Source organism: Pseudomonas putida (assembly GCA_041071465.1).
Lineage (GTDB): Bacteria > Pseudomonadota > Gammaproteobacteria > Pseudomonadales > Pseudomonadaceae > Aquipseudomonas > Aquipseudomonas putida_P.
The window spans coordinates 2,074,882-2,303,499 of record CP163498.1 but is presented as its reverse complement, the minus strand read 5'-3'; the positions used below and the strand labels follow the sequence as shown (position 1 = coordinate 2,303,499).

207 protein-coding genes and 19 pseudogenes (2 of these 226 cut by a window edge) are annotated in these 228,618 nt (G+C 60.3%); 131 read left to right on the top strand and 95 right to left on the bottom strand.

Annotation, left to right across the window (positions count from 1 at the left end):
• The 9 genes and pseudogenes from AB5975_10735 to AB5975_10695 form a co-directional block, all read left to right on the top strand.
• Positions 1-525, top strand: the final stretch of a protein-coding gene (locus AB5975_10735; protein XDR22239.1) for a CitMHS family transporter. Its footprint begins 783 nt before the window's first position; 525 of the gene's 1,308 nt are visible here — the last part of the coding sequence; its start codon lies off the left edge, out of view; its stop codon occupies positions 523-525.
• Positions 526-594: 69 nt separating this feature from the next.
• Positions 595-1,365: a TerC family protein gene (locus tag AB5975_10730; protein XDR22238.1), complete on the top strand. Its 771-nt coding sequence runs from the start codon at positions 595-597 to the stop codon at positions 1,363-1,365.
• 198 nt (positions 1,366-1,563) lie between these two features.
• Positions 1,564-3,221 (top strand): annotated as a pseudogene (locus tag AB5975_10725) (Na/Pi cotransporter family protein).
• Positions 3,222-3,251: 30 nt separating this feature from the next.
• A complete protein-coding gene (locus AB5975_10720; protein XDR22237.1) occupies positions 3,252-4,658 on the top strand; it encodes a M16 family metallopeptidase in 1,407 nt (468 codons plus the stop codon).
• A 94-nt stretch (positions 4,659-4,752) separates the two neighbouring features.
• A complete protein-coding gene (locus AB5975_10715; GenBank protein XDR22236.1) occupies positions 4,753-5,775 on the top strand; it encodes a DUF5924 family protein in 1,023 nt (340 codons plus the stop codon).
• Between the two features lie 114 nt (positions 5,776-5,889).
• Positions 5,890-7,023, top strand: a complete 1,134-nt coding sequence (locus tag AB5975_10710; GenBank protein ID XDR22235.1) for an ABC transporter permease — start codon at positions 5,890-5,892, stop codon at positions 7,021-7,023.
• A pseudogene (locus AB5975_10705) lies at positions 7,020-7,810 on the top strand (ABC transporter ATP-binding protein). The gene AB5975_10710 and the pseudogene AB5975_10705 overlap by 4 nt, the downstream one beginning before the upstream one ends.
• A 3-nt stretch (positions 7,811-7,813) precedes the next feature.
• Positions 7,814-8,751: pseudogene (locus AB5975_10700) on the top strand (MlaD family protein).
• Positions 8,748-9,383: an ABC-type transport auxiliary lipoprotein family protein gene (locus tag AB5975_10695; GenBank protein XDR22234.1), complete on the top strand. Its 636-nt coding sequence runs from the start codon at positions 8,748-8,750 to the stop codon at positions 9,381-9,383. The pseudogene AB5975_10700 and the gene AB5975_10695 overlap by 4 nt, the downstream one beginning before the upstream one ends.
• Here the strand turns inward: AB5975_10695 and AB5975_10690 are convergent.
• The 6 genes from AB5975_10690 to AB5975_10665 form a co-directional block, all read right to left on the bottom strand.
• Positions 9,365-10,594 carry a nucleoside recognition domain-containing protein gene (locus tag AB5975_10690; protein ID XDR22233.1) on the bottom strand — a complete coding sequence of 410 codons (1,230 nt, stop codon included), beginning with the start codon at positions 10,592-10,594 and terminating at the stop codon, positions 9,365-9,367. The genes AB5975_10695 and AB5975_10690 overlap by 19 nt on opposite strands.
• A 143-nt stretch (positions 10,595-10,737) precedes the next feature.
• Positions 10,738-12,066 (bottom strand): glutamate/aspartate:proton symporter GltP, encoded by a 1,329-nt coding sequence (gltP, locus tag AB5975_10685; GenBank protein XDR22232.1) that lies wholly within the window; start codon positions 12,064-12,066, stop codon positions 10,738-10,740.
• A 744-nt stretch (positions 12,067-12,810) separates the two neighbouring features.
• Positions 12,811-13,281 (bottom strand): inhibitor of vertebrate lysozyme family protein, encoded by a 471-nt coding sequence (locus tag AB5975_10680; GenBank protein XDR22231.1) that lies wholly within the window; start codon positions 13,279-13,281, stop codon positions 12,811-12,813.
• Between the two features lie 2 nt (positions 13,282-13,283).
• Positions 13,284-13,445 (bottom strand): DUF1328 domain-containing protein, encoded by a 162-nt coding sequence (locus AB5975_10675; GenBank protein XDR22230.1) that lies wholly within the window; start codon positions 13,443-13,445, stop codon positions 13,284-13,286.
• A 43-nt stretch (positions 13,446-13,488) separates the two neighbouring features.
• On the bottom strand, positions 13,489-13,779 hold the full coding sequence (locus AB5975_10670; protein XDR22229.1) for a hypothetical protein: 291 nt from the start codon (positions 13,777-13,779) through the stop codon (positions 13,489-13,491).
• A 174-nt stretch (positions 13,780-13,953) separates the two neighbouring features.
• On the bottom strand, positions 13,954-14,775 hold the full coding sequence (locus AB5975_10665) for a BON domain-containing protein (GenBank protein ID XDR22228.1): 822 nt from the start codon (positions 14,773-14,775) through the stop codon (positions 13,954-13,956).
• Positions 14,776-14,984: 209 nt separating this feature from the next.
• On the opposite strand from AB5975_10665, the gene algB reads away from it, so the two are divergent.
• Entirely contained in the window at positions 14,985-16,331 is a 1,347-nt protein-coding gene (algB, locus tag AB5975_10660; protein ID XDR22227.1) for a sigma-54-dependent response regulator transcription factor AlgB, read from the top strand.
• Between the two features lie 11 nt (positions 16,332-16,342).
• Entirely contained in the window at positions 16,343-18,109 is a 1,767-nt protein-coding gene (locus tag AB5975_10655) for a KinB sensor domain-containing domain (protein XDR22226.1), read from the top strand.
• A gap of 14 nt (positions 18,110-18,123) precedes the next feature.
• Here the strand turns inward: AB5975_10655 and AB5975_10650 are convergent, their stop codons facing one another.
• The 7 genes from AB5975_10650 to AB5975_10620 form a co-directional block, all read right to left on the bottom strand.
• The gene (locus tag AB5975_10650) at positions 18,124-19,722 is read right to left on the bottom strand and encodes an EAL domain-containing protein (GenBank protein XDR22225.1); all 1,599 of its coding nucleotides are present in this window, start codon (positions 19,720-19,722) and stop codon (positions 18,124-18,126) included.
• Positions 19,723-19,809: 87 nt separating this feature from the next.
• A complete protein-coding gene (locus AB5975_10645) occupies positions 19,810-20,598 on the bottom strand; it encodes an N-acetylmuramoyl-L-alanine amidase (GenBank protein ID XDR22224.1) in 789 nt (262 codons plus the stop codon).
• A 78-nt stretch (positions 20,599-20,676) separates the two neighbouring features.
• Positions 20,677-22,617 (bottom strand): GGDEF domain-containing protein, encoded by a 1,941-nt coding sequence (locus AB5975_10640; protein XDR22223.1) that lies wholly within the window; start codon positions 22,615-22,617, stop codon positions 20,677-20,679.
• A gap of 27 nt (positions 22,618-22,644) precedes the next feature.
• Positions 22,645-23,499: an endonuclease/exonuclease/phosphatase family protein gene (locus AB5975_10635; protein ID XDR22222.1), complete on the bottom strand. Its 855-nt coding sequence runs from the start codon at positions 23,497-23,499 to the stop codon at positions 22,645-22,647.
• Positions 23,500-23,511: 12 nt separating this feature from the next.
• Positions 23,512-24,144 carry a thiol:disulfide interchange protein DsbA gene (gene dsbA / locus AB5975_10630; GenBank protein XDR22221.1) on the bottom strand — a complete coding sequence of 211 codons (633 nt, stop codon included), beginning with the start codon at positions 24,142-24,144 and terminating at the stop codon, positions 23,512-23,514.
• Between the two features lie 150 nt (positions 24,145-24,294).
• Positions 24,295-24,912: a cytochrome c gene (locus AB5975_10625; protein ID XDR22220.1), complete on the bottom strand. Its 618-nt coding sequence runs from the start codon at positions 24,910-24,912 to the stop codon at positions 24,295-24,297.
• A gap of 31 nt (positions 24,913-24,943) precedes the next feature.
• A complete protein-coding gene (locus AB5975_10620; GenBank protein XDR22219.1) occupies positions 24,944-25,246 on the bottom strand; it encodes a cytochrome c5 family protein in 303 nt (100 codons plus the stop codon).
• A 201-nt stretch (positions 25,247-25,447) separates the two neighbouring features.
• Here AB5975_10620 and yihA point away from each other — a divergent pair, with 201 nt between their 5' ends.
• Entirely contained in the window at positions 25,448-26,080 is a 633-nt protein-coding gene (gene yihA / locus AB5975_10615) for a ribosome biogenesis GTP-binding protein YihA/YsxC (GenBank protein ID XDR22218.1), read from the top strand.
• Positions 26,081-26,414: 334 nt separating this feature from the next.
• On the opposite strand, the pseudogene polA reads toward yihA, so the two are convergent.
• Positions 26,415-29,161 (bottom strand): annotated as a pseudogene (gene polA, locus AB5975_10610) (DNA polymerase I).
• A gap of 75 nt (positions 29,162-29,236) precedes the next feature.
• On the opposite strand from polA, the gene AB5975_10605 reads away from it, so the two are divergent.
• Together AB5975_10605 and AB5975_10600 are read left to right on the top strand one after the other, a co-directional pair.
• Positions 29,237-29,524 carry a DUF2782 domain-containing protein gene (locus AB5975_10605; GenBank protein XDR22217.1) on the top strand — a complete coding sequence of 96 codons (288 nt, stop codon included), beginning with the start codon at positions 29,237-29,239 and terminating at the stop codon, positions 29,522-29,524.
• Positions 29,525-29,593: 69 nt separating this feature from the next.
• On the top strand, positions 29,594-30,544 hold the full coding sequence (locus AB5975_10600; GenBank protein ID XDR22216.1) for a homoserine kinase: 951 nt from the start codon (positions 29,594-29,596) through the stop codon (positions 30,542-30,544).
• Positions 30,545-30,594: 50 nt separating this feature from the next.
• On the opposite strand, the gene AB5975_10595 is transcribed toward AB5975_10600, so the two are convergent.
• The gene (locus AB5975_10595) at positions 30,595-31,551 is read right to left on the bottom strand and encodes a zinc ABC transporter substrate-binding protein (protein ID XDR22215.1); all 957 of its coding nucleotides are present in this window, start codon (positions 31,549-31,551) and stop codon (positions 30,595-30,597) included.
• An 18-nt stretch (positions 31,552-31,569) separates the two neighbouring features.
• On the opposite strand from AB5975_10595, the gene zur reads away from it, so the two are divergent.
• The 4 genes from zur to AB5975_10575 all read left to right on the top strand — a co-directional run bounded on the left by zur (position 31,570) and on the right by AB5975_10575 (position 34,435).
• On the top strand, positions 31,570-32,055 hold the full coding sequence (gene zur, locus AB5975_10590; GenBank protein ID XDR22214.1) for a zinc uptake transcriptional repressor Zur: 486 nt from the start codon (positions 31,570-31,572) through the stop codon (positions 32,053-32,055).
• Positions 32,052-32,825, top strand: coding sequence for a zinc ABC transporter ATP-binding protein ZnuC (znuC, locus tag AB5975_10585; protein XDR22213.1), 774 nt, complete (start codon positions 32,052-32,054; stop codon positions 32,823-32,825). The genes zur and znuC overlap by 4 nt, the downstream gene beginning before the upstream one ends.
• On the top strand, positions 32,818-33,600 hold the full coding sequence (gene znuB, locus AB5975_10580; GenBank protein XDR22212.1) for a zinc ABC transporter permease subunit ZnuB: 783 nt from the start codon (positions 32,818-32,820) through the stop codon (positions 33,598-33,600). Before znuC ends, znuB begins: the two co-directional genes overlap by 8 nt.
• Before the next feature lie 127 nt (positions 33,601-33,727).
• The gene (locus AB5975_10575; protein XDR22211.1) at positions 33,728-34,435 is read left to right on the top strand and encodes a PA5502 family lipoprotein; all 708 of its coding nucleotides are present in this window, start codon (positions 33,728-33,730) and stop codon (positions 34,433-34,435) included.
• Between the two features lie 96 nt (positions 34,436-34,531).
• Here AB5975_10575 and katE read toward each other — a convergent pair.
• A pseudogene (gene katE / locus AB5975_10570) lies at positions 34,532-36,666 on the bottom strand (catalase HPII).
• A gap of 227 nt (positions 36,667-36,893) precedes the next feature.
• Here katE and AB5975_10565 point away from each other — a divergent pair.
• From AB5975_10565 to AB5975_10555, 3 genes are all read left to right on the top strand, one after another.
• Entirely contained in the window at positions 36,894-37,901 is a 1,008-nt protein-coding gene (locus AB5975_10565; protein XDR22210.1) for a methionine ABC transporter ATP-binding protein, read from the top strand.
• Positions 37,901-38,572: a methionine ABC transporter permease gene (locus tag AB5975_10560; protein ID XDR22209.1), complete on the top strand. Its 672-nt coding sequence runs from the start codon at positions 37,901-37,903 to the stop codon at positions 38,570-38,572. The genes AB5975_10565 and AB5975_10560 overlap by 1 nt, the downstream gene beginning before the upstream one ends.
• A 64-nt stretch (positions 38,573-38,636) precedes the next feature.
• Positions 38,637-39,407 carry a MetQ/NlpA family ABC transporter substrate-binding protein gene (locus AB5975_10555; protein XDR22208.1) on the top strand — a complete coding sequence of 257 codons (771 nt, stop codon included), beginning with the start codon at positions 38,637-38,639 and terminating at the stop codon, positions 39,405-39,407.
• A gap of 124 nt (positions 39,408-39,531) precedes the next feature.
• Here the strand turns inward: AB5975_10555 and AB5975_10550 are convergent, their stop codons facing one another.
• Genes AB5975_10550 through AB5975_10530 form a run of 5 tightly spaced genes read right to left on the bottom strand, consistent with a single transcriptional unit; the run spans position 39,532 to position 43,415 of the window.
• Entirely contained in the window at positions 39,532-40,164 is a 633-nt protein-coding gene (locus AB5975_10550) for an SCO family protein (protein XDR22207.1), read from the bottom strand.
• A complete protein-coding gene (cyoE, locus tag AB5975_10545; protein ID XDR22206.1) occupies positions 40,161-41,054 on the bottom strand; it encodes a heme o synthase in 894 nt (297 codons plus the stop codon). The genes AB5975_10550 and cyoE overlap by 4 nt, the downstream gene beginning before the upstream one ends.
• Positions 41,039-42,118, bottom strand: coding sequence for a heme A synthase (locus tag AB5975_10540; GenBank protein ID XDR22205.1), 1,080 nt, complete (start codon positions 42,116-42,118; stop codon positions 41,039-41,041). Before AB5975_10540 ends, cyoE begins: the two co-directional genes overlap by 16 nt.
• Positions 42,119-42,127: 9 nt before the next feature.
• Positions 42,128-42,709 (bottom strand): hypothetical protein, encoded by a 582-nt coding sequence (locus tag AB5975_10535; protein ID XDR22204.1) that lies wholly within the window; start codon positions 42,707-42,709, stop codon positions 42,128-42,130.
• Complete coding sequence (locus AB5975_10530; protein ID XDR22203.1) at positions 42,678-43,415, bottom strand: SURF1 family protein; 738 nt, start codon at positions 43,413-43,415, stop codon at positions 42,678-42,680. The genes AB5975_10535 and AB5975_10530 overlap by 32 nt, the downstream gene beginning before the upstream one ends.
• A gap of 50 nt (positions 43,416-43,465) precedes the next feature.
• Here AB5975_10530 and AB5975_10525 point away from each other — a divergent pair, with 50 nt between their 5' ends.
• Entirely contained in the window at positions 43,466-43,669 is a 204-nt protein-coding gene (locus AB5975_10525; protein XDR22202.1) for a twin transmembrane helix small protein, read from the top strand.
• 61 nt (positions 43,670-43,730) lie between these two features.
• Here AB5975_10525 and AB5975_10520 read toward each other — a convergent pair.
• The 4 genes and pseudogenes from AB5975_10520 to coxB form a co-directional block, all read right to left on the bottom strand.
• Positions 43,731-44,617, bottom strand: a pseudogene (locus AB5975_10520) (cytochrome c oxidase subunit 3).
• Positions 44,618-44,633: 16 nt separating this feature from the next.
• Positions 44,634-45,200 (bottom strand): cytochrome c oxidase assembly protein, encoded by a 567-nt coding sequence (locus AB5975_10515; GenBank protein ID XDR22201.1) that lies wholly within the window; start codon positions 45,198-45,200, stop codon positions 44,634-44,636.
• Between the two features lie 10 nt (positions 45,201-45,210).
• Positions 45,211-46,800, bottom strand: coding sequence for a cytochrome c oxidase subunit I (gene ctaD / locus AB5975_10510; GenBank protein XDR22200.1), 1,590 nt, complete (start codon positions 46,798-46,800; stop codon positions 45,211-45,213).
• Between the two features lie 43 nt (positions 46,801-46,843).
• A complete protein-coding gene (coxB, locus tag AB5975_10505) occupies positions 46,844-47,971 on the bottom strand; it encodes a cytochrome c oxidase subunit II (protein XDR22199.1) in 1,128 nt (375 codons plus the stop codon).
• Between the two features lie 369 nt (positions 47,972-48,340).
• Between coxB and AB5975_10500 the strand changes: the two genes are divergently transcribed.
• Positions 48,341-48,982: a hypothetical protein gene (locus tag AB5975_10500; protein XDR22198.1), complete on the top strand. Its 642-nt coding sequence runs from the start codon at positions 48,341-48,343 to the stop codon at positions 48,980-48,982.
• Between the two features lie 133 nt (positions 48,983-49,115).
• Here the strand turns inward: AB5975_10500 and AB5975_10495 are convergent, their stop codons facing one another.
• From AB5975_10495 to prlC, 5 genes and pseudogenes are all read right to left on the bottom strand, one after another.
• Positions 49,116-50,648: a SulP family inorganic anion transporter gene (locus AB5975_10495; GenBank protein XDR22197.1), complete on the bottom strand. Its 1,533-nt coding sequence runs from the start codon at positions 50,646-50,648 to the stop codon at positions 49,116-49,118.
• A 192-nt stretch (positions 50,649-50,840) separates the two neighbouring features.
• On the bottom strand, positions 50,841-51,560 hold the full coding sequence (locus AB5975_10490; GenBank protein ID XDR22196.1) for a carbonic anhydrase: 720 nt from the start codon (positions 51,558-51,560) through the stop codon (positions 50,841-50,843).
• Between the two features lie 292 nt (positions 51,561-51,852).
• A pseudogene (locus AB5975_10485) lies at positions 51,853-52,910 on the bottom strand (PA0069 family radical SAM protein).
• An 80-nt stretch (positions 52,911-52,990) separates the two neighbouring features.
• Positions 52,991-53,272, bottom strand: coding sequence for a YheV family putative zinc ribbon protein (locus AB5975_10480; protein ID XDR22195.1), 282 nt, complete (start codon positions 53,270-53,272; stop codon positions 52,991-52,993).
• Positions 53,269-55,356: an oligopeptidase A gene (gene prlC / locus AB5975_10475; GenBank protein XDR22194.1), complete on the bottom strand. Its 2,088-nt coding sequence runs from the start codon at positions 55,354-55,356 to the stop codon at positions 53,269-53,271. The genes AB5975_10480 and prlC overlap by 4 nt, the downstream gene beginning before the upstream one ends.
• Positions 55,357-55,422: 66 nt before the next feature.
• Here prlC and AB5975_10470 point away from each other — a divergent pair, with 66 nt between their 5' ends.
• Complete coding sequence (locus AB5975_10470; GenBank protein ID XDR22193.1) at positions 55,423-55,971, top strand: gamma carbonic anhydrase family protein; 549 nt, start codon at positions 55,423-55,425, stop codon at positions 55,969-55,971.
• 20 nt (positions 55,972-55,991) lie between these two features.
• Positions 55,992-56,642 (top strand): HAD family hydrolase, encoded by a 651-nt coding sequence (locus AB5975_10465; protein ID XDR22192.1) that lies wholly within the window; start codon positions 55,992-55,994, stop codon positions 56,640-56,642.
• 33 nt (positions 56,643-56,675) lie between these two features.
• Here the strand turns inward: AB5975_10465 and AB5975_10460 are convergent, their stop codons facing one another.
• Positions 56,676-57,749 carry an aminopeptidase gene (locus AB5975_10460; protein ID XDR22191.1) on the bottom strand — a complete coding sequence of 358 codons (1,074 nt, stop codon included), beginning with the start codon at positions 57,747-57,749 and terminating at the stop codon, positions 56,676-56,678.
• Between the two features lie 85 nt (positions 57,750-57,834).
• Between AB5975_10460 and AB5975_10455 the strand changes: the two genes are divergently transcribed.
• A complete protein-coding gene (locus tag AB5975_10455) occupies positions 57,835-58,248 on the top strand; it encodes a hypothetical protein (protein ID XDR22190.1) in 414 nt (137 codons plus the stop codon).
• 55 nt (positions 58,249-58,303) lie between these two features.
• Complete coding sequence (locus AB5975_10450; protein XDR22189.1) at positions 58,304-58,717, top strand: hypothetical protein; 414 nt, start codon at positions 58,304-58,306, stop codon at positions 58,715-58,717.
• A 35-nt stretch (positions 58,718-58,752) separates the two neighbouring features.
• Here AB5975_10450 and AB5975_10445 read toward each other — a convergent pair whose 3' ends face one another.
• The gene (locus tag AB5975_10445) at positions 58,753-58,986 is read right to left on the bottom strand and encodes a DUF1161 domain-containing protein (GenBank protein ID XDR22188.1); all 234 of its coding nucleotides are present in this window, start codon (positions 58,984-58,986) and stop codon (positions 58,753-58,755) included.
• A 74-nt stretch (positions 58,987-59,060) separates the two neighbouring features.
• Positions 59,061-59,486 (bottom strand): OsmC family protein, encoded by a 426-nt coding sequence (locus AB5975_10440; protein ID XDR22187.1) that lies wholly within the window; start codon positions 59,484-59,486, stop codon positions 59,061-59,063.
• A gap of 152 nt (positions 59,487-59,638) precedes the next feature.
• On the opposite strand from AB5975_10440, the gene AB5975_10435 reads away from it, so the two are divergent.
• A complete protein-coding gene (locus tag AB5975_10435) occupies positions 59,639-60,643 on the top strand; it encodes an LLM class flavin-dependent oxidoreductase (GenBank protein XDR22186.1) in 1,005 nt (334 codons plus the stop codon).
• A 37-nt stretch (positions 60,644-60,680) separates the two neighbouring features.
• On the opposite strand, the gene AB5975_10430 is transcribed toward AB5975_10435, so the two are convergent.
• The gene (locus AB5975_10430; protein ID XDR22185.1) at positions 60,681-60,902 is read right to left on the bottom strand and encodes a DUF1161 domain-containing protein; all 222 of its coding nucleotides are present in this window, start codon (positions 60,900-60,902) and stop codon (positions 60,681-60,683) included.
• Positions 60,903-61,003: 101 nt separating this feature from the next.
• Positions 61,004-61,219 (bottom strand): dodecin, encoded by a 216-nt coding sequence (locus AB5975_10425; protein ID XDR22184.1) that lies wholly within the window; start codon positions 61,217-61,219, stop codon positions 61,004-61,006.
• Positions 61,220-61,369: 150 nt separating this feature from the next.
• Here AB5975_10425 and AB5975_10420 point away from each other — a divergent pair, with 150 nt between their 5' ends.
• Positions 61,370-61,693: a YqjD family protein gene (locus AB5975_10420; GenBank protein ID XDR22183.1), complete on the top strand. Its 324-nt coding sequence runs from the start codon at positions 61,370-61,372 to the stop codon at positions 61,691-61,693.
• On the opposite strand, the gene AB5975_10415 is transcribed toward AB5975_10420, so the two are convergent.
• Complete coding sequence (locus tag AB5975_10415; protein XDR22182.1) at positions 61,690-62,586, bottom strand: LysR family transcriptional regulator; 897 nt, start codon at positions 62,584-62,586, stop codon at positions 61,690-61,692. The two genes, AB5975_10420 and AB5975_10415, sit on opposite strands and share 4 nt — an antisense overlap.
• Positions 62,587-62,696: 110 nt before the next feature.
• Between AB5975_10415 and trpB the strand changes: the two genes are divergently transcribed.
• The gene (trpB, locus tag AB5975_10410; protein XDR22181.1) at positions 62,697-63,914 is read left to right on the top strand and encodes a tryptophan synthase subunit beta; all 1,218 of its coding nucleotides are present in this window, start codon (positions 62,697-62,699) and stop codon (positions 63,912-63,914) included.
• Positions 63,911-64,720 (top strand): tryptophan synthase subunit alpha, encoded by an 810-nt coding sequence (gene trpA / locus AB5975_10405; GenBank protein ID XDR22180.1) that lies wholly within the window; start codon positions 63,911-63,913, stop codon positions 64,718-64,720. Before trpB ends, trpA begins: the two co-directional genes overlap by 4 nt.
• 119 nt (positions 64,721-64,839) lie before the next feature.
• Here trpA and AB5975_10400 read toward each other — a convergent pair whose 3' ends face one another.
• A complete protein-coding gene (locus AB5975_10400) occupies positions 64,840-65,172 on the bottom strand; it encodes a DOPA 4,5-dioxygenase family protein (protein XDR22179.1) in 333 nt (110 codons plus the stop codon).
• A gap of 52 nt (positions 65,173-65,224) precedes the next feature.
• Between AB5975_10400 and AB5975_10395 the strand changes: the two genes are divergently transcribed.
• Positions 65,225-65,779, top strand: coding sequence for an NAD(P)H-binding protein (locus tag AB5975_10395; protein XDR22178.1), 555 nt, complete (start codon positions 65,225-65,227; stop codon positions 65,777-65,779).
• Between the two features lie 74 nt (positions 65,780-65,853).
• Here the strand turns inward: AB5975_10395 and AB5975_10390 are convergent, their stop codons facing one another.
• Positions 65,854-66,753, bottom strand: a complete 900-nt coding sequence (locus AB5975_10390; protein ID XDR22177.1) for a LysR family transcriptional regulator — start codon at positions 66,751-66,753, stop codon at positions 65,854-65,856.
• A gap of 108 nt (positions 66,754-66,861) precedes the next feature.
• On the opposite strand from AB5975_10390, the gene betC reads away from it, so the two are divergent.
• The 3 genes from betC to AB5975_10375 all read left to right on the top strand — a co-directional run bounded on the left by betC (position 66,862) and on the right by AB5975_10375 (position 71,010).
• Complete coding sequence (gene betC, locus AB5975_10385; GenBank protein ID XDR22176.1) at positions 66,862-68,379, top strand: choline-sulfatase; 1,518 nt, start codon at positions 66,862-66,864, stop codon at positions 68,377-68,379.
• Between the two features lie 14 nt (positions 68,380-68,393).
• Complete coding sequence (choX, locus tag AB5975_10380) at positions 68,394-69,317, top strand: choline ABC transporter substrate-binding protein (GenBank protein XDR22175.1); 924 nt, start codon at positions 68,394-68,396, stop codon at positions 69,315-69,317.
• A gap of 127 nt (positions 69,318-69,444) precedes the next feature.
• The gene (locus AB5975_10375; protein ID XDR22174.1) at positions 69,445-71,010 is read left to right on the top strand and encodes a SulP family inorganic anion transporter; all 1,566 of its coding nucleotides are present in this window, start codon (positions 69,445-69,447) and stop codon (positions 71,008-71,010) included.
• Between the two features lie 143 nt (positions 71,011-71,153).
• On the opposite strand, the pseudogene aroE reads toward AB5975_10375, so the two are convergent.
• Both aroE and hemF read right to left on the bottom strand, forming a co-directional pair.
• Positions 71,154-71,977, bottom strand: a pseudogene (gene aroE, locus AB5975_10370) (shikimate dehydrogenase).
• A gap of 25 nt (positions 71,978-72,002) precedes the next feature.
• Positions 72,003-72,914 (bottom strand): oxygen-dependent coproporphyrinogen oxidase, encoded by a 912-nt coding sequence (hemF, locus tag AB5975_10365; protein ID XDR22173.1) that lies wholly within the window; start codon positions 72,912-72,914, stop codon positions 72,003-72,005.
• A 134-nt stretch (positions 72,915-73,048) separates the two neighbouring features.
• Between hemF and AB5975_10360 the strand changes: the two genes are divergently transcribed.
• On the top strand, positions 73,049-74,026 hold the full coding sequence (locus AB5975_10360) for an NADPH:quinone reductase (GenBank protein ID XDR22172.1): 978 nt from the start codon (positions 73,049-73,051) through the stop codon (positions 74,024-74,026).
• 129 nt (positions 74,027-74,155) lie between these two features.
• On the opposite strand, the gene AB5975_10355 is transcribed toward AB5975_10360, so the two are convergent.
• Positions 74,156-74,713 carry an L-threonylcarbamoyladenylate synthase gene (locus AB5975_10355; protein ID XDR22171.1) on the bottom strand — a complete coding sequence of 186 codons (558 nt, stop codon included), beginning with the start codon at positions 74,711-74,713 and terminating at the stop codon, positions 74,156-74,158.
• 42 nt (positions 74,714-74,755) lie between these two features.
• On the bottom strand, positions 74,756-75,853 hold the full coding sequence (dprA, locus tag AB5975_10350; protein XDR22170.1) for a DNA-processing protein DprA: 1,098 nt from the start codon (positions 75,851-75,853) through the stop codon (positions 74,756-74,758).
• Positions 75,854-76,059: 206 nt separating this feature from the next.
• Between dprA and def the strand changes: the two genes are divergently transcribed.
• The 5 genes and pseudogenes from def to AB5975_10325 all read left to right on the top strand — a co-directional run bounded on the left by def (position 76,060) and on the right by AB5975_10325 (position 80,582).
• Positions 76,060-76,566, top strand: coding sequence for a peptide deformylase (gene def, locus AB5975_10345; GenBank protein XDR22169.1), 507 nt, complete (start codon positions 76,060-76,062; stop codon positions 76,564-76,566).
• Positions 76,567-76,626: 60 nt separating this feature from the next.
• On the top strand, positions 76,627-77,559 hold the full coding sequence (gene fmt, locus AB5975_10340) for a methionyl-tRNA formyltransferase (protein XDR22168.1): 933 nt from the start codon (positions 76,627-76,629) through the stop codon (positions 77,557-77,559).
• A complete protein-coding gene (gene rsmB, locus AB5975_10335) occupies positions 77,556-78,866 on the top strand; it encodes a 16S rRNA (cytosine(967)-C(5))-methyltransferase RsmB (protein XDR22167.1) in 1,311 nt (436 codons plus the stop codon). The genes fmt and rsmB overlap by 4 nt, the downstream gene beginning before the upstream one ends.
• A 23-nt stretch (positions 78,867-78,889) precedes the next feature.
• A pseudogene (gene trkA, locus AB5975_10330) lies at positions 78,890-80,262 on the top strand (Trk system potassium transporter TrkA).
• Positions 80,263-80,273: 11 nt separating this feature from the next.
• Complete coding sequence (locus AB5975_10325) at positions 80,274-80,582, top strand: tetratricopeptide repeat protein (protein ID XDR22166.1); 309 nt, start codon at positions 80,274-80,276, stop codon at positions 80,580-80,582.
• Positions 80,583-80,700: 118 nt separating this feature from the next.
• On the opposite strand, the gene AB5975_10320 is transcribed toward AB5975_10325, so the two are convergent.
• Together AB5975_10320 and AB5975_10315 are read right to left on the bottom strand one after the other, a co-directional pair.
• Entirely contained in the window at positions 80,701-81,588 is an 888-nt protein-coding gene (locus tag AB5975_10320; protein ID XDR22165.1) for a lysophospholipid acyltransferase, read from the bottom strand.
• Between the two features lie 41 nt (positions 81,589-81,629).
• Entirely contained in the window at positions 81,630-82,181 is a 552-nt protein-coding gene (locus tag AB5975_10315) for a DNA-3-methyladenine glycosylase I (protein ID XDR22164.1), read from the bottom strand.
• A gap of 83 nt (positions 82,182-82,264) precedes the next feature.
• On the opposite strand from AB5975_10315, the gene glyQ reads away from it, so the two are divergent.
• From glyQ to AB5975_10295, 4 genes are read left to right on the top strand one after another with little or no spacing between them, the layout of a single operon-like run.
• Positions 82,265-83,212 (top strand): glycine--tRNA ligase subunit alpha, encoded by a 948-nt coding sequence (glyQ, locus tag AB5975_10310; protein ID XDR22163.1) that lies wholly within the window; start codon positions 82,265-82,267, stop codon positions 83,210-83,212.
• Positions 83,209-85,260, top strand: coding sequence for a glycine--tRNA ligase subunit beta (glyS, locus tag AB5975_10305; GenBank protein XDR22162.1), 2,052 nt, complete (start codon positions 83,209-83,211; stop codon positions 85,258-85,260). The genes glyQ and glyS overlap by 4 nt, the downstream gene beginning before the upstream one ends.
• A 3-nt stretch (positions 85,261-85,263) precedes the next feature.
• Positions 85,264-85,791, top strand: a complete 528-nt coding sequence (gmhB, locus tag AB5975_10300; protein ID XDR22161.1) for a D-glycero-beta-D-manno-heptose 1,7-bisphosphate 7-phosphatase — start codon at positions 85,264-85,266, stop codon at positions 85,789-85,791.
• A gap of 46 nt (positions 85,792-85,837) precedes the next feature.
• A complete protein-coding gene (locus AB5975_10295) occupies positions 85,838-86,623 on the top strand; it encodes a lysophospholipid acyltransferase family protein (GenBank protein XDR22160.1) in 786 nt (261 codons plus the stop codon).
• 177 nt (positions 86,624-86,800) lie between these two features.
• On the opposite strand, the gene AB5975_10290 is transcribed toward AB5975_10295, so the two are convergent.
• Both AB5975_10290 and AB5975_10285 read right to left on the bottom strand, forming a co-directional pair.
• Positions 86,801-88,420, bottom strand: coding sequence for an MFS transporter (locus AB5975_10290; GenBank protein ID XDR22159.1), 1,620 nt, complete (start codon positions 88,418-88,420; stop codon positions 86,801-86,803).
• Positions 88,421-88,517: 97 nt separating this feature from the next.
• Complete coding sequence (locus AB5975_10285; GenBank protein XDR22158.1) at positions 88,518-90,164, bottom strand: GMC family oxidoreductase; 1,647 nt, start codon at positions 90,162-90,164, stop codon at positions 88,518-88,520.
• A 178-nt stretch (positions 90,165-90,342) separates the two neighbouring features.
• Between AB5975_10285 and AB5975_10280 the strand changes: the two genes are divergently transcribed.
• Positions 90,343-91,230 carry a LysR family transcriptional regulator gene (locus AB5975_10280; GenBank protein ID XDR22157.1) on the top strand — a complete coding sequence of 296 codons (888 nt, stop codon included), beginning with the start codon at positions 90,343-90,345 and terminating at the stop codon, positions 91,228-91,230.
• On the opposite strand, the gene AB5975_10275 is transcribed toward AB5975_10280, so the two are convergent.
• From AB5975_10275 to AB5975_10265, 3 genes are read right to left on the bottom strand one after another with little or no spacing between them, the layout of a single operon-like run.
• Positions 91,219-92,037 carry a sulfite exporter TauE/SafE family protein gene (locus tag AB5975_10275; protein ID XDR22156.1) on the bottom strand — a complete coding sequence of 273 codons (819 nt, stop codon included), beginning with the start codon at positions 92,035-92,037 and terminating at the stop codon, positions 91,219-91,221. The genes AB5975_10280 and AB5975_10275 overlap by 12 nt on opposite strands.
• Positions 92,034-93,302 (bottom strand): FAD/NAD(P)-binding oxidoreductase, encoded by a 1,269-nt coding sequence (locus tag AB5975_10270; protein ID XDR22155.1) that lies wholly within the window; start codon positions 93,300-93,302, stop codon positions 92,034-92,036. The genes AB5975_10275 and AB5975_10270 overlap by 4 nt, the downstream gene beginning before the upstream one ends.
• Before the next feature lie 40 nt (positions 93,303-93,342).
• The gene (locus tag AB5975_10265) at positions 93,343-94,227 is read right to left on the bottom strand and encodes an MBL fold metallo-hydrolase (GenBank protein ID XDR22154.1); all 885 of its coding nucleotides are present in this window, start codon (positions 94,225-94,227) and stop codon (positions 93,343-93,345) included.
• Between the two features lie 222 nt (positions 94,228-94,449).
• Here AB5975_10265 and AB5975_10260 point away from each other — a divergent pair, with 222 nt between their 5' ends.
• Both AB5975_10260 and AB5975_10255 read left to right on the top strand, forming a co-directional pair.
• Positions 94,450-95,742, top strand: a complete 1,293-nt coding sequence (locus AB5975_10260; GenBank protein XDR22153.1) for a sigma-54 interaction domain-containing protein — start codon at positions 94,450-94,452, stop codon at positions 95,740-95,742.
• 129 nt (positions 95,743-95,871) lie between these two features.
• Positions 95,872-96,279 (top strand): RcnB family protein, encoded by a 408-nt coding sequence (locus AB5975_10255; protein ID XDR22152.1) that lies wholly within the window; start codon positions 95,872-95,874, stop codon positions 96,277-96,279.
• A 64-nt stretch (positions 96,280-96,343) separates the two neighbouring features.
• On the opposite strand, the gene gyrB is transcribed toward AB5975_10255, so the two are convergent.
• The 4 genes from gyrB to dnaA are packed head-to-tail and all read right to left on the bottom strand — an operon-like array spanning position 96,344 to position 102,564.
• Positions 96,344-98,764, bottom strand: a complete 2,421-nt coding sequence (gyrB, locus tag AB5975_10250; GenBank protein ID XDR22151.1) for a DNA topoisomerase (ATP-hydrolyzing) subunit B — start codon at positions 98,762-98,764, stop codon at positions 96,344-96,346.
• Positions 98,765-98,768: 4 nt separating this feature from the next.
• Positions 98,769-99,872 (bottom strand): DNA replication/repair protein RecF, encoded by a 1,104-nt coding sequence (recF, locus tag AB5975_10245; GenBank protein ID XDR22150.1) that lies wholly within the window; start codon positions 99,870-99,872, stop codon positions 98,769-98,771.
• A 15-nt stretch (positions 99,873-99,887) separates the two neighbouring features.
• Positions 99,888-100,991 (bottom strand): DNA polymerase III subunit beta, encoded by a 1,104-nt coding sequence (gene dnaN / locus AB5975_10240; protein ID XDR22149.1) that lies wholly within the window; start codon positions 100,989-100,991, stop codon positions 99,888-99,890.
• A gap of 40 nt (positions 100,992-101,031) precedes the next feature.
• Positions 101,032-102,564: a chromosomal replication initiator protein DnaA gene (gene dnaA, locus AB5975_10235; GenBank protein XDR22148.1), complete on the bottom strand. Its 1,533-nt coding sequence runs from the start codon at positions 102,562-102,564 to the stop codon at positions 101,032-101,034.
• Between the two features lie 595 nt (positions 102,565-103,159).
• On the opposite strand from dnaA, the gene rpmH reads away from it, so the two are divergent.
• The 27 genes and pseudogenes from rpmH (at position 103,160) to AB5975_10100 (ending at position 133,266) form a co-directional block, all read left to right on the top strand.
• Positions 103,160-103,294, top strand: coding sequence for a 50S ribosomal protein L34 (rpmH, locus tag AB5975_10230; protein XDR22147.1), 135 nt, complete (start codon positions 103,160-103,162; stop codon positions 103,292-103,294).
• 13 nt (positions 103,295-103,307) lie between these two features.
• Entirely contained in the window at positions 103,308-103,712 is a 405-nt protein-coding gene (gene rnpA, locus AB5975_10225) for a ribonuclease P protein component (protein ID XDR22956.1), read from the top strand.
• Positions 103,705-103,950 carry a membrane protein insertion efficiency factor YidD gene (gene yidD, locus AB5975_10220; protein ID XDR22146.1) on the top strand — a complete coding sequence of 82 codons (246 nt, stop codon included), beginning with the start codon at positions 103,705-103,707 and terminating at the stop codon, positions 103,948-103,950. The genes rnpA and yidD overlap by 8 nt, the downstream gene beginning before the upstream one ends.
• Before the next feature lie 2 nt (positions 103,951-103,952).
• A complete protein-coding gene (gene yidC / locus AB5975_10215; GenBank protein XDR22145.1) occupies positions 103,953-105,635 on the top strand; it encodes a membrane protein insertase YidC in 1,683 nt (560 codons plus the stop codon).
• 88 nt (positions 105,636-105,723) lie between these two features.
• Positions 105,724-107,093: pseudogene (mnmE, locus tag AB5975_10210) on the top strand (tRNA uridine-5-carboxymethylaminomethyl(34) synthesis GTPase MnmE).
• Between the two features lie 516 nt (positions 107,094-107,609).
• Entirely contained in the window at positions 107,610-109,502 is a 1,893-nt protein-coding gene (mnmG, locus tag AB5975_10205) for a tRNA uridine-5-carboxymethylaminomethyl(34) synthesis enzyme MnmG (GenBank protein XDR22144.1), read from the top strand.
• Positions 109,499-110,149: a 16S rRNA (guanine(527)-N(7))-methyltransferase RsmG gene (gene rsmG / locus AB5975_10200; protein ID XDR22143.1), complete on the top strand. Its 651-nt coding sequence runs from the start codon at positions 109,499-109,501 to the stop codon at positions 110,147-110,149. The genes mnmG and rsmG overlap by 4 nt, the downstream gene beginning before the upstream one ends.
• Before the next feature lie 18 nt (positions 110,150-110,167).
• Positions 110,168-110,959: a ParA family protein gene (locus AB5975_10195; GenBank protein XDR22142.1), complete on the top strand. Its 792-nt coding sequence runs from the start codon at positions 110,168-110,170 to the stop codon at positions 110,957-110,959.
• 9 nt (positions 110,960-110,968) lie between these two features.
• Positions 110,969-111,841 (top strand): ParB/RepB/Spo0J family partition protein, encoded by an 873-nt coding sequence (locus AB5975_10190; protein XDR22141.1) that lies wholly within the window; start codon positions 110,969-110,971, stop codon positions 111,839-111,841.
• 149 nt (positions 111,842-111,990) lie between these two features.
• Positions 111,991-112,398 (top strand): F0F1 ATP synthase subunit I, encoded by a 408-nt coding sequence (locus AB5975_10185; GenBank protein ID XDR22140.1) that lies wholly within the window; start codon positions 111,991-111,993, stop codon positions 112,396-112,398.
• 16 nt (positions 112,399-112,414) lie between these two features.
• A complete protein-coding gene (gene atpB / locus AB5975_10180) occupies positions 112,415-113,284 on the top strand; it encodes a F0F1 ATP synthase subunit A (protein ID XDR22139.1) in 870 nt (289 codons plus the stop codon).
• Between the two features lie 144 nt (positions 113,285-113,428).
• Positions 113,429-113,686, top strand: a complete 258-nt coding sequence (atpE, locus tag AB5975_10175; GenBank protein ID XDR22138.1) for a F0F1 ATP synthase subunit C — start codon at positions 113,429-113,431, stop codon at positions 113,684-113,686.
• Between the two features lie 56 nt (positions 113,687-113,742).
• Positions 113,743-114,213 (top strand): F0F1 ATP synthase subunit B, encoded by a 471-nt coding sequence (locus AB5975_10170; protein ID XDR22137.1) that lies wholly within the window; start codon positions 113,743-113,745, stop codon positions 114,211-114,213.
• A gap of 12 nt (positions 114,214-114,225) precedes the next feature.
• Positions 114,226-114,762, top strand: coding sequence for a F0F1 ATP synthase subunit delta (locus AB5975_10165; protein ID XDR22136.1), 537 nt, complete (start codon positions 114,226-114,228; stop codon positions 114,760-114,762).
• Positions 114,763-114,783: 21 nt separating this feature from the next.
• The gene (gene atpA / locus AB5975_10160) at positions 114,784-116,328 is read left to right on the top strand and encodes a F0F1 ATP synthase subunit alpha (GenBank protein ID XDR22135.1); all 1,545 of its coding nucleotides are present in this window, start codon (positions 114,784-114,786) and stop codon (positions 116,326-116,328) included.
• 48 nt (positions 116,329-116,376) lie between these two features.
• Entirely contained in the window at positions 116,377-117,237 is an 861-nt protein-coding gene (atpG, locus tag AB5975_10155; GenBank protein XDR22134.1) for a F0F1 ATP synthase subunit gamma, read from the top strand.
• A gap of 27 nt (positions 117,238-117,264) precedes the next feature.
• Positions 117,265-118,641 (top strand): F0F1 ATP synthase subunit beta, encoded by a 1,377-nt coding sequence (atpD, locus tag AB5975_10150; GenBank protein XDR22133.1) that lies wholly within the window; start codon positions 117,265-117,267, stop codon positions 118,639-118,641.
• Between the two features lie 43 nt (positions 118,642-118,684).
• Positions 118,685-119,104: a F0F1 ATP synthase subunit epsilon gene (locus AB5975_10145; GenBank protein XDR22132.1), complete on the top strand. Its 420-nt coding sequence runs from the start codon at positions 118,685-118,687 to the stop codon at positions 119,102-119,104.
• Positions 119,105-119,224: 120 nt separating this feature from the next.
• Complete coding sequence (gene glmU / locus AB5975_10140) at positions 119,225-120,592, top strand: bifunctional UDP-N-acetylglucosamine diphosphorylase/glucosamine-1-phosphate N-acetyltransferase GlmU (GenBank protein XDR22131.1); 1,368 nt, start codon at positions 119,225-119,227, stop codon at positions 120,590-120,592.
• 305 nt (positions 120,593-120,897) lie between these two features.
• On the top strand, positions 120,898-121,674 hold the full coding sequence (locus AB5975_10135; protein XDR22130.1) for a DeoR/GlpR family DNA-binding transcription regulator: 777 nt from the start codon (positions 120,898-120,900) through the stop codon (positions 121,672-121,674).
• A gap of 3 nt (positions 121,675-121,677) precedes the next feature.
• Positions 121,678-123,513, top strand: coding sequence for a glutamine--fructose-6-phosphate transaminase (isomerizing) (gene glmS / locus AB5975_10130; GenBank protein XDR22129.1), 1,836 nt, complete (start codon positions 121,678-121,680; stop codon positions 123,511-123,513).
• 318 nt (positions 123,514-123,831) lie between these two features.
• Positions 123,832-124,683 (top strand): TnsA endonuclease N-terminal domain-containing protein, encoded by an 852-nt coding sequence (locus AB5975_10125; protein XDR22955.1) that lies wholly within the window; start codon positions 123,832-123,834, stop codon positions 124,681-124,683.
• Positions 124,676-126,847, top strand: coding sequence for a Mu transposase C-terminal domain-containing protein (locus tag AB5975_10120; protein XDR22128.1), 2,172 nt, complete (start codon positions 124,676-124,678; stop codon positions 126,845-126,847). The genes AB5975_10125 and AB5975_10120 overlap by 8 nt, the downstream gene beginning before the upstream one ends.
• Entirely contained in the window at positions 126,840-128,288 is a 1,449-nt protein-coding gene (locus AB5975_10115; protein ID XDR22127.1) for an ATP-binding protein, read from the top strand. Before AB5975_10120 ends, AB5975_10115 begins: the two co-directional genes overlap by 8 nt.
• Before the next feature lie 24 nt (positions 128,289-128,312).
• Entirely contained in the window at positions 128,313-129,782 is a 1,470-nt protein-coding gene (locus AB5975_10110) for a TnsD family Tn7-like transposition protein (protein XDR22126.1), read from the top strand.
• A gap of 803 nt (positions 129,783-130,585) precedes the next feature.
• Positions 130,586-132,132, top strand: a protein-coding gene (locus AB5975_10105; GenBank protein XDR22125.1) for an IS3 family transposase whose coding sequence is annotated in 2 segments (ribosomal slippage) — positions 130,586-131,072 and positions 131,072-132,132 — 1,548 coding nt in all. Because the reading frame shifts where the segments join, the coding sequence is not laid out codon by codon here.
• A 222-nt stretch (positions 132,133-132,354) separates the two neighbouring features.
• Complete coding sequence (locus AB5975_10100; protein ID XDR22124.1) at positions 132,355-133,266, top strand: DUF4238 domain-containing protein; 912 nt, start codon at positions 132,355-132,357, stop codon at positions 133,264-133,266.
• A 43-nt stretch (positions 133,267-133,309) separates the two neighbouring features.
• On the opposite strand, the gene AB5975_10095 is transcribed toward AB5975_10100, so the two are convergent.
• The 3 genes and pseudogenes from AB5975_10095 to AB5975_10085 all read right to left on the bottom strand — a co-directional run bounded on the left by AB5975_10095 (position 133,310) and on the right by AB5975_10085 (position 134,386).
• Positions 133,310-133,639 carry a hypothetical protein gene (locus AB5975_10095; GenBank protein XDR22123.1) on the bottom strand — a complete coding sequence of 110 codons (330 nt, stop codon included), beginning with the start codon at positions 133,637-133,639 and terminating at the stop codon, positions 133,310-133,312.
• Positions 133,636-134,037, bottom strand: a complete 402-nt coding sequence (locus AB5975_10090) for a hypothetical protein (GenBank protein ID XDR22122.1) — start codon at positions 134,035-134,037, stop codon at positions 133,636-133,638. The genes AB5975_10095 and AB5975_10090 overlap by 4 nt, the downstream gene beginning before the upstream one ends.
• 164 nt (positions 134,038-134,201) lie before the next feature.
• Positions 134,202-134,386: pseudogene (locus AB5975_10085) on the bottom strand (IS5/IS1182 family transposase).
• A 402-nt stretch (positions 134,387-134,788) separates the two neighbouring features.
• Between AB5975_10085 and AB5975_10080 the strand changes: the two are divergent.
• The 4 genes from AB5975_10080 to AB5975_10065 all read left to right on the top strand — a co-directional run bounded on the left by AB5975_10080 (position 134,789) and on the right by AB5975_10065 (position 136,148).
• Positions 134,789-134,962 (top strand): hypothetical protein, encoded by a 174-nt coding sequence (locus AB5975_10080; GenBank protein ID XDR22121.1) that lies wholly within the window; start codon positions 134,789-134,791, stop codon positions 134,960-134,962.
• Positions 134,963-135,021: 59 nt separating this feature from the next.
• A complete protein-coding gene (locus tag AB5975_10075) occupies positions 135,022-135,345 on the top strand; it encodes an antitoxin Xre/MbcA/ParS toxin-binding domain-containing protein (protein ID XDR22120.1) in 324 nt (107 codons plus the stop codon).
• 144 nt (positions 135,346-135,489) lie between these two features.
• Positions 135,490-135,822: a DUF2790 domain-containing protein gene (locus AB5975_10070; protein ID XDR22119.1), complete on the top strand. Its 333-nt coding sequence runs from the start codon at positions 135,490-135,492 to the stop codon at positions 135,820-135,822.
• Positions 135,823-135,959: 137 nt separating this feature from the next.
• Positions 135,960-136,148 (top strand): AbrB/MazE/SpoVT family DNA-binding domain-containing protein, encoded by a 189-nt coding sequence (locus AB5975_10065; protein ID XDR22118.1) that lies wholly within the window; start codon positions 135,960-135,962, stop codon positions 136,146-136,148.
• 105 nt (positions 136,149-136,253) lie between these two features.
• Here AB5975_10065 and AB5975_10060 read toward each other — a convergent pair whose 3' ends face one another.
• The 6 genes from AB5975_10060 to AB5975_10035 all read right to left on the bottom strand — a co-directional run bounded on the left by AB5975_10060 (position 136,254) and on the right by AB5975_10035 (position 141,140).
• Positions 136,254-136,709, bottom strand: coding sequence for a DUF411 domain-containing protein (locus tag AB5975_10060; GenBank protein XDR22117.1), 456 nt, complete (start codon positions 136,707-136,709; stop codon positions 136,254-136,256).
• Complete coding sequence (locus AB5975_10055) at positions 136,699-137,481, bottom strand: cytochrome c (GenBank protein ID XDR22116.1); 783 nt, start codon at positions 137,479-137,481, stop codon at positions 136,699-136,701. The genes AB5975_10060 and AB5975_10055 overlap by 11 nt, the downstream gene beginning before the upstream one ends.
• 10 nt (positions 137,482-137,491) lie before the next feature.
• A complete protein-coding gene (locus AB5975_10050; GenBank protein XDR22115.1) occupies positions 137,492-138,607 on the bottom strand; it encodes a copper resistance protein B in 1,116 nt (371 codons plus the stop codon).
• Entirely contained in the window at positions 138,597-138,920 is a 324-nt protein-coding gene (locus tag AB5975_10045; GenBank protein ID XDR22114.1) for a hypothetical protein, read from the bottom strand. Before AB5975_10045 ends, AB5975_10050 begins: the two co-directional genes overlap by 11 nt.
• Positions 138,921-138,934: 14 nt before the next feature.
• The gene (locus tag AB5975_10040) at positions 138,935-140,752 is read right to left on the bottom strand and encodes a copper resistance system multicopper oxidase (GenBank protein XDR22113.1); all 1,818 of its coding nucleotides are present in this window, start codon (positions 140,750-140,752) and stop codon (positions 138,935-138,937) included.
• A 181-nt stretch (positions 140,753-140,933) separates the two neighbouring features.
• A complete protein-coding gene (locus AB5975_10035) occupies positions 140,934-141,140 on the bottom strand; it encodes a co-regulatory protein PtrA N-terminal domain-containing protein (GenBank protein ID XDR22112.1) in 207 nt (68 codons plus the stop codon).
• 165 nt (positions 141,141-141,305) lie between these two features.
• Between AB5975_10035 and AB5975_10030 the strand changes: the two genes are divergently transcribed.
• The 5 genes from AB5975_10030 (at position 141,306) to AB5975_10010 (ending at position 146,036) form a co-directional block, all read left to right on the top strand.
• A complete protein-coding gene (locus AB5975_10030) occupies positions 141,306-141,983 on the top strand; it encodes a heavy metal response regulator transcription factor (protein XDR22111.1) in 678 nt (225 codons plus the stop codon).
• The gene (locus AB5975_10025; GenBank protein ID XDR22954.1) at positions 141,983-143,389 is read left to right on the top strand and encodes a heavy metal sensor histidine kinase; all 1,407 of its coding nucleotides are present in this window, start codon (positions 141,983-141,985) and stop codon (positions 143,387-143,389) included. Before AB5975_10030 ends, AB5975_10025 begins: the two co-directional genes overlap by 1 nt.
• Positions 143,390-143,774: 385 nt before the next feature.
• Positions 143,775-144,107 (top strand): transposase, encoded by a 333-nt coding sequence (locus tag AB5975_10020; protein ID XDR22110.1) that lies wholly within the window; start codon positions 143,775-143,777, stop codon positions 144,105-144,107.
• A complete protein-coding gene (gene tnpB, locus AB5975_10015) occupies positions 144,104-144,439 on the top strand; it encodes an IS66 family insertion sequence element accessory protein TnpB (protein XDR22109.1) in 336 nt (111 codons plus the stop codon). Before AB5975_10020 ends, tnpB begins: the two co-directional genes overlap by 4 nt.
• Positions 144,440-144,500: 61 nt before the next feature.
• Positions 144,501-146,036 (top strand): IS66 family transposase, encoded by a 1,536-nt coding sequence (locus AB5975_10010; GenBank protein ID XDR22108.1) that lies wholly within the window; start codon positions 144,501-144,503, stop codon positions 146,034-146,036.
• A 33-nt stretch (positions 146,037-146,069) separates the two neighbouring features.
• On the opposite strand, the gene AB5975_10005 is transcribed toward AB5975_10010, so the two are convergent.
• The 3 genes from AB5975_10005 to AB5975_09995 form a co-directional block, all read right to left on the bottom strand.
• Positions 146,070-146,603: an NUDIX hydrolase gene (locus tag AB5975_10005; protein ID XDR22107.1), complete on the bottom strand. Its 534-nt coding sequence runs from the start codon at positions 146,601-146,603 to the stop codon at positions 146,070-146,072.
• A gap of 92 nt (positions 146,604-146,695) precedes the next feature.
• Positions 146,696-147,547 carry a universal stress protein gene (locus AB5975_10000; GenBank protein ID XDR22106.1) on the bottom strand — a complete coding sequence of 284 codons (852 nt, stop codon included), beginning with the start codon at positions 147,545-147,547 and terminating at the stop codon, positions 146,696-146,698.
• A gap of 11 nt (positions 147,548-147,558) precedes the next feature.
• On the bottom strand, positions 147,559-149,046 hold the full coding sequence (locus tag AB5975_09995) for a SulP family inorganic anion transporter (GenBank protein XDR22105.1): 1,488 nt from the start codon (positions 149,044-149,046) through the stop codon (positions 147,559-147,561).
• A gap of 1,494 nt (positions 149,047-150,540) precedes the next feature.
• Between AB5975_09995 and AB5975_09990 the strand changes: the two genes are divergently transcribed.
• On the top strand, positions 150,541-151,224 hold the full coding sequence (locus AB5975_09990) for a hypothetical protein (protein XDR22104.1): 684 nt from the start codon (positions 150,541-150,543) through the stop codon (positions 151,222-151,224).
• Between the two features lie 283 nt (positions 151,225-151,507).
• Complete coding sequence (locus tag AB5975_09985; protein XDR22103.1) at positions 151,508-151,639, top strand: YHYH domain-containing protein; 132 nt, start codon at positions 151,508-151,510, stop codon at positions 151,637-151,639.
• A gap of 72 nt (positions 151,640-151,711) precedes the next feature.
• Here the strand turns inward: AB5975_09985 and AB5975_09980 are convergent, their stop codons facing one another.
• From AB5975_09980 to AB5975_09970, 3 genes are read right to left on the bottom strand one after another with little or no spacing between them, the layout of a single operon-like run.
• Positions 151,712-152,443 (bottom strand): TraX family protein, encoded by a 732-nt coding sequence (locus AB5975_09980; GenBank protein XDR22102.1) that lies wholly within the window; start codon positions 152,441-152,443, stop codon positions 151,712-151,714.
• Positions 152,440-152,880 (bottom strand): YqaA family protein, encoded by a 441-nt coding sequence (locus AB5975_09975; protein ID XDR22101.1) that lies wholly within the window; start codon positions 152,878-152,880, stop codon positions 152,440-152,442. The genes AB5975_09980 and AB5975_09975 overlap by 4 nt, the downstream gene beginning before the upstream one ends.
• Positions 152,881-152,884: 4 nt before the next feature.
• Positions 152,885-153,193 (bottom strand): metal-sensing transcriptional repressor, encoded by a 309-nt coding sequence (locus AB5975_09970; GenBank protein XDR22100.1) that lies wholly within the window; start codon positions 153,191-153,193, stop codon positions 152,885-152,887.
• Positions 153,194-153,705: 512 nt separating this feature from the next.
• Between AB5975_09970 and AB5975_09965 the strand changes: the two genes are divergently transcribed.
• The 6 genes from AB5975_09965 (at position 153,706) to AB5975_09940 (ending at position 156,935) form a co-directional block, all read left to right on the top strand.
• Entirely contained in the window at positions 153,706-154,443 is a 738-nt protein-coding gene (locus AB5975_09965; protein XDR22099.1) for a HupE/UreJ family protein, read from the top strand.
• 11 nt (positions 154,444-154,454) lie between these two features.
• On the top strand, positions 154,455-155,111 hold the full coding sequence (locus AB5975_09960) for a hypothetical protein (protein ID XDR22098.1): 657 nt from the start codon (positions 154,455-154,457) through the stop codon (positions 155,109-155,111).
• A gap of 74 nt (positions 155,112-155,185) precedes the next feature.
• Complete coding sequence (locus tag AB5975_09955) at positions 155,186-155,308, top strand: hypothetical protein (protein ID XDR22097.1); 123 nt, start codon at positions 155,186-155,188, stop codon at positions 155,306-155,308.
• A 170-nt stretch (positions 155,309-155,478) separates the two neighbouring features.
• Positions 155,479-155,754, top strand: a complete 276-nt coding sequence (locus AB5975_09950) for a metal/formaldehyde-sensitive transcriptional repressor (protein XDR22096.1) — start codon at positions 155,479-155,481, stop codon at positions 155,752-155,754.
• Positions 155,751-156,692, top strand: a complete 942-nt coding sequence (gene dmeF / locus AB5975_09945; protein ID XDR22095.1) for a CDF family Co(II)/Ni(II) efflux transporter DmeF — start codon at positions 155,751-155,753, stop codon at positions 156,690-156,692. Before AB5975_09950 ends, dmeF begins: the two co-directional genes overlap by 4 nt.
• A 69-nt stretch (positions 156,693-156,761) precedes the next feature.
• Entirely contained in the window at positions 156,762-156,935 is a 174-nt protein-coding gene (locus AB5975_09940; protein ID XDR22094.1) for a DUF1289 domain-containing protein, read from the top strand.
• Between the two features lie 40 nt (positions 156,936-156,975).
• Here the strand turns inward: AB5975_09940 and AB5975_09935 are convergent, their stop codons facing one another.
• Entirely contained in the window at positions 156,976-158,280 is a 1,305-nt protein-coding gene (locus tag AB5975_09935; protein ID XDR22093.1) for an MFS transporter, read from the bottom strand.
• A gap of 190 nt (positions 158,281-158,470) precedes the next feature.
• Between AB5975_09935 and AB5975_09930 the strand changes: the two genes are divergently transcribed.
• The 6 genes and pseudogenes from AB5975_09930 (at position 158,471) to AB5975_09905 (ending at position 165,698) form a co-directional block, all read left to right on the top strand.
• On the top strand, positions 158,471-159,412 hold the full coding sequence (locus tag AB5975_09930) for a chromate resistance protein ChrB domain-containing protein (GenBank protein ID XDR22092.1): 942 nt from the start codon (positions 158,471-158,473) through the stop codon (positions 159,410-159,412).
• Positions 159,405-160,774, top strand: a pseudogene (chrA, locus tag AB5975_09925) (chromate efflux transporter). The gene AB5975_09930 and the pseudogene chrA overlap by 8 nt, the downstream one beginning before the upstream one ends.
• Positions 160,775-160,843: 69 nt before the next feature.
• Positions 160,844-161,296, top strand: a pseudogene (locus AB5975_09920) (chromate resistance protein ChrB domain-containing protein).
• 1,266 nt (positions 161,297-162,562) lie between these two features.
• The gene (locus AB5975_09915) at positions 162,563-163,447 is read left to right on the top strand and encodes a TauD/TfdA family dioxygenase (protein XDR22091.1); all 885 of its coding nucleotides are present in this window, start codon (positions 162,563-162,565) and stop codon (positions 163,445-163,447) included.
• An 88-nt stretch (positions 163,448-163,535) separates the two neighbouring features.
• Positions 163,536-164,348 carry a glutamate racemase gene (locus tag AB5975_09910; protein ID XDR22090.1) on the top strand — a complete coding sequence of 271 codons (813 nt, stop codon included), beginning with the start codon at positions 163,536-163,538 and terminating at the stop codon, positions 164,346-164,348.
• 126 nt (positions 164,349-164,474) lie between these two features.
• A complete protein-coding gene (locus tag AB5975_09905; protein XDR22089.1) occupies positions 164,475-165,698 on the top strand; it encodes an MFS transporter in 1,224 nt (407 codons plus the stop codon).
• Between the two features lie 383 nt (positions 165,699-166,081).
• Here the strand turns inward: AB5975_09905 and lpdA are convergent, their stop codons facing one another.
• Entirely contained in the window at positions 166,082-167,482 is a 1,401-nt protein-coding gene (lpdA, locus tag AB5975_09900) for a dihydrolipoyl dehydrogenase (GenBank protein XDR22088.1), read from the bottom strand.
• Positions 167,483-167,689: 207 nt separating this feature from the next.
• Here lpdA and cfaB point away from each other — a divergent pair, with 207 nt between their 5' ends.
• The gene (gene cfaB, locus AB5975_09895; protein ID XDR22087.1) at positions 167,690-168,874 is read left to right on the top strand and encodes a C17 cyclopropane fatty acid synthase CfaB; all 1,185 of its coding nucleotides are present in this window, start codon (positions 167,690-167,692) and stop codon (positions 168,872-168,874) included.
• 102 nt (positions 168,875-168,976) lie between these two features.
• Here cfaB and cls read toward each other — a convergent pair whose 3' ends face one another.
• Positions 168,977-170,416, bottom strand: coding sequence for a cardiolipin synthase (cls, locus tag AB5975_09890; GenBank protein XDR22086.1), 1,440 nt, complete (start codon positions 170,414-170,416; stop codon positions 168,977-168,979).
• 133 nt (positions 170,417-170,549) lie between these two features.
• Between cls and AB5975_09885 the strand changes: the two genes are divergently transcribed.
• Entirely contained in the window at positions 170,550-171,077 is a 528-nt protein-coding gene (locus tag AB5975_09885; GenBank protein XDR22085.1) for a DUF3617 domain-containing protein, read from the top strand.
• On the opposite strand, the gene folE2 is transcribed toward AB5975_09885, so the two are convergent.
• Complete coding sequence (gene folE2 / locus AB5975_09880; GenBank protein XDR22084.1) at positions 171,061-171,966, bottom strand: GTP cyclohydrolase FolE2; 906 nt, start codon at positions 171,964-171,966, stop codon at positions 171,061-171,063. The two genes, AB5975_09885 and folE2, sit on opposite strands and share 17 nt — an antisense overlap.
• A 25-nt stretch (positions 171,967-171,991) precedes the next feature.
• Entirely contained in the window at positions 171,992-172,372 is a 381-nt protein-coding gene (locus AB5975_09875) for a glutamine synthetase (protein ID XDR22083.1), read from the bottom strand.
• A 114-nt stretch (positions 172,373-172,486) separates the two neighbouring features.
• On the opposite strand from AB5975_09875, the gene zigA reads away from it, so the two are divergent.
• From zigA to AB5975_09860, 3 genes are read left to right on the top strand one after another with little or no spacing between them, the layout of a single operon-like run.
• Positions 172,487-173,692 carry a zinc metallochaperone GTPase ZigA gene (gene zigA / locus AB5975_09870; GenBank protein ID XDR22082.1) on the top strand — a complete coding sequence of 402 codons (1,206 nt, stop codon included), beginning with the start codon at positions 172,487-172,489 and terminating at the stop codon, positions 173,690-173,692.
• On the top strand, positions 173,689-174,315 hold the full coding sequence (locus tag AB5975_09865; GenBank protein ID XDR22081.1) for a DUF1826 domain-containing protein: 627 nt from the start codon (positions 173,689-173,691) through the stop codon (positions 174,313-174,315). The genes zigA and AB5975_09865 overlap by 4 nt, the downstream gene beginning before the upstream one ends.
• Before the next feature lie 40 nt (positions 174,316-174,355).
• On the top strand, positions 174,356-175,327 hold the full coding sequence (locus AB5975_09860) for a GTP-binding protein (protein XDR22080.1): 972 nt from the start codon (positions 174,356-174,358) through the stop codon (positions 175,325-175,327).
• Here the strand turns inward: AB5975_09860 and AB5975_09855 are convergent, their stop codons facing one another.
• On the bottom strand, positions 175,328-175,720 hold the full coding sequence (locus AB5975_09855; GenBank protein ID XDR22079.1) for a DUF3301 domain-containing protein: 393 nt from the start codon (positions 175,718-175,720) through the stop codon (positions 175,328-175,330). It abuts the gene before it with no gap.
• A gap of 120 nt (positions 175,721-175,840) precedes the next feature.
• Between AB5975_09855 and pdxY the strand changes: the two are divergent.
• A pseudogene (pdxY, locus tag AB5975_09850) lies at positions 175,841-176,712 on the top strand (pyridoxal kinase PdxY).
• On the opposite strand, the gene AB5975_09845 reads toward pdxY, so the two are convergent.
• Positions 176,709-177,194, bottom strand: coding sequence for an acyl-CoA thioesterase (locus AB5975_09845; protein ID XDR22078.1), 486 nt, complete (start codon positions 177,192-177,194; stop codon positions 176,709-176,711). The pseudogene pdxY and the gene AB5975_09845 overlap by 4 nt on opposite strands.
• 342 nt (positions 177,195-177,536) lie before the next feature.
• On the opposite strand from AB5975_09845, the gene AB5975_09840 reads away from it, so the two are divergent.
• Entirely contained in the window at positions 177,537-179,297 is a 1,761-nt protein-coding gene (locus tag AB5975_09840) for a cation:proton antiporter (GenBank protein XDR22077.1), read from the top strand.
• Positions 179,298-179,430: 133 nt separating this feature from the next.
• On the opposite strand, the gene AB5975_09835 is transcribed toward AB5975_09840, so the two are convergent.
• The 4 genes and pseudogenes from AB5975_09835 to zwf all read right to left on the bottom strand — a co-directional run bounded on the left by AB5975_09835 (position 179,431) and on the right by zwf (position 184,780).
• Positions 179,431-179,838, bottom strand: coding sequence for an SMI1/KNR4 family protein (locus tag AB5975_09835; protein XDR22076.1), 408 nt, complete (start codon positions 179,836-179,838; stop codon positions 179,431-179,433).
• Between the two features lie 113 nt (positions 179,839-179,951).
• Positions 179,952-180,806: a Tim44 domain-containing protein gene (locus AB5975_09830; GenBank protein ID XDR22075.1), complete on the bottom strand. Its 855-nt coding sequence runs from the start codon at positions 180,804-180,806 to the stop codon at positions 179,952-179,954.
• 134 nt (positions 180,807-180,940) lie between these two features.
• Positions 180,941-183,127, bottom strand: a complete 2,187-nt coding sequence (uvrD, locus tag AB5975_09825) for a DNA helicase II (protein XDR22074.1) — start codon at positions 183,125-183,127, stop codon at positions 180,941-180,943.
• Between the two features lie 212 nt (positions 183,128-183,339).
• Positions 183,340-184,780, bottom strand: a pseudogene (zwf, locus tag AB5975_09820) (glucose-6-phosphate dehydrogenase).
• A 103-nt stretch (positions 184,781-184,883) separates the two neighbouring features.
• Between zwf and hexR the strand changes: the two are divergent.
• Together hexR and AB5975_09810 are read left to right on the top strand one after the other, a co-directional pair.
• Positions 184,884-185,750, top strand: a complete 867-nt coding sequence (hexR, locus tag AB5975_09815; GenBank protein ID XDR22073.1) for a transcriptional regulator HexR — start codon at positions 184,884-184,886, stop codon at positions 185,748-185,750.
• Between the two features lie 150 nt (positions 185,751-185,900).
• On the top strand, positions 185,901-186,119 hold the full coding sequence (locus AB5975_09810) for a PA3496 family putative envelope integrity protein (protein ID XDR22072.1): 219 nt from the start codon (positions 185,901-185,903) through the stop codon (positions 186,117-186,119).
• Here AB5975_09810 and AB5975_09805 read toward each other — a convergent pair.
• Positions 186,061-187,023 (bottom strand): LysR family transcriptional regulator, encoded by a 963-nt coding sequence (locus AB5975_09805; protein XDR22071.1) that lies wholly within the window; start codon positions 187,021-187,023, stop codon positions 186,061-186,063. The genes AB5975_09810 and AB5975_09805 overlap by 59 nt on opposite strands.
• 190 nt (positions 187,024-187,213) lie before the next feature.
• On the opposite strand from AB5975_09805, the gene AB5975_09800 reads away from it, so the two are divergent.
• Together AB5975_09800 and oadA are read left to right on the top strand one after the other, a co-directional pair.
• Complete coding sequence (locus AB5975_09800) at positions 187,214-188,629, top strand: acetyl-CoA carboxylase biotin carboxylase subunit (protein XDR22070.1); 1,416 nt, start codon at positions 187,214-187,216, stop codon at positions 188,627-188,629.
• Between the two features lie 11 nt (positions 188,630-188,640).
• Positions 188,641-190,449 (top strand): sodium-extruding oxaloacetate decarboxylase subunit alpha, encoded by a 1,809-nt coding sequence (gene oadA / locus AB5975_09795; GenBank protein XDR22069.1) that lies wholly within the window; start codon positions 188,641-188,643, stop codon positions 190,447-190,449.
• Positions 190,450-190,550: 101 nt separating this feature from the next.
• On the opposite strand, the gene AB5975_09790 is transcribed toward oadA, so the two are convergent.
• The 3 genes from AB5975_09790 to AB5975_09780 are packed head-to-tail and all read right to left on the bottom strand — an operon-like array spanning position 190,551 to position 192,318.
• Positions 190,551-191,222 carry a GNAT family N-acetyltransferase gene (locus AB5975_09790; GenBank protein ID XDR22068.1) on the bottom strand — a complete coding sequence of 224 codons (672 nt, stop codon included), beginning with the start codon at positions 191,220-191,222 and terminating at the stop codon, positions 190,551-190,553.
• A 7-nt stretch (positions 191,223-191,229) separates the two neighbouring features.
• Positions 191,230-191,676, bottom strand: a complete 447-nt coding sequence (locus AB5975_09785) for an N-acetyltransferase family protein (protein ID XDR22067.1) — start codon at positions 191,674-191,676, stop codon at positions 191,230-191,232.
• A gap of 12 nt (positions 191,677-191,688) precedes the next feature.
• On the bottom strand, positions 191,689-192,318 hold the full coding sequence (locus tag AB5975_09780; GenBank protein ID XDR22066.1) for an FMN-binding negative transcriptional regulator: 630 nt from the start codon (positions 192,316-192,318) through the stop codon (positions 191,689-191,691).
• A 90-nt stretch (positions 192,319-192,408) separates the two neighbouring features.
• Between AB5975_09780 and AB5975_09775 the strand changes: the two genes are divergently transcribed.
• Positions 192,409-193,938: a PLP-dependent aminotransferase family protein gene (locus tag AB5975_09775; protein ID XDR22065.1), complete on the top strand. Its 1,530-nt coding sequence runs from the start codon at positions 192,409-192,411 to the stop codon at positions 193,936-193,938.
• A 32-nt stretch (positions 193,939-193,970) separates the two neighbouring features.
• Here AB5975_09775 and AB5975_09770 read toward each other — a convergent pair whose 3' ends face one another.
• The 4 genes from AB5975_09770 to aspA form a co-directional block, all read right to left on the bottom strand.
• Positions 193,971-195,074 (bottom strand): polyamine ABC transporter substrate-binding protein, encoded by a 1,104-nt coding sequence (locus AB5975_09770; protein XDR22064.1) that lies wholly within the window; start codon positions 195,072-195,074, stop codon positions 193,971-193,973.
• Entirely contained in the window at positions 195,074-196,117 is a 1,044-nt protein-coding gene (locus AB5975_09765; protein XDR22063.1) for a histone deacetylase family protein, read from the bottom strand. Before AB5975_09765 ends, AB5975_09770 begins: the two co-directional genes overlap by 1 nt.
• Before the next feature lie 116 nt (positions 196,118-196,233).
• Positions 196,234-197,226, bottom strand: a complete 993-nt coding sequence (locus AB5975_09760; protein XDR22062.1) for an AraC family transcriptional regulator — start codon at positions 197,224-197,226, stop codon at positions 196,234-196,236.
• A 179-nt stretch (positions 197,227-197,405) separates the two neighbouring features.
• Positions 197,406-198,830: an aspartate ammonia-lyase gene (gene aspA, locus AB5975_09755; GenBank protein XDR22061.1), complete on the bottom strand. Its 1,425-nt coding sequence runs from the start codon at positions 198,828-198,830 to the stop codon at positions 197,406-197,408.
• A gap of 182 nt (positions 198,831-199,012) precedes the next feature.
• On the opposite strand from aspA, the pseudogene AB5975_09750 reads away from it, so the two are divergent.
• The 5 genes and pseudogenes from AB5975_09750 (at position 199,013) to AB5975_09730 (ending at position 202,636) form a co-directional block, all read left to right on the top strand.
• Positions 199,013-199,944, top strand: a pseudogene (locus AB5975_09750) (LysR substrate-binding domain-containing protein).
• A 171-nt stretch (positions 199,945-200,115) separates the two neighbouring features.
• Positions 200,116-200,607, top strand: coding sequence for a 5-(carboxyamino)imidazole ribonucleotide mutase (gene purE / locus AB5975_09745; protein ID XDR22060.1), 492 nt, complete (start codon positions 200,116-200,118; stop codon positions 200,605-200,607).
• A 10-nt stretch (positions 200,608-200,617) separates the two neighbouring features.
• Positions 200,618-201,700: a 5-(carboxyamino)imidazole ribonucleotide synthase gene (locus AB5975_09740; protein ID XDR22059.1), complete on the top strand. Its 1,083-nt coding sequence runs from the start codon at positions 200,618-200,620 to the stop codon at positions 201,698-201,700.
• Positions 201,701-201,808: 108 nt separating this feature from the next.
• On the top strand, positions 201,809-202,054 hold the full coding sequence (locus AB5975_09735) for a GlsB/YeaQ/YmgE family stress response membrane protein (protein XDR22058.1): 246 nt from the start codon (positions 201,809-201,811) through the stop codon (positions 202,052-202,054).
• A gap of 48 nt (positions 202,055-202,102) precedes the next feature.
• On the top strand, positions 202,103-202,636 hold the full coding sequence (locus AB5975_09730) for a DUF3299 domain-containing protein (GenBank protein ID XDR22057.1): 534 nt from the start codon (positions 202,103-202,105) through the stop codon (positions 202,634-202,636).
• A 62-nt stretch (positions 202,637-202,698) separates the two neighbouring features.
• Here AB5975_09730 and AB5975_09725 read toward each other — a convergent pair whose 3' ends face one another.
• Both AB5975_09725 and AB5975_09720 read right to left on the bottom strand, forming a co-directional pair.
• The gene (locus AB5975_09725; protein XDR22056.1) at positions 202,699-203,595 is read right to left on the bottom strand and encodes a D-hexose-6-phosphate mutarotase; all 897 of its coding nucleotides are present in this window, start codon (positions 203,593-203,595) and stop codon (positions 202,699-202,701) included.
• Positions 203,596-203,666: 71 nt separating this feature from the next.
• Positions 203,667-204,065 carry an acyl-CoA thioesterase gene (locus tag AB5975_09720; GenBank protein XDR22055.1) on the bottom strand — a complete coding sequence of 133 codons (399 nt, stop codon included), beginning with the start codon at positions 204,063-204,065 and terminating at the stop codon, positions 203,667-203,669.
• A gap of 360 nt (positions 204,066-204,425) precedes the next feature.
• On the opposite strand from AB5975_09720, the gene AB5975_09715 reads away from it, so the two are divergent.
• The 11 genes from AB5975_09715 to AB5975_09665 all read left to right on the top strand — a co-directional run bounded on the left by AB5975_09715 (position 204,426) and on the right by AB5975_09665 (position 219,474).
• On the top strand, positions 204,426-205,715 hold the full coding sequence (locus AB5975_09715) for an MFS transporter (GenBank protein ID XDR22054.1): 1,290 nt from the start codon (positions 204,426-204,428) through the stop codon (positions 205,713-205,715).
• 127 nt (positions 205,716-205,842) lie between these two features.
• Complete coding sequence (locus AB5975_09710; GenBank protein ID XDR22053.1) at positions 205,843-208,422, top strand: S-type pyocin domain-containing protein; 2,580 nt, start codon at positions 205,843-205,845, stop codon at positions 208,420-208,422.
• A 3-nt stretch (positions 208,423-208,425) separates the two neighbouring features.
• On the top strand, positions 208,426-208,899 hold the full coding sequence (locus AB5975_09705) for a hypothetical protein (protein ID XDR22052.1): 474 nt from the start codon (positions 208,426-208,428) through the stop codon (positions 208,897-208,899).
• Positions 208,889-210,406 (top strand): S-type pyocin domain-containing protein, encoded by a 1,518-nt coding sequence (locus AB5975_09700; protein ID XDR22051.1) that lies wholly within the window; start codon positions 208,889-208,891, stop codon positions 210,404-210,406. The genes AB5975_09705 and AB5975_09700 overlap by 11 nt, the downstream gene beginning before the upstream one ends.
• A 159-nt stretch (positions 210,407-210,565) precedes the next feature.
• Positions 210,566-211,564, top strand: coding sequence for a phosphate ABC transporter substrate-binding protein PstS (locus tag AB5975_09695; protein XDR22050.1), 999 nt, complete (start codon positions 210,566-210,568; stop codon positions 211,562-211,564).
• 138 nt (positions 211,565-211,702) lie between these two features.
• Positions 211,703-213,991, top strand: a complete 2,289-nt coding sequence (locus tag AB5975_09690; GenBank protein ID XDR22049.1) for an ABC transporter permease subunit — start codon at positions 211,703-211,705, stop codon at positions 213,989-213,991.
• Positions 213,992-214,062: 71 nt separating this feature from the next.
• The gene (gene pstA / locus AB5975_09685) at positions 214,063-215,679 is read left to right on the top strand and encodes a phosphate ABC transporter permease PstA (GenBank protein XDR22953.1); all 1,617 of its coding nucleotides are present in this window, start codon (positions 214,063-214,065) and stop codon (positions 215,677-215,679) included.
• Positions 215,680-215,751: 72 nt separating this feature from the next.
• Positions 215,752-216,585: a phosphate ABC transporter ATP-binding protein PstB gene (gene pstB, locus AB5975_09680; protein ID XDR22048.1), complete on the top strand. Its 834-nt coding sequence runs from the start codon at positions 215,752-215,754 to the stop codon at positions 216,583-216,585.
• Positions 216,586-216,648: 63 nt separating this feature from the next.
• Positions 216,649-217,419 (top strand): phosphate signaling complex protein PhoU, encoded by a 771-nt coding sequence (gene phoU / locus AB5975_09675; protein XDR22047.1) that lies wholly within the window; start codon positions 216,649-216,651, stop codon positions 217,417-217,419.
• Positions 217,420-217,572: 153 nt separating this feature from the next.
• Positions 217,573-218,463, top strand: coding sequence for a response regulator (locus AB5975_09670; protein XDR22046.1), 891 nt, complete (start codon positions 217,573-217,575; stop codon positions 218,461-218,463).
• 114 nt (positions 218,464-218,577) lie between these two features.
• Positions 218,578-219,474 carry a peptidoglycan DD-metalloendopeptidase family protein gene (locus tag AB5975_09665; protein XDR22045.1) on the top strand — a complete coding sequence of 299 codons (897 nt, stop codon included), beginning with the start codon at positions 218,578-218,580 and terminating at the stop codon, positions 219,472-219,474.
• Between the two features lie 33 nt (positions 219,475-219,507).
• Here the strand turns inward: AB5975_09665 and AB5975_09660 are convergent.
• From AB5975_09660 to phoB, 3 genes and pseudogenes are all read right to left on the bottom strand, one after another.
• Positions 219,508-220,847 (bottom strand): annotated as a pseudogene (locus AB5975_09660) (hemolysin family protein).
• Positions 220,848-221,072: 225 nt separating this feature from the next.
• On the bottom strand, positions 221,073-222,380 hold the full coding sequence (phoR, locus tag AB5975_09655; protein XDR22044.1) for a phosphate regulon sensor histidine kinase PhoR: 1,308 nt from the start codon (positions 222,378-222,380) through the stop codon (positions 221,073-221,075).
• A 48-nt stretch (positions 222,381-222,428) separates the two neighbouring features.
• Positions 222,429-223,118 carry a phosphate regulon transcriptional regulator PhoB gene (phoB, locus tag AB5975_09650; GenBank protein XDR22043.1) on the bottom strand — a complete coding sequence of 230 codons (690 nt, stop codon included), beginning with the start codon at positions 223,116-223,118 and terminating at the stop codon, positions 222,429-222,431.
• A 172-nt stretch (positions 223,119-223,290) separates the two neighbouring features.
• Here phoB and AB5975_09645 point away from each other — a divergent pair, with 172 nt between their 5' ends.
• Positions 223,291-223,659, top strand: a complete 369-nt coding sequence (locus AB5975_09645) for a hypothetical protein (protein XDR22952.1) — start codon at positions 223,291-223,293, stop codon at positions 223,657-223,659.
• Between the two features lie 33 nt (positions 223,660-223,692).
• On the opposite strand, the gene ubiA is transcribed toward AB5975_09645, so the two are convergent.
• Entirely contained in the window at positions 223,693-224,583 is an 891-nt protein-coding gene (gene ubiA, locus AB5975_09640; protein XDR22042.1) for a 4-hydroxybenzoate octaprenyltransferase, read from the bottom strand.
• Complete coding sequence (locus tag AB5975_09635; GenBank protein XDR22041.1) at positions 224,583-225,140, bottom strand: chorismate lyase; 558 nt, start codon at positions 225,138-225,140, stop codon at positions 224,583-224,585. Before AB5975_09635 ends, ubiA begins: the two co-directional genes overlap by 1 nt.
• A gap of 172 nt (positions 225,141-225,312) precedes the next feature.
• Here AB5975_09635 and AB5975_09630 point away from each other — a divergent pair, with 172 nt between their 5' ends.
• The 4 genes and pseudogenes from AB5975_09630 (at position 225,313) to AB5975_09615 (ending at position 227,659) form a co-directional block, all read left to right on the top strand.
• Positions 225,313-225,480 carry a rubredoxin gene (locus AB5975_09630; GenBank protein ID XDR22040.1) on the top strand — a complete coding sequence of 56 codons (168 nt, stop codon included), beginning with the start codon at positions 225,313-225,315 and terminating at the stop codon, positions 225,478-225,480.
• Positions 225,481-225,496: 16 nt separating this feature from the next.
• Positions 225,497-226,644, top strand: a pseudogene (locus AB5975_09625) (NAD(P)/FAD-dependent oxidoreductase).
• A gap of 187 nt (positions 226,645-226,831) precedes the next feature.
• On the top strand, positions 226,832-227,137 hold the full coding sequence (locus AB5975_09620) for an HU family DNA-binding protein (protein XDR22039.1): 306 nt from the start codon (positions 226,832-226,834) through the stop codon (positions 227,135-227,137).
• Positions 227,138-227,284: 147 nt separating this feature from the next.
• Positions 227,285-227,659 carry a helicase gene (locus tag AB5975_09615; GenBank protein ID XDR22038.1) on the top strand — a complete coding sequence of 125 codons (375 nt, stop codon included), beginning with the start codon at positions 227,285-227,287 and terminating at the stop codon, positions 227,657-227,659.
• Between the two features lie 33 nt (positions 227,660-227,692).
• Here the strand turns inward: AB5975_09615 and AB5975_09610 are convergent.
• Positions 227,693-228,618: pseudogene (locus tag AB5975_09610) on the bottom strand (HDOD domain-containing protein) (it continues 477 nt past the right edge of the window).

Below are 228,618 nucleotides of genomic sequence, written 5' to 3'. Positions count from 1 at the left end.
AGCATCGCGATGATCGTCAACTACCCATGCCTGCAGCAGCAGAAGGACCGCATCGCCGCCCACGCAGGCAGCGTACTGGCCGTGACCGGGCTGATCTTCGCCGCAGGCATCTTTACCGGCATCCTGTCCGGTACCGGCATGGTCGACGCCATGTCCAAGAGCCTGCTGGCGGTCATCCCCGAAGCGCTGGGCCCTTACCTGGCGGTGATCACCGCGATCGTGAGCATGCCGTTCACCTTCTTCATGTCCAACGATGCGTTCTACTACGGCGTGCTGCCAGTGCTGGCCGAAGCCGCCAGCCATTACGGCATCACCCCGGTAGAGATGGCCCGTGCGTCGATCGTCGGGCAGCCAGTACACCTGCTCAGCCCGCTGGTACCCTCCACCTACCTGCTGGTGGCCCTGGCCGGTATCGAATTTGGCGATCATCAGCGCTTTACACTCAAGTGGGCAGTGTTGGTGTGCCTGTGCATAATGCTCGCCGCACTGCTGATGGGGATTTTCCCGCTGTTCAGTAGTCTTTAATACACACGTATCACCTACGCGACGCGCCCTGACCGGGGCGCGTCGCCATTACCGCTCGAAGGAAAATACATGGAATGGCTGACCAGCCCGGAAATCTGGGTTGCCTTTTTCACCCTTACCGCGCTTGAAATCGTCCTCGGTATCGACAACATCATCATGATCTCGATCCTGGTCAGCCGCATGCCCAAGCACATGCAGCCGCGCACCCGGATCTTCGGCCTGGCCCTGGCCATGGTCACCCGCATCATGCTGTTGCTGTCGATCACTTGGGTCATGCGCCTTACCGCCGACCTGTTCGTGGTGTTCGGCCAAGGCATCTCCGGGCGCGACCTGATCCTGTTCTTCGGTGGTCTGTTCCTGTTGTGGAAAAGCTCGCAAGAGATCTACCACGGCCTGGAAGGCGAAGACGAAAACCCGGACGAGCCAAAAGGCGCGGGTGGCAAGTTCTTCTACACCATCATCCAGATCGCCATCATCGACATCGTGTTCTCGCTGGACTCGGTGATCACCGCAGTGGGCATGGTTTCCCACGTTCCGGTCATGATCGCGGCCATCGTGGTTGCCGTGCTGGTGATGATGCTGTGCGCCGGCGCTATCAGCGACTTCATCGACAAGCACCCGTCGCTGAAGATGCTCGCGCTGTCGTTCCTGATCGTGGTCGGTACCGTGCTGATCGCCGAAGCGTTCGACGTGCATGTGCCCAAAGGCTACGTCTACTTTGCCATGGCGTTCTCGCTGGCAGTGGAAGCGATCAACATTCGCATGCGCACCGCCGCGGCCCGCAAGGCAGGCAAAGAGCATGATCCGGTGAAACTGCGCAAGGACATTCCGGGTCAATAAGACCAGGAAGTGCAGCACAGAAAGGGCCCTTCGTGGCCCTTTTTTCATTTCTGGTCGGTTTCAAACCCGTGCCAGCCATGCGAAGCTGGCGACAGCTGCGCAAAACAACCAAAGCTTTGAGTGAGCACCGAAAATTATTCCAATGCTCACGTTTCTTTTTCTTGGCCCACTAGGCCATCGCAACAGGGGGCCTTCGCCATGCTGACCCTGCTCAACCTGCTTTCGGCCGTGACGCTTCTGGTCTGGGGCACCCACATCGTGCGTACCGGCATCCTCCGGGTATTCGGCTCGAACCTGCGGCGCATCATCAGCCAGAACATGGACAAGCGGCCGCTGGCCTTCATCGCCGGCATTCTGGTCACCGCCATGGTGCAAAGCAGCAACGCCACGGCCATGCTGGTCACCTCCTTCGTCGGCCAAGGCCTGATGGCCATGACCCCGGCCTTGGCGATCATGCTCGGTGCCGACGTGGGTACCGCACTGATGGCCCGGGTACTGACCTTCGACCTGTCATGGCTGTCGCCACTGCTGATCTTCCTCGGGTGATCTTCTTCCTTTCGCGCAAGCAGACGCGGGCCGGCCAATTGGGCCGTGTAGGCATCGGCCTTGGGCTGATCATCCTGGCACTTGAGCTTATCGTGCAGGCAGCTGCGCCGATCACTCATGCCCAGGGCGTGAAAGTGCTGTTTGCCTCGCTGACCGGCGACATCATGCTCGACGCCCTGGTCGGGGCGATGTTCGCCATGATTTCCTATTCAAGCCTGGCCGCCGTGCTGCTCACCGCCACACTGGCCGGCGCCGAAGTGATCAGCCTGCCGGTCGCCATCGGCCTGGTAGTTGGCGCCAACATCGGCAGTGGGCTGCTGGCGTTCATCGGCACCAGCATGCAGAACGCCGCCGGGCGCCGGGTGGCCCTGGGCAGCCTGCTGTACAAGTTGATCGGCCTGGTGCTGATCATCCCGGTGCTGCACCCGCTGGTGGAATGGATGGACTCGTTGAGCTTCAGCCCGCAAGAGCTGGTCATCGGCTTCCACCTGCTCTACAACACGCTGCGCTGCCTGCTCATGTTACCCACGGTCAAACCCATGGGCCGGCTGTGCAACGCCCTGTTGCCCGAACGGGAAACAGGCAACGGGCAAGTGCGCCCACGCCACCTCGACGCCTCGGCACTCGAAACGCCCAGCCTGGCCCTGGCCAATGCATGCCGAGAAACCCTGCGCCTGGGCGATATCGTCGACAGCCTGCTCGAAGCCATGCTCGGCGCGTTGCGCGGTACCCAGGCGGCCTTGCCACAGCAGGTCCGCGCCTTGGGCGAAGATGCCGAAGCCCTGTACAGCGCGATCAAGCTGTACCTGGCGCAGATGTCGCGCGAGGACCTCAGCGAACAGGACAATCGCCGTTGGGCCGAAATCATCGAGCTGGCCATCAACCTCAAGCTCGCCTGCGACCTGATCGAACGCATGCTGCGCAAGGTCCAGCAGCAGAAAACCAGCCAGCGCCGGGAGTTTTCCCAGGTCGGCCTGGAGGAACTGACCGGCCTGCAGGAACAATTGCTGGCCAACCTGCGCCTGGGCCTGTCGGTGTTCCTCAGTGCCGACCCGGAAAGCGCCCGCTTGCTGCTGCGGGAGAAACGCAGGTTCCGTGCCCAGGAACGGCGCCTCGCCCACGCCCATGTCAGCCGCCTGCAGCGCAAGGTCGTGCAAAGCATCGAGACCAGTTCGCTACACTTGGAGCTGATCGCCGACATGAAGCGGTTGAACTCTTTGTTCTGTAGCAGTGCCTATGTGGTACTGGGCGGCTCGGACACCGGTGGGCTGATGCTCGACAGTGTGCCGGACGAAGCCCGCCAGCCGTGAATTCTTATAGCTAAGGACCCTCGCTCGCCCATGCGTTGCCTGATGTTCGTTTGCCTGCTGATCTGCAGCCTGCCCTCGATCGCCCTCGACCGCTCGCGGGTCGAAGGCTACCTGTTGCCCAATGGCCTGCAGGTCATCCTGAAAAACGGCTACGAACGTGATCATGTGGCAATTCGCCTGGTGGTCGGGGTGGGCCTGGATGACTTCGATTGCGAGCAGAAAGAACTGCCGCACCTGCTTGAGCACCTGTTGTTCAGCGGCATCGACGAAATGGGCGAGGGCGGCCTGGAAGAGCGCCTGCAGGCGCTTGGCGGCGAGTGGAACGCCTACACCAGCAGCGCCGACACGACTTTTGTCATCGAAGCCCCTGCGCGCAATCAGCGCAAGGTCCTCGACCTGCTGCTGGCGGTGATCCGCGATACCCGCATCGACGCCAAGGCCCTGGCCACCGCCAAGCGCATCATCGAACGCGAAGATGGCGGCCACTACGGCCACTTGCAGCGCTGGCTCGACCGCCAGGATATCGGCCACCCGGCCAGCGACCAGTTGGCCACCGAGCTGGGGCTGAAATGCCCGGAGCGCTCCAACCTCGACGACATGACCCTGGAGCAAGTACAGGCCTTGCGTGACCGCTGGTACGCGGCCAACAACATGACCCTGATCGTGGTCGGCGGCCTCGACCGTCTGCTGCCGGCGTATCTGGAGCGCACCTTTGGCGAACTGCCAGCAACTGAACCAGAAGAACGCCGCAACCTGGAAAGCATTACCCAGCAGGCCGAGCAGCGCCGCGACCTGACCCGTGGCTGGCTGGGCGACAGCGTCAAACTGCACTGGCTGTTCATCGAGCCCGTGCTGGACAACGACCACCAGGCCACCCTCGACCTGCTGTCGCGTTACCTGGACTGGGCGCTGTACGACCAGCTGCGACTGCGCAATGGGCTGTCCTATGGCCCTTCGGTGCAACGAGAAAGCTTCGGCGACACCGGCCTGCTCAGCCTCAATGCCGACCTTGAGCGCGATGACATCGACAAGGCGGTGAAGGTGATGCAGGCGCTGTTCGACCACCTGCGCAAGGAAGGCCTCGACCCAGACACCTTTGCCCGCATCAAGGACGCCAGCGTCGCCAAGGAAAGCTGGAGTACCCAGGGTAACAGTGCCTTGGCCGACTACTACTGGGGTGCGCTGAACGACTATACCGACGGGCGCTTCGCCAACCCGGTGCGCAAGCTGCGCCAGGTCAGCCTGGCCCAGGCCAACGAGGCGCTGAAGGCACTGCTCAAGGAGGACGGCTACCTGCGCATCGAAAAGCCGTTGCTTGGCTATGACGAACTATACGGGCTGGTCGCGCTGATAGTGGGCCTGATACTGGCGGCCGGGCTGCTGCGCTGGCGGCGGCAAGGCCCGCAACGGCCGAGTGGTGCTACACGGCAGCGGTGAATCGGCGGTATCCTTTTGCCAGTACCGGCCCCTTCGCGGGCGTGCCCGCGAAGGGGCCGGTACCGCCAACTCATCCTTTCTGTCGTAGCCCCCAATGCCCCAAATCCCCCATATCGTCCAGCGCATCATCGAACTGCTCAAACGCTACCCCGGCATCATCGCGCTCGGCGGTTTCCTCTCCGGTATCGGCAGCTTCATCCTGGTCGATCGCCAAGCCGGCCTGGCCAGCTGGGTCGCCATACTCATGCTGGTCAGCTGGGTCTGGCTGATGCTGGAAAACACCCTCACCGGCTTGTTCGCACGCACCTTCAACCGCGAGATCCCGCAGCCGCTATTGCGCTACGCGACGCAGATGATCCACCAGGAAACACTGTTCTTCGTGCTGCCGTTCTTCTTCATCACCACCACCTGGAACAGCGGCCAATTGGTCTTCACTGGCTTGCTTGGCGCCGCCGGCCTGATTTCGATCACCGACCCCCTGTACTACAAGTGGCTGGCACCCCGGCGCTGGCTGTTCCTGGCACTGCACACCCTGACGCTGTTCGCCGCCCTGTTGACTGCGTTGCCGATCATCCTGCACCTGACCACCGCGCAAAGCTTCAAGCTGGCCCTGATCGCAGCCATGGCCCTGTCGTTCCCAAGCCTGGCCAGTAGCTTCCCGATCAACAACTGGCGCCGCGCCGTGGCGCTGGTGGTGGTTACCCTGTCGGTCGGTGCCGGCGGCTGGCTGTTGCGCTCCTGGGTGCCGCCAGCAACCCTGTGGATGACCGAGGTGGCGGTGAGCACCGAAGTACTCAACCGCCAGCCAGGCGAATCGCTGGACGAGATTGCCGCCAGTCGCATACGCAGCAGCGGCCTGTACGCCTATACCGCCATCAACGCGCCACGCGGCCTGAATGAGCGGATCTACCATGTGTGGCAAAAGGACGGCCAGGAGGTCGACCGCATAGCCCTGGACATCCACGGCGGGCGCAAGGAAGGCTACCGGGCCTGGACCCACAAGCAGAACTTCCCGCCCAACCCGGTAGGCAAGTGGCAGGTAAGGGTGCTGACCGAAGATGGGCAGGTGATCGGCGTGCTGCGCTTCAAGGTGGTCGACGACGCACCGGCGCAGTAAGTAAAAAGGGGCTGCGTTGCAGCCTCGTAGCCCCTAACACAGCACATAATCAACAAACAGCCCATGCCCGCTGCGCTATGATCAGCCCCTAAGCCTTAGCGCCGAGTCAATTGCATGGAGCCTATGACCACCCCCAGCGCCATTCTGGACACCAGCAGCCAGCCGCCCTGCCTGCGCATTACCGGTGATTGGACCCTGGCGCATTACGCCAACCTCAAGCGCGAAAGCGAGCAACTGCGCACGCAATACGCTGCCGACACCGTCGCCGACCTCAGCCAGCTAGGCCGCCTGGACACCGCCGGCGCGTCGCTGCTGGCCGAGCTGCTAGGTTCCGAGCGCCTGTCGTGCTGTACCCAAGACCTGCCCGAAGCCAGCCGCGCACTGCTCAAGAACGTCTACTGCTCGGTCCAGGACTACTGCATCCCGGTCAAGGAGCCCGAGCGGAACGTACTGCTGATGCTGCTGGAACGCATCGGCCGCGCCGTCGGCACACTGTGGCAAGACTCCATGCAGTTGCTCGGTTTCGTCGGCGTCATCCTCGAAACCTTGCTGCGTCGCGCCCTGCAACCGCATCGCTGGCGCTTCACACCGGTGGTGGCACATATCGAACAGACCGGGCTGGATGCCGCGCCCATCGTCGCCTTGCTGACCTTCCTGGTGGGTGCGGTAGTGGCCTTCCTCGGTGCCACGGTGCTGGCCGACTTCGGCGCGACCATTTTCACCGTCGACCTGGTGGCGTTCTCGTTCCTGCGCGAATTCGCCGTGCTGCTGACCGCCATCCTCATGGCCGGGCGCACGGCCAGCGCGTTCACCGCGCAAATAGGCTCGATGAAGGCCAATGAAGAAATCGACGCCATCCGCACCCTGGGCCTGAACCCCATGGAGCTACTGGTGGTGCCACGGGTGCTGGCCCTGCTGATTTCGCTGCCGTTGCTCACCTTTGTCGCGATGATCTGCGGCATGATTGGTGGCGCGGTGGTCTGCGCCCTGACGCTGGATATCTCGCCGGCCATGTTCCTGTCGCTGCTGCAAAGCGACATCGGCGTGCAGCACTTTCTGGTAGGCCTGGCCAAGGCACCCTTCTTCGCCTTCCTGATCGCCGCCATCGGCTGCCTGGAAGGCTTCAAGGTCAGCGGCAGCGCCGAATCGGTAGGGGCACACACCACCTCGGCGGTGGTGCAGTCGATTTTCGTGGTCATCGTGCTGGATGCGGTAGCCGCGCTGTTCTTCATGGAGATGGGCTGGTGAGTGATCAGGATCGCGTCATCGAAGCCCGTGGCATCTGCAACCGCTTCGGCCGCCAGGTGGTGCATGAAAACCTCGACCTTGACCTGTACCGTGGCGAAATCCTCGCCGTGGTCGGTGGCTCAGGTAGCGGCAAATCGGTGCTGCTACGCAGCATCATCGGCTTGCGCCGACCCAACGAAGGGCAGATCAAGGTATTCGGCCAGGACTTGGCCGGCCTGGGTGAAGAACAGCGCTCGCTGGTTGAGCGGCGCTTTGGCGTGTTGTTTCAGAAGGGCGCGCTGTTCTCTTCGCTGACGGTGACCGAGAACGTGGCCTTGCCCCTGATCGAGCACGCCGGGCTGTCCCGCGCCGATGCCGAGCACCTGGCCGGCGTGAAGCTGGCCCTGGCCGGGTTGCCGATCTCGGCCGCCGACAAGTACCCGGCCTCGTTGTCGGGGGCATGATCAAGCGTGCGGCGCTGGCCCGCGCACTGGCCCTGGACCCGGACATCCTGTTCCTCGACGAACCCACCGCCGGCCTGGACCCGATCGGTGCCGCCGCGTTCGACCAGTTGATCCTCACCCTGCGCGATGCCCTGGGCCTGTCGGTGTTCCTCATCACCCACGACCTCGACACCCTGTACACCATCACCGACCGCATTGCGGTGCTGTCGCAGAAAAAAGTCCTGGTGGCCGGCCCGCTGGCCGAGGTCGAGCAGACCAACGACGCCTGGATCCAAGAATACTTTCACGGCCCACGCGGGCGCGCAGCCGAACAGGCTGCCACCCGTGCCGGGCAGGAGCGCTGAGCAATGGAAACCCGAGCCCATCACGTTCTTATCGGCCTGGTCACCGTCCTGGTGGTGGCCGGCGCCATGCTGTTCGGCCTGTGGCTGGCCAAGTCCAGTGTCGACGACGCCTTCAAGGATTACGAAGTGGTGTTCAACGAAGCCGTCTCGGGCCTTTCCCGTGGCAGCCCGGTGCAGTACAACGGCATCAAGGTGGGCGATGTGTCCACCCTGCGCCTGGACCCCAAAGACCCACGCCGGGTACTGGCACGGGTACGTCTGAGCGGTGACACACCGGTAAAGGAAGACACCCAGGCCAAGCTGACCCTGGCCGGGTCACTGGCAACTCGTTCATCCAGCTCAGCGGCGGCACCCCGCAAAGCCCAGAACTGAAGGGCAAAGATGGCAAGCTACCGGTGATCATCGCCTCGCCATCGCCCATCTCGCGCCTGCTCAATGACAGCAGCGACCTGGTGACCAACATCAACCTGCTGCTGCACAACGCCAACCAGATGTTCTCCGAGGACAACATCGGCCACCTCAGCAACACCCTGGCCAACCTCGACAAGACCACCGGCGCCTTTGCCGGCCAGCATGGCAGCATCGCCGAGGCAATCGAACAGCTGGTGCAGGTGGGCAAGCAGGCCAGCGCCACCCTGGCCGAAACACAGACGCTGATGCGCAATGCCAACGGCCTGCTGGGCAGCGAAGGCAAACAGGCGATCGGCAGCGCCGAGCAGGCCATGCAGTCACTGGCTGAAAGCACGGCAACCATCAACAACCTGCTGAAGAACAACAGCGAGGCCATCGGCGACGGCGCCCAAGGCCTGAACCAGCTCACCCCGGCCATTCGTGAACTGCGCGAAACCCTTAACGCACTCAAAGGCATTTCCCGGCAACTGGAGGCCGACCCGAGCGGCTACCTGCTTGGCCGCGACAACAACAAGGAGTTCCAGCCATGAAACCGTCGCTGCGCCTGCTGGCCCTGGCGGCCGCGCTGAGCCTGGCCAGTGCCTGCTCGATCCTGCCCAAAAGCGAACCCGTGGACCTTTACCGCCTGCCAGTGAATCAACCCAGCCGCACGGCACCGGCACTGGACTGGTCATTGCGCCTGAACAAGCCACTGGCCAGCGAAGTGCTGGCCGGGCCACGGATTGCCGTGATTCCCCAAGGCGATATGGTCAGCAGCTACAAGGGCGCACGTTGGAGCGATGCGGCCCCGGTGCTGCTGCGCAACCGCTTGCTCGATGGCTTCCAGCGTGACGGCCAGGTGCAGCGCCTGAGCGCCGACGACAGCAACCTGCAGGCTGACTACGAGCTGGCTGGCGAGCTGCAGGCGTTTCAGAGTGAATACCGCCCAGGCGGGGCGGTAGAGGTGGTGATCCGCTACGACGCACGCCTGGTCCAGGGGCGCAACCAGCGCATCCTGGCCAGCAAGCGCTTTGAGATCCGCCAACCACTGACCGACAAACAGGTGTCAGCCGTGGTTACCGGCTTTGGCCAAGCCAGCGACCAACTGGTGGGGCAGGTGGTGAGCTGGACCATTGCCCAGGCAAACCAGGCTCAACCGAGGGTTCAGGCGAAGAACCAGTAGCAGATGAAGATCGCCGCGATCACCCCGGACAACTCGGCCAGCAGTGCGCAACCGACTGCATGGCGCACACGTTGGATGCCGACGGCGCCAAAGTACACGGCCAGTACATAGAAGGTGGTTTCGGTACTGCCTTGAATCGTCGCCGCGACCAAGGCCGGGAAACTGTCCACGCCTTGGGTCTGCATGGTTTCGATCAGCATGGCCCGTGCTGCGCTACCGGAAAACGGCTTGACCAGCGCCGTCGGCAAACCCTCGACGAAGCGTGTGTCCAGGCCCATCCAGTTCACCGCATGGCGAATGCCGTCCAAGGCCAGCTCCAAGGCACCTGATGCGCGCAGCACACCCACCGCCACCAGCATCGCCACCAGGTAGGGCAGCAGGTTCTTGGCCACATCGAAACCTTCCTTGGCACCTTCGACGAAGGCTTCATACACCTTCACCCGCTTCAAGGCACCGATCACCAGGAACAGCATGATCACGCCAAACAACGTGAGGTTGCCCAAGATGGACGACAGGCTTGCCAGTGCAGCGGCCGACAGGGTGCCGAGGAACGCCATGAAACCTCCCAGCAGCAAAGCGCCGGGGATGAAGTAGGCAAGCACCACCGGGTCCCACAGTCGCAAGCGCTGCATCACTGCCACCGACAGCAGGCCGACCAAGGTCGAGACGCTGGTCGCCAGCAGGATCGGCAGGAACACCATGGTTGGGTCCGGCGCGCCCTGCTGGGCCCGGTACATGAAGATGGTGACCGGCAGCAGCGTCAGCGAAGAGGCGTTGAGTACCAGGAACAGGATTTGCGCGTTGCTCGCCGTGGTGCTGCTGGGGTTCAGCTCCTGCAGCGCGCGCATGGCCTTCAGGCCAATCGGCGTCGCGGCGTTGTCCAGGCCCAGGCCGTTGGCGGCAAAATTCATGGTGATAAGGCCCAGGGCCGGGTGACCAGGCGGCACTTCCGGCATCAGGCGGGCGAACAGCGGGCCCAGCACTTTGGCCAGCCATTCGACGATACCGGCCTTTTCGGCGATCTTGAGAAAGCCCAGCCACAGGGTCAGCGTGCCGAACAGCAGCACCATCACCTCCACCGACAGCTTGGCCATGGCGAAGATGCTTTCGACCATTGCGGCGAAGATGCCCGCGTTGCCGGCCACCAGCCATTGGGCCAGGGCGGACACCGCCGCCACCAGGAAAAAGCCGAGCCAAAGGCCGTTGAGCATCCGTGTGTACCCCCTGAAAAATGCCCGAATGATAGCGTATCGAAGCCTGGGGCTGGCGATCGCGCGCCTACAATGGTCCGCGAATGACCCGGAAAACAAAAAGCCCCGACAAGTCGGGGCTTTGGGTCAAACAGCCATCAGGCTCAGCGCTTGGCGGTTTCGCCAACCACCGCAGCTTCCTGCTTGTCGGCCATCAGCGAAGCGTAGTACTTCTCGCCCTTGGCGGCGTCGTACATGCCTTCCCAACGAGCGATGACCAGTGCAGCCAGGGCGTTGCCGACAACGTTCAGCGCGGTGCGGGCCATGTCCATGATGCGGTCGACACCGGCGATGAAGGCCAGGCCTTCCAGCGGGATGCCCACGCTGCCCAGGGTGGCCAGCAGCACGACGAACGACACACCCGGCACACCAGCGATACCTTTGGAGGTGACCATCAGTGTCAGCACCAGCAGCAGCTGCTGGCTCCACGACAGGTCGATGCCGTACAGCTGGGCAATGAAGATGGCCGCGATGCTCTGGTACAGGGTCGAACCGTCAAGGTTGAAGGAGTAGCCGGTCGGCACCACGAACGAGCAGATCGACTTCGGCGCGCCGTACTTCTCCATTTTCTCGATCACGCGCGGCAGCACGGTTTCCGAGCTGGAAGTGGAGTAAGCCAGAATCAGCTCATCTTTCATGATGCGCATGATCTTGATTACCGAGAAGCCGAACACGCGGGCAACCAGGCCCAGCACCATGAAGGCGAAGAAGGCGATGGCGAAGTACACCAGCAGCACCAGCTTGGCCAGCGGCAGCAACGAACTGAAGCCGAAGTTGGCCACGGTCACGGCGATCAGGGCGAACACGCCGATAGGGGCGTAGTTCATGATCATGTGGGTGACCTTGAACATGGTTTCCGAAACAGCCTGGAAGGTACGCACCAGTGGGTCGCGCAGTTCTGCCTGGAGGCTCGACAGGCCCAGGCCGAACATGACCGAGAAGAAGATGATCGGCAGCATTTCGCCACGCATGAGCGCTGCGAAGATGTTCGACGGGATCAGGTTCAGCAGGGTTTCGATGAACGCGTGCTCATGCTGCACCTCGGCCGCAGTGGCCTGGTACTTGGAGATGTCCACGGTACCCAGGGTGCTCATGTCGATGCCGGCGCCCGGGTGGAACAGGTTGGCCAGCACCAGGCCCACGACGATGGCAATGGTGGTCACTACTTCGAAGTAGATGATGGTCTTCAGGCCAATGCTGCCCAGTTTCTTCGCGTCGCCAACCCCGGCGATGCCCACGATCAGCGACGAGATCACGATCGGGACGACGATCATCTTGATCAGGCGAATGAAGATGTCACCAGCGGGCTGGAGGACGTTGCTGATCCACCAGGCCTTTTCTGCACTGAAGTGGTTCAGTAGCGCGCCGATTGCAACACCCAGGACCAGACCGATGACGATCTGCCAGGCGAGGCTCAGTTTTGCCTTCTTCATGTCTTTACCCTTTGTTCTAGTGGTCATGGCACCTGGCGGAAACACGTGTAACAGAGCCATTGGCAAAGTCACGAGCCGTGCAAGCTTCCGTCCGGCGACGTCATGTAAGGACACCGCAGGCGAGCGACAGGGCGCTCTGGCCAGCGAAAAAGGCGGCAACTATTGCGACGGGAAGGGGCGAAAGCTAATGCCGGAAACGCATACCCCATGCCGTTTTGGCATACGGTTTTCGACCCATTCGGCAGCTTCGCAAGTGATTGATTTATAACGTTCGGAATCCCGAACAAGACCAAACCGCCATATTTCGGCAGATTTGACGGTACATAAAGGGCAAGGAAGATGGCTTGTTCGACAATCCGAATGGCGTAAATGCCGCTTGTACCAGCAACAAGAAGGTCGAAAAAAATTTGATGTACGGTCGAGACAAAATGTGTCTCGGGAGAAAAAACGCGCAAGAGAAGCGACGCTTCATACAGGGCTCCTCGGAAGTCAGGCCTGACAAGGTATCCCTGTGATACCGCCGGCCTGATACTTCCGATTCCGCCTTTCCTGACCCGGCCCATTACTGGAGGCACTCCCTGTACCCCTAGGCCACTCCGATCCTGCAACAATCAGAACAGCCCGGCCCCTTGGTCATGTGCTGCCCCTCCTCGGGGCGGCGCATCATAGAAGGCTGAACTATAGAAAGGTTCAGCTTCTATTACGTGACAGTGGTGACCGTTCATCCGTACCGGCAATAAATGCTCAGTACCAGTTCGGGTCACGCTTGAGCTGCTCCTGCAGCATCGCCTTCATGCCATCGTCCGGTTCGCCTAACCAACGATACTGCGCATGACGGGTGGGCGACTTGTCGCTCGGCAAGCCTTCGGGCACCTCCACGAGCATCCCGTAGGCGTCATCCTTGTCCCAGCTGAACGCCACGATCAGGCGTTTGTAAGTGCAATTATCCTTGGCCTCGCACAGCGGCCCGACCAAGTACTTGTCGCCGTCTTCGGTAACGGCAGACATCTGCTGCTGAGCACTGCCGGTCAGATTGACCACCCAATCGGGCAGGCGTTCCTCGCCTTTGAGAGTGTCCTGCCAGGTTTCCCGGTACTCCGGGTCCGAGCCGAGCAACTGATCGACCCGGACCTGGCCGTCATTGGCCGCCATCGCCGCCGTACTGCCACCCAGCAACAGGGCGGCAGCCAGGGCTGAACAAAGCTTCCTGCTCATCTTCAACCTCGTCCACGTCCAAAGAAGAAGGAGGCTACGAACAACACCAGGAAGACGATGAACAGGATCTTGGCGATACCCGTCGCAGCGCCCGCGATACCACCGAAGCCCAGTACAGCGGCGACAATGGCAATGATGAGGAAAGTGATAGCCCAGCTCAGCATGGTGGTTCTCCTTTCTTTTTGCGGAATAGATCCGGCCGGCAGGTCAGAAGACCCAGCGGTCCTGAGGCACGACAGTTTCCAGGGTGGCCGGTGAGGCAGTGGCCTGGCCGGTAGGCAGCGGCTCAGCCGCCTTGACCAAGGTGTTGGCACGGGTTGCCTGGATCTGCGTCAACAGGGCAGTCTGCGCCGCCACTTGCTCGGCCAGACGCGCCGTTTGCCAGCTGTAATAGAAGAGGCCGGCGGCCAAGGTCAGCAGCAACGCCATGCCGAGTGTCAGCATCTGGCGCAAGGGCAGTGCGGCGATCTGCGAGCGGTTGACGGATTGGCGGTTCATGCCGGCTCCTCCTGCTGTAATTTTTGTTCAAACCTGAACAGGTAATTGCAGCCTGCATGCCAGCCTTCGAAATTAAATTAAATCCTTTTAAATCAACTAGTTAGATAACAACAAGGCAAGCAGTAAGGACGTATCCTGCACGATGCCGCCCGTGCAGTCGTGCGAATTGCACGATCAGCCTTCGACCTTGATCGCCACCTTGAGCAGGTCAGCATCCACCCCACGCACACCGATGATCTGCCGGGCGATCTCCACAGCGATGGTTTTTTGCTCGGCGCTGACCACCTCGCCCGACAGCCTTACCATGCCTGCCTCGCTAGCCACTTTCAGGTTCAGGCCGTCGAGGTTGCGACTGAAGCGATAGCTGTTCTGGATCTTGTCGATGATCCAGCTGTCACTCGGCTGCGGCCCAGTTGGCGCCCCCACCGGTGTTTCCCGGGCCTTGGCCATGGCGGCGGTATCCAGGCTGACCAGGTTGTTGACCAGGTGCACGCCGTCGGTGGTACGCGCCACCACGCCCGCCAACTCCTTGGCTTCGGCACTGTCGACCTTGCCGCGCAAGGTCACCACGCCTTCACTGCTTTGTACTTCTATAGGCGCCTTCTCAGTGGTGCGGCTCCACAGCAGACGGGCACGTATCACCGCAGCCAGGGTGGCGTCCTCCAGGCGCTGGGCGTAGGCACGCAATTCAAGCGGGCGCTCTACCAGTTGGGGATTGACTCGCAGCTGGTTCTCCACCTGTTCAATACCCCGAGTGGCCCGTGCCACATCCTCGGCCAGCTGCCGCTCGACCTCGTTCTCCACTTCACCGGAAAGACGCGCCTGCTTGCCGTCCACTTCAACCGTGATACGGAACGGGTCGAGCATGCGATTGAGTGACAGGGCGGTTTGCAGGGCGCCTTCCAGGCGCGCGTCCTGCACAGGGTCGGCGAATGCAGGGGTAAAGGCTGGCAGCAGGGTGGCTGCCAACACGGCTGTACGCAGGGAAAAGGGCATGGCAGTGCCTCCTTCTTGGCAAAATCTAAAAAACTTCGCAACCAATGTGCCAGCGCGTGCCTCTAAGCAAAGCATTGGAAAATCACGGGTTGCAGGCATCCTTTGGCCATTGGCTAGCATGCAAAGGACAGAATCCTTCAGAATTGACCATGCAACTTGCCCGATTTTTCCCACACTAAATAACGATCTATCCCAAAGGAGCGCAGGAAATGGAATCAGCCCAGGACAACCAAGGCCGCATTCTGCTGGTGGATGACGAGTCCGCGATCCTGCGCACCTTCCGCTACTGCCTGGAGGACGAGGGCTACAGCGTGGCCACGGCCAACAGCGCGGCCCAGGCCGAAAGCCTGCTGCAGCGCCAGGTGTTCGACCTGTGCTTCCTCGATTTGCGCCTGGGTGAAGACAATGGCCTGGACGTGCTGGCGCAGATGCGTATCCAGGCCCCGTGGATGCGAGTGGTGATCGTTACCGCACACTCGGCGATCGATACAGCGGTAGACGCCATCCAGGCCGGCGCGGCCGACTACCTGGTCAAGCCGTGCAGCCCCGACCAGTTGCGCCTGGCCACCGCCAAGCAACTGGAAGTGCGCCAGCTTTCTGCCCGCCTGGAGGCGTTGGAAGGTGAAATTCGCAAACCCAAGGACGGCCTCGACTCTCACAGCCCGGCCATGATGGCGGTGCTGGAAACCGCCCGCCAGGTCGCCACCACCGACGCCAACATCCTCATCCTTGGCGAGTCCGGTACCGGCAAGGGCGAGCTGGCACGGGCCATCCATGGCTGGAGCAAGCGCGCGCGCAAAGCCTGCGTGACCATCAACTGCCCGTCGCTCAACGCCGAGCTGATGGAAAGCGAGCTGTTCGGCCATACCCGTGGCGCCTTCACCGGAGCCAGCGAAAGCACCCTTGGGCGGGTCAGCCAAGCGGACGGCGGCACGCTGTTCCTCGACGAAATCGGCGATTTCCCGTTGACCTTGCAGCCCAAACTGCTGCGCTTCATCCAGGACAAGGAATACGAACGCGTCGGCGACCCGGTTACCCGACGTGCCGATGTGCGCATTTTGGCCGCCACCAACCTCAACCTCGAAGAGATGGTGCGCGAAAGCCGCTTCCGCGAAGACCTGCTGTATCGCCTGAACGTCATCACCCTGCACCTGCCGCCGCTGCGCGAACGCAGTGAAGACATCCTCACCCTGGCCGACCGCTTTCTCGCCCGCTTCGTCAAGGAATACTCTCGCCCCGCCCGCGGTTTCAGTGACGAGGCGCGCGCTGCGCTGCTCAACTATCGCTGGCCCGGCAACATTCGCGAACTGCGCAACGTCGTGGAACGGGCCAGCATCATCTGCCCACAGGAGCGTGTGGAAATCAGCCACCTGGGCATGGGTGAGCAACCCACCGGCAATGCGCCACGCGTGGGTGCCGCGCTTAGCCTGGATGAGCTGGAGCGCGCGCATATCGGTGCCGTGCTGGCCGCCAGCGATACCCTCGACCAAGCGGCCAAGACCTTGGGCATCGATGCCTCCACCCTGTACCGCAAGCGCAAGCAGTACAACCTGTGAAGTGGCCGCCCATGAAGCTGCGCACGCGGCTTTTCCTCAGCATCTCGGCGCTGGTGACCGTGGCGTTGCTGGGCCTGCTGCTGGGCCTGGTCAGCGTGCTGCAGATGGCCGCCGTGCAACAGCAGTTGGTGCGCGAAACCACCCATGCCCTGGAAGTGGGGCTGAAATTGCGCCAGAACCTGGGCGAACAGCTGACCCTCATTCTTGATGAAGAAACCGCCCCGGATAACCTGCGGCTGCTGCAGGAAAACTTCCAGGCCCTGCTCAACCAAGGGCTGGAACAAGGCGGTGAGCGCACCGGTTTCAGCAAGGCCAGCAGCAATTACCAAGCTTTTCTCCAGGCCTATCGCGATAGCGCCGCACCCGCCCGCAGCATGGGAGTCGATCAACCGCTGGGCGCCGCGTTCAACCAGGTGCGAACCGACCTGATCGATGCCCACAAGCAGGCCTTGGACCTGATCACCCGCAGCGAGGAGCACACCCGTGACCGCGCCCTGCTGGTCAGTGGTGTACTCGGCCTGATGGGTCTGGTGGTACTGGTGCTCGGCTTCATCACCGCACACAACATCGCCCGGCGTTTTGGCCAGCCTATCGAAGCCTTGGCCAAAGCGGCCGACCAACTGGGCAAAGGCAATTTCGACGTCACCTTGCCGGTCACCCAGGCGACCGAGCTGAACCAGCTGACTCGCCGCTTTGGCCTGATGGCCGATGCCTTGCGCAAACACCAGGCCACCAACGTTGACGAGCTGCTGGCCGGTCAGCAGCGCTTGCAGGCTGTGCTCGACAGCATCGACGATGGCCTGCTGATCATCGACCGCCAGGGTCGCCTTGAGCACCTCAACCCCGTGGCGCAACGCCAGCTCGGCTGGAGCGACAGCCGCGTGGGCAGCGGCCTGGCCAACGCCCTGCAGCGACCAGAGCTTGAGCAACAGCTGCGCCAGGTACTGCGCGGAGGTAGCCTAGACCGTCAACCGGACGACCTGAACATCGAAGTCGATGAAGAAACACGCCTGCTCACCTACAGCTTGACCCCCGTCAGTCACCCGCAGGGGCCCATCCTCGGCGCGGTGATGGTGCTGCACGATGTGACCGAGCAACGAGCCTTCGAGCGCGTGCGCAGCGAGTTCGTGCTGCGCGCCTCCCACGAACTGCGTACCCCAGTGACCGGCATGCACATGGCCTTCGGCCTGCTGCGCGAGCGGGTCAAGTTCCCGCCCGATGCACGCGAGAACGACCTGCTGGAAACCATCGGCGAAGAAATGCAGCGCCTGACCCAGTTGATCAACGACCTGCTCAACTTCTCCCGATACCAGAGCGGGCTGCAAAAGCTCGAGCTGGCCCCCTGCGCCCTCGACGAACTGCTGGAGCGTGCGCAGCTGCGCTTTGCCGAGCAGGCGCAGCAAAAGCAGATCGAGTTGCTCAAGGAGCTGGAAGCGCCACTACCGCGCATTCAGGCCGACGTCGCCCAGCTGGACCGGGTGCTGGACAACCTGCTGCACAATGCCATCCGCCATACCGCCAACGGCGGGCGCATCCGCCTGCATGCCAGGCGACATGCGGAGCGGGTGATCATCAGCATCGAGGACAACGGTGAGGGCATTGCCTATGGGCAGCAAGGGCGCATCTTCGAGCCTTTCGTGCAGGTAGGCCGCAAGAAAGGTGGCGCAGGGCTGGGGCTGGCGTTGTGCAAAGAGATCGTGCAACTGCACGGCGGGCGCATGGGCGTATTTTCACGGCCAGGGCAAGGGACCCAGTTCTACATGGCATTGCCGGTATGAATGCTGTAATGCGCCTAAACCCGACGTGGCAGGTGCCCGCGGGTCACCAGCTCGGCAAATTGACGGGCGTTCAGTGGCCGGGCAAACAGCCAGCCTTGGCCGTAATTGACTCCCTCACTGTTCAGTAGCACCGCCTGGTCCTCGAACTCGATACCTTCGGCAATCACCCGTAGGTGCAGGTCATGGGCCATGCGGATGATATGCGGAGCCACGCCGCTACTGGCGGCATCATGGCCCAGGGCATCAATAAACGCCTTGTCGATTTTCAGGCAGTCCACTGGCAGGGTCTGCAAGTAGGCAAGGCTGCAATAGCCGGTACCAAAATCGTCGATCAGCACTTGATGCCCCACGGCGCGCAGCGCCTGCAGGTTGTCGCGGGCCACCACCACGTCGATCAGGCCGCGCTCGGTTACCTCGAAGGCGATCTGGCTGGGTGCCACGCGATGCAACGCCAGCAAGCGCGCCGCCACCCGGCCGATACGAGGCACCATCACATCGCAGGCCGCCAGGTTTACCGATATGTACAGCTTGGGGTGCGAGCGCAGCAACTGCCCTAATTGTTCAAGTACACGTTGCAGGACAAAGTCGGTGATCTGGCGAATCTGCCCGGTATTCTCCGCCAACGGAATGAACAGGTCCGGGCTGGTCAGCGTGCCGTCCGGACGGCGCCAGCGCACCAAGGCTTCGGCCCCAACGCAACGCCGGCTGTCGAGCTCGATGATTGGCTGGTACAGCACCTGCAACTCTCCACGGCGCAAGGCATTCTGCAACTCCGAACTCATCGACCGCCGTTGCAGGATCAACTGCAATACCAGCCAACCGATGCAGCAGGCCGCCAGCACGCTGCCGGGGAACAGCAACCAGAGCATGCCGTTCATCCTCAGCGGCAGGCTGGCCCGCGGCGCGATCAGTACAAGCTGATAATCCGGTGACTTGGTCGGCATTCGGTAGATCAGCCGATCACTGAGCTCCAACAGCGATTTGTGGCTGGTTGACCAGGCCGAGGGTGGTGGCCATACCTGTGGCGGGCCGAGCACGGGGATGGCCCGCGCGCCATTGTCCAGCACCACCACCAGGCTGCCGCCTGGGGGCAGGTCGACCACATCGGTCAAGTGACCACGCGAGGTGGAAACCAGAAACTTGCCACGGCCCAGCATCAGTGCTGCCAGGTTCTCGTTCGGCTCGGTGGTGGTGTTAAGCCAGTAGCTGTACGTCGGGCCCTGGATATCCGGCGCCCGCAAGGGAACGAACGCGCGCTCGTCACCGCGGTTGGAGCAGGCAACGTCGCCATCCACATAGGCCGCTTCATAGATGAACCGCGAGCTCAGGCCAACCTGCTGCAAGGCTGCCAGCATCGCCGGGCTGCAGCCGCGCAATGGCTGGGCCTGCAGCAGGTCGACCCCTTCGCGCAACTGGCCGAACACCTGTTCGAGGCGATCCAGAAAACGCTCGCCCTGGGCGTTCATCTGTTCGCTTTCGCTTTGCTTCATTTGTTGCAGGGCAATGCCGATGCTGGCAGAGAGCAATAACGCAGCGCTGGCCAACGCTGCCAAGGTGGCCAGCATCCAGGGGCGGTAAAAAATTTGGCGCAGCAAGGCGATGAGTGCTGACATCAAAGGCATCCAGTTGATAACTAAGGTATAGCAACTGAATCGAGAATCACCCGCACCGTTTGGCGCTTCGCTGCGGGCTACACAGGCTTAGCGCATCCGGTTGAGCACCTGCAGCATCGCGGCTGTCTGCGCATCCGGCATGCCGTCGAAGCGCTGCGGGCGGAAGCGCATCTGGAAGGCAGCGATCACATGGCGTGTAGCGACATCCAGCACGCCGGTCTGTTCGACTTGATAGCCAAAACGTGCCAGTTCCTGCTGGTACCAGCCAACGCTTGGCGGGTTGACACTGAAGTAGGCCTGCTGCCGTGCAACCGCGTTGGCATCCGGCCAGATACCCAGCCCGGCGTCGGCCAGGCGCTTCCACGGGAACAATGGCCCTGGGTCCAGCTTGCGCAGCGGGGCGATGTCGCTGTGGCCGATGATATGGCGGGGTTCGATGTTATTGCGTTTGACGATGTCCTTGAGCAGCGCGATCAACGACTGGACCTGCGCCTCGCTGTAAGGGTGCCAGACACGGCCGTTCGGGGTGTCGGTGAAGCCCGGGTTGACGATCTCGATACCGATGGACGAGGAATTCAGCCAGGTGCGCCCCTGCCACTGGCTATCACCGGCATGCCAGGCACGACGGTTTTCATCCACCAGTTGATACACCGTCGCCGGGCCATCGCCGATCAAGTAATGGCTGCTGACCTCACCGTGGGTAAGCAACGCCAGAGAACGCTCCAGCGAAGCATTGGTGTAGTGCAGGACAACGAACTGGATGCGGTTGTCCTGATTGGCTGAAGGGTGGCTGCGGTCGATGCGCAGGCCCGTCGAGCAACCGGCGACAGACAACAACAAAAAGGAAATCAGGGTTTTTTTAAGCGTGGAAAGCACGTCAGTGGCCTCAGCGTATGAGCGCTACAGTATAACGTGCTCCCCACAGCTGCGCCTGCCGTGGATCGACGTGACTGGCTAACCTTGTTCGACGCGATTGCGCCCATGCTCCTTGGCCCGGTACAACGCGGCATCGGCGCGCTTGAGCACTTGGTCGCTGCGCTCCCCAGGACGGAATGCGCCCAGACCGATGGAGGTAGTGATCACCACCCGTTCACCCTTGAAGTGAAATGGGCAGGCCTCGACGGTGGCACGCAGCAGCTCGGCCACCTGTGCGGCGGCCGCCGGCGGGGTCTGCGGTAGCAGCAAGACGAACTCTTCGCCGCCAAAACGGGCGATGAAATCACGAACACGCAGGCGCTTGCGCAACTGGTCGGCAACGATCTTGAGGACCTTGTCTCCAGCCAGGTGCCCATAGCTGTCATTGATGCGTTTGAAATGGTCAAGATCGAGAATTGCCATCGCCAGATGGCCACCGTTTTCTTGCCAGTCGAGCATTTCGCGTTCGACTCGCTCGCTCCAGGCGGCACGGTTGGGCAGGCCAGTGAGCGGGTCGAGCAGGGCTTTCTGGCGCTGCTCCTCCAGATGCTCGCGATAGCCAAGCGCCTCGTGCTCCATGTTCGCCACCCGCTCCGACAGGCCTTTCAGACGGCCAGCCAGCTCTTGCTCACGGCGATCACGCTCATGCTTGTGCTCGTCCATGGTCACCAGCAAGCCTTCCAGGCGGTTTTCCAGGATGTGCTTGAGGCTGTCTACGTCGGCGGCGCCTTGCACGCTGCTCTGCAGGCCATCGACGTGCTCGCGCAGTTGGCTATCCAGCTCGCGGGCCGCACTGCTGTTGTCGGCATGGCCGGCGCTGGCCTCATGCAAGTGGCTCTGGAAACCTTCCAGGCGTTCGTTGAGCTGCTGCAGGTAGGTTTCAAATTCGTGCTGGCCGCTGTCGGTAATCGCCAGCATGAGCACCGCCAGATCATCCAGTACCGGGATCAGCTCATACCAGTTCAAGCCGCGGGCGACCCGCTCGCGCATTTCCAACGCCTGGGCCTTGTGCCGCTCGGGCAGGCTGAGGTCATCGAGCAGGCCGATCAGGGTTTGCTCGATGTGCGCGGCAACCTGGCTGTAAGGCGGCTCCACCGCATAGGGCAGGGCATAGGGGCCGTCTTCACCGAAGGTTTCTTCCAGAGCCTGTAGTGGCTCTGCCTCAGCCAGCGGCTCGCTGGCGGCAGCTTCTGCCACTGGTGCTTCATCCTGTGGCATTTGCGGCAACGAGGCGGGCTGCGTTTCGACCGACTCGATCAGCGCCGGGCCAGAAACCTCCAGCTCAGCCTCGGGCGCGTCAGTCACTTCGGCGCAGGAGGCAGCAGGGCCCGGCAACGGTTGTAGCGCGTCGACGTCATCGGGCGGCAAGAGTGCGATGCTCCCCGCTGCCTGGGGCTGGGCCTCGGCCGCTGGCTGCGCCACCGGCGCAAGCGCTGCCTCCGCCTGTGCGTCTTCTTCGCGGCTGCCGAACAAACGCTGCAGAAAACCTGGCCGGGCGTCTTCGCCGGGTTTGCCCAAGGCCGACAGCGCGCGCCCCTGCAGGCCGCTCAACTCGCCCAGCAGCGGCGGCAGCTCGCGTGACTGGGCAACCCCGCCGTCGAGCTTCTTCGCCAGTTTTTTCAATGGCCGCGAGATATCGCTGGGCAGCGGTAAGCCTTGCAGTTGGCCAACCAGTGCGGTCAGCGCATCGCTGACTTGGTTCATGCGGGTTTCGCGACGCTGTTCGGAGTCCAACACCGCTTTTTCAAGGCGCGGAATCAACCCGGCAAGGCCGGCGTCCATATTGTCGCTGCGGATGACATCGCGCATTTCCTTCATGCACTCATCGACGATCTTGTCACTGCCTTCGGCAGCCAGGGTGCTACGCACCAGGCCGCGACGCAGCAAGTCAAGACGGGCATCCCAACGGCGTTCGAGCCTTTCTTGCTGCTCGATGCTTTTCAGGTATTTTTCTTTCCAGCGCTCTGCGTCTTCAGTCATGCCCAGGTCCGCAAACGGTGATGGCAATTAGCTCAAAACCGGCAGCGTATCCACAGTCAATGCATCAGGCAATCGAATCTCGACAGCAACGGGAAGGTGGTCGGAAATTGGCTGCGCCAGCACCTCGACCCGCTCCAAAGTGAGGCTTGGGCTGAGCAGGATATGGTCCAGGCAACGTTGCGGTCGCCAGCTGGGGAAAGTGGCTTCGACTTGCGGGGCAACCAGGCCAAGGTCGCGCAACGGCGAATGCTCCAGCAGGTCGGTGGCATGGGTGTTCATGTCGCCCATCAGTACCTGGTGACGGTAACCGCCAATCAGCTCGCGAATGTAGCCCAGCTGCAGGGCGCGGGTCTTGGCCCCCAATGCCAGGTGCATCATCACCACGATCAGCGCATCTTTGCCCTCGCCAAAACGCACCAGGATCGCACCACGCCCGGCCGGCCCTGGCAACGGGTGGTCTTCGAGCAGTTGCGGTTTCAGGCGGCTGAGCACGCCGTTGCTGTGCTGGGCAAAACGCCCGAGGTTACGGTTGAGCTGCTGGTACCAATAGGGGAAGGCACCCAGATGGGCCAAGTGTTCCACCTGGTTGACGTAGCCCGAGCGCAGGCTACCGCCGTCGGCTTCCTGCAGGGCCACCAGGTCGAAGTCACCCAGCAGCTTGCCGATCTTCTGCAGGTTGCCGGCCCGCCCGTTGTGCGGCAGCAAGTGCTGCCAGCTACGGGTCAGGTAATGCCGGTAGCGCTCGGTGCTGATGCCCACCTGGATGTTGAAACTGAGCAGCCGCAGCCGACCATCCTCGGGCAGGCCTGGGGCCTGCAGGTGGTGCTCGTTGACCTGCGGCTGGTGCAGGCCAATGCCACGCGTAGCTCTGAGGCGGGGCATGGGTTACGCCGCTTACTTAGCGGCGCGCTCCTTCTCGATCAGCTGGTCGGCGACGTTCAGCACACCTTCCGGCCCGCCGGCAGTACCCAGGTCGAAGCGATACTTGCCGTTGACCACCATGCTCGGTACGCCGGTGATTTCATACTTCTTCGCCAGTTCCTTGGCCTGGTTGACCTGGCCCTTGATGGCGAACGAATTGAAGGTGGCGAGGAACTTGTCCTTGTCCACGCCCTGAGTGGCGAGGAAGTCGGCCATCTCTTCTGGTTTGGTCAAATGCTTGCGCTGGTTCTGGATGGCATCGAACACCGCCGCGTGCACCTTGTGCTCGACGCCCATGGCTTCGAGGGTCAGGAACATCTGGCCGTGTGCATCCCAAGGGCCACCGAACATGGCCGGTACGCGTTTGAAGTTGACGTCCTTGGGCAGCTTGTCGACCCACGGGTTGATGACCGGCTCGAAGTGGTAGCAGTGAGGGCAGCCGTACCAGAACAACTCGACCACTTCGATCTTGCCAGGCACGGAAACCTGAACAGGGTTGCTCAGCTCGATGTATTCCTTGCCGGCAACAGGCTCCGCGGCCTGGACGGCAGTCATACCGAATACGCTGGCGGCGACCAGCGCAGCGCTGAGAATCAGTTTACGCATGCTTTACTCCTGAGCAGTCATGGGTCGCCACGACGCGACCTGCACTGAGACAGGCCGGGAAGGGCCGAGTTCTGTAGTGTAACGGCTGCGGACTGAAAAAAGGGCGGCCCGGCCGCCCTTTCATCATTGGCCTACAACATTAACTGAAAGTTAATGCAGGCCCTGGATATAGCTGGCCAACGCCTCGATGTCGTGGTTGCTCAGCTTGCCGGCAATGGTGCGCATGGTCATGGCATCGCCATCGTTGGTGCGGTTGCCTTCGCGGAAGTCCGTGAGCTGCTTGGTCACGTACTGAGAGTGCTGGCCGCCCAGGTGCGGGAAGCCGGCCAAAGCGATGCCTGCGCCGTTGGGCGAGTGGCAGCCGGTGCAGGCAGGCATGCCTTTCTCCAGGTCGCCGCCATTGAACAGCGAACGGCCGCGCTCGACCAGCTTGGGGTCGGCAGCGCCCACGCTACCTTTCTGGCTGGAGAAGTAGGCGGCGATGTCGGCCAGGTCCTGGTCGCTGAAGGCGGTCAGCATGCCGGTCATCTCCAACACGGTACGCTTGCCCGACTTGATATCGTGCAGTTGTTTTTCGAGGTAGCGCTGGCCTTGGCCGGCCAGTTTCGGGAAATTCGGTGCCAGGCTGTTGCCGTCGGGGTTGTGGCAGGCGCCACAGACGGCAGTCTTGGCCTGGCCAGCGGCGGCATCGCCTTTGATAGGTTGCGCAGCAGTGGCCGCACCTGCGACACCCAGGGTCAACAGCAGACTCACGACTAGTTTGTTCATCAGCTAATCCAACACGGCTAAGGGTGAAATGTTATGTATCGGGACTGCCGCTCATCCAAAGGATGACCAAACGGTAGTCCTCGGCACTGCAGTCCATGCACAATCCACGCGGCGGCATAGCCTTGAAACCCTGGGTCACGTGCTTCACCAGTACCTCCATGCCTTGCGCCAGCCTTGGCTCCCAAGCCGCCCGGTCACCCTGTCTGGGTGCCTGTGGCAACTGCCCGGTGTGACAGGCCGCACACGTGCGGTTGTACAACACCTCGGGATCCTGTGTAGCCTGTGCGCTGAAAACCGGCAGGAACATACCGACAGCAAGCAGCCATTTCGCCATGCGGAACGACCTTCAGGGTTGGGGGCCGCGCTGCGTTCTGTTGCGCGAGCTATTGTTCGACACCCCATGCCCGTTCTCCTTCGCTGGGAGAATGAGCACACAAAAACTGGGGCATTATATACTTCCGCCATCCAAACGGAAACGACACCGCTTGCCAGGCTCGGGCCTACAGAGTCAGGCAACACCCACATCGGATATCCCATGCAAGTCAAGAACCCCATCCTCGGCCTCTGCCAGAAAGCCACATTCGCCCTTAGCGCAGCCAAGGTCGAACAATGCCCGGACGACCAGGGTTACGAGGTGGCTTTTGCCGGCCGTTCAAACGCCGGCAAATCCAGCGCCCTCAACACCCTGACTCATGCCAGCCTGGCGCGTACCTCGAAAACTCCAGGGCGCACCCAGCTGTTGAATTTCTTCAGTCTGGACGATGAACGGCGTTTGGTCGACCTGCCGGGCTACGGTTATGCAAAAGTCCCGATTCCGCTCAAGCAGCACTGGCAGAAACACCTGGAAGCCTACCTGGGCAGCCGGGAGTGCCTGCGTGGCGTGATCCTGATGATGGACGTGCGCCACCCGATGACCGACTTCGACAAGATGATGCTCGACTGGGCCAAGGCCAGCGGCATGCCGATGCACATCCTGCTGACCAAGGCCGACAAGCTGACCCACGGCGCGGGCAAGAACACCTTGCTCAAGGTGCAGTCGGAAATCCGCAAGGGCTGGGGCGATGGCGTGACCATCCAGCTGTTCTCGGCACCCAAGCGCCTGGGCGTGGAAGACGCCTACCGGGTGCTGGCGGGCTGGATGGAGCTGGAAGACAAGCCAGTCGCCTGAAGCTGCACTGCCCCGCTCTTGTGGGAGCGGGGCACCTTGGTGGCAAATTCCGGGCAAAAAAAACCCCGGACTTCGTATGGGGAGGGGGAAGTTCGGGGTCTAAGTCCGGACCGCTAGGGCGGGGTCCAGATATCTGCCAACACTTAACACAACATAGGAGCATCGAAGGGCTTCACCAGCCATTCAGTTACTCTGAGTTCCGCTTCACCGGTTTAGTTCCGAAGCCCTGAAAACTATTTGCGATAGTTTCATGAAACTTCAGCACCAATGGCACTGAGCGGTGCCAGGATCCGCGTCGCTACGTCGCAGATCCTACACAGCTTTCCCTGCTCAATCAGTGAGCTTCGTCCCAATTCGCACCAATTCCTGCCTCCACCAGCAGCGGTACATCCAGCTGCGCTGCCTGGCTCATGTGCTGGCGAATTTCATCTTTCACCTGCTGAACCAGGTCCTCGCGTACCTCGAGTACCAGTTCGTCGTGTACCTGCAGGATCACTCGGGCATCCAGCCCGCTCTCGCTCAGCCAGTTATCCACATTGACCATGGCCCGCTTGATGATGTCGGCCGCGGTGCCCTGCATCGGCGCGTTGATCGCCGTACGCTCGGCGCCTTTGCGCAGGGCGGGGTTCTTGGCGTTGATGTCCGGCAGGTACAGACGACGGCCGAACAGGGTTTCGACAAAACCTTGCTCGGCCGCCTGAGCGCGGGTGCGTTCCATGTAGGCCAGCACGCCTGGGTAGCGGGCGAAGTAGCGGTCGATGTAATCCTGCGACTGCTTGCGGTCGACGCCGATCTGCTTGGCCAAACCAAAGGCGCTCATGCCGTAGATCAGGCCGAAGTTGATGGCCTTGGCCTTGCGACGTTGGTCGGTGGTGACGTCTTGCAAGGCCACACCGAACACTTCCGCCGCCGTGGCGCGGTGCACGTCGAGGTCGTTGCGGAAAGCGTGCAGCAAGCCTTCGTCCTTGGCCAGGTGGGCCATGATGCGCAACTCGATCTGCGAGTAGTCCGCCGCCAGCAGTTTGTATCCTGGGCTGGCGATGAACGCCTGGCGGATGCGCCGGCCTTCGGCGGTACGGATCGGGATGTTCTGCAGGTTAGGGTCGCTCGACGACAGCCGGCCAGTGGCCGCCACAGCCTGCTGGTAGGAGGTGTGGATACGCCCGGTGCGTGGGTTGATCTGGCCCGGCAGCTTGTCTGTGTAGGTGCTTTTGAGCTTGCTCAGGCTGCGGTACTGCATCAGTACCTCAGGCAGTGGGTAACCGAGCAAGGCCAGCTCATCGAGCACCGCTTCGGCGGTGGAGGGCTGGCCCTTGGCGGTCTTGCTCAGCACCGGCATGCCAAGCTTGTCGTAAAGGATCGCGCCCAACTGCTTGGGCGAGCCGAGGTTGAATTCCTCGCCGGCCAGCTCGTAGGCACGTTGCTCCAGTTCGCCCATCTTCACGCCCAGTTCGCCGCTTTGGACGTGCAACAGCGCGGCATCGACCAGCGCGCCCTGGCGCTCGATCTTGGCCAGCACTGGCACCAGCGGCATCTCGATGTCCATCAGCACCGGCTGCACGCTTGGCGTCTGTGCCAGGCGTGCCTGCAGCGCCTGGTGCAGGCGCAGGGTGATGTCGGCGTCTTCGGCCGCGTAGGGGCCGGCCTTGTCCAGGTTGATCTGGTTGAAAGTGAGCTGCTGGCGCCCTTGCCGGCGATATCCTCGAAGGCGATGGTGGTGTGGTCGAGGTACTTCTGCGCCAGGCTGTCCATGTCATGACGGGTGGCGGTGGAGTTCAGCACATACGACTCGAGCATGGTGTCGTAGGCCACGCCACGCATCTCGATGGCGGGCGAGCCATTGGCGAGGATGTTGATGTCATACTTCGCGTTCTGCCCGACCTTGGCCTTGGCCGGGTCTTCCAGCAGTGGTTTCAGCGCCAGCAGCACGGCGTCGCGGTCCAGTTGGGCTGGCGCGCCTTCGTAATCGTGGGCCAGCGGCACATAAGCCGCCTCATGGGGCGCAACAGCGAAAGACAGGCCAACCAGCTGCGCCTTCTGGGCATCCAGGCCGGTTGTTTCGGTATCGAAGGCGAACAGCGGCGCCTGACGCAGCTTTTCCAGCCAGGCCTCGAAACGGGCCTGGTCAAGAATGGTTTCGTACGTCGGCTCAACCTTGGCCGCCGGCTCTTCGACCGGCGCAACCTCATTACCCGCCCTTGCGGCCTCACGCTGCACTTCGGCAACCCAGGTCTTGAACTCCATCTCGGTGTACAGCGCCTGCAACGCTTCGCGATCAGGCTCACCGCACACCAGCGCATCCACTTCGACATCCAGCGGCACATCGACCTTGATGGTGGCCAGCTCGTAGGACAGGAACGCTGCGTCCCGGTGCTCTTCAAGCTTGGCCGGCAAGGTCTTGGCGCCACGAATGGCCAGTGCCGGTACCTTGTCCAGGTTCGCGTACAAATCGCTGAGGCCGCCGCCGATACCGGTCAGCAGGCCCACGGCGGTTTTTTCGCCCACGCCCGGTACGCCGGGAATGTTGTCGACCTTGTCACCCATCAGGGCCAGGAAGTCGATGATATGTTCCGGGCCGACGCCAAATTTCTCGTGCACGCCAGCCACGTCCAGCACGCTTCCGGTCATGGTGTTGACCAAGGTAATGTGCCCGTCCACCAGCTGAGCCATGTCCTTGTCACCGGTCGAAATGATCACCGGGCGACCCTTCGCGGCAGCACTGCGCGCCAGGGTGCCGATGACGTCGTCGGCCTCTACACCCTCGACGCACAGTAACGGATAGCCCAGCGCCTTCACGCTGGCATGCAGCGGCTCGACCTGCACCCGCAGGTCGTCCGGCATGCTGGGGCGGTTGGCCTTGTAGTCGGCGAACATGGCATCGCGGAAAGTGCCGCCCTTGGCGTCGAACACCACGGCGAACAGGCTGTCGGGGTATTGCTTGCGCAGGCTCTTGAGCATGTTCAGCACACCCTTCACCGCACCGGTCGGCATGCCCTTGGACGTGGTCAGCGGCGGCAGCGCGTGAAAGGCGCGGTACAGGTAGGAGGAACCGTCCACCAGGACGAGGGGCGCTTGGCTCATGAGCAGAATCAACCTTTTCGACGGGTCCGGCGCTAGAATAGCCAGAATCATTGACGACAAAGGGACTAGGTTATCATGCGTACACTCAATCGCCTGTTACTGCTCGGCCTGTTGGCAACCATGCCTGTCGTTACCCTGGCGGCGGACGACGCCCCCTCGGCCGATCCCGAGGTGACCATTCGCACGGAAGGCGACAAAACCATCCAGGAGTACCGGCAAAACGGCTTCCTGTATGCGATCAAGATCACGCCGAAAAACGGCAAGCCTTATTTTCTGGTACGCGCCGATGGCACTGATGCCAATTTCATTCGATCCGACCAGCCGGACATGCTGATTCCGTCCTGGAAGATCTTCGAGTGGTAATCTGACGCGCACCGTTCACATCAACCCGGCACTTCCCGGCGGAAGTGCCCGTATGGGCATTTTTTCATCATGTCAGTCTTCACCCCCGTGACCCGGCCTGAGCTGGAAACCTTTCTGGCGCCGTACCAGCTGGGCCGTCTGCTCGACTTCCAGGGCATTGCCGCCGGCACCGAAAACAGCAATTTCTTCGTCAGCCTCGAACAGGGGGAGTTCGTCCTGACGCTGATCGAGCGCGGGCCAAGCGAGGACATGCCGTTCTTTATCGAGCTGCTCGATACCCTGCACGCCGCCGACATGCCGGTGCCCTATGCCATTCGTGACCGCGACGGCAACGGCCTGCGCGAGCTGTGCGGCAAGCCTGCGCTGCTGCAGCCAAGGCTGTCGGGCAAGCACATCAAGGCACCGAACAACCAGCACTGCGCCCAGGTCGGCGAGTTGCTGGCGCACATTCACCTGGCCACCCGCGCGCACATCATCGAGCGCAAGACCGACCGTGGCCTGGACTGGATGCTGGCCTCGGGTGCCGAACTGTTGCCACGCCTGACCGCCGAGCAAGCCAAGCTGCTGCAACCGGCACTGGACGAAATCACCGCGCACAAAGCGCAGATCCTGGCCTTGCCACGGGCCAACCTGCATGCCGACCTGTTCCGCGACAACGTGATGTTCGAAGGCACCCACCTGACCGGGGTGATCGACTTCTACAACGCCTGTTCCGGGCCGATGCTGTATGACATCGCCATTACCGTGAACGACTGGTGCCTGGACGAGCAGGGTGCGGTGGATGTGCCGCGTGCACAGGCGCTGCTGGCTGCCTATGCGGCGCTGCGGCCATTCACGGCTGCCGAGGCCGAGCTGTGGCCGGAAATGCTGCGGGTAGGCTGCGTGCGGTTCTGGCTGTCGCGCCTGATTGCAGCGGAGTCGTTTGCCGGAATGGATGTGATGATCCATGACCCGAGCGAGTTCGAAGTGCGTCTGGCGCAGCGCCAGCAGGTGGCTTTGCACCTGCCATTCGCCCTCTAGTTTCTATTCGGCCTCTTCGCGGGCATGCCCGCGACGAGGCCGGCACAGGCTTAGAGCTGTTCCAGGCACCCAGCCAAGTCGCCGCCCAGCTTTTCCAGCAAGCGCTCATAGCCCTTGCCATCCACCGGGTCTGTTCCGCCCAGCGCATCCAGCTCGGCCAGGCGCACCGGCAGCCCGGCGGTCAAGGTCTCGGCCAAGCGCGGTCGCAGTGGCGGCTCGCTGAACACACAGGTCTTGCCCACTTCCTGCAGGCGCTTGCGCATGGCCGCCACATGTTGCGCCCCAGGCTGCACCTCGGACGCCACGCTGAATACGCCGGTGTGCTTCAAACCATATTCAGCCTCGAAGTAATCGAACGCTTCGTGGAACACGAAATAAGGTTTGCCGGCAATACCGTCCACCCGCGCCTTGATACGCGCATCCAGTGCATCCAGACGCTCGTCGAAAGCCTTCAGGTTGCTCTGGTAGCGAGCCGCATTGGCCGGGTCGACCTGGGCCAGATCAGCCGCCATTTTTGCCGCGATTACCCGCGCATTGACCGACGATAGCCACAAGTGCGCATCCAGGCTGCCCGGCCGGTGATCATGGTCATGGTCGTCGTGGCTTTCTTCCTCATGGGAGTGGCTGTCCTCGCCAAAGTGACGCAGCTTCATGCCCGTCAGCGACTGCACGGCCACGGTGGCCTTGCTGCGGCTAGCCAAGACACGCGGTAGGAAGTTCTCCATGTCCGGGCCGATCCAGTACAGCAGGTCGGCATCACCCACCCGCCGTACATCGGACGGGCGCAGCGCGTAGTGGTGCGGCGAAGCGCCTGGTGGCAGCAAGACGTCAGGGCTGCCAATGCCATCCTGCACGGCAGCGGCAATCTGCTGCAGGGGCTTGATACTGGTGAGCACGCGCACATCGGCCTGGGCGGAAAATGCGATGAAAGCGACAAACAGAGCTAGGAATCGGGACACGGTGGATACTCGAGTCGTCAGAAACAGGTAACATAATAACGTCTCCATCCAGAACCGTCGCTGCCCATGTCCATCACGCCGCTGGCCAACCGTCCTCACGATCACTCCCATTGCGTACACAGCGCACTGGCTGAAGCCGACGCCTTGTGCACCCGCCTGGGCCTGCGCCTGACCGCGCTGCGCCGTCGAGTGCTGGAGCTGGTGTGGCAAAGCCACAAGCCACTGGGCGCCTACGACATCCTTGCCGTGCTCAGCGAGCAGGACGGCCGCCGCGCCGCCCCGCCCACGGTGTACCGCGCGCTGGACTTCCTGCTGGAAAACGGCCTGGTGCACCGCATCGCCTCGCTCAACGCCTTCATCGGCTGCAGCCACCCCGAGCATGTGCATCAAGGCCAGTTCCTGATTTGCCGCGCCTGCCATGTGGCCATCGAGCTGGAGCAGAGCAGCATCAGCGATGCCATCATCGACAGCGCCAAAGGCGTGGGCTTCACGGTCGAGACCCAGACCGTGGAAGTGGTCGGGCTGTGCGGCAGCTGCCGGAGCGCGGCATGAGCGATGCCTTGATCCGCCTGGAACAGGTCGGCGTCACTTTTGGCGGCGAGGCAGTACTCGACAGCATCGACCTGTCGGTCGCCCCCGGTCAGATCGTCACCCTGATCGGCCCCAACGGTGCCGGCAAGACCACCCTGGTGCGCGCCGTACTCGGTCTGCTCAAGCCACACCGCGGCAAGGTATGGCGCAAGCCCAAGCTGCGCATTGGCTACATGCCACAAAAGATCCAGGTCGATGCCACGCTGCCGCTGTCGGTGCTGCGCTTCTTGCGCCTGGTGCCCGGCGTAGACCGCGCGGCAGCCTTGTCCGCGCTGCAGGAAGTGGGCGCCGAGCAGGTCATCGACAGCCCTATCCAGACCATTTCCGGCGGCGAGATGCAACGCGTACTGCTGGCCCGCGCCCTGTTGCGCGAGCCCCAGTTGCTGGTGCTCGACGAACCGGTACAAGGTGTGGACGTGGTCGGCCAGACCGAACTGTACAACCTCATCACCCGCCTGCGCGACCGCCACGGCTGCGGCGTGCTGATGGTGTCCCACGACCTGCACCTGGTGATGAGCGCCACCGACCAGGTGGTGTGCCTGAACCGCCACGTATGCTGCTCGGGCCACCCCGAGCAAGTCAGCGGCGACCCAGCGTTCGTCGAGCTGTTTGGCCAGACCGCACCTAGCCTGGCCATCTACCACCACCATCACGACCACAGCCACGACCTGCACGGCTCGGTGGTCGCCCCTGGCACCCATGTTCACGGAGAGCACTGCAAGCATGGCTGATTTTCTTCTCTACGCCCTGCTTGCCGGTTTGTCCCTGGCGCTGGTCGCCGGCCCGCTGGGCTCCTTCGTGGTGTGGCGGCGCATGGCCTACTTTGGCGACACCTTGTCCCATGCCGCCTTGCTCGGTGTTGCCTTGGGCTTCGCCCTGGACGTCAGCCCAGCGCTGGCGGTAACCGTGGGCTGCCTGTTGCTGGCAATCCTGCTGGTGACCTTGCAGCAACGCCAGCCGCTGGCCTCCGACACCCTGCTCGGCATCCTCGCCCCCAGCACCCTGTCGCTGGGCCTGGTGGTACTGAGCTTCATGCACGATGTGCGCATCGACCTGATGGCGTACCTGTTCGGCGACCTGCTGGCCATCAGCACCACCGACCTGGCCTGGATCCTCGGCGGCAGTGCGCTGGTGCTGCTGTTGCTCGCCGTGCTGTGGCGGCCGCTGCTGGCGGTTACCGTGCACGAAGAGCTGGCCATGGTCGAAGGCCTGCCTGTGGCCGGCCTGCGCCTGGCGCTCATGCTGTTGATTGCGGTGGTAATTGCCGTGGCCATGAAGATCGTCGGTGTGCTGCTGATCACCTCGCTGCTGATCATCCCTGCGGCTGCGGCACAGCGTCACGCCCGCTCGCCAGAGCAGATGGCCCTTGGCGCCAGCCTGCTGGGCGTTACCGCTGTGTGCGGTGGCCTGGCCATGTCCTGGTTCAAGGACACCCCCGCCGGCCCGTCGATCGTGGTCTGCGCGGCGGTGCTATTCTTGCTGAGCCTGGCCCTGCCAAAACGCTGAGAAGCAGGGCGTGTGCAGGCACGCCTTGCAACCTTTTGCCGGGTAAAGGGTCTGTAAGACCTGTTTTCGAGCGTGCGCACCTGGGTGTAGACTTGCTCGCTTTTTGCGCAAATAGAGAGTCGCAGGAATGAAGCCGTTCGCCTCCCGTTATCTGCTTGTTGCCGCGTTTTCCCTGTTCCTGGCTGCCTGTTCCAGCGCGCCGGTCGAGCAGGCCACCGCACCTGCCCAAGCCGATGCCTGGCAGCAGTTGCAACAAAATATCGCCAGCAACGAGCTGGCCACCGCCGAAGACCAGCTTGCAGCCCTGCAGGCCCAGTCGCCGGATGACCCACGCTCGGAGCAATACCAGCGCCAGCTGGCCGAAGCCTACCTGCAGCGCAGCCAGATCGTCCTGCAGAAGGGCGATGTGAACGCGGCCGCTACCGCGTTGGCCCGTGCTCGCGCACTGATGCCGCAAGCCCCGGCAGTGACCGGTGGCGATCCCCTGAGCCAGGCACGCAAGGCCGAGCTGGAGAAGGCAGAGGCCGCCTTGAAAGCCGCTGAAGCCAAACCCAAGGCACGTATCATCGACCCGACAGCGCCAAGCACTGTGGTGGCCTTGAAGACCACTGACAGCCGCGCCATGCGCCGTCAGCTCGATGATATTGCCGCCGATGTGGTGAGCTATGACTGCGAGGTGGTGCTCCAGGTGCCGCGCACTGACGACGCACCTTGGCTTAAGACTTTGCTGGAAAAGCGGGTGCGCAAGATCGACAGTGGTTTCGATCTGAAGCAGACCCATGAGATCCAGCGCTCGCTGCCGGCGCAGGTGGTTCTGGTACCGCATCAGCAGTAAAAAGCTTCGCGGGTAAACCCGCTCCCACAGGGATAGCACAGGTTTCGAGGTCGGTGCTGTACCTGTGGGAGCGGGTTTACCCGCGAATAGGACCTATCAGGCCGGCACAGCCTCCGCAGCTGCTTCCCGCTCCCAAACCCGGTGCCCTTCAACCGCTTTGACAAAGGCATCCACGGTCTTCTGGTCATCCCCCAGCAGCAATCCCTTGTCCTCCTTCAGCCCAAGGCCGGACGCCAGCTCCTTGGTCAACACCATCGCCTTCAGGTGCTTGTAGCCCTCCAGCAAGAAGTGCTTGGCCAGCCCGCTGGCCACCAAGGCGTCCGCCGAAGCCTTGCCTCCTGGCACGACAATCCCGTCGAACATGATCGAAGGCATCCCTTCCATCGACGCATCCACCGGCAGCTGCTTACCGTCCGCAGTCTTTACCGGCGCCGATGTCGGCCCTAACAGCATCGGCCGTGTACTGTGTGCTTCCAGCGCCTTCACCAGCTTGTCGACGCTAGCACCGTCCACGCCATCCGCCACCAGCAGCGCAATTTTGCGCCCCTTGATGCCCACGTCACCGGGGTGGTTCATCTGGCTCAACGCCTTGGACTGCGCGAGCTTGCTGCCTTTCACCTTGACCGTTCCCTGCTTGGGCGCAGGCAGCCCCAGGTTGGCCGCCACCGCCGCCGCCAGCTTCAGGTCGATATTGGCCAGAATCTCGTTAACCTCCCGGGCACGGATGGCTTCACGCTCCACCTTGCCCAGCTCGAAACTGTAAGCCTTGATGATGTGCTGCTGCTCGGTCGGGCTCATGCTCTGGAAGAACAGCCGCGCCTGAGAGAAGTGATCGCCGAACGATTCGCTACGCTGGCGGATCTTGTGTGCATCGATCCGCTCCTGATAACTCTCGAAGCCACCGTCCTGTGCAGCAGGGGGTGTTTCCTTCGGCCAGCCGCCGTCGATGGAGTTGGGTTCGTACGAAGCCCGGCCCTTGTCGATGGTCATGCGGTGCATGGCATCGCGCTGGCTGCTGTGGTTCGGCGCCACCGGGCGGTTGATCGGGATTTCATGGAAGTTCGGCCCGCCCAGCCGGCTGATCTGCGTATCGGTGTACGAGAACAATCGCCCCTGCAGCAGGGGGTCGTTGGTAAAGTCGATGCCCGGCACGATATGCCCTGGGCAGAACGCCACCTGCTCGGTTTCTGCGAAGAAGTTGTCCGGGTTGCGGTTGAGCACCATCTTGCCCAGCAGCTTCACCGGCACCAGCTCTTCAGGAATGAGCTTGGTCGGGTCGAGCAGGTCGAAGTCGTACTTGTGCTCGTCGGCCTCGGGTACCACCTGCACGCCCAGCTCCCATTCCGGGTAGTCCCCGGTCTCGATGGCTTCCCACAGGTCACGGCGGTGATAGTCGGTGTCCTTGCCTGCCAGCTTCTGCGCTTCGTCCCACAACACCGAGTGCACGCCCTGACGGGGCTTCCAGTGGAACTTGACGAAACTGGCCACACCCTCGGCGTTGATCAGGCGGAAGGTGTGCACGCCAAAGCCTTCCATCATTCGCAAGCTGCGCGGGATGGCGCGGTCGGACATGGCCCAGATCACCATATGCGCCGACTCCGGCACCAGCGAAACGAAGTCCCAGAACGTGTCGTGGGCAGAGCCGCCGGTGGGCATTTCATTCTGTGGCTCTGGCTTCACCGCATGCACGAAGTCCGGGAACTTGATGGCATCTTGAATGAAAAATACCGGCATGTTGTTGCCAACCAGATCGAAGTTGCCTTCATCGGTGTAGAACTTGACGGCAAAACCGCGCACATCACGCACCGTGTCACCCGAGCCGCGCGGCCCTTGTACGGTGGAAAAGCGCACGAATACCGGGGTGATCTTTTCCGGGTCCTGCAGGAAACCGGCCTTGGTCAGCTCGGCATGGCAGCCATAGCTCTGAAAGTAGCCGTGCGCCCCGGTACCCGGGCATGGACGATGCGCTCAGGGATGCGCTCATGGTCAAAGTGGGTGATCTTCTCGCGCATGATGAAATCTTCAAGCAACGACGGCCCTCGAACACCCGCCTTGAGGCTGTTCTGGTTATCGGCGATCTTCACCCCTTGGTTGGTGCGCAAGGCCTGGCCCGTGGCATCGCTGCGGAAGGCCTCCAGGCTCTGCAGCTTGGCGTTGGTGTTGGCCCGATCAGGGGTCTGGGTGCCGGCGGCCTCGCTGTGCTTGGGCGCGTCCGTTTTCTTGCTGGGCATGGTCGGCTCTCCTCGTCAGTCTTCAGGCGTGCCCGTTTCGGGCTTGTTCAAGTAGTGACTGGGAGGCATTGCCGAGCGTTCAATCAGGATTACCGGTTGTCGCGATATGCCCGATGGATTGGTGCATTACGAAATAAATGCTAAGAACAGCTATGGGAAAAGGCTAAAATGCGCGACCCCAGCTAACCGCTGATTCAAATTTCAATGCGCCCCACAAGGTTCGCTACGTGATCGAGTTCCAACAGGTACATAAAACCTACCGCGTTGCCGGTAGGGAAATCCCCGCACTGAATCCGACCAGCCTGACCATCGAAGATGGCCAGGTGTTCGGCCTGATCGGCCATTCCGGCGCCGGCAAAAGCACCATGCTGCGCCTGATCAACCGTCTGGAAGAACCTTCCGGCGGCAAGATCATCGTCGACGGCGAAGACGTCACCGCGTTCAACGCCAGCCAGCTGCGCGGCTTCCGCCAGCAGGTCGGGATGATTTTCCAGCACTTCAACCTGCTGGCCTCCAAGACCGTCGCCGACAACGTCGCCCTGCCATTGACCCTGGCCGGCGAGCTGTCGCGCAGTGAGATCGACACGCGCGTCACCGAGTTGCTGGCCCGCGTGGGCCTGTCAGACCACGCCAAGAAGTACCCGGCGCAGCTGTCCGGCGGCCAGAAGCAGCGCGTCGGTATCGCCCGCGCCCTGTCCACCAACCCGAAGATCCTGCTGTGCGACGAGGCCACCAGTGCCCTCGACCCGCAAACCACGGCCTCGGTCCTGCAACTGCTGGCCGAAATCAACCGTGAGCTGAAGCTGACCATCGTGCTGATCACCCACGAGATGGACGTGATCCGCCGGGTCTGCGACCGCGTGGCGGTGATGGACGCCGGCCAGATTGTCGAGCAAGGCTCGGTGGCCGAGGTGTTCCTGCACCCGCAGCACCCCACCACCAAGCGCTTCGTCCAAGAAGACGAGCAGGTCGACGAAGGCGAGCAGCGCGACGACTTTGCCCACGTACCGGGCCGCATCGTGCGCCTGACCTTCCAAGGCGACGCTACCTACGCGCCGTTGCTGGGCACCGTGGCCCGCGAAACCGGTGTGGACTACAGCATCCTCGCCGGGCGTATCGACCGCATCAAGGATGTCCCCTATGGCCAGCTCACCCTCGCCCTGATCGGCGGAGACATGGAAGCGGCGTTTGCCCGCTTCAAGGCAGCTGACGTACATATGGAGGTACTGCGTTGATGGACGCCCTGAATTTCTTCGCCAACGTCGACTGGGCCGAAATCTGGCTGGCCACCATCGACACCATGATCATGCTGTTCGGCTCGCTGTTCTTCACCGTGCTGCTGGGCCTGCCGCTGGGTGTGCTGCTGTTCCTCTGCGGGCCGAAGCAGATGTTCGAACAGAAGGGCGTGTACGCGCTGCTGTCGCTGGTGGTCAACATCCTGCGCTCGCTGCCGTTCATCATCCTGCTGATCGTGATGATCCCATTCACCGTGCTGATCACCGGCACCTCGCTGGGCGTTGCCGGCGCCATCCCACCACTGGTAGTGGGTGCCACGCCGTTCTTTGCCCGCCTGGTTGAAACCGCTCTGCGTGAAGTGGACCGCGGCATCATCGAAGCCACCCAGTCGATGGGCGCCACCACCCGCCAGATCATCACCAGCGCACTGCTGCCGGAGGCCCGCCCGGGTATCTTCGCAGCCATTACCGTCACCGCCATCACCCTGGTTTCGTACACCGCCATGGCCGGTGTGGTGGGTGCGGGCGGCCTGGGCGATCTGGCTATCCGCTTCGGTTACCAGCGTTTCCAGACCGATGTGATGGTAGTGACCGTGGTTCTGCTGCTGGTACTGGTTCAAGTCCTGCAAAGCGTGGGCGACAAACTGGTCGTACATTTTTCCCGTAAGTAACCCCAATAGGGTCGGCCCGGCCGACCCGTTCGGGGGCCGTCGCGGCCCTCACAAGGAGTGATCAATGAAGAAGCTGCTTGCTGTCGCTGCCGCTGTCGCGGCCTTCTCGGCCCACGCCGATACCCTGACCGTTGCCGCCACCCCGGTGCCGCACGCCGAGATCCTCAACTTCGTCAAACCGCAGTTGGCCAAAGAAGGCGTGGAGCTGAAGGTCAAGGAATTCACCGATTACATTCAGCCGAACGTGCAGGTGGCCGAAAAGCGCCTGGACGCCAACTTCTTCCAGCACCAGCCATACCTGGATGAGTTCAACAAGGCCAAGGGCACCAACCTGGTGAGCGTGGCGGGCGTGCACATCGAGCCGCTGGGCGTGTATTCGACCAAGATCAAGAAGCTGGACGAGCTGTCCTCCGGCGCTACCGTGGTCATCCCCAACGACGCCACCAACGGCGGCCGCGCCTTGCTGCTGCTGGACAAGGCCGGTGTGATCAAGCTCAAGGACAACAAGAACATCCTGTCCACCGTGAAGGATGTTGCCGAGAACCCGAAAAGCATCAAGTTCCGTGAGCTGGAAGCGGCCACCATCCCGCGTGTGCTGACCCAGGTCGATGCCGCCCTGATCAACACCAACTACGCGCTGGAAGCCAAGCTGAACCCGGAAAAAGACGCGCTGGCCATCGAAGGCAGCGACTCGCCTTACGTGAACATCCTGGTTGCCCGCCCGGACAACAAGGACTCGGAAGACATGAAGAAACTGGCAGCTGCACTGCACTCGCCAGAGGTGAAGCAATTCATCATCGAGAAGTACAAGGGCGCTGTGGTTCCAGCGTTCTGATCCGACACCCCTGGGGCCGCTTTGCGGCCCTTTTCGCGACACAAGGCCGCTCCTACAAGAGACCGCGTACCCCTGTAGGAGCGGCCTTGTGTCGCGATAGGCCTGCGCAGCAGGCCCATCAATCTCAATCCCGCTTCACAAGCCCAGGCAACTGCGCCACCAGCTTCTGGTTGTTGAACGGCGCACGAATAAACCCGCGCTGACGCCCATCCGGCCCCACAACCGCCAGGTTGCCGCTGTGGTCCACGGTGTACCCCGGCTTGCTGGTATCCGCCGGTATGAACGGAATGCTCAAGGCATTGGCCAGCTTCTGGGTGTCTTCGATCGACCCCGCCACACCGACAAAGTCCTTGTCGAAATAGCCCAGGTACTGCTTCAGCTGGTTCGGCGTGTCGCGGTTCGGGTCCACACTCACCAGCACCACCTGCAGCCGGTCGACGGCTTCCTTGGGCAACTCGCTCTTCACCTGGCGCAACTGGGCCAGGGTGGTCGGGCAGATGTCCGGGCAGTAGGTGTAACCAAAGAACAGCAGCGACCATTTGCCCTTCAGGTCATCCAGCCGCACGGGCTGGCCGTCCTGGTTGGTCATGGTCACGTCGGCCACAGTGCGGCTCTGCGGCAGCAGGATGATGCCGGCGTCGATCAGCTCGGTGGGGTTGGGCTGGTCGCGACCATTGAGCACCTTGTTGACGGTCAGGCCCAGGATCAACGCGACCAGGGCAACGAGGATGAAGACGGTTTTCTGGGTTCGGGTCATAGGTTCAGCAACAGGTAGTGGTCAAGGAGCAACGCGATGAACAGCGCGAACAAGTAGGCGATAGAGTACTTGAAGGTGCCGATTGCCGCGTGCGGCCGGCTGCCACGGTACAACACCCAGCCCCATTGCAGGAAGCGCAGGCCCAAGACCAGGGCACAGGCCAGGTACAGCGGGCCGCTCATGTGGATGGCATACGGCAGCAGGCTTACCGCCAGCAGAATCAGCGTGTACAGCAAGATATGCAGCTTGGTGTAGCGCTCACCATGGGTCACCGGCAACATCGGGATATCGGCCTTGGCGTACTCCTCCTTGCGGTGGATGGCCAGCGCCCAGAAGTGCGGCGGGGTCCAGGCGAAGATGATCAGCACCAGCAGCAAGGGCTCAGCGCTGACATGGCCGCTTACCGCCACCCAACCAAGCAACGGCGGGGCGGCGCCGGCCAGGCCGCCGATGACGATGTTCTGTGGCGTGGCGCGCTTGAGAAAGCCGGTGTAGAGCACCGCATAGCCCAGTAGCGAGGCCAGGGTAAGCCAGGCCGTGAGGGCGTTGGTGAACGCCAGCAGCAGAGCCATGCCCAGCAGCGCCAGTGCCAGGGCGAACAGCAATGCCGGCAGCGGCTCGACCCGACCCTGGGCCAGCGGCCGCTTGTGGGTACGTGCCATCAGTGCATCGATGCGTCGGTCCACCACATGGTTGACCACCGCAGCGCCACCCGCGCACAAGCCGATCCCCAGGTTGCCGAACAGCAACACGCTCCAGCTCACACCCGCGCGGGTGGCCAGGAACATGCCTGCCAGCGAGGTGATCAGCATCAGCACCACCACCTTGGGCTTGGTCAGCTCCAGGTAATCGCGCCAGCTGGCCCGCCTTGCGCTCAGAAGCGTCGCCACGAATCGTTCCTCATGTGATGGGATATGCCCACGCCAGCCACAGGCCGCAGGCGCCAGCCATTGCCGACCCCCACGCGAACCCTGTCGACCACGCGAATGCGGTAATTCACCAGCACCATGCTCAGCAGCAGCATCGCGCCGCCGGCATTGTGCGCAACAGCCACCGCCAGTGGCAGGTGGAACACCACGTTGCTGATACCCAGGCCCACTTGCAGGGTCAGCGCCAGCAGCACCACCCGTGCCAGGCCGGGCAAGCCGCAGCGGTGCAACTTCCAGCTAAGCATCAGCAGCACGCAGGTCACCAGCAACGCGCCCAGCCGGTGGCTGATGTGGATGGCGGTGCGGGCATCACTGTCCAGTTGCCCGCCAAGGTAGTTTGGACCGACGTGCTGGGTCAGGTGGAAGCCATTGCTGAAGTCCGCCACCGGCCACCATTGGCCATGGCAGGTCGGCAGGTCGATGCAGGCGACGGCTGCGTAGTTGGCACTCACCCAGCCACCCAGAGCAATCTGGCCGATCACCACCAGCAGGGCCAACGCAGCGAGCCGGCGCAAGCTCAGGGGCAGTTTTGGCAAGGGTGCAAAGGCCCGTGATAGACGCAGTGACAACAGGAACAGCAAGCTCAGCGTGGTAAAGCCCCCCAACAAATGCGCCGTGACCACTTGCGGCCACAACTTCAGGGTGACCGTCCACATGCCGAAGGCGGCCTGGGCCAACACCACACCCAGCAACAGCACGGGCAGGCGATAGGGCTGGCCATCGCGGGCATGCCGGCGCAGCGCCTGGAAAGCGAGCAGGGCGATTACCACGGCTAGAGTCCCGGCAAAGTAGCGGTGAACCATCTCGGCCCAGCCCTTGGCAGCTTCCACCGGGTGCTCAGGAAAGTGCAGCTCGGCATGGGCCAGTTGCGCTTCGCTCTTGGGCACGCTGATGAAGCCATAGCAACCCGGCCAGTCGGGGCAGCCGAGGCCGGCATGGGTCAGCCGGGTATAGGCACCGAGCAGGACGACCAGCAGTGCCAGCAGGGTGGCGAACACAGCAAGGCGAAATCCGGGTCTGGCCATGGCAGGCTCCTAGCCGATATTGGACAGCTTGAGCAGGTGGCGCAGGTCATCCAGCACATGCTTGCCGTTGACCTTGCCGTCGTAGCGCAGCACCAGGTTGCCGTGCGGGTCGACAATCCACAGCTGCGGGCCGGGCTCGGCAACCTTCTGCTGGTAACGTTGCGCATCCAGCGGGTAGCGCTGCAGCTGCGGGTACTCGCGGCCGAGCAGCGCCTGGTAGTCGGCGCTCAGCGGCTGGGCAGCGGCCAGTGCATGGCTGGCGCGGCTGGCATCGCGGCCCAGGCCGACCTGAATCTGCCGGGCCAGGTACACCAGCCGCTGGCAGTCTTCGGCACAGGCCTGAGGCGCGCTGACCAGCAACTGCCAGCGCTCGTCCTCGCCGGCCACGCCAAGATCGGCACGGCTTTCCCCGTTGCCGATCATCGCGCCGTGGTAGCTGCGGCCTTCCGGTACCCAGAAGTTGAGTTTGTACATGCTGGTGGCCAGGATCATCGGCCCGAGCACTACCAGCAGAATCAGCAACAGCTGCAAACGCCCGCGGGCTCTGGGCTTGCTACGTTCAGGCAGGTCCAGTGGAGTGGCGGTGGCCATGGCGTTTCTCCTTGTTTTGGTGCCAGCCGAAATAGAGGTAGAGCAGAACCAGAGCGGTCGCCAGGGCGAACCACTGCACGGCGTAGCCCAGGTGTTTTTCCGGGCCCATGGCCACGACCGGCCAGTCCAGGCGATAGGTCGCCGGGCCGGGCTCCAGGCGCAGTTCGTGGGCGAAGCCTTCGCGGTCGAGCTGCGGCCATAGCTGCGCGGCATCAATGGCGGTAAGCAAATGCGGCCATTGGCCGCCTTCAGGGTCGGGATGCAACTGGAAGGTGCTGCCGGGCGAGACATACACGGACGCGTCCAGCGCCAAGGCCTGGGACGGGGTTTCGAAATGCACCGGCACCCGGCGGTCCGGCCATGGCAGCCAACCGCGGTTGACCAGCAACCACAGGCCACTGGCCTGGTCATGGAAGGGTTGCAGCAGTTCGACACCGGCCTGGCCGTCACGCATGCGGTTGTCCAGCAGCAGGCTGTGCTCGGCATCGAAGCGGCCATACAAATGCACGCGGCGGAACGCGTTGTCGTCACTGGACGTCAGCTGGGCTGCGGCCAGCGGCGCCTCGACCCGTCGCTCGGCATAGCTGGCCAACAGCCCACGCTTTTCTTCGGCTCGGCCGAGTTGCCAGCAGCCAAGGGCAATCAGCCCCGGCAGCAGCGCAAGCACCACCAGGGTCGGTACCCAGCCTGGGCGAAACGGCCTCACGGGCGCCTCGCTATACTTATCCACATCACCGCATCCCCCGGAGTAGCGCCATGCTCAAGGCCGCGATTGTCCTGATGCTGTTGGCCACGATTGCCAGCTTGTTCAGTGGCCTGGTGTTTCTGGTCAAGGACGATGAAAACTCAACTCGTCTGCTCAAGGCACTGACAGTGCGGGTGACCCTGGCGGCGCTGACCATTGGCCTGGTGGCCTGGGGCTTCATCAGCGGTCAGCTCGTGTCCCACGCCCCCTTCTGAAGTTTTCATCTGCCCCCTGTAGGCGCGGGCTTGCCCGCGCCTACAGGGTCTCTGTTTCCCTTCAAAGCACGTATACGAATATGAACAACCCCACCCACACCACATCGACGAAGTGCCAGTACCAGCTGGCCGCTTCGAAGCCGAAGTGTTTCTCCGGGTTGAAGTGCCCACGCAAAATACGCACGAACATCACGATCAGGATGATCGTGCCCAAGGTCACGTGGGCGCCGTGAAACCCGGTGAGCATGAAGAACGTCGCGCCATAAATCCCCGAGCCCAGCGTCAGCCCCAGCTTGGTATAGGCCTCGTGGTATTCAAAGGCCTGCAAGGCGATGAAGCTGATACCCAGCACGATGGTCAGCGCCATCCAGAATTTCAGCGGCCCACGGTGGTCACGGCGCAAGGCGTGGTGGGCAAGGGTGATGGTCACACTGGAACTGACCAGCAAGATGGTGTTGATCAGTGGCAAGTGCCACGGGTCGATCACCTCCTTGGGCGGCGGGAACAGTTTCGGGTCGGGTGTGTGCAGCAGCGGCCAGGTGAATTCGAAGGTCGGCCACAGCATGTGCGCGACACCTTGGCCCCTTCGCCGCCCAGCCATGGCCCTGCCAACACCCGCACGTAGAACAGCGCACCGAAGAAGGCCAGGAAGAACATCACCTCGGAGAAGATGAACCAGCTCATGCCCCAGCGAAACGAGCGGTCCAGCTGCGGGCTGTACAACCCGGCGCGGCTCTCTTTGACCACGGCCCCAAACCAACCGAACAACATGTAGGCCAGGAACAACGCGCCGATGAAGAAGATCAGCGGCCCATGCGAGTCCGGGTGGCCGGCCTTCATGTCGTTGAACCAGGTTCCCAGACCGAACACCGTGATGAACATGCCGATGGTGGCGATGATCGGCCACTTGCTCTGCGCCGGGACGTAGTAGTGCTCATGACTTGCCATTGCTGTTCTCCTTCCCTTAACGGGCGCCCTGGACGTCCTGGGCCGCAACATGCGCGACCGGCGGGTGGCGAGCGGTGATGTCGAACAAGGTGTAGGCCAGTGTCAGGTGCTTCACGCTGGCCGGCAGATCGCGGTCGACGATGAAGCGCACCGGCATCTCTATGCGTTCGCCGGGCTGCAGCACCTGCTGGGTAAAGCAGAAGCACTCGGTCTTGTGGAAGTACGCCGCGGCCTCGGCCGGGGTGATACTGGGTATGGCCTGCGCGCTCATCGGCCGATCGGTCGGGTTATGCGCGACGAAGATCATCTGGTTCACCGCCCCTGGGTTCACCTCCAGCTGATCGGCCGTGGAATAGAAGTCCCAGACCATGTCGCTGGCGTTGGTCGACATGAACTGCACCCGCACCGAACGCGTCGGGTCGCTGACCTGGCTACCTTCGTACTGGCCACCCGTTTTGCCGTTGATGCCAAAGGCCTTGCACATCACGTCGTAGATCGGCACCAGGGCGAAACCGAAGGCGAACATCACCACCGTCAGCATCAGCAGGCGCGTTACCAGGCGTTTCAGCGACAGGCCGTTCATGGCTGATTTCCTATTTCACTTCCGGGGGTGTCTGGAAGGTGTGGTAGGGCGCAGGCGAAGGAATCGACCATTCCAGGCCCTCAGCGCCATCCCAAGGCTTGGCAGGCGCCGGCGCGCCCCCACGTATGCACTTGATGACAATGAACAGGAAGAAGATCTGCGTGGCGCCAAACATGAAGGCGCCGATCGACGACACCATGTTGAAGTCGGCGAACTGCAGGTTGTAGTCCGGGATGCGTCGCGGCATGCCGGCCAGCCCCACGAAGTGCATGGGGAAGAAGGCCATGTTCATGCCGATGAACGACAGCCAGAAGTGCAGCTTGCCGAGGGTTTCGTCGTACATGTGGCCGGTCCATTTCGGCAGCCAGTAGTAGGCCGATGCAAAGATGCCGAAAATTGCCCCTGGCACCAACACGTAGTGGAAATGCGCCACCACGAAGTAGGTGTCGTGGTACTGGAAGTCCGCCGGGGCAATCGCCAGCATCAGGCCGGAGAAACCGCCGATGGTGAACAGGATGACGAAGGCAATGGCGAACAGCATTGGCGTTTCGAAGGTGAGCGAGCCTTCCCACATGGTGCTGACCCAGTTGAACACCTTCACCCCGGTGGGCACGGCAATCAGCATGGTGGCGTACATGAAGAACAGCTCGCCGACCACCGGGATGCCAACCACGAACATATGGTGGGCCCAAACGATGAACGACAGGAAGGCGATGGCGCCGGTGGCATATACCATCGAGGTGTAGCCGAACAGCGGCTTGCGCGAAAACGCCGGGATGATCGAGCTGACCGCGCCGAAGGCCGGCAGGATCATGATGTACACCTCAGGGTGGCCGAAGAACCAGAACACATGCTGGAACAGCACCGGGTCACCGCCACCGGCGGCACTGAAGAAGCTGGTGCCGAAGTGGATGTCCATCAGCATCATGGTCACCACGCCGGCCAGTACCGGCATCACTGCAATCAGCAGGAACGCGGTAATCAGCCACGTCCAGACGAACAGCGGCATTTTCATCAGGGTCATGCCTGGGGCACGCAGGTTGAGGATGGTGGCGATCACGTTGATCGCCCCCATGATCGAGCTGATACCCATCAGGTGGATGGCGAAGATGAAGAAGGTGACGCTGGCTGGCGCATAGGTGGTAGACAGCGGGGCGTAGAACGTCCAGCCGAAGTTAGGCCCGCCACCCGGGCTGAACAGGGTCGAGACCAGCAGCAGGAAGGCCGCCGGCAGCAGCCAGAAGCTGAAGTTGTTCATCCGCGGCAAGGCCATGTCTGGCGCGCCGATCATCAATGGGATCATCCAGTTGGCCAGCCCGACGAAGGCCGGCATCACTGCACCGAACACCATGATCAGGCCATGCATGGTGGTCATCTGGTTGAAGAACGCCGGCTCAACGATCTGCAAGCCCGGCTGGAACAGCTCGGCGCGGATCACCATGGCGAACGAGCCACCAAGCAGGAACATCATGAAGGCGAACCACAGGTACATGGTGCCGATGTCCTTGTGGTTGGTGGTCAGCACCCAGCGCATCAGGCCCTTGGCCGGGCCGTGTGCATGCTCATGGCCGTGGGCGTGGTCGTCGATCACTGCACTCATGTCCTGTCTCCTGCAACCCATTGATTGCCGCGAGTAACCCGGTTCACTTGGCTTCTGCCTGCTTCAGCGCCAGCACGTCCTTCGGCGTGACCATGTCGCCTTTGTTGTTGCCCCAGGCATTGCGCTCGTAGGTGACCACAGCGGCGATGTCGACTTCCGACAGCTGCTTGCCGAAGGCCGCCATGGCCGTGCCGGGCTTGCCGTGGAAGACAATGCTCAAGTGGCCTTCCTTCGGCCCGGTGGCGATCTTCGAGCCCTTGAGTGCCGGGAACATCGGCGGCAGGCCTTGGCCTTCAGCCTGGTGACACGCCACGCAGGTGGTGTGGTAGATCTTGTCGCCACGTTCCACCAGCTCTTCCAGGGTCCATTCCTTGCTGGTCAGCTCCTTGAGCTTGGCGGCTTCGGCCTTGCGCTCGCCTAGCCAGGTGTCGTAATCGGCCTTGGACTTGACCTCGACCACCACCGGCATGAAGCCGTGGTCCTTGCCGCACAGCTCGGTGCATTGGCCACGGTAGATGCCGGGCTTCTCGATACGGGTCCAGGCTTCGTTGACGAAGCCGGGGATGGCGTCGCGCTTGACCGCGAAGGCCGGCACCCACCAGGAGTGAATGACGTCGGCAGCGGTCACCAGGAAACGCACCTTGGCACCCACCGGCAGCACCAGCGGCTGATCGACTTCAAGCAGGTAATGCTCGTCCTTGGGGGCTTTGTTGTGAATCTGATCGGCGGGCGTGGCCAGGTTGCTGAAGAACTCCACGTCCTGGCCCAGGTATTTGTAGTGCCACTTCCACTGGTAGCCGGTGACCTGAATGTCGATGTCCGACTCGCTGGCGTCGTAGATGTCGATCAGGGTCTTGGTGGCCGGGATGGCCATGACCACCAGGATCAGGAAGGGCACCACGGTCCAGAGGATTTCCACCCAGGTATGCTCGTGGAAATGCGCGGCCTGCTGGCCGGTGGAGCGGCGGTGGATGACCATCGACCAGAACATCGCGCCAAACACCACGATGCCGATGATCACGCAGATCCAGAAGATGGTCATGTGCAGGTCGAAGACGGCGTTGGAGACCTCCGTCGCCCCTGGGTGCATGTTCACGGTCCAGGCGGCGTTGGCCTGACCAAAAACCGACCACAACAGGAGGCCCATCCAGACATGTGGATGTCGCATCATTGCGGGTTCCCCTTCTAATTCTTGTTGTCCCGGAGGCGTGGCCTGCGGCAAGAGGGAACGGCGGTCAAGACTGCCTGGCTTCGACGACCGAGCCCCTGCTAAAAGCAGTCGGGCCTCATCAACGAATCACGTTCAACGGGAGTATAGACAGCGACCAATGGCACGCAATGAAGCCTGTGAAATGAACCTCACGAAATAGGCAAATGGCCTGAAAACCGCGAGGTTGATAGGGTGTGGCGAAATAATGGCATTTCGATATGCCTGAGAGCGCACACGTTTGCGGGATTTATAACAAATACGTCTTAGGTATTCTGTATACCGAGCTAATTTAGTGTCTTCCGTTTGAAACGTAATGTCCCTGGAGTTGTCATGAACATCGCTGCTGTACGCGAGCAGGTAAGCCAAGCCCATCAACATGAAGGCCAGACCGGCCAATTGAAACAGCGTCTCGAGTTGCAACTGCCCCACCTGCACCCCTCGATCCAACTGCCTGAGCAGGACGCCCAGGGTACTTTGGCGCGCTTCGTCAGCGCCTACATCGACCAGGTTCCGGAATTGCTGGAGGCCGCGCATGAGGTCGCCCGCGAAGCCGGGATCGAATCGCAGATCAAACCGGTACTGAAAATTGCCGAAGCCTACTTCCTGCAACCGCCCAGTGTGATGCAAGGGCATGTAGGCCTGGACTGCCTGCTGGATGAGGCTTACCTGGCACACCGTCTGGTGGAGGAAGTGAATGACCTGTACATCCGCCACTTCCAGCAGCCGCTGATCCCGGTCGACACCACCGTCGCCAACCTGATTGCCCACCAGTTGATTGGCGAGAGCTTTGCCAACCAGCTGGATGAGGTGGTGCATCACTCGGTTGACGAAATGCTCGATGACGAGAGCTTTGCGGTGGAATCGGTGGAGGCTTATCGCGAGAAGCTGAGCAGCCCTGCAACTGGCGAGGCGTGGAAGCGCTGGCCGTGCCTGTCGCGACAGCTGGGTGTGGAGCTGGGCCAACCGGCCTGATCCTCCTGTACCGGCCTCTTCGCGGGCACGCCCGATCCCACAGGGACCGCACAGGCTTTGAATGCTGTGCAGTACCCTGTGGGAGCGGGTTTACCCGCGAAGAGGCCAGTTCAGACAACAGAGATTTTCAGCTTCAGGCCCCAATCCCCGCCGTAGTCCGCAACCTCCCCTCGATCCGCCGCTTCAACCGCCGCTGCTCGATCAGCAGCCGCGACCCATTCGCCCCATTGCTGCGGTTCCAGTCTTCCAGCAACTCAAGGCACGAGTGGTCGATGTAGCTCAGGTTACCCAGCGGCACGTGCAACGTAGTGCCCGCCGGTACGGTATCCAGCACCTGGGTCAGCGCCGGCACCTTCAGGAACGTCGCCGCACCACTGAGCCGCAGCTCCATATGCCCAGCTTTTTCCAGGCTGACCAGGTTGATCTTCAGCCGCGCCGCCTTGAACGCCAGCTTCAGCAGGGTCAGGGCAAAACCCAGCATCACGCCGGTCAGCAGGTCGGTGAAAATGATCGCCAGCGCCGTCACCGCATAGGTGAACATCGGCATGCGGCCATAACGGCCCAGCCCACGAAACGCCTTGAAATCGACCAGCTTGACCCCGGTGTACACCAGCACACCCGCCAGGCTCGCCACCGGAATCTGCTGCAGCACGCTGCTCAGCGCCACCACGAAAGCCAACAGCCAAAGGCCATGGAATATCGCGGAGGCCCGCGTCTGCGCCCCCGCCTGCACGTTGGCCGAGCTGCGCACGATTACCCCGGTCATCGGCAAAGCGCCCAGCGCCCCGCAAAGCATGTTGCCGATGCCCTGGGCTGACAGCTCGCGGTCGAAGTCCGAACGCTGGCCACTGTGCATGCGGTCAACCGCTGCGGCCGACAGCAAGGTTTCGGCGCTGGCGATGAACGCCAGGGCAAAGGCAGCGACCAGCAGGGTAGGGTCGGCGAGTTGCATCAGGTCATCTGGGCGAATCCAGTCAATGGCCTCGGACAGGTCTGCCGGCACTTGTACGCGGTTCACCGGCAAGGCCAGCCACAGGCTGATGGCGGTCATGCTCGCCACACCGAGCAAGGCACCCGGCACGAAGCGCAGCCGCTGCGGCCGAAGGCGCTCCCAGCCCCACATGATGGCGATGGTGCCGAGGCCCAGCGCACCGGCCATCCAGCCAGCGCCTGCGCGTTCCTGTGGCAGGGCTGCGGCAACGGTGGACGGGAATGTCAGCAGGTTCTGCAACCCGGAAGGCTGCGGCGCCGTATCGAACATCACATGCACCTGCGACAGCACGATCAGCACCCCAATCCCCGCCAACATGCCATACACCACCGCCGGCGCGGTGACGCGGAACCAGCAGCCCAGGCGCAAACGCCCAGCCAGCAACTGCAGCAGGCCGGCCAGCAGCAGGATCGGCCCAAGCATGGGCATGCCATGTTGGCGCACCAGCTCGAACACCAGTACTGCCAGGCCTGCGGCCGGTCCACTGACCTGCAGCGGTGATCCAGCCAGAAAACCGACGACAATCCCGCCGATAATGCCGGTAATCAGGCCTTTGGCCGGCGGCATACCCGAGGCGATCGCAATGCCCATGCACAATGGCAGCGCCACCAGGAAGACCACCACCGACGCCAGCAACTCACGCGGCAGGGCCGCTTTCAACTGTGTAATGTTCACCGTGTTTCTCCTTTCTCTAGTCGCACGGCCATTCCTCTGGCCGTGGGCACGTTTGCCCCTGACGAGCGCGCAGGCGCGGGCCGCCAGCGGGTTTGCCGGCAGGGCAGTCAGGGATTTCAAGGCAGCCGAAGGCCGCGCCACACCCCTACAGGATGCAGCCGGCTATCAAGGTTCTAGCGGTGGATGGGTCGCTTAGTAGCGGCCTCTCGGAGTGGCGCAGGGGACCGGCTCGCCGGCGGCCAGGGGCAGGAAGCTGTCGCTGGCGGCGTCATAGGCTTCGATCCTGCTGGTCTCAATGTCGTAGACCCAGCCATGAATGTACAGCTGGCCAGCGGCCAGACGCGAGGCCACCGAAGGGTGGGTACGCAGGTGGTGCAGCTGGGCGATGACGTTTTCCTTGGTCAGCACCTGCATCGTTTCGTGTTCACTGCCGCACGAGCAGTTGTTCTCGACCACGGTGCGAGCCACTTCGGCATGGCGCAACCAGGCCCCGACTGTCGGCATCTTGTCCAGCGAGTGCGGGTTGAGTACAGCACGCATGGCGCCACAGTCGGAGTGACCGCAAATGATGATGTGGTGCACTTTCAGCGCAAGTACGGCGTACTCGATCGCGCTGGAAACACCGCCATTCATCTGGCCATAAGGCGGTACCACGTTGCCCACGTTACGGGTCACGAACAGGTCGCCTGGCGAGCTCTGGGTGATCAGCTCGGGGACAATGCGCGAGTCTGCACAGGTAATGAACATGGCGCGCGGTGTTTGCGCGGTGGCAAGCTTCTTGAACAGCTCTTGCTGATCAGGGAAGACATCATGGTGAAAGCGCAGGAAGCCGTCGACGATGTGCTTCAGGGCAGCATCGGCGCTTTCCGCGGGGACCTGCGGTACGACCTTGGATGGGTCCTTGACGGGCATGATTCATCCTCTTGACGGTGTGTAGGTAAATCCATTTTACCGGTGAAAGATTCTGGCTATGCAGGGATTTAGATGACACGCACAGGCCATAGATCACAGTCGGTGTGGACTGATTTCCTACGCTAGCGGGGAAAACTTAACTGAAACTTAATTCGAAGGCTCTAGAACGGGTGTTCCAGATAGAAAAGGCGGGACTTGGATAATAGCAAAAAAACATCAATTGCCAAGATGCATTAGCGCATTTATTAACTGGGATTAGTTAAATTCTGGGCTGGCATTGTGCCCTTGGGTTTCAGAACAGGGCCATCTGCCCACCCGGCGGACAGAAGGCCGAGCAATCCAGCCCCTGCGCTTCCCGGCCTTCGAATTCCAGCCGCTTCATGGCCTTGGCAAAACGCTGCCCCAGCAGCTCGGCAAACACACCCTCGCCACGCATGCGCGTGCCAAACCGGCTGTCATACAGCTCGCCACCCCGGCTCTGGCGGATCAGGCTCAATACATGCGCCGCCCGCTGCGGGTAATGGTCCTGCAGCCATTGCTCGAACAACGGCGCCACTTCCAGCGGCAGGCGCAACATCATGTAGGCCGCACTCTGTGCGCCAGCGTCCTTGGCAGCCTCCAGCAAGCGCTCCAGCTCACTGTCGTTGATCATCGGAATCATCGGCGAACACAACACACCTACCGGCACACCCGCCTCGCGCAACACGCGGATGGCCCTCAACCGGGCATTGGGTGACGCCGCCCGCGGTTCCAGCACCCGCTTGAGATCGTCGTCCAGTGTGGTCAGGCTGATCATTACCCGTGCCAGGCGCTGGCGGGCCATCTCTGCCAGCAGATCGAGGTCACGCAACACCAGCGAGCCCTTGGTCACGATGGTCACCGGGTGACGAAAACGCAGCAACACTTCCAGCAGACGCCGGGTCAGCATCTGTTCCCGCTCGATCGGCTGGTACGGGTCGGTATTGGAACCCAGATTGATTGGCGCGCACACGTAACCCGGTTTGCTCAGCTGTTGCGCGAGCACTTCGGCGGCATTGGTCTTGGCGATCAGCTTGGTTTCGAAGTCCAAGCCGGGGGAGAGGTCCCAATAGGCATGGGAGGGGCGGGCATAGCAGTAGATGCAGCCATGCTCGCAGCCGCGGTAAGGGTTGATGGAGCGGTCGAAGGGCAGGTCGGGCGAGGTGTTGCGGGTGATGACCGATTTCGCCGTTTCGCTACGCACCTCGGTGCCTTGGGTCTGCGGCACTTCCTGATACCAGCCGTCGTCCTCTACCAGCGAATGGCTGGGGCAAAACGATTGTGCGGATTGTGTGCCGTGCCACGGCCCTTTAGTGGTGCTGGAGGATTCATGGCCAACCCCTATACTGTATTTACATACAGTATCGTACCTGCCTTGAATCCACCAGCGCCTCTGATCCGACAGCCAGTACTTACTCTGTCGGTTTCTTCAGCTTCGGATTAGGGAAGAACTGCACCGTCTGCACCTTGGTCGGCGCGGCTTTGGGTGCCAGGTTGTTGACCCGCGTGCCGAGTTCCTTGGGCACCGACAGGCCCTGTTCGTTGAGGGTGTCGGTAAAGCCGCAAGCCACACACTCACGGTGCGGCACGCCGTCTTCATTCCACATCATCAGCTTGTCGGGCTCGCTGCATGCCGGGCATACCGCCCCGGCAATAAAGCGTTTCTTGGTCTTGTTCACAGCAACCTCACTCATGCCGCAGCGTCCTCGGTGAGGCCACTGTGGCGCAGCAATGCATCGATGGAAGGCTCACGGCCACGGAAGTCGACGAACAGCTCCATCGGCTCGCGCGACCCACCACGGGCCAGGATCGCCTCGCGGAAGGCGCGGCCAGTCTCGGCATTGAGAACACCTTCTTCTTCGAAACGCGAGAAAGCGTCGGCCGACAGCACTTCAGCCCACTTGTAGCTGTAGTAGCCCGCTGCGTAACCGCCCGCAAAAATATGCGCAAAGCTGTTGGGGAAGCGGTTATACGCCGGTGGGCGCATGACCGATACCTCGTCGCGCACGCCTTCGAGCACCTGCAGCACGCTGCGACCGTCGCCATGGCTGGCGTGCAGTTCGAAGTCGAACAGCGAAAACTCCAGCTGGCGCACCATCATCATGCCCGACTGGAAGTTTTTAGCCGCCAGCATCTTGTCCAGCAGGTCCTGGGGCAGGGCAGCACCCGTTTCGTAGTGCCCGGAGATCAGTGCCAGGCCTTCCGGCTCCCAGCACCAGTTTTCCATGAACTGGCTCGGCAGTTCGACCGCATCCCAGGCCACGCCATTGATGCCGGAAACCCCGGCGTGTTCGATGCGGGTCAACATGTGGTGCAGGCCGTGGCCGAACTCGTGGAACAGGGTGGTTACTTCATCGTGGGTCAGCAGCGCCGGCTTGCCGGGTGCAGCCGGGGTGAAGTTGCACACCAGGTTGGCCACCGGGCTCTGCAGCTGGCCGCCGGCCGTGCGGCGACGGTCACGGGCGCCATCCATCCAGGCGCCACCACGCTTGTTGGCGCGGGCGTACAGGTCGAAGAAGAAGCGGCCGACGTGCTGGCCGTTTTCCTTGATCTCGAACAAGCGTACGTCTGGGTGCCAGCTGTCGAAGCCCTTGAGTTCGGCGATTTCGATGCCGTACAGGCGCTGCACGATGCTGAACAGACCGCCCAGCACCTTGTCGATCGGGAAATAGGCACGCAGGGCTTCCTGCGACACGCTGTAGCGCTGCTCGCGCAGCTTCTCGCCAAAGTAGCCAGTGTCCCAGCTGGCCAGTTCAGGGCAGCCTTGTTCGGCGGCGTAGGCCTTGAGCTGTTGCAGGTCCTGGGCGGCGAACGGCTTGGAGCGCTTGGCCAGGTCTCGCAGGAAGCTCAGCACCTGGTCGCTGGACTCGGCCATCTTGGTGGCCAGGCTCAGCTCGGCGTAGTTCTTGTAGCCAAGCAGCTCGGCCAGTTCCTGACGCAGATCGAGGATTTCGCCCATCACCGGACCGTTGTCGAACTGGCCGGCATTCGGGCCCTGGTCCGAGGCGCGGGTGCAGTAAGCGGCGTATAGCTCTTCGCGCAGGGCGCGGTCGCTGGCGTAGGTCATCACCGCGTAGTAGCTGGGGAACTCCAACGTGATCAGCCAGCCGTCGAGGCCCTTGGCTTGGGCAGCGGCGGCCATCTGCGCCTTGGCCGAGTCGGTCAGGCCGGCCAGTGCGGCTTCATCGGTAACGTGCTTGGTCCAGGCCTGGGTGGCATCGAGCAGCTGGTTGGAGAAGCGGCTGCCCAGCTCGCTGAGTTTGCTCTGCACTTCGGCGTAGCGCTGCTGCTTGTCCGCCGGCAGGTCGATACCCGACAGGCGGAAGTCACGCAGGGCATGCTCGAGGATAGTCTTTTGCGCCACGTCGAAGCCGGCGGCTTCCGGGCTGTCGATCAGTGCCTGGTAGGCTTCGAACAGCGCACGGTTCTGGCCCAGTTCGGTAGAGTAGGCGCTCAACGCCGGCAGGCATGACTCGTAGGCCTCGCGCAGCTCCGCGCTGTTGCACACCGCGTTAAGGTGGCTGACCGGGCTCCAGGCGGCGCCCAGGCGGTCGTTCAGTTCGTCCATGGCCAGCACCAGGCCGGCCCAGGTGGGGTTCTTGCCCTGCTTTTCGAGGATCTCGGCAATGGCTTTACGGTTGTCGGCCAGGATCGCTTCGATCGCCGGCAACACGTGTTCGGCACGAATTTGCGAGAAGGGCGGCAGATCGTGGGATTGCAGAAGCGGGTTGTTCGCAGTCACGGTTTGGATACCTTGGCAGAAGAAACACTGCCCCATCTTAATTACAATCGACGCCGACCGCAGCAGGCAGCCTGCCTATCGGCACAGATGAGAGACGCTATCATGGCCATTCGCAACTTCCAGCAACACACTCCGAAAGTGGGGCCCAGGGCCTTCGTCGACCGTTCGGCGGTGGTGCTGGGCGACGTGGAGATCGGTGAAGACAGCTCGGTCTGGCCGTTGACCGTGGTACGCGGCGACATGCACCGCATCCGCATCGGCGCGCGCACCAGCGTGCAGGATGGCAGTGTGCTGCATATCACCCACGCCGGCCCGTTCAACCCGGACGGCTTCCCGCTGATCATCGGCGACGAAGTGACCATCGGCCACAAGGTGATGTTGCATGGCTGTACCCTGGGCAACCGCATCCTGGTCGGCATGGGCAGCACCATCATGGACGGCGCCATCGTCGAGGACGAAGTGATCATCGGCGCCGGCAGCCTGGTCCCGCCAGGCAAGCGCCTGGTCAGCGGCTATCTGTACATGGGCAGCCCGGTGAAACAGGCCCGGCTGCTGAACGACAAGGAGCGCGCATTCTTCTCCTACAGCGCCGGCAACTACGTGAAGCTCAAGGACCAGCACCTGGCCGAAGGCTACGACCAACCGGAATGAACCCGACTACCGAGACGAACATGCATCAGCAAAATATCCTCTTCGACCTCGACGGCACCCTGACCGACCCGCGCCTGGGCATCACCCGCTCGATCCAGTACGCCCTGGCCAAGCTGGGTATCGACGAACCGGACCTGGCCCGCCTCGAGCACTTCATCGGCCCGCCCCTGCTTCAGGCTTTCATGCAGTTCTACAGCTTCGACGAAGCCAAGGCCTGGGATGCGGTGAATTTCTACCGGGAGCGCTTTCGCGTAACCGGGTTGTACGAAAACCTGGTGTTCGAAGGCGTGCCGGCGTTGCTTGAAACCCTGAACGGGCAGGGCCGTACGCTGTACATCGCCACCTCCAAACCTTGGGAATTTGCCCGGGAAATCGCCCGGCACTTCGCCTTCGACCACCACTTCAAGGTGATCTACGGCAGCGAGCTGGACGGCACGCGCACCAACAAGGTCGAGCTGATTCGCCACCTGCTCGATGAAGAAGGGCTGGACCCGGCGCAGACGCTGATGATCGGTGACCGCAAGCATGACCTGATTGGCGCGCGCAGCAATGGCTTGCAGGCAGTGGCGGTGGGGTATGGGTTTGGTAGCCAGGAAGAGTTGATGGCGGAGGAGCCCGCTTTCCATTTCGCTACGGTAGCCGAGCTGCATCAGGCTTTCAGCAAGGGTTAAGGGCCACTGGGGCCGCAAAGCGGCCCCAAAATCTCACTGGCTAACCATCAACCCCTGCAATGCGGCCTTCCGTTCATCAATCGGCAACCGCCCCAGTTGCTCGACCCGCTGGTAAAACCTGGCCCAATCTCCGCCAACCTCACGAAACACCGCCGTAAACGCCGGCACCCACTGGTCATAAAGCCCGAACGGTAACAACTTGGCATTGTTCATCGGCCCATACACCCAGGCGTCATAGCGCTTGTCCCCGCCCCATTGGCCATCTCGCAACCGCCGATACTCCTGCCTCAGCCGATCGAACTCCGCCCGTTTGGCCAGCCGCTTGTGCGCATCGTCCAAAGGCCCGGCATAAATCGCCTGCAACCGCCCACGACTGGCCAGCACCAGCCGAATGAACTGGTCACGCTGCTGCCCCTGCGCCTCGCCACCGGCAGCCAACCCACGCGCCGCACGCCATTGCCGCGTGCCTTCCTGCTCGACGAACGAGGCAAACGACTCGTTGAATTCGGTGTCGTCCTGCACATAAAAGCGCTGGTGGGCCAGCTCATGGAAAATCAACGTCGCCAAGCGCTCATCGCCCCAGCCCACCATCGAGGACAGGATCGGGTCATCGAACCAGCCCAGGGTCGAATAAGCTTCCACACCCCCCACGTACACATCCAGGCCGTCCTGGCGCATCAGCGCCGCCGCGCCGCGCGCCGCGCCTTGCTGGTAGTAGCCGCGGTACGCCACACACCCTGCAATCGGAAAACAGTGCGTCACCGGTTGCAACGACAACTCGGGCGTGGCGAAAACATTCCACACCACGTAAGGGCGGCCAAGGTCGGCGTAAACCCGATAGCTGCGGTTATCCGGCAGTTTCAATTGCTGGCTGGCAAACACCCGCGCCCGTTCGGCCTGTTGCAAGTGCGCGCGCAATGGCGCGGGGGTAGTAGGGTCAGCCACCACCTGCTCCACTGGCTGGCGCGCACGCAGCAGTTGCCACTGCCCCTCTGCCAACTGCCCGTAGTAGGCCGCGCTGGTGCAACCGTTCAGCAGAAGCGCCGCCAGCAGCGGAACCAAACGGGTGAAAACGCGGTCGAGTGCCCCAGGGCCTGAGCGCTGCATAAGAAAAAGTCGAAGCATCCGGGACTGTCTGACTCGCTCAAGGCTGATTCGCTCCAAGACTATCTCGCCAAGGGGGAGTTTCGCCATGCGTGCATTGTTGGTCGCCGGCTCACTGTTAATGATTTCCGCCTGTTCGACATTGCCAGACCCAGACCCGAACCAGGCCTGGATCGACCTCACGCCCTACGACAACACCTCGCTGGACGCCCTGCAGGTAGATGAGCGTGACTGGGCCGACAGCCGCTATTTCGAAGTACAACCCGGCAGCCACGAGCTGACCGTGCGCTACCAGTTCCCGGTTACCCCCAGCAATATCGGCCCGGTCAGCGAACCGCTGTGGCGCGATTGCCAGGTCAAGCTGACCTTCAAGGACTTCGGCGCCGGCCAGCGCTATCAGCTGCACGCGGGCAGTATCGGCTTCCGCCCCTGGATCAAGCTTTACGACGACCAGCAAAAAATGGTCGGCCAAGGCTTGCCCGCAGGCTGCCAACGCACCTGAAGCGTACAATCGGCGCTATGCTTGTAACGTGTAAATCGCAAGTGGGAGTTTTGCCATGCGCCAGCCCATGATGCTGATCGCCCTCAGTGCACTGGGGGCTTGCGCCAGCCCCTTGCCGCCCGTCGACCCCAAGCAGGCCTGGGTCGACCTCTACACCATGACCCCCGGCCGAGTGATCATGGCCGACCGCCTCGACGGCAAGCGCCTGGATGATGGCCGCTATTTCCAGGTAACGCCGGGCAAGCACGAGTTGGTGGTGCGCTTCGATTATGAAATCTACTCGGGCGGCATCATGTCCGAACCCAGGGACCGTACCTGCTACCTGACCGTGCGCTTTGATGACTTCAAGGCTGGCGAGCGCTATCGCCTGGAGGCGCGTGCGCCGGTGATGGAGCCGCAAGTGCTGCTGTATGACGCCAGCCGCAAGGTGGTGGTGAACGAGCCTAGCAACGTGTTCTGCATTCCATGATGCTGGGGCTGCTTTGCAGCCCCAAAATCGTGAACCTACCGATCATTCTTCTGGTAAATGATCTTCTTGGTCCCGCCATCACAGCTACCAACGACCATGTTCTGGTCCTTGGCCTCGCTGTTGGGCACGATCTCCAAGGTGTAGGAAGTCACCCCCTGGGCCTGGATCTTGGCCTCGATCTCGGCTTTAAGCTCCTCGCACGGCTTCACCGCCGCCAACGCAGACGTGGCGACCAGGGAAGCCAACACGGCGATTGCTACGCGAATCATGGAACGGCTCCTGAAAAGGCAGTGGTGCTGCCGACGCTGTTTAGACTACAGCAAAGCGCCACCGTTGCGCCGCTTCAGCCCACCAACGCTGCATCCAGGCTGATCTTGGCGTTCAACACCTTGGACACCGGGCACCCTTCCTTGGCCTTGTTGGCGATCTCCAGGAACTGCGCCTCGCTGGCCCCAGGCACCTTGGCCCTGAGCACCAGGTGCACAGCCGTAATGGCAAAACCATCCGCTTGCTTGTCGAGCGTCACCTCGGCCGCAGTATCGATCCGGTCCGCGGTCAGCCCCGCTTCACCCAGCATCATCGACAGCGCCATCGAGAAACAGCCGGCATGCGCCGCCCCGATCAGCTCCTCCGGGTTGGTCCCGGGCGTGCCTTCAAAACGGGTGTTGAAGCCGTAAGGGTTCTGCTTGAGTGCGCCACTTTCGGTAGAAAGCAGGCCTTTGCCATCCTTCAGGCCACCTTGCCAGATTGCCGATGCTGTCTTTTTCATGATGCCTCCTGGTCACTGGGTTACTTACCTACCGTTCAGAGGCCTGCCGCCAGCCGCAAGTTCAGCGCAATATGAGTGCAGGCATTGAATCCAACGAATGCGCCCATACAGAGTCAAAGAGGCCGCTGGCCAACCACTTTTGCGGAGGCACCATGACGCAGCTGCGTGACCTGAAGATTTCCACCCTCGACCTGGTGCCCGTGCGCGCAGGCGCAGGCCCGGCGCAGTCGCTGCGCAACTCTCTGGACTTGGCGCAGCACGTCGAGCGCTTTGGCTACAACCGCTTCTGGGTAGCCGAGCACCACAACATGGACGGCATCGCCAGCTCAGCCACGTCGGTGCTGATCGGTTACCTGGCCGGGGGGACTTCGACCATTCGCGTGGGCTCTGGCGGGGTCATGCTGCCCAACCATGCGCCGCTGGTGATCGCTGAGCAGTTCGGCACCCTGGCCAGCCTGTATCCAGGGCGTATCGACCTGGGCCTAGGCCGTGCGCCGGGTTCGGACCAGATGACGGCCTATGCCCTGCGACGTGACCGCGCAGGCGGCCCGGACGACTTCCCGGACGATGTCGAGGAGCTGTCGCGCTACCTCGGGCCACGCACCGATGATCAAAAAGTGATCGCCGTACCGGGGCACGATACCGACGTGCCCATGTGGTTGCTGGGCTCCAGCCTGTTCAGCGCCCAGCTGGCCGGCATACGCGGCATGCCCTACGCCTTCGCCTCGCATTTCGCGCCGCGCTACATGCACGAGGCCATTCGCGTGTACCGCAATCATTTCAAGCCATCGACCACGCTGGACAAGCCCTATGTGATGTTGGGCATTCCCATGGTGGTGGCGGAAACCGACGAGAAGGCCGAATTCCTCGCTACCTCGGTGTATCAGCGCATTCTCGCGCTGATTCGTGGGCAAAGCCTGATGCAGAAACCGCCGGTGGAAAGCATGGATGGGCTGTGGTTGCCCCATGAACGCGACGCGGTGGGCAGTTTCCTGGGCCTGGCGATGATCGGCAGCCCGCAGAAGGTGCGGGCCAAGGTGGAGGTGCTGCTGGAGCAGACCGGGGCGGACGAACTGATCTTTACCTGTGACCTGTATGAGCATGAGGACCGGATTCGGTCTTATGAACTGATGGCACAGGCCCTCAAAGCCGAATGAGCCCCTTCGCGGGCTTGCCCGCGAAGAAGCCAACACATCAGCCGCGCCGGTACACAATCTCCTTGGTACCGGCCTCGCAGCTACCAATCACCTTGCCCGCCGGGTCGCCTTTCTTGACGATCTCCAGCTTGTAGCCAGTGACACCCTTGGCATCCAGCTTGGCCGCAATTTCCGCCTTCAGCTCCTCGCACGGCTTGCCCGCTGCCAGCGCACCACCGGCCAGGGTCATCAGGCCCAGCGCCAGAATCAGTTTGTTCATCACTCGCTTTCCTTGTGCAGATGAAATCAGAAAGGGCGCCCGCCAAGGCGCCCCTCTCTTAAATACTCCATCACGCCGAGATCATCCAGCCCGGCGCTGTTTCAGCTGTTGGCGATACGAAAGCCCACCTTCAGCGTGACCTGGAAGTGCGCCGCCTTGTTATCGCGGATATGGCCACGGGTATCGACCACTTCGAACCATTCCAGGTGCTTGATGCTTTTGCCGGCTTCGGCCAGGGCATTGTTGATCGCATCTTCGATACTGGTGGGCGAAGACCCTACCAGTTCGATCTTCTTGTAGGTGTGATGATCGGTCATGAGCGCTCTCCATGGGTGACTGTGAGATTGAGCCTAGCAGCGCAGGCCTGGTTTACCTGCGAGCCATCACCGTCAGCGAAAGTTCGATCGCACTTTCACGCAGGCCTAGGGTCGCATTTCTTACAGTCCATTCTGCAAAGGAGAGTCAACATGCACCGCAACTCGCTGCGTAAAACGTCCCTGGAAAGCATGGAAGCGGAGATCGAGAGCCTTCTGAAAAGCCTGGAGAACCTCAAGCACGATGCGTCGGAAGAATCCCAGAAGTCGGTGAAGGCAATCCGCAGCAACGCCGAAAGCGCGCTGAAACACTCGCGCAGCCTGCTCAGCGATGCTTATGAGGAAGTGAAGACCCGCACCCGCCAGACCGGCATCGCCACCCGTGATTACGCCCAGGAACACCCGATTACAACGGCAGGCGTAGCCATTGGTGCCCTCGGTCTGCTGGCGGCCTATCTGTTGTCGCGTCGCAACTAACCCGCCTGGCGTTGCAACTCACGGCGCAGCCACTGCGCCAGTTGCTCGGCGCGCCCATCCGCGGCGCGCCGTGGCACCCACAACGCCAGCGCTGCCCGCGTTGGGGAAAACCCCCACGGCGCGCTGAGCCGTCCAGCCCTCAAGTCATCCGCCACCAGCGGCTGCGGCGCAATGGCCACGCCAAGGCCGGCGACTGCAGCCTCCAGCAAGTAATACAAATGCTCGAACGCCTGGCCATAGTGCAACCCGGCCGGGTCCAACCCCTGCTGCCGAACCCAGGTTGGCCATGCTTGTGGCCGTGAGGTGGTATGCAAAAGGGCCTCCTCCAGCAAGGCGCTGGCAGGCGCGCCGCGCAAGCGTTCGAAGCCGGCAAAGTGGGGGCTGAGCACCGGGCCGATACGCTCTTCGGCCAGCACATGCACCTGCATGTCCGCAGGCCACGGAGGCTCTGCGTACACCAGCAATGCATCGAGCCCTGGACGACGCGGGTCGAGGTCGCCTTCACCTGCCGACAAGTGCAGACGCAATTCAGGTAATTCCGCCTTGAGTCGCCCCAGCCTGGGAATAAACCAGCGCGCCAGCAGGCTGCCCGAGCAGCCCAGCACGAACGGTGCCTCGCTGACATCACGGCTGAGTTCGGCACACACGCTGCGCAGCCGGTCGAAAGCCTCGCCACTGGCATCACGCAGGCGCACGCCGGCATCTGTGAGTTTGATGCCACGCCCGTCCTTGACGAACAGGGCTACGCCAAGGTGCTCCTCCAGCACCTTGATCTGCCGGCTGACTGCGCCATGGGTGACATGCAGCGCTTCAGCCGCCTGGCTAACGCTGTTGAGCCTGGCGGTTGCCTCGAAGGCGCGCAGGGCGTTCAGGGGAGGGAGGTCGTGGGCCATGTTACCTGTGAGTTTTTCTGACAAGTTTGCGCAATCTTATCGGTTTTCAGCGGGGCCTGCCGTGGTTAGAGTAAAGCCCATCACTCATTCATTACGCCCTGGAGCGCCCCATGACCCAGTCCCAATACCGCCCCGGCCCCGACGCCAATGGCCTGTTCGGCTCGTTCGGCGGCCGCTACGTGGCCGAAACCCTGATGCCACTGGTGCTGGACCTGGCCCGCGAATACGAAGCGGCCAAGGCAGACCCCAGGTTCCTTGAAGAGCTGGCCTATTTCCAGCGCGACTACATCGGCCGCCCCAACCCGCTGTACTTCGCCGAACGCCTGACCGAGCACTGCGGCGGCGCGAAAATCTTCTTCAAGCGTGAAGAGCTCAACCACACCGGCGCGCACAAGGTGAACAACTGCATCGGCCAGGTGCTGCTGGCCAAACGCATGGGCAAGAAGCGCCTGATCGCCGAAACCGGCGCCGGCATGCACGGTGTGGCTACCGCCACCGTCGCCGCCCGCTTCGGCCTGCCTTGCGTGATCTACATGGGCGCCACCGACATCGAGCGCCAGCAGGCCAACGTGTTCCGCATGAAACTGCTGGGCGCCGAGATCGTCCCGGTCACTGCCGGCACCGGCACCCTCAAAGACGCCATGAACGAAGCTCTGCGCGACTGGGTGACCAACGTCGAAGACACCTTCTACCTGATCGGCACCGTGGCGGGTCCACACCCGTACCCGGCGATGGTTCGCGACTTCCAGTCGATCATAGGCAAAGAAACCCGCGCCCAGTTGCAAGAGAAGGAAGGCCGCCTGCCAGACAGCCTGGTTGCCTGCGTTGGCGGTGGCTCCAATGCCATGGGCCTGTTCCATGAGTTTCTCGAAGAGCCGAGCGTGCAGATCATCGGCGTCGAAGCCGGTGGCCACGGCGTGCACACCGACAAGCACGCCGCCAGCCTGAACGGCGGCGTGCCGGGCGTACTGCACGGCAACCGTACCTACCTGCTGCAAGATGCAGACGGCCAGATCACCGACGCCCACTCGATTTCCGCAGGCCTCGACTACCCAGGCATCGGCCCGGAACACGCCTACCTGCACGAAGTGAAGCGCGTCGAATACGTCAGCATCACCGATGACGAAGCGCTGGATGCGTTCCACGCCACCTGCCGCCTGGAAGGCATCATCCCGGCCCTGGAAAGCTCCCACGCCCTGGCCGAAGCGATCAAGCGCGCACCGAAGCTGCCCAAGGACCACCTGATGGTCGTGTGCCTGTCAGGCCGCGGCGACAAAGACATGCAAACCGTCATGAACCACATGGCCGCCCAGGAGAAACAGGCATGAGCCGTCTTGAACAACGCTTCGCCGAACTGAAGGCCGAAGGCCGTTCGGCACTGGTCACCTTCGTCACCGCAGGCGACCCGGGCTACGACGCCTCGCTGCAGATCCTCAAGGGGCTGCCGGCCGCTGGCGCCGACGTGATCGAACTGGGCATGCCGTTCACCGACCCGATGGCCGATGGCGTGGCCATCCAGCTGGCCACCCTGCGCGCCCTGGAAGCTGGCCAGACCTTGGCCAAGACCCTGCAGATGGTTCGCGAATTCCGTGTGGATAACCAGACCACGCCAATCGTGCTGATGGGCTACTACAACCCGATCCACCGCTTTGGCGTGGAACCGTTCGTGGCTGAAGCCAAAGCAGCGGGCGTCGATGGCCTGATCATCGTCGACCTGCCGCCAGAGCACGACGCCGAACTGGCCACCCCGGCCCAGGCCGCAGGCATCGACTTCATCCGCCTGACCACACCGACCACCGACGATGCGCGCCTGCCGCGGGTGCTGGAGCGCAGCTCCGGGTTTGTCTACTACGTGTCGGTGGCCGGGGTGACCGGTGCCGGCTCGGCGACCACCGAGCACGTGACCGAAGCCATTGCCCGCCTGCGCCGGCATACCGACCTGCCGATCAGCGTTGGTTTCGGCATTCGTACCCCGGAGCAGGCTGCGAACATCGCCCGCCTGGCGGATGGTGTAGTGGTGGGCTCGGCGCTGGTCGACAAGATTGCCCAGGCCAAGAGTGCCGACCAGGCAGTAAATGATGTACTCAGCCTGTGCTCGGCACTGGCTGAAGGGGTGCGCGGCGCCCGTCGCTAAACCGCGTCGCCTGCTTCGCGGGTAAACCCGCTCCCACAAGGAACGCGCCGCTCTCAAGGTCTGTGCAGTACCTGTGGGAGCGGGTTTACCCGCGAAGACGCCAGCACAGGCATACCAATCTACCCACCAAAAATCGACAGGTCCAAGGGCCGCAAAGCCCCCATCCAGATCGCATGATCCCGGTGGTCCGCCAGCTCATCCCCGGTCAGCGGGTGCATGAACACCACCAAACCCTTCCGATACAGCGCCAGCCATGGCAGCACCACGCCCACGAACTCCGGCTCGAACGCCAGCTGGCAACTCCAGTCCGGGTGCGGCCCCACCGGCTTCTGGTGCATGCGCCCCATCGTCACGGGGAACAGCCGCGCCGCCTCCTCGCACAGTTCCCGGGCCTGCTCCATGGTCGCTGCGTCGTAATAAACGTGGGCGTGGTAACCCTTGATCCTCTGCACGATAACTCCTGATTGCGGTCCAACCATCACCACCTGCAAAGGGAGTGATGCAGTGAAAAACGCCGAAACCCCAGTGTACAAACTGGTCTTGTTCGGGCCTGAAAGCAGCCTGGGCAATGCCCTGATGGCCGAGCTGCTGTCGCGCCAGCACGAAGTCACCGCCGTGGTTGATGACCTCAACCGCCACACAGCGCGCCCGGGCCTGCACTTCAAGATAGGCGGGCTGCACGATGCCGACCAGGCTGAACAGGGCGCGGCAGGCGGCTCGGCAGTAATCGCCCTGCTATCGGCGCTGGCGCCAGGTGACTTGCCGGGGCAAGCACGCCTGAGCGAGGCACTGGTGGCGGGGCTTGAGCGTACGACTATACGCCGGCTGTTGCTGGTGGGCGATTTCGCTGTGCTGGATGAGCCGGGCAAGTACAGCGAGGCAGAGCGGGAATGCGTGGACCATGTGGTTGATGGGTTGCAGCGCAGTGCGTTGCGCTGGACCCTGATCAATACGCCGCAGGCGTTGCCCGATGAGGGGTGGGCACGTGTGGCGGCGGGGATGGCGGATATGCTGGAACTGGACCTGCACCGGGGCGAGCATCTGAACTTCGTGGTCTAGATCTGAGCAGCCTGTGGGAGCGGCCTCGCCGGGGCGCCGTACCGGTCGGATGGGCCGCAAAGCGGCCCAAAATCTCAAAGGCTGCGCTCATGCTCCAGCCAACCGACAAACCGCTCGATCAGCGCCCCACGCCGCTTGCGCGGTGGCAGAACCGCATAATACCCACGCTCCGAGCGCAAACTCCCCTCCAAAGGCCGGCAAAGCAACCCTTGCTCCACCAACTTATCCACCAAGTGCCCCCACCCAATCGCCACGCCCTGGCCAGCAATCGCCGCCTGAATCAGCAACGTGTAGTTGTCGAAACGCAACTGCCCCGCCGGCGGCGGGCTGGCCACACCAAACCCGCGAAACACCCCCGCCCAGTCAAACCAGCGGCTGGCTTGCTCGCCCTTCAAATGCAGCAAGGGCAATCGTTGCAAAGCCACGGCTGACAAGGGTTTGCCATCCGTCAGCCGGGGGCTGCACACCGGGAAAACTTCCTCATCGAACAGCCAGCGGCTTTCGCCCTGGTGAAAGCGCCCATCACCGAAAAGCACCGCCACATCGATGTCCGGGCGCAGCATCCCCTGGCTGCGTTCACCGGTGACCAGGCTCACATCCACCTGTGGATAAGCCTCATGAAAGCGCTGCAGCCTTGGCATCAGCCAGAACGCCGCAAAAGCAAAGTCGGTGGCCACCTGCAGCACCTCGCGCTGGCCGCGACCGCTGGCTTGGGCAATGCCGTCATCCATTGCCTGCAGGCCCTGGTGCACCTGCTGGAACAACACCTGGCCAGCCTCGGTCAACTCGATGCCCCGGTAAATGCGATCGAACAGGCGCGTGCCCAGCTGTGCTTCCAGGCGCTTAACCTGCTGGCTCACGGCCGGCTGCGTGGTACCCAGCGCCAGCGCCGCAGCGGTAAAGCCCCGCAGGCGTGCTGCGGCTTCGAATACGCGCAAGGTATCCAGCGACAACTCGGCGAGGTGGTCAAACATAAGCTCAGCTAATCCCAGTCATTGCCCACCATGGGCTTTACCCATGTTATCCACAGTCTCATCTTGGTAGGCAAGCAGATCGCATAACTCCAAACGATGGAAGCCACCATGACGCGCCCGAATATCCTGTTCATCATGGCCGACCAGATGGCCGCACCCTTGCTGCCGATCTACGCCCCTTCGCCCATCCAGATGCCGCACCTGAGCCGCCTGGCCGAGCAGGCGGTGGTGTTCGAGTCGGCCTACTGCAACAGCCCGCTGTGCGCACCGTCCCGCTTTACCCTGGTCAGCGGCCAACTGCCTAGCCGCATCGGAGCCTACGACAATGCCGCCGATTTCCCTGCCGATGTGCCGACCTATGCCCACTACCTGCGCCGCCTGGGTTACCGCACCGCACTGTCAGGCAAGATGCACTTCTGCGGCCCGGACCAACTGCATGGCTACGAAGAGCGCCTGACCAGCGATATTTACCCAGCCGACTATGGCTGGGCAGTGAACTGGGATGAGCCGGATGTTCGCCCGAGCTGGTACCACAACATGTCCTCGGTGCTGCAGGCCGGTCCGTGCGTGCGCACCAACCAGCTGGATTTCGACGAAGAAGTGGTGTTCAAGGCACGCCAGTACCTGTACGACCACGTGCGTGATAACGATGGCCGACCGTTCTGCCTGACCGTGTCCATGACCCACCCGCACGACCCCTACACCATCCCCAAGCGTTACTGGGACCGCTACGAGGGTGTGGATATCCCCATGCCCCGTGCCGAGTTCGGCCAGGCAGAACTCGACCCGCATTCGCAGCGCCTGCTGAAGGTCTATGACCTGTGGAACAAGCCGCTGCCTGTGGAAAAGATCCGCGACGCCCGCCGCGCCTACTTCGGCGCTTGCAGCTACATCGACGACAACATCGGCCAGCTGCTGCAAACCCTGGAGGAGTGCAACCTCGCCGACGACACCCTGATCGTGTTCTCCGGCGACCACGGCGACATGCTTGGCGAGCGAGGCCTCTGGTACAAGATGCACTGGTTCGAGATGTCGGCGCGGGTTCCGCTGCTTGTCCATGCGCCCAAGCGCTTTGCAGCAGGCCGGGTCAGCGCCTCGGTATCGACCTGCGACCTGCTGCCAACCCTGGTCGAACTGGCCGGCGGGGCTGTGGATAAAAGCCTGCACCTGGACGGCCGCTCGCTTGTCGGCCATCTGCAAGGGCAGGGCGGTCACGATGAAGTGATCGGCGAATACATGGCCGAAGGCACCGTCGGCCCGCTGATGATGATCCGCCGCGGGCCGTACAAGTTCGTGTACAGCGAGGATGACCCCAGCCTACTCTATGACCTGAGCCGCGACCCGCACGAGCGGGAGAACCTCACCGGCAGCCCGGAGCATCAGGCGCTGCTGCAGGCATTTGTCGATGAAGCACAACAACGCTGGGATATCCCCAGCCTGCGCCAGCAGGTACTGGCCAGCCAGCGGCGCCGCCGCCTGGTGGCCGAGGCGCTGGCCATCGGCACGCTGAAAAGCTGGGACCACCAACCGCTGGTGGACGCCAGCCAACAGTACATGCGCAACCACATCGATCTCGACGACCTCGAGCGCAAGGCACGTTATCCACAGCCCGCCCCCCTGGATTGAGAAGAGAGGCCGCCATGCACAAGTTCTCCGCCGCCGTGTTCGCCCTGGCCATAAGCACCGCCACGGCCCACGCCGCCGACAGCGACGCGCAATGCAGTACCGTGAAAATGGCCGACCCCGGCTGGAGCGATATTGCCTCGACCAACGCCGTCGCCCGCCTGTTACTGGAAAGCCTGGGCTACCAGGTGAAAATCGACAGCCTGGCCGTGCCAATCATCTATGGCGGCCTGAAGGACGGCCGCGTCGATGCCTTCCTCGGCAACTGGATGCCGGCGCAGCAAGGCTTCCATGACAAGTTCATCGCCAACGGCGATGTGCAGCAGCTGTCGCGTAACCTGGAGGGAACCGAATTCACTCTGGCAGTGCCCGACTATGTGTGGAATGCCGGGGTGAAGGACTTTGCCGACCTGCAGAAGCACGCCGACCAGTTCGACAAGAAATTGTACGGCATCGGCTCCGGCGCCCCGGCCAACCTGTCGTTGAAGGAAATCATCGACAAGAATGAGTTCAACCTTGGCCAGTGGAAGCTGGTGGAGTCCAGCGAGCAGGCGATGCTGGCCCAGGTCGACCGGGCGGTGAAGAAGCAGCAGTTCATCACCTTCCTTGGCTGGACCCCGCACCCGATGAACGTGAAGTTGAAAATGCACTACCTGACCGGCGGGGAAAAGTGGTTCGGCAGCAAGGGCGAGGTGTACACGCTGACCCGAAAGGGTTATCCACAAGCCTGCCCGAATGCAGCGAAGCTGTTGGGTAACCTTAAGTTCACACTGGACATGGAAAACTCCATCATGGCCGAGGTTGTGGATAAGAAGATCAGCTTCGATGACGCGGCCAAGGCTTGGGTGAAGACGTATCCCGAGGTACTGGACGGGTGGTTGGCTGGAGTGACTACCAAGGCCGATGGCAATGCCCTGGAGGCCGTCAAAGCCAAACTGTAGTCTTAGATACGACGCGCCCCTGTGGGAGCGGGTTCACCCGCGAATGCTGCAGTGAATGTACCGACGCATTCGCGGGTAAACCCGCTCCCACAGAGGGACAGTGGACCTTTGGAAATGTGAATATCTCATGCATCGCATCATCCACCTGCTGCCCTTCCTCTCCTGGCTACCCCGCCAATCGGGCCACAGCCTGCGCCAGGACCTGCTGGTTGGCCTGAGCGGTGCCATCCTCGCCCTGCCACAATCCATCGCCTATGCCCTGATCGCCGGCCTGCCCGCCGAATACGGCTTGTACGCTGCCATCGTGCCGGTGCTGGTCGCCTGCATGTGGGGCTCGTCCTGGCACCTGATCTGCGGCCCGACCGCCGCCATTTCCATCGTGCTCTACGCCAGTATCAGCCCGTTGGCCGTGGCCGGCAGCGCCGATTACATCACCCTGGTGCTACTGCTGACCTTCCTCGGCGGCATCTTCCAGCTGCTGCTCGGGCTTTTGCGCTTTGGCGCGCTGGTCAATTTCGTTTCCCATTCCGTGGTACTCGGTTTCACCCTGGGCGCCGCTATCGTCATTGCCCTGGGCCAACTGCCCAACCTGCTGGGCATGGACCTGCCCAGCCAGGCCACGGCCCTGAAGACCATGCAGGACCTGGCCAGCCATGCCGGCGAGGTCGACCTGCCTTCCCTGGTTCTGGGTTTGGCCACCGTCATGATCGGCGTGGCCTTCAAGCTCTGGCGCCCGCGCTGGCCGAGCCTGTTGATTAGCCTGATGCTGGTGAGCCTGCTGGCCTGGTTGCTGCCTGGCTACTTTGGCCATGTGCCAAGGGTGACGGCGTTCACCGGGCAACTCCCACCCTTCAGCCCGCTGCCTTTGCTGGATGTGGAACTGATGCTGCGTCTGCTGCCCAGCGCCGTAGCGGTGGGCATGCTGGGGCTGGTCACCAGCCTGTCGATTGCCCGCTCGTTGTCGGCACGTTCGGAACAACTGATCGACCCTGATCAGGAAATACGCGCACAGGGCCTGTCGAACATCGCCGGTGCATTCTTCTCCGGCTACCTGTCCGCCGGTTCCTTCACCCGCTCCGGCCTGAGCTACGAGGCGGGTGCCCGCTCGCCCATGGCCGGGGTGTTCTCGGCGCTGTGGGTGGCGCTGTTTGCCGTTACCGGCGCCGGCCTGATCGCGCACCTGCCGATACCGGCCATGGCCGGCAGCATTCTGCTGATCTGTTGGGGGTTGGTGGACCATCGAGGGATTCGCGCGCTGTTCAGGGTCAGCCGCTCGGAGTTTCTGGTGATGGCGCTGACGGCGGCGGCGACGTTGTTGCTGGAGCTGCAGACAGCGATCTATGCCGGGGTGCTGGCGTCGCTGTTCTTCTATTTGAAGCGCACTTCACGGCCACGGGTGCAGCAAAGCCGTGAAGGGGACGCGGATGTGTTGCGGGTGGGCGGGTCGATTTTCTTTGGTGCCGCGCATTACCTGCAGGTGCGCTTGCAGCGCTGCCAAGGGCCGCATGTGGTGATCGATGCGCGGCAGGTGAATTTCATCGATTACTCGGGTGTGGATATGTTGCACCGCGAGGCGCGGCGCTTGCGGCGGTTGGGCGGGAGTTTGACCCTGCACCGGGCCAGGCCGCAGGTGATCGAGGAATTGCAGAAGCTCGAAGGGGTGGCGTTGTGCCCGATCCGGTTTGAAGAGTGAGGTTGGGTCGAGATCCTGGGGCTGCCTTGCAGCCCATCGCGACACAAGGCCGCTCCTACAGGGATCTCGATTTGCCGCCAGACCGCGATCCCCTGTAGGAGCGGCCTTGTGTCGCGATGGGCCGCAAAGCGGCCCCGACAATCTCAGCCCCGAGCGAGCTGCCGTCGCAGCTCCGCCAACACCGGCGCGGTATCAGGCCGAACCCCACGCCAGATAAAGAAGGCTTCAGCCGCCTGCTCAGCCAGCATCCCTAACCCATCCAGCACCTTTTCAGCGCCCAAGTCAGCGGCCCATTGGCAAAACGGCGTAGGCTCCTTGCCATACATCATGTCGTAGCAAACCGTACGCCCCGCCTCGACCAGGCTGTCGGCAATCGGCGGCATTTCCCGGCCAGGCTCGCCGAGGTGGCGTTGATGATCACATCCACCGGCTCCTGCAACCAGGCGAACCCGCTCGCCACCACCGGGCCCAGCTCATCGAACTCACGCGCCAGCTGCTCGGCCTTTTCCACCGTCCGGTTTGCAATTACCAACGATTGCGGCTTGTGCGCCAATATGGGCTCCAGCACGCCACGCACGGCGCCACCGGCCCCCAGGATGAGAATGCGCTTACCGGCAAGCTCGACCCCGGCATTCACCGTCAAGTCGCGCACCAGGCCAGCGCCATCGGTGTTGTCGCCCTGCAGGGTGCCATCAGCCAGCTTGCTCAGCGTGTTCACTGCGCCAGCGCGCTGGGCACGCGGGGTCAGGCTGTCGCACAAGCGGTAGGCTTCTTCCTTGAACGGCACGGTGACGTTACCGCCGCTGCCTTGCTTGAAGAAGCCGCGCGCGCAATCACTGAACTCGTCCAGCGGCGCCAGCAGGGTGGCGTATTCCAGGTCCTGGCCGGTCTGCTCGGCAAACAGGCGGTGGATCAGCGGCGACTTGCTGTGGCCGATGGGGTTACCAAAAACGACGTACTGGTCCATGACGGCTCCTTGTTTATCCACAGGCTTACTGGCCGAGCCAGTCGCGGTCCTGCAGGAAGTACTCGGTCAGGCGCGCTTCTTCGCTGCCGGGCGCAGCCTTCCAGTCGTAGCCCCAACGCACCTGAGGCGGCAGCGACATGAGGATGGACTCGGTGCGGCCACCGGACTGCAGGCCGAACAGGGTGCCACGGTCGTACACCAGGTTGAACTCCACGTAACGGCCGCGACGGTATTCCTGGAACTCGCGCTGCTGCGGGGTGTAAGGCGTGTCCTTGCGGCGCTGGACGATCGGCAGGTAGGCGTTGACGTAGGCATCGCCAATGGCGCGGATGAAGGCGAAGCAGGTGTCGAAGTCCCACTCGTTCAGGTCATCGAAGAACAGGCCGCCGATACCGCGTGGCTCGCCACGGTGCTTGAGGTGGAAGTAGCGGTCGCACCAGGCTTTGTAGCGTGGGTACACGTCGGCGCCGAAGGGCGCGCAGGCCTGCTCGGCCACACGGTGCCAGTGGATGCAATCTTCTTCATTGCCGTAGTACGGCGTCAGGTCGAAGCCGCCGCCAAACCACCACACGGCTTCTTCACCTTCCTTCTCGGCGATGAAGAACCGCACGTTGGCATGAGAAGTGGGCACATGCGGGTTGTGCGGGTGAATCACCAGCGACACACCCAGGGCCTCGAAGCCACGGCCAGCCAGTTCAGGGCGGTGGGCACTGGCCGAGGGCGGCAGGCCGGCACCAAACACATGGGAGAAGTTGACCCCGCCTTTCTCGATCACCTTGCCGTCGCCGATCACCCGCGTGCGGCCCCCGCCACCGGCTTCGCGCACCCAGGCATCCTCGACGAAGCGGGCGCCGCCGTCTTCTGTTTCGAGGGCAGAGCAGATGCGGTCTTGCAGGTCGAGCAGGTAGGCTTTCACGGCCTCGGTGCGGCTAGTCATCGGGTCACCAGAAACGGGCAGGGAAGAATTCGCCGCGTAGCATACCACCGCCAGCCCGCGCGCCGCAGTTGACGGCGATCAAGCAAAGGCGTCCGATAGAAGGCCTTTCCCGATCCCGACGACAGGAGTGCGAGATGGCCAAGCGTATCCAGTTCAGCCAGCATGGCGGCCCGGAAGTGCTGCAGTTTGTGGAATTCGAACCCGCCCCGCCCGGGCCGCAGCAGGTGCGTGTGCGCAACCATGCCATCGGCCTGAACTTCATCGACACGTATTTTCGCAGCGGGCTGTATGCGCCGCCGTCCCTGCCTTCTGGCCTGGGCACAGAAGCGGCCGGTGTGGTCGAGGCCGTAGGCGAGGGCGTGACCCGGCTGAAAGTGGGTGACCGCGTGGCCCATGCCGGCGGGCCGCTGGGTGCGTACAGCGAGGTGCATACGCTGCCGGAGGCCAACCTGGTCAAGCTGCCCGACAACATCAGCTTCGAGCAGGCGGCAGCGGTGATGCTCAAGGGTTTGACCGTGCAATACCTGCTGAAGCAGACCTATGAAGTCAAACCGGGCGACGTGATCCTGTTCCACGCGGCAGCGGGTGGCGTGGGTTCGTTGGCGTGCCAGTGGGCCAAGGCCCTGGGCGCCAAGCTGATCGGTACCGTGAGTTCTGCCGAGAAGGCCGAACGGGCCAAGGCGCTGGGGGCATGGGAAACCATCGACTACAGCCATGAAGATGTGGCCAAGCGAGTACTGGAGCTGACCGACGGCAAGAAATGCCCGGTGGTGTATGACGGCGTGGGCGCCGATACCTGGCTGACCTCGCTGGACTGCCTGCAACCACGTGGGCTGATGGTGAGCTTCGGCAATGCCTCGGGCGCGGTGAGCGGGGTGAACCTGGGGATTCTGGCGCAGAAGGGCTCGCTGTATGTGACCCGGCCGACCTTGGCCACCTATGCCAACAATGCCGAGAACACCCAGGCCATGGCCGATGACCTGTTTGCAATGATTGGCAGTGGCAAGCTGGTTGTGGATATCCAGCAGCGGTATCCGCTGAGCGAGGCGGCCAAGGCACAGGCAGAGCTGTCGGCGCGCAGGACTGTGGGGTCGACTGTACTGATCCCCTGAGACAGACACGTCACCTGTAGGAGCGGGTTTACCCGCGAAGAAGAAGCCGCGGTGCGTGGCACCGGCATTGCCGGTGTTCGCGGGTGAAAACACTCCTACAGGGTCATCCGCCAGGCTTGCAGATCTGTCTCAACCTGGTCGCACGACTTCGCCGGTTGCCAGGTTGCGAATCACACTCGGGTTCTTCCGCCCGCCCAGCGCACCGCCCAGCACCATGTCCAGCTGGCCATGGAAGTACTGCTCCACCCGCAACCGGGTCTTGGCTGCCGGGCGCCCGCCGGGGTTGCACGAGGTAGAAATCAGCGGCCCCACCAACGCGCACAGCTCACGCACCACCGGGTGATCGCTTACCCGCAGCGCCACGGTGTCATGCTGCCCGGTCACCCATTCTGGCAACAGGTCCTGGTGCGGCACCAGCCAGGTATTGGGCCCCGGCCAAGTGCTGCCCATGCGGTCGATCCAGTCTTCGGGGAAGTCCTCGAACAGGAAGTCGAACTGGCGGATGTTGTCGGCAATCAGGATCAGTCCTTTATCCACAGGCCGCGACTTGAGCGCCAGCAGGCGATACACCGCGTCCTCATTCCATGGATCGCAGCCAAGGCCCCAGACCGCTTCCGTCGGGTAGGCGATTACTGCGCCCGCCCGGATCTCACGTGCGGCTTGTTGCACACGAAAACTGCTCACCATTACTGTTTCTCCGCCTATATACCTAGCATGTGAGCAGTGTACTTAGCCCGCGCGGGCAAACCAACGCCCGGCTTCATTGCTGACCCGGCCTTCCAACTCCAGCTCGGTCAGCTGCGCCAATACTTCGGCCAACGGCAGCTCGCAGCAGTGCGCAAGGCTTTCGCTGGTTTGCGGCGCTGCATGCAGCAGGGCAAGCAAGGGGTGGTCGAACCTGTCCGCAACCGCAGGCGGCAAGTTCTGCCAACCCTTCAGGCTTTCCAGGATCTGCTCCACACTTTCCACCAGCAGCGCCCCATCACGGATCAGCTGGTGACAACCCTTGGCACCAGGGTGGTGAATGGACCCCGGAATGGCATACACCTCGCGGCCTTGCTCGGCCGCCAGGCGCGCCGTGATGAGCGAGCCGCTGGCCAGGCTGGCCTCGACCACCAACACCCCCAGCGACAAGCCGCTGATGATGCGATTGCGCCGTGGGAAATTGCCGGGCAGTGGCCCGGCATCCAGCGGATACTCGGAAACCAGCGCACTGCCATTGTCGATCATCGCCTGCGCAAGCTCATGATGGCGCTGTGGATAAAGTTTTTGCAGCCCCGTACCGAGCACGGCAATCGTGCACCCACCGGCCTGCAACGCGGCCCGATGAGCGGCACCGTCGACACCTACCGCCAGCCCGCTGGTAATGGTGAAACCGGCTTGTGCGAGATAGCGGGAAAATGCCCGGGCAGTGTCGAGCGCCGGGGGTGTAGCACGTCTGCTGCCCACGATGGCCAGCTGAGGGCGGTCGAGCAAGGCCGGTTCACCCGCAACGAAAAGCAGCGGCGGGGCATCGTCGGTTTCTGCCAGCAAGGCAGGGTAGCCAGGGTCGTCCCACATCAGCAAATGCTGGCCCGGGCGCTCTAACCAGGCCATTGCGGCCAGCGCCCCATCTCGTACCTCGGCACTGCGCCGGGCATCGATGGTGGCTTGCGGGATGCCCAACGCTCGCCAGGCCGCACCGGGCGCACTGAGCGCGCAAGAGGCACTGCCGAAGGCATCGAGCAAGGTGCGAAAACGTCGCAGTCCTGTCTCGGGCAGGCGATGCAGACGTAATCGCGCCTCAAGTTCGGCAGGCGGGCAGAGCGACGAATGGTAACGGGGCATGAGGATCGTCCTTGATCGAAACAGGGCCATTTACGTGGCACAACCTGTGGATAACTCTGTGAGTAACACTTTGAAAAGCTGTCCATTGATTGGGGGCTATCAAGCCCATAGACACCCTAGACGAGCTTGCCAGGTGCCGAAATGCCCGTTTCCCTTTATTATGTGTGCTCAGTTTTCAACCGAACGCACAGTGACTGCCTGACCTTATGGCCATCTTGAACATTCTCGAATTCCCGGACCCGCGCCTGCGCACTATCGCCAAACCGGTGACGGAGTTCGACGACGCCCTGCGTCAGCTGATCGACGACATGTTTGAAACCATGTACGAAGCCCCTGGTATCGGCCTGGCCGCCACCCAGGTCAACGTGCACCTGCAGGTCGTGGTCATGGACCTCAGCGAAGACCGCAGCGAGCCGCGCGTCTTCATCAACCCCACGGTCGAAGAACTCACCCACGACATGGGCCAGTACCAGGAAGGTTGCCTGTCGGTGCCCGGCTTCTACGAGAACGTCGACCGCCCGCTGCGTGTTCGGGTCAAGGCCCAGGACCGCGACGGCAAGCCGTTCGAGCTGGAATGCGAAGGCCTGTTGGCGGTGTGCGTGCAGCACGAATTCGATCACCTCAACGGCAAGCTGTTCGTTGACTACCTGTCGCAGCTCAAACGCGACCGGATCAAGAAGAAACTGGAAAAGCAGCACCGCCAGCAAGCCTGATCCCCACCTTCCAGAAGGCTTGCTCCGGCAAGCCTTTTTCTTTTTTGAAGCGAGAACTCCATGCGCATCGTCTTTGCAGGCACTCCAGAGTTTGCCGCCGAACACCTCAAGGCCCTGCTCGACAGCCCCTACGAGATCGTGGCCGTCTACACCCAGCCCGACCGCCCAGCCGGCCGTGGCCAGAAGCTCATGCCAAGTGCGGTCAAGGCACTGGCCGTGGCCCATGACATCCCGGTGTTCCAGCCGCAGACCCTGCGCAACGCCGATGCCCAGGCCGAACTGGCCGCATTGAAGCCAGACCTGATGGTGGTGGTCGCCTACGGCCTGATCCTGCCGCAGGCGGTGCTGGATATCCCGCGCCTGGGCTGCATCAACAGCCACGCTTCTCTGCTGCCACGCTGGCGCGGTGCGGCACCGATCCAGCGCGCCGTGGAAGCCGGCGACGCCGAGAGCGGCGTAACCGTGATGCGTATGGAAGCTGGCCTGGACACCGGCCCGATGCTGCTCAAGGTCGTCACCCCGATCAGTGCCGACGACACCGGCGGCACCTTGCACGACCGCCTGGCCGAGATGGGCCCGCCTGCCGTCGTACAGGCCATCGCCGGCCTGGCCGACGGCTCGCTGCAAGGTGAAGTACAGGATGATGCCCTGGCGACCTACGCACACAAACTGAACAAGGACGAGGCGCGCATCGACTGGAGCCGCCCGGCCGTCGAGCTGGAGCGCCTGATCCGCGCCTTCAACCCGTGGCCCGTGTGCCACAGCACCCTCGATGGCGAAAGCGTGAAGGTGCTGGCCGCCAACTTGTCCACAGGCAAGGGCGCCCCGGGCGAAATCCTTTCCGCCAGCAAGGACGGTCTCGTCGTTGCTTGCGGTGACCAGGCGCTGAGCCTGACCCGCCTGCAATTGCCTGGCGGCAAGGCGCTGAGCTTCAGCGACCTGTTCAACAGCCGCCGCGAGAAGTTCGCCGCCGGCAAGGTGCTGGGCCAATGAACCCACGCCTCGCTGCCGCCCGTGCCCTTGCCGCTGTGCTTAGCGGCAAGGCCTCGCTGAACAGCTCGCTGCCGGCCCAACTGGACAAGGTCGACGAACGCGACCGTGGCCTGACCCAGGACCTGGCGTTCGGCACCGCGCGCTGGCAACCACGCCTCGACCTGCTGGCCGCCCAACTGCTGCAAAAGCCCTTCAAGGCCGCCGACGCCGATGTTCAGGCGCTGCTGCTGGTTGGCCTGTACCAGCTGTTCTACACCCGCATTCCGGCCCACGCCGCCATCGGCGAAACCGTGGGCTGTGCCGACAAGCTGAAGAAGCCATGGGCCAAGGGCCTGCTCAATGCCGTGCTGCGCCGTGCCCAGCGCGAAGGCGAGGAACTGCTCGCCAGCATGGAGCGCGACCCAGTGGTGCGTACCGCCCACCCGCGCTGGCTGCAGAAGGCGCTGAAAGCGTTCTGGCCCGAGCAATGGGAAGCCATCTGCGCCGCCAACAACGCCCACCCGCCGATGATTCTGCGGGTCAACCGCCGTCACCACAGCCGCGATGCCTACCTGGCACTGCTGGCCGAAGCGGGCATTGGCGCCAGCGCCTGCCAGTACAGCCGTGACGGCATCGTGCTGGCCGAGGCCTGTGACGTGCGCGGCTTGCCAGGCTTCGCCGAGGGCTGGGTGAGTGTGCAGGACGAAGCCGCGCAGCTGTCCGCCGACCTGCTCGAACTGGCCCCCGGCCAGCGCGTGCTGGACGCCTGCTGCGCACCGGGCGGCAAAACCTGCCACTTGCTGGAGGCCGAAGCCGGCCTGGCCCACGTCGTGGCCATCGACCTCGAAGCCAAACGCCTGATCCGCGTGCGCGAAAACCTCGACCGCCTCAAGCTCGACGCCGAGCTGATCGCCTGCGATGCCCGCGACACCGCCAGCTGGTGGGATGGCAAACCGTTCCAGCGCATCCTGCTCGACGCGCCATGCTCGGCCACCGGCGTGATCCGCCGTCACCCAGACATCAAGCTGACCCGCCAGGCCGACGACATCCCGGCCCTGGCAGCGCTGCAAGGCGAGCTGCTCGACGCCCTGTGGCCAACCCTGGAAGTAGGCGGCATGCTGTTGTACGCCACCTGCTCCAGCCTGCCGACCGAGAACACCGAAGTAATCGACGCTTTCCTCGCCCGCACCCCAGGTGCCCGTGAGCTGGACCTGGCCACCGAGGCCGGCCTGCGCCAGCCCCACGGCCGCCAGTTGCTGGCCCAGGAAGGCGGCCACGACGGCTTCTACTATGCCAAGCTGATCAAGATCGCCGCCTCACGCGGATAAGCACACAGGGTAGGGAGTAGCGGATGAAGATCATCATCCTTGGCGCAGGGCAGGTAGGCGGTACGCTGGCAGAGCACCTGGCCAGCGAAGCGAACGACATTACCGTGGTCGATACAGACGGCGACCGCCTGCGCGACCTCGGCGATCGCCTGGACATCCGTACCGTGCAGGGCCGCGGCTCGCTGCCGACGGTGCTGCGCCAGGCCGGTGCCGACGACGCCGACATGCTGGTGGCGGTCACCAACAGCGACGAAACCAACATGGTCGCCTGCCAGGTGGCCTATTCGTTGTTCCACACCCCGACCAAGATCGCCCGGGTGCGTGAATCGTCCTACCTGACCCGCGAAGAGCTGTTCGACAACGACCACATCCCGGTGGACGTGCTGATCAGCCCCGAGCAGGTGGTGACCAACTACATCAAGCGCCTGATCGAACACCCAGGCTCGCTGCAAGTAATCGACTTCGCCGAAGGAAAGGCCCAGTTGGTGGCGGTAAAGGCCTACTACGGCGGCCCGCTGGTCGGCCAGCAACTGCGCCAGATACGTGCGCACATGCCCAACGTCGACACCCGCGTGGCGGCCATCTTCCGCCGCGACCGGCCGATCACTCCGCGTGGCGACACAGTGATCGAGGCTGACGACGAAGTGTTCTTCATCGCCGCCAAAAAGGACATTCGCGCCGTGATGGGCGAACTGCGGCGCATCGACGAAACCAACAAGCGCATTGTCATCGCCGGCGGCGGGCAGATCGGCGAGCGTCTGGCCGAAGCCATCGAAAGCCGCTACCAGGTGAAGATCATCGAGATGAGCCCGGCCCGTTGCCGGCACCTGTCCGATACCCTGGAAAGCACTGTGGTGCTCCAGGGCAGTGCCTCGGACAAGGACCTGATGCTCGAAGAGAACATCGCCGATGCCGATATTTTCCTGGCCCTGACCAACGACGACGAAGCCAACATCATGTCGTCGCTGCTGGCCAAGCGCCTGGGTGCGGGCAAGGTGATGACCATCATCAACAACCCGGCCTATGTCGACCTGGTGCAGGGCGGCGATATCGACATCGCCATCAGCCCGCAGCTGGCAACCATCGGCACCCTGCTGGCGCACGTGCGCCGGGCGACATCGTCAGCGTGCATTCGCTGCGCCGCGGCGCGGCCGAGGCCATCGAGGCCGTGGCGCACGGGGATTCGAAGTCGAGCAAGGTGGTCGGCAAGGCCATCGAAGACATCGCCCTGCCACCGGGTACCACGATCGGTGCGATCATCCGTGACGAAGAAGTGATGATCGCCCACGACGACACCATGATCGAATCGGGGGACCATGTGATCCTGTTCGTTGTGGATAAAAAGCATATTCGCGATGTGGAAAAGCTGTTCCACGTCGGCTTGAGTTTCTTCTAGGAGAAGAGGGCATGCGCGAATCGCTGGAGAAGATGCTGGCCAAGGGTGTGGATAACCCGCTGCTCAGGTTTGGGCTGGGCAAGGCTTGGCTGGATGAAGGCAACGGCGTTGAAGCGGCGGTGCACCTGGCGCGCTGTGTTGAGCAGGACCCGAAATATTCCGCAGCGTGGAAGCTGCTGGGCAAGGCGTATCAGTTGCAGGGTGACCTGACGGCAGCACGCAAGGCCTGGGAAGACGGAATCGTGGCGGCGCAGGCCCATGGGGACAAGCAGGCCGAGAAAGAGATGACCGTGTTCCTCAAGAAGCTCAACAAGGTCTGAGATCGTCTGGGCTGCTTTGCAGCCCATCGCGACACAAGGCCGCTCCTACAGGTGACCGCCATCCTTTGTAGGAGCGGCCTTGTGTCGCGAAAAGGGGCGCAAAGCGCCCCCAAAAATCTCAATACCAGCGCGGCTCGCCAGCCGGTCGCTTCTTGAAGCGCTTCATGCTCCACATGTACTGGCTCGGGTACTCGCGCACATAGCGTTCGACTACCTTGCTCATCGCCGCCGCCGACACGTTGACGTCGGTGCTGTACATCTCCTCGGGCGCCGCCTCCAGAAACACCTTGAAGCCCGAACCATCCGGCAGCCGCAGCGCATGCAGAAACACCCCCACCGCCTTGCCACCCGCCAGCATGTTAGGCACGAACTTGCTGGTCAGCGCCTGGGTGCCCAGGAACGGCACGAACACCCCTGCCGATTCCGCAGGCTCCGGGTCGGCAGGAATGCCCACCTGGCCACCACGGCGCACTTCCTTGATCACGCTGAGGATGCCTTCCTTGGTCGAAGGCGCTACGCGGTTGCCCATCTGCACGCGCTGCTCACGCAGCAGGTCATCCACCGCCTTCAGCTTTGGCGGGCGGTAGAAGATGATTGGTTTGCACTGGTTACAGTAGAAGTGGTTCAGCACTTCCCAGTTGCCCAGGTGGCTGGTAATACCCACCACGCCCTTGCCCGAGGCCAGGGCCTGCTCCAGCACTTCCAGGCCGTGCACTTCCTTGACCAGCTCCAGCGAACGCTGCGGCGGCCAGATCCAGGCACAGGCACTTTCGACAAAGGATTTGCCGATATCCCGCAGCGCCTGGCCAACCAGCTGCTCACGGGCAACCGGGTCCATCTCGGGGAAACACTTGGCCAGGTTGATCCGCACCACGTTGCGCGAACCGTTGGGGACTTTCCACATCAGCCAGCCAATACCCGCGCCGACGCGCTGTACAGCGCCCCAGGGCAGCTTGGCAAACAGGCGCAGCACCCCGACCATCAGGGCGCCCTTGAACTTTTCCACAGGCGAATTCCTTATTTCAGCAAGGCGCGCATTGTAACCCCTCAGCGCAACAAGGCGGCGTAGCGATCGCAATCGGTGGTGTGGTCCATGACCATGCCGGTGGCCTGCATGAAGGCGTAGCAGATGGTCGGGCCGACGAAGGTGAAACCGGCCTTCTGCAGGGCCTTGCTCATGGCCGTGGCTTCGTCGGTGACAGCCGGCACTTCGCCGCGCCCCTTGAAGTGGTTGATCTTCGGCTCGCCGCCGACGAACGACCACAGCCATTGCGCAGGGTTATCCACAGCCAGCCAGGCTTGCGCGTTGCGCCGCGCAGCCTTGAGCTTGAGGCGATTGCGAATGATGCCGGCATCTTGCATCAGTTCTTCGATGCGTTCGTCGCTCATGGCGGCCAGTTTCACCGGGTCGAAGCCGTACATCACCTGGCGATAACGCTCGCGTTTGCGCAAAACGGTGATCCACGAAAGCCCGGCCTGGAACCCTTCGAGCAAAAGCATCTCGAAGAGCAACGCCGGGTCACGCTGGGGCGTTCCCCATTCCTGGTCATGGTAGGCCTGGTACAACGGATCGTCGGTACACCAAAAGCAGCGTGGCATAAGGCTCCAATGAGTAGAGGGCGAGGCGAATCAGGTTATACTCCCGCTCTTTACATCCGCATCCCCAGATACAGGTGAATTTCGTGAGCCAGCCTACGCCAGCCGTGCGTACCTTCCAAGACCTGATCCTCGCCCTGCAGAACTACTGGGCAGCTCAAGGTTGTGTGGTGCTTCAGCCCTACGATATGGAAGTAGGCGCCGGCACTTTCCATACCGCCACGTTCCTGCGCGCCGTCGGCCCAGAGACCTGGAACGCCGCCTACGTGCAGCCTAGCCGTCGCCCTGCCGACGGGCGGTATGGCGAAAACCCAAACCGCCTGCAGCACTACTACCAGTTCCAGGTAGTGCTCAAGCCCAACCCGGCCAACTTCCAGGAGCTGTACCTCGGCTCGCTGAAAGCCATCGGCCTGGACCCGCTGGTGCACGACATCCGCTTCGTCGAAGACAACTGGGAATCGCCGACCCTCGGCGCCTGGGGTCTGGGCTGGGAAATCTGGCTGAACGGCATGGAAGTCACCCAGTTCACCTACTTCCAGCAGGTAGGCGGCATCGAGTGCTACCCGGTTACCGGTGAAATCACCTACGGCCTGGAGCGCCTGGCCATGTACATTCAGGGCGTGGACTCGGTGTACGACCTGGTGTGGGCCGACGGCCCGTTCGGCAAAGTCACCTATGGCGATGTGTTCCACCAGAACGAAGTGGAGCAGTCGACCTACAACTTCGAACACGCCAACGTCGACAAGCTGTTCGAACTGTTCGACTTCTACGAAAGCGAAGCCAACCGCCTGATCAAGCTGGACCTGCCGTTGCCGACCTACGAAATGGTCCTGAAGGCCTCGCACACCTTCAACCTGCTGGACGCCCGCCGCGCCATCTCGGTAACCGAGCGCCAGCGTTACATCCTGCGTGTACGTACCCTGGCCCGGGACGTGGCGCAAAGCTATCTGCAAGCCCGCGCACGCCTGGGCTTCCCGATGGCCACCCCTGAACTGCGTGACGAAGTGTTGGCTAAGCTGGAGGCTGCACAATGAGTGCTCAAGATTTCCTGGTAGAACTGGGCACCGAAGAGCTGCCACCCAAGGCCCTCGCCAGCCTCGGCGACGCCTTCCTGGCCGGCATCGAGAAAGGCCTGCAGGCCGCTGGCCTGAACTACACCGGCAAGCAGGTGTACGCCGCGCCACGTCGCCTGGCCGTGCTGATCCGCCAGCTGGACGTGCAGCAGCCTGACCGCAGCATCAACATCGACGGCCCGCCCATGCAGGCTGCTTTCAAAGACGGCGAGCCGACCCAGGCAGCCTTGGGCTTTGCCAAGAAGTGCGGCGTAGAGCTGGCCGAAATCGACCAGAGCGGCGCCAAGCTACGCTTCTCCCAGCACATCCCGGGCAAGGCCACTGCCAGCCTGCTGCCGACCATCATCGAGGATTCGCTCAACGACCTGCCGATCCCCAAGCGCATGCGCTGGGCGGCTAGCCGTGAAGAGTTCGTGCGCCCAACCCAATGGTTGGTGATGCTGCTGGGCGACCAGGTGGTCGACTGCACTATCCTGTCGCAGAAGGCCGGCCGTGAATCCCGTGGTCACCGCTTCCACCACCCGGAAAACGTGGTGATCACCACCCCGGCCAACTACGTCGAAGACCTGCGCAAAGCCTACGTGCTGGCGGACTTCGCCGAGCGCCGCGAGCTGATCAGCAAGCGTACCGCCGAGCTTGCCATGCAGCAGGAAGGCACGGCCATCGTGCCGCCGGCGCTGCTGGACGAAGTGACCGCCCTGGTCGAGTGGCCAGTGCCGCTGGTGTGCTCGTTCGAGGAGCGTTTCCTCGAGGTGCCGCAGGAAGCCCTGATTACCACCATGCAGGACAACCAGAAGTACTTCTGCCTGCTGGACAACGAGGGCAAGCTGCTGCCGCGCTTCATCACCGTGGCCAACGTCGAAAGCCGCGACCCGAAGCAGATCGTGCAAGGCAACGAGAAGGTCGTGCGCCCTCGCCTGACCGACGCCGAGTTCTTCTTCAAGCAAGACAAGAAGCAGCCGCTGGAAACCTTCAACGAGCGCCTGAAAAACGTGGTGTTCCAGGCTCAACTGGGCACCGTGTACGACAAGGCCGAGCGTGTTTCCAAGCTGGCTGCCTTCATCGCCCCGCTGATCGGTGGCGACGCCCAGCGTGCCGGCCGTGCGGGCCTGCTGTCCAAGTGCGACCTGGCCACCGAAATGGTCGGCGAATTCCCTGAAATGCAGGGTGTTGCCGGTTACTACTACGCGCTCAACGACGGTGAGCCGCAAGACGTTGCCCTGGCCCTGAACGAGCAGTACATGCCGCGCGGTGCTGGCGCCGAGCTGCCGCAGACCCTCACCGGTGCTGCCGTGGCCATCGCCGACAAGCTCGACACCCTGGTCGGCATCTTCGGCATCGGTATGCTGCCTACCGGCAGCAAGGACCCGTATGCCCTGCGCCGTGCCGCGCTGGGCGTGCTGCGTATCCTGATCGAGAAGCAGCTGGACCTGAACCTGACCGGTGCGGTCGAGTTCGCGGTCAAGCAGTTCGGTGCCAAGGTCAAGGCCGCTGGCCTGGCGGAGCAGGTGCTGGAGTTCATCTTCGACCGCCTGCGTGCGCGTTACGAAGACGAAGGCATCGACGTCGCCACTTACCTGTCGGTACGTGCCCTGCAGCCAGGCTCGGCCCTGGACTTCGACCAGCGCGTGCAGGCCGTGCAGGCCTTCCGCAAGCTGCCGGAAGCCGAAGCCCTGGCCGCGGTGAACAAGCGTGTATCGAACCTGCTGAGCAAGGCTGAAGGCGCCATCGCCGAACAGGTCGAGCCGAAGTACTTCGACAACGCCAACGAGTTCTCCCTGTACTCGGCCATCCAGCAGGCCGATCAGGCCGTGCAACCGATGGCTGCTGCACGCCAGTACAGCGAATCGCTGGCCCGCCTGGCCGCCCTGCGTGACCCGGTCGATGCCTTCTTCGAGGCGGTGATGGTGAACGCCGAAGACGCCAAGGTACGTGCCAACCGTTATGCCCTGCTCAGCCGCCTGCGCGGCCTGTTCCTGGGCGTGGCCGACATTTCGCTGCTGGGGTAAGCCTTGAAACTGCTGATTCTCGACCGTGACGGGGTGATCAACTACGACTCCGACGCCTACATCAAGACGCTGGAAGAGTGGGTGCCGATCCCAGGCTCGGTCGAAGCGATCGCGCAGTTGAGCAAGGCCGGCTGGACGGTGGCTGTGGCCACCAACCAGTCCGGCATTGCCCGTGGCTATTACCCGCTGGCAACCCTCGAAGCCATGCACGCGCGCCTGCGTGCGCTGGTGGCCGAGCAGGGTGGCGAAGTCGGCCACATCGTGTATTGCCCGCACGGGCCAGACGAAGGCTGCGATTGCCGCAAGCCCAAGCCTGGCATGCTGCGGGCGATCGCCGCGCATTACCAGGCCGGCCTTGAAGGCGTCTGGTTCGTCGGCGACAGCAAAGGTGACCTGGAGGCTGCCCTGGCCGTCGGTGCACAGCCCGTGTTGGTGAAAACCGGCAAGGGCGAGCGGACCCTGGAAAAAGGCGTCCCGGAAACTACACTGATTTTCGACGATCTGGCAGCTATCGCCAGAGAACTAATTTAAACAGTGCGCCTTCGGGCGCATTTTTCTCAGGCGGGCATGCCCCGCAATGGTACAAGCCACTATGTCGATCCTGCAGGCGATCAGAATCTTTCTTTTTTACCTGCTGCTGGGCACCAGTTCGCTGCTGTGGTGCTCGCTGAGCTTCTTCATCGCGCCATTCCTGTCGTTCCCCAAGCGCTACAAGTTCATCAACGTGTACTGGTGCCGCTGCGCGCTGTTTCTGGTGCGTACCATCCTGGGTATCGACTACAAGATCACTGGCGCCGAGAACGTACCGGATGAGCCTTGCGTGATTCTGTCCAATCACCAAAGCACCTGGGAAACCTTCTTCCTGTCCCAGTACTTCTCACCGCTTAGCCAGGTGCTCAAGCGCGAGCTGCTGTACGTGCCGTTTTTCGGCTGGGCCATGGCCATGCTGCGGCCGATCGCCATCAACCGCGACAACCCCAAGGAAGCGCTGCGCCAGGTGGCGAGCAAGGGTGACGAGCTGCTCAAGCAGAAAACCTGGGTGCTGATTTTCCCGGAAGGTACACGCGTGCCATTCGGTACGATCGGCAAGTTCTCCCGCGGCGGCACCGCACTGGCTGTGAATGCCGGGTTGCCGGTGCTGCCAATTGCCCACAACGCCGGCAAGTTCTGGCCGAAGACCGGTTGGGGCAAGCGTGCCGGTACCATCGAGGTGGTCATTGGCGAGCCGATGTACGCCAATGGTACCGGGCCACGTGCTATCGCCGAGCTCAACGACCGCGCTGCGGCGTGGAACGAGGCAACCCAGCGGGCCATGGGCTCGCTGCCACCAGCTGCGGAAAAGCCCCAGGAGCAGATGGCCTGATCATCTGTGGATAACTTGTGAGCAATTTTTCCATCAAATGCTTAAAGTGATCTCTAAGTGTTTGAATTATCTGTTTATTTCTGTGCATTACATTTTCTTGAAAATCGTGCATAAGTTTTTTCGAGGCATAAAAAAACCGGCTTTTACAGCCGGTTTTTTTATGGCATGCAGACAGCATCAGACTTTGTCGATATCGACGTCCTTGGTTTCTTTCAGGCAGAAGATCCCCACCACCAGACTGATACCGGTCACCAGCACCGGGTACCACAGCCCGTAGAAGATATCCCCGGTATAGACCACCAGCGCGAACGATACGGTCGGCAGGAAGCCACCGAACCAGCCATTGCCTATGTGATAGGGCAGCGACATCGAGGTGTAGCGGATACGGGTCGGGAACAGCTCGACCATCACCGCCGCCAACGGGCCATAGGTCATGGTCGCGATCAGGATCATCGCCACGATCAGCACCACCACCATCACCTGGTTGACCTGCTCAGGGTCGGCCTTGGCCGGGTAGCCCGCCTGCTCGATTGCAGAGCGCATGGCGGTTTCGTCGAAGCCGTTGATGGTCTTTTCACCAATGTTCACCACCACATCGCTGCCGGCCACGCTTACCGAGCTGTACGGCAGGCCCTGCTTCACCAGGAAGGTCTTGACCTTGTCGCACGGGCTGTCGAAACGTGCCTTGCCCACGGGGTCGAACTGGAAGGTGCAGCTTTGCGGGTCGGCGGTAACCACGATCGGCGCCTGACGGCTCGCGGCGTCAATTTGTGGGTTGGCGTAATGGCTCAGGGCCTTGAACAGCGGGAAGTACAGCACCGTGGCCAACAGCAGGCCGAGCATCAGGATTGGCTTGCGGCCGATGCGGTCCGACAGCCAGCCGAAGAACACGAAGAATGGCGCACCGATCACCACACTGATAATCAACAGGGTGTTGGCTTGGGCGGGGTCCATCTTCAGCATCTGAGTCATGAAGAACAGCACGTAGAACTGTGCCGTGTAAAAGGTCACGGCTTGGCCGGCGTTGATGCTGAACAGTGCGGTGAGCACCACTTTCAGGTTTGGCCAGGAAGTGAACGACTCACGGATCGGCGACTTGCTGATCTTGCCCTGGGCCTTCATTTTCACGAACGCAGGCGATTCGTGCATGCTCATGCGGATCCAGGTGGAAATGGCCAGTAGCACGATCGACAGCAGGAACGGCAGGCGCCAGCCCCAGGTTTCGAACTGGTCACCACTGATGTAGCGGCTGCCCAGTACCACCAGCAGCGACAACAACAGACCCAAGGTTGCAGTGGATTGGATGAAACCGGTGTGGAAGCCACGCTTGCCGGGGGGCGCATGCTCGGCCACGTAAGTGGCCGCACCGCCATATTCGCCGCCCAGCGCCAGCCCCTGCAACATGCGCAGGATTACCAGAATGATCGGTGCGGCAATGCCAATGCTGGCGTAGGTAGGCAACAACCCCACCGCGAAAGTGGACAGGCCCATCAGCACGATGGTGACCAGGAAGGTGTACTTGCGCCCGATCATGTCACCCAGGCGGCCGAACACCAGCGCGCCGAAGGGCCGTACCAGAAAGCCCGCAGCAAAGGCCATCAGGGCAAAGATGAAGGCGGTGGTGTCGTTCACACCAGCGAAGAATTGCTTGCTGATGACCGCTGCCAGCGCACCATAGAGAAAAAAGTCATACCACTCGAAAACCGTCCCAAGGGATGACGCGAAAATGATCTTGCGCTCTTCACGGCGGCTGGAGCTGCTGGCCGCCGCACCCTGCTCTTGGATGTAATCCGACATCGTTGCTGTCCTCGGCCCTTAGGCCACAGTGATTATTCTTGTTGTTCCACTGTCGGCAGCTTTCGACCGCAAGCCGCCGGTACTGCACACACCCGGGTCAGGGCGTCGGTAACGCGTCTTCGTTCAAGTAGGTCTGGGTAGCAGCTCCTTTGAGGATCAGTTGCGCCGCCTTCTCGGCGATCATCAGGGTGGGGGAACAGGTATTGCCGGAGGTGATCTGCGGCATGATCGAGGCATCTGCCACGCGCAGGCCGGGGATGCCGTGTACGCGCAGCTGGTTATCCACAACATCCATGGCACCATTGCCCATGCGGCAGGTACCGACCGGGTGGAAGATGGTGGTGCCGATCTTGCCAGCAGCGTCGAACAGCTCCTCCTCGGATTGCAGGGCCGGGCCCGGCAGGTATTCCTTAGGCTCGAACGCCGCCAGGGCAGGGGCCTGGACGATGCGCCGGGTGAGGCGGATGGCATCGGCAGCGACACGCAGGTCTTGCGGGTCGCTGAGGTAGTTGGGGTTGATCAGCGGCGTACTGTTCATGTCAGTGCTGCAGATATCGATACGCCCACGGCTGGCCGGGCGCAGGTTGCATACCGAAGCAGTAAAGGCCGGGAACTGATGCAACGGTTCGCCGAAACGCTCCAGTGATAGCGGCTGCACGTGGTACTGCAGGTTGGCGGTGGCCTGGTCGGTGCTGGAACGCACGAAGGCGCCCAGCTGGCTTGGCGCCATGGCCAGTGGACCGCTGCGGTCGTAGAGGTAGCGCAGGCCCATGCCCATCTTGCCCCAAAGGCTGTTGGCCATCTGGTTCAAGGTGCGGGTATTGCGGATCTGGTAGATCAGCCGAAGTTGCAGGTGGTCCTGCAGGTTGCCACCAACGCCAGGCATGTCGTGCCGAACGCCAATCCCCAAGGTTTCCAGCAACTGACGCGGGCCAATGCCGGAGCGCTGCAAGATTCCGGGCGAGCCGACCGCACCCGCACAGAGGATGATTTCACGGCGCGCCGCAAACTCATGCCAGGCGCCTTGCCAAAACGCTTTCACGGCCCGCGCGCGGGTGTTGTTGAGCAGTACCTGTTCAACCTGAACGCCGGTCAGCACCGTGAGGTTGGCGCGGTCCTTGATAGGCCGCAGGAAAGCTTTGGAGGCATTCCAGCGCACGCCGCTACGCTGGTTGACCTGAAAGTATCCACAGCCCTCGTTGTCGCCGGTGTTGAAGTCATCGACCTTGCCGATACCGCTTTGCTCGGCGGCATCGCGGAAAGCATCGAGAATTGGCCAGCTGTAGCGCTGGCGCTCGACTCGCCATTCGCCGTCAGCGCCATGGTGCTCGCTGGCGCCGGCAAAGTGGTTCTCGCTGGCCTTGAACAGCGGCAGCACGTCTTTCCAGGCCCAGCCATCGTTGCCTTGCTCAGCCCACTGGTCATAGTCGGCGGCCTGGCCACGCATGTAGATCATGCCGTTGATCGAAGAACAGCCACCTAGCACCTTGCCCCGTGGGTAACCCAGTGCGCGACCGCCCAGGCCAGGCTGTGCCTCGGTCCTGAAGCACCAGTCGGTGCGTGGGTTGCCGATGCAGTAGAGGTAACCGACGGGAATGTGGATCCAGGGATAGTTGTCGCGACCACCTGCCTCCAGCAGCAGCACGCGGCAGGAAGGATCGGCGGACAAACGATTGGCCAGCAGGCAACCGGCAGGACCGGCACCAACGACCACGTAGTCGAAGACAGAATCGGCTGATGGCATGTGCAACCTCGGGCCTGATTATTATTCTTGTCCCGATCCATCTTAGTGAGTAATTTCGTGGAGGGAACACGAGATTTCACGCAGCCGCTGTGCGTTTTAGCACAGCGGTAAGCCTGTACCGGCCGTTTCGCGGGCATGCCCAGAATACGGCCGAGACGAACTGCCAAAAAGGATCAGCATGTTCGACTGGAACGATCTGCGGTTTTTCCTCGAGTTACAGCGCAGCGGCCGCCTGCTTACCGCCGCCAAGCGCCTGAACACCACCCACAGCACCGTGGCCCGGCACATCGAGAGCATCGAGCAGAGCCTGGGCACCGCGCTGTTCGTGCAGCATGCCCAGGGTTACGAGTTAACCCCCTCGGGCCAAGCCTTGCTCAAGCATGCCGAAGCCATGGAGAACGTCGCCCTGCTGGCGCAGGAAGAAATCACTCAGGCCATCACGCCGCTGGGCAAGATTCGCCTGGGGGTGACCGAAGGCATCGGCATCATGTTCTTCACCCCACGCATGAACGCGTTGTTCGAGCGTTACCCTGGCCTTGAAGTGGAACTGGTGGCCGTACCGCGTTTCGTCAGCATCCTCAACCGCGAGGCGGAGATCAGCATCCACCTGGAGCGGCCCAACGCCGATCTGCTGATCACTCGCAAACTCACCGATTATCGCCTGGCGCTGTACGCCAGCCAGGACTATTTGCACCGCGCGCCACCACTGCGCAACCGCGAAGACCTGGCCCGGCACAGCTGGATCGGCTACGTCGACGACTTGCTGTTCAGCCAGGAGTTGCTGTTTCTCAACAGCTTCTGCCGGGCACCCAACGTGGTGTTTCGCAGCACCAGCGTGATCGCCCAGCAAGCCGCCGCCCGCGCCGGGCTGGGCATCGCCGTGCTGCCCAACTACATGGCTCGCCACGACCCGACACTGGTACGCGTGCTGCCTGGCGAAACCATCCAGCGCAGTTACTGGATCTGCACCCGTCGCGAGCTGCATAAATCGGTGCGCCTGCGGGTGGTGTGGGACTATTTGCTGGCGCTGTGCGCGGCGCAGCAGGATGAGCTGCTAGCCCAATAGCGACTTGCCAGCCAGCAGCAAGGCCGCCGTCCAACCTGCCACTGCAAACATCTGCTGTAAGCGCGGCCCTGCCAGCCTGGCAGCCAAAGGCCGCGCCAACAGCAGGCCAAGTACCGCGCCGACGGCAAACGGGGCACCGACCTGCCAGTGCATGACGCCCGCTAGGCTGGCGCTGACCACGCTGCCAGTGGAGACCAGGGCGATCACCGCCAGCGAGGTGGACACGATACTGGCCATGCGCAGGTTGGTGTAGCGGTTCAGGGCCGGGATGATGACAAACCCACCGCCCACCCCCAGCAGGCCGGACAACAACCCGGACAAGGCACCCGTGAATGCCAATGCGCGTGCACAGGGTAGGGTCCAGCGCAAACGGCCCTGCAACGGATTCAGCACACATGGCTCGATGTAACGATGGGCATCATTGGCTTCGCCGCGCAGCTCTCTGGCCGCCTTGCGCCAGATACGCAAGCAGGCATAAACCAGCACCCCGGCGAACACCAACTGCAATGGTGTATTGGGCAGACGGTGCGCCAGCATCAGCCCGAAGGGTGCCGCCGCTACACCGACCAGCGCAATGAACAATGCCGCCCGGTAACGCACCAAGCCTTGGCGCAAGCCCAGCACAGCGCCCACTGCCGCCGCCAGGCCCACGGCCAGCAAGCCGACCGGTGCCGCTTCGACCATCGACAAGCCAAGACCGAACACCAGCAAGGGTACTGCGAGAATGCCGCCACCTGCGCCAGTCAACGCCAACACAGCGCCGATGATCGCGCCCAAGCCCGCCCCCAGTAATTGATGCTCGATCACTGCCCACCCTCGGCGACCAGTTGCGGGCGTGCCAACCACTCGCGGCCCTTGAGCATGCCTTGCCAGTACAACGGTGGTAGCGCCTGGGCCTTGAGCAACCAGGCCAGGCGAGTCGGCTTGCGCCCATCCAGCAACCAGCTTGGAAAGCTCGGTGCCAGCTTGCCGCCATAGGTGAATTCGGCCAGAACGATCTTGCCGCGCTCGACGGTAAGTGGACACGAGCCGTAGCCGTCGTACTGGGCCAGGCTCGGCAATCGACCCAATGCTACCAGCACATTGTTGGCCACCACGGGTGCTTGCTTGCGGGCAGCCGCAGCGGTTTTGGCGTTGCTGGTGTTGGCCACGTCTCCAAGGGCGTGCACATTGGTGTACTTGCGATGGCGCAGGGTATGCGGGTCGACATCGACCCAGCCGGTGCTATCGGCCAAAGGGCTTTCGCGAATGAAGTCTGGCGCCACCTGTGGTGGAACCACATGGAGCATGTCGAAGCTTTCGATGCGGGTTTCGCTGCTGCCATCGGCCAGGGTACGCACGAAGGTAGCACGCTTGTTCGGGCCGTCCACGGCGACCAGACGGTGCGAAAAATTAAGGTCGACGGCGTACTTTTCGATGTACTTCATCAGCGCGGGCACATAGTCCGCTACGCCGAACAACACAGCCCCCGCATTGAAGAAGCTGGCTTTCACTGCGCCCAGATAGCCATGGCGTAGCCAGTGGTCGCAAGACAGGTACAGCGCCTTCTGCGGTGCTCCGGCGCACTTGATCGGCATGGGCGGCTGGCTGAACACGGCATGGCCTTGCTTGAGCTTCTGCACCAGCTCCCAGGTATAGGGCGCCAGGTCGTAACGATAGTTGGAGGTGACGCCGTTACGGCCCAGGGTCTCGCTGAGCCCATCGATGGCCGCCCAGTCCAGCTTCAGGCCGGGGCAAACTATCAGCTGTTCGTAACTGATGGAGCGGCCACCTTCGAGCATGACCAACTGGCTCAACGGATCGAAACCCTCTACCCGCGCCTTGACCCAGCGCACACCACGCGGAATGGTCGAGGCCATGGTGCGGGCGGTGCTCGGTGCCTTGAACACACCGGCACCGACCATGGTCCAGCCGGGCTGGTAGTAATGCACCTCGGCGGGGTCGATCAAAGCCACATCCAAGGACGGATCGCGGCTGATCAGGCTGGAGGCGGTGGCGATACCGGCGGCACCGGCACCGACGATGACCACCTTGTGGTGGTCGGTATTGGCAGGGGACAACAAGGCAGGCATGGCGGTAAATCCTGAAAATCTGGTTATGGGGGCAGGGCGGTTACAGCTTGTTCAGCGGGATCTTCAAATAGCTCACGCCGTTTGCTTCCGGCGCGGGGAGCTGGCCGCTGCGCATGTTCACCTGCACCGAGGGCAGGATAAGCACCGGCATGTCGAGGGTCTTGTCGCGGGCTTCGCGCATGGCAACGAAGCTGTCCTCATCGATACCCTGGTGGATGTGGATGTTGTGGGCGCGCTGCTCTACCACGGTGGTGACGTACTGCATATCGCGGCCACCTGGCAGGTAGTCGTGGCACATGAACAGCCGGGTCTGGTCGGGGAACGCCAGCAGACGACGAATCGAGCGGTACAAAGTACGGGCGTCGGCGCCTGGGAAATCACACCGGGCTGTGCCGTAGTCGGGCATGAACAAGGTGTCGCCGACGAACACTGCGATCTCGCCGGCGTCCTCGATCATGAAGCTCATGCATGCAGGCGTATGCCCCGGCGTATGCAGCGCACGGGCATGCAGGTTGCCAATGCGGAAACCTTCCTCGTCTTCAAGCAGCACATCGAACTGGCTGCCGTCACGGGCGAAGGCAGGCTCGGCATTGAACAAGGCACCGAACACCTTCTGCACTTGGGTGATGTGCGCGCCGATAGCGGTATGGCCGCCGAGCTTTTCCTTGAGGTAGGCAGCCGCTGAAAGATGATCGGCGTGTACATGGGTTTCCAGCACCCAACGCACGCTGGCGTTCAGCTCGCTCACGCGCTCGATCAGGCGATCCGCCGATGCGCTGCAGGTGCGCCCGGACTTGGGGTCATAATCCAGCACGCTGTCGATCAAGGCGCATTGCCGGGTTTCACGGTCCATGACCAAGTAGCTGATGGTCGAGGTCGCCTCGTCGAAAAAGGCGTCCACGTGAAGGTTGTTACCGATGATCATCACGTTCTCCAATTTATCCGCCCCGCCTTGTACAGGCGTAGGCAGTGACAGGAGGTTTATCAAGATGCATGCCAGGCTTTTTGCTGCGCATGGGCCAATGAAACGGGCAGGTTGCTGACAGCTGTTGGCATGACTGGCAGTGAAGGTGGCAGTCGACTGTCAGCCAATGGCAGTGTTTGGCAGTCCTTGTTACCCTGCATCGGTCATCCAAACGGTGCCGTCATGCCTGAAGCCCATCCCCTCATCCTAGCTCTGGTTTCCTACCTTGAGCACGATGCCCTGCCGACCATCGTGCTGGACACCGACTACAACATCCTCGCCGCCAATGCGGCCTATCGTCGCCAGTTCGGCCGGCATGATCAGGCGCCGTTGGGCGAGAAGTGCCACAAGGTCTCGCATCACTATGCCGTACCGTGCGACCAGGCTGGCGAGCACTGCCCGATGCGCAAGGCGTGGGACAGCAAGGTACCGGAGCGGGTGTTGCACATTCATCACACACCACGCGGCCCCGAGCACGTCGACGTCGAGTTGCGGCCAATCCTGGATGAACAGGGCAGGGTGGTGGCCTTTGTCGAACGCCTGACCACCATCACCCTCGCCTCGGCACAGCCCCAGGAGCAAGGTTTGGTCGGCCGCGCGCCAACCTTCAAGGCCGCCTTGGCCAGCCTGCAACGTGCGGCACCCGCGCAGATTCCGGTATTGCTGCAGGGTGAGTCGGGCACCGGCAAGGAACTGTTCGCGCGCGCGCTACACATGGGCAGCCCACGGGCCAACGGGCCGCTGGTGGTGGTCGACTGCACTGGTTTGACCGAATCCTTGTTCGAAAGTGAGCTGTTCGGTTACGAGAAAGGTGCGTTCACCGGTGCCCACCAACGCAAGATCGGCCTGGCAGAGGCGGCCCATGGCGGCACCTTGTTTCTCGACGAAATCGGTGAAGTACCCCTGGCGATGCAGGTGAAGCTGCTGCGCCTGATCGAGTCTGGCAGCTTCCGCCCGGTTGGCAGCTTGCGCACGGTGCATTCAGATTTCCGACTGGTATCGGCCACCCACAAGCCGCTCAAGCAAATGGTCGCGGATGGCACCTTCCGTGAAGACCTGTATTACCGTATCAGCGGCTTCCCGATTCGCCTGCCTGCGCTGCGCGAGCGGGTGGAAGATCTACCACTGCTTGCGCAGAGCCTGCTGCAGCGCATGGCTGGCAAGCCAACGCCCAGGCTGAGTGACGATGCCTTGCAGCAACTTGGGCTGCATCCGTTTCCGGGCAATATCCGAGAGCTGCGCAACATACTGGAAAGGGCGCGGCTGTTTGCCGATGACGGGCTGATCAGGCCTGAGCACTTTCCGGCAGATATCGGGCCGGCGGGGGCGATCACAACGGGTAGCCGTCGCAATGATTTGGGGGCGTTGGCGCAGGCGTTGGAGCAGTTCAAGGGTTCGCGTAGCGAACTGGCCAGTCATCTTGGTATGAGTGAACGCACGCTGTATCGCCGACTGAAGGCGCTCGGCTTGAACTGAGGGGACGACTGACTTTACCGGACCTTTACCTGCGTCCTGACATTAAACCGGCAAAATCGTGGTCTGATCAGTTAACCGAATCTGGCAGTCAGTGCTGGCCAGGCGATAACAGGCAGAGGACCGCATCAAATGAAAAAAACCCTAACCGTGATCTGCGCCGCGCTCGTGCTCAGCGCACCACTGGCCAGCTTCGCGCAGCCAGGCCCACCCGACCGGCATGATGGCGGCCCATCGCACCAGGGCAATCCGCCACATGGTCAGCCGCAGCAACAGGGTCGCCATGACAATGGCCGGGGTCCTGCTTACCGTGATCCGAACTTCCGCCCACAACAAGGCATGCCGGTGCCTCATCAGCAATGGCAGCGTGGTCACGCAGTCGATCCACATTACCGGGGTGACCGTTACTGGGTGACCGACTGGAAAGCGCGCCACCTGTATGCGCCGCCACGTGATCATCGTTGGTTGTATGTGAATGGCGACTATGTGCTGGTGGCGATTGCCAGCGGTGTGATCGTGAATATTCTCAGCGGTTACTGATAAATCGCAGGCACTAAAAAGCCCGCATCAGCGGGCTTTTTAGTGCCTGGCGAATTACACCTGATCAGAAGTCCAGGTTCGACACCGACAGCGCGTTACTTTCGATGAAGTCACGACGCGGCTCGACCGCGTCCCCCATCAGGGTGTTGAAGATCTGGTCCGCAGCGATCGCATCTTCGATAGTGACCTTCAGCATACGGCGAACGGTCGGGTCCATGGTGGTTTCCCACAGCTGGTCCGGGTTCATTTCACCCAGCCCTTTGTATCGCTGGATAGTGTGGCGCTTGGTTGTCTCGTTCATCAGCCAATCCAGGCCTTCCTTGAACTCGACAATTGCCTTGCGGCGTTCACCGCGCTGAACGTAAGCACCTTCACCCAACAGGCTGGACAGCTTGGAGCCAATGTTGACCACGGTACGGTAGTCATTGCTGCCGAAGAAGTCGCGGTTGAAGGTGACGTAGCTGGCCAGGCCGTGAGAGGTGACTTCCACTTCTGGCAGCCATACGTTGCGCTCTTTGTCTTCGCGCAGGCTGGCTTTGTAAACCAGGCCAGACTTCTGGCTGCTGTTCAGACGCTCCTGGAACTTAGCCAGCCAGGCTTGCATCACCGCGTGGTCACCCAACTGCTCCAGGGTCACCTCCGGCAGGTAGATGAAGTGCTCGGTCAGCTCTTCCGGATACAAGCGCGACAGGCGCTTGAGCGTCTTCATTACGCTACGGAACTCATTCACCAGTGCTTCCAGCTGCACACCGGAAACCGCAGGTGCCGATTCGTCCAGGTGCAGGCTGGCATCCTCCAGGGCCGACTGGGTCATGTACTCTTCCATGGCCTCGTCGTCCTTGATGTACTGCTCCTGCTTGCCCTTCTTCACCTTGTACAACGGTGGCTGGGCAATGTAGATGTAGCCGCGCTCGACCAGCTCCGGCAACTGACGGAAGAAGAAGGTCAGCAGCAGGGTACGGATGTGCGAACCGTCAACGTCAGCATCGGTCATGATGATGATGTTGTGATAACGCAGTTTGTCGATGTTGTACTCTTCGCGGCCAATACCGCAGCCCAGCGCAGTGATCAGCGTGCCCACTTCCTGGGACGAGATCATCTTGTCGAAACGCGCTTTCTCGACGTTGAGGATTTTACCCTTCAACGGCAGGATCGCCTGGGTACGACGGTTACGACCTTGCTTGGCCGAGCCACCCGCGGAGTCACCCTCCACCAGGTACAGTTCAGAGAGGGCAGGGTCCTTCTCTTGGCAGTCCGCCAACTTGCCCGGCAGGCCAGCGATATCCAGCGCCCCTTTGCGGCGAGTCATCTCACGGGCTTTACGCGCGGCTTCACGAGCGCGGGCGGCGTCGATCATCTTGCCAACGACGGCCTTGGCCTCGTTCGGGTTTTCCAGCAGGAAGTCGGCGAAGTACTTGTTCATCTCTTGTTCCACGGCGGTTTTCACCTCCGAGGAGACCAGCTTGTCCTTGGTCTGCGAGCTGAACTTGGGGTCCGGCACCTTCACCGAGATGATCGCGGTCAGGCCTTCACGGGCGTCGTCGCCGGTGGTTGCCACCTTGTTCTTCTTGGCCAAGCCTTCCTGCTCGATGTAGCTGTTCAAGCTACGGGTCAGCGAGGACCGGAAGCCCACCAAGTGGGTACCGCCGTCACGCTGCGGAATGTTGTTGGTGAAGCACAGCAGGTTTTCGTTGAAGCTGTCGTTCCACTGCAGAGCGACCTCAACACCCACGCCATCGTCGCGCTGGACGTTGAAGTGGAATACCTGGGAGTTGACCGGCGTCTTGTTGGTGTTCAGGTACTCGACGAACGCACGCAGGCCGCCTTCGTACTTGAAGAACTCTTCCTTACCGCTGCGCTCATCCTTCAGCAGAATGCCAACGCCCGAGTTGAGGAACGACAACTCACGAATACGCTTGGCCAGGATGTCCCAGCTGAAGTGAATATTCTTGAAGGTTTCAGCCGATGGCTTGAAGTGGATGTGGGTACCCGTGGTTTCGCTGTCACCGACAACCGCCATAGGCGCTTGTGGAACACCGTGAACGTAGGTCTGTTCCCAGATCTTGCCGCTACGGCGAACGGTCAGAACCAGCTTCTCGGACAGGGCGTTAACAACCGATACACCTACACCGTGCAGACCGCCGGATACTTTGTAGGAGTTGTCGTCGAACTTACCGCCGGCGTGCAGTACGGTCATGATGACCTCTGCCGCAGAAACGCCTTCTTCTTTATGCACGTCGACCGGAATGCCACGACCGTTGTCGCGCACGCTGATGGATTCGTCCGTGTGGATGATGACGGTGATGTCATCGCAGTGCCCGGCGAGGGCTTCGTCGATCGAGTTGTCGACCACCTCGAAGACCATGTGGTGCAGGCCGCTACCATCATCGGTGTCGCCAATGTACATGCCGGGACGCTTGCGTACGGCATCCAAACCTTTCAGCACCTTGATGCTGGAGGAGTCGTACGTTTGATTTTCGCTCATGCCTTCACTCCCGATGGTCGTGGGTCTGGGTGATACGGCCTTGTTCCACGTGGAACAAAGCAACTGGCGTTTCCGTCTGCCAGCCTTCCCTCAGTAATTCGTGATCTACACAGGTGATGAACACCTGGCAGCGTAATTCTTCAAGCAAGCGACACAGCGCGCGGCGATGCTGGTCATCCAGTTCGGACGGCAAGTCATCCACGAGATAAATACAATGACCGCGGCGAGCCTGACTAACGAGGTGGCCTTGAGCAATGCGCAGTGCGCATACCACCAGCTTCTGCTGACCACGCGACAGGATGTCAGCTGCGTTGTTGCCAGCCAGGCGAAGACGCAGATCAGCACGCTGCGGACCGGCCTGGGTATGGCCCATCTGCTGATCGCGAAGGAGAGAGGATGCGAGTACTTCTTGCAGTTCCCGGTCCTTGTCCCAGCCTCGGTAGTAGCTTAGGGTCAACCCGTCCAGCTCGACCAGTTCGCTCAGGGTTCGCTCGAAGACAGGCTTCAAGGCCTTGATGTAGTTGCGACGGTATTCATCTATTTCCGCGCTGGCCAGGCACAATTCCCGGTCCCAGGCGGCTTGCGAAGCTGGGTCAAGTGTACCATGACGCAACCATGAGTTCCGCTGCCGCAGCGCCTTCTGCAGCCGTTGCCAGGCTGGCAGAAAACGAGGTTCCACGTGGAACACCCCCCAATCAAGGAACTGGCGGCGTATTTTCGGGGCACCTTCCAACAGCCGGAAACTGTCTGGGTTGATAAGCTGAAGCGGCAGCAGCTCTGCCAGTTGCGCGGCACTTCGCGCATTCTGACCATCGATGCGGATAGTGAACTCCCCCTGGCGCTCTCGGGATACACCCAGTTTGCAGGTGCCGCCTTCGGTCAACTCGACTTCACCAAATACGGTACAGGCAGGCTGTTCGTACTGGATGACCGGGTTCAGGCGACTACTGCGAAATGAACGTGCCAGCCCGAGCAAGTGCACAGCTTCAAGCACGCTGGTCTTGCCGCTACCGTTGGCGCCGTAAAGGATGTTGATTCGGGGGGAGGGTAAGAGTGTCACCGGGTGCAAGTTGCGCACCGCGGTGACCATGATACGTCGAAGGGACATTTCGCCTGCTACAGGTTACAGGCGCATCGGCATGACAACGTAGGAAGAATCGTCATTGCCAGCTTCCTGCAGCAGTGCACTGCTGTTGGAATCGGACAGGATCAGACGAACTTGCTCGGTAGTCATCACGCCCAGCACGTCCAGCAGGTAGCTGACGTTGAAGCCAATTTCCAGCGAACTGCCTTCGTAGTCCACGCTGATTTCTTCTTCAGCTTCTTCCTGCTCGGGGTTGTTCGCCTGGATCTTCAGTTGGCCAGCCGCCAGTTGCAGGCGAATACCGCGGTACTTTTCATTGGAAAGAATCGCCGTACGGCTGAAGGCTTCACGCAGTGCCTGACGATCGCCGACCACCAGCTTGTCGCCGCCTTTTGGCAGGACGCGCTCGTAGTCCGGGAACTTGCCGTCCACCAGCTTGGAGGTAAAGGTGAACTCGCCAGTTGTGGCGCGTATGTGGTGCTGGCCCAGGACGATGCTGACCATGCCTTCCGGGTCAGTCAGCAGGCGCGCCAACTCCAAGATACCTTTACGTGGCACGATGACCTGATGGCGATCATCCTGCTCGATCGGCGCAGTCATGGAGCAGAGCGCCAGACGGTGACCATCGGTGGATACCGCACGCAGGGTGTTGCGGGAAACCTCAAGCAGCATGCCGTTGAGGTAATAACGAACATCCTGCTGGGCCATGGCGAAGCTGGTGCGCTCGATCAGGCGGCGCAGCTTGCTCTGCTCAAGGTTGCAGGTCAGCGAGCCCGGGCCTTCTTCCACGGTCGGGAAGTCATTGGCTGGCAGGGTCGACAGCGTAAAGCGGCTGCGGCCGGCCTTGACCAACAATTTCTGCTCATCGACCTTGATATCGATCAGGGCGTCGTTCGGCAGGCTTTTGCAGATGTCCATCAGCTTACGCGCCGGGACAGTGATTTCGCCAGGCTCGGCCGGCTCTTCCAGTTGCACCCGGCCTACCAGCTCGACTTCCAGGTCGGTACCGGTCAACGACAGTTGCTGGCCTTGCACGACCAGCAATACGTTGGACAGGACCGGCAAGGTCTGACGGCGCTCGACGACACCGGCGACCAGTTGCAGGGGTTTCAACAGGGCTTCGCGTTGAATGGTGAAATGCATGGTCTAGTCCCTTGCCTTCAATTAGCTGCGCAGACGGCCATCAGGTCGTCAGCGTCCGCAGCAGGTTCTTGTAGTCCTCGCGGATGTCCGCGTCGGATTCCTTCAGTTCGTTGATCTTGCGGCAGGCGTGCAGCACGGTCGTATGGTCGCGGCCACCAAACATGTCGCCGATTTCCGGCAGGCTGTGGTTGGTCAGCTCCTTGGAGAGGGCCATGGCCACCTGACGTGGCCGTGCGACAGAACGCGAACGCCGCTTGGACAGCAGATCGGAGATTTTGATCTTGTAGTACTCGGCGACGGTTCGCTGAATATTATCCACACTGACCAATTTATCCTGCAGCGCCAGCAGGTCCTTCAGCGATTCACGGATCAGCTCGATGGTGATATCGCGCCCCATGAAGTGCGAATGGGCAATTACCCGCTTCAGTGCGCCTTCCAGCTCCCGTACGTTGGAGCGAATGCGCTGGGCAATGAAGAAGGCGGCATCATGCGGCAGCTCGACCTTGGCCTGGTCGGCCTTTTTCATCAGGATTGCCACGCGGGTTTCCAGCTCCGGTGGCTCGACAGCCACCGTCAGGCCCCAACCAAAGCGCGACTTCAGCCGCTCTTCCAGGCCTTCGATCTCTTTGGGGTAGCGGTCAGAGGTAAGGATCACCTGCTGGCCACCCTCAAGCAGAGCGTTGAAGGTGTGGAAAAACTCTTCCTGCGAGCGCTCTTTGCGGGCGAAGAACTGGATATCGTCGATCAGCAACGCATCCACCGAACGGTAGAAACGCTTGAATTCGTTGATGGCATTGAGCTGCAGCGCTTTGACCATGTCCGCAACGAAGCGCTCCGAATGCAGGTAGACCACCTTGGCATTCGGGTTTTTCTTGAGCAGGTGGTTACCCACAGCATGCATAAGGTGGGTTTTACCCAGGCCCACGCCGCCATAAAGGAACAGCGGGTTGTAGCCATGCTTGGGGTTGTCCGCCACCTGCCAGGCAGCCGCGCGCGCCAGCTGGTTCGACTTACCTTCAACGAAAGTGTCGAAGGTAAAGGTACGGTTCAGGTAACTGGTGTGCTTGAGCGCGCCTTCAACCTGCACGGTGCGCTGTTCGGCGCGGCCACTACTGGCAGGTGCCGAAGCGGGCTCGGCCATGGCATCGAAGCTGTCACGTGAAGACGGCTCGGCCAGTTCGTCGACCAGCACCGGCTCGGCTGCGGCCACAGCAATTGGCTCGACCGCTGCTGGTGTCGGGGCAGCTTTGTGTGCCTGGGTCTGCGCCAGCGAGGCCGCCACGGCGGCGCTGACCGGCGCGTTAGGCGCAGCCCGGGGAGCCGAGCTGCGGCGGCTACCTATTAATAAGGAAAGGGCAGGTGCAATGCCGCTGCCGTTTTCGCCCAACAGCTCGAGCAAGCGCCCCAGGTATTTTTCATTGACCCAATCGAGAACGAAACGGTTAGGCGCATAGACGCGCAACTCGTCGCCTTCGGCTTCGACCTGTAGCGGACGGATCCAGGTGTTGAATTGCTGGGCAGGCAGTTCATCGCGCAGAAGCTCCACGCACTGCTGCCAAAGTTCCACTGACACGGATATCCCCTGAGTTTGAAAGCCGGATGAGGCAAAAACAAACCGCCATTGTACCGGTCGAGCGTCCAGTTATCCACATGTGGACACGTTAGGATCCAAGACAAAACAGCCATTTATCGACCAAAACGTCATTCTGGCACTGTGCATAAGCCCTGTGGATAAGCAGCCATGAGGGCTATGCACAACCCTGGGTGCCCGCCTGTTGATAAATCACCTGTGGATAATCACCATTTTAATCCACAGCTTTCGATCACGATGAAAACAAGCGCAGCACCGGTTGAGAACAAGGTTTCAAAACTCTGTACATCCCGGTTTTAAAGGCCTGTAGAATGTTATCCACAGAAGGTTATCCACTTAAGATTTATAAGTTCTTCAGAAAAGCTTTTTATATGTCTCTTCTTTTTTTTCATGTTGTCCCCGATTCGTGTGTCCGATCAAGGACCCCCTGGGGATGATCGAACAGGCACCGTCCATCACACGCTCTATATGGAATGACTGGTTGGAAATTGACCTATGGGCTTGCTTTCTCTAGAATCGCCGGTCTCTTAAAAAGGGGGCCATCCCGGCCCGTCGTCGACAAACCAGGTAACACGCCATGAAACGTACTTTCCAACCAAGCACCATCAAGCGCGCCCGCACCCACGGTTTCCGTGCCCGTATGGCTACCAAGAACGGCCGTGCTGTTCTGTCGCGTCGTCGTGCCAAAGGCCGTAAGCGTCTGGCCATTTGATTTTTCGGCACAGGTGGTGAGTCAGGACTTCAGTCGGGAAAAGCGACTGCTTACACCCCGGCATTTCAAAGCGGTCTTCGACTCCCCAACCGGCAAGGTTCCAGGGAAAAACCTGCTGATCCTTGCTCGCGAGAACGGCCTCGATCATCCACGCCTAGGCCTGGTAATCGGCAAGAAGAGCGTCAAGCTCGCCGTTCAACGCAACCGCCTCAAGCGCTTGATGCGCGATTCCTTTCGTCTGAACCAGCAATCGCTTGCCGGCCTGGACATCGTGATCGTCGCGCGCAAGGGATTGGGTGAGATTGAAAACCCGGAATTGCACCAACACTTTGGCAAGCTCTGGAAACGCCTGGCGCGCAGCCGGCCAGCACCAGCAGCCACCGCCAATTCCGCAGGGGTAGACAGCCAAGATGCGTAAACTGGCACTCGTTCCGATCCAGTTTTACCGTTACGCCATTAGTCCACTGATGGCCAATCACTGTCGTTTTTTCCCCAGTTGCTCCTGTTACGCATATGAAGCCATTGAAAACCATGGCCTCTGGCGTGGTGGGTGGCTGGCCGTTCGTCGCCTGGGGCGTTGTCATCCGTGGAATGACGGCGGTTTCGACCCCGTTCCACCCGCTCCTTCCTCCCGAACTTCTTCGATAGCCGAGTAATCATGGATATTAAACGCACGATCCTGATCGCCGCGCTGGCAGTCGTGTCCTACGTCATGGTCCTGAAGTGGAACGATGACTACGGCCAGGCTGCCCTGCCGACTCAGAATACTGCTGCCAGCACTGTTGCTCCGGGCTTGCCCGATGGCGTGCCGGCCGGTAACAACGGTGCCAGCGCCGATGTACCGAGCGCCAACGCCGAATCGAGCCCTGCCGAACTGGCACCGGTCGCACTCAGCAAGGACCTGATCCGAGTCAAGACCGACGTTCTGGAACTGGCTATCGATCCGGTCGGTGGTGACATCGTCCAGTTGAACCTGCCGAAGTACCCACGCCGTCAAGACCACCCGGACATTCCGTTCCAGTTGTTCGACAACGGTGGTGAGCGTGTTTACCTGGCACAAAGCGGCCTGACCGGCGCCAACGGCCCGGATGCCCGCGCCAGCGGTCGCCCGCTGTATTCCGCCGAGCAGAAGAGCTACCAGCTGGCCGACGGCCAGGAACAACTGGTGGTCGACCTGAAGTTCAGCGACAACGGTGTCAACTACATCAAGCGCTTCAGCTTCAAGCGCGGTGAGTACGACCTGAATGTCAGCTACCTGATCGACAACCAGAGCGGCCAGGCCTGGAGCGGCAACATGTTTGCCCAGCTCAAGCGTGACGCCAGCGGCGATCCTTCTTCCAGCACCGCCACCGGTACTGCGACCTACCTGGGTGCAGCCCTGTGGACAGCTTCCGAGCCTTACAAAAAGGTCTCGATGAAGGACATCGACAAAGGTGGTTTGAAAGAAAATGTGTCCGGCGGCTGGGTTGCCTGGCTGCAGCACTACTTCGTCACCGCCTGGATTCCGGCCAAGTCGGACAACAACGTTGTTCAGACCCGCAAGGACAGCCAGGGTAACTACATCATTGGCTACACCGGCCCCGTAATCAGCGTGCCTGCTGGTGGCAAGGTCGAAACCAGCGCCATGCTGTACGCCGGCCCGAAGATTCAGTCCAAGCTGAAAGAGTTGTCCCCAGGCCTGGAACTGACCGTCGACTACGGCTTCCTGTGGTTCATCGCCCAACCGATCTTCTGGCTGCTGCAACATATCCACAGCCTCCTGGGTAACTGGGGCTGGTCGATCATCGTGCTGACCATGCTGATCAAAGGCCTGTTCTTCCCTCTGTCGGCTGCCAGCTACCGCTCCATGGCCCGTATGCGTGCCGTTGCACCTAAGCTCGCCGCCCTGAAGGAACGCTTCGGTGACGATCGCCAGAAGATGTCCCAGGCGATGATGGAGCTGTACAAGAAAGAGAAGATCAACCCGCTGGGCGGCTGCCTGCCGATCCTGGTACAGATGCCGGTCTTCCTGGCCTTGTACTGGGTACTGCTGGAAAGCGTGGAAATGCGCCAGGCTCCGTGGATGCTGTGGATTACCGACCTGTCGATCAAGGATCCGTTCTTCATCCTGCCGATCATCATGGGCGCCACCATGTTCATCCAGCAGCGCCTTAACCCGACGCCGCCGGATCCGATGCAGGCCAAGGTGATGAAAATGATGCCGATCATCTTCACCTTCTTCTTCCTGTGGTTCCCGGCCGGTCTGGTGCTGTACTGGGTTGTGAACAACTGCCTGTCGATTTCGCAGCAGTGGTACATCACTCGCCGTATCGAAGCAGCTACCAAAAAAGCTGCTGCTTGACGGGCTAGTACGCTAGCCTGTGAATAAAAAACGCCCCCTAGTGGGGCGTTTTTGCTATCTGTCGTATTTGTCGTAGAGGCTTTCGAGCATGAACACTGTGCGTGAAACCATCGCCGCCATCGCCACCGCCCAAGGCCGCGGTGGTGTAGGTATTGTCAGGCTGTCCGGCCCCTTGGCTGGCAAGGCAGGCCAGTTGATCACCGGTCGCACGCTGACCCCGCGGCATGCCCATTACGGCCCGTTCCGCGACGATGACGGGCTTGTGCTGGACGAAGGGATAGCGCTGTTCTTCCCTGGGCCGAATTCGTTCACGGGTGAGGACGTGCTCGAACTGCAGGGCCATGGCGGCCCAGTGGTCCTCGACATGCTGCTGCAGCGCTGTGTACAAGTGGGGTGCCGGCTCGCCCGGCCGGGTGAATTCAGCGAGCGCGCGTTCCTCAACGACAAGCTCGACCTGGCTCAGGCAGAAGCCATCGCCGATCTGATCGAGGCCAGTTCCAGCCAGGCGGCGCGCAATGCCCTGCGCTCGCTGCAGGGGGAATTCTCCAAGCGTGTGCACAGCCTGACCGAGGCCTTGATTGCCCTGCGCATCTACGTCGAGGCGGCGATCGACTTCCCTGAGGAGGAAATCGACTTTCTCGCCGATGGCCACGTACTGTCGATGCTCGATGCTGTGCGCGGCGAGTTATCCACCGTGCAGCGTGAGGCCGGGCAGGGGGCATTGCTGCGTGACGGTATGACTGTGGTTATCGCCGGCCGGCCCAATGCTGGAAAATCAAGCTTGCTGAACCAGCTGGCCGGTCGGGAAGCAGCCATCGTCACCGATATCGCCGGCACCACACGGGACATCCTGCGTGAACATATCCACATCGACGGTATGCCGCTGCATGTGGTCGATACCGCCGGTTTGCGTGATACCGATGACCATGTGGAGAAAATCGGTGTGGAACGCGCCCTGAAGGCCATTGGCGAGGCTGATCGTGTGCTGCTGGTGGTCGACTCCACCGCGCCCGAAGCAAGCGACCCATTCGCGCTGTGGCCCGAGTTTCTCGACCAGCGGCCAGACCCGGCCAAGGTCACGCTGATTCGTAACAAGGCTGATCTGAGTGGTGAGCACGTAGGGCTGGAGCAGTGCGATGACGGCCATGTGACCATTACCCTCAGCGCCAAGGGCGACGACACGGGGTTGCAACTGCTGCGCGACCATCTCAAGGCCTGTATGGGTTACGAACAGACTGCAGAGAGTGGCTTCAGTGCCCGCCGGCGCCACCTGGATGCCTTGCGCCAGGCTAGCGAGCATCTGGAGCACGGCCGTGCCCAATTGACCTTGGCGGGCGCAGGAGAGCTCCTGGCTGAAGACTTACGCCAGGCACAGCATGCCCTGGGGGAAATTACCGGGGCATTCAGCTCGGATGACCTGCTGGGCGGATTTTCTCCAGCTTCTGCATCGGCAAGTAATCCACAGCCAGGCAAGGCCAAGCGCCGCTTCTTCGGGAGCGGCTTTTTTTTGCCTGAAATTCGTTGCACGAGATGACTGTAGTCCGGTGTCCCGAGCACCAGTGCAAGCGGACCTGTCTGAAAACCGTACTCAGGAGCCCTGTGGAAAACCCGCCTTCAGCTCAGTTGATAAGCAGGCTTTTTTTCTGAGGGCAAAACCGCCTGTGGGTAAAACGTCATTTAATCCACAGGCTAAATGACGTTATCCAAAGCCCTCATGGCACTCCAGACACAGGGTTTAATTTTCCTCTACACAGCGTCATTCCTAGTCTACGAGGATTTATCCACAGATATCCTTGTGCATAAGAATAAACATAAAAACAAAGCTTTTATAAATTTCTTCTTGTTGATTTCTGTTGTGCGCCACTCATCCACAGACTGGTCAAAATTTGCTCAGACGGTTTCTTTAAAGGGTGTGAAGTCCCTATACTTGTCGGCTTACCTTTTCTATTCGCAAAAACAGGCACGAGGTGCGTGGTGGATTTCCCTTCCCGTTTTGAAGTGATCGTCATCGGCGGCGGCCATGCCGGTACCGAGGCTGCGCTTGCGTCTGCACGCATGGGTGTGAAAACCCTGCTGTTGACCCATAACGTGGAAACCCTCGGTCACATGAGCTGCAACCCCGCCATCGGCGGTATTGGCAAAAGCCATCTGGTCAAAGAGATCGATGCCCTAGGCGGCGCCATGGCGCTGGCCACCGACAAGAGCGGCATCCAGTTCCGCGTTTTGAACAACCGCAAGGGCCCGGCCGTACGCGCCACCCGTGCACAGGCCGACCGCGCCATCTACAAGGCGGTGGTGCGTGAAATCCTTGAAAACCAGCCGAACCTGTGGATATTCCAGCAGTCCTGCGACGACCTGATCGTCGAGCAGGATCAGGTCAAAGGTGTGGTGACCCAGATGGGTCTGCGTTTCTTCGCCGAATCGGTGGTATTGACGACCGGTACCTTCCTCGGCGGCCTTATCCACATTGGTCTGCAAAACCATTCCGGCGGCCGTGCCGGCGATCCACCCTCGATCGCCTTGGCCCACCGCATGCGTGAACTGCCGCTGCGTGTAGGCCGCCTGAAAACCGGGACCCCGCCACGCATAGACGGCCGCTCGGTGGACTTCTCGGTGATGACCGAGCAGCCAGGCGATACACCGATCCCGGTGATGTCGTTCATGGGCAATGCCGAAATGCATCCCCGTCAGGTGAGCTGCTGGATTACCCACACCAATGCACGCACCCACGAGATCATCGCCTCGAACCTCGACCGTTCGCCGATGTACTCGGGTGTGATCGAAGGTGTCGGCCCGCGTTATTGCCCATCGATCGAAGACAAGATTCACCGCTTCGCCGACAAGGACAGCCACCAGGTGTTCATCGAGCCGGAAGGCCTGACCACCCATGAGCTGTACCCCAACGGTATTTCCACGTCGCTGCCGTTCGACGTGCAACTGGAGCTGGTGCGTTCGATCCGCGGTATGGAAAACGCCCACATCGTGCGCCCTGGCTATGCCATCGAGTACGACTACTTCGACCCGCGTGACCTGAAGTACAGCCTTGAGACCAAAGTCATCGGCGGCCTGTTCTTCGCCGGGCAGATCAACGGCACCACCGGTTACGAAGAAGCCGGTGCCCAAGGCCTGCTGGCCGGTACCAACGCCGCACTGCGTGCGCAGGGCCGCGACAGCTGGTGCCCGCGCCGCGACGAGGCGTACATCGGTGTACTGGTCGACGACCTGATTACCCTGGGTACCCAGGAGCCGTACCGCATGTTCACCTCGCGTGCCGAGTACCGCCTGATCCTGCGCGAAGACAACGCCGACTTGCGCTTGACCGAAAAAGGTCGCGAGCTGGGCCTGATCGATGACCAGCGTTGGGCTGCTTTCTGCGCCAAGCGCGACGGCATCGAGCGTGAGGAACAGCGCCTGAAGTCGACCTGGGTACGCCCGAACACCGAGCAAGGCCAGGCCATTGTGGATAAGTTCGGTACCCCGCTCAGCCACGAATACAGCCTGCTCAACCTGCTCGCTCGCCCAGAAATCGACTACGCTGGCCTGATCGAGGCGACTGGCGGTGAAGCAATCGATCCACAGGTCGCCGAGCAGGTCGAAATCCGTACCAAGTACGCCGGCTACATCGACCGCCAGCAAGATGAGATCGCCCGTCTGCGCGCCAGCGAAGACACGCGCCTGCCTGTGGATATCGACTACTCGACCATTTCCGGCCTGTCCAAGGAGATCCAGGGCAAACTGGGACAAACCCGCCCAGAAACCCTGGGCCAGGCTTCGCGCATCCCGGGCGTGACCCCGGCGGCGATTTCCCTGTTGCTGATTCACTTGAAAAAACGCGGCGCTGGCCGCGAATTGGAGCAAAGCGCTTGAGTTCCCTGGTCACCCCGCAACACGCTGAAGAGTTGTCCACAGGTGCACGGCAGCTCGGAGTCGAGCTGAGCGCAGAGCATCACGAAAAGCTGCTCGGCTACCTGGCCCTGCTGATCAAATGGAACAAAGCCTACAACCTCACCGCCGTGCGCGACCCGGATGAGATGGTGTCGCGTCACCTGCTGGACAGCCTCAGCGTCATGTCGTTTATCCACAACGAGCGTGACAATTGGCTGGACGTCGGCAGTGGCGGTGGCATGCCTGGCATCCCGTTGGCTATCCTGCATCCGCACAAGCGGGTGACCGTGCTGGACGCCAATGGCAAGAAGACGCGCTTCCTGACCCAGGTGAAAATGGAGTTGAAGCTGGACAACCTCACGGTTATCCACAGCCGAGTGGAAGCCTTCCAGCCGGCACAACCGTTCGACGGAATCATCTCCCGCGCCTTCAGCAGCATGGAGAACTTCACCAACTGGACCCGCCACTTGGGCGACACCGGGACGCAATGGCTTGCAATGAAGGGGCTGCATCCTGCCGATGAACTGGTAGCATTGCCCGCAGACTTCACAGTGGAAAGCGAACAGGCCCTGACCGTTCCGGGTTGCCAGGGCCAGCGCCATCTGCTGATACTGCGCCGCAAGGCATGACTGGGAACACGCGCATCAATGGCTAAGGTATTCGCAATCGCGAACCAGAAAGGTGGTGTAGGCAAGACCACCACCTGTATCAATCTCGCCGCCTCGCTGGCCGCGACCAAGCGTCGTGTGCTGCTGATCGACCTCGATCCGCAAGGCAACGCCACCATGGGCAGCGGCGTGGACAAGCACGAGCTCGAGCACTCGGTCTACGACCTGCTCATCGGGGAATGCGACCTGGCCCAGGCCATGCATTACTCCGAACACGGAGGCTTCCAGCTGCTGCCGGCCAACCGCGACCTGACCGCCGCCGAAGTGGTGCTGCTGGAAATGCAGGTCAAGGAGAGCCGCCTGCGCAACGCTCTGGCACCCATCCGTGAGAACTATGACTACATCCTCATCGACTGCCCGCCGTCGCTATCGATGCTCACGCTCAACGCCCTGGTCGCGTCCGATGGCGTGATTATCCCCATGCAGTGCGAGTACTACGCACTGGAAGGTCTCAGCGACCTTGTGGATAACATCAAGCGCATCGCCGCCCGGTTGAACCCGGAGCTGAAGATCGAGGGCCTGCTGCGGACCATGTACGATCCGCGCCTTAGCCTGAACAACGATGTTTCGGCGCAGCTGAAAGAGCATTTTGGCCCGCAGCTGTACGACACGGTCATTCCGCGCAACATTCGCCTGGCCGAGGCCCCCAGCTTCGGCATGCCCGCCCTGGCTTACGACAAGCAATCGCGCGGCGCGCTGGCGTATCTGGCCCTTGCTGGGGAACTGGTTCGCCGTCAACGCCGTCAATCACGCACTGCACAAACAACTTAAGGAATCCGTATGGCCGTCAAGAAACGGGGTCTCGGACGTGGGTTGGATGCACTGCTCAGTGGTCCTTCCGTCAGCGCGCTCGAAGAGCAGGCTGTGAAGATCGACCAGAAAGAACTGCAACACCTGCCGGTCGAGTTGATCCAGCGTGGCAAGTACCAGCCACGCCGGGACATGGACCCGGAGGCGCTGGAAGAGCTTGCGCACTCGATTCGCACTCATGGCGTGATGCAGCCGATCGTGGTCCGCCCGATCGGCGACAACCGTTACGAGATCATCGCCGGCGAGCGCCGTTGGCGCGCCACCCAGCAGGCCGGCCTGGACACGATCCCGGCCATGGTCCGCGAAGTGCCGGACGAAGCCGCCATCGCCATGGCGCTGATCGAGAACATCCAGCGCGAAGACCTCAACCCGCTGGAAGAGGCCATGGCCCTGCAGCGTCTGCAGCAGGAATTCGAGCTCACCCAGCAACAGGTAGCTGACGCCGTTGGCAAATCGCGGGTAACCGTGGCCAACTTGCTGCGCCTGATTACCTTGCCCGAAGCGATCAAGACCATGCTCGCCCATGGCGATCTGGAGATGGGCCATGCCCGTGCATTGCTCGGTCTGGACGAAAGCCGTCAGGAGGAGGGGGCGCGTCATGTTGTCGCACGTGGCCTCACCGTGCGCCAAACCGAGGCATTGGTTCGCCAATGGCTCAGCGACAAACCTGATCCGGTCGAACAGAGCAAACCTGATCCGGATATCGCACGCCTTGAACAGCGGCTCGCAGAGCGCCTGGGCTCCGCCGTGCAGATCCGTCATGGCAACAAGGGAAAAGGCCAATTGGTTATTCGCTACAACTCGCTTGACGAGTTGCAAGGCGTGCTTGCTCACATCCGCTGAAACAATTGCTGTTGTAGCGCGCAGTCGGAAATCACTACCGAAGAGTTGAATAGGGGTTAATCCACCCCTATACTCTGCGCGCATTTTGTCGGCACAAATTATGCCAAGTCATAACTGACTTGTTGGTCGACTTCCGAGGAGCAGTTGTGATGGAAATCCGCACGCCAAACCGCCTGCCTTTCCATCGCTGGGCGGTTTTTCCGGTACTGCTGGCTCAATTCGTCGTACTGCTGCTGGCAACCTTGGTGTTGTGGCAGTGGAAAGGGGCGGTCAGTGGATATTCAGGCCTTTGCGGAGGTTTGATTGCCTGGCTGCCCAATGTGTATTTCGCCTGGAAGGCTTTTCGCTTCAGCGGGGCTCGGGCGGCACAAGCCATCGTCAAGTCGTTTTACGCTGGCGAGGCAGGCAAGATGATTTTGACGGCAGTGCTTTTTGCACTGACCTTCGCAGGAGTGAAGCCACTGGCGCCGTTAGCAGTATTCGGCGTCTTCGTGTTGACCCTTTTGGTCAGCTGGTTCGCGCCCCTGCTGATGAATAAAAGACTTTCGAGACCTTAGGGCGTTTGAGGCAACCATGGCAGCAGAAACCGCTTCGGGCTATATCCAGCACCACTTGCAGAACCTGACCTACGGTCAACTACCAGACGGCAGCTGGGGCTTCGCCCATTCGGCTGCAGAAGCCAAGGCAATGGGCTTCTGGGCGTTCCACCTGGACACCCTGGGTTGGTCCGTCGCGCTGGGTCTGATCTTCCTGTTCATCTTCCGCATGGCGGCCAAGAAGGCGACTTCCGGCCAGCCTGGCGGCCTGCAGAACTTCGTTGAAGTGATGGTGGACTTCGTCAACGGCAGCGTGAAGGACTCCTTCCACGGCCGTAGCCCGGTGATTGCACCGCTGGCGCTGACCATTTTCGTCTGGGTATTCCTGATGAACGCCGTCGACCTGGTACCGGTCGACTGGATTCCTCAGCTGGCCATCCTGATCTCCGGTGACCCGCACATTCCGTTCCGCGCCGTGTCGACCACCGACCCGAACGCGACCCTGGCCATGGCCTTCTGCGTGTTCGCCCTGATCATCTTCTACAGCATCAAGGTCAAGGGCCTGGGCGGCTTCATCGGTGAGCTGACCCTGCACCCGTTCGGCAGCAAGAACATCTTCGTGCAGATCCTGCTGATTCCGGTCAACTTCCTGCTGGAATTCGTCACCCTGATCGCCAAGCCGATCTCGCTGGCACTGCGTCTGTTCGGCAACATGTATGCCGGCGAGCTGGTGTTCATCCTGATCGCTGTAATGTTCGGCTCCGGCCTGCTGTGGCTCAGCGGCCTGGGTGTGGTGCTGCAATGGGCGTGGGCTGTGTTCCACATCCTGATCATCACCCTGCAAGCTTTCATCTTCATGATGCTGACCATCGTCTACCTGTCGATGGCCCACGAAGATAACCATTAAGACCGCCTGGCGTGTCTGATAGCCTTCCCCGCCTGTTTGGGGGGAGGGCTTAAAAAGTCCGCAAGGGCATGCTGTACCAAACGATTTGTTTTACCGCTTCAAACTAAAAACCTAACCAATACGACGTAAAAGTCGGGAGGAAAGATGGAAACTGTAGTTGGTCTGACCGCTATCGCTGTTGCTCTGCTGATCGGCCTGGGTGCTCTGGGTACCGCCATTGGTTTCGGCCTGCTGGGCGGCAAATTCCTGGAAGGCGCTGCTCGTCAGCCAGAAATGGTTCCGATGCTGCAGGTCAAAATGTTCATCGTTGCCGGTCTGCTCGACGCCGTAACCATGATCGGTGTTGGTATCGCTCTGTTCTTCACCTTCGCGAATCCGTTCGTTGGTCAGATCGCCGGCTAATCACTCGTCACCACGAGTTGATGGCTGTATGAATAAAGACCGAGCGAGGTGTTGGCGTGAACATTAATGCAACCCTGATTGGCCAATCCGTTGCTTTTCTGATTTTTGTACTCTTCTGCATGAAGTATGTATGGCCTCCGGTCATCACTGCCCTGCAAGAGCGCCAAAAGAAGATTGCCGACGGCTTGGACGCTGCCAACCGCGCAGCTCGCGACCTGGAGCTGGCCCAAGAGAAAGCGGGTCAGCAACTGCGTGAAGCTAAAGCACAGGCAGCCGAAATCATTGAGCAAAGCAAGAAGCGCGCTGCTCAGCTTGTCGAGGAAGCCCGTGACCAGGCCCGCGTCGAAGCTGACCGTGTGAAGGCTCAGGCTCTGGCCGAGATCGAACAGGAACTGAACAGCGCTAAAGACGCCCTGCGTGCCCAAGTGGGTGCTCTGGCTGTTGGTGGTGCTGAAAAGATCCTTGGCGCCACAATCGATCAAAACGCGCATGCGGAGCTGGTTAACAAACTGGCCGCTGAAATTTAAGCGAGGGCGATCATGGCAGAACTGACCACGTTGGCCCGACCTTACGCTAAGGCTGCCTTTGAGCATGCCCAGGCCCATCAGCAACTGGCCAATTGGTCAGCCATGCTCGGCCTGGCTGCTGCGGTGTCGCAAGACGACACCATGCAGCGCCTGCTCAAGGCCCCGCGACTGACGAGCGCAGAAAAGGCCGCCACGTTCATTGACGTGTGCGGTGACAAGTTCAATGCACAGGCACAGAATTTCATTCATGTTGCCGCGGAAAACGACCGTCTCCTGCTTCTGCCGGAGATTGCCGCTCTGTTCGACCTGTACAAGGCCGAGCAAGAGAAATCCGTGGACGTGGAAGTCACCAGTGCCTTCGCGTTGAACCAAGAACAGCAAGACAAACTCGCCAAGGTTCTCAGTGCACGGTTAGGCCAGGAAGTGCGCCTGCACGCGTCGGAGGATGCCAGCCTGATTGGCGGCGTCGTCATCCGCGCTGGTGACCTGGTAATCGATGGCTCTGTTCGCGGCAAGATCGCGAAACTGGCCGAAGCATTGAAATCTTGAGTTTGAAGGGGCAGCAGAGCAATGCAGCAACTCAATCCTTCCGAAATTAGTGAAATCATCAAGGGCCGCATCGACAACCTCGATGTGAGCTCCCAAGCCCGTAACGAAGGTACCGTTGTTTCGGTTTCCGACGGTATCGTGCGGATCCACGGTCTGGCCGACGTCATGTACGGCGAAATGATCGAGTTCCCGGGCGGCGTCTACGGCATGGCCCTGAACCTGGAGCAAGACTCCGTAGGTGCAGTGATCCTGGGTGCATACGACACCCTCGCCGAAGGCATGAGCGCCAAGTGCACCGGCCGCATCCTGGAAGTTCCGGTTGGTAAGGAACTGCTGGGTCGCGTCGTCGACGCACTGGGCAACCCGATCGACGGCAAAGGTCCTCTGGGCAACACCCAGACCGACGCGGTCGAAAAAGTTGCTCCAGGCGTGATCTGGCGTAAGTCGGTAGACCAGCCTGTACAGACTGGCTACAAATCCGTCGACGCCATGATCCCAGTCGGCCGTGGCCAGCGTGAGCTGATCATTGGCGACCGTCAGATCGGCAAGACCGCCATGGCCATCGACGCCATCATCAACCAGAAAGACTCCGGTATTTTCTGTGTTTATGTTGCTGTCGGCCAGAAGCGTTCCACCGTTGCCAACATCGTTCGCAAACTGGAAGAAAACGGCGCCCTGGCCAACACCATCGTGGTAGTTGCCAGTGCTTCGGAATCCGCCGCACTGCAATTCCTGGCGCCATACGCCGGTTGCACCATGGGCGAGTTCTTCCGTGACCGCGGTGAAGATGCCCTGATCGTTTACGATGACCTGTCCAAGCAGGCCGTTGCCTACCGTCAGATCTCCCTGCTGCTGCGCCGTCCACCAGGACGTGAAGCGTACCCAGGCGACGTGTTCTATCTCCACTCCCGTCTGCTGGAGCGTGCATCGCGCGTTTCGGAAGAATACGTCGAGAAGTTCACCAACGGCGCTGTGACTGGCAAAACCGGTTCCCTGACCGCTCTGCCGATCATCGAAACCCAGGCTGGCGACGTTTCCGCGTTCGTTCCGACCAACGTGATTTCCATCACCGACGGTCAGATCTTCCTGGAATCGGCCATGTTCAACTCGGGCATCCGCCCTGCAGTGAACGCCGGTGTTTCGGTATCCCGTGTAGGTGGTGCCGCTCAGACCAAGATCATCAAGAAGCTGTCCGGTGGTATTCGTACCGCACTGGCTCAGTACCGTGAACTGGCTGCATTCGCCCAGTTCGCTTCCGATCTGGACGAAGCGACCCGCAAGCAGCTGGAGCATGGTCAGCGCGTAACCGAGCTGATGAAGCAGAAGCAGTACGCGCCGATGTCCATCGCGGACATGGCTCTGTCGCTGTACGCCGCTGAGCGTGGCTTCCTGACCGACGTAGAAGTCTCCAAGATCGGCAGCTTCGAGCAAGCACTGATCGCCTTCTTCAACCGTGATCACGCTGAACTGATGGCGAAGATCAACGTGAAGGGTGACTTCAACGACGAAATCGACGCAGGCCTGAAAGCCGGTATCGAGAAGTTCAAGGCCACCCAGACCTGGTAAGCCGCAGCGGGGGCTCTGGCCCCCGCTTGCTAACCTGATAGGTGATACATGGCAGGCGCAAAAGAGATTCGCAGTAAGATTGCGAGCATCAAAAGCACGCAAAAAATTACCAGCGCCATGGAGAAAGTGGCGGTCAGCAAGATGCGCAGGGCACAACTGCGCATGGCTGCTAGCCGTCCTTACGCGGAGCGTATCCGCCAGGTGATCGGTCATCTGGCCAACGCCAACCCGGAATACCGTCACCCGTTCATGATCGAGCGCCCTGTAAAGCGCGCCGGTTATATCGTGGTGAGCAGTGACCGTGGTCTGTGCGGTGGCTTGAATACCAACCTGTTCAAGGCCCTGGTCAAGGACATGAACGAAAACCGCGAACAGGGCGTGGAAATCGACCTGTGCGTGATCGGCAGCAAGGGTGCGACTTTCTTCCGCATCTTTGGCGGTAACGTCGTAGCCGCGATCAGCCACCTGGGCGAAGAGCCATCGATCAACGATTTGATCGGCTCCGTCAAAGTGATGCTGGACGCCTACCTCGACGGCCGTATCGATCGCCTCTCGGTGGTTTCGAACAAGTTCATCAACACCATGACCCAGAAGCCAACGGTCGAGCAATTGGTACCGTTGGTGGCAACCCCGGATCAGGATCTCAAGCATCACTGGGATTACTTGTACGAACCCGACGCAAAAGAGCTGCTGGACGGCTTGATGGTGCGTTACGTGGAGTCGCAGGTGTACCAGGCGGTGGTCGAGAACAACGCTGCTGAACAAGCGGCCCGGATGATCGCCATGAAGAACGCCACAGACAACGCCGGTGATTTGATCAAAGAGCTTCAGTTGATCTACAACAAGGCGCGTCAGGCTGCGATCACCCAGGAGATCTCGGAAATCGTCGGCGGCGCTGCCGCGGTTTAACGGTTCACATATTCAGAGGATCCAGCTATGAGTAGCGGACGTATCGTTCAAATCATCGGCGCCGTCATCGACGTGGAATTCCCACGTGACGTCGTGCCGAGTGTATACAACGCGCTGAAAGTACAAGGCGCGGAAACCACCCTGGAAGTTCAGCAGCAGCTGGGCGACGGCGTGGTTCGTACCATTGCGATGGGCTCGACCGAAGGCCTGAAGCGTGGTCTGGATGTCGTCGACACCGGCGCTGCCATTTCCGTTCCAGTTGGTAAGGCCACTCTGGGCCGTATCATGGACGTACTGGGCAACCCGATCGACGAAGCCGGCCCGATCGGCGAAGAAGAGCGTCGCGGTATCCACCAGCCAGCGCCTTCGTTCGCTGACCAGGCAGGTGGCAACGACCTGCTGGAAACCGGCATCAAGGTTATCGACCTGGTTTGCCCGTTCGCCAAGGGTGGTAAAGTTGGTCTGTTCGGTGGTGCCGGTGTCGGCAAGACCGTAAACATGATGGAACTGATCCGTAACATCGCCATGGAACACAGCGGTTACTCCGTGTTCGCTGGTGTGGGTGAGCGTACTCGTGAGGGTAACGACTTCTACCACGAGATGAAGGACTCCAACGTTCTCGACAAAGTAGCGCTGGTCTACGGTCAGATGAACGAGCCACCAGGAAACCGTCTGCGCGTAGCGCTGACCGGCCTGACCATGGCTGAGAAGTTCCGTGACGAAGGTAACGACGTTCTGCTGTTCGTCGACAACATCTATCGTTACACCCTGGCCGGTACTGAAGTATCCGCACTGCTGGGCCGTATGCCTTCGGCAGTAGGTTACCAGCCGACCCTGGCTGAAGAGATGGGCGTTCTGCAAGAGCGCATCACCTCCACCAAGGAAGGTTCGATCACTTCCGTACAGGCCGTATACGTACCTGCGGACGACTTGACCGACCCGTCGCCAGCGACCACCTTCGCCCACTTGGACGCCACCGTCGTTCTGTCCCGTGACATCGCCTCCCTGGGTATCTACCCAGCAGTCGACCCACTGGACTCGACTTCGCGCCAGCTGGACCCGAACGTGATCGGCAACGAGCACTACGACACCGCTCGTGGCGTTCAGTATGTTCTGCAGCGTTACAAAGAGCTGAAGGACATCATCGCGATCCTGGGTATGGACGAACTGTCCGAAGACGACAAGCAACTGGTAGCCCGCGCTCGTAAGATCCAGCGCTTCCTGTCGCAGCCGTTCTTCGTGGCCGAAGTCTTCACCGGTTCGCCAGGCAAGTACGTTTCCCTGAAAGACACCATCGCTGGCTTCAGCGGCATCCTCAAAGGTGACTACGACCACCTGCCAGAACAAGCGTTCTACATGGTCGGCAGCATCGACGAAGCGATCGAGAAAGCCAAGAAACTGTAATTCCTGCGCCCCGCAAGGGGCGCTATCAGGTTGAGGCAAGCAGATGGCTATGACAGTCCATTGCGATATCGTCAGCGCGGAAGGAGAGATTTTCTCCGGCCTGGTCGAGATGGTAGTAGCGCACGGTAACCTGGGTGATCTTGGTATCGCTCCGGGCCACGCGCCGCTGATCACCAATCTCAAGCCTGGTCCGATCACGCTGACCAAGCAGGGTGGCACCCAAGAGGTGTTCTACATCTCTGGTGGCTTCCTCGAGGTTCAGCCGAACATGGTCAAGGTGCTTGCCGATACCGTGCAACGTGCTGCAGACCTGGATGAAGCGCAAGCTCAGGAAGCCCTCAAGGCTGCCGAGAACGCCCTGAATCTGAAAGGCGCGGACTTCGACTACGGTGCCGCCGCCGCACGTCTGGCCGAGGCCGCAGCCCAGCTGCGTACCGTTCAGCAAATGCGCAAAGGCAAGTAATTGGCCTTTGGCTGATCACTTCTATTGCGATTGAGTAAAAGGGTAGCCTCGGCTACCCTTTTTCTTTTTCTGTTTTCTCCCCCCGGTCTTTCACTGACCGCCCAGGATTGGTAGCCAGTAATGTCACTCGATATCGTTATTCTCGCCGCCGGCCAAGGTACCCGCATGCGCTCGGCGCTGCCCAAGGTGCTGCACCCGGTAGCCGGCAACTCCATGCTCGGCCATGTTATCCACAGCGCACGTCAACTGCAGCCACAAGGTATTCACGTGGTCATTGGCCATGGCGCCGAGCTGGTTCGCGAGCGCCTGGCCGCTGACGACCTGAATTTCGTCATGCAGGATAAACAGCTGGGTACCGGCCATGCTGTTGCCCAGGCTTTGCCAGCGCTGACCGCCGATACCGTGCTGGTGCTGTACGGCGATGTGCCGTTGATCGAAGTGGAGACCCTGCAGCGTTTGTTGGCCAAAGCCAATGATCAGCAACTGGGCCTGCTTACGGTCACGCTCGAAGACCCGACCGGCTATGGTCGTATCGTGCGTGACGAGCAAGGCCAGGTGACTGCCATCGTTGAGCACAAGGACGCCAACGATGCACAGAAAGCCATCAAGGAAGGCAACACCGGTATTCTGGCCCTGCCAGCCGCGCGCCTGGCCGACTGGATGGGCCGCCTGTCGAACAACAACGCCCAGGGCGAGTACTACCTGACCGACGTCATCGCCATGGCGGTGGCTGACGGCCTGGTGGTGGCCACCGAGCAGCCACACGACCCGATGGAAGTGCAGGGCGCCAACGACCGTCGCCAGCTGTCCGAGCTGGAGCGTCACTACCAACTGCGTGAAGGCCGCCGCCTGATGGCCCAGGGCGTGACCCTGCGCGACCCGGCGCGCTTCGATGTACGGGGTGAAGTGACCGTTGGTCGTGACGTGCTCATCGACATCAACGTGATTCTCGAAGGCAAGGTGGTCATCGAGGACGATGTTCAGATCGGCCCTAACTGCGTCATCAAGAACACCACGCTGCGCAAAGGCGCGGTGGTCAAGGCCAACAGCCACCTCGAAGGCGCCGTGATGGGCGAGGGCAGCGATGCCGGCCCGTTCGCCCGCCTGCGCCCGGGCAGCGTACTGGACGCAAAGGCCCATGTGGGTAACTTCGTCGAACTGAAAAACGCACACCTGGGTGAAGGCGCCAAGGCCGGTCACCTGACTTACCTGGGCGATGCTGAAATCGGTGCGCGCACCAACATCGGCGCCGGCACCATCACCTGCAACTACGATGGCGCCAACAAGTTCAAGACGTTGATGGGCGAGGACGTGTTCATCGGTTCGAACAACTCGCTGGTGGCGCCTGTGGAAATCAAGGCCGGCGCGACCACCGCAGCCGGTTCGACCATTACCCAGACGGTTGAAGCTGGCGACCTGGCGGTGGCCCGTGCACGCCAGCGCAACATCTCGGGTTGGAAGCGCCCGGAGAAAACCAAGAAGAGCTGAGTTATTCACAGCTGTTTCGATCCAAAGCCGACCTATGTGAATAAGTCGGCTTTTTTATTGGGCTATTGGTAATCCCTTGTAGGAGCGGCCTTGTGTCGCGATGGGCCGCAACGCGGCCCCTTGGATTTCGAGGTGAACCTGAAATTGCCGGGGCTGCTTTGCAGCCCATCGCGACACAAGGCCGCTCCTACAGGGACCCTGCCAAAAGCAGAAGAAATTATCCACAGGGCAGCTACTGCTTGACGAGACGAGCGTCTTAGGTTTTGATTGCAACCATTATCTTTCGAAACGAAACTTAAGAGCTCATGTCGAAACGAAACACACCGCAGCGGCGGCACAACATCCTGGCTTTGCTCAGCGAGCAGGGCGAGGTGAGCGTGGACGCCTTGGCCAAGCGTTTCGAAACTTCGGAAGTGACCATTCGCAAAGACCTCGCCGCCCTCGAAACCAACGGCCTGTTGCTGCGCCGCTACGGCGGCGCGGTACCGGTGCCGCAAGAACTGCTCGGTGAGCCGGCCCAGCCTGTGTCTTCCTATAAGAAGGCCATTGCGCGTGCCGCCGTCGGGCGAATCCGCGAACATGCGCGCATCATCATCGACAGCGGCAGCACCACGGCAGCCATGATCCCCGAACTGGGGCGCCAGCCGGGCTTGGTAGTAATGACCAATTCGCTGAATGTAGCCCGTGCCATTTGCGACCTCGAACACGAGCCGGTACTGCTGATGACCGGTGGCACCTGGGACCCGCATTCCGAATCATTCCAGGGCCAAGTCGCCGAGCAGGTACTGCGCTCTTACGATTTCGACCAGCTGTTCATCGGTGCCGACGGCATCGACCTCGGCCGGGGTACTACTACCTTCAACGAGCTGCTTGGGCTCAGTCGGGTCATGGCCGAAGTTGCCCGTGAAGTGATCGTGATGGTCGAGTCGGACAAGGTGGGGCGCAAGATCCCTAACCTCGAGCTGCCCTGGGGCAGCGTACATACCCTTATTACAGATGAACGCCTGCCCGCAGCGGCACGCGAACAAATTCAAGCCCGCGGCATCAACCTGATCTGCGCCGCGATCAGCCAGGAGCAATAAAACATGTGTGGAATCGTTGGTGCCGTCGCCGAGCGCAATATCACAGCCATTCTGATCGAAGGCCTCAAGCGTCTTGAGTACCGCGGGTACGACAGCGCCGGCCTGGCGGTTCTCACCCAGAACGGTGAATTGCAGCGCCGCCGCCGCATTGGCAAGGTCAGCGAGCTGGAAGCTGCGGTTGCTGCTGAGCCACTGGCGGGCCAGCTGGGTATCGCCCACACCCGTTGGGCTACCCATGGTGCGCCGACCGAAGGCAACGCCCACCCGCACTTCTCGGGCGATGAAGTGGCTGTGGTGCACAATGGCATCATCGAAAACCACGAAGAGCTGCGTGAAGAGCTGAAAGGCCTGGGCTACATCTTCACGTCCCAGACCGACACCGAAGTCATCGTTCACCTGATCCACCACACCCTTAAGAGCATTCCGGACCTGGCCGACGCGCTGAAAGCAGCGGTGAAGCGCCTGCATGGTGCCTATGGCCTGGCGCTGATCAGCGCCAAGCAGCCTGACCGCCTGGTAGCTGCACGCAGCGGCAGCCCGCTGGTTATCGGTCTGGGCCTGGGTGAAAACTTCCTGGCGTCCGACCAGTTGGCGCTGCGTCAGGTCACCGACCGCTTCATGTACCTGGAAGAAGGCGACATCGCGGAAATCCGCCGTGATCAGGTCACCATCTGGGACCAGCAAGGCAACAAGGTCCAGCGCGAAACCGTGCAGTACCATGAAGGCGCCGAAGCTGCCGACAAGGGCAACTATCGCCACTTCATGCTCAAGGAAATCCACGAGCAGCCAAGCGTTGTTCAGCGCACCCTGGAAGGCCGTCTGGGCAAGGACAACGTGCTAGTCCAGGCTTTCGGCCCGAAGGCTGCCGAACTGTTCGCCAAAGTGCGCAACGTGCAGATCGTCGCCTGTGGCACCAGCTACCACGCGGGTATGGTCGCCCGTTACTGGCTGGAAAGCCTGGCTGGCATCCCGTGCCAGGTGGAAGTGGCCAGCGAATTCCGTTACCGCAAGGTGGTGGTGCAGCCGGATACTTTGTTCGTCTCCATCTCGCAATCCGGTGAAACCGCCGACACCCTGGCCGCGCTGCGCAACGCCAAGGAGCTGGGTTTCCTCGGCAGCCTGGCGATCTGCAACGTGGGCATCAGCTCGTTGGTGCGTGAGTCGGACCTGACCCTGCTGACCTTGGCTGGCCCTGAAATCGGCGTGGCGTCGACCAAAGCTTTCACCACTCAGCTGGTTTCGCTGATGCTGCTGACCCTTGCCCTGGGCCAAGTGCGTGGAACGCTGGAAGACGGTGTTGAAGCCGAGCTGGTTGAAGAACTGCGTCGTTTACCGACCCGCCTGGGCGAAGCCCTGGCCATGGATGCCACCGTCGAGAAAATCGCCGAGCTGTTCGCCGACAAGCACCACACCCTGTTCCTCGGCCGTGGTGCGCAGTACCCGGTGGCGATGGAAGGTGCGCTCAAGCTCAAGGAAATCTCCTACATCCACGCCGAAGCCTACCCGGCGGGTGAGTTGAAGCACGGCCCATTGGCACTGGTGGACAATGACATGCCGGTGGTTACCGTCGCGCCGAACAACGAACTGCTGGAGAAGCTGAAGTCCAACCTGCAGGAAGTGCGTGCTCGCGGTGGTGAGTTGGTTGTGTTCGCCGACGAGCAGGCGGGCATGACCAATGGCGAAGGCACCCACGTGATCAAGGTGCCGCACATCGCTGACGCGCTGGCGCCGATCCTGTACACCATTCCACTGCAGTTGCTGTCGTACTACGTAGCCGTGCTCAAGGGTACTGACGTTGACCAGCCGCGTAACCTGGCCAAGTCGGTTACTGTCGAGTAAATAACGCTAAGTAATCGTTTCAAATGTTTTTAAAGAATAAAGGTTGTCACAAAAAAATAAAGGTTGTCACAAGTTAAGAAAGGTTGTCACAAGGCTCTGTCACGGCCCGTTTGTCGGGGCAGAGCCTTGTCCATGGATATAGGATCACAATCCCTTCTGCACCACAGTGACTGCTGTCCTGGCTGAGCCCGCTCTTGAATTTCTCCGCGCCACGACCTGTGTCGTTCCGATCCGATCGAGCGGGTCACTCAACGATGAGCGACTCGTGAAATGACATCTGTACCCACTGAACCGGTGAATCCAGCTAGCTCGAAGCTAATGACTCAGCGGAAAATTGATAGAAGAATACAATCGGGTCGCGGATCTGGCGTTAGAGAGTCCTATGAGCCTTGGATCAAGATTTGGGATATCCAGTCGAGCGGGGTGTCGCATCTTGTACCGGGTGTGAAATTTCATCGCAGTCATCATTTGCTATCCAACGCTGAGCGCGACTATCACCTGATCCTTGAGCATGATCCTTCCATCATCGACATTCGTGAGCAGTTCCCGCTCCTAACGCAAGCTGAGACTCAAGCGATCGCGTCAAGCCTGAATTACCGTCATCCTGTGTATCCAGGTACTCAAGTCCCAGTGGTTATGACCACTGACTTCCTCATAACTTTCATAGATTCGAAGGGCGAAGCAACCTTGGCCGCGCGCTCTGTGAAATACCGTAAGGAGTTCGAGGATGCCAGCCTCAAGGAGCAGAATCGGATGGCGGAAAAGCTTGAGATCGAAGCTAAATATTGGGCTATGAGAAAGGTAGAATGGAAACTGGTTCTCCATGAAAATCTCTCGCAAGTTAAAATAGCAAATCTTGTCATACTTAGAACTTACGCGGTCATCCATCCTTCGTTGCCGACGGAGAATAATATAAATAATCTGCTCGAATTTATAGCGGGATGTAAGACTAGTGAATTGCCACTAAAGGCACTGCTGCAAAAAGCCTCGAGGGTAATTTTTATAGAATATATTGGTGTTAAACGCCTCTTCCACCATCTTCTTTGGACGGGCAGACTGGGGGCGAGTCTAAGCGCTAAGGTAATAAGCTTATCTGAACCTTTGCATGTTTGGATTGCTGAGCCATCCTTTTCCAGCACATCAGAAATCGAGGTGCCTCGTCATGCTTAGTCTGGGAGTTAACTGCATCGTTTCTCCGGGTGAGGGATCTGAGCTGCTGAAGAAACCGGTCAGAGTTTTAGCTATAAAGGATGAGTTTGTCTTAGTCATTGAACTCGGTACAAGTCCGACGAAGCCATGGCGGGTTGGAAGCTCACTATTGATCGAAGAGATCAATAACGGAGCGGCGGTGATCAACCCTGAAATGGTACCTATGCACTTGCTTCGAAGTGACGACGAGATCAGTGAGAATGAAAAAGACAGCCGAGATAGGAACTGGGAGCTGGTACGTGGTTTGGTGGAGAATCATGGCCCCCTCGATATCTTGACGTCTAACTTTGGTTCCCTTGTTGCTAATCACGCAATGGTAGTGGGAGTTGACCGGAAGCAAATTTATCGACTTCTCTATCGGTATTGGAGCATGGGGCAGACACGAAACGCATTTTTGTGGAATACCAGCACGTGTGGAGGCCGTGGAAAGAAAAAAAGTCGGGCCTCAGGCATTGTTCCTGGCCGACCGCTTAAATATCGTGGCGTAGTTGTGGATGACGGTGGCGCAATTCTGCTCGAGTCACGGCACATCTCGCATATTCGCTTGGCCTATGGGCGCTTTGCCAGTGGCAGGTGTGGCAAGCTAAAGAAAGCCTATGATTGGATGCTCAATAAGTTTTATCGGTCGATCAAGTCCGACGGTTCAAAAGGTAACCTGGTTCGAGGTAGCTACCCGTCCATCAATCAACTGGAGTACCATGGAAAACTTTTCTTTGATGAACTCTATAGGTTGAAGAAGAGCGGCGGCGCAATCCGCTATAATAAAGACCATCGTGCGCTAGTTGGATCTGCCTCTCAAGGGTTAGTCGGTGCAAGTCATCGGTACGAAATCGATTCGACGATTGCTGATGTTTATTTGGTACATCGAGTCAATCGGTTATGGTTGATCGGCAGGCCAGTGCTGTATGTGTTGGTTGATACGTTCACCAGAATGATCGTAGGTATTCATGTCGGGCTTGAAGGGCCCAGTTGGAATGGTGCTCGACATGCCATTTATAATGCTTGCACGCCGAAGAAGGAGTTTTGCAAGCGTTATAATATTGAGATCGATGAGGTTGACTGGCCATGTTCTCATCTACCGGTTGAAATCGTCGCAGATCGCGCTGAACTTCTCAGTGAAGCTGGGGAGACGATGACAAAGACTCTTGGTACAGCCTTGAAGATTTTGCCACCGTTTCGGCCTGACTGGAAAAGTATCATTGAAAGCCGTTTCCGACTGCTCAACGAAAAGCTGGATTTGAAATTTGTCCCTGGCGGCGTAGATGCTCGGAAAATGGAGCGTGGTGATCGTGACTACCAGCTCGACGCAATTTTCGATATCGATGAGTTTACTGAGATGGTAATCCTCGGTGTTTTGGCTCACAACAAGAGCCTTCGAGTTCCTCATCTTCTGAACCGTGAGATGATCGCGGCAGAAGTGGAGCCCACGCCTATGGCCATGTGGAAGTGGTCTATGGCAAACAATCTCCTGAATTCGAAATTCGTATCACCAGCGGAGCTGAAGATTGCATTGTTACCCTCGCAGGTGTGTCGAATTGGTCGAGGAGGTATAAATTTCCAAGGTGTGCAGTACACCTGTGAAACCGCCATTCGTTCGGAATGGTTGGAGCGCTCTCACAACTTTAAAACGAGGTACGTTAGGGTTTTCTACGATCCAAACTCTATTGAGAACTGCTGGATGAAATCTGAGGCGGGTTTCGAGCCGTTGACCATTGTACCGCAGCAGCGGGTTAAGTACGGTGGGCTTCGTATGGAGGAGGTCCTCGATATTATCAAGATTTTGAATCAGGTCGCCCCAGATGCCCGGTACGAGGATGCCAATACTGGAGCGCTTCTTCAAGGCCGCCAGGAGGAGATTCTTCATCGAGCGCAAGCCAAACGCCAGGGGCAGGGAGATCCGAAATCTGACGCTGAGTTCAAGCGGGACAAGCGTTCGAAACGTGCCGTTGAAACCCAGACTGAGCGCGACTTGCATACCGCTGACCTAAATCAGCTTCGCCTTGTGGATAACTCGCCAGCCGCGGAGGAGACTTATACACCTGTAACCGTGAAACCTGTCTCGGGTCGGAGCGCCGCCTTCCTGAAATTGGTGATCAACGCGGGTAACGAGGCTAGTCATGAGTGATTCCAGTTTTGCGCCAGCAGATTACAACCCGACTGGCATGCCTCAATACGACGGTAACCCACTGATTGAGTGTCTCCCGAAGATTCTTTCGGATGTTGATGTAGTCAGGCGCATTGGGAGCGCCCCGCCCCGGCCTGACAACGTGGAGCGGGCCTTGGACCCGAAATTACGTGGTCATGGCATCAACAGGCTGAAGGATGTCGTTGTACCTTTTGAAATCCACCTCAGGCTTGAGGACCTGTTCAGTCAATTGATTCGGTACGGATACACCGGGCGCAATCCATTGCATGCGTCATCCGTTAGGCATCGCTTGCCCTCTTCTGCGGAGATCAAGGGGCACGGGTTTATGTCCACCGCTGAAACGTTGACACTGATCGGGTTGAGCGGCATGGGTAAAACGACTGCGCTGAACTCCATTGCCAAGCTTTATCCACAGGTGATCAGTCACAGTAAGTATAAAGAGCAGATCTTCATTGAGACGCAGGTGGTCTGGCTCAAGATCGATTGTCCGCACGATGGCTCGTTGCGAGGTTTTTGTACCGCATTCTTCTCTTCATTGGATGAAGCATTAGGCATAAAAAAGTACTCAGGCAGAGCTGCTACTGGCCGCAGCATCAGCGTGATGCTTCAAAATATCAGTCAGTTGTGCAAAACCTATTTCATCGGAGCTCTCATAATTGATGAGATGCAGCACCTCTGCTCATCCCGAGGCGGGCAAGACCGCGAAAAGCTTCTCAACTTTTTTGTGCAGCTGTCGAATGACGCCGGCATCCCGCTGATCTACGTTGGCACAAATGCCATGCTTCCGCTGTTTTCTGGTGTTTTGCGAAATGCTCGGCGTGCGGCAGGAATGGGGCCTATCACTTTTGACAGGTTTACCGAAGATGATCCGTTTTGGGCGCATCTGGTTTCACTGCTCTGGGCATACGACTGGACCAAAACCCCCACTCCGTTGACGGGTGAGATCCTTTCCAAAATATATGACCTCACTCAAGGAAACACGGATTTCCTGGCCAAACTTCTAATGCTGGCTCAGCGGCACGCAATCTGGGAGGGCATCGACTCGATTACACCGGCGGTTCTGCAGCAGGTGTACGACAGTCAGATGAGGCTCCTTCATAAGGCCATCGAGGCTCTACGAAGCGGGGATCCGCTGCAAATTGCTGACTTCGAAGACATGATGCCCACGAAGGACCAGGTCGCCAAGATGATGAATTACGATTTGGCGCGGCGTGCAGACAGGGCGAATCTCTCTTTAATTACCCAGGCCGCGATAGTGACACCTGTCGAGCACAGTGAAAGGGCAGCCGCAAAGCCTATTAGTAAACCGGTGGTTCCGGTTGCCAACGAGTCAGCACCAACTGCCCATTTCTCCGAAGGCGATGATGTGCAGACCCAGCTCGAGCAGAGAGGCTGGGTAGATAAGGACTCTGCTTGGTGACATGAACCGCGGGAGATCAGGTCAATGGATCGCTTGCATTGGTTTCCTCAGCCGTTCCCTGATGAGTCTCTCTACAGCCTGGCGGTCCGTTATCATAGGCTGTCGTCGAACGACAGCTATCGCCGGACAAGCCAGGAGTTGTTCGGCGCGTATTCCAGAACCTGTGGCTCTATCCTGCCGTGCTGCTTGGGTGCTCTGTCGCAACGGTTAGCATCAGCTTATTCGGTAGAGCATTTGATCGATCGCTTTACCCTTTTGCCTCTGTACGAACCTTTTTTGAATGACACGAAGAGCAAAGCCGCGCGTATCGCCATGACTGGTACCGACGGCACGGGCCTGAAAATGAGCCTGGGTCTCACAGCCTCAGGCTTCCTCAAGCACGCGTCGTTCAGGTACTGCGAGAGGTGTGTTGAAGAAGATATTCAAAACTGCGGCTCGGCCTACTGGCATCGTATTCACCAAGCAATGGGTACTTGCATCTGCCCGCTCCATGGAGAGGTGCTCTGCGGGACGATGTTTCCGGATGGAACTGACTGGCGTTGCATGCTGTTTCCGGCGGAGGCAGCGGGGTCGCCAGTGATGCGGGCTCCTGACTCTTCAGCTGCTGTGATAGGTGAAATGCAGTTTTGGGGACTTGAGCACCCAGCGGATGTACAAAATCTGCTGACCGGAAACTTCCTTCAGCATCGTCTGGATGAGATGGGGTTTCTTAAGGCTGGTCGGGTGAGGGAACAGGTATTAAGGAGCTTCCTGACGCCGCGTCTTCTCTGTAGCCCTCGCGCTAATGAGTTCCAGGAGCTCAGTTGCTCTTGGGACTGGGTGTTGGGCGTCGTGCGTCCACGCGGGGCGGTCGTACAGCCATTAAAATTCTACTTTCTTTGCTGGCTCCTTGAGGCAGACCTTGAGCACCTCAAATCCTTTCACCCGCGAGCTGATGCTCGCAGCGGTGAAGCGGCTAGGGGCAACGATACTAGGCCCCTCATAGAGGACGGCGAAATTGAGGCACGCCGCGAAGCTTTCTCGAGCAGCAAGAACGCGAAATGCCATGATAAGCCGGGCTATCAGTGGCTTTACCGCCATGATAAGGAGTGGTTAGCGCAGTATGTGTCTGCCCATCCTTTCATAAGGGTAAGGAGGGGGTTGGTCGATTGGCATGCGAGAGACGCAGCGCTTGCTCAAGATCTGCTAATCGCCAGGGACCAGATTCTGTCTACGCAGGGCAAACCGAAAAAGGTGACCCGCGCCGCGTTAAGCAGGAAGGTCGCTCGTAGCCATGATTTTTTGAGGGTACCTGATAAGTTCCCAATAAGTACTTTGTTGATGAAAGATATTCTCGAATCTGATCATGACCATCAAGTTCGTAAAATCAGATGGGCGGTGAGACATTATCTTCTATCTGAGCGAAGTGCTATAAGTGTTGTGTACCGGCTTGCTGGGATTCGGCTGTCTCATGTAACTGATGAGGAGGTACTAGGTATTCTATCTACTGTATGATATTTGCGTTTGATGAAGTCAGACCGAATAAGTTCATTAACTTCGTTTTGCAACTGAGTGCACGCGGCACTGTTTGTTAGCAAGTCTAGGTATCTGGCAGCGGTGCGACAGCCTAGGAAGGCTTGAATTACGAAGTTGTAATCAGTCGCCCCCTTTGAATAGGGATTTATAGTTTTTGTGCCGAGCTCACGCACTATAATTTCAGACACGTATCCATAATTGCCGTATATTTCATCGAAATAATTTTTGTATAAGCTTTTGGTCACTATCCATTCAGCGTTGTGCGTTTTAGCTGGAGGGCCTTTGTAGTTCAGAAGTTCTGCGATAAATATTGAATACAGATGGTTCGGTGATTTCCATTGACGTGTCGGGTTTTTGTATTTTTGACTGCATATTCCTAGTTGGGTTATTTTATGCTTATTAATGGGGGTTGAACATGCGGGGCAGATAGTTATGAGGTCAGAACCATGGATGCTACAAACCTTAACATAAGACTGTACATGGCTTCGATGTACGTACGCTGTGCCGTGATTCTCAAAGTCCTCGAATGCGCATTCGGGGCAAATTTTTTTCCAATAAGCGGGGGTTACTATTGTTTGGTTTGTAGGTCGGCCTAGCGCTGCGGTGAGAGGGTACAGGGTGTGGTTGTGCAAAACCTCTTCCGTGATTTTTCGTTCAGTAAATAAGGAGGGAAATTTAAAAATTGCGTACCCCCTAATTTCCGCTTTTCCCCGCCGCGTCAGGATAGTTGTCGTGTGAGTTGATTCGATGAGTCTTGGTCGGTGGGCGGAAGTGAGAGCCGTGTGGCGCGTTATTCGATAGAGCATCGGGAGTGGGTGGTGCGGCAGATGATGCCGCCCTTGAACCGGACGGTGCCGGAGCTGGTGGAAGCGACAGGCATTACTGATGCCACCCTGTATGCTTGGCGCAAACAGGCCAGAGCAGCGGGAGCAGTGGTGCCGGCAGATGGACAGCAGGCCGACCAGTGGTCGAGCCAGGACAAGTTTCGGGTGGTGCTGGAAAGCGCCAGCCTCAATGCGGCTGAGCTGGCGGAGTACTGCCGGCGCAAAGGCCTGTATGTCGAGCAGATCAACGCCTGGCGCGAAGCCTGCGAGCAGGCCAACAGCCTGGCTCAGCCGAGCAAGACCCGGCGCGAACGCGAAGAGGAAAAGGCCGCGAAGAAGCGCATCAAGCAGCTGGAGCGTGAACTGCGGCGCAAGGATGCGGCGCTGGCAGAAACCGCAGCTCTGCTGGTGTTGCGAAAAAAAGCCGAGGCGCTCTGGGGGAAGGACGAGGACGAATGATCAGCGCCCCGGATCGCCGTGAAACGCTGCAGTTGATCGAGGGCGCCGTGGCGGCGGGAGCGCGGCGGGCGCAGGCCTGCGCCGAACTGGGCCTGTCGCTGCGCAGCCTGCAGCGCTGGCAGCACTGCCCGGAGGATCGGCGTCCTTCGGCACAGCGAGCTGAGCCGGCCAACAAGCTGACCCCGCAAGAGCGCTGCCGCGTGCTGGAGGTCGCCAACCAGCCCGAGTTTGCCAGCCTGCCGCCGCAGCAGATCGTGGCGCGGCTGGCCGATCAGGGCACCTGGCTGGCCTCGGAGTCGACCTTTTACCGGTTGCTGAAGGACGCCGAACAGCAGCATCCGCGCGGCCGTAGCCGCCCACCGGTGAAACGAGCGCTGACGACCCATGTGGCCGACGGCCCGAACCAGCTGTGGTGCTGGGACATCACCTGGCTGCCGACCACGGTCAAGGGCCGTTACTTCTACTGGTACATGATCAAGGACGTCTACAGCCGGAAGCTGGTGGCCAACGAGGTGCATGAAAGTGAAAGCGCCGAGCAGGCCGCCCAGCTGCTACGCCAGGCCTGCCTACGTGAACAGCGGGCAGGCCAGCCGCTGGTACTGCACTCGGACAACGGCAGCGCGATGAAGGGCTCGACCATGCTGGCGGCCATGCAGAACCTGGGTGTGATGCCCTCGTTCAGCCGCCCGCGGGTGAGCAATGACAACGCCTATGCCGAGGCCTTGTTCCGCACGGCGAAGTACTGCCCGCTGTGGCCGGAGCGGCCCTTCGACACGCTGGAGCAGGCCAGGAACTGGGTGAACAGCTTCGTGGCCTGGTACAACCATGAACATCGCCACAGCGCCCTGAAGTTCGTGACCCCGGCGCAGCGACATACTGGCCAGGCAGAAGAGTTGCTGCGCAAGCGTATCGAGCTGTACGAGGCGGCGCGTGCACGGCACCCGGAGCGCTGGAGCGGCAACATCAGGAACTGGGTGCTGGCACCAATCGTGTGCCTGAACCCGGAGCGGGAAGCGGTACTGCAGCAAACATCAAAGGCAGCGTGACACGCTCACGCGACAACTACCTTGAAAATCGCCGTTTCCCCCAATTCCTTTGCGTCCGTAACCTGTTCTTGGTATCGGTCTTATCCGGAAATCCTCATGTGGCAGGGTTCGGATACCGAGCATCTCGTTTCCCCGCTGCAGTGCCGACGCCACATATTCTCCAGGTAATGGTGTGAAAATCTTCATTGCTATAGCATCCTCATTTTTGGAGAGAACCACTGCATGCCGAATCCCCCTCGCAATCACCATTTCGTTCCACAACACTTTCTCAAGGCTTGGCAATACGCTCCTGGGAGAGTCTTCCGCTACCGCCGACTGCCTTCGAATGGTGCGCTGGAAATCAAGCCGGTTGCTATAAAACATACTGCTTCGATTGAGGACTTGTACCGTATCGACTTTCCCGATGGGGGATTTGAGGTCGAATCCAGCCATATTACCCCGATGATTGATGAAGCGGGCCATAAGATCATCGAAAAGGCACGTAGCAGTAGAGTTCAGGGTTGGAACCATCTGGACCGCCGACAACTGGCGAACACCCTGACGTTTCTGGAGGCTCGCCATCCCGACATTCTAAAAGCCATGGATATCCGCTCGGAACTCGATCTTATTAGGCAAAATATGAAGGATGAGCAGATCTCATCACATACTTCGATCAATGAAGTGGTTGACTATTTTAAATCAAGCAAGTCCCTCGGTGCGATGTCGTTAGTCCTATTCGCCCAGAACGAGATTTCGCCGTTTATTGACGAGGCATTTTCAGATGGACTCTTGAAGGCAACCATGCGGGAGTACAATTGGGAACAACCGGGCTTGCTCGCATCTGATTACCCCGCATCTCGCTGGGGAGACTATTTGAGGGACCTGTTGTTCATCATCGCCATCTCGCCAGGTAAAGCTTTAGTATTCTCCAATAACCCCAACGTTGTCGTCTATGATCATCTCAAGCCGCACGTACGTGCTCGGCTGATCAATCTGTATTCCTTGGCGAAGGCGCGCACGGCTTATTACTTCGACGAGACTCAGGGCGAGTTTGTCAGCGCTCATCTCGGCTGGGCTCTAAACCGCTCCACTCTTTCAAAGCAGCGCGACTACGTCAAAGATTTTTTACTCGCCGAGAATGCTTGGGACCTCTAGCATTTTTCCAGATGGCAAATTGCCTTCAATTGACCAGTGAGCCTCATTGAGGCTGACCATGAGGAGCCGGTTCCAGCAAATCTATAGCAGGCCGGTAGCGATACTCTTGCGGCGAAAAGCGTCCCTGGGGGCCAAAAAACAGCCTGGCTGTGAACTTTTCCAAGTAGGTCACCGCTTCCTCTGATGCGTGCTGTACGAAATAGGCCCGCTGCGCTGCGGGCAGTGTGGCGCGGTGAATCAGACAGGCCTTCACCATTTCTGCCAGCACAGAACCGCGAACGTCGTAACGCGCATCTACGGTGTGCAGGACAGTGCAATAACAGGACTGGTATGCCGATTGATGATCGACCTGCCATTGGGTATCCCGATTCATCCCTGGCTCCCCGCCTGCCAGGAGGCTAGGAACTGCAGCACTCGTTCAACTTGAACCTGACTGACCAGTTGCTCCGCGGTCTGCTGTTCGAAGGTCGGTAACGGCTCGAGTCGAAACCAAGTGATCGCCCGTTCGACGGCGACTCCGCTCTCGTCTAGGGCCAAGATCACCCGCAAGACATCCGCGATAAAGCGTTGCGTCGCTTCGGCGTCGGATGCGCTGGTAGCATCTGGTTTGCTGTGACGATAGGCAGCGATCTGACCGGCAAACTCGGTAGGGCTGAGGCCAAAGATCTCGGCATAGCGCTCGACCGAATAAGGCGCCCCGCTCGTAGGACACAGGTAGTCGATCAGTTCGGCGGCCGACAGTACCGCTGTCTGGAGTGTCCCCTGGTTCATGGCGCATTCCTCCTGCCACGTTTCGCTCACAGCATGCCCCCAAACCTGCGAGAAGCAAAGCTCCCGTTCGCTAGCCCAGGCCATTTATGACCTCATTTTCCAAGGAGTCCCCAAAGCTATTTTCCGGAGCTGGTCGGAACCAAGCTCATCCCAATGCTGACGGAAAGATGGTTGAGATAGCCATAGATGTTGATCTTCAGCAGTGCAGCAGGGTACGCAGGGCGTCCAGTTTCGGTGAGAACCACACCACTGAAGCCCAACGGGTGAGATCAAGCTCATCGTCGAGCACATCGATTACTCGAACCTAGTTAGTATCTGCGACATAATCATCCAGGCTCTCAGGCCGCAACGTGCATTAATCTCGATGCTTGCCTTGGAGGAATGGCCTCATGGACTACTCCGCTATGACTGCCGACGGCAGAATAACATTAGCACTGGTCAAGGTTTTACACAGCCTGGGCCGGTAGAAGACGCTGGCGAGAGGCAGCTAGCAGCATGCGGCACTAGTTTTCTACGCTTGGTTTTCCGATCAACCGAGAGTGCTTTGGTTGGACCATTGGCGTCTAAAAGGCTAATAATCGCTCTGCAATTTAAGCAACAGCCTTTTCGGCCAAAAAGCCAAAACCAGGCCGTGAGTGGGTCCGGGCAACTGACAGGATCTGCCTGTATTTCGCTGTCCACAGGGCCCTTTTGTGGAGTGTTTAGCAAACCGATACTATCGTCGCATTACTTTCACGCCTAGGACCCTTTTATGCATATGAGCTTCGGAGCTGGCGACCTTAACGAATACCTTGCTGACCTGTCGGGTTATAAAGTTGGTTTGGCTTTAACCCTGGAAGAACTCTACGACCATCTCAGTGGTGAAGAAGGATACGCAGATCTCGCGCGAGAATCTGAGCAGGGCGGAACCACCCCGACGGGTTGAGCCAGCTGGAGCTCCTGAGTCTAGTCCAAACAGGATTCTTTTTCAGCGACGTGAAGTGCATGGTCGAGTCATCGAGCCTGTTCAAGGCTCGTAACCTCGTCGGGCGAATCACAGGAAGATCGACCAGAAGCATTCACCGTCTGAGCCATCCCGCTCAGGCCCATCGTCTGGATGCCCAGCAGAGCGCGGTGGCGTTCCAGTATGCGAAAGGACTGGAGCTTGCATCGAAGGTATTTGGCTCTCAGATGCTCGCGGAGCAGTGGCTTTGTCGGCCGTGCGGCCGTTTGTTGGGGTTTGTACCCTTCGAGATGCTCGACACGTCGCTCGGGTTCAGCGTCGTAGCGGACTATCTTGAGCGTATACGCTTGGGTGTCTACCAGTAGCTTGCCTGAGGGCGAGGTTGGTATGCGGCGAGGAGGCAACGCTACCTCTTTTACATGCGGGACTTACAACCTTGTAATTCCCGTATCACTCAATTGACAGCGATCAACCCCTAATCTTCAGTCACGTTTATTGGAGTGATTGAAATGAAAGTCATCAAAAGTATCACCGCTATCCTGGCCCTAGTGGCTTCGTCAGCCGTACTCGCCGAAGGAGGATCCGACCGTCTGCATGGAAAGATGATTCAGGCCAATGAGCAAGCTATGCGAGCTTATGCCGCTGCCAAGGGAAAGAACCCACCGGAGGTGATCCACTATCGCTACGGGATGCGGCTCGACGTGGCGAAGGTGATCAGCATGACGTCGACCAAGGCGAGCTGTGACGTGATGCCGGCACAGATGAATTACGAGGATTCCAACGGAGACGTGAAAATCCTTGAATACCGGACCGCTGGAGTCGGTTGCCGGGGCCAGAACTGAGCACTGAGCGAGTGGACAGGACTTACTCTGATAAAACGCCGGGTTGAAGCGTCAATTCCGGCAATAGATCGCCTGGTTACCGGCTTTCATGACTGGTGGAGTACGATGAGGACTGGTAGCTCAGGCAGGAGAGTCCAATGACTCAATCAGCGCGCACCACGGTAAAGTGCCTAGATCCCGGCGACGGCTCCGGCGATGTGATTGTGGAATTACCCGATGACATTTTGCGCGAGCTCGGGGTCACGACGGGCGACAGACTCTCCATCGAGCTCATCAACGGCGATATCGTACTCAAGCCAGTCCGCGAGCGCCGTGAATCTGACTAGCTACCCTTTGTAGCCCCTCTCTGTCGTCCTGTTGAGCTGATGAAGCTTTCTAGCGGGGGAATAAGGGACGGCAGTCAGCCTACCGCCGTCCTCCTGGTAGGTGCGTTATTTGGCTGGATAGTTGGCGACTACTTGGTCCTCGCCGCTTTTGATTAAACCAATGACTTGGTAGGCATGGCTTACGCCATCAACCTCCATGCCTGGGGACCCAGCTGGCATTCCTGGTACGGCGATCCCGACTAGATCGTTCCGCCCCCTGAGTTCTCGAATCTGCTCAGCTGGCACGTGACCTTCAACAAACTTTCCGTCGATCACAGCTGTGTGGCAGGACGCTAACCGTGGCGATACGCCCAGCTTCTGTTTCACTGCGCTCATGTCCGTCTCAACATGGTCGGTCACTTTGAAACCATTGGCTTCCAGGTGCGCGATCCACTTCTTGCAGCAACCGCAGTTCGCGTCTCGGTGAACGTCGATGGACAATGGCTCGGCAGCATAGGCCGCCGAGGTCACCAGAAGCCCAGCGATAGCGGCTAGCCGAACGAATATCCGGTTAGTTGGCATGAGTGTGCTCCTTACCGTCTTTGTGAACATGCGTCTTTGGCGACGATGTCGGGTGGGCATCCGAATGGGCCTCGGCCGCATTGTGGTCACCGTGATGATCTGCCGCTTGAGCGGAGCCTGCGGGTGCAGCTCCATGGTCGTGAGCTGCCTGGGCATGATCGTCGTCTGCCGCTTCATCGTGATCACCATGCTCGGCACGACCGCTCCCGCCGTGCTGGCCCTCATGGTTGTGCATATCGCTTTCACCGCCGCCGTGCTGGTGGCCGCCGCTCGTGGCCACCAAGGCCTTGTACTGCTCGGCATTCATCTGGGGCAGTTGATCCAGGAACGCGACGATTCCCCAGATGTACTCATCGCCCATGCTCTTGCCCCAGGCGGGCATGCCCGTGGCTTTGATACCGTGCTTGATTGTCCAGAATGCGGCGGCTGGATCGCCTCCGACACCCACCTTGGTGAGGTCGGGTGGCGACGGGTATAGCGCTTGGCTTAGCTCAGTCTTCCCAACGCCAGGGGCAAGGTGACAGCCTATACACATGGCGTTGTAGTTGCCCGCCCCCGCTTTGATCAACGCGGCTTCCTTCAGATCAGGGACTTCGATGTCTCGCGCTCGAACCTCAATAGACCGATCACGAGCCATGGCGAGAAAGGAATGGACTGCCGGGAAGTGAGGATCATCAGCGCCGACATTCACCAGACCGAAATAGGCTGTGCCCAATACCGCAGCACTTCCGACAGCACCGGCCCCAAGCAGCGTTGTAATTGTTTTTTTCATGTTGGAATTCTCAGAACCACATCCGGATACCGGCAACGAAGCGTGCCTCATCAACATCTCCACCCTCGTCTCGGATGAAGTCAGCGGTGTTGCCGTAGGAGCGGCTCCAGGTAACGCCTATGTATGGAGCAAACTGGCGGACAATTTCATACCGTAGGCGCAGCCCGACTTCGGTATTGGCAAGGCCCGAGCCAACGCCGCGCTCAGGATCGTTCTTGCCATAGAAATTGACCTCGGCCGTGGGCTGCAAAATCAAGCGATTGGTCAGCAGGATGTCGTATTCGCCCTCAAGACGCGCAGCAGTCTGACCGTTCTCGCCTATAAACGCCGTGGCTTCGGCCTCGAAGTCATACAGAGCCATGCCCTGAATACCAAAGGCTGCCCAGGTCTGTGGGGATTCCGGTTTGAAATCCTGGCGGACCCCGGCGACCACATCCCACCAAGGGCTGACCGAGCGCCCGTACAGGAGTTGCAGCTCAGCATCTTCGGTTACCCCATTGGTGCGCTCGCCTTCCGAACGAACCCAGAGGCGATTAATGTCGCCGCCTATCCAGCCTGATGCGTCCCAGGCCAGGGTGCTGCCCTCATCGGCGTCCTGGTATTCGAGCTGGTCCAACAGGAAGAAGCTGTTGATTCCGCTGTCGTGCACTTGGTGGCCACCCAGGGGCGGAAAGGCCGACTCGCGATCCGCATCAGTGAGCACTGGAATCGGCGTGCGGCTCGTCGTGGTCGGAGAAGTCGCTGAGCTATGGTTCATCTGGGAATGGTCCATGCCCTTCATAGAGCCGTGATCCATGCCCTGCATGTTTCCATGGTTCATTTTGCTGTGGTCCATCTTGTTGTGGTCCACCGGGCTGGATTTACTCTTGCTTTGAGCATGCCCCATCTGGCTGTGATCAACAGGGGCAGGCTTTTTCTGCTGTTTGCCCATCCCCATCTTGCTGTGATCCATCGCCGGCATCGATTCGGATGGAGCAGCATCCATTTGCATGGAGCCGTGCCCCATTTTCGAATGATCCATGCCCGAGTGATCCATTTCTTCAGCAGCGAAGCTGGGCGTTACGCCCAGCATGCTGATCGAAACGGTCAGAGCCAGCAGCGAAGGCCGCCCGAGGCTATTGGCCATCTTTCCCTGCCTTAGCTTTGTCGCTGCCATGCGATTTCATCATTTTGTCGTGGTCCATGCCTTCCATCGAGCCATGGTCCATTCCCTTCATCGAGCCGTGGTCCATACCTTCCATGGAACCATGGTCCATGCCTTCATGGTTCATCCCCTGGCCCTGCTTGTCCTGCGAGCCTTTGGCTTTGCCGGCCTCTGTGGTTTTCTGGGAATGCTGATCATGATTGTCGCTGGACCACGACGACGGGGCATAAACAGCCAGAATGCCTACCATCGCAGCAGAAAGGAAAAAGGCGCTTCGTTTCATTGGTTTGCTCATCTCAAATCTCCAGTTCATTCGTCCACACGTACTTCTCGGAACATGCCCATTTCCATGTGGAACAGTAGGTGACAGTGATAGGCCCAACGTCCCAAGGCATCTGCGGTGACGCGATAGCTTCGTTTTGAGCCAGGTGGCATGTCGATGGTGTGCTTGCGAACCATGAAGTTGCCGTTCTCGTCCTCCAGATCACTCCACATACCGTGGAGGTGGATGGGGTGAGTCATCATGGTGTCGTTGACCAAGGTGATGCGAAGACGCTCGCCATATTTCAACCGCAGCGGTTCAGCGTCGGAGAATTTGATACCGTCGAACGACCACGCGAACTTCTCCATGTGGCCGGTAAGGTGCAGTTCGATTGTCCGTCCAGGCTCTCGACCATCGGGATCGATGAAGGTGCTCCGCAGATCGGCGTACGTCAGCACTCGACGCCCGTTGTTGCGTAGGCCAATTCCCGGATCGTTCAGCTTTGGCGTTGGCGACATAGTCTGCATATCGACCAGTGGGTTGTTGGTCTCGGAAGCCGGATGGCTTTGCATTGCGCCGCTCATGCCGGCCATGCCTTCATTGCCCATCCCAGTCATCTTGCTGTGGTCCATACCGGCCATGCTGCCGTGGTCCATTCCAGCCATCTTGCTGTGATCCATGCCGGCCATGCTGCCCTGGTCCATGCCAGCCATGCTGCCATGATCCATTCCGCCCATGCTGCCGTGGTCCATGCCCATATCGCTCATGGCGATGATCGGGCGTGGATCTACCGCCGGTACGGGCGCTTGCAAGCCTTCGCGAACTGCCAGGGTGCCTCGGGAATACCCGGTACGGTCCATGGATTGCGCGAAAATCGTATAGGCCTGTTCGTTTTCAGGCTCGACGATGACATCGTAGGTTTCAGCAACGGCGATCCGGAACTCATCGACCGATACGGGTTTGACGTACTGGCCGTCGGCAGCCACAACCGTCATCTTGAGCCCAGGAATCCGGACATCGAAATAGGTCATGGCCGAGCCGTTGATGAATCGCAGGCGGATCTTCTCGCCGGGCTTGAAGATACCCGTCCAGTTGCCGTTCGGAGCTTGGCCGTTCATGAGGTAGGTGTAGGTATACCCGCTCACATCTGCGAGGTCGGTGGGGCTCATCTTCATTTCAGCCCACATCTTCCGATCCGCTACAGCGGCCGACCAGCCTTTCTCGCTCACGTCGTCAACGAAGTCGCTGACCGTGCGCTTGTGGAAGTTGTAATAGTCGGACTGCTTCTTGAGTTTGGAGAGCACCCGCGCCGGGTCCTCATCCGTCCAATCGCTGAGCATGACGACGTAATCGCGGTCATATACAAACGGCTCGGGATCCTTAGCATCGATCACCAGTGCGCCATAGACCCCAGACTGCTCTTGGAGGCCTGAGTGGCTGTGATACCAGTAAGTGCCGTTCTGGTGGACCTTGAACTTGTATTCGTACATGCCATCGGGAGCGATGCCGTGAAAGCTCAAGCCCGGCACACCGTCCATATTGGCGGGCAGGATTATGCCGTGCCAGTGAATGGAGGTGTCCTGTTTCAACCGGTTGCGTACACGCAGCGTCACGGTGTCGCCTTCGCGCCATCGCAGGATCGGCCCAGGCACGGAGCCGTTGATGGCCATGGCCGTACGAGCTGCCCCCGTAATGTTGACGGGCAGTTCACCGATATACAGGTCGAATTCATTGCCGCTGAGCACGTTCGGTTGGCCAGGGCTGGTCACAGCCCAGACCGGCGCGCGCCACATGCCGAGCCCACCCAGAAGTCCGGTAGCGGCCAGGCCTTTGACGAATGATCGTCTCGTGGTTTTGCTTTGCATGCCGTTGCGTCCAGTCAGGTAGATCGCTGATATCCAGGCTGCTCGATGGCGCAGCCCTTGGGTTCGTTGGAGCTCTCACCAGTCTCGTAGACTTTCGCTACTGCGCGAGGCTGATGAGAGGCCGTAGTCTGAAACTGCCATAGTTCAGATTCCGGAGTGATTACATTTCTGTAAGCTCGGATCAGCAGCTCTCGTGGCCGACATGCTTGCTGGACTGTGCGGCGACCGGCGGCTGCTCTTTCTCCTGCTGCGCAACCTGATAGGCCTGCATGGAGTTTTGGCGAGCCGCTTCCATCCGCGCAAAGGTCCGGTCCGCGCCGCCCTCTGCCAGGGCGATGCCTGCCATGCCGAAGGTAACGACCACCACAATTGCTTTGACCATGTTCATCTGGAGATCCTCAGTGGGTTCTGCGCCTCATGGCGTCAGGTACAGAGTCAAATTAGCCTCGCGGTGCTGTCAGAAAACTGATCGCGACATTACTTTTCCGTCAGCTTCTGGTTGGGCGTCTTTTTTCCTGCAAACTGGAGATGCACTCCGCGTGGATGAGAGCAGATGAAATTACTCGTAGCCGAAGATGAGCCGAAAACCGGTGTCTACCTCCAGCAAGGCCTAACAGAGGCTGGCTTCACTGTAGACCGGGTGATGACAGGCACTGACGCCCTGCAACAGGCGCAGAGCGAAGCGTATGACTTGCTGATCTTGGACGTAATGATGCCGGGGCTCGATGGCTGGGAGGTCCTGCGCAAGATCCGGGCAGCGGGGAAAGACGTGCCGGTCCTCTTTCTCACGGCCCGTGATGGCGTAGATGATCGCGTTAAAGGCTTGGAGCTGGGTGCTGATGACTACCTTGTGAAGCCCTTTGCGTTCTCTGAGCTGTTGGCTCGGGTCCGCACACTGCTGCGCAGAGGCAACGGTGGTTCTGCTCAAACCACCATGAAGATGGCGGACCTTGAGGTTGACCTGCTCAAGCGCCGGGCTACGCGAAACGGCAAGCGGATCGACCTTACTGCCAAGGAGTTTGCCCTTTTGGAGCTGCTCATGCGCCGACGCGGGGAGGTGCTCCCCAAGTCGCTGATCGCTTCTCAGGTCTGGGACATGAACTTCGACAGTGACACCAACGTGATCGAGGTCGCGATTCGCCGACTGCGGGCCAAGATTGATGACGACTTCGCGCCAAAGCTCATCCATACCGCCCGAGGCATGGGCTACATGATGGATGTGGCAGAGTGATGCGCCCGCAATCATCGCTCGTCAAGCGACTGACCCTGATGTTCATGTTCGCGGTGACTGCTGTCTTGGTCGTTGCCGGCGTGGCTTTCTACGGGCTCAGCCAGCACCATTTCCGGATGCTGGATGAGCAGGCGCTCTCCGAAAAGCTGGAGTCAACGCGTCATATTCTGTCCATTTCAGCAGCGCGAGGCGAGCTCGGCGATCAGGAGCAGCAGCTGCGGGCATTGCTCGGCGCACATCAGGATCTTTCGGCGAAAATCACCAAGGCTGACGGAACGACCCTTTTTTCAGACTCCAAAGCCTCCCAAATTCCTCAGCGGTTCGAGCAGGCGCGCCAGGGTGCGGTCTGGGAGTGGCAGGATGAATCGCAGAACTTCCGCGGTATCACCGCCCAGTTGGCCATCGCGGGCGAGCCGGAACCTGTGACGGCGGTGCTGATGCTCGATGTCACCACTCATGCCCATTTCTTCCACACCTTGCAGTGGTGGTTCGGGATCGGCTTGGTGATCAGTGCAGTGGTGAGTGCAGGCTTGGGCTGGGTCGTGGCCAAAAGCGGGCTTCGGCCTGTCGGGCAAATCACCAAAGTGGCGACCGCGATGTCAGCAAGATCGCTCCGCGAGCGCATTCCCCTGAAGCCCGTACCGATTGAGCTTCAGGAGCTCATCCTGTCTTTCAACGGGATGCTGGGACGATTGGAGGATGCATTCGTTCGGTTGTCCAACTTTTCTGCCGATATCGCTCACGAGTTGAGAACGCCGGTCAGCAACCTACTGACCCATACTGAAGTGGTGCTCACCAAGAAGCGTGACCTGGATGCATATGAGGAAAACCTCTATTCGAACCTGGAAGACCTCAAGCGCATGTCGCGCATGATTGACGACATGCTTTTCCTCGCCAAGGCGGACAACGGTCTGATCGTGCCCGAGCAGATCGATGTGGACCTCTCCGAACTCGTATACAAGCTGTTCGAGTACTACCAGTTCCTGGCTGAGGACCGGGGCATTCAGCTGACCCTCCAAGGTCGTGGCAAGGTTCGTGGCGATCGCCTGATGATTGACCGAGCGCTTTCCAACATTTTATCGAACGCGTTGCGCTACACCCCGGAAGGCAACGAGATATCAGTGCAGATCGAGCAAACACGTGAAACCGTGACGCTATCCGTACGTAACAGCGGAGTAACCATCGATCCTCAGCACATTGGCAAGATCTTCCACCGGTTCTATCGGGCCGATCCAGCCAGACGCGAAGGCGGGCCAAGCAATGCAGGCCTAGGCCTGTCGATAACACGCTCCATCATCGAGGCTCACAGCGGACGAATTTGGTGTACTTCAGCGGAGGGTGTCACAACCTTCTTCATCAGTCTCCCAGCCTCCATGCGGTTGGTTGGTGCAGCCCCAACCCCTTAATGGTGAGTTCATCCCGGTAACCTATACTCGCCCATCCTGATTCTTATCGTGGCGCTTCCGCTTAACGGGATGGCGGGCATCGATTCGGCGACTGAACCTTGCCCAATGCAGACCATGGGCATGGAAATGATGGCGGGCATGGACCATGCCTGCTGCCAGGACCAAGACCTGGGAAAGACTGGTGACCATACCAATCCTGCAAGGTAGGCCAGGAGTGCAGGACTGCCAGCACAGTGCAGCCCAGCTTCCTAACGCCTGGACTGACTATGCCAAGCCACGACCGTAACCGTCCGGCCAACTCACCTTCCTGACCCCGACGCCAAAGGCGATGGTGTCCACCTAATTTAAGTGGACACCATTTCTAGCCTTTTAAGCGGGTCTTTCCATGCAGTCACAACGCCGTTCCTATTCAAAATCCTTCAAGGCCCAAGTTGTCCAAGAGTGCGCCCAGCCCGGCGCATCGATTGCCAGCGTCGCGCAGAAGCACAGCCTTAACGCGAACCTCGTACATAAATGGATTAGGGTACTCACGAACAAAACTATGGCGCTGCAACCTGCTTTCATTCCAGTGCCCTTGCCGCTAGCCGGAGGACATTCGCAGGCAGCTTCATCAAGTATCTGCATTGAAATCCAGCACCCGCGTGGCACCGTCAAAGTGAACTGGCCGACCGAAAGCGCTGTCGCCTGTGCCACCTTTCTGCGAGACCTGTTGGAATGATTCGGATCGATGCCATCTGGCTTGCCACCGAGCCTATGGACATGCGCGCCGGTACCGAGACCGCGCTGGCCAGGGTGATCGCGGTGTTCGGTGTGGCGAAGCCGCACTGCGCATACCTCTTCGCTAATCGCCGTGCCAACCGAATGAAAGTCTTGGTGCATGACGGTGTGGGCATTTGGCTGGCAGCGCGACGATTGAACCAAGGCAAGTTTCATTGGCCCGGCATCCGTCACGGATCGGAAGTCGAACTCGATAACGAGCAACTTCAAGCCTTGGTACTGGGTTTGCCGTGGCAGCGGGTCGGCGCAGGCAGCGCGATCACAGTGCTTTAGCCCCTGCCATTAGCCCATCGGTTTATCGCTGTTGACGACCTGCTCTGACACAATCAGCGGCATGACTTCCTCGCCCAATCTCGACCAGATGACACCGGAACAGCTGCGCGGCTTGGCCGAACAGGCTATGCAGTTGCTGTCCCAGGTCGACTCCATGAGCCAGAAAATCCAACGCCTCGAAACGGTCAACGAGCAACTGGCTCATGAAATCGCCATCCTCAAGCGACACAAGTTCGCCAAGCGCAGCGAGCAACTGAGCCCCGACCAAGGCAGTCTGCTTGATGATCTGCTCGATACCGATATCGCAGCTATCGAAGCCGAGCTGAAGGCAGCCAATCCGCCGGCCGCACCGGCCGAGCCACGTCATAAGCCCAAGCGTGCACCACTGCCGCCGCAGTTTCCGCGAACCGTGATCCGTCACGAACCAGAGAATACTCAGTGCGTGTGCGGCTGCCAGCTTCAGCGAATCGGCGAAGACGTCAGCGAGAAGCTCGATTACACTCCGGGCGTGTTCACAGTTGAGCGGCATGTGCGTGGAAAATGGACGTGCCGTCAGTGTGAAACACTGATCCAGGCGCCTGTACCGGCCCAAGTGATCGACAAGGGCATCCCGACCGCAGGCCTTTTGGCCCACGTGATGGTGGCGAAGTTCGCCGACCATTTACCGCTGTACCGGCAGGAGAAGATTTTTGGTCGGGCCGGACTGCCCATCGCCCGTTCGACACTGGCGCAATGGATCGGACAGACCGGTGTGCAGCTCCAGCCTCTGGTCGATGCGCTGCGTGAGCATGTGTTGGCCCAGGGCGTGATCCACGCCGATGAGACCCCGGTTCAGATGCTCGCACCAGGCGAAAAGAAAACCCACCGCGCTTACGTGTGGGCCTATAGCACCACGCCTTTCTCGGCCCTAAAGGCCGTGGTCTACGACTTCAGCCCCAGCCGTGCCGGCGAACATGCGCGTAACTTCCTGGGCACGTGGAACGGTAAGCTGGTCTGCGATGACTTCGCCGGCTACAAGGCCAGCTTCGAGCTGGGCATCACCGAAATCGGCTGCATGGCCCATGCACGCCGCAAATTCTTCGACCTGCATGCAGCCAATAAAAGCCAGTTGGCGGAGCAGGCGCTTCACTCGATTGGCGGGTTGTATGAAGTCGAGCGACACGCCAAGGAAATGAGCGACGAAGCCCGCTGGCGATTACGTCAGGAAACAGCGGTGCCCATCGCTGAAAAACTGCATGAGTGGATGTTGGCCCAACGCGAACTTGTGCCCGAGGGTTCGGCCACGGCCAAGGCCCTGGATTACAGCCTTAAACGCTGGGTAGCGCTGACGCGCTACCTGGAAGATGGTGCTGTGCCCATCGACAATAACCAGATCGAGAATTTGATCCGGCCGTGGGCGCTTGGGCGCTCGAACTGGTTATTTGCCGGGTCGCTGCGCAGTGGAAAAAGGGCGGCGGCAATCATGAGCCTGATCCAGTCGGCGCGTATGAATGGGCACGATCCGTATGCCTATCTCAAGGATGTACTGATGCGGCTTCCGACACAGCGGGCGAGCGAAATCACGCAATTACTCCCGCAGCATTGGATGCTTGCCTGAGGCAGGCTAAGTGGACTTCGCCAAATAGTCAGCTCAAAGGCTGATTGGCATCAACAATTCGGAAGCGACTTTTCTCAGCATGTAGGTTTCGCGCAGAATTGACTGCCCCATCGAAGACTCGTGACGCTGCATGACGGCTTCATTGTGTGCGATGGCTTCATGCAGGTTGATCCAGACAGGCCGCATACCATTAGCGATTTCGTGGCTTTCCATTCTCACCGGCTCTAGCTGGGGCGCTACTTCGCATTGATAAAAATGCGAGGTCATGTGCATCAGATCGTACTGTGGCTTTTGGTAGGGCCGGTACTCCTCGATGTAACCGTAGTGCTGGAGCACCTGTATTTCACGAGCACCAGTCTCTTCCTCAAGCTCACGCTTCAGGCCTGCGACAATGTCCTCGTCACCATCAAGGCCGCCTCCAGGAAAGCTGAAATCGTTATAGCGCTCGGTGAACAGCAACAGGATCTGTTCACCCCGCATCACGATGCCGCGAGCTGCATGTCGACGGAATACTCTGCCCTGCTTGGATTTCAGCTCGGGGTGAACAATTTCAGTTATGAGTTGCATGTGGTCTCGTAGCGGCAAGATCAGTTAGTCATCGTCCAGGGTGGCCACGGTATTTCCTCAGTTCTGGAAATACTGTGGCCAGTGGAACTGGCTCAGCGAAGCAGCAATAAGGGTACAGTGGATGTACGCAGCATCGTCGTGGTCGTGCTGCCTATCAGAAAGTGCCTGATGCGTGAGTGCCCGTACGCCCCCATGACCAAGAGGTCAATGCCGTGCTCTGCCTGATACGCATGCAGTGTGGACTCTACTTCGCCTGGGCGGATCTCGGAATGCACCAGCGAGCCGGAAGACGCAAGCGTGGTTCGTGCCTTCTCCAGCGCGTTCTGGTTGTCTTCAGAATCCGTTCCAACCATGACGATATGAATTGGCAGGCCTTCGCACAGCGGGCTTGAAGCAAGCATCTGTAAGGTCTTGTGGCCTGTTGCGCTGCCGTCAAATGCCACCATGACCGTTTCAGGTTTCCTGAAATGGCTGGTTGTAATCAGGGTGGGGCGGTGGATAGTTCGGACTATCGCTTCAATCTGGCTGCCAAGACTTTGGGCACTGCGCGTGCTGTCCTCACCGACTCTTCCAATCACCAGTAACCGAATATCGTCTTGGAGATCGCTCAGGCTCTCGACGAGATGGCCATGGCGCTGCTTCATATCAGGTGACATGGCGCCAGAGTGAACTGTTCGCTCGCGAGCTTTTTCAAGCATGTGCTGCCCATGCTCCAACGCCAGTTTTGCCCGCTGCGCATCCAGCATGGCCAACTCTTCCAGCAGATGTTCTCTGCTACCGAGACCGATATTGCCGCTGAGGTCAGCGGATGCAGGATATTTCTCCTTATCCAGCACATGAAGCAAGGTCAGGGGAGCGCTGAGTCGTTGCGAGGCCCATGCTGCGTAATCGCAGACCGCCAATGAGGATTGTGAGTTATCAATGCATGCCATTACGCGGGTCATTGTCGTTCTCCTTAGTGGCTCATGAGCTTGTCGATGGCACCGGGTTTGTCATGCACGCCGAAGCGGTCAACGATTGTCGCGCTGGCTTCATTGAGACCGAGCACTTCAACCTCAGCGCCTTCGCGTCGGAACTTGATCACGACCTTATCCAGCGCTGCGACGGCGGTGATATCCCAGAAATGCGCCTGTGTGAGATCGATGGTGACCTTGTTGAGCGCCTCCTTGAAGTCAAAAACCTCAGTGAACTTGTCCGCAGAGCTAAAGAACACCTGGCCCACGACGCGGTAAGTCCGATGCGATTTCGTCTCTTCAAGAGTGCTCTTGATATCCAGGTAGTGCCCGACCTTGTTTGCGAAGAACAGGGAGGCCAGCAGCACACCTACCAGTACGCCGTAAGCCAGATTGTGAGTGGCCACGACGACCACGACGGTCGCCACCATGACGAGGTTGGTCGACAGCGGATGCTCTTTCAGATTACGCAAGGAATCCCAGCTAAAGGTGCCGATGGACACCATGATCATCACAGCCACGAGTGCCGCCATAGGGATTTTGGAGAGCCACTCGCCAAGAAATACCACCATCAGCAGCAGGAAAACGCCGGCACACAATGTCGAGAGACGGGTGCGGCCACCAGATTTCACGTTGATGATCGACTGGCCGATCATGGCGCAACCTGCCATGCCGCCAAGCATGCCGGCAGCGATGTTGGCCACACCCTGGCCTTTGCACTCGCGGTTTTTGTTGCTGGTGGTGTCGGTAAGGTCGTCGACGATGGTCGCGGTCATCATTGATTCGAGTAGACCCACTACTGCCAACGCAGCCGAGTACGGGAAAATGATGCGCAGGGTTTCAAAATTCAGCGGAACTTCAGGCCAGAGGAAGATCGGGAGCGTATCAGGCAGTTGGCCCATGTCACCGACGGTGCGGATATCCAAACCGAGGTAAATGGCGATGGCAGTCAGCGTCAGAATGCACACCAATGGAGAGGGAATCACCTTGCCGATTTTCGGTACATACGGGAACAGGTAGATGATTCCCAGGCCCGCAGCGGTCATGGCATAGACATGCCAGGTGACATTGGTCAGCTCAGGCAATTGCGCCATAAAAATCAGAATCGCTAATGCGTTTACGAAGCCGGTGACTACCGAGCGTGAAACAAAGCGCATCAACGAGCCGAGCTTCAGGTAGCCGGCAAGGATTTGAAGTACGCCACATAGTAGCGTCGCGGCCAGCAGGTACTGGAGTCCATGCTCTTTTACCAGCGTAACCATCAGCAGTGCCATGGCGCCTGTCGCCGCCGAGATCATTCCGGGGCGCCCGCCGACAAAGGCGATGACAGCACAGATACAGAAGGAGGCGTAGAGACCGACTTTGGGATCTACCCCGGCGATGATGGAAAAGGCGATGGCTTCCGGGATCAGCGCGAGTGCGACCACCAGCCCCGCGAGCACGTCGGCACGGACGTTGGAAAACCACGTTTGTCTAAGTTTTTGCAGCATATAAATATCCAAGGCAAAGCATCGCGCACGCCAAGGGAGTGGCGAGCGAATCGATACAAATTCAAATTTTGAGGATTTTTTGCTGTGTGCTTAAGGTGTAAAACCAGGCGTACAGCAGTGAGCACCCGCGAGCGAGGCTAGCGGAAGCAGGTTGTTGCGAGGGGGCGTAGCGCTAAGGCGGCGTAGGCTGCCAGTAGATCGTTTGGAGTACAGTCATGCTGATGTTCCTGTAGCTCAAGGGGTATGCGGAGCCGAAGTATACAATGAAGCCATCGTCGATTGCGACCCGCTGGCAGGCTCTGCATGACCTACGTCAGATACAGGCTTATTCAATGGGTATACCTGCGGGCAAGGCTTTGTTTTCCACCCGTTCTTGTCCGAGCTGGTCTGTGTGCTGAGGGGTGGAGTTGGCCAGACGGTTACCCACGACCTGCCGATACCTATGCTGTAGGCATAGCGACAGGTTCTCCCCCCCATCCATGGCGTCCTCCCCGCGTCTGACTCCCTCTTAATTTCACACCATCGTTCTGCGTAGCAGCGGGGCGATGGCACGCGGCTGGGCGCTGATCTGTCGAGGAATCATTTTCATGACTCCATAACGTTTTCAGGGACGGATCCAAGCTGAGCCTGCACAGCTGAAGGGCTTGAACGTAGGAGACAAGGTGAAATTTGGGTTCCGTATGGGGGAAGCGTCGCGAAATCGTGAGCATTCAGAAGCAGTGATTTTCCAGCCTTAAATGATCGGGCAGGCCTTCGCACCGAGATGCTGACCACTGTCAGCAATGCGCACAGGCCTGTATGACCTGCGCAGATTCCTGCGAAGCAATGACTGCGTAAGCGAATTTCGCCAAACCTCCGCCTGCTTTCCATGCGCCTGATAAAAGATTTGGGTACGTCGATAACCGGCGTGCCTAGGGAGACAGGTAGACCGCTTATGGGCATGCGTTCTGGCAGAGCCTAGCTTGGGCAGCTAGCCAACCAAAGGCGCTGCTGTACAGATCTGGTAGCAAAGAAGCCCGCCTCGGCGGCGGGCTATCAGATGTCTCCAAGGGGAGGCTGTAGGCCAACAAGTCTCGGAGCAAGCGCTTGTAGGATACGCCTCTTGGCTCACGCCCACCAGCCAGCTCGACGGGAGCGAATGGTCCTGCGTTCTGACGGCATTTGAAGCGGCTTATGTGGGCCACGTCAATCGGCAGGGCAATCCGCCAAGACAAAGCAAGCTGGTTATCCCCAGGCGGTATACCCTCAGGGAGAGTCAAAGGCAAAGCTAGGGGTAAATCTAGCGGGTACTCACATTTGAGGGCAGAATCACCAGCTTCGCCTACATTGCACTGGGTTGAGGGGAAGGTGGTGGGAGCAGAGCTAGATCGGGTAAAGGATCGCAAAAGGAGCAGAGCGTTAATCGAAGACCTCTACCTCGACGCGAACCGAGTTTACGTAATCCACTACTCCTGCGAATCGTTTTATCAGAACGATACGGGGGAGTCGAAACGTGTGACCTCCATCGCCACACGAAACCTAAAAACCGGCCAGACCAAATCATGGTCCATCCATAAAGAAGCAGAGCTCAGCAAACAGCTCTCCAGCATGCAAGCAGAGCTCAATAAATTCGAAAAGTCGATGCTCAAAGGCTTTTTCCAATGGCTTGATAAGCACAAGGATTGCCGTTTCCTGCACTGGAATATGCGAGACGAAAATTTCGGGTTCTTTGCGCTTGAGCATCGCTTCCGGGTACTCGGCGGCAAACCCGTAGAGCTGCCGGATGACAAGAAGGTTGACCTTGCGCGTGAGCTGGTTGCGTTGTATGGAAGAAATTATGCCCCGCATGCCGATAGCAAGGGAAGGAAAGGCAGGATCATGGCATTAGCTGAACTCAACAATGCCAGCGACCAAGACGCGCTGCCGGGCGCTGATGAGGCTGCCGCCTTTGTGAACGCTGAGTACATAAAAATGCATCAATCGACCTTGAGGAAGCTCGATATGTTTGCGAACTTCTTCGAACGGACACATGACAAGTCCTTGAAGACGAAATCCAAATGGTACGAGCGGAACGGGGTGCACCCTGTTGTGTTGATTGAAATCGTCAAAGACCATCCGATCTACACGACAGTTATCGTACTGAGTGGCCTTGCCATAGCTGCCGTCAATTTCAGCCGTTTCTTGGAGCTTTTCAACTAGCTCCCCGTATCGGGTTCTGCGCTGTAGCGCAAGCGCCAGTTCACCACTCTTTGGGCCTCATTAGGAGGCCTGTAGGTGTATACGGGACTCGGGACGATTGGATTTAGAGAATTAAAACTCTCGCAGCGTTTAATTCCACGGGCTCCAGCCCGACGCCCGTAATTACCCCTTTCATTGGACCACACCTCGTCGGGGACGCAGCCGCTTGCCGTATGAAGGCAATTAGCCATAATCTTCGCCGGTGGCCGAAGCCACGTACAAAAACCAAGCATGGAGTAGCCTGATGAAAATCGTTTACCTCGTGATCGCAGCAGTCCTGTCGTTCTCCTCGGTCACTGCCTTCGCACATAGCGGCGGTACCGACTCCAAGGGTTGCCACACCAACCACAAAACGGGCGAGCGCCACTGTCACTAAGGCGGTCCGCAGGTCCTTCAGCGCTGGTGTTCTTGACCCTGAGGATGCCAGCCATAGAAGCAAAGCCAGCAGCTAAAGCAAGTTGCGAATACCCAGTAGCGCCACCAGGTGGCCGGGGTAGAACCAATAGCTCCACTGTTTGACAGGCACGACCTTGAACGGCAATGGGGCCCAGAACAGCGCCAAACCGAGCAGAGGTGCAAGAGCGGCGGTCGACAGTGCGAGGATGGCGAATGGTTCTAGTTGCGCTGCTTGCTCGAACAGGCCAGTTCGAGAGTTGGCAGCAGCACAGAGTGCGACGGGCAGTAACGCGAAAAGTTCGGGGCGCTTGATCGCGAGCACCAGAGCTGCCGGCACGAACACTCCATAAAAGCCGAACATCAACGGCTCGCTCAGCAAATAGGCAGCCAGAATCGCCCCGCCGGCCAGTACCAGGCTTTCGAGCGTCCGGTGCTGCACTCCCCAAGCGACCAGCAGACCCAACGCCAACGTGACCAGGACGTTGAATGTGCCTGAGGTGCTGACCATCCGGTATGGCACTTCTGATAGCGCCGCAAACAACACCAAAAGGGCGAGATACCGGCCATTACTCCGGATAAACAACTCACCAGGCTGGTTCCGCGAAACGTTGATGGCCACCGCCAAACAGAACAAAGGAAAGGACAGTCGGCCTAAGACAAACAGGTTACTGGTAGCCGGCCAGGCCAACCGCATGTGATCGAGCACCATCGTAATCAAGGCGATCCACTTGATCAGGTCCTGGCCCGTGTGCCGCTCTCTGTGACGGATGGGATCTGACGTCACGGCATGCTCCCGAGTACCAAAAGAGTCAGTAGCAAGTACCGCCCACCCTTGGCCAAGGTCACCAACAGTGTGAACCGCCAAAGTGGCTCGCGCATGACCCCGGCTACCAACGTAATTGGATCGCCGATAATGGGTACCCAGCTCAATAGCAGTGACCAGTATCCATAGCGCTGGTAGAAGACTTGTGCCTTCTCCAGCTTGGACTCCCTAATCGGGAACCAGCGCTTGTGCTTGAAGTGCTCGACGCCTCGACCCAAAAACCAGTTAACCACGGAACCCAGCACATTGCCGGCGGTAGCCACCGCGACAAGCGCCACGGGCAGGTACAGCTCAGACACTAGCATCGCGGCCAGCGCGGCTTCTGACTGCATGGGTAGCAGCGTGGCGGCCGCAAAAGCTGCCAGAAACAGGCCGAGGTAGCTGGTGAGCTCGAACACGGCCCTACAGGTACTTGGTAATTTGCTTGAATTCGTCCAGGGCCGATCGATCGCCCTTGCTCAAGGCTGCAACCGAGTCCTCAAGACAGTGGTCGATATGGTCCTGGATGAGCGTGCGCTTGGCCTGGCAGACGGCCTTTTCAACCGCATGCAGTTGCTGGGCAATGTCTACACACTCGCGCCCATCCTCGATCATGGCAATGATGCTGCGCAGATGGCCGTCTGCACGCTTCAGGCGCTTGATGATCGCCTCATGGCTCTGGTGAGTATGGGCATGGCCCTGTTCATCATCGTGCTGGTGATCATCGGACATATCTTGAGTCTCTGTCGGCGATACATTACGCTGGCGATGCTATCCCCCCCAGGGGGTTAGGTCAAACGTGCAACGTTGCTGTTGAATCAGCGTCATAGGCATCTGAATGTCCCGTCGTTTCCTGTCATCAGCCATCCTCGTGGCTTTGGCTATGGCCGTTATGCTGGCCTGGACGGGGCACGCCTATTCGTTGGCAGTACCGACTCAAGTCGCTGCCCAAGAAGCAGGGAACATGAAGCATGGGCATGACCATGGCGAGGCCTCATGGAGCTGCGCGCATTGCACTGACCACTATCATGCCCCGCTCACGCCCGACCACCAGCACGAGACCCCTCAGCTCTCTTCTGCTGCGCAACTGACACCTATCTTCGGCCCGTCCATGCCATTGGCCTGGTCAGGCAACTCGGTACCACACCCGCCTATCTTCCGAATCGAACGCCCACCTCGTCCTGCTTTTGCTTCCTGACCCTGGCCGCTTTGCGGCTCTCGATCACTGCAAAAAGGATTGATCCATGCGTTTACACTCGATAACGGGTGGGAGCTTGCTCGCTGTGCGTGCACGCCATCCCATCTGCCTCTTGTTCCTGTTCGTCGCGTCATTGCTTATCGGCATGCCGGAGGCATTGGCACACGCCGTAGCGGAAGGCGACAAGGGATTCATCCAGGAAAGCTCGGGGGTCATGCTGATCCCGTTCATCTACATGGGCGCCAAGCACATGATGACGGGCTATGACCACCTGCTGTTCCTGTTCGGCGTCATCTTCTTCCTCTACCGCCTCAAGGACGTGGGCCTCTACGTCACGCTATTCGCCGTTGGACATTCGGTCACGCTGCTGTTCGGCGTGCTTACTGAGATCAGCATCAGCTCCTACATCATCGACGCGATCATCGGTTTCTCGGTGGTCTACAAGGCGATGGACAACCTGGGGGCCTTCAAGCGCTGGTTCGGTTACCAGCCGAACACCAAAGCCGCGACGCTCGTCTTCGGCCTGCTGCATGGCTTTGGCCTGGCAACAAAGATCCAGGAGTACGAAATCTCGGCCGACGGCCTGATCCCCAACCTCATTGCTTTCAATGTCGGGGTTGAGATCGGTCAGTTGCTCGCGCTGAGCGCCATCCTGATCGTGATGGGCTTCTGGAGAAGAACCGGTGGTTTCTGGCGTCACGCCTACACCGCCAACGTTGCCATGATGAGCGCCGGTTTCCTGCTGATGGGTTATCAGCTGACTGGCCTGATTGTTACCGCTTGAGGATTCTGAACATGTTCAACTCCCCACTTCCTTCGGCAAACGAACTGCCGAGCAGCCGTCAGCTCATTCGATCCACCGCCATCGCCTTCGCTGCCGCGATGGGCCTTCTGGTCACCGTGGTCATGCCTTCGGAGTATGCCGTCGACCCAACAGGTCTGGGCCGAGCCATGGGTCTTACCCAGATGGGCGAGATCAAGATCTCCCTCGCCCAAGAAGCCTTGGCCGATGAGGCCGCTACGAAAGCCGCTGTACCTGCGCCGGCAATACCGGCACCGGTTCCCGAGGCTGCTCCCGCTCCGGCTCCACAAGTTGCAGCGGTGCAGCCTGCCCAGCAAGCAGTGCAGCCAGCGGCAAAAACCGACGAGGTCAGTTTGACCCTCAAGCCAGGCGAAGGGCGCGAGATCAAGCTCGAAATGCGTAAGGGAACTGTCGTTGCATATGAGTGGAATGCTTCGGGACCGGTCAACCACGACACCCACGGTGAAACCTATGACGCGGCCCAGGGCGACTTCCACAGCTACAGCAAGGGTCGTCAGGTGCAAAGCGACAAGGGTGAGCTGACTGCGCTCTTCGACGGCACCCATGGCTGGTTCTGGCGCAACCGTACCACGGGTAACGTCACCATTGTGCTGAACACGACTGGCGACTATCTCAACCTGAAGAAATGACGCGTGGTCGAGGCTCACTAGAAGTGAGCCTCGACCTATCAATTTTTTGATCTCACCACTGTGGAACCTACGACATGACCATCAAACTGCTACGTTCGCTCGCTGTAATCGGTCTCCTCGGCCTGCTCGTCGCATGCGGCGATGCCGAGCCAGAGGTGTCGAACGATAGCGCGGGCCATGGCCACGCTCACGACTGATACCCCGGTTAGAGCCAAGGAAGGCTCTATCTACCGCTCCTCAGGATGACGGTTGATACGTTCGCCAGTCATCCCGCTCGTCTCAAAAATCGCCTGCTGATTACTGGTCTCTTGTATAGGGGGGTGGGGTATGACAATCTCCGCGCCAATATACATAGGGGGAGTATGGTATGGGCCATCTCGCATCGAACAAAGAGGCGCTGCTCAAGCGCGTCAAACGCATTGCTGGGCAGGTGCAGGCAATTGAAAAAGCCCTTCAGGAAGAAGAGGACTGCGCCAAGACCCTGCTACTGGTGGCATCGGCCCGTGGAGCGATGAATGGGTTGCTGGACGAAATCATCAAGGATCACGCCAGGGCGCACGTAGCTCACCCGTCACTTACTGACGAAGAGCGCAGCAAGGGCGTAGAAGAACTCCTGGAAGCCATTCAGCGGTACTCAAAATGACTTCGGACATCCAAGCTATGAGCACGACGGCAACCACCCATGACCATGTTTTTCTCGGTGCCTCCCATGAAGAGAATGCGAAGCGCACGCTCTGGGTCGTGTTGCTGACCGTTGTAATGATGGTGGGTGAGATTGCCGCAGGCTACATCACCGGATCGATGGCCCTACTCGCCGACGGCTTCCACATGGCCACACACGCTGGTGCGCTCGGCATCGCGGCCGCTGCATACGCGTATGCCAAGCGACACGCCACCAACTCTGGGTTCAGTTTTGGTACGGGCAAGGTCGGCGATCTGGGTGGGTTTGCTTCGGCGCTGATCCTGGGACTCGTTGCCCTGGCAGTGGGTGCTGAGTCGATCGTCCGTTTGTTCCAACCGAATGAAGTGCAATTCAGCATCGCGATTGGTATCGCGATAGTTGGCTTGCTGGTGAACATCGTGAGTGCGTTGCTGCTGGGCCACGGGCACAACCATGATCACGGGCATGACCACCACCATCACCACGATCATGGCCACGGGCACGGCGACAACAATCTGCAATCGGCCTATGTGCATGTCCTGGCCGATGCACTGACCTCGGTCCTTGCGATCGTCGCACTGCTGGCGGGCAAATACCTTGGATGGGTCTGGCTCGACCCTGTGATGGGCATCGTCGGCGCCGTTGTTATCGGGCGCTGGTCCTGGAACCTGATGAAAGTGACTGCCGGCGTCCTTCTGGACAAAACTGATGATCACGTAGCGCAGGAAATCCGCGAGTTCATTGAGCAACCGGGTGACGTCCGCATCTGCGATCTTCACGTTTGGCGCGTAGGCCCCGACGCCCACGCCGCTATCGTCAGCGTTGTTGGCAAAGCCGCAACCAGTGTTGAAAGTATTCGTGAGCGGCTGTTGCCGGTTCATGAAATTCGGCACCTGACCGTCGAAATTCACCAAGCCTAATCTGTGGATGCGGGCCGCTGAGGCGGCCTGCACTCACGCGCCACAATCCTGCCCACAGGTAACTCATCCATGGCTTCGCAGATCGAGAACCCTTGTATTTCACTCTGTCAGTTGAAGGGCGATCTCTGTGTAAGCTGCGGACGGTCGAAAGATGAAATCCGCAAGTGGAAGCGCATGAAACGTCCGGAGAAGATGGCCGCCGTACAGAAAGCCAGTGCGCGGCTGAAGGCGCTCAAGAAATAGCACCGACCCAGCGACTCTCCACCGCCCTGGATGGAGGGCGCTATCGCCGTGGCCATTTCCGGTGGAGCTCATCAATGACAAACGAGTGCGCATGAGATTTTCCATCAGCGACATGAGGATGATCTTCCGAAAGATCGTCGTGCTGATGCGACACAACCTCGTGCTCATGGTCGGGATGCCAGATCCATTTGCTCAGTGTCCACGCAAACCCAGCGAGTAGACCTAGGCCAACGAACGCAGCAGTGAGGCTGACGCTGGCTCCCAGCCACCCGGCCAGCGGGTAGGTAATCAGCCAACAAGCATGAGACAAGGCGAACTGCGCCGCGAACAGCGCTGGTCGATCCTGAGCCGAAGAAGATCGACGCAAGATCCGCCCCGACGGCGTTTGTGCCAGGGAATATCCAGCGCCCAGCACCACCCACAGAACAACCAAGGCCGAATAACTGGAGACGAAAGCCCCGATCAGCAAACCAGCCACCAGGATCGCTCCGCCGGCAAGCATGGCCTTACGATCGTCCAGACGCTCAAGAAGTCGCGGAAGCAGCATGGCCACCACCATCGAACCGCCACCGAAAGCCATCAACGCCATGGCCATCGCGCTCTGATCCAGCCCAAGCTTCGCCTGAACCAACACGACCGTATTCACGATAACCATCGCGCTGGCTGCAGCAATTGCGAGGTTCAAGGCCAGGAGGCCGCGCAGGCGCGGGGTACGCAGGAAGATCCGTAGGCCTTTGGTCGTCCGCTCGTAGATGCTCCGCTTGGGCCCGCGAACGGCTACCGGCAATACCGCTGAAACCACCATCGCAGCTGACACGAGGAAACCCACGACGGTGCCACCGAACAGGCTGTGGAAGCTGACCACGGTCAACAGGGCTGCCGCGAGCATCGGGCTAATAACACTCTCCAGGTCATAAGCCAGGCGCGAAAGTGATAGCGCCCGGGTGTACTCACGCTCGTCAGGGAGGATGTCAGGAATGGTGGCCTGGAACGTTGGCGTAAACGCGGCAGATGCAGACTGCAGCACGAAAATCAGCACGTAGATCTGCCAGATCTCGGTGACAAACGGGAGTAACAGCGCCACGGCTGCCCTGACCAGGTCGAGGGAGACCAGCATGGCTTTTCTGGGTAGGTGTTCGGCAAACGCACCGGCAATCGGCGCCACGCCAATGTAGGCCACCATCTTGATCGCGAGCGCAGTGCCCAAGACGGCGCCGGCCTGCGCGCCGGCTAGATTATAGGCCAGAAGCCCAAGCGCTACGGTCGCCAGGCCGGTGCCGATCAAGGCAATCACCTGAGCAATGAACAGGTGCCTGTAAGTGCGGTTTTTCAGGACAGATAGCATGGCACCTCCGTGCACGGCTGGAGGCGATCTCTATCGCCTGAACTTCATCAGATCGACAACAGCGTATCCCCCCCAGGGGGATATGGTCAACGCGATTCCATACGGCTCGACACGCTCGATGAATACCCGTTGCATTTGGACGAAACTGGCTTAATGTAGGAAAAGATACATTTTATGTTGAGTTTTCTACATGATTAGCTGGTCGCTATTGATTTTGGGACTGCCGACAGCAAACGCCACCGAACGAATGCGCGCCTGGAGAACGCTGAAGGCCTCTGGCGCCGCCGTGCTACGCGATGGTGTGTACTTGCTGCCGGAACAAAGCGCGGGCCGCGAAACGTTCGAAGCCGTGGAGCGAGATGTGCTAGCCATCAACGGCACGGCATTTCTGCTGTCGTTGCCAGAACGCGAGGAGCGCTTCAGCGGGCTATTCGACAGAAGCGATGAATACGCCAAGCTGATGGAAGAAATTGCAGGCTGCCGAGCTGACCTATCCCCGGATAATGCGTTGCTGACAGCCCGACAGGTGCGCAAGCTCAGGAAGGCCTTCGGCCAGTTGGCAGCGATCGATTTCTTCCCAGGTGTACTCAAGACCCAAGCCGACGCGGCCCTGCAGGAGCTTGAGACCGCGATTAGCCGCGCTCTGTCTTCTGATGAGCCGAGTGCGCACGATGAGGCGATCAACCAGCTGGAGCGCAGCGAATACCAAGGTCGCCGATGGGCAACGCGAAAACGTCCTTGGGTAGACCGGTTGGCCTGTGCCTGGCTGATCCGTCGCTTCGTTGATGCCGATGCCCAATTCATTTGGTTGGACAGTCCCAGCGACTGCCCAAGCGATGCGCTCGGCTTTGATTTTGATGGGGCCCGATTCAGCCACGTTGGCCAGCGGGTTTCCTTCGAAACCCTCATCGAGAGCTTCGCCTTTCAGCAGCCAGGCCTGGCACGCCTGGCGGGTGTCATCCACTACCTGGATGTGGGAGGCGTACAACCTTCCGAAGCACCCGGTATCGAGCGTGTCCTCGCCGGATTGAGAGAGAGCATTGGCGATGACGATCAACTGACAATGGTCGCAGGAGGCATCTTCGATGGCCTGCTGACGGCTTTCGCAAGCGAGGAAGCCCAAAATGGTTGATACCACCTCCGCAGTAAGTGAACAGCCGCCATCGCAAGCGTCTCAGCAGCCGATCGGTCTGTATGAAGCCTTCCTGTTCTGGCTCAAGTTAGGCTTCATCAGCTTTGGCGGGCCTGCCGGACAGATCTCAGTCATGCATCAGGAGTTGGTCGAGCGTAGGGGGTGGATCAGCGAGAAACGGTTTCTACACGCGCTGAACTACTGCATGTTGCTGCCCGGCCCCGAGGCTCAGCAGCTCGCAACGTATATCGGTTGGCTCATGCACCGCAGCTGGGGTGGGGTAATTGCCGGCGCATTGTTCGTGCTGCCTTCACTGTTCATCCTGATCGGTTTGTCCTGGGTCTATGTCGCCTTTGGCGAGGTGCCGGTAGTCGCGGGCATTTTCTATGGCATCAAGCCGGCGGTCACCGCCATTGTCGTCCACGCTGCACACCGGATTGGTTCACGAGCCCTCAAGAACGGCTGGCTGTGGGCTATGGCCGGCGCCTCGTTCGTCGCTATCTTCGCCCTCAACGTGCCGTTCCCGCTGATCGTGCTGGTGGCCGCCATCATCGGCTATGTGGGGGGCCGCTTCGCACCCGGCAAGTTCGTGATCGGCGGCGGTCATGGGGCCGCGAAGAACAGCTTCGGTCCGGCGCTGATCGATGACGACACCCCAACCCCTGAGCATGCCCGTTTCAGCTGGGGACATCTGGTACACCTGCTGCTGGTCGGTGGAGCGCTGTGGGTGCTGCCCATGGGGTTGCTAACGCTGTCGTTTGGCTGGGACGGCAGCCTGACGCAGATGGGCTGGTTCTTCACCAAGGCTGCACTGATGACGTTTGGCGGGGCGTACGCGGTGCTGCCTTATGTCTACCAGGGCGCTGTCGGTCATTACGGGTGGCTGACGCCAACCCAAATGATCGATGGCCTCGCTTTGGGGAAACCACGCCAGGGCCACTGATCATGGTGGTTGCCTTCGTCGGATTCATCGGTGGGTACGTGCATCCGATGTTCGGTGCGGAGCACCCGTTCCTTGCCGGTGCAGTCGCGGCGAGCCTCGTGACCTGGTTCACCTTCCTGCCTTCCTTCATCTTCATCCTTGCCGGTGGCCCAGTGGTGGAGTCGACTCACAACGAGATGAAATTCACTGCACCGCTGACAGGCATCACCGCGGCTGTGGTGGGGGTGATCCTGAACCTCGCCATGTTCTTCGGCTACCACGTACTTTGGCCAAAAGGCTTCAGTGGGGCGTTTGACTGGCCTTCAGCGATGATAGCGGTTGCTGCAGCAATTGCCCTATTCCGCTTTAAGCGGGGTGTCATTCAGGTTCTATTCGCTTGCGCCCTGGCAGGCCTGGCAGTCCACATGTTGCGTGGTTGAAACCAACTGCCGGCCGACATCATCGGCCGGTGTTTCATGACCCATCGCCTGCCGGCGGTGGGGTGTCCAATGAAATGGGTAACGCGTGAACGTCCAAAGATCGATCGGATCGCCTGTCCTTGGCTCATCCAGCGCTTCATCGATACAGTCCCGGTTTTCCGCTACGTCCCCAGCAGCGAGGTCTTGCGCGTGGCAAGTGATGAAGGTGCCACGCTCTATGACATTCTAGGGGTAGACCTGAGCCATGTCGGGCCGTTAAGCAGCTTCGACGCCTTCCTCAAGAAGTACCAGCTCGATGATCCCACTCTGGCCAAGCTCGCCGAAATCGTCCGTGGCGCGGACACGTCCAGGCTGGATCTCACGCCCCAGTCGGCGGGGCTTTACGCCATTTCTTTGGGGCTGTTTCGCTGCTACACGGATGACCACGAAATGCTCAAACATGGCCGGATTCTGTAAGACGCCCTCTTTGCATGGTGCCGTGACTGCCACGGTGAAACGCACACCAGGCCACCGCAGATGTAAGAACTCAGCTTGCCGGGCAATGGAAATTTCTTCTGATGACGTATCGGTGGGGCTGCGTCATGAGCTCGCTGTACTGGCCCTTTGCTTGTTTCGCCGCGCAGCCGAGAATCGCTTCCAACCGGACTGTAAGGCCCGATCTAGGACTGTGTGCTGGCAGAGTGAAGAGGGGGCATGAGACAGACTTAGTACCTGTGAACAGGAGAAGCTCGTACCGATTACCTCTGTGTACAAAGATACCATCATAATTTTTCCGGGGTTTTTGCACGATATATCCTTGTGATTTTTCTTTGGCTGAACCTTTGCTGTGACAACCTTTACTGTTGTGACGACCTTTATTAAACGGAAAAGCCCAAGAATTTTTGAAAGATTATGCTTTGTGACAACCTTTATTCTCTCTTCTCCAGGATCAGCGCCCCCGCTCGGCCGCGGAATCCAAGAGCTTTTGTGACAAAGTTTATTAATCCGTAACATCAAAATTGGGTTTAGAGAATTAAAGCTGTCGCAGGAGCCGGTGAGGTCCATCTCATCGTCTCCTGCGAGGCTTCCGGCCCTTCGTCTGAAGCTTCGCCCCTTACCTTTTCTGCTCTTCAGGGACCCGCAACCCGTGCTGTTGCGAATCCAACCTGATGAAATGCCCCTTTCGGATGTTGAACGAAACCTTTACTTACAGTTCCACGACTCTGACTTAGATATTCTGAGGTCTGCGAGAGTTTTGAAGATATTCTAGGTTTTGTACGAAATTCCGGAAACCCAATTACTACCCCGCTGAAGCATTTTGTAGAGTTCGCAGCGTCATACGTTTCAACGTGTACGTTCTGGACCAAGCTACTTGCCCCTATTCTCATTTAAATGCACCGCATCTTTCGATGGGGTGCATTTTTTGTTCCGCAAAATTATAGCTTTCAATGCTTTCAAAATCCGCGATTTTATTTTTCGCACAAAAGAATAAGAAATACCCTACGTCTTTGAATATTGACCATGCCCAGCAAATTTCCTTATCGTAATTCTTACATCACAACAACCGTGATTGGATATTTTTCGACATTAAATATAAGACAGAAAAGGTTGCCAATTTCCAAGTCTACGGTCAATCGAAGGACGTGGAGTCTTAAATTTCGACCAGTGCCTAAGATAGGTTTCGACAGGTTTGATCACAGATACGAAGGGGTAACATATTGTGGTGACTGAAGTAAAGAAGCTTGTTCTTACCCATTATGAAAAACTGCAAGTTCGGGGTTTGTTGGATGAGGTTATTAAAGAGCCGGAATGACAAATCAGTACAGCTTTATGGAAAAAGCAGTTCTGTATGCCCAAGAATTGCCACGAAGCATTCGTAAAGTATTCTACGACTTCAAACGAAAAGAAGAATTTGCGGCTCTTCTAGTTTCCGGGAATCCCGTTCTTCGACATGGTGCAGGGGCAACGCCAAAAGGGTATATTGAATTAGAAGAAGACTATTGTTTGAGTGACGCAAAAATCTTGCATGGCCTATACGGGTCATTACTGGGCGAAGGTATCGGATTCACTTCGCAGCGCGGGGGTAGCCTGTATAACAATATTATACCGTTTAAAGGGTATGGATGCATTGCCAATTCAAGTTCTGGGTCTGTTCTCGATTTTGGATTCCATGTAGAAGATGCATTTCACCCTGCTCGACCAGAGTACTTAGGGCTCGTGTGCATGCGTAATGATGAACGTGCAGCGACAGTTCTTTCTAGCATTGATGGCATCAAGCTTAGCGAGGAAGAAATAAATGTGCTATTTGAGTCGAGGTTTAGAATTTCTCACAACCCAATACACAACACATCTGACGTGGTCGAAGAAAACGCCCAGACAATTCTATTTGGCCATAGAGACGCACCCTATGTAAAAATTAATGCAGCCACTTTGGATGTCGGGGAATATGAAGGCATCGAACGTCAAGCGTTGGAAAAACTCTTAAATCACTTTTCAGAAAATCGCGTGACACTCATACTTGAGCAAGCGGATTGTGTCTTCATCGATAACTACCGGTGTGTACATGCACGTGATTCGTTCAATGCTAATTACGGTGGTGGCGCCCGTTGGCTATCTCGGGTTGTATTCGCATCAAGCCTGAGGAAGTCCCGAGAAATGCGGGACTCGGTAGATACTCGCGCTATCAATGCATAGGGTGAAGGCCGATGCATATCCTCAATAGTTCACTGGCGATTGCCTTCAGCTTTTGGCTGGATGACGAAAATAAACTATATAGCAGTCAATGGTTGAGTGCGAAGCGGCCAATTGTAGTATTGGATTCTGGCGTAGGGGGCTGACACTGTCCCGGCAACTGGAACTTCTACTTCCTGAGGCAAGTATACTCTATGTGGTAGATAATGAATGGTTCCCGTACGGTAGCAAGTCCGGGGCTGAAATTTCTCAAAGGGTACAGCATTTAATTGATCAGCTCTATACACAAATTAGGCCGTTAGCTATCGTTGTAGCGTGTAATACCGCTTCCGTCGCTATGAAGGACTATGGTCTAGACTCATGTGTTCAGCACTGTTTCTTAATAACGCCCCCCCTAGAGGAAGCTGTTGAAATTTCCGACCAAAAAAATATCGTATTACTTGCCACTCCCGGCACGGTTAAGAGTAGGTATATTCGCCGCGCGATGGCCATAACAAGAAATCGGCCCAATATATGGCCAATAGCGGCGCAGCCGTTGGTAGCACTGTCTGAAGCCCGATTGGCAGGGCAGGAAGCAAGTTTTGCTAGTTTCACTAAGCTTGTGGATGACCATCTCACTACAAAACAGCGATTTTCAATTGACACAGTTATCCTTGGTTGCACTCACTTCCCTCATGTAATTAAAGACTTGGAAGGGATATTCCCATCCGTTCAGAATTGGCTCGACCCTGCAAAAAAAGTTGCTCTGCGGGTCGCATCTACAGTGAAAAAAAAGCACGCTTCCATTAGCCAGCCTTTAAAAGCTGTTATCTTTACAAGTAAGCAAGATATTATTGGCTATCGCAAGGTGTTTTCGAAAAATGGCTTCTGCACAGACATCAAAACCTTGACCGCTAATTTTTGATAGTTGGTTGGTCAGTCAACTAACATACGTTGTTAGAAACTGGAAATTTCATTGGTGCAGGCAGAGAACTTCAAATGTCAACGCAACGTCTTAGTGTCAGGTTTTTAGAAGTGGGGGATTTGACGCATGAATTTTCCAAATAAGAATTATCGTTGGGTAATTTTAGCTGTGGCTACTTTTGCACAAGCTAGCGCTTGTTTTTTCGTTCAAGGCTTTGGGGCTATCGCGTTAAATGTTCAGTCCGAGATGGGCCTCAGTAATTGGCAGATCGGCACATTGGTTTCGGCAGCACAGTTGATTCCGCTTTTTGGTCTATTGATTGCTGGCGAGCTATTGGATAGGTACAGTGAGCGATTTGTTGTTGGTGTAGGAACAGTAATCGTTGGCGTTTCATTGTGCTGCGCGGCGCTGGCAAATTCTTACACTGAATTGCTTATGATCCTAGTACTATTAGGTTTTGGATACAGCACGGCTCAGCCCGGAGGAAGCAAGTCTGTATCTAATTGGTTTCAAGGTAGTCAGCTAGGTTTTGCAATGGGTATTCGACAAGCTGGATTACCCCTGGGCGGCGCCATGGCCGCGTTACTACTTCCATTTTTTGCCAGCCAATACTCTGTTCAAACAGCTTTTTTGGTGGGCGGACTTGTAGCGTTGTTTGGTGCCATCTTATTTGTTTTGCTGTATAAAAAACCTGAGATAAGTCAGGGCATCGAAAGAAAAAAAATCAATCTAAAATTGGCGGCTGTGTCCCGACTGTCTATGGTAACCGAACCTGCCATGAGAAAAATCATGGTGTCCGGTGCTAGTCTCACTGCCTCACAGTATGCCATTTCAGTCTTCTTAGTTTTGTATCTTTATACCTCAGTTGGGCTTGATAGATCTACTGCGACGATGATGTTCTTCGTGGTGCTAGGGGCAGGCATAGTCGGAAGGGTTGTCCTAGCGGCTTGGAGTGATCATTGTGAGTCAGGAAGGTACTACCCCGTGATGACTTGTCTCGGTGCGGTAGCGGCCATATTGATGCTGTTACCCTTTTTGAATACAAAAAATTTGTTAATGCTAAGTGTTTTTATGGCGTTCACTGGTTTTTTTGCATACGGATGGTACGGTCCATGGGTAGCTTACATTGCAGAAACTGCTCCTGCTGATCGCAAGGGTTTTGCGCTGGGAATGGCCATGACAGCTAATCAGCTCTCCGTTGTATTGATTCCCCCGATTATTGGCTTATCACGGGATAGCCTTGGTACCTATGCTTATGGTTGGGGAACTTTAGCAATAGTATCTGTCATTGTGCTATTTACTACTTTCAACAGAAAACAGGGGAAATTAGACAAGAGAATGTGCAATTGAGGCGAAAAAAAACAAAGCAGATTTTTGTGAGTAATGAGGGTTCTAGGCTCTTTTTGAAGAGTCTGAGAAGATGGTCAGGCAAGGCGAAACCGCCGAGGAAGCGCAGTTTACTGGAGTAAATGAGCATTCCTGGGCGGTTTTCAAAGGAGCATCACCGAGAATCAAGGCTTTTCAGACAGGGGCTAGGCTCTGTACGAAAAGAGATGTCGCAAACACCGAATAGAGCAGGCCAGCTAGACCATAGCTGCATAGCTTTCCGCGACCTTTTCGAGGAAACAGCGCACCCAGGCATACGATCAGGATCGTCATTCACAATCAATGGCTACGTTAACCTGGCCGCTTGCATCCTGATCTTGAATGGCCACTGCTGCGAACAGCTGCGGTCAGATCTGCATCGCCATGCCGTCCACATTCATCGCTGCCTGGCGCAGGGCCTCGGAGCGCGTCGGGTGCGGGTGGCAGGTGAGGGCGATGTCTTCTGCCGAGGCCGAGAACTCCATGGCCACGCAGAACTCACCAATCATTTCACTGACGCTTGGCCCTACCAGGTGTACGCCCAGTACTTCATCGGTTTGGGCATCGGCGATGACCTTGGCGAAGCCTTCGGTCTCGTGGTTGATCTTGGCCCGGCTGTTGGCGGTGAAGGGGAACTTGCCGACCTTGTAGGCGCGTCCTTCTGCTTTGAGCTGCTCCTCGGTCTTGCCCACGGTGGCCAGCTCCGGGCGGGTGTAGATTACGCCAGGGATGAGGTTGTAGTTGACCTCGTGGGGCTTGCCGGCGATGCGCTCGATGCAGGCTACCGCTTCGTCTTCGGCCTTGTGCGCCAGCATCGGGCCGGACGTGACGTCGCCAATCACCCACACACCTGGTACTGAAGTGCGGTGGTGCTCGTTACCGAGCATGCCACGCTTGTCGGTTTCCAGGCCCACGCTTTCAAGGTTCAGCCCTTTGGTATAAGGGCGGCGGCCGATAGCCACCAGCACGTAATCGGCCTGCAGCGATTCTGCGGTGCCGCCAGCGGCAGGCTCCAGCGTCAGGCTCACGCCATCGGCACTTGCAGTAGCCTGGGTCACTTTACTGCCCAGCTTGAACACCATGCCTTGCTTGGCCAGTGCCTTCTGCAGGGTCTTGGCGGTTTCCGTGTCGGTGCCTGGGCAGATGCGGTCGAGGTATTCGATGACGGTGACCTGGCTACCCAGCCGGCGCCAGACCGAACCCAGCTCAAGGCCGATTACGCCGGCACCGATGACGACCAGGTGCTTGGGCACTTGCGGCAGCGACAGCGCACCGGTCGAGTCGATGATGCGCTGGTTGTCGATAGTCACGCCTGGCAGGGGGGTTGGCTCGGAGCCGGTGGCGATGACGATGTCCTTGGCCTGCAGCGCAGTTTCGCTGCCGTCTTCGGCCTTGACCACGACCTTGCCCACGCCATCCAGGCGCCCCCAGCCTTTGATCCAGTCGACTTTGTTCTTGCGGAACAGGTACTCGATGCCCTTTGTCAGGCCGGTCACGCTCTCATCCTTTTGTTTCATCATCTGGGCGAGGTTGAGGGTGGGCTTGACTTCGATACCGAGGTGGGCGAATTCGTCACCGCTGGCGGCTTCGTAAAGCTCGGAAGCATGCAGCAGTGCCTTGGAAGGCATGCAACCAACGTTCAGGCAGGTGCCGCCCAAGGTCGAGCGGCCTTCCACGCAGGCGACGCTAAGGCCCAACTGGCCAGCGCGGATGGCGGCGTTGTAGCCGCCAGGGCCACCGCCGATGATCACCACGTCATAAGATTTCATGGGTTCAACTCCAGGATGTAGAAGCGCGAGAGGGGCATAAGGTTAAGCTGAGAAGGAAAGATTGTATACAATCCACTGCATGGATAAGAACAGTTGGTTCTAGACCATGGTCTTGTTTAGAGGAAACATCCCACCAATGAACTACTCTGTTGCGGCGACGTTCGAAATATCAGGCGTCGTAGTCAATTAGGGATAGGAGGGTTGTTCATGCTTGCTCAACTTCCACCGGCATTGCAGAGCCTGCATCTGCCGCTGCGGCTGAAACTGTGGGACGGCAACCAGTTCGATCTGGGGCCTAGCCCGCAGGTCACCATCCTGGTCAAGGAACCACAGCTCATCAGCCAGTTGACCCATCCAAGCATGGATCAGCTAGGCACCGCATTTGTTGAAGGCAAGCTGGAGCTGGAAGGCGATATTGGCGAGGCCATCCGCGTGTGTGATGAGCTGAGCGAAGCATTGCTGGCCGGTGAGGAAGAAGTGCTGCCGCAGAGGCTTGCCCACGACAAGAGCACTGACGCCGAAGCCATCTCTTATCACTATGACGTCTCCAACGCGTTCTACCAGCTATGGCTGGATCAGGACATGGCCTATTCATGCGCTTACTTCCGCGAGCCCGACAACACGCTCGACCAGGCGCAGCAGGACAAGTTCGACCACTTGTGCCGCAAGCTGCGCCTCGATGCCGGCGACTACCTGCTCGACGTTGGCTGCGGCTGGGGAGGGCTGGCGCGTTTTGCGGCCCGCGAGTATGGCGCCAAGGTGTTCGGCATTACCTTGAGCAAGGAGCAGCTCAAGCTGGGTCGCCAGCGCGTCAAGGCCGAGGGGCTAGCCGACAAGGTCGACTTGCAGATTCTCGACTACCGTGACCTGCCCCAGGATGGCCGCTTCGACAAGGTTGTCAGCGTGGGCATGTTCGAACATGTCGGGCATGCAAACCTGGCGCTGTACTGCCAGAAGCTGTTCGGCGCTGTGAGGGAAGGGGGGCTGGTAATGAACCACGGCATTACCGCCAAGCACGTCGATGGCCGACCGGTCGGGCGAGGTGCTGGTGAGTTCATCGACCGCTATGTATTCCCTCACGGTGAGCTGCCGCACTTGTCGATGATCAGTGCCAGTATTTGTGAGGCGGGGTTGGAAGTGGTGGATGTCGAAAGCCTACGCCTTCACTACGCCAAGACCCTGCATCACTGGAGTGAGAACCTGGAAAACCAGTTGCACAAAGCGGCGGCGCTGGTGCCCGAGAAGACACTGCGTATTTGGCGTTTGTACCTGGCCGGGTGTGCTTATGCCTTCCAGAAGGGCTGGATCAACCTGCACCAGATATTGGCAGTGAAGCCGTACGCCGACGGGCACCATAACCTGCCGTGGACGCGGGAAGACCTGTATCGCTGAAACGGTCTTCAGGATACCCCGTCACTTTGTAGGAGCAGCACAAGGCTGCTCCTACAGGTCCTGTGCTTGTCTTGGAATGGTCCAACAAGCAGAGGGCTTATCTTAAAGAATTGGTGAGATCAGCCGCGCAATGCGCATCCCCAGTTGTTGCAGTCGATGCGTATCGCGGCTGTCCTCTGCAGTAATCTCCCGTGCCTGTTCAAAGTCATCGTTCAGCATGTGCTCGACCTGGTCGGCGAAGCTGCGGTCGACTGTCAGCAGGGTAATTTCGAAGTTCAGGCGGAACGAGCGGTTGTCCAGGTTGGCACTGCCAATCGCACTGACGTCGTCATCCACCAACACCACCTTCTGATGCAGGAACCCTGGCTGGTAACGGAACACGCGCACCCCTGCGCGTACCGCTTCAAAGGCGAACAGGCTGGAGGCGGCATAGACAATGCGGTGGTCCGGCCGTGATGGAATCAGCACGCGCACATCGACCCCTCGCAACACCGCCAGGCGCAAGGCGGCGAACACGGCCTCGTCAGGAATGAAGTAAGGGCTGGTGATCCACACTCTGCGAGTGGCGGAGTGAATTGCTTCAAGGAAGAACAGCGAGCAGGTTTCCTGTGGGTCTGCCGGGCCGCTGGCCAAGGCCTGGCACAGGACACCGTTGTCCGGGTAGGCATCTGGCAGGATCAGTGGCGGTAGCTGGCGCGTGGCCCAGTACCAGTCTTCGGCGAACGACTCTTGCAGGCAGGCCAGCACCGGCCCGCTAATCTGCACATGGGTGTCGCGCCAGGGTGAAAGCTGCGGGTGCTTACCCAGGTACTCGTCACCCACGTTGTGCCCGCCGATGAAACCGACCAGGCCATCCACCACCACGATCTTGCGATGGTTGCGGAAGTTGACCTGGAAACGATTGAACCAGCCGCGGCGGGTGGCGAAGGCATGGATCTGCACACCACCGTCACGCAGCACCTGGCTGTAACTGGCCGGCAAGGCGTGGCTGCCGACACGGTCGTAGAGCACGAACACCTGCACCCCTTCGGCGGCCTTGCGTAACAACAGTTGCTGCAGCGCTTTGCCAAGGGTGTCGTCATGAATGATGAAGAACTGCACCAGCACCACATCGCGGGCTTTCTCGATGGCAGCGAAAATGGCATCAAATGTGGCCTGGCCATTGATCAGCAGTTTCACCTGGTTGTTTGCCAGGCATGGCATGCGACCCAGCTTGGGCATGGCGCGCAAGGCTGCGTAGCTTTCCGACTCACGGGCAGTAAGGGCTTCCTCAACCCAGGGCCGCCAGTTGAGGTTGGCCATGGCCACGTGCATTTCCTGGTTGGCCTGGCGCCGCGCCTTGATGTAGGCATAGAACGAGCGGGCACCGAAGACCAGATAGGGAATCAAGGTGAGGTAGGGGATGAAGAACAAGGGCATGGCCCAGGCAATCGCGCCTTGGGCAGTCCGCACGGTGAACACCGCGTGCAGTGCGGCTACGATCCCCAGCAGATGTATCAGGCCGAGTAGGTAACCAAAGAAGTAGGGGCTGTGGTAATCCATATGCATCCTGCTTGCCGAGTACACTTGAGGTAACAGAACACGTTCCCGGTCCGCCTTGCAACCCGAAGGTGGATTTGGCGTCTAAGGCTCAGCCCGGCCCGCTTGGCCGGCTTTTTTCCAGGAGCGTTCGTCCATGAAGATTCGTCTGCCACTGTTGGCGTTGGCCCTAGCAATGAGCAGCCCGCTGGTGCATGCCCAGATGCTGCAACCCGGTTTGTGGGAGCTGACCACCAGCAACATGCAGGTCGATGGCAAGCCGCTACCCGACATGGAATTCATGCTCGGCCAGCTAAAAAACCTGCCGCCAGAGCAGCGCGCAATGATGGAAGGGGTGTTGGCCAAACAGGGAGTAAGCGTAGGCGGTAAGGGTGTACGTTCGTGCCTGACGCCAGAACAGGTGGCAACCAACGACATCCCGCTGCAGGACCCGAAGTCAGGTTGCACGCAGAAGATCACTGACCGCACCGGTAATGTGTGGAAGTTTCAGTTCAGCTGCCCGAAGGCCCAGGGGAGTGGCCAGGCTACATTCCTCAGTGATCGGGAATTCACTACCCAGGTGAGCGGCACATTCAACGCCTCGGGTGTGCAGCAGCAAGGCAGCATGAACACCCGTGCGGTGTGGCTGGGCAATGACTGCGGCACGGTCAAACCGCGCAGCTGACATCCCATTGCCACTGGCTGGTTGCTACAGCGTCGTGGGCATGCAGGCTCTCTGCATGTTCCACGCGTAGTTTGAAGGCTGTGCTCCATTCCATTTGCCGGAGAGCCTTATGCAGGCGGCGTGCGGCGTCTTCACAGAACATCAGGTTTTGCCCGTTGGCCAACGCGAAGGCTTGCTCGTCTGCGCGCTTTACGGCGGTTTGCACCGCTGTCCCCAGGCTAGCCTCTATGCGGTCGATCAACTCGGTGATGGGCAACACCTGCTGATTGCTGTTTAGCCGTACCTGAACCTGCGCGGTACTGCGTTGGCTATGAGGCGTAGCAACAATCCCTTCGGCACTGCCAAGCCATTGCAGTACCGCAGCTTTTTCGATTTTCTGTTCGCTGAAGTGCGTCTGAAACTGCTGCTGAATCAGCTGCCGTGCGAGTGCAGCCGAGCATGGGCAGGTTGAGGAGTAAGGAACAGAAACGGATAGTTCCACGTGGAACACTTCATTTTCGATCCTGGCATCTACCGTTACGGCGTAGCTTTTCCAGCCCGCCAATGGGCTGATCAAGGCGGGCCTGTTCAGCAGATGCTCGAAGCTGAAGCGCAAGTAGGCTGCGGAAGAAAGGCTTGCGTGGCTGCTGAGGAAATCCTCCAGAAGCTGCCAGATGGCGAGTGGTGTGAGAGGCTGGTGTTCCAATGACCCCAGCGCAAGGTAAAGCCGCGACATGTGTATGCCGCGTGAACTGCCGTCTACCAGGCTAACTCCTGCGTCGACTTTGGCAGCCGCGGTGCGCCCTTCGAATTGCACTGGCAGGGCGATTCCGCACATGCCAACCCAATTCAATGGCACGGCATACGCTTGAGTTTGTGCGGCGATATCGGGGAGCTTGAGCTGAGTCATTTGGCTTTCCAAGCAAGTAAAGGCATCAACGGCAACCGCCGATCAAACTGCAATGCAGATTGAAGCGCTGCCCGCTGGAGCTGGATACGCGGTTCAAAGTGGTCCAGCCAACGCGGCGGCTGTAACCCACCCAGGCCTCTCCATCGCTGGCCAGGCCGGTAAAAAAGGTCAATGTGCCGTAGCGGCTGTTGGTTTGTGCCCACAGGCGCCGGCTGTCGAAGTCGTAGCCGCGCAGGTAGAACGTGCTGCCTTCGGTGCGCACGCTGTAGTAACTGCCTTTGCCGTCCTGGCAGGCGAGCAGCGTGGCGCTTCGCGTACAAAGCGCCAATGCACTGCCTTTTGGCATAGCCAGCAGTGAAGTCGGCATGACCAGCATCAGCAACGCCAAGACGCTTGGCAGATTCATTTTTCATCCCCGGTGAGCACTCGTCCGTCGAGAACGGCTTGGCGAAATTGTATTGTTACTTTATAACATTGTGCAATGCATCGTTTCGAATGCGTCTGCCTGAAGAGGTTCGCCATGCCCAATCGTCTCCCCGTCACCGTGCTGTCCGGCTTCCTGGGCGCCGGCAAGAGCACACTGCTCAACCATGTGCTGCGCAACCGCGACAACCTGCGGATCGCGGTCATCGTCAATGACATGAGTGAAATCAACATCGACGCCAGTGAGGTGCAGCGCAATGTCAGCCTCAACCGCGCTGAAGAGAAACTGGTCGAGATGAGCAACGGCTGCATCTGCTGCACGTTGCGTGAAGACCTGCTTGAAGAGGTGGCGCGGCTGGCCGAAGAAGGGCGTTTTGACTATTTGCTGATCGAGTCCACCGGTATCTCCGAACCATTACCGGTGGCCGAAACCTTCACTTTCCGCGACGAACAGGGCCGCAGTCTGTCCGATATGGCGCGCCTGGACACCATGGTCACCGTGGTCGATGGCCTGAACTTCCTGCGCGACTATCAGGCGGCAGACAGCCTGGCCAGCCGTGGCGAAACCTTGGGCGAAGAAGACGAGCGGTCAATCAGCGATCTGCTGATCGAGCAGGTCGAATTCGCCGATGTGCTGCTGCTGAGCAAGATCGACCTTATCAGCCAACATGAGCGCGAAGAACTCACCGCCATTCTGCGCAGCCTCAATGCCCGGGCTCAGATCGTACCCATGGTCATGGGGCAGGTGCCGCTGACGCGTATTCTGGACACTGGCCTGTTCGACTTCGATCAGGCAGCCCAGGCACCGGGTTGGTTGCAGGAGTTGCGCGGTGAGCATGTGCCCGAAACCGAAGAGTACGGTATCGCGGCCATGACCTGGCAGGCACGACGTCCGCTTCATCCACAGCGCTTTTTCGACTTTATCCACACTCACTGGACTAACGGGCGGTTACTGCGTTCCAAGGGTTTTTTCTGGTTGGCCAGCAAATATCAGGAAGCCGGTAGCTGGTCGCAAGCGGGCGGCATGATGCGCCATGGCCTGGCTGGCCGGTGGTGGCGCTTCGTACCGCGCGATCAGTGGCCGCAGGATGTGGATAACACCAGCGCGATCTTGAAACACTGGACTGCTGAGACCGGTGATTGCCGCCAGGAGTTGGTGTTCATCGGGCAGAATATCGACTTCGGAAAATTATCCACAGCCCTTGATGGCTGCCTGTTGACGGATCAGGAAATGGACTTGGGCCACATGGGTTGGTTACGCCTGCCCGATCCGTTTGGCCCATGGCACGAGGAGGCGGCATGAACGCGGCAACTCGGGCTGTGGATATCTTTCAGGTGCACGGCGATAGCCCGCAAGTTCTGGCTGAGGTGCTGCAGGACGGCGTGAACCTGGCCGTTTGGCGCCGGCGCCTGCCGGCACAGTTACAGGACTTTTCTGAATTGGCCATAAGCCTTGGTCAGCCCCTGGCGGATCAGCGGGTAATCGATGTGGACGAGCAGCAGATGCCAGTACTGCCCGATCTGCTGCGTGAAGCGTCGGATTTACTTGGCTATGAGGCCTTCGTTGCCGATGTGACGTGGTTGGTGGCGGCGTACACCTGCCTGGTTGGCGCACGTCGGGTCGGTTTACGTCTGCGGGTACTGGACGGTCCTATGTGCCCGCGCTTCCATGTGGATAACGTGCCATTACGCCTGCTCACTACCTATGCGGGTCCGGGTAGTGAATGGTTGCAAGAGCAGGATAGCCGGCGTGGAGAGTTACACACAGCTGATCTTCCTGTGGATAACATAAAGCGCCTGCAGCCCGGCGAGGTAGGGATACTGAAAGGCGAGAAATGGCAGGGCAACGAGGGCGCAGGCCTGGTGCATCGGTCCCCTTCAGGGCAACAGGGGCGGCTACTGCTCAGCCTTGACTGGCTGGCCTGACGGCGCATAGTGAGGCATCACCACCGCCTGAAGTCGCCCCATGCTGCAGAACATTCCCACCCATGTAATTGCCGGCCCGCTGGGCGCTGGCAAAACCACCCTGATCCGTCATCTGCTGGCCCAGCGCCCAGCCAATGAACGCTGGGCTGTACTGATCAACGAATTTGGCCTGGTAGGCCTGGATGCGGCCTTGCTCAGCCGTGACGAAGACGGCATAGCCATCGGCGAGGTGGCAGGCGGCTGCCTGTGCTGCGTCAACGGCATGCCATTTCAGGTGGGCCTGGGGCGCTTGCTGCGTAAATCCCGGCCCGACAGGTTGTTTATCGAGCCTTCCGGCTTGGGCCACCCATTACAGCTGCTGGCTCAGCTACAGCAAGCCCCTTGGGCTGGAGTGCTGACAATTCAACCACTTCTGATGGTTGTGGATGCCCTGGCCATGGCTAGAAACGAGCCCCTCACGGAGGCTCAACAGCAGGCTTTCGATGGCTGTGAGAACGTGGTTTTCAACAAGTCAGAGCTTGTGGATGAATCAGATAAGTTGTTGATAACTAATAAATTTATAAACAAGAAAATCATATGGACAGTGCAAGGTTGGCTGCCTCTGTCGGGCCTTCCGCAGGCATCTTCCCAGATTGTTGACAGCCCATTCCTAGATAACAAGATTGTCGACAATCTTGAAAGTGCCCCAGCATTACTCTGGACAGACCCCAGGCAGCCCATCTGCCTTAGCCAACAGGGGGAAGGAGGTTGGAGTATTGGCTGGCGTTGGCACCCTGGCCAACAGTTTTATCCACAGCGGTTACAGGCGTTCTTGCGCGTCTGGCCATGGCGACGCGCCAAGGGAGTTATCCACAGTGTGGAAGGCTGGCAATCATTCAATGGGCTCAATGGAGGCATGCCCGCCTGGCAGCCCAGCGAATGGCGCAGGGATACGCGTATCGAGCTGATTTTCGATCAGCCGCAATCGCAACCCGCACTGCATGCCGGGTTGAGCGAATGCCAAGTCAGCTGATCAGTTGCGCCAGCGGTTGTGCTCCTGGCGCCACTGCTGCATTTCGATGACATTGTCGGCGCGCGGTGGGGTCTTGATTTCGAACGGGTAGGGTGCCAGCTCGATCTGCACGCTGTGGGCGCCGAACTGGGTCACGGTACCGGGGTGGCGCTGCTCGCCCGTGACGGTGAACTCGAAGGCATAGATGCGTGCCAGGCGTTTACGGCCATTGGCATCCCGGACAAAGGCGATGCGCTTGAGCGCGACGGCGTCGTCGAGCAATTCGAGGTCGAGCTTGGCGCAATGCTGTTTGACCCGCTCCAGGGCTTTCTCGCGCAACCCATGGTTGTGCCACAACCAGGCGCCTGCCGTGGCTACCAGCATCAGGACGAAGAGGTTCTCCAGGGTCAACATTTGCATATGCTCCAAACAGGTGTATCCAGCTTAACTGCGTCCCTGGCCTGTCGTACAGGTGGCAATCGCGTTCATACTGCGCTGCGTACAATCCTTGAAACAGCTTTGGAAACCACCCGCATGAAACGTACCCCGCACCTGCTCGCCATTCAGTCTCATGTGGTGTTCGGCCACGCCGGCAACAGCGCCGCGGTGTTCCCCATGCAGCGTATCGGGTCAATGTCTGGCCGCTCAATACCGTGCAGTTCTCCAATCACACACAGTATGGCCAGTGGGCGGGTGAAGTGCTTGCCCCGGCGCAAATTCCTGCGTTGGTGGAAGGTATTTCCAACATCGGCGAGCTGGGCCACTGCGATGCGGTGCTTTCCGGCTACCTGGGCAGTGCCGAACAGGGGCGAGCGATCCTGGCCGGCGTCGAGCGGATCAAGGCGGTGAACCCAAAGGCTTTGTACCTGTGCGACCCGGTCATGGGGCACCCGGAGAAGGGCTGCATCGTCCCGCCCGAAGTCAGTGCGTTTCTGCTCGAGGAGGCGGCGGTCAGGGCGGACATCCTGTGCCCCAACCAACTGGAGCTGGACAGCTTTTGTGGGCGTCGCGCGCAGTCACTGGAAGATTGCGTGAACATGGCGCGCAGCTTGCTGAAGCGTGGGCCGCAGGTGGTGGTGGTCAAGCACCTGGCCTACCCTGGGCGCGCCGAGGACCAGTTCGAAATGCTGCTGGTGACTGCCGAACACAGCTGGCACCTACGCCGCCCGCTGCTGGCGTTTCCACGCCAGCCGGTGGGGGTGGGTGACCTCACCTCCGGTTTGTTCCTGGCCCGTGTAATGCTGGGCGACAGCTGGGTGCAGGCATTCGAGTTCACGGCTGCAGCGGTGCATGAAGTGCTGCTGGAAACCCAGGCCTGCGCCAGCTACGAATTGCAGCTGGTGCGGGCTCAGGACCGCATTGCGCACCCACGGGTACGCTTCGAGGCGCAGTTGCTGGCGCTTTAGATCGCGTCGGTTTTCAGGTCCTGGTAGCGCTTCTCCAGCTCCTGGCGGATCTGGCGCCGCTGATGGCCTTGCAGGAAGCGACGCTTTTCTTCGCTGCTATGCGGCTGGCGCGGTGGCACCGGCACCGGGCGGCGATTGTCGTCGACTGCAACCATGGTGAAGAAGCAACTGTTGGAGTGGCGCACCGAGCGCTCGCGGATGTTCTCGGTCACCACTTTGATGCCGACCTCCATCGAGGTGTTGCCGGTGTAGTTGACCGACGCGAGGAAGGTCACCAGTTCACCTACGTGTACGGGTTCGCGGAAGATCACCTGGTCGACCGACAGGGTCACCACATAGCTACCGGCATAGCGGCTGGCGCAGGCGTAGGCCACTTCGTCGAGGTACTTGAGCAGGGTGCCGCCATGTACGTTGCCAGAAAAGTTGGCCATGTCCGGGGTCATCAGGACGGTCATGCTCAGCTGGGCGTTTCCAGGTTCCATAGTGTGCTCACGGTGAGGTTGCGCTGAATCGGGCGAATGGAGGGCGTTATCTGCTGACACTGCTGTTCCCCTCTTATGAATTTGCCTTGCTGATACGGGACGTTGGCTGACGCGCTGTCGTCACGCTGATCATGCCATCAGCGGCGCTTTTCCAGCCGATCTGTTTCTGCATATTGCACCGGCTTTTTGCGGCGGGGTGCGATGTTAACCTGAGTACGCCCATGCAACATGGGCGTTCCTGCATTCAATACAGTATGTACTTGCTGCTCCCTCAGGTTTGCCTTGGCAGAGGAGCGGTCTGCCCAGGCATTCAGAAAAAGACGAGAAAAGGAGTATCACGCCATGCATGCCATCAGCTTCATCCAGGACCTGGCGGTCATCATGCTGGTCGCTGGCGTGGTCACCATTCTCTTCCATCGCCTCAAGCAGCCGGTGGTGCTTGGGTACATTGTCGCGGGCTTCATCATTGGCCCGCACACCCCGCCGTTTGGCCTTATCCATGATGAAGACACCATCAAGACCCTCGCTGAACTGGGGGTGATCTTCCTGATGTTCTGCCTGGGGCTCGAGTTCAGCCTGCGCAAGCTGTTCAAGGTGGGTGCCACAGCGTTCATCGCAGCGTTCCTGGAAATCGTGCTGATGATCTGGATCGGCTTCGAGATCGGTCGCTGGTTCGGCTGGAATACCATGGACTCGCTGTTCCTCGGCGCCATCCTGGCCATATCCTCGACCACCATCATCGTCAAGGCGCTCAACGACCTGAAGATGAAGAACGAGCGCTTTGCCCAGCTGATCTTCGGCGTGCTGATTGTCGAGGACATCCTTGGCATCGGCATCATTGCCCTGCTGTCGGGCATCGCGGTCAGTGGCACGGTCAGCTCGGGTGAGGTGTTCTCCACTGTCGGCAAGCTGTCACTGTTCATGATCGTCGCCCTGGTCATCGGCATCTTGTTGGTGCCGCGGCTGCTGGCCTATGTGGCCAAGTTCGAAAGCAACGAGATGTTGCTGATCACCGTACTGGGCCTGTGTTTCGGCTTCTGCCTGCTGGTGGTGAAGCTGGAGTACAGCATGGTGCTTGGCGCCTTCCTGATTGGTGCGATCATGGCTGAATCGCGCCAGTTGCTGAAAATAGAAAGCCTGATCGAACCGGTACGCGACCTCTTCAGCGCCATATTCTTCGTCGCCATCGGCCTGATGATCGACCCCCAGGTGCTCATAGACTACGCCTGGCCGATCGTGGTCATCACCTTGGCGGTGGTGCTGGGCAAGATGCTGTCTTGTGGCATGGGGGCGTTCATCGCCGGCAATGATGGGCGCACGTCGCTGCGCGTGGGCATGGGGCTATCGCAAATTGGCGAATTCTCTTTCATCATCGCCGCGCTGGGCATGACCCTGCAGGTAACCAGCGATTTCCTTTACCCGGTGGCTGTCGCGGTATCGGCAATCACCACGTTGCTGACGCCGTACCTGATCCGCGCGGCCGACCCGTTGTCGCAAAAGCTGGGCAATATAGTGCCGGGCCGCCTGGCGCGGGTGCTGTCGTTGTACGGCGAGTGGTTGCGCAACATCCAGCCGCAGGGCGAGAGCGCCATGCTGGCGGCGATGATTCGGCGCATCCTGTTGCAGGTGGGGGTAAACCTGGCGCTGGTAATCGCCATTTTCTTCAGTGGTGGCTACTTCGCAGGGCGAATCGGCAACTGGCTCAGTGAGTGGGTGAGCGATGCGAGCCAGCAGAAGGCTGTGATCTGGGGGGCGGCCTTGTTGCTGTCGCTGCCATTCCTTATCGCCGCCTACCGCAAGCTCAAGGCACTTTCGATGTTGCTGGCAGAGATGGGCGTGAAGCCTGAAATGGCAGGGCGGCATACCCAGCGTGTGCGCCGTGTGATTGCTGAAGTTATCCCGCTGTTGTCGCTGCTGGTGATCTTCCTGCTGCTGTCGGCATTGTCGGCGAGCATTCTGCCGACCAGCGAGTTGTTGCTGGTGATTGCTGTAGTCGCTGCCGTGGTGGTGGCGTTGTTGTGGCGCTGGTTCATCCGCGTGCACACGCGCATGCAGATCGCCTTGTTGGAGACGCTAGAGAATAGTCGCGAGAACTCGCACTAAGGGGCAATGCTCCCTGCGCAAGATTTCACCGTCGTCCGAGGGGATGGAGCGGTAGCGATGTCGCCAGGCGCAGAAAGCCTGGCGATTTTAACTACATTGATGGCACTAAGCCATAAATATTCCTGTGGATATTTCAGCTTTCCAGCCAAACATCCCGCGCCCAGTGCCACACCGATTCCCAGCTGTCTTCGCCGACCAGTTCCTCATCGGCATCCCACAGCACCACGGTGCCATCTTCTTCTACGCAGTAGTAGTTTTCGCCGTCCTGGCACAGTGGGATCAGCTCACGCGGCACGCCGGCATCCCAAGCTGTGGCGGCAACTTCTGGCAGGTACGTGTGCGACTGCGGGTCGGTACAAGTGACAGGCTCAAGAGAGCCGTAAACAACATCACTTACGGTCAGCAGAAACTCTTTGAACACGAATGGAATATTGATGAACAGCTGCTCTTCGATCTCCACCAGTTGGTCCTCGTCGGGAAGCTCCAAGGGCACCGGTACGGGTTCATTGGCTTCACGGAGTTGTTCGATCACTTCTTCCACGGTTCACTTCCTCTGACCTAGATGACAACGCTGCGCGTTATACCCTAGTAGGCCAGTCTGGCAAAAGCAAAAACCCCGGGACAGGCCCGGGTTTTTCATGCAGCACGTAGCGGTTAGCCGTTTTGACGGATACCGGCAACCAGCCAAGGTTGGTTCTCGCCCTGGGCGCGAACCATGTGCCAGCTTTCGCTGAACACTTCGCCCTGGTCGAAGCGCGAGTTCTTCGACACGCCACGGAAGGTCAGGGTGGCGTCGGTGCGGTCGGCGCGGTCGTCGAGACCGTCCAGCTGCACTTCCAGGTTATCGATGTAGGTAGCCTGGAAGCCATCACCCAGCTCAGCACGCTCGCGCTTGAGGAACTCCAGCATTTGCGGAGTAACGAACTCGGCGATCTTGTCCATTTCGTTGGCATCCCAGTGCTGCTGCAGCGACTGGAAATGGTTACGGGCGGCAGCCAGGAAGTTCTGCTCGTTGAACCAAGCCGGGGCGTTGATTACCGGAGCGGCTGCGGCGGCAGGTGCGGCCGAACCCCCGAAGATCGACGGCTGGGCAGGCTGGGCGTGAGCCTCACGCTGCATCGGCGCATGGCCTGGCATGGCCATTTGCGGCTGCTGCTGGCGGCGGCGCGCGGCGATGAAGCGGAACACCAGGAAGGCAATGAGCGCCACGATCAGGAAGTCCATGATCTGGAAGCCTTCGAAACCGTCGCCCATGAACATGGACGCCAGCAGGCCACCGGCGGCCAGGCCGGCCAATGGGCCCAACCAGCGCGAAGCACCGCTGGCGGCCGGGGCTGCACGACCAGGTGCGGTCGGCGCGGCGGCAGGCGTGGTTGGCGTAGCCTGGCGGGTCTGGTGAATAGGCGCGGAGCCCGAGCTCTTACCGCCGCCGAAACGCTTGGCGTTGGCGTCCAGGCTCAGCGTCAGGCCGACGCAGAGCGCCAGTGCGATGCTAAGAAAACGTTGCATAAGTGGGATATCCCCTGTTGTGGATTGCACGCGCGTCATGGTGCACAGGTTCCCGGGCACATGACCAGCGACATAATGTTTCGAGCTTTTGCCTGAATGTTACAAGGCCGCCCCGGCAGGGCGGCCTTGCGCTTTCAGATGGCCTCGAGCTTGGCATACCCCAGCATCAGCCACTTGCTGCCTTCGGCAAAGTTCACCTGCACCCGCGCCTGCGCACCCGAGCCCTCGAAGTTGAGGATCACACCTTCGCCAAACACTGCATGTTGTACACGCTGGCCAAGGTTGAACGCGGTCTGCGGAATACTGGCATTGGCAAACAGGTTGCTGTTGGTGGCGGTCTTGGCCCCACCGAACGGGCGGCTGACGCTGTTGGACAGGCGCACTTCCTGAACCAAGCCTGGCGGAATTTCGCGCACGAAACGCGACACCTTGTTGTAGGTCTCGCTGCCATACAGACGACGGGTTTCGGCATAGGTCATGACCAGCTGGCGCATGGCGCGGGTGATGCCCACGTAGGCCAGGCGCCGTTCCTCTTCCAGGCGGCCGGGTTCTTCCAGGCTCATCTTGTGCGGGAACAGGCCTTCTTCCATGCCCACCAGGAACACATACGGGAACTCCAGGCCTTTGGCGCTGTGCAGGGTCATCAGCTGGATGCTGTCTTCATGCTCATCAGCCTGGGTATCGCCCGCTTCAAGCGAGGCATGCCCCAAGAAGGCTGACAGTGGCGAGAGGTCGGCATCTTCGTCGGCGGATTCGAAGTTGCGTGCAGCGCTGACCAGTTCCTCAAGGTTTTCTACCCGTGCCTGGCCCTTTTCACCTTTTTCCTCCTGGTGATAGAGGATCAGCCCGGACTGCTCGATGGTGGTCTGGGTCATGGTATGCAGCGGCATGTCCACGACTTTGGCGGCCAGCCCCTCGATCAGCTCGATGAAAGCCCCCAGGGCACTGGCGGCGCGGCCCTTCAGGGCCTTGGCGGCGAGCAGCTGGCACATGGCCTCCCACATCGACAACTGGCTGTGGCGGGCGTGCTCACGGATGGCTTCGACGGTTTTTTCGCCGATACCGCGCGGCGGCACGTTGATCACCCGCTCCAGGGCGGCATCGTTGCCACGCCCTTCGATCAGCCGCAGGTATGCCATGGCGTTCTTGATTTCGGCGCGTTCGAAGAAGCGTTGGCCGCCATAGATGCGGTAGGGGATGCGCTCGCGCAGCAGGGCCTCTTCCAGCACCCGCGACTGGGCGTTGGAACGGTACAGAATGGCGATCTCGTTACGCGCATTGCCCTGCTTGACCAGGCTTTCGATGGTTTCTACCACGTAGCGCGCTTCGTCATGCTCGTTGTAGGCCGCGTACAGGGTCAGCGGTTCGCCTTCGCCCATGTCGGTCCACAGCTCTTTGCCCAGGCGCCCACTGTTGTTGGCGATCAGGGCGTTGGCAGCCTTGAGGATGCCGCCGGTGGAGCGGTAGTTCTGCTCCAGGCGGATCATCTCGGCGTCGGGGAAGTCGGCGGTGTACTGGTGAATGTTTTCGATCTTGGCGCCGCGCCAGCCGTAGATCGACTGGTCGTCATCGCCTACCGCCATCAAGCTGGCGCCACCGCGCGCCAACAGGCGCAGCCAGGCGTACTGCACGGCGTTGGTATCCTGGAACTCGTCCACCAGCACGTGCTGGAAGCGCCGCTGGTAGTGCTCCAGCAAGCCCGGGTGGTCGCGCCACAGGTCCAGGGCGCGCAGCAGCAGTTCGGAGAAGTCGATGACCCCGGCGCGCTCGCAGGCCTGCTCGTAGGCGGTATAGACCTCGCGCATGGTCGCCAGGAACAGGTCGCCACCGGCCTGGATATGCTGCGGGCGCAGGCCCTCGTCCTTCTGCCCGTTGATGAACCACTGGGCCTGGCGCGCCGGCCACTTCTGCTCGTCCAGGCCCAGCTCGCGCATCACCCGCTTGATCAGGCGCTGCTGGTCGTCGCTGTCGAGGATCTGGAAGTTCTGAACCAACCGTGCTTCCTGCCAGTGGGCCCGCAGCAGGCGATGGGCCAGGCCGTGGAAGGTGCCTACCCACATACCCGCCGGGTTGATCCCCAGCAGCTGCTCGATCCGCTGGCGCATTTCTGCAGCAGCCTTGTTGGTGAAGGTCACCGACAGGATCGAATGCGGCGACGCCTGCTCTACCTGGATAAGCCAGGCGATGCGGTGCACCAGCACGCGGGTTTTACCGGAACCGGCGCCGGCAAGCACCAATTGACGCCCGAGCGTGGCCGCTACGGCCTGGCGTTGGGCATCGTTGAGGGAATTCAGCAGGAGGGAGAGGTCATCTGTGTGCATCGGGCCATTCTAGGGCGCAGCAGGGGAAGGGTAAATGGCACTGTATGAATATTCACCCTTGCGCAACTGCAAAGCGGCCCCTGCAGGCCGTGCGCCTGCAGGGGCCGTCACGTCTACATCAATGGGTTTCCACGATGTCGGTGATGCAAGTGATCAGTTGGCCGTCGTGGAAAATATCTGCAGCGCATACCTGCGATGCAGCGCGAAGCGCTTCAGCTGTGCCAGTGCCTGCCATGCCGCGCGAGTAGGCTGTTGGCCTGCTCCGGGCCGTTGTTGCCCGCCGGGTAATGGCGTGGCGCCTGAAAGTGCTCTTCCCAGCCCTTGATGATCGGGTCGACCCACGCCCAGGCCGCTTCCACTTCATCACGCCGCATGAACAGCGTCGAGTCGCCTTCCAGGATGTCCAGCAGCAGGCGTTCGTAAGCACCCCAACGACGGGTCTGGCCGAACACCTGGGCCAGGTTGAGGTCCAGGTCCACCGGCTCCAGTCGCATGCCTTTGCCGGGGCTTTTGGTCATCATGCGCAGGCTGATGCGTTCGTCCGGTTGCAGCTGGATCAACAGCTGGTTGACCTGGCCGCCGCTGAAAAGCTCATGGGGCACAGGCTTGAACTGGATGACGATCTGCGAAGTGCGCCGCGCCATGCGCTTGCCGGTGCGCAGGTAGAACGGCACGCCAGCCCAGCGCCAATTGTCGATGTGCGCCTGAACGGCCACAAAGGTTTCGGTATCGCTGTCGTTGTCCACGTCCTTTTCGAAGTAATAGGCCGGCACTTCCTGGCCACCGATGTAGCCGGCACCGTACTGACCACGCACGGTCTTGTCCTGTACGTCCTGCCCAGTAATGGGCTTGAGGGCACGCAGGACCTTCACTTCTCGTCGCGCACGGCCTCGGCTTCGAACTGCGCGGGTGGCTCCATGGCCACCAGGCACAGCAGCTGCAGCAAGTGGTTCTGGAGCATGTCGCGGGTTGCCCGGCGCGGTCGTAGTACCCGCCGCGGTTCTCTACACCGAGGGTTTCGCAGGCGCTGATCTGCACATGATCGACCTGGCCGTTGCGCCACACAGGTTCAAGCAGGGCGTTGGCAAAGCGCAGCGCCATGAGGTTCTGCACGGTTTCCTTGCCCAGGTAGTGATCAATGCGAAACACCTGGGGTTCTTCGAACACGGCGCCGATCGCTTCGTTGATGGCGGTGGCCGAGTGCTGTGAATGGCCAATGGGCTTTTCCAGCACAATGCGCGCCTCGCTGTCGGCCAGCCCGGAAATACGCAAGTGGTTGGCGATTGGCACGAACAGGGAGGGCGCGGTGGCCAGGTAGAAGACGCGGGTCAGCCCGCCAGGCTCGCCGAGGTAGCGCGCCAGGCGACCGAAGTCGGCGCTTTGCGAGGCATCCATGGGGAAGTAGTCGAGGCGCGCGGCAAAGCGTTGCCACACATCTTCGTCGAAGTCGGTGCGGGCAATCTGCGCCCGGCAATGCCGTTCTGCGAGCTTGAGGTATTCGTTACGGCTGATGTTGCGGCGGGCGAGGGCAATGATGCGTACCGCGTTGTTCAGGCGCGCCTCGCGATACAAATGGTAGAGCGCCGGAAGCAATTTGTGCAGGGCCAGGTCGCCCGTGCCACCGAACACCAGAATGTCGCAAGGAATAGTCAAACCACCACTCTCCACGTTCGTTTAACTGGGCGGGTTGGCGTCCATGTAGTATAACTACAAGAAAGCTACAACCCGGCCAGCCGATCATAACCGAGTCCAGCCCGTGAATCTGTTGCAACATATCGCCCAATCGCGCCACCTGCTGCGCAAATCGGAACTCAAAGTGGCCGACCACGTGCTGCTCGACCCGGCTGCCGTCATGCACAGCTCCATGGCCGATCTGGCGCACAGTGTGGGCATCAGCGAGCCGACCATCGTACGTTTCTGCCGGGCGATCGGTTGCTCGGGCTTCCAGGACCTGAAACTCAAGCTGGCGCAGAGCCTGGCGGCTGGGGCCAGTTTTGGCCAGTTTGCCATCCATGAAGACGACTCGGTCGCCGACTACAGCCTGAAGATCTTCGACACTACCCTGCACACCCTGATGGAAGTGCGCGAGCACCTCGACCCGCATGCGCTTCAGCAGGCGGTGAGCGCCATGGCCCAGGCACAGCGTGTCGAGTTCTATGGCTTTGGTGCCTCTGGTGCGGTGGCGGCCGATGCCCAGCACAAGTTCTTCCGCCTGCTGCTCAGTGCCGCTGCTTATTCCGACCCGCACATGCAGGCGATGTCGGCGGTAACCTTGAAGCCGGGCGATGTGGCCGTGTGTATTTCCCAGTCGGGTCGCTCCAAGGACTTGCTGATCACCGCCAACCTGGTGCGTGAGAGCGGCGCCAACCTGATTACCCTGTGCCCCAGCCAGACGCCGCTGGCCGAGCTGTCGACGGTCAACCTGGCGATCGACGTGCATGAGGACACCGAAATCTATACCCCGCTGACCTCGCGTATCGCCCACCTTGTGGTGATTGACGTGCTGGCCATGGGCGTGGCCATGGCACGGGGCCCGAGCCTGGTCAACCACCTGAAAAGCGTGAAGCGCAGCTTGCGCAGCCTGCGTTTGTCGCCCAAGTCGATCAAGGCTACAGATGACTGAATTCAGCCTGTAATGGCCTTTACGCGAGTTCATCCGTGAAAAGGCCGGCAAAGGCGAAGCAAATTTCACTGTTTTGTCACCATTCCACAGCCAAACCGTAAACCATCAAGGCCAGTCTGAAACTCCCGCATCCTATCTGGGAGACAGGCAATGGCTCGTGACTTCGATGGTACGTACCAACCCAACGCCAAGGCTCGCAAACAGCAGGAAAAGGATCAGCGCCGCATGGAATACCGCCGCGCGATCGAAAGCTATTGCGACCAACGTCAGCTGCTGCGCGACCTGGTGGATTACCCCGAGTTGCAAGAACTCACGGTGTGGCAGGCGTCGGCGGCAACTTCCCCGAAAAACGCTCAACAAGCGCGCTGATCAACGCACGTTCGCCGCGGATGAATGCCAGAAAGGCCAAGGCCACCGGCGACTGTCGCTTGGCCTTGGACTGCACCACGCACCAGCTGCGGTACAGCGGCAGTTCCTCCACCGGTAATTCCTTCAGCACCCCGGTGGCCAGTTCCAGGTTGACTGCGTGGCGGGTGAGCAGGGCGATCCCAAGGCCGGCGATCACGCATTCGCGCTGGGCATCGGCCGATGCAACCTCCAGGGTCTGGGTGAAATGCACGCGCTTGTCCTTGAAGTACTCTTCGCAAGCCTTGCGCGTCCCTGAACCTTGCTCACGGACCAACAGGGTATGAGGCTCCAGGTCCTGCAGGCGCAGCTGCTCGAGCTTGCACAGCGGGTGCTCGGGCGGCGCCACGGCAACGATCGGGTTGTTGAGGAATGGCAGAAACTCCAGACCCATGTCCTGCGGCACCATCGACATGATGATCAGGTCGTCGCGGTTGTCGGAAAGACGGCGAATGGCCTGGGCGCGGTTGACCACTGTCAGGGTCAGGTTGACCTCCGGGTGACGCTGCTTGAAGGCGGCGAACAGGTGTGGCACGAAGTACTTGGCACTGGACTCGATCGCCAGCTTCAACTGACCCTGCAATGAGCCCTGCATGTCCGACAGCTGCATGTCCAGGCTCTCCAGGCGCCCGAAAATGTCGTGGCTGGCGCGTTGCAATGCTTCGGCCGCCTCGGTGAGGTAGAGCTTCTTGCCCACATACTCGAACAGCGGCTGGCCGATCAGCTCTTCAAGCTGGCGGATCTGTAGACTAACGGCGGGTTGCGTCAGCGACATCTCTTCCGCCGCACGGCTGTAAGAACGTAAATCACACACCTCATTGAAGATCTGCAATTGACGCAAAGTCATACGCATCAAGGACTTACGCATTTCTTTTCTCGCCTTCGGCAACACCTTGTTACCGCACTATAAGCTTTTGCTAATACAGCCCCTAACAAATATTGATTTTTGTTTATCGACCTACAGCGCTAGGGTGAATGTGCGACTGGCCAGCAACGCCTGGTCACGCGCCGACCGGTAGAACCGGCTCGACTGTTCCTACGGCTTTGGGAAGACTCCAGTGATAAAAAAAATCCTGATCGCCAACCGAGGTGAAATCGCAGTTCGGATCGTGCGTGCCTGCGCCGAGATGGGCATACGCTCGGTAGCGATCTTTTCCGACGCCGACCGGCATGCCTTGCACGTCAAGCGCGCCGACGAAGCCCACAGCATTGGTGCCGAGCCGCTGGCCGGCTACCTGAACCCGCGCAAGCTGGTGAACCTGGCTGTGGAAACCGGTTGTGATGCCCTGCACCCGGGCTATGGTTTTTTGTCGGAAAACGCTGAACTGGCAGAGATCTGCGCCGAGCGCGGGATCAAGTTCATCGGCCCGGCCGCCGACGTGATTCGCCGCATGGGCGACAAGACCGAAGCGCGCCGCACCATGATCGCCGCTGGTGTGCCGGTCACCCCTGGCACCGAAGGCAACGTTGCCGATATTCATGAAGCCTTGAGCGAAGGCGAGCGCATCGGTTACCCGGTGATGCTCAAGGCCACCTCCGGTGGTGGCGGTCGCGGTATTCGCCGTTGCAACAGCCGCGAGGAACTGGAACAGAACTTCCCACGGGTGATTTCCGAGGCGACCAAGGCCTTTGGTTCGGCTGAAGTGTTCCTGGAAAAGTGCATCGTCAACCCCAAGCACATCGAGGCGCAGATCCTCGGTGACAGCTTTGGCAACGTGGTGCACCTGTTCGAGCGCGACTGCTCGATCCAGCGCCGTAACCAGAAACTCATCGAAATCGCCCCAAGCCCCCAGCTCACCCCCGAGCAGCGCGCCTACATTGGCGACCTGGCAGTGCGTGCGGCCAAGGCGGTGAACTACGAGAACGCCGGTACCGTGGAGTTTCTGCTCGCCGATGGCGAGGTGTACTTCATGGAAATGAACACCCGGGTGCAGGTGGAACACACCATCACCGAGGAAATCACCGGTATCGACATCGTCCGTGAGCAGATTCGCATTGCCTCGGGCTTGCCGCTGTCGGTCAAGCAAGAAGACATTCAGCACCGCGGTTACGCGTTGCAGTTCCGTATTAACGCCGAAGACCCGAAGAACAACTTCCTGCCAAGTTTCGGCAAGATCACCCGTTACTACGCCCCCGGCGGCCCCGGCGTGCGTACCGACACGGCGATCTACACCGGCTACACCATTCCGCCGTTCTACGACTCCATGTGCCTGAAACTGGTGGTGTGGGCGTTGACCTGGGAAGAAGCCATGGACCGCGGCCTGCGGGCCCTGGACGACATGCGCGTGCAAGGGGTGAAGACCACCGCCGCGTACTACCAGGAAATCCTGCGCAATCCGGAATTCCGTAGCGGCCAGTTCAATACCAGCTTCGTCGAAAGCCACCCTGAACTGACCAACTACTCGATCAAGCGCAAACCCGAAGAGCTGGCCCTGGCCATCGCCGCCGCCATCGCCGCCCACGCAGGCCTGTGAGGAACCCCATAATGTCCAAGAAAATTCACGTAACCGACACGATCCTGCGCGACGCCCACCAGTCCCTGCTGGCCACCCGCATGCGTACCGAAGACATGCTGCCGATCTGCGACAAGCTCGACAAAGTCGGCTACTGGTCGCTGGAAGTCTGGGGTGGCGCCACCTTCGACGCCTGCGTGCGCTTCCTCAAGGAAGACCCGTGGGAGCGCCTGCGCAAGCTGCGTGCAGCACTGCCCAATACTCGCCTGCAAATGCTGCTGCGCGGCCAAAACCTGCTGGGCTACCGCCACTACAGCGACGACGTGGTCAAAGCTTTCGTCGCCAAGGCTGCGGTCAACGGCATCGATGTTTTCCGTATTTTCGACGCCATGAACGACGTGCGTAACCTGCGCGTGGCCATCGAAGCGGTCAAGGCCGCCGGCAAGCACGCCCAGGGCACCATCGCCTACACCACCAGCCCGGTGCACACCATCGAAGCCTTCGTGAACCAAGCCAAGCAGATGGAAGCCATGGGTTGCGACTCGGTAGCGATCAAGGACATGGCCGGCCTGCTGACCCCATTCGCCACTGGCGAGCTGGTCAAGGCGCTGAAGGCCGAGCAGTCGCTGCCGGTGTTCATCCACTCCCACGACACCGCCGGCCTGGCGGCCATGTGCCAGCTCAAGGCTGTGGAAAACGGTGCAGACCACATCGACACCGCCATTTCCAGCTTCGCCTGGGGCACCAGCCACCCGGGTACCGAGTCGATGGTTGCCGCGCTCAAGGGCAGTGAGTTCGATACCGGCCTGGACCTGGAACTGCTGCAGGAAATCGGCCTGTACTTCTACGCCGTGCGCAAGAAGTACCACCAGTTCGAAAGCGAGTTCACCGCCGTGGACACCCGCGTGCAGGTCAACCAGGTGCCGGGCGGCATGATTTCCAACCTGGCCAACCAGTTGAAAGAGCAGGGTGCGCTCAACCGCATGAACGAAGTGCTGGCTGAGATCCCACGTGTGCGTGAAGACCTTGGTTACCCGCCGCTGGTAACGCCGACCTCGCAGATCGTCGGCACCCAGGCGTTCTTCAACGTGCTGGCCGGCGAGCGCTACAAGACCATCACCAACGAGGTGAAGCTGTACCTGCAAGGCGGTTACGGCAAGGCGCCAGGTGTGGTCAACGAGCAACTGCGCCGCCAGGCGATCGGCAGCGAAGAAGTGATCGACGTGCGCCCGGCCGACCTGCTGAAGCCGGAGATGGCCAAGCTGCGTACCGACATCGGCGCCCTGGCCCGCTGTGAAGAGGACGTGCTGACCTTTGCCATGTTCCCGGACATTGGCCGCAAGTTCCTCGAAGAACGCGAAGCCGGCACGCTCACCCCGGAAGCCCTGCTGCCGATTCCAGAAGCTGGCGCCGTTTCTGCCCCTGGCGGTGAAGGCGTACCGACCGAGTTCGTCATCGACGTGCACGGCGAAACCTACCGCGTCGACATCACGGGTGTGGGTGTGAAGGCCGAAGGCAAGCGCCACTTCTACCTGTCCATCGACGGCATGCCGGAAGAAGTGGTGTTCGAACCACTCAACGAATTCGTCGGCGGCGGCGGCAGCAAACGCAAGCAAGCCACCGACCCAGGCCACGTCAGCACCACCATGCCAGGCAACATCGTCGATGTGCTGGTCAAGGAAGGTGACGTGGTCAAGGCCGGTCAGGCCGTGCTGATCACCGAAGCCATGAAGATGGAGACCGAAGTGCAGGCGGCCATCGCCGGCAAGGTCGTCGCCATCCATGTGGCCAAGGGCGATCGCGTGACGCCGGGTGAAATCCTGATCGAGATCGAGGGCTGATTCAGGCCTTCATCCACAAGCGGTTTACCTCTGGGGAGCGGATGCTCCCCTTTTTTTGTGCTGCATTTGATGGCCCTGTCGCCAGCAAGCCAATACAAAAATCAACCGTTGCGGCACGCTTCCAATGTTTGTCGCTGCCCGCCTGGCTGCTGATTATCCTCACCCAGCCACCGCTCGAAGCCGGCAGCCACCGCCGGCCATTCATCATCGGTAATCGAATACCAGGCCGTATCGCGGTTGTGGTCCTTCACCACCAGGTGTTTGCGGAAAACCCCTTCGTAGGTGAAGCCAAATCGCTCCGCTGCACGCTTCGAGCGGGCGTTGGCGTTATTGCACTTCCACTCCAGCCGGCGGTTGCCCAGTTCGAAGCCGAGCTTGCCCAGCAGGTACACCGCCTCGGTGCTCTTGGGCGTGCGCTGCATGGGGGCGCCGAAAGCGATATGGCCGATTTCGATTCGGCCGTGGTCGGGCACGATCGACATCAGGGTGAGGATGCCCTGGGCCTGGCCACTAGCGCGGTCGATGACGGTGTAGTACAGCGGGTCCTGGCCTGCAGCGTTGCCTTCCAGCCAGCGATCGAAGGCGGCACGTTCGGCGAATCGGCCGTAGGGCAGGTAGTCCCACAGCACTGGGTCGGAGGCTGGCCCCTGCAGTACCTCCCAGAGGTCGTTGCCATGGCGCACCGGGTCGAGCTTTTCCAGGCGGATGAAGCGGCCTTCGATTGGCTCGGCCTTGGGTGTTGCGGCGGGTTTCCAGTTCAATGCGTCAGTCATATCTGGCCTACAAACCTTTGCGGAATTGGATGAAGCCCGAGCGCTCGGCAACCTGCTGATACAGGCTGATGGCGGTGGCGTTGGTTTCGTGGGTCAGCCAGTGCACCTTGCTGCAGTTATCGGCCTTGGCGGTGGTGTAGACGTGTTCGATCAGTTGCCGACCGATGCCCAGGCCACGCTGCGTGCTGTCCACGTACAGGTCTTGCAGGTAGCAGGCATTCTCGATGCTCCAGTTGGAGCGATGGTAGATGAAGTTGACCATCCCCACGGCCTTGCCATCGACCCAGGCCAGTGCCGAATGGGTTGGCTCGTTAGGGTCGAGCAGGCGCTGCCAGGTGCTCTGGCTGACTTCATCGGCCAACTCGGTTTCGTAGAAGTGCAAGTAGGCCTGCCACAGGGCCTGCCAGGCGGCGTGATCTTGGGCGGTGACAGGGCGCAGGGTAACGCTAGACATGGGGCTATTCCTTCAGAGTTGGCGCATGTGCGCCGCGAGTTGGTTGTCTTGTTGATCGGTACTGGCGCTCAGGCTTTCGCACACACCGGCGATGTCTTGCTCGGAGCGGTTCTGGCTGAGCTTGCGCGCGCCTTGCAGGCGGGCGATGGGCAGGCGGACCCCGACGATGGCGCGGAGCATGCCGTCGAGGTAGTCAGCAGGGGCATCGGTGACCTTCCACGGTTCGCTGCGCCCCTGTTCGTGTCGGTCGGTCAGGCGGCTTACGATCGCCAGCAGCGGCTCGGCCTCATGGATAACATCGGCCGGGCCATAGGCGTGCACAGCCAGGTAGTTCCAGGTCGGCACCACCTTGGGGTTATCGGCCTTGCTTGGGTAGTAGCTGGGGCTGACATAGGCATCGGCGCCGGGGAACACCAGCAGCGCTTCGCCGCCTTGCTCGAGGTCTTGCCATTGGCGGTTGGCCCGGGCCAGGTGGGCATACACTGTGCCGAACTCGCCCTCAGCGGTATCGACCAGCACCGGCAGGTGCGTGGCCAGCAGGCCCTGCTCGCCGTGGCTGACCAGAACGGCCAGGCGGGTGTCCAGCATGTGTTGGTGCAGGCGGGCGAGGTCGTGTTCCTGGTGGGGTTTGCTGTTGTACATGGGCGGGATCCTTGTCGAATGGCTTCATCCTAGGCAGGCTATTGGTTCTGGGTAAGAGCCATTACTGTCTGATTTGATAGGTCCAATGCCATGAGCCAGCAGCCCCTCATACTGCCTTTCGACCCTGCCGGCATCGCCCTTGATCGCCGTCGCGGGCTTAGCCAGCAGCTTTATCAGGCGTTACGGGCGCGGGTGCTGGATGGGCGCCTGAGCAGTGGCACGCGGCTGCCGGCCACACGTGACCTGGCGGGCATGCTGGCGCTGTCACGCAACAGCGTGGTGCGTGCCTATGACCAACTGTATGCCGAAGGCTACATCGAAAGCCGCGTCGGTGATGGCACGTACGTTAGCCAGCTTCCGAAACTATCCACACAAGTATCCACAGAGTTATCCCTGGGTTTATCAACAGGGTTATCCACATTTTCCGTTGGAAATACTGATGATTTATCCAGCGATCGACGTTTGAGCGAGCCTTTACAGCGCTTGAAAAGTGGTCATTTGCCCTCGCCAAGAAGCGGTGCGCCTCGTGCTTTTCGCGTCGGTATTCCGGCATTCGACCTGTTCCCATTTGACGTCTGGGCCAAGCTGCAGGCGGGTTTCTGGCGCAACCCTTCCCCTGAACAGCTGGGCTACGGTGATCCGGCAGGTGAGCCGGCTTTACGCGAGTTGATCGCGGCTTACCTGCGCCGCTCGCGCGGGCTGAGCTGCACGGCTGAACAAATTGTGATCACCAGTGGTGCGCAGCAGGCCATCAGCCTTTGTGCACAGCTGCTGCTGCAACCTGGCGACGGTGTGGCTGTGGAAAACCCAGGCTATCGGGCGGCCGGTCATGCTTTCACGCTGGCGGGTGGCCGAGTGTTTGGCGTGCCGGTGGATGAAGACGGCATGGATTGCGGCCGGCTCGAGCAACGGCCGGATTGCCGGCTGGCCTATGTCACGCCTGCTCACCAGTACCCGACCGGGGTGACCATGAGCCTGGCGCGCCGCCTGGCATTGCTGGCCTGGGCGGAACGCAGCGATGGCTGGGTCATCGAGGACGACTACGACGGCGAGTATCGCTACAGTGGCGCGCCGCTGGCCCCGCTGGCAGCGCTCGACCGGCACGGGCGGGTGCTGTATGTCGGCACCTTTGGCAAGATCGCCTTCCCGGCGTTACGCCTGGGCTATCTGGTGCTCCCGCCGCAGCTGGCGCAGGCGTTCAGCCAGGGCAAGGCGCTAGCGGTGCGGCATTCGGAGGTCAGCAGCCAGTGCGTGATGGCCGAGTTCATGGCCCGCGGGCATTTTCAGCGGCATATCCGCCGTATGCGCAAGGCGGCGTTGAACCGGCGCAATGTGCTCAAGGCCGGTTGGCCAGTGGATGTTCCGGGGTTGGGCGCAATGCCGGAAGTGGCGGCCGGGCTGCATGTGAAGGTCGATGTGGATAACTTTGCGAAAGAGCAGGAACTGGTGGCAAGAGCGGAGGCGGTGGGCGTGGAGGTAACACCGCTGAGCAATTTCTGGTTGGCGGATAGCGATGTGCCTGTGGATAAGCGAGCGGGCTTGGTGCTGGGGTTTGCGGCGGTGCCGGAGGGTGAGATTGCCGAGGCCCTGATGAAGCTGCGCAAAGCCTGGAGAAAGTGAATGGGGCCGCTGTGCGGCCCTTCGTGGGTGACTCAGGTGCCGGACTTGATCCGCGTCCAGGCCCGGGTTCGCGCCCGTTCGGCATCCCGTGCCAGGGGCTTGAGGGTATACAGCTTGGCCATCGCCTCGGCCGTCGGGTACAGGTTGGGGTTGTTGCGAATCGTCGGGTTCACCTTGGCGGTCGCATCTTTGTTCGGGTTCGGATACCCAACGAAGTCGCTGATGGGTGCGATCACCTCGGGTCGCAGCAGGTAGTTGATGAACGCATGCGCATCCTCCGGGTTGGCCGCGCCCTTCGGAATCGACAGCATGTCGAACCAGATCGGCGCGCCTTCCTTGGGCAGGCGCATGTCCACCACCACGCCATTTTTCGCCTCACGGGCGCGGTTGGCGGCCTGCGAGAAGCTGCCGCTGTAGCCTACTGCCACGCAGATGTCGCCATTGGCAATATCTGCCATGTACTTCGAGGAATGGAAGTAGGTGATATGCGGGCGAATCTTCAGCATCAGTTCCTCGGCCTTCTTGTAGTCGGCCGGTTTGTCGCTGTTCGGCGGCAAGCCCAGGTACTGCAGGGCCAGAGGCATGATCTCCGATGGCGAGTCGAGCAGGGCTACGCCGCACTGCTTGAGCTTGGCGATGTTCTCTTCCTTGAAGATCAGGTCCCAGCTGTCCACCGGCGCATTGTCGCCCAGCGCCGCCTTGACCTTGGCCGGGTTGAAGCCGATCAACACGGTGCCATACATATACGGCACGGCAAACTTGTTGCCTGGGTCGTTGGCTTCGATCAGCTTCATCAGCGCCGGGTCCAGGTGTTGCCAGTTCGGCAGCTTGCTGCGGTCCAGCGGCTGGAAAACCCCGGCTTCGATCTGTTTGGCGAGGAACACGTTGGACGGCACCACCACGTCATAGCCGGAGTTGCCGGTGAGCAGCTTGGCCTCCAGTGCTTCGTTGGTGTCGAAGATGTCGTACACCAGTTTGACGCCGCTGTCCTTCTGGAAGTCGGTCAAGGTCTGCGGGGTGATGTAATCGAACCAGTTATACACACGCAGGGTGCGCTGCTCCGCTTGGGCGTGCAGGGCACCGGTGAACAGGGTGGCAGCGATGAACGGGGTGAGCAGACGCTTGAGTCGGACCATTACCGGGCTCCTGGCTGGGCGCGCTGGAAGCCTTCCAGCACATTGACCGCGTTGATACCGATTTCTTCCACAGCGTAGCCGCCTTCCATCACGAACAAGGTCGGCTTGCCCAGCTGGCCGATGCGCTGGCCCATCTCCAGGTAGTCCGGGCTGTCCAACTTGAACTGCGAGATGGGGTCATCCTTGAAGGTGTCCACACCCAGGGAGATCACCAGTACGTCGGCGTCATAGCGGGCGATGCGCTGGCAGGCGTCTTCCAGGGCGGCACTCCAGGCAGCCCAGTCGCTACCGGCCGGCAAGGGGTAGTTGATGTTGCAGCCCTCGCCGGCGCCTTCGCCGGTTTCATCGGCATAGCCGAGGAAGAACGGGAATTCATCCTGCGGGTCGCCGTGGATCGAGGCAAAGAACACATCGTCGCGGCTGTAGAAGATGTCCTGGGTTCCGTTGCCGTGGTGGTAGTCGACGTCGAGGATGGCAACCTTGCGCCGGCCTTGGTCGAGGAAGGCCTGAGCGGCGATGGCGGCGTTGTTGAGGTAGCAGTAGCCACCCATCACTTCGCCAGCGGCGTGGTGCCCTGGCGGACGGCACAGCGCGAAGGCCGAATGGGCACCTTGTTGGATCGCTGCCTGGGCGGTAAGGGCGACCTGGGCGGCGCTGTAGGCCGCTTGCCAAGTGCCGGCGGTGATCGGTGCACCGGCATCGAAACTGTAGTAGCCCAGCTCACCGTGCAGGCCAGTGGGTTTTACCTGGCGCAGGGTGCGTGCAGGCCAGGTGAAGGGTAGCAGGTCGCCCTCATGGCCCAATGCGGCCCAGCGGGCCCAGGCGCCCTCGAAGAAGTTCAGGTAGTCGGCGCTGTGGATGCGAAGCAACGGCGCGCGGCCGAAATCGGTAGGGCCTTGGATATCGCCGAGGTTGCGCTTTTTTACCTGGTCGAGCACATGGTCTGCACGCGAAGGCATTTCGAAGCAGGGCATCAGCTTGCCGTCGATCAGCTCGCAGCGGCCGTGGTGCAGGCGGTGGTCATCGGAATAGATCGTCAGCATTGTTGTTCTCCGGTGGGTACTGGCGTGGGTCCATTGTCATGGGCGGATCAGTACGGGAGAACGACGCAAATGGCCAAAAGGGGATCGATATGGCCAAGCGCTTTGGCCGCAGCAGCTCAACCGCGAAAGTGGCTGGGCGCCACACCACTCCAGCGTTGGAACGCATGCCGAAAGCTGGCCGTCTCACTGAAGCCCAAGGTCTCGGCAATCCGGTAAATCGGCATTTGCTCGTCTGCCAACAACTGCTTGGCCCGTTCGAACCTTAGCTCGTCCAGCAGCTGTTGATAACTGCAGCCCAACGCCTGTAAATGCCGACGCAGGGTGCGCGACGAGCAGTTCATCTGCCTCGCCAGCCCTTCCAGCCCCGGTGCTGCGTCCAACTGCTGCACCAGCAGCTGGCGAATCCGCCCTAGCCAGGCCTGGCGGCCCGTGAACTCCAGGTTCAGGCGTCGGCAGCGTTCACTCATGGCCTTGTGGGTAATCGGGTCGGCCAGCGGCAGCGGCATATCCAGCCAGCGCCTTTCGAAGGCAAAGGCATTGTCCTCGGCGGAGAAGCCGATCGGGCATTGGAACGCATCGGCATAGCGTGTGTGGTAACCAGGACGAGGGTGCTCGAAACGGGTGCCCAGCAGCGGCAACGGGCGGCCAAGCAGGTCGTCGCAGATGACTTTCAGCGAAACCAGGCAGAACTCTGCGTTGAACGCGCTCAGCGCAGGGCTGTCGTGATAGTCGCTGGCGCTGAACCAGACGCGCTGGCCGTCGTCGAGCAAACGCAGCTTGAAGACTGTTCCCAGCAGTGCCGGATACTGCAGCGCCAGGCGCAAGGCGTCACCCAAAGTGGCACTGGAGAGCAGGGCGTAACCGAGCATGCCGTAGCACGACACATGCATGCGCCGGCCCAGCTCCAGGCCGATGTCCTCACGCCGGGCCACTGCGTTGGCGCACACCTGCAGTTCCTGCTGGGTGGTGATGCGCGCATCGGCGTGGCCCAGGTCTGCCGGGCCGATGCCGCTGCCGGCCAGCAGTGCCGAGGCCTCGCAACCGTCTGCCTGAAAGACATTGAGGATCAGCGAAACCGCATTGAGGGTGGTCAGGTGACTGTGCAGCATGCTGGGTAATCCCGTTGGCCTGGGACGCATTATGGAGCAAGTTGTGTGCCGATATCCGAGGCCGCCTGGTGGCGGCAAAACCATCAGGCAAAAAAAAGGCCCGAAGCATAGGCTCGGGCCTTGAAAGGTTGAGAGGTGTCTAGTCCCTTAACCTGGTGAGACTGTTTGCAGCGGGCTGGTTACGACTTCAGCGGAACCAGGCGCGGGGCGATCATGTTTTCTGGACGCAGGATGTCGTCGAGCATCGCGTCGTCCAGCAGCTTCTCTTCACGCACCAGTTCCAGCACGCCGCGGCCGCTTTCCAGGGCAACGCGGGCGATACGGGTGGCGTTTTCGTAGCCGATGTACGGGTTCAGTGCAGTGACCAGGCCGATCGAGTGCTCGACCAGTTCACGGCAGCGCTGTTCGTTGGCGGTGATGCCGACGATGCAGTGCTCGCGCAGCATGTCCATGGCGCGTTGCAGCAGGCGGATCGAGTCGAAGATCTTGTAGGCGATCAGCGGCTCCATCACGTTCAGCTGCAGCTGGCCACCTTCGGCGGCGACGGTCAGGGCCAGGTCGTTGCCCATGATGGCGAAGGCCACCTGGTTGACGGCTTCCGGGATAACCGGGTTGACCTTGCCTGGCATGATCGAGCTGCCTGGCTGACGCGCTGGCAGGTTGATCTCGTTGATGCCGGTGCGCGGGCCGCTGGACAGCAGACGCAAGTCGTTACAGATTTTCGAGAGCTTGACCGCGGTACGCTTGAGCATGCCGGAGAACAGCACGAAGGCGCCCATGTCGGAAGTGGCTTCGATCAGGTCGGCAGCCGGTACCAGCGGCTGGCCACTGATGGCGGCCAGGCGCTGTACGGCCAGAGCCTGGTAGCCAGGGTCGGCGTTGATGCCGGTGCCGATGGCGGTACCGCCCAGGTTGATTTCGGTCAGCAGTTCCGGGGCCAGCGAGCGCAGGCGCTGCAGGTCTTCGGTCATGGTGGTGGCGAAGGCGCGGAATTCCTGGCCCAGGGTCATCGGTACGGCGTCCTGCAGCTGGGTACGGCCCATCTTCAGTACGTGGTCGAATTCTTTACCCTTGGCAGCGAAGGCCTGAATCAGGCTGTCGAGGCTGGCCAGCAGTGCGTCGTGACCCAGCAGCAGGCCCAGACGGATAGCGGTCGGGTAGGCGTCGTTGGTCGACTGCGCCATGTTCACGTCGTTGTTCGGGTGCAGGTACTGGTACTCACCCTTCTGGTGGCCCATGGCCTCCAGTGCAACGTTGGCAATGACTTCGTTGGCGTTCATGTTGGTAGAAGTACCAGCACCGCCTTGGATCATGTCCACCACGAACTGGTCGTGGTAATCGCCTTTGATCAGGCGGGCGCAGGCTGCGGTGATGGCAGCGTGCTTGGCATCGCTCAGGTGACCCAGCTCACGGTTGGCGTCGGCAGCGGCCTGCTTGACCATGGCCAGGGCCACGACCAGCTTCGGGTAGTGCGACAGTGGAACACCGGAGAGGTGGAAGTTGTTGGCAGCGCGCAGGGTCTGGATGCCGTAGTAGGCATCTGCAGGAACTTCAAGGGTACCCAACAAGTCTTTTTCGACGCGGAACGATGCAGCGGAGGACATGATGTATATCATCTCGATTTTGACCCGGCACATGCCGGAATGGCGCCAATCCTAGGCCTGAAGGTGATTTTGCGGCCAATGCTGTTGCACGCTAACCTATGCACAAACGGCATAGTGTTTCGTGTGACGCCAATTGACATTCGAGCGTGTTCCATTTTGGTGCATGCCGGGAGATGTGCTTCGTGAACCTTGAAAGCAAATGGCTGGAAGACTTCAGTGCGCTGGCCGCTACCCGCAGTTTTTCCCAGGCGGCAGAGCGGCGTTTCGTGACCCAACCGGCCTTCAGCCGGCGCATTCGCAGCCTTGAAGCGGCGCTGGGCCTGCAACTGGTGAACCGTTCCCGCACACCGATCGAACTGACCGAAGCCGGGCAGCTTTTTCTCGTCACAGCGCGCACCGTTGTCGACCAGTTGGGCGAAATTCTCCGCCATTTACATCACCTTGAGGGTGGGCAGGGCGAGGTGGTTCAGGTAGCGGCGGCACACTCCTTGGCATCAGGCTTTTTCCCCGTTGGGTTGCCCAGTTGCGCAACGACGGTTTGAACATCGCCACCCGCCTGGTTGCGACTAACGTCGGAGATGCCGTGCACGCATTGCGCGAGGGCGGCTGTGACCTGATGCTGGCTTTCTACGACCCGGATGCGGCCCTGCAGATGGATGCCGAGATCTTCCCGTCGCTGCACATGGGCACTACGGAAATGCTGCCGGTGTGTGCAGTGGATGCTGAAGGCAAGCCATTGTTCGACCTGGAAGGCGAGGGCAGCGTGCCGCTGCTGGCCTATACCGCGGGTGCATTCCTCGGGCGGTCGGTGAATTTGCTGCTGCGCCAGCGCAACCTGCGTTATACCACCGTCTATGAAACCGCCATGGCCGACAGCCTTAAAAGCATGGCGTTGGAAGGCCTGGGCATCGCCTGGGTGCCACGCCTGTCGATGCGAGGCGAGCTGGAGCGGGGCGAACTGGCTGTCTGCGGCGGCAGCCAGTGGCATGTGCCACTGGAAATTCGCCTGTACCGCTGCGCCCTGGTGCGCAAGGCCAACGTCAGGCTGTTGTGGCGCAAGCTCGAGGGGGCGGCGGCGGTTGACCCAAAAGTCAGCCAAAGCCCCGAAAAATAAGGCCCGACAGTTGGTCGCCGGGGTGCCTTAATCGCACTACCTTACGGTATACTGCGCGGCCTTTCGACCGGATGCATCCGGTCCTGATCAGCAAACAAGCCACGCCGGTCGTCCCGCGTGGCTTGTTGTTTTTTGACGCGCCTGCGGGCGCACAAGCGAAGAGGCTCGACGATGAGTGCACTGGTTGGCGTGATCATGGGCTCCAAGTCCGATTGGTCCACCCTTAGCCACACCGCCGATATGCTGGAAAAACTCGGCATTCCCTACGAAGTGAAGGTGGTTTCCGCTCACCGCACCCCGGATCTGCTGTTCCAGTATGCCGAGGAGGCCGAGGGCCGTGGCATCGAGGTGATCATCGCCGGTGCCGGTGGCGCAGCCCACCTGCCAGGCATGTGCGCCGCCAAGACCCATCTGCCGGTGCTGGGCGTGCCGGTGCAGTCGTCGATGCTGTCGGGCGTCGATTCGCTGCTGTCGATCGTGCAGATGCCTGCTGGCGTGCCGGTTGCCACCCTGGCCATCGGCCGTGCCGGTGCGGTCAACGCTGCATTGCTGTCGGCCAGCATCCTTGGCGCCAAGTACCCGCAGTACCACGCGGCGTTGAAGCAGTTCCGCACGGAACAGACCGACACCGTGCTGGACAACCCAGACCCGCGCCAGGCTTGAGGCTCAACCCATGAAGATCGGTGTAATCGGTGGCGGCCAGCTGGGCCGCATGCTGGCCCTGGCGGGCACCCCGCTGGGCATGAACTTCGCCTTCCTCGACCCGGCGCCGGACGCTTGCGCCGCGCCCCTGGGCGAGCACCTGCGTGCCGACTACGGCGACCAGGACCACCTGCGCCAGTTGGCCGACGAAGTCGACCTGGTCACCTTCGAGTTCGAAAGCGTCCCGGCCGAGACCGTGGCCTTCCTCTCGCAGTTCGTGCCGGTGTACCCCAGCGCCGAAGCGCTGCGCATCGCCCGTGACCGCCTGTTCGAAAAGAGCATGTTCCGCGACCTGGGCATTCCCACCCCGGCCTTCGCCGACATCCTCTCGCAGGCAGACCTGGAGGCGGCGGTGGCCAGCATCGGCCTGCCAGCCGTACTGAAAACCCGCACCCTGGGTTACGACGGCAAGGGCCAGAAGGTGCTGCGCACGCCAGAAGACGTGGTCGGTACCTTCGCCGAGCTGGGCAGCGTGCCATGCCTGCTGGAAGGCTTCGTGCCGTTCACTGGCGAGGTGTCGCTGGTGGCTGTACGTGCCCGCGATGGCGAAACCCGCTTCTACCCGCTGGTGCACAATACGCACGAAAGCGGCATCCTGCGCCTGTCGGTGGCCAGCCAGGCACATCCGCTGCAGGCCCTGGCCGAAGACTACGTCGGCCGTGTGTTGCAGAAGCTGGATTACGTTGGCGTGATGGCCTTCGAGTTCTTCGAGGTGGACGGCGGCCTGAAGGCCAACGAAATCGCCCCGCGCGTGCACAACTCCGGGCACTGGACCATCGAAGGCGCCGAGTGCAGCCAGTTCGAGAACCACCTGCGGGCCGTTGCCGGCCTGCCGCTGGGCTCGACCGCCAAGGTGGGCGAGAGCGCGATGCTCAACTTCATCGGTGAAGTGCCGGCCGTGGACAAGGTCGTCGCCATCGCCGACTGCCACCTGCACCACTATGGCAAGGCCTTCAAGGTTGGCCGCAAGGTTGGCCATGCCACCCTGCGCTGCCAGGACATGGCCACCCTTGAACGCAAGATTGCCGAAGTAGAGGCACTGATCAGCAACTGATCGGGCTGCAAATCGAACTTCTGCAAGCGGCTTGCCCTCTGAACATGGCAACAAGCCAAAGGCCGTCTAGGCTTTGGCTTGTTCCATATTCACTGCAGAGGGATTGCCATGGGCATCATTGGAACCATCTTCATCGGCCTCATCGTCGGCCTGCTGGCCCGCTTCATCAAGCCGGGCGACGACAGCATGGGCTGGATCATGACCATCCTGCTGGGTATTGCCGGCTCCCTGTTGGCCACCTATGGCGGCCAGGCGCTGGGCATTTACCAGGCTGGGCAGGCAGCAGGCTTCCTTGGCGCCTTGATTGGTGCGGTCATCCTTCTGGTGATCTACGGATTCATCAAGAAACGCTGAATACTGGTTAGAATGCCCGGCAATTCATCCGAGTTGCCGAGCATTTCCATGCGTGCCTTTTTCCTTGTCCCCCTGCTGTTGGCCAGCGCCCTGGCCCATGCTGAACTGCCTGAAACCGACTGGCTGGAGCTGATGCCCAAGTCGGACCAGAAGGCGCTCGAGCAAATGCCCGAAATCGACCACAACTCGCCAGAAGCCATGGGCACCTTTACCGACAAGGGTGGCCTCAAGCAGAGCAAGGGCTTGCCGGCGGTGATGTACTCGACCAAGACCGTGGCGGCCATGAACGGCAAGGAAATCCGCTTGGGCGGTTACCCGGTGCCGCTGGAAAGCGATGCCAAGGGCAACAGCACGCTGTTTTTCCTGGTGCCGTACCCAGGTGCGTGCATCCATGTGCCGCCACCGCCGCCGAACCAGCTGGTACTGGTGCGCTACCCGAAAGGGTTGAAGATCGATGACATCTACACACCGCTGTGGGTCAGCGGCAAGCTGAAGGTGGAAAAGGTCAGCAACGACCTGGCCGATGCGGCCTATGCGCTGGATGCGGGGAAGGTGAGGGTGGTGGAAGACGCAGACCTCTGATTATCTGCACGGGCCCCTTCGCGGGTAAACCCGCGAAGGGGCCCGAAAAACCACGGCAAAACTCAGATCATTTCACAACCGATCTGCAGTCCCAGCGAATGACTTGCCCCCGGCTTCAGTTCCACCAGGTCATCCCACACATTCGCCGTTTCGATGCACAGCATTCGCTGCCAGCCATCGTCGGCCATATCTGCCAGCTCCCGCGCCCGCTCGGTCCAGGGGTTCCAGATCACCGCCGAACGTGATCCATTGCTGGTCAAGGTAACTCGCCGGTTCCAATGCGGGTCGACAATGCTCAGTCGCGATGGAGTGTCGAGGTAAATCCGGTCAGTCTCCCCGGTAAACGCCAGTGCTCCCAGCTGCTGGCGCTGTTCCCAGTCCGCCAGGGTTTCGATATAACCCAGCCCCTCGACCCCTTCGACCCGTGCCTGGCGTACATCGCTGACGGCAAAGTAGCTGTGCAGGGCTTGGCTGATAGTAACGGAGGTATTGCCCATGTTGCGGCTGGTCAGGTTCAGCTTCAGCGCCTCGCCCAGCTCCACCACCAGCTTCAACTCGACGTCATGAGGCCAGCCGGGCAGGTCGCCCTGCGCTTCAGGCAGTCCGAATTCAATGCGCAGGTCGCCGCCCACCTCCTCGATGCCCAGCAACTGCCAGTCACGCGAGCGCGCCAGCCCGTGAGCAGGTGCCTGCTCAGCGTGGTACATGGCCTGCACGGCCTCGGGGTTGCGTTGCAGGTTGCCAAACCACGGCCAGCACACCGGTACCCCGGCGCGTACCGACTTGCCCTGGCGGAAGATGGCCTGGTCGCTCAGCCACAGCAGCGGTGGTTCGCCCACCCGCTGGTAGCTGAGGATCTGTGCGCCCTGCTGGGCGATCAGGAGTTCGGCGCGGTCGCTGCTGATACGCCAGCAGTTGAGTTCGCCATGTTGCTCGGTTACGACCTGGAAGGTAGCCATTGCGTTCATCTCATTGATTGCCAGTGGGCCTTGGACCCGGGCACATGCAATGAGTTTACCGCCGGCGTGGCTCAGCGACGAGGCACGGAGCGGGTGCGGCCACTGCCGTCGATGGCGACGAAGACGAATGCCGCTTCGGTGACCTTGCGCCATTCGCTGGACAGCGGGTCGTCGCTCCACACTTCGACCATCATCTGGATCGAGCTGCGGCCGATTTCCAGGGTCTGGGTGTAGAACGACAGCTGCGCGCCTACTGCCACCGGTACCAGGAAGGCCATGCGGTCGATGGCCACGGTGGCCACGCGGCCGCCAGCAACACGGCTGGCCATGGCGGTGCCGGCCAAATCCATTTGGGCAACCAGCCAGCCGCCGAAGATGTCGCCAAACCCGTTGGTCTCGCGCGGCAGTGCGGTGATCTGCAAGGCCAGGTCGCCTTGCGGGATCGGATCTTCTTGTTCGAGCTCAATCATGCGATGGGGCCTCTGACCCGTGACGCTTTCGTTGGTGTGGCGCAAAGGCCGGGTAAACGATTCAGCTTGAAACATACTACGCCGATTTCGTTTCACTGGGCGGCCGTAGGGAAACTCTGCGAAACCGCCTGACATAAAGACCGGAGTTTTCGCACAACATCCCACGCTAGCAGCAACCTTTTCCTACGAACTGCCAGTATATAGAGCATAACGGCCAGCGACGACCGTGCATTCATGAATATCTGTAGGGATTTTGTATCGCTTTCGGCGCAGCTCGGCAATTTGCTATCTTCGCTTGTCTCCCAATCCAGAAGCCGCGTGCCAAGCGGCCTGCATGCCCTACAAAGAGAACAACGAGCGATGACTTCCGTGCCGAGCAGTATCGAGCAGCCCTCGCGGCCGCTGACCCGCAGTGACTACAAGACCCTCTCACTGTCCGCCTTGGGCGGCGCGCTGGAGTTCTACGACTTCATTATTTTCGTGTTCTTCGCCACGGTGGTGGGCAAGTTGTTCTTCCCGGCCGACATGCCGGAGTGGCTGCGCCTGATGCAAACGTTCGGCATCTTCGCCGCTGGCTACCTGGCGCGGCCGTTGGGCGGCATCATCATGGCCCATTTCGGCGACCTGCTCGGGCGCAAGAAGATGTTCACCCTGAGCATTTTCATGATGGCCGTGCCGACCCTGATCATGGGCCTGCTGCCGACGTATGCACAAATCGGCATGTGGGCACCTATCCTGCTGTTGCTGATGCGCGTGATCCAAGGCGCGGCGATCGGCGGCGAGGTGCCGGGTGCCTGGGTGTTCGTCTCCGAGCATGTGCCAGCGCGCAACACTGGCTACGCCTGCGGTACCCTGACGGCAGGCCTGACCGCCGGCATTCTGCTTGGCTCGCTGGTAGCGACACTGATCAACAGTGTGTACAGCGTGGAAGAAGTGGCCGATTACGCCTGGCGTATCCCGTTCCTGCTGGGTGGCGTGTTCGGCCTGTTCTCGGTCTACCTGCGCCGCTGGCTGCACGAAACCCCGGTGTTCGCCGAAATGCAGCAACGTAAGGCACTGGCCGAGGAGCTGCCACTGCGCGCCGTGCTGCGTGACCACCGTGGCCCGATCATCCTGTCGATGTTGCTGACCTGGATGCTGTCGGCCGGGATCGTGGTGGTCATCCTGATGACCCCGGCGCTGCTGCAGAGCTTCTACCACATCAGCCCGACCGACTCGCTCAAGGCCAACAGCCTGGCCATTGTATTGCTTAGCTTTGGCTGCATCGGCGCCGGCAGCCTGGCCGACCGCTTTGGTGCGGGCCGGGTGTTCGTGATCGGCAGCCTGCTGCTGCTGGCCAGCTCCTGGACCTTCTACCACAGCCTGCCAACCCGGCCCGAGCTGCTGTTCCCGCTGTATGCCGTGACCGGCCTGTGCGTGGGCGTGATTGGCGCGGTGCCTTATGTAATGGTCAAGGCATTCCCGGCGGCGGTGCGCTTCAGCGGGCTGTCGTTCTCGTACAACGTGGCCTACGCGATCTTCGGCGGTTTGACGCCGATGGTGGTGACCGCGCTGCTGAAGGTGAGCCCGATGGCGCCTGCCTACTATGTGGCAGGCTTGTGCGCCGTTGGTCTGGCTGTGGGGCTGTACCTGCTCGCCAACAAGCGCTGATCTGCGCTGGGGCTGACTCTCGTTTGCTGCAACATGTTGAAAGACGTGAACAAGGACAGAGGAATAAGTAACGCAGTGACCGACGGCTAGATCGTCAGCCTGAGCCATACAGAGAAGGAGAATCTGTATGGCTCAAAACACACTTCATGACAGTTCCACGGGTGATGTTGTCATCACCCCTGGCTCCTCAGGTTCCAGTAGCGGCGGGGGCGGCTTCTTCAGCATTGGCGGCGGCGGTGGCTTCGGTGGTGGCTTTGGCGGTTCCAGCCGACGTCGCAAGAAGAAGCGTGCCAGAGCGCGTGCTGCTGCCTTGGCGCAAGCAAGAGCCCAGGAGCAGGCTCGCCAAGCGGCAGCCGCAAGGGCTCATGCCGAAATGCTGGCTGCATTACATAGGCAGCAAGTGGAGGCTCATAGCCAGGCACGTGAAGTTCGGCGCGTGCAGCTTGATGCGCATTTCGCTGGCCAGGCGCAAGGCTTGGCACAGGCGCTACAGCAGGAGATCAACGCAGCGCGCAAACGCCCGGAATACGACGGCAGTGAGCGTTGGCAGCTTTACCAGATCACCAAAGCGCAAAACGAAACCAAAGGGCTTATAGCCGCCAAGCAGCTTGAGTTGGCGAATCGGCAGGCGTTGGCCGGGGCTTTTGCTGGCCATGATGCTGATGCAGGTACATACGCCGCCCGACTGGCCGGGCTGGCGACCGCGCAACACATGCAGCAACTGCATCAGGGCTGGGAAACAGCGTACGTAGCGGCCTCAGAGGCTCGTTTGCTGCAGGAGGCAATTGCCCAGCTGTCGCAGCGCTCAGCCGAGCTGGCTGTAGAACATGCCCAACAGGAACAGCTCTGGCGCGCCAGGGAGGCGGAATGGGAGCGTCAGCGGCAATACGCTGAGCTGCGCGAATCCAGAATTCGCTACAAGCAGCAGGTTGACGAAGACCGGCGCCTTGTTCGGCTGAAGGAGGCCGCCACGCTGACCGTGCCAGTAGCGGCTGCGTCGGCTGGGGGCGTGTTGCTTGGTCAGGCAGGCGCGCAGGTTGCGGCTGAGCTGGCAACGGCTATCGAGCAGGCGATTGCTAGCGCGGCCAAGGAAGTGCTGAGGGTTGCAGCTATCCGCCTTGGTCAGGCGGTCGGTCTCTCGGCCACGGCCATGCTGTATTCGCCGGCGCTGGGGAATGGCGAACTGACCGAAGCCCAGCGCAGGCGTCACTTCGAAGGTTTGGGCATACATGCAGACCTGCTGGGCATTGCGCCAGGGCAGGATCTTCAGGCTATCGCCGATGCGGGTGGGTCGGCCCGTCTGGGTCAGCGCATCAAGATCGAGCATCTTCCAGGTGGCAGTGCGATAGCGGTGGCCGCCACAGGCGCCGGAATCGCCCCGGAGGTCCGGGTCAGGAATGCCGTTTACGACCCCGTCACCGATACCTACCGAGTCGAGGCACAGACGCCCGACGGGAAAACCATCGTTCTGGGTAACGCTACCCCGGTGGCGGAAAGCCCGTCCAACGGCCGGATGCTCGCGCTTGAGCCACAAGCTGCAGAGGTTGGCGCTGGCGTGGACCTTCGCTTCGATGACTGCATCGTCTGTATCCCTGGTCAACTGCCCCAGTACTTTTCATTCGTAGTTTCGCCGGCGGGTACTGGTGTTGTCAGCGGTAATGGCCAAGTCGCTGGCGCTGACTGGTGGCCCGCGAATGGCGCTGCCGCTGGCGTAGCAATGCCGGTGCAGGTTGGTAACCAGCTACGCGGCCGCTTGTTCACCGGCATGCCGGCATTCGAAAGCGCGGTATGGCGGGCCATTGCGGCGGAGCAGGGGTTGCTCGGTCAATTCGATGAGGTGAATCAGCGTCGAATCATCAGGGGTTTTCCACCCGTGGCCCCGCGAGCAAGTTGGAGCGGCGCGCGACACGAGTTTGAGCTTCGTCATGTTGGAGCTGTTGATGTTGGCTACAACCTTGACCAGCTAAGAATCCACACACCAGCGGACACTCTAGGCGTGCCGGCAGTGGTCCTGCCGTTCGAGCCGTGGTTCGCCGCCAGTCTGGCCCTTGAGTTCGATGCTGGCATTGTTCAGGGCCAACCATCACGCACCTGGACGCCGTTGGTGGCCCCAGGCGCGGAGCTGCTCGGCCCGACACCCTTGCCGGAGGGGCCGTTACTGCCGGGCATTCTGCCAGGCGATACCTTGGATCCTGTGGGGCCAAGTCTTGAAATACTTCCTGGCGAGAATCCGGGTGAGACTGGGGCCATAATTCCTGGATTCGGTGGTGATGTAGATCTGCCGGAGCCTGGGCTGGTTAATAATGAACCTGCAGAAGTCGGAGAAACTGGGAATTATAATGACTTGGAGCGTCGCAGCATAAGGGATGACATGGGCGTGGACCACATTCCATCTCAATCGGCATTGAAACGATGGTTACAGAAAAATTTTCCAGACCTGCAACTGTATGAAATATACCAAATACTAAGGCGTGCACCTGCTGTCGTTATTCCTACAGAAGTGCATCGAAAGTACAGCGAAACGTACGGCGGGCGTAACACCAAAGCTAAACAAGCTCTAGATGCCAAAGATCCCTTGTCAGCTATTGGCAGTAATGTTGAAGCACTAAAGAAAGGTTTAATAGAAAATGGAATTTCGCCTGAACGTGTTGAGGGTATCAAGGTGGAGCTTACAGAATTGCTCAAAAAACTGATTAATAAAAGGTGACGCATGAAAAGGATTGTAGCAGTTGAGCCTTGGCTGGAAAGCGTTAACAGGACTTATGCTGATTTAGTTGAGAATGGGCTTGATCCGAATCTGCGACGTATCAAGCTTTACCCGGGGGCGGAGGATTTTTACCTAGAGCCGGAGCCGGGTGTTAGTTTTGAGTTTGATTCAGACAGCAAAATGTTAAAAGCGGTGGCTATAACTATCATAAGGCGAGTGGATTTGGCGCCTGAATTTAAAGATTTTTTATCTGAGCCCTACGGTTGCTTAGATAAGAGCGCTGTTAGAGCTGCTTGGGGTAGTCCTCTAAGAACGAGCGAGCCGTTGGTAATGCCGGAACCGATAGGTAAGACGGGTGGGTGGGATATGTATCGACTCTCCGGTGCGGGCTTTGGGTATATTGATTTGATTTATTCGTACACTAAGGATTTTGTTGTATCCGGTCTGGTTTTAAGGGGCACGGAAGATGAAGCTTGAAAGTCGACTGCAAGATCACGACGAGCAAAGTTTCTTATCGCTAGTCACTACGCTATGGAACGTTGAGACTCAGAGGTCTGAGCACAACGCTCTCATCGATCATTTCGACCAGATAGTCGGCCACCCCGCCGGTAGTGACCTTTTGTTCTACTCAAACGCCGATGCCGTCGGCGCTATAAACTCGCCAGAGCATATCGTTGCAACAATCAAATCGTGGCACCAGAGAAATGGCCTTCCGGCCTTCAAGGGGCAGCATTTACAGCCGCGAAGAGAGCTTCGAAGCATGGCGAGCGAACAGCGTGCCAGCCAGTCTTCCACTCGCAACCTGGAGAAAGTGCGCAAGTTGGTGGCGCAGGTTCATGCCGCTGAGCAGCAGGCAACGCTGCAGCTTGCTGCACTTGAGCAACAGCTAACCATTGACCCAGTGGCCAGCACGCCGGAACAGCAACTGGCTTTCAGCCTTGCTACGCTGCGTGCTCTGGAATCCATTCAGCACCAAGCTGCGCAGGCAGTGTTTCAACTTGAGCGGTTGCACATGTCGGTCAAGTTCGCACTCGACGCTGCCGTGCGTGATGCTACCAGCCCCTTCCTGGACGCAGCGATTCAGGCCGTGGCGTTGCAAGAAATGAATGCCGGTAGCCAGCGTCATGCTGCGGCCTTGGCCATGGCGCAAGGGCGTCATTCCGTGTTGTACGCTCGCGGTGTGACACTGATAGAACACCTGGAAGCACGTATTGCCCAGTTGGCCAAAGCGACCGGGGCTGGCCCAGGGCATGGGCCTTTGACGTTGGTAGCGGCAGCTGATGCCTCAAACCTGCACCCGGCATTGCTGATGGCGCAGGGCTTGAACGGTGACGTTGCCCAACAGCAACGCCATCTGATCAAGACCGTGCGCTCGGCGGTGGCAGAGCTGGAGTGGCAGGCGACCTCCTTGCAAGGTGACCACCCCGGTACGTATGCGGATTTAATCGAGTTTGTGCAGGGAACCCCAAGCGATGACCCGCGTTTCGGGCTGACGGTGCCACTTGCTGAAATACTCGACGAAGATCGGCAGGATTGGGCCGATCTGGCCGCTGAACGGGCAGAGGTGGATCTGCCCATGCGTCTGTGCTCGATGGTGCGTGGTGCCCGCTCCGGCAGCACCAAAGGTGTAAAACCCTTTACCCGTTACTGTCATGTGCTGATGACCTCGACGCAGGGCCCCATCGTGCCTTCGCGCGTGCGGGTGCGGGAAGCTGGTTGGGATGCGGGTCGGCGGGCTTTCGCATTCACTAGCGAGACCGGGGCGCCTGTTACCGTTCTGTGGCAGAAGGGCAGCGCGCCCTATCCGCCGATAGACATCTCCCGGCCGCCGAGCATTAGCTATCTGCACATGCCCAATGTGCCTATCATAGAGCGCTTCATGGACCTGACGCAGGTTCAATTCGATGACTACATCGTGGTGTTTCCGCCGCAGGCTGGGCTGGCACCGGTATACGTCATGTTCAGGGATCGCCGCGAGCTTTAGCGCCGCCAGTTTCCCAGCGATATCAAGTCAGGCCATCCCGGATAACCGATGATGGCCTTTCATCCAATTGTCACAATGAAGTCATATCGTGTTCATGCGGCCTGCCGATACTTGGGCCCGTTCCATCCAACACCCCAATATTCCTGCTAGGAGCAAGGCATGAAACTGAAGCGTTTGATGGCGGCCCTCACCTTTGCCGCCGCTGGCGTTGCAACCGCCAACGCGGTAGCCGCTGTCGATCCTGCGATCCCGACCTACACCAAGACCACCGGTGTATCGGGCAACCTCTCCAGCGTTGGTTCCGACACCCTGGCGAACCTGATGACGCTGTGGGCCGAGGCCTACAAGAAGGAATATCCGAACGTAAACATCCAGATCCAGGCAGCCGGCTCCTCCACCGCGCCACCCGCGCTGACCGAAGGCACCGCCAACCTCGGCCCGATGAGCCGCAAGATGAAAGACGTCGAACTGCAGGCCTTCGAGCAGAAGTACGGCTACAAGCCGACCGCAATCCCGGTCGCCGTCGATGCCCTGGCCGTGTTCGTGCACAAAGACAACCCGATCAAGGGCCTGACCATGGCTCAGGTCGACGCCATCTTCTCCTCCACCCGCCTGTGCGGTGGCAAGGCCGAGATCAAGACCTGGGGTGACGTCGGTGTGACCGGCGACCTGGCCAACAAGCCAATCCAGCTGTTCGGCCGCAACTCGGTCTCGGGCACCTACGGCTACTTCAAGGAAGAAGCCCTGTGCAAAGGCGACTTCAAGCCTAACGTCAACGAGCAGCCTGGCTCGGCTTCGGTCGTGCAGTCGATCAGCTCTTCGCTGAACGGCATCGGTTACTCGGGCATTGGTTACAAGACTGCCAGCGTCAAGACCGTGGCCCTGGCCAAGAAGGAAGGCGGCGAGTTCGTCGAAGACAACGAAACCAACGCCCTGAATGGCAGCTACCCGCTGTCGCGCTTCCTGTACGTTTACGTCAACAAGGCGCCGAACAAGCCTCTGGCTCCGCTGGAAGCCGAGTTCGTCAAGCTGGTGCTGTCGCAAGCTGGCCAGCAGGTCGTGGTGAAGGATGGCTACATTCCGCTGCCGGCCAAAGTCGTCGACAAGACCCTGGCTGACCTGGGCCTGTCCCACGCGGGTAACGTTGCAAAGAAGTAAGTAATTAAGAAGAGGCCGGAGCCACTGCCCGGCCTCTTCCACGAATTTCCAGTCCGAAGCCAGGTTCCCTGTGCGGCGGGCTTTCGCGCGTCACCACTTTGTAATGTTTTTGTCACACGGGACCGCTAGGGTGTGCGCATGAATGATCTGGCCAATTCCAACATGACCCAAAACTCCCAGCCCGTGCGCATTGATTTCAATACGCCCGAGTTGCAACGCAAGCGCCGCATGCGCGCGCTCAAGGACCGCCTGACCCGCTGGTATGTGCTGGTCGGCGGTCTTGCCGTACTGGCGGCAATCACCCTGATCTTCTTCTACCTGGCGTACGTGGTACTGCCACTGTTCCAGGGCGCCCAGCTGACCAGCAAGAAAGCCCTGGAGCCGACCTGGCTGCAGCAGGATGCCGGCAACCCGCTGATGATCGCGCTTGAAGAGCAGAACCTGGTGGGGATGCGGGTTTCGGACAAGGGCCAGGCATTGTTCTTCGATACCAAAACCGGCAACGCGCTCAAGCGGGTCGACCTGCCGGTGCCGGCAGACACCCAGGTCACGTCGATCAGTACCGACCAGCCGGGCAGCCCGCTGGTGGTGCTTGGCTTGTCCAATGGCCAGGCGCTGGTGTTCCACCACACCTACAAGATCACCTACCCCGACAACAAGAAAACCATCGCCCCCGGCATCGACTACCCGTACGGCGAGCAGCCGTTCGTGCTCGACGAACAGGGCCGCGCGCTGGAGCACGTGAGCGTCAACGTCAATGGCGACACCTTGCTGCTGGCCGGTTCCACTGGCGCGCACCTGCAGGTGGTCGAGCTGACTCGCACGGAAAACATGATGACCGAAGAGGTCACCACCGAGCAGAACCGTATCGCCCTGCCGCAGATGACCGAAACGGTGAAGAACATCTTCATCGACCCGCGCCAGCAGTGGTTGTACGTGATCAACGGTCGCGCCACGGCTGACGTGTTCAGCCTGCGCGACAAGAGCCTCAACGGCCGTTACAAGTTGTCTGAAAGCGCCGACACTGAAATTACCGCCACGGCCCAGCTGGTCGGTGGCATTTCGCTGATCATCGGTGACTCCAAGGGCGGCCTGGCCCAGTGGTTCATGGCCCGCGACCCGGATGGCGAATCGCGCTTCAAGCAGATTCGTACCTTCCAGATGGGCAAGGCGCCTATCGTGCAGATCGACGCCGAAGAGCGCCGCAAGGGCTTCATCGCCCTCGACGCCGACGGCAAGCTGGGCGTGTTCCACAGCACCGCGCACCGTACCTTGCTGGTCGAGCCGGCTGCCGAAGGCCCTGGCATCCTGGCCCTGTCGCCACGCGCCAACCGCATCATCATCGAAGAAGGTGGCAAGCTGCTGCCGCTGAGCCTGCGCAACCCGCACCCGGAGGTTTCCTTCAGTGCGCTGTGGGGCAAGGTGTGGTACGAGAACTACGACGAACCCAAGTACGTCTGGCAATCGACCGCTTCGAACACCGACTTCGAGCCCAAGCTCAGCCTGTCGCCGCTGACCTTCGGTACCCTCAAGGCCGCGTTCTACGCGATGATCCTGGCCGCCCCGCTGGCCATTGCCGCTGCCATCTACACCGCCTACTTCATGGCCCCTGGCATGCGCCGCAAGGTCAAGCCGGTGATCGAGCTGATGGAAGCGATGCCGACGGTGATCCTCGGCTTCTTCGCCGGCCTGTTCCTGGCCCCATACCTGGAAGGCCACTTGCCGGGTGTGTTCAGCCTGTTCCTGCTGATGCCGTTTGGCATCCTGCTGGCCGGCTTCGTCTGGAGCCGCCTGCCGGAGTCGATCCGCCTGCGTGTGCCGGATGGCTGGGAAGCGGCGATCCTGATCCCGGTCATCCTGTTCACCGGCTGGTTCGCCCTGACCATGAGCCCGCACCTGGAAAGCTGGTTCTTCGGCGGCGACATGCGCCTGTGGATCACCAACGACCTAGGTATCACCTACGACCAGCGCAACGCCCTGGTAGTGGGCATCGCCATGGGCTTCGCGGTCATCCCGAACATCTATTCCATTGCCGAAGATGCGGTGTTCAGCGTGCCACGCAGCCTGACCCTCGGCTCGCTGGCACTGGGCGCGACGCCCTGGCAGACCCTGACCCGCGTGGTCATCCTCACCGCCAGCCCAGGCATCTTCTCGGCGTTGATGATCGGCATGGGCCGGGCAGTGGGCGAGACCATGATCGTGCTGATGGCCACCGGCAACACCCCGGTGATGGAAATGAACCTGTTCGAAGGCATGCGCACCCTGGCCGCCAACGTGGCCGTGGAAATGCCGGAATCGGAAGTCGGTGGCAGCCACTATCGCGTGCTGTTCCTGGCCGCCCTGGTGCTGCTGATGTTCACCTTCATCATGAACACCTTGGCCGAGCTGATTCGCCAGCGTCTGCGCAAGAAATACTCGTCGCTTTGATAGAAAGGTAGCGATCCGTGAAAAAGGATTCCCTCAAAGGCTGGTTCAAGAGCGGCGCCCCAGGCGTCTGGATGAGCGGCGGCGCGGTGGCCATGGCGGTGATCATGACCGTCGGCCTGCTGGCGGTGATCGCCGTGCGCGGCCTGGGCCACTTCTGGCCGGCCGATCTTGTCCAGGCCACCTACAAGGTGCCGGGCCAGGCTGATCACATCGTTATCGGCGAAGTGGTGCAAAAGGAAGAGGTGCCGCGTGCCCGCCTCAAGGGCGCCGGCCTGCCGGTACCGGACCAAGGCCCGGAGTTCATGACCCGCGAGCTGATCAAGGTGGGTAACCGCGACCTCAACGGCAGCGACTTCACCTGGGTGGTTGGCGATTGGTTGGTCGACGAACAGCGCCCGGCCGACCTGATCGCCCTGGAGCGCCGCGAGTGGGGTAACTTCTACGGCTACCTGGTCAGCGTCAAGGAACAAGGCCGCGTGGTTGCCGAAGGCCCTGCAGCCTGGACCGAGCTGCAAGCCCGTCTCAAGCGTGCCAACCACCTTAATGGCGAGCTGCAGCAACTGGAAAAGAAGGACATCGGTGCCATCAACCATGGCCTCGAGCGCCTACGCCTGCAGGCCCGCAAGCTGGAACTGGACGGCAAGCTGGACGCTGCCGCCCAGGCCGACATGGACGCCGACCGCGCCGAGCTGAACAGCCGCTACAAGGCCATCGAAGACCGCCTGACTGGCCTGCACCAAGCCTTCGCCCGCGACAGCCTGGTGGCGCGCGATGGCAATGGCCGTGAAGTGGAAATCAACCTGAGCAAGGTGGTGCACGCCATCCAGCCGAACGGCATGTCCGGTTTCACCAAGCTGGGCACCTACTTTGCCAAGGTCTGGGAGTTCCTCAGCGACGACCCGCGTGAAGCCAACACCGAGGGCGGTATCTTCCCGGCCATCTTCGGTACGGTGATGATGACCCTGATCATGGCCGTGATCGTCACCCCGTTCGGCGTGCTGGCCGCTGTCTACCTGCGTGAATACGCAAGGCAAGGCCCGGTGACCCGTTTGATCCGCATTGCGGTGAACAACCTGGCCGGTGTGCCGGCGATCGTCTACGGCGTGTTCGGCCTGGGCTTCTTCGTCTACGTGCTGGGTGGCTCGATCGACCGCCTGTTCTTCCCCGAAGCACTGCCGGCGCCGACCCTGGGCACCCCTGGCCTGCTGTGGGCATCGCTGACCCTGGCACTGCTGGCGGTGCCGGTGGTGATCGTGGCGACCGAAGAAGGCCTGGCGCGTATCCCACGCACCGTGCGTGAAGGTTCGCTGGCGCTGGGTGCGACCAAGGCGGAAACGCTGTGGAAGATCGTCCTGCCAATGGCCAGCCCGGCCATGATGACCGGCATGATCCTCGCCGTGGCCCGCGCTGCCGGTGAAGTGGCGCCGCTGATGCTGGTGGGTGTGGTGAAGCTGGCGCCGTCGCTGCCGGTGGACGGGAACTACCCGTACCTGCACCTGGACCAGAAGATCATGCACCTGGGCTTCCATATCTATGACGTCGGCTTCCAAAGCCCGAACGTCGAAGCCGCGCGGCCGCTGGTATATGCCACGGCGCTGCTGCTGGTGCTGGTGATCGCCACCCTCAACCTGTCGGCCGTGTGGATCCGCAACCACCTGCGCGAGAAGTACAAGGCGCTGGACAGCTGACCCTGATTGCAAGCGTGCCGCCCGAACGCCGGGCGGCCCTTTGAAACGAATTGATAGCGTATGGAGTTGACCATGCAGCAAGATTCCCATACCCACGGCATCGACATGTCTGCCCTGGGCCGCAACAAGCAGAGCCTGCGCCTGGCCGAAGAAACCGTGGCCATCGAAGTGCCGGGCCTGAGCCTGTTCTACGGCGACAAGCAGGCGTTGTTCGACGTCAGCATGAACATCCCCAAGCAGCGCGTGACCGCCTTCATCGGGCCGTCCGGCTGCGGCAAGTCGACCCTGCTGCGCACCTTCAACCGCATGAACGACCTGGTTGACGGTTGCCGCGTGGAAGGCGCCATCAACCTGTACGGCAACAACATCTACCGCAAGGGCGAAGACGTGGCCGAGCTGCGCCGCCGTGTGGGCATGGTGTTCCAGAAGCCCAACCCGTTCCCCAAGACCATCTACGAGAACGTCGTCTACGGCCTGCGCATCCAGGGCATCAACAAGAAGCGCGTGCTGGATGAAGCCGTCGAATGGGCGTTGAAGGGCGCGGCCTTGTGGGACGAGGTGAAAGATCGCCTGCACGAGTCGGCGCTGGGCCTGTCCGGTGGCCAGCAGCAGCGCCTGGTCATCGCCCGCACCATCGCGGTGGAGCCGGAGGTGCTGTTGCTCGATGAACCCTGCTCCGCGCTGGACCCGATCTCGACGTTGAAGGTCGAAGAGCTGATCTACGAATTGAAATCCAAGTACACCATCGTCATCGTGACCCACAACATGCAACAGGCGGCCCGTGTTTCGGATTACACCGCGTTCATGTACATGGGCAAACTGGTCGAATTCGGCGATACCGATACCCTGTTCACCAACCCGGCGAAGAAGCAGACCGAAGACTACATCACCGGGCGCTACGGCTAAGCCCGACCCGCCAGGGAACGAGACGAACTACTTGAAGCTTGCAGCTTCTTCGCGGAGCGAATGATGATCAACAAAGAAAGCCTTACCCATCACATTTCCCAGCAGTTCAACGCCGAGCTCGAAGAGGTGCGCAGCCACCTGCTGGCCATGGGCGGGCTGGTGGAAAAGCAGGTCAACGACGCGGTGACCGCGCTGATCGAAGCCGACTCTGGCCTGGCCCAGCAAGTGCGTGAGGTCGACGAGCAGATCAACCAGATGGAGCGCAACATCGACGAGGAGTGCCTGCGCATCCTCGCCCGCCGCCAGCCGGCGGCCTCCGACCTGCGCCTGATCATCAGCATTTCAAAGTCGGTGATCGACCTGGAGCGCATTGGTGACGAGTCGACCAAAATCGCCCGCCGCGCTATCCAGCTGTGCGAAGAAGGCGAGTCGCCACGCGGCTACGTCGAGGTGCGCCACATCGGCGACCAGGTGCGCAACATGGTCCGCGATGCGCTGGACGCCTTTGCTCGCTTCGATGCCGACCTGGCGTTGTCGGTGGCCCAGTACGACAAGACCATCGACCGCGAATACAAGACAGCGCTGCGTGAGCTGGTCACCTACATGATGGAAGACCCGCGTTCTATCTCGCGGGTGTTGAGCGTGATCTGGGTGCTGCGCTCGCTGGAGCGTATTGGCGACCATGCGCGCAACATCTCCGAATTGGTTATCTACCTGGTGCGCGGCACCGACGTGCGGCACATGGGCCTCAAGCGCATGACTGCAGAAGTGCAGGGCACTGCTGTCGTCGACGGCGAAAAGGCTAATGTTCCAGGTGAATCTGACGATAAATAAGGTTGCTCCCGAGCATCGACGCCCGGCCTTGGCCGGGCGTTTTCGTTTGCGGTCGAGAGCCGGCAGGCACCCGCGAACGATCCCGGCGTGACCAGGTTGTAGCAAATGGCCAGTACTTGGCAGTAGGCTAGTCGGGATTCAGAAGGAGTATCGATGAGTAAAGTGAATGTGCTGGTCGTGGATGACGCCCCGTTTATCCGTGACCTGGTCCGCAAGTGCCTGCGCAATGCCTTCCCGGGCATGGCCATCGACGACGCGGTCAATGGTCGCAAGGCCATGGCCATGCTCGGCAAGGAAGCGTTCGACCTGGTCCTGTGCGACTGGGAAATGCCGGAAATGTCCGGCCTGGAGCTGCTCACCTGGTGCCGCCAGCAGCCTGCGCTGAAGCACCTTCAGTTCATCATGGTGACCAGCCGTGGCGACAAGGAAAATGTCATTCAGGCGATCCAGGCGGGCGTTTCCGACTTTGTCGGCAAGCCGTTCACCAACGAACAACTGCTGACCAAGGTGAAAAAAGCCCTGACCAAGATCGGCAAGCTCGACAGCCTGATGGCTATTGGCCCGGCGCGTACCAATTCGGCGTTCGCGAACGATTCGTTGAACGCGCTGACCGCCGGCAAGCCGGAAGCGGTCAAGGTTTCGGCGCCTGCGCCAGCACCGGCTAAGCCTCTGGTCACGGCGCCCGCACCTGCTGCCTCCGCGCCGAGCGGCCGTGGTCAGGGCCAGCTGCGCCTGGCCAGTGGCATGCAGCCGTGCGTGATCAAGGCGCTTAGCCTGAAAGAAGCGCTGCTGGTGGTACGCCGCAGCGAAGCGCTGCCACAGGTGCTCGAAGGCGCGGTGCTGGACCTGGAGCAGGGCGAAAGCGCCGAAGTCGCTCGTCTGAACGGTTACCTGCATGCTGTCGCGGCGCTGGAGCCCAAGCCTGACAGTGACTGGCTGCAGTTGACGTTCAAGTTCGTCGACCAGGATGCCCAGAAGCTCGACTACCTGTCGCGGCTGATTGCCCGAGGGACTGCGCAGAAGCACTTCACCCCCGGCGCCTGAGGCAGGGGCAGGGGCAGCACAGGGCTGCTCCTGCGCCATCCGACCAACTGCAATACCCGCCACAAAACCCGCTGCTAGGCTTCGACAGATCATAACTGTCAAAAAGCCACTATCATGCCCGCGCGCCTGCTGCTGTTCTGTGCATTGCTCATGGCCTCGGCGTCGAGCCTGGGTGTGACGCTCTACAAGATCACTGACGAATCCGGTGTGATCTCCTACTCCGACCGGCCCGGCCCCGGCGCCAAGCCCCTGGTGTTGCTCGAACCCATGGTCGAAACGCTCGAAGGCCAGGTGCTGCTTAACGCAAAAACCTTCGACGGTGGTGTGAGCTTCTCGGCACGCAACGAGCTGCATGTGCCGGTAGAGGTCGAGTTACGGCTGGACAACCTGGTGAACGCACAAGGCGGCGATGCCCCGCGTATCGTGCGCCGGCTGCTACCGCCGCGCACCACGCAGATGCTCAGCGTGCTCAGGGGGCGGCCAGGGCTGCTGCTGAACTACCGTTCGACCCTGCTACAGGCCATGGGTGACCCAGGCAAACGGCCCCAGGGCTTTCGCTATGCGTTCCCGTGGATCGGCGGGCCGTTCCGCGTCACCCAGGGGCCCAATGGCCGTGTCAGTCATTTTGGACCCAAGGGGCGCTATGCCATGGATATCGCCATGCCCGAAGGCACGCCCATCATCGCGGCGCGGGAAGGGGTGGTGGTGAAGATGCAGAACAGCCAGAGCGGGCGCGAGCCCAACCCGTCGGGCAATTTTGTCAGGATCCTGCACCCGGATGGCACCATGGGCGTTTACCTGCACCTGATGCGTGGCTCGGTGGTGGTGGCGGAGGGGCAGCGGGTACGGCAGGGGCAGATGCTGGCCAAGTCGGGTAATACCGGCAACAGCACAGGGCCGCACCTGCATTTCGTGGTGCAGCGCAATGTGGGGTTGGCGCTGGAGTCGATACCTTACCGGTTCGACAGGCCAATCAGCGGGTTGCCCGACTTTACTGCGGGTAACCCCTGAGATGTTTGGGGCTGCAAAGCAGCCCCATGGCCCTCAATCCAGCTTCAGTACCTTGGCCAGCACGATCTTGGGCCCTTTCATCTTTTTGATGATGATGCGCAGCCCTTCGACCTCCAGCACTTCCTCTTCTTCAGGCACTCGCTTGAGGGTTTCGTAGATCAACCCGGCCAGGGTTTCTGCCTCGATGTGGTCGAGGTCGATGCCCAGCAGACGCTCGACCTTGAACAGCGGTGTGTCGCCGCGTACCAGCAGCTTGCCCGGCTGGTAGGCGAGGATGCCGCGTTCGGTCTTGCGGTGTTCGTCCTGGATATCGCCTACCAGCACTTCCAGCACGTCTTCCATGGTCAGGTAGCCGATTACCTTGCCGTCGGCTTCCTCCACCAGGACGAAATGCGCGCCGCCCTTGCGGAACTGCTCCAGCAGTTGCGACAGCGGCATGTGCCGCGATACGCGCTCCAGTGGCCGGGCTAGGTCTTCCAGGTCGATGGTCTCGGCAAATGCTCAAGCTCAGCTAGCTCTAGCAGCAGGTCCTTGATGTGCAGCAGGCCGGTGAATTCTTCGCGCTCGGCGTCATACACCGGGTAGCGGCTGAATTTGTGGCGGCGCACCAGGGCCAGGATCTGCTTCAGCGGCGCATGCGCGTCGATGCTGATCATGTCCTCACGCGAGTTGGCCCAGTCGACCACTTCCAGCTCGCCCATTTCCACGGCCGAGGCCAGCACGCGCATGCCTTGGTCGCTTGGGTCCTGACCGCGGCTGGAGTGCAGGATCAGCTTCAGTTCTTCGCGGCTGTAGTGGTGCTCGTGGTGCGGGCCGGGCTCGCCCTGGCCGGCAATGCGCAGGATGGTGTTGGCGCTGGCATTGAGCAGGTAGATGGCCGGGTACATTGCCCAGTAGAACAGGTACAGCGGCACGGCCGTCCACAACGACAGCAGTTCTGGCTTGCGAATGGCCCAGGACTTGGGGGCCAACTCGCCAACCACGATGTGCAGGTACGAGATGACGAAGAAGGCGACGAAGAACGAGATCGCCTTGACCAGCTCGGCGCTGTCCACGCCAAAGTAGGCCAGCAGCGGCTCCAGCAGGTGGGCGAAGGCGGGCTCACCCACCCAGCCAAGGCCCAGCGAGGCGAGGGTGATGCCCAACTGGCAGGCCGACAGGTAGGCGTCGAGCTGGTTGTGTACCTTGCGCAGGATGTTGCCGCGCCAGCCGTGCTGCTCGGCGATGGCCTCTACGCGGGTGGCGCGCAGCTTGACCATGGCGAACTCGGCGGCAACGAAGAAGCCGTTGAGCAGCACCAGCAGGAAGGCAAAGATGATCATGCCGAAGTCGGCGAATAACGAGGTGAGGCTGATACCAGGGGAAGGGTCCATGATGGAGTTTTTACGGGTCCGTCTTTGAGATAGAGAAAAAAAGTGCCAGCTTTTGCTGGCACAGGGGATCCAATGTAGCGGCTGGGGCCGCAAAAGCAAAGGGCGATGGATTCTTTGGGGGCGCTTTGCGCCCATCGCGACACAAGGCCGCTCCTACAGGAGACCGCGATCCCGTGTAGGAGCGGCCTTGTGTCGCGATGGGCTGCAAAGCAGCCCCCGAGGCCCTCAAGCCTTGCCGTTGGCCAATTGTGCCGGCGCAAAGTGACAGGTAAAGGTGCTGCCATGCCCCGGCACGCTGCTGATTTCCAACTTGCCGCGGTGGCGCATCAGCACATGCTTGACGATTGCCAGCCCCAGCCCGGTACCGCCGGTGTTCGACGCACGGCTGGAATCTACACGGTAGAAACGCTCGGTCAGGCGTGGCAGGTGCTTGGCATCGATGCCCACCCCCGAATCCTGCACCGACAGATGCGCACCCTGGGCATCGGCCCACCAGCGGATGCGGATGTTGCCTTCGTCCTGAGTGTATTTGACCGCGTTGAATACCAGGTTGGAAAAGGCGCTGCGCAGCTCCGACTCGCTGCCCTTGAGCTTCAAACCAGGCGCAGCTTCCAGGCTGATGCGCTGGTTGCGCGGCCCGGACAGGGCCTGGGCGTCGCCCTTGATGGCAGTGAGCAGGGCATCGACCGCCACCGGCTGGTTGTCCGAGGGGTAATCGGTGGCTTCCAGCTTGGCCAGCAGCAACAGGTCGTTGAGCAGGGTCTGCATGCGCGAACCTTGCTGGCTCATCTGCTGCAGTGCGCGGCTCCAGCGTGGGTTCACGTCTTCGACGTTGTCCAGCAGGGTTTCCAGGTAGCCGGTGATCACCGTCAGCGGCGTGCGCAGCTCGTGCGACACGTTGGCGACGAAGTCCTTGCGCATCTGTTCCAGCTGGTGAATGCGGGTGACATCGCGCACCAGCATCAGGTGTTCGTTGTTGCCGTAACGGGTGATGTGCAACTGCACACGCATGCGGTCATTGATTGGCGAAGGGATTTCCAGCGGCTCGAGGTAGTTTTCTGCCTCGAAGTATTCCTTGAAGCGCGGGTGGCGTACCAGGTTGGTCACTTGCTGGCCGCCGTCCTGCGGGGTCTTGAAGCCCAGCAGGGTCTCGGCAGCGCGGTTCCACCATTCCAGGTTACCGTCGCTGTCGAGCATGATCACTGCGTCACGTAGCGCGGCGGTGGACTCCTGCACCCGGTCGATCACGGCCTGTAGGCGGCCCCGAACACGTTGGTCGCGGCGTTGCAGGTGGTAGATGCTGTCGAACACCTCGCCCCACAGGCCGTAACCATCGGGCGGTGCTTCGTCGGGCTGGTGATTGCGCAGCCAGTCATGCAGGCGCAGCAGTTGCTTGAGGGTCCAGCCCAGGTAGAGCGCCAGGCCAATGGCCAGGCTCCAGCCATAGTAGCCGCTGACCAGCCCGCCGATCAGGCAGACGGTAATCAGCAACAGCAGATGGCGAATCAGGGTTGCATGCCAGTTCTGGTTCAATTGACGGTCCTTGTACAACGACGTGCAGCTTGGCGCTTTTGAACTCGATCAGCTCTTGGTCGAGAAGCGGTAGCCAGTGCCACGGACGGTTTGTACCAGATTTTCGTAGGCTTCACCCAGCGCCTTGCGCAGGCGACGGATGTGCACGTCAACGGTGCGCTCCTCGACGTAGACGTTGCCGCCCCACACCTGGTCCAGCAGTTGGCCACGGGTGTAGGCGCGCTCCTGGTGGGTCATGAAGAATTGCAGCAGGCGGTATTCGGTCGGGCCCATCTCGGCCGGCTTGCCGTCGATGGTCACGCGGTGGCTGATCGGGTCGAGCAGCAGGCCGCCGACTTCGATCGGTGCTTCGCTGTCGCTCGGGCCGGTACGGCGCAGCACGGCTTTCAGTCGTGCAACCAGCTCACGCGGCGAGAACGGCTTGGTGATGTAGTCGTCGGCACCCACTTCCAGGCCCTGGATCTTGTTGTCCTCTTCGCCCTTGGCGGTGAGCATGATGATCGGGATGTCGCCCGTCAGCTCATCGCGCTTCAGGCGGCGGGCCAGCTCGATGCCGGAGGTGCCCGGCAGCATCCAGTCGAGCAGGATCAGGTCCGGCTTGCGGTCGACGATGATCGCGTGGGCCTGTTGGGAGTTTTCCGCTTCCAGGCAGTCATAGCCGGCCATTTCCAGGGCAACGGCGATCATCTCGCGAATGGGCGCTTCGTCGTCGACGATCAGAATGTTCCTGCCAACCATGCTCAAAACCTCTCCTGGATTCGGTGTCTTGGCCCGCATTAGATAACGGAATTATTGCAGCTGTGTGACAGGGTGTTGGCCGTTCTGGCGACATTCCATGACTGAACTAGGCTTGAAAGGGCCGCAATCGCGGCAACCCGAACTCAATTCCCCCGAAACAATGGTGAATCCAATGACACGACAAACGCTGAGCTGGATGGCCCTTTTCGCTGCGCTGGCGCTTCCGGGGGTGGCGTCCGCCCACCATGCCATGGAGAAGGACGGCATGTGGGTCGATCATGCCGGCATGACCCTTTACACCTTCGACAAGGATGCCGGTGGAAAGTCGATGTGCAATGGCGATTGCGCCACCAACTGGCCGCCGCTGAAAGTGATGGATGGCGAAAAAGCCGAGGGCAAGTGGACGCAGATAAAGCGTGATGACGGCTCGATGCAATGGGCCTATGACGGCAAGCCGCTGTATACCTTCGTCAAGGACAAGAAGGCTGGGGACATGACGGGTGATGGCGTCAAAGACGTGTGGCACGTCGCCAAGCCTTGAAACTGCCGGGGCCGCACAGCGGCCCCAACCTATTCAGCGAAACGCGTAATCCAGCACTACCCCAATGAACACCAGCAACCCCGCCCAGTGATTGTGCAGAAACGCCTTAAAGCACGACTCCCGGTCCAGCTTGCGTGTCGACCAGTATTCCCAGGCAAAGCACGCCGCAGCGCCCAGCAGCCCCAGGTGGAACCAGCCCCCCAGGTCAAAGCGGCTACCCGCCAACAACAAGCACCCCAGCGACAGCAACTGCAAGGTCAGGATGATGTTGCGGTCCGCGTCACCGAACAGAATCGCTGTGGACTTCACGCCAATCTTCAGGTCGTCATCGCGGTCGACCATGGCGTAGTAGGTGTCGTAACCCACCGTCCATAACAGGTTGGCGATGTACAGCAGCCAGGCGCTGGCCGGCAATTCGCCACCTGCGGCGGTGAAAGCCATGGGAATACCCCAGGAGTACGCCGCCCCCAGCACCACCTGTGGGTAGTAGGTGTAGCGCTTCATGAACGGGTAGCAGAACGCCAACGCCACCGCGCCGAACGACAGCCAGACCGTGCGGCTGTTGGTGCACAGCACCAGCAGGAAACTCACCCCGACCAGCATCGCAAACAGTGCCAGCGCCTCGCGTGGCCGCACGCGGCCACTGGCCAGGGGGCGGTCGGCGGTGCGCTTGACGTGGCCATCCACCTTGCGGTCAGCGAAGTCGTTGATGCAGCAGCCGGCCGCGCGCATCAGCACCACGCCAAGGCCGAAGATCAGCACATTGGCCAAGGTCGGTGAACCGTTGCCGGCAATCCACACTGCCGACAGCGTCGGCCATAGCAGCAGGTAGATGCCGATCGGGCGGTCCATGCGGCTGAGCTGGACAAAGTCCCAGGCCCGCGGGTGCAGGCGGTTGAGCGACTTGAGCAGTTGCAGGTACATCAGCGGTTTTCCTCCTTGGCCGCTTGCCACAATGCCGGCAGGAACACTTCTGCCACCAGCAGGTCCAGGCCGTCACGCTCGAAGCGCGAGCGGCGGCCCCAAAGCGCCGCATGGGCGGCTTCGGGCGGCAGCCAGGCCTGTGGATAACTGCACACTTCGAGCGGGTGGCGGATGAATGCCTGGTCGCAGAACAGCAACTCGCCCAGCGAGCGGCTGCCCAGGGTTTCCAGGTCCAGGCCACCACGCTCCAGGGCGCTGCGACTGGCCACGCTGCGGGCGAACACCCAAGGTTGGCCATGGCCGCGCAAGTACACCTCGCGCACCCAGCCTTCGGCGCCGGCGGCGATACCCAGCGCCTGGCATTCGTCATCGCGCAGCGGCTGCCAGCCCTCGAACAGCGGGGTGACGGAGAAGTGATCGAAGGACAGGCGGGTCAGGCGGCGAGTCAGCGAGCCCTCGTCGAACAGCCAGTCAAGAGTAGGCTGGTCGATGTCGGTCGCCAGCTGTGAATACGGCAGCCACGCGACAGCGGCTGCTAGCGGGGATTCGTACGACACGTCGGTCTGCTTGTTACAACCAGAGAGGCGGCGAGCTTAGCATGATTGCCCCGAGTGCTTGCATACTGCGGGCAGGGCCGATAAAAAGCCCCCATGAATTGCGCGTCGGCACCTGCGAGAGGGCCCTCAGCAGCAACACGAAACCAAGCCTGAACCGAGGAAATCCACCCCCATGAAAAAGTGGCAATGTATTGTCTGTGGCCTGATCTACGACGAAGCCGAAGGCTGGCCCGACGACGGTATCGCCCCTGGCACCCGTTGGGAAGATGTGCCTGAAGACTGGCTGTGCCCCGACTGCGGCGTCGGCAAAAGCGATTTTGAAATGATCTCCATCGGCTAATCGAGGAAAGCACGACATGACGTCCCCTGTGGTAATCATTGGTACCGGCCTTGCGGGCTACAACCTGGCCCGTGAATTTCGCAAGCTCGATGCGCAGACGCCGCTGCTGCTGATCACCGCCGACGACGGTCGTTCGTACTCCAAGCCCATGCTGTCCATGGGCTTTGCCAAGCAGAAGGACGCCGACGGCCTGTGCATGGCCGAGCCGGGCGTCATGGCCGCACAGCTGAACGCCGAAATCCGCACCCACACCCGCATCAGCGGCATCGACCCGGGCCACAAGCGGCTGTGGATCGGCGAAGAGGCCGTGGAATACCGCGACCTGGTGCTGGCCTGGGCGCACAGACCGTGCAGGTGCCGATCGAGGGTGATGGCAGCCACCTGGTGTTCCCGATCAACGACCTGGAAGACTACGCGCGCTTCCGTGCCGCCGCCGTCGGCAAGCAGCGTGTGCTGATTCTCGGTGCCGGCCTGATCGGCTGCGAATTCGCCAACGACATGAGCCTGGGCGGCTTCAAGGTCGATGTAGTGGCGCCATGCGAACAAGTCATGCCGACGCTGCTGCACCCGGCTGCCGCAGCGGCGGTGCAGGCTGGGCTGCAGGGCCTGGGCGTAAGCTTCCACCTGGGGCCGGTGCTGACCCGCCTGCAACAGGTAGCTCAAGGCCTGGAGGCGCACCTGTCGGATGGCAGCGTGATCGCGTGCGACCTGGTGGTATCGGCCATCGGCCTGCGCCCGCGTACCGACCTGGCCGCCGCAGCCGGCTTGCGGACCAATCGTGGTGTCAGCGTAGACCGCGAGTTGCGCACGTCCCACGCCAACATCTTTGCCCTGGGTGACTGTGCCGAAGTGGATGGCATCAACCTGCTCTATGTGATGCCGCTGATGAGTTGTGCGCGGGCACTGGCCCAAACCCTGGCAGGCAAGCCGACCGCGGTTGCCTACGGGCCGATGCCGATCACCGTGAAAACCCCGGCCTGCCCGCTGGTGGTTTCGCCACCGCCTCTGGGCAACGAAGGGACTTGGCAGGTGGAGGGGCAGGGCAGTGACCTCAAAGTGCTCTGCCATGGCGCTGACGGCAAATTGTTGGGCTATGCCCTGACCGGGGCAGCCGTGATGGACAAGCTGTCACTGAATCGCCAGTTGCCACCGGTAATGGCGTAAATAGAGGGCGTTCTGTCGGATTTATCCTGTTGTTGCCCGCACAATGGCCGGCCTGATACTGGCGCGGCCTCTGAGCACGTGCCATTCTCACTCCCGTCTGCCGCAGATTAGAGCCTGCGGTGCCTTGAGCGCTGCTCCTAAAGGCAGCACGGCATAACAACAAGAATTCCGTCAAAGAGGCTTCACTATGCGCAAACCAGAACTCGCCGCCGTCATCGCCGAAAAGGCCGATCTGACCAAGGAAAAGGCCAATCAGGTTTTGAACGCGATTCTCGACAGCATCACCGGTGCCCTGGACAAGGACACCGTGACCCTGGTCGGTTTCGGCACCTTCGAAAAACGCCATCGCGGTGCACGTACCGGCAAGAACCCTCAAACCGGCGAGCCGGTCAAGATCAAGGCCAGCAACACCGTGGCCTTCAAGCCAGGCAAGAACCTCAAGGACAGCGTCAATCCCCCAGCCGCGCCTAGCAAGGCCGCCAAGAAAAAGTAAGCTTGCGCTGACGACGCGTTGATCCCGAACGGGCGCCTTCATGGCGCCCGTTGTGCTTTACACGCAGTAACTGCTGCGAACTTGCATAATCAGGTCGTTAAGAGGATAAACTGCGCAACTTAGTCACTTTTCAATCGAGGCGCGTCGATGAAGTTCCGCTTTCTTCTCTGGGCCATGGGGCTGCTGATGGCCAGGGCCAGCCGTAACAATCCGGCATTCCAGCAGCAGCTCAAGGGCAAGGACCTGGTGTTCCAGATGCAGACGCTGGATGGCAAGGTTGCCAGGCACTTCGTCGTCAACAACGAGCGCATCAGCAGCAAGGGCGGGGCCCATCCGCAGCCTGCCTTTGCCATTGCCTTCAAGGACGCGGCCTATGGCTTTGCCACGATGCAGGCGGGCAACAAGCAGTTGGCGTTCATGCAGGGGATTCAGGACAAGAACATCCAGATCAAGGGCAATCCGGCGCTGGTGATGTGGTTCCAGGGGCTGATGAAGTACCTGAAACCCAAGAAGAAAGGCTGAAATTGCCGGGGCCGCAATGCGGCCCCAGAAGTCTCAATGCGGTGCGTGGAACTGCGAAGCCAGTTCTCGCAACAGGTTCTCGGCCTCGAGCACCTTGTTCACCACATCCTCGGCCTTGTCCCGGGTAATCCCCAAACGCTCCAGTAGCTCGTCAGGGATCTCTTCCTGCGGCCCAGTGCCGATCCCCCGTGAGCGCAGCAGGCGAGTGGCCAGGCACACCAGGTTGGGGAACGCCGAGTACTCGCCGTCATAGGCCGGGTCGTGCTGGAAGCGCAGGGCGGTCGACAGCTCTTCGGGCATGTCCCACAGCTTCATCAGCCAGGCCCCGATCTGCTCGCGGCTGATGCCCAGCAGGTGCTGCTCCACGTAGGTGTGGTTCAGGTGCGGGTTGACCTCCAGGTGGCGGCAGATCAGCGAGAAGTGCGGCGGGAACACATGCGCCAGCAGCAAGTAGCCAAAGTTGTGCAGCAGCCCGGCCAGGTAGGTGAGCCCGGCTTCGGGCGCTCTGCCCGAGGCATGGCGCGGGTCAGGCCTTCGATGATTGCAGCGGTGTAGATCGACTGCTGCCAATAGGGCGTTGCCTGCTGTGGGTGGTCTTTTGGCAGGCTCAAGGTTTTGCCCAGTGCCAGGCCAAGGGCCAGATTGATCACCAAGTCGAAGCCCAGCACGCGGACAATGGCGTCTTCCACCGAGCGGATCTTGCCCGGCGAGGCGTAATAGGGCGACGCGGCCCAGCTCACCACTTGCGCTGCCAGCGCCGGGTCTGTTTCGACCACGCCCGTGATGTCATCGATACTGGCGTTGGGGTCTACCCGTAGCTTGATGATTTTTTGCGCGGTGTCGGCCAGCGGTGGGATTTCGATGGTTTCTTCCAGGCGCTTCTGAATGCGTCGGGCAGTGAAGGCCTGGACGGCATTGGTGATTTCCCGGGTGTCGTCATCGGGGCGGTCGAGGTTGGG

What these genes read in the sequence shown, in the direction of transcription:
- AB5975_10255 (XDR22152.1), top strand. Translation starts at nt 95,872, where the DNA reads ATGAAAAAAACCCTAACCGTGATCTGCGCCGCGCTCGTGCTCAGCGCA.
- hemF (XDR22173.1), bottom strand. Translation starts at nt 72,914, where the DNA reads ATGACTAGCCGCACCGAGGCCGTGAAAGCCTACCTGCTCGACCTGCAA.
- AB5975_10415 (XDR22182.1), bottom strand. Translation starts at nt 62,586, where the DNA reads ATGGCCCACGACCTCCCTCCCCTGAACGCCCTGCGCGCCTTCGAGGCA.
- AB5975_10095 (XDR22123.1), bottom strand. Translation starts at nt 133,639, where the DNA reads ATGAATCGGGATACCCAATGGCAGGTCGATCATCAATCGGCATACCAG.
- AB5975_10595 (XDR22215.1), bottom strand. Translation starts at nt 31,551, where the DNA reads ATGGAGACGTTATTATGTTACCTGTTTCTGACGACTCGAGTATCCACC.
- AB5975_10650 (XDR22225.1), bottom strand. Translation starts at nt 19,722, where the DNA reads ATGTCAGCACTCATCGCCTTGCTGCGCCAAATTTTTTACCGCCCCTGG.
- AB5975_09940 (XDR22094.1), top strand. Translation starts at nt 156,762, where the DNA reads ATGGCTTCGCAGATCGAGAACCCTTGTATTTCACTCTGTCAGTTGAAG.
- AB5975_10535 (XDR22204.1), bottom strand. Translation starts at nt 42,709, where the DNA reads ATGGCCACCGCCACTCCACTGGACCTGCCTGAACGTAGCAAGCCCAGA.
- AB5975_10675 (XDR22230.1), bottom strand. Translation starts at nt 13,445, where the DNA reads ATGCTGAGCTGGGCTATCACTTTCCTCATCATTGCCATTGTCGCCGCT.
- ctaD (XDR22200.1), bottom strand. Translation starts at nt 46,800, where the DNA reads ATGAGTGCAGTGATCGACGACCACGCCCACGGCCATGAGCATGCACAC.
- AB5975_09690 (XDR22049.1), top strand. Translation starts at nt 211,703, where the DNA reads ATGAATGATCTGGCCAATTCCAACATGACCCAAAACTCCCAGCCCGTG.
- AB5975_10625 (XDR22220.1), bottom strand. Translation starts at nt 24,912, where the DNA reads ATGAACAAACTAGTCGTGAGTCTGCTGTTGACCCTGGGTGTCGCAGGT.
- AB5975_10285 (XDR22158.1), bottom strand. Translation starts at nt 90,164, where the DNA reads ATGCCATCAGCCGATTCTGTCTTCGACTACGTGGTCGTTGGTGCCGGT.
- AB5975_10550 (XDR22207.1), bottom strand. Translation starts at nt 40,164, where the DNA reads ATGACCCGAACCCAGAAAACCGTCTTCATCCTCGTTGCCCTGGTCGCG.
- AB5975_10455 (XDR22190.1), top strand. Translation starts at nt 57,835, where the DNA reads ATGCGTGCATTGTTGGTCGCCGGCTCACTGTTAATGATTTCCGCCTGT.
- AB5975_10005 (XDR22107.1), bottom strand. Translation starts at nt 146,603, where the DNA reads ATGCAACTCATAACTGAAATTGTTCACCCCGAGCTGAAATCCAAGCAG.
- AB5975_09855 (XDR22079.1), bottom strand. Translation starts at nt 175,720, where the DNA reads ATGTTGACCCTGGAGAACCTCTTCGTCCTGATGCTGGTAGCCACGGCA.
- AB5975_10270 (XDR22155.1), bottom strand. Translation starts at nt 93,302, where the DNA reads ATGCCTGCCTTGTTGTCCCCTGCCAATACCGACCACCACAAGGTGGTC.
- AB5975_10720 (XDR22237.1), top strand. Translation starts at nt 3,252, where the DNA reads ATGCGTTGCCTGATGTTCGTTTGCCTGCTGATCTGCAGCCTGCCCTCG.
- AB5975_10030 (XDR22111.1), top strand. Translation starts at nt 141,306, where the DNA reads ATGAAATTACTCGTAGCCGAAGATGAGCCGAAAACCGGTGTCTACCTC.
- prlC (XDR22194.1), bottom strand. Translation starts at nt 55,356, where the DNA reads ATGGGGCAGTGTTTCTTCTGCCAAGGTATCCAAACCGTGACTGCGAAC.
- AB5975_10710 (XDR22235.1), top strand. Translation starts at nt 5,890, where the DNA reads ATGGAGCCTATGACCACCCCCAGCGCCATTCTGGACACCAGCAGCCAG.
- AB5975_10060 (XDR22117.1), bottom strand. Translation starts at nt 136,709, where the DNA reads ATGCCAACTAACCGGATATTCGTTCGGCTAGCCGCTATCGCTGGGCTT.
- AB5975_10010 (XDR22108.1), top strand. Translation starts at nt 144,501, where the DNA reads ATGACTTCCTCGCCCAATCTCGACCAGATGACACCGGAACAGCTGCGC.
- AB5975_10145 (XDR22132.1), top strand. Translation starts at nt 118,685, where the DNA reads ATGGCTATGACAGTCCATTGCGATATCGTCAGCGCGGAAGGAGAGATT.
- phoB (XDR22043.1), bottom strand. Translation starts at nt 223,118, where the DNA reads ATGGTTGGCAGGAACATTCTGATCGTCGACGACGAAGCGCCCATTCGC.
- AB5975_09785 (XDR22067.1), bottom strand. Translation starts at nt 191,676, where the DNA reads ATGTCTAGCGTTACCCTGCGCCCTGTCACCGCCCAAGATCACGCCGCC.
- AB5975_09915 (XDR22091.1), top strand. Translation starts at nt 162,563, where the DNA reads ATGACAAATCAGTACAGCTTTATGGAAAAAGCAGTTCTGTATGCCCAA.
- zur (XDR22214.1), top strand. Translation starts at nt 31,570, where the DNA reads ATGTCCATCACGCCGCTGGCCAACCGTCCTCACGATCACTCCCATTGC.
- AB5975_09700 (XDR22051.1), top strand. Translation starts at nt 208,889, where the DNA reads ATGAAGCTTGAAAGTCGACTGCAAGATCACGACGAGCAAAGTTTCTTA.
- AB5975_10195 (XDR22142.1), top strand. Translation starts at nt 110,168, where the DNA reads ATGGCTAAGGTATTCGCAATCGCGAACCAGAAAGGTGGTGTAGGCAAG.
- AB5975_10515 (XDR22201.1), bottom strand. Translation starts at nt 45,200, where the DNA reads ATGAACGGCCTGTCGCTGAAACGCCTGGTAACGCGCCTGCTGATGCTG.
- AB5975_10450 (XDR22189.1), top strand. Translation starts at nt 58,304, where the DNA reads ATGCGCCAGCCCATGATGCTGATCGCCCTCAGTGCACTGGGGGCTTGC.
- AB5975_10050 (XDR22115.1), bottom strand. Translation starts at nt 138,607, where the DNA reads ATGGCCAATAGCCTCGGGCGGCCTTCGCTGCTGGCTCTGACCGTTTCG.
- AB5975_09760 (XDR22062.1), bottom strand. Translation starts at nt 197,226, where the DNA reads ATGCTGCACAGTCACCTGACCACCCTCAATGCGGTTTCGCTGATCCTC.
- AB5975_10100 (XDR22124.1), top strand. Translation starts at nt 132,355, where the DNA reads ATGCCGAATCCCCCTCGCAATCACCATTTCGTTCCACAACACTTTCTC.
- AB5975_10605 (XDR22217.1), top strand. Translation starts at nt 29,237, where the DNA reads ATGCGTACACTCAATCGCCTGTTACTGCTCGGCCTGTTGGCAACCATG.
- AB5975_10075 (XDR22120.1), top strand. Translation starts at nt 135,022, where the DNA reads ATGGTCGAGTCATCGAGCCTGTTCAAGGCTCGTAACCTCGTCGGGCGA.
- tnpB (XDR22109.1), top strand. Translation starts at nt 144,104, where the DNA reads ATGATTCGGATCGATGCCATCTGGCTTGCCACCGAGCCTATGGACATG.
- yidD (XDR22146.1), top strand. Translation starts at nt 103,705, where the DNA reads ATGCGTAAACTGGCACTCGTTCCGATCCAGTTTTACCGTTACGCCATT.
- cfaB (XDR22087.1), top strand. Translation starts at nt 167,690, where the DNA reads ATGCTTGCTCAACTTCCACCGGCATTGCAGAGCCTGCATCTGCCGCTG.
- AB5975_10440 (XDR22187.1), bottom strand. Translation starts at nt 59,486, where the DNA reads ATGAAAAAGACAGCATCGGCAATCTGGCAAGGTGGCCTGAAGGATGGC.
- AB5975_10430 (XDR22185.1), bottom strand. Translation starts at nt 60,902, where the DNA reads ATGAACAAACTGATTCTGGCGCTGGGCCTGATGACCCTGGCCGGTGGT.
- AB5975_10025 (XDR22954.1), top strand. Translation starts at nt 141,983, where the DNA reads ATGCGCCCGCAATCATCGCTCGTCAAGCGACTGACCCTGATGTTCATG.
- AB5975_09765 (XDR22063.1), bottom strand. Translation starts at nt 196,117, where the DNA reads ATGCTGACGATCTATTCCGATGACCACCGCCTGCACCACGGCCGCTGC.
- lpdA (XDR22088.1), bottom strand. Translation starts at nt 167,482, where the DNA reads ATGAAATCTTATGACGTGGTGATCATCGGCGGTGGCCCTGGCGGCTAC.
- AB5975_10375 (XDR22174.1), top strand. Translation starts at nt 69,445, where the DNA reads ATGCATCGCATCATCCACCTGCTGCCCTTCCTCTCCTGGCTACCCCGC.
- AB5975_10165 (XDR22136.1), top strand. Translation starts at nt 114,226, where the DNA reads ATGGCAGAACTGACCACGTTGGCCCGACCTTACGCTAAGGCTGCCTTT.
- AB5975_10460 (XDR22191.1), bottom strand. Translation starts at nt 57,749, where the DNA reads ATGCAGCGCTCAGGCCCTGGGGCACTCGACCGCGTTTTCACCCGTTTG.
- AB5975_09960 (XDR22098.1), top strand. Translation starts at nt 154,455, where the DNA reads ATGTTCAACTCCCCACTTCCTTCGGCAAACGAACTGCCGAGCAGCCGT.
- rsmB (XDR22167.1), top strand. Translation starts at nt 77,556, where the DNA reads ATGAACCCACGCCTCGCTGCCGCCCGTGCCCTTGCCGCTGTGCTTAGC.
- AB5975_09885 (XDR22085.1), top strand. Translation starts at nt 170,550, where the DNA reads ATGAAGATTCGTCTGCCACTGTTGGCGTTGGCCCTAGCAATGAGCAGC.
- choX (XDR22175.1), top strand. Translation starts at nt 68,394, where the DNA reads ATGCACAAGTTCTCCGCCGCCGTGTTCGCCCTGGCCATAAGCACCGCC.
- AB5975_10110 (XDR22126.1), top strand. Translation starts at nt 128,313, where the DNA reads ATGGATCGCTTGCATTGGTTTCCTCAGCCGTTCCCTGATGAGTCTCTC.
- AB5975_10045 (XDR22114.1), bottom strand. Translation starts at nt 138,920, where the DNA reads ATGAGCAAACCAATGAAACGAAGCGCCTTTTTCCTTTCTGCTGCGATG.
- AB5975_09910 (XDR22090.1), top strand. Translation starts at nt 163,536, where the DNA reads ATGGTTGAGTGCGAAGCGGCCAATTGTAGTATTGGATTCTGGCGTAGG.
- AB5975_10540 (XDR22205.1), bottom strand. Translation starts at nt 42,118, where the DNA reads ATGGCCAGACCCGGATTTCGCCTTGCTGTGTTCGCCACCCTGCTGGCA.
- AB5975_09780 (XDR22066.1), bottom strand. Translation starts at nt 192,318, where the DNA reads ATGTACAACAGCAAACCCCACCAGGAACACGACCTCGCCCGCCTGCAC.
- AB5975_10000 (XDR22106.1), bottom strand. Translation starts at nt 147,547, where the DNA reads ATGACCCGCGTAATGGCATGCATTGATAACTCACAATCCTCATTGGCG.
- AB5975_09875 (XDR22083.1), bottom strand. Translation starts at nt 172,372, where the DNA reads ATGAATCTGCCAAGCGTCTTGGCGTTGCTGATGCTGGTCATGCCGACT.
- AB5975_09810 (XDR22072.1), top strand. Translation starts at nt 185,901, where the DNA reads ATGGCTCGTGACTTCGATGGTACGTACCAACCCAACGCCAAGGCTCGC.
- atpD (XDR22133.1), top strand. Translation starts at nt 117,265, where the DNA reads ATGAGTAGCGGACGTATCGTTCAAATCATCGGCGCCGTCATCGACGTG.
- betC (XDR22176.1), top strand. Translation starts at nt 66,862, where the DNA reads ATGACGCGCCCGAATATCCTGTTCATCATGGCCGACCAGATGGCCGCA.
- AB5975_09705 (XDR22052.1), top strand. Translation starts at nt 208,426, where the DNA reads ATGAAAAGGATTGTAGCAGTTGAGCCTTGGCTGGAAAGCGTTAACAGG.
- AB5975_09830 (XDR22075.1), bottom strand. Translation starts at nt 180,806, where the DNA reads ATGCAACGTTTTCTTAGCATCGCACTGGCGCTCTGCGTCGGCCTGACG.
- atpB (XDR22139.1), top strand. Translation starts at nt 112,415, where the DNA reads ATGGCAGCAGAAACCGCTTCGGGCTATATCCAGCACCACTTGCAGAAC.
- AB5975_10420 (XDR22183.1), top strand. Translation starts at nt 61,370, where the DNA reads ATGCACCGCAACTCGCTGCGTAAAACGTCCCTGGAAAGCATGGAAGCG.
- AB5975_10695 (XDR22234.1), top strand. Translation starts at nt 8,748, where the DNA reads ATGAAACCGTCGCTGCGCCTGCTGGCCCTGGCGGCCGCGCTGAGCCTG.
- AB5975_10680 (XDR22231.1), bottom strand. Translation starts at nt 13,281, where the DNA reads ATGAGCAGGAAGCTTTGTTCAGCCCTGGCTGCCGCCCTGTTGCTGGGT.
- gyrB (XDR22151.1), bottom strand. Translation starts at nt 98,764, where the DNA reads ATGAGCGAAAATCAAACGTACGACTCCTCCAGCATCAAGGTGCTGAAA.
- AB5975_10525 (XDR22202.1), top strand. Translation starts at nt 43,466, where the DNA reads ATGCTCAAGGCCGCGATTGTCCTGATGCTGTTGGCCACGATTGCCAGC.
- trpB (XDR22181.1), top strand. Translation starts at nt 62,697, where the DNA reads ATGACCCAGTCCCAATACCGCCCCGGCCCCGACGCCAATGGCCTGTTC.
- phoU (XDR22047.1), top strand. Translation starts at nt 216,649, where the DNA reads ATGATCAACAAAGAAAGCCTTACCCATCACATTTCCCAGCAGTTCAAC.
- AB5975_09770 (XDR22064.1), bottom strand. Translation starts at nt 195,074, where the DNA reads ATGGTCCGACTCAAGCGTCTGCTCACCCCGTTCATCGCTGCCACCCTG.
- AB5975_09950 (XDR22096.1), top strand. Translation starts at nt 155,479, where the DNA reads ATGGGCCATCTCGCATCGAACAAAGAGGCGCTGCTCAAGCGCGTCAAA.
- AB5975_09955 (XDR22097.1), top strand. Translation starts at nt 155,186, where the DNA reads ATGACCATCAAACTGCTACGTTCGCTCGCTGTAATCGGTCTCCTCGGC.
- AB5975_10555 (XDR22208.1), top strand. Translation starts at nt 38,637, where the DNA reads ATGAAGAAGCTGCTTGCTGTCGCTGCCGCTGTCGCGGCCTTCTCGGCC.
- AB5975_09715 (XDR22054.1), top strand. Translation starts at nt 204,426, where the DNA reads ATGACTTCCGTGCCGAGCAGTATCGAGCAGCCCTCGCGGCCGCTGACC.
- trpA (XDR22180.1), top strand. Translation starts at nt 63,911, where the DNA reads ATGAGCCGTCTTGAACAACGCTTCGCCGAACTGAAGGCCGAAGGCCGT.
- AB5975_09840 (XDR22077.1), top strand. Translation starts at nt 177,537, where the DNA reads ATGCATGCCATCAGCTTCATCCAGGACCTGGCGGTCATCATGCTGGTC.
- AB5975_10070 (XDR22119.1), top strand. Translation starts at nt 135,490, where the DNA reads ATGAAAGTCATCAAAAGTATCACCGCTATCCTGGCCCTAGTGGCTTCG.
- coxB (XDR22199.1), bottom strand. Translation starts at nt 47,971, where the DNA reads ATGATGCGACATCCACATGTCTGGATGGGCCTCCTGTTGTGGTCGGTT.
- AB5975_09995 (XDR22105.1), bottom strand. Translation starts at nt 149,046, where the DNA reads ATGCTGCAAAAACTTAGACAAACGTGGTTTTCCAACGTCCGTGCCGAC.
- AB5975_10315 (XDR22164.1), bottom strand. Translation starts at nt 82,181, where the DNA reads ATGCCACGCTGCTTTTGGTGTACCGACGATCCGTTGTACCAGGCCTAC.
- atpA (XDR22135.1), top strand. Translation starts at nt 114,784, where the DNA reads ATGCAGCAACTCAATCCTTCCGAAATTAGTGAAATCATCAAGGGCCGC.
- AB5975_10640 (XDR22223.1), bottom strand. Translation starts at nt 22,617, where the DNA reads ATGACTGAAGACGCAGAGCGCTGGAAAGAAAAATACCTGAAAAGCATC.
- AB5975_10280 (XDR22157.1), top strand. Translation starts at nt 90,343, where the DNA reads ATGTTCGACTGGAACGATCTGCGGTTTTTCCTCGAGTTACAGCGCAGC.
- AB5975_10355 (XDR22171.1), bottom strand. Translation starts at nt 74,713, where the DNA reads ATGGTGAGCAGTTTTCGTGTGCAACAAGCCGCACGTGAGATCCGGGCG.
- AB5975_10125 (XDR22955.1), top strand. Translation starts at nt 123,832, where the DNA reads ATGACTCAGCGGAAAATTGATAGAAGAATACAATCGGGTCGCGGATCT.
- algB (XDR22227.1), top strand. Translation starts at nt 14,985, where the DNA reads ATGGAATCAGCCCAGGACAACCAAGGCCGCATTCTGCTGGTGGATGAC.
- gltP (XDR22232.1), bottom strand. Translation starts at nt 12,066, where the DNA reads ATGAAGAAGGCAAAACTGAGCCTCGCCTGGCAGATCGTCATCGGTCTG.
- AB5975_09620 (XDR22039.1), top strand. Translation starts at nt 226,832, where the DNA reads ATGCGCAAACCAGAACTCGCCGCCGTCATCGCCGAAAAGGCCGATCTG.
- AB5975_10040 (XDR22113.1), bottom strand. Translation starts at nt 140,752, where the DNA reads ATGCAAAGCAAAACCACGAGACGATCATTCGTCAAAGGCCTGGCCGCT.
- AB5975_09845 (XDR22078.1), bottom strand. Translation starts at nt 177,194, where the DNA reads ATGGAACCTGGAAACGCCCAGCTGAGCATGACCGTCCTGATGACCCCG.
- AB5975_09985 (XDR22103.1), top strand. Translation starts at nt 151,508, where the DNA reads ATGAAAATCGTTTACCTCGTGATCGCAGCAGTCCTGTCGTTCTCCTCG.
- AB5975_09615 (XDR22038.1), top strand. Translation starts at nt 227,285, where the DNA reads ATGAAGTTCCGCTTTCTTCTCTGGGCCATGGGGCTGCTGATGGCCAGG.
- AB5975_10670 (XDR22229.1), bottom strand. Translation starts at nt 13,779, where the DNA reads ATGAACCGCCAATCCGTCAACCGCTCGCAGATCGCCGCACTGCCCTTG.
- znuB (XDR22212.1), top strand. Translation starts at nt 32,818, where the DNA reads ATGGCTGATTTTCTTCTCTACGCCCTGCTTGCCGGTTTGTCCCTGGCG.
- AB5975_09730 (XDR22057.1), top strand. Translation starts at nt 202,103, where the DNA reads ATGCGTGCCTTTTTCCTTGTCCCCCTGCTGTTGGCCAGCGCCCTGGCC.
- AB5975_10480 (XDR22195.1), bottom strand. Translation starts at nt 53,272, where the DNA reads ATGAGTGAGGTTGCTGTGAACAAGACCAAGAAACGCTTTATTGCCGGG.
- cls (XDR22086.1), bottom strand. Translation starts at nt 170,416, where the DNA reads ATGGATTACCACAGCCCCTACTTCTTTGGTTACCTACTCGGCCTGATA.
- AB5975_09665 (XDR22045.1), top strand. Translation starts at nt 218,578, where the DNA reads ATGCCCGCGCGCCTGCTGCTGTTCTGTGCATTGCTCATGGCCTCGGCG.
- AB5975_10080 (XDR22121.1), top strand. Translation starts at nt 134,789, where the DNA reads ATGCATATGAGCTTCGGAGCTGGCGACCTTAACGAATACCTTGCTGAC.
- AB5975_09965 (XDR22099.1), top strand. Translation starts at nt 153,706, where the DNA reads ATGCGTTTACACTCGATAACGGGTGGGAGCTTGCTCGCTGTGCGTGCA.
- AB5975_09930 (XDR22092.1), top strand. Translation starts at nt 158,471, where the DNA reads ATGATTAGCTGGTCGCTATTGATTTTGGGACTGCCGACAGCAAACGCC.
- AB5975_09970 (XDR22100.1), bottom strand. Translation starts at nt 153,193, where the DNA reads ATGTCCGATGATCACCAGCACGATGATGAACAGGGCCATGCCCATACT.
- AB5975_10020 (XDR22110.1), top strand. Translation starts at nt 143,775, where the DNA reads ATGCAGTCACAACGCCGTTCCTATTCAAAATCCTTCAAGGCCCAAGTT.
- dnaN (XDR22149.1), bottom strand. Translation starts at nt 100,991, where the DNA reads ATGCATTTCACCATTCAACGCGAAGCCCTGTTGAAACCCCTGCAACTG.
- atpE (XDR22138.1), top strand. Translation starts at nt 113,429, where the DNA reads ATGGAAACTGTAGTTGGTCTGACCGCTATCGCTGTTGCTCTGCTGATC.
- def (XDR22169.1), top strand. Translation starts at nt 76,060, where the DNA reads ATGGCCATCTTGAACATTCTCGAATTCCCGGACCCGCGCCTGCGCACT.
- yihA (XDR22218.1), top strand. Translation starts at nt 25,448, where the DNA reads ATGCAAGTCAAGAACCCCATCCTCGGCCTCTGCCAGAAAGCCACATTC.
- purE (XDR22060.1), top strand. Translation starts at nt 200,116, where the DNA reads ATGAGTGCACTGGTTGGCGTGATCATGGGCTCCAAGTCCGATTGGTCC.
- AB5975_10035 (XDR22112.1), bottom strand. Translation starts at nt 141,140, where the DNA reads ATGAACATGGTCAAAGCAATTGTGGTGGTCGTTACCTTCGGCATGGCA.
- AB5975_10620 (XDR22219.1), bottom strand. Translation starts at nt 25,246, where the DNA reads ATGGCGAAATGGCTGCTTGCTGTCGGTATGTTCCTGCCGGTTTTCAGC.
- AB5975_09865 (XDR22081.1), top strand. Translation starts at nt 173,689, where the DNA reads ATGAACGCGGCAACTCGGGCTGTGGATATCTTTCAGGTGCACGGCGAT.
- AB5975_10390 (XDR22177.1), bottom strand. Translation starts at nt 66,753, where the DNA reads ATGTTTGACCACCTCGCCGAGTTGTCGCTGGATACCTTGCGCGTATTC.
- AB5975_09790 (XDR22068.1), bottom strand. Translation starts at nt 191,222, where the DNA reads ATGACTGACGCATTGAACTGGAAACCCGCCGCAACACCCAAGGCCGAG.
- ubiA (XDR22042.1), bottom strand. Translation starts at nt 224,583, where the DNA reads ATGTACCTGCAACTGCTCAAGTCGCTCAACCGCCTGCACCCGCGGGCC.
- pstA (XDR22953.1), top strand. Translation starts at nt 214,063, where the DNA reads ATGAGCGGCGGCGCGGTGGCCATGGCGGTGATCATGACCGTCGGCCTG.
- AB5975_10055 (XDR22116.1), bottom strand. Translation starts at nt 137,481, where the DNA reads ATGAAAAAAACAATTACAACGCTGCTTGGGGCCGGTGCTGTCGGAAGT.
- AB5975_10190 (XDR22141.1), top strand. Translation starts at nt 110,969, where the DNA reads ATGGCCGTCAAGAAACGGGGTCTCGGACGTGGGTTGGATGCACTGCTC.
- AB5975_10655 (XDR22226.1), top strand. Translation starts at nt 16,343, where the DNA reads ATGAAGCTGCGCACGCGGCTTTTCCTCAGCATCTCGGCGCTGGTGACC.
- AB5975_09860 (XDR22080.1), top strand. Translation starts at nt 174,356, where the DNA reads ATGCTGCAGAACATTCCCACCCATGTAATTGCCGGCCCGCTGGGCGCT.
- AB5975_10470 (XDR22193.1), top strand. Translation starts at nt 55,423, where the DNA reads ATGGCCATTCGCAACTTCCAGCAACACACTCCGAAAGTGGGGCCCAGG.
- AB5975_10635 (XDR22222.1), bottom strand. Translation starts at nt 23,499, where the DNA reads ATGCCCCGCCTCAGAGCTACGCGTGGCATTGGCCTGCACCAGCCGCAG.
- AB5975_10115 (XDR22127.1), top strand. Translation starts at nt 126,840, where the DNA reads ATGAGTGATTCCAGTTTTGCGCCAGCAGATTACAACCCGACTGGCATG.
- AB5975_10290 (XDR22159.1), bottom strand. Translation starts at nt 88,420, where the DNA reads ATGTCGGATTACATCCAAGAGCAGGGTGCGGCGGCCAGCAGCTCCAGC.
- AB5975_10500 (XDR22198.1), top strand. Translation starts at nt 48,341, where the DNA reads ATGAACATCGCTGCTGTACGCGAGCAGGTAAGCCAAGCCCATCAACAT.
- recF (XDR22150.1), bottom strand. Translation starts at nt 99,872, where the DNA reads ATGTCCCTTCGACGTATCATGGTCACCGCGGTGCGCAACTTGCACCCG.
- AB5975_10265 (XDR22154.1), bottom strand. Translation starts at nt 94,227, where the DNA reads ATGATCATCGGTAACAACCTTCACGTGGACGCCTTTTTCGACGAGGCG.
- glmS (XDR22129.1), top strand. Translation starts at nt 121,678, where the DNA reads ATGTGTGGAATCGTTGGTGCCGTCGCCGAGCGCAATATCACAGCCATT.
- atpG (XDR22134.1), top strand. Translation starts at nt 116,377, where the DNA reads ATGGCAGGCGCAAAAGAGATTCGCAGTAAGATTGCGAGCATCAAAAGC.
- AB5975_09695 (XDR22050.1), top strand. Translation starts at nt 210,566, where the DNA reads ATGAAACTGAAGCGTTTGATGGCGGCCCTCACCTTTGCCGCCGCTGGC.
- AB5975_10425 (XDR22184.1), bottom strand. Translation starts at nt 61,219, where the DNA reads ATGACCGATCATCACACCTACAAGAAGATCGAACTGGTAGGGTCTTCG.
- aspA (XDR22061.1), bottom strand. Translation starts at nt 198,830, where the DNA reads ATGTCCTCCGCTGCATCGTTCCGCGTCGAAAAAGACTTGTTGGGTACC.
- AB5975_10715 (XDR22236.1), top strand. Translation starts at nt 4,753, where the DNA reads ATGCCCCAAATCCCCCATATCGTCCAGCGCATCATCGAACTGCTCAAA.
- uvrD (XDR22074.1), bottom strand. Translation starts at nt 183,127, where the DNA reads ATGCACACAGATGACCTCTCCCTCCTGCTGAATTCCCTCAACGATGCC.
- AB5975_10065 (XDR22118.1), top strand. Translation starts at nt 135,960, where the DNA reads ATGACTCAATCAGCGCGCACCACGGTAAAGTGCCTAGATCCCGGCGAC.
- AB5975_09905 (XDR22089.1), top strand. Translation starts at nt 164,475, where the DNA reads ATGAATTTTCCAAATAAGAATTATCGTTGGGTAATTTTAGCTGTGGCT.
- glyS (XDR22162.1), top strand. Translation starts at nt 83,209, where the DNA reads ATGAGTGCTCAAGATTTCCTGGTAGAACTGGGCACCGAAGAGCTGCCA.
- AB5975_10465 (XDR22192.1), top strand. Translation starts at nt 55,992, where the DNA reads ATGCATCAGCAAAATATCCTCTTCGACCTCGACGGCACCCTGACCGAC.
- AB5975_09670 (XDR22046.1), top strand. Translation starts at nt 217,573, where the DNA reads ATGAGTAAAGTGAATGTGCTGGTCGTGGATGACGCCCCGTTTATCCGT.
- AB5975_10260 (XDR22153.1), top strand. Translation starts at nt 94,450, where the DNA reads ATGCCTGAAGCCCATCCCCTCATCCTAGCTCTGGTTTCCTACCTTGAG.
- yidC (XDR22145.1), top strand. Translation starts at nt 103,953, where the DNA reads ATGGATATTAAACGCACGATCCTGATCGCCGCGCTGGCAGTCGTGTCC.
- glmU (XDR22131.1), top strand. Translation starts at nt 119,225, where the DNA reads ATGTCACTCGATATCGTTATTCTCGCCGCCGGCCAAGGTACCCGCATG.
- AB5975_09740 (XDR22059.1), top strand. Translation starts at nt 200,618, where the DNA reads ATGAAGATCGGTGTAATCGGTGGCGGCCAGCTGGGCCGCATGCTGGCC.
- AB5975_09935 (XDR22093.1), bottom strand. Translation starts at nt 158,280, where the DNA reads ATGCTATCTGTCCTGAAAAACCGCACTTACAGGCACCTGTTCATTGCT.
- dprA (XDR22170.1), bottom strand. Translation starts at nt 75,853, where the DNA reads ATGCCCCGTTACCATTCGTCGCTCTGCCCGCCTGCCGAACTTGAGGCG.
- AB5975_10560 (XDR22209.1), top strand. Translation starts at nt 37,901, where the DNA reads ATGGACGCCCTGAATTTCTTCGCCAACGTCGACTGGGCCGAAATCTGG.
- AB5975_09725 (XDR22056.1), bottom strand. Translation starts at nt 203,595, where the DNA reads ATGGCTACCTTCCAGGTCGTAACCGAGCAACATGGCGAACTCAACTGC.
- AB5975_09775 (XDR22065.1), top strand. Translation starts at nt 192,409, where the DNA reads ATGAGCCAGCAGCCCCTCATACTGCCTTTCGACCCTGCCGGCATCGCC.
- dmeF (XDR22095.1), top strand. Translation starts at nt 155,751, where the DNA reads ATGACTTCGGACATCCAAGCTATGAGCACGACGGCAACCACCCATGAC.
- AB5975_10295 (XDR22160.1), top strand. Translation starts at nt 85,838, where the DNA reads ATGGTACAAGCCACTATGTCGATCCTGCAGGCGATCAGAATCTTTCTT.
- AB5975_09735 (XDR22058.1), top strand. Translation starts at nt 201,809, where the DNA reads ATGGGCATCATTGGAACCATCTTCATCGGCCTCATCGTCGGCCTGCTG.
- AB5975_10325 (XDR22166.1), top strand. Translation starts at nt 80,274, where the DNA reads ATGCGCGAATCGCTGGAGAAGATGCTGGCCAAGGGTGTGGATAACCCG.
- fmt (XDR22168.1), top strand. Translation starts at nt 76,627, where the DNA reads ATGCGCATCGTCTTTGCAGGCACTCCAGAGTTTGCCGCCGAACACCTC.
- AB5975_10665 (XDR22228.1), bottom strand. Translation starts at nt 14,775, where the DNA reads ATGCCCTTTTCCCTGCGTACAGCCGTGTTGGCAGCCACCCTGCTGCCA.
- AB5975_10185 (XDR22140.1), top strand. Translation starts at nt 111,991, where the DNA reads ATGGAAATCCGCACGCCAAACCGCCTGCCTTTCCATCGCTGGGCGGTT.
- rpmH (XDR22147.1), top strand. Translation starts at nt 103,160, where the DNA reads ATGAAACGTACTTTCCAACCAAGCACCATCAAGCGCGCCCGCACCCAC.
- znuC (XDR22213.1), top strand. Translation starts at nt 32,052, where the DNA reads ATGAGCGATGCCTTGATCCGCCTGGAACAGGTCGGCGTCACTTTTGGC.
- pstB (XDR22048.1), top strand. Translation starts at nt 215,752, where the DNA reads ATGCAGCAAGATTCCCATACCCACGGCATCGACATGTCTGCCCTGGGC.
- AB5975_09630 (XDR22040.1), top strand. Translation starts at nt 225,313, where the DNA reads ATGAAAAAGTGGCAATGTATTGTCTGTGGCCTGATCTACGACGAAGCC.
- AB5975_10090 (XDR22122.1), bottom strand. Translation starts at nt 134,037, where the DNA reads ATGAACCAGGGGACACTCCAGACAGCGGTACTGTCGGCCGCCGAACTG.
- oadA (XDR22069.1), top strand. Translation starts at nt 188,641, where the DNA reads ATGTCCAAGAAAATTCACGTAACCGACACGATCCTGCGCGACGCCCAC.
- AB5975_09805 (XDR22071.1), bottom strand. Translation starts at nt 187,023, where the DNA reads ATGCGTAAGTCCTTGATGCGTATGACTTTGCGTCAATTGCAGATCTTC.
- AB5975_09720 (XDR22055.1), bottom strand. Translation starts at nt 204,065, where the DNA reads ATGATTGAGCTCGAACAAGAAGATCCGATCCCGCAAGGCGACCTGGCC.
- AB5975_09645 (XDR22952.1), top strand. Translation starts at nt 223,291, where the DNA reads ATGACACGACAAACGCTGAGCTGGATGGCCCTTTTCGCTGCGCTGGCG.
- folE2 (XDR22084.1), bottom strand. Translation starts at nt 171,966, where the DNA reads ATGACTCAGCTCAAGCTCCCCGATATCGCCGCACAAACTCAAGCGTAT.
- AB5975_09710 (XDR22053.1), top strand. Translation starts at nt 205,843, where the DNA reads ATGGCTCAAAACACACTTCATGACAGTTCCACGGGTGATGTTGTCATC.
- AB5975_10435 (XDR22186.1), top strand. Translation starts at nt 59,639, where the DNA reads ATGACGCAGCTGCGTGACCTGAAGATTTCCACCCTCGACCTGGTGCCC.
- AB5975_10600 (XDR22216.1), top strand. Translation starts at nt 29,594, where the DNA reads ATGTCAGTCTTCACCCCCGTGACCCGGCCTGAGCTGGAAACCTTTCTG.
- AB5975_10575 (XDR22211.1), top strand. Translation starts at nt 33,728, where the DNA reads ATGAAGCCGTTCGCCTCCCGTTATCTGCTTGTTGCCGCGTTTTCCCTG.
- zigA (XDR22082.1), top strand. Translation starts at nt 172,487, where the DNA reads ATGCCCAATCGTCTCCCCGTCACCGTGCTGTCCGGCTTCCTGGGCGCC.
- AB5975_10730 (XDR22238.1), top strand. Translation starts at nt 595, where the DNA reads ATGGAATGGCTGACCAGCCCGGAAATCTGGGTTGCCTTTTTCACCCTT.
- AB5975_10690 (XDR22233.1), bottom strand. Translation starts at nt 10,594, where the DNA reads ATGCTCAACGGCCTTTGGCTCGGCTTTTTCCTGGTGGCGGCGGTGTCC.
- AB5975_10490 (XDR22196.1), bottom strand. Translation starts at nt 51,560, where the DNA reads ATGCCCGTCAAGGACCCATCCAAGGTCGTACCGCAGGTCCCCGCGGAA.
- AB5975_10445 (XDR22188.1), bottom strand. Translation starts at nt 58,986, where the DNA reads ATGATTCGCGTAGCAATCGCCGTGTTGGCTTCCCTGGTCGCCACGTCT.
- AB5975_10120 (XDR22128.1), top strand. Translation starts at nt 124,676, where the DNA reads ATGCTTAGTCTGGGAGTTAACTGCATCGTTTCTCCGGGTGAGGGATCT.
- AB5975_10135 (XDR22130.1), top strand. Translation starts at nt 120,898, where the DNA reads ATGTCGAAACGAAACACACCGCAGCGGCGGCACAACATCCTGGCTTTG.
- AB5975_10360 (XDR22172.1), top strand. Translation starts at nt 73,049, where the DNA reads ATGGCCAAGCGTATCCAGTTCAGCCAGCATGGCGGCCCGGAAGTGCTG.
- dsbA (XDR22221.1), bottom strand. Translation starts at nt 24,144, where the DNA reads ATGCGTAAACTGATTCTCAGCGCTGCGCTGGTCGCCGCCAGCGTATTC.